Source organism: Escherichia sp. MOD1-EC4550, from assembly GCF_963876935.1.
Classification (GTDB): Bacteria; Pseudomonadota; Gammaproteobacteria; order Enterobacterales; family Enterobacteriaceae; genus Escherichia; species Escherichia coli_F.
Genome location: NZ_CAWNSE010000001.1, coordinates 173,015 through 403,700 on the forward strand (window position 1 = coordinate 173,015; position 230,686 = coordinate 403,700).

Sequence of the window (230,686 nt, forward strand, 5' to 3'; positions counted from 1 at the left end):
CATCTGCGGCAGCGAAAAAGGGCTGAAAGAATTTGGCGTGGAGCTGGCGATGCTCGATGAAGCACGCGCAGTGGGCGCAGAGTTTAACCGTATCGCCGGGGAAAACTGCCTCTACTTCGAAACCGGGCAGGGTTCTGCGCTATCGGCGGGCGCTAACTTCGGTGCAGATCAGGTAACGATGGAAGCGCGTAACTACGGGCTGGCACGTCATTACGATCCGTTTATCGTCAACACCGTAGTGGGCTTTATTGGGCCAGAGTATCTCTACAACGACCGGCAGATTATCCGTGCGGGCTTAGAAGATCACTTTATGGGCAAACTGAGCGGCATTTCTATGGGCTGTGACTGCTGCTACACCAACCACGCTGACGCTGACCAGAACCTCAACGAAAACCTGATGATCCTGCTCGCCACCGCAGGCTGTAACTACATCATGGGGATGCCGCTGGGTGATGACATCATGCTCAACTACCAGACTACGGCCTTCCACGACACCGCCACTGTGCGTCAGTTACTCAACCTGCGCCCGTCACCGGAGTTTGAACGCTGGCTGGAAAGCATGGGCATTATGGCAAACGGTCGCCTGACCAAACGGGCGGGCGATCCGTCACTGTTCTTCTGATGACGCGGAGATAACACATCATGGATCAAAAACAGATTGAAGAAATTGTACGCAGCGTGATGGCGTCAATGGGACAAGCGGCCCCCGCGCCGTCAGAAGCAAAATGCGCCACTACCACCTGTGCAGCACCGGTGACCTCGGAAAGCTGCGCGCTGGATTTAGGTTCCGCAGAAGCAAAAGCGTGGATTGGCGTTGAAAACCCGCATCGCGCAGACGTATTAACAGAACTGCGCCGCAGCACCGTGGCTCGCGTCTGTACCGGTCGTGCCGGTCCGCGTCCGCGTACCCAGGCGCTGTTGCGTTTCCTGGCCGATCACTCTCGTTCGAAAGACACCGTACTGAAAGAAGTGCCGGAAGAGTGGGTGAAAGCGCAGGGCTTGCTGGAGGTCCGCTCTGAAATTAGCGACAAAAATCTCTATCTGACTCGCCCGGATATGGGCCGCCGCTTGTGTGCAGAGGCTGTTGAAGCGCTGAAAGCGCAGTGTGTTGCCAATCCGGACGTACAGGTGGTTATTTCCGATGGTCTGTCTACTGACGCTATTACCGTCAACTACGAAGAGATCCTGCCGCCGCTGATGGCGGGCCTGAAACAGGCCGGGCTGAAAGTCGGTACGCCATTCTTTGTTCGTTATGGTCGGGTGAAGATTGAAGATCAGATTGGCGAACTTCTTGGCGCGAAAGTGGTGATCCTGCTGGTGGGTGAACGTCCGGGGTTGGGGCAGTCAGAAAGTCTCTCCTGCTACGCCGTTTACTCGCCGCGTATGGCAACCACCGTTGAGGCCGACCGTACCTGTATCTCTAACATTCACCAGGGCGGCACGCCGCCGGTTGAAGCCGCAGCCGTCATTGTGGATTTGGCGAAACGTATGCTGGAGCAGAAAGCATCCGGCATCAACATGACCCGATAAGGAGGCATCATGCCAGCTTTAGATTTGATTCGACCGTCGGTAACCGCCATGCGGGTGATTGCCTCTGTTAACGCCGAATTTGCGCGTGAACTGAAATTGCCGCCGCATATTCGTAGCCTCGGGCTGATTTCTGCTGATTCCGATGACGTCACCTACATTGCGGCTGACGAAGCGACCAAGCAGGCGATGGTTGAAGTCGTGTATGGTCGCTCGCTGTATGCGGGAGCTGCACACGGGCCGTCACCGACTGCCGGTGAAGTGCTGATTATGCTCGGGGGGCCAAACCCGGCGGAAGTGCGTGCCGGTCTGGATGCGATGGTTGCGCATATTGAAAATGGCGCTGCTTTCCAGTGGGCTAATGATGCAGAAAACACAGCCTTCCTGGCGCATGTCGTTTCGCGTACCGGCTCTTATCTCTCATCAACCGCCGGGATCACGCTTGGCGATCCGCTGGCGTATCTGGTGGCACCGCCGCTGGAAGCGACTTACGGCATTGATGCAGCGTTGAAATCTGCCGACGTGCAACTGGTGACCTATGTACCGCCACCGTCTGAAACCAACTACTCGGCAGCATTTTTAACCGGTAGCCAGGCCGCGTGTAAAGCAGCCTGTAACGCCTTTACCGATGCAGTGCTGGAAATCGCGCGTAATCCAATCCAGCGTGCGTAACGGAGGTTGCCGATGATCAATGCACTGGGATTGCTGGAAGTGGACGGCATGGTCGCCGCGATAGATGCAGCTGATGCCATGCTCAAAGCAGCTAACGTTCGTCTGCTCAGTCACGAAGTGCTTGACCCTGGTCGCCTAACGCTGGTGGTGGAAGGCGATCTGGCGGCGTGTCGTGCGGCGCTGGACGCAGGTTGTGCTGCCGCGATGCGTACCGGGCGTGTCATCAGCCGTAAGGAGATCGGTCGGCCAGACGATGACACCCAGTGGCTGGTTACTGGCTTTAACCGCCAGCCGAAGCAACCCGTAAAGGAACCCGACGCGCCAGTTATCGTCGCGGAATCTGCTGACGAGTTGTTGGCGCTGTTAACATCAGTACGTCAGGGAATGACGGCAGGAGAAGTGGCTGCCCACTTTGGCTGGCCGCTGGAAAAAGCCAGAAATGCGCTCGAACAGCTCTTTTCTGCCGGGACGTTACGTAAACGCAGTAGTCGTTATCGTCTCAAGCCCCATTAACCTGTCGGAGGTGCCGGGTGTCCTACAACACCCGGCATTAACATCATGAAAAAGACCCGTACAGCCAATTTGCACCATCTTTATCATGAACCCTTACCCGAAAACCTGAAGCTCACGCCGAAGGTCGAAGTGGATAATGTTCATCAACGGCAAACAACGGATGTCTATGAACATGCTTTGACGATTACCGCCTGGCAGCAGATTTACGATCAGCTGCATCCGGGCAAGTTTCATGGTGAATTTACGGAAATTCTACTCGATGATATTCAGGTTTTTCGTGAATACACCGGTCTGGCGCTGCGTCAGTCGTGCCTGGTCTGGCCGAACTCGTTCTGGTTTGGCATTCCGGCGACACGCGGTGAGCAGGGATTTATCGGTTCGCAATGTCTGGGAAGCGCAGAAATAGCGACGCGCCCTGGAGGAACCGAGTTTGAATTAAGTACGCCGGACGATTACACGATCCTTGGCGTGGTGCTTTCTGAAGATGTCATCACCCGGCAGGCTAACTTTTTGCATAACCCGGAAAGGGTGCTGCATATGTTACGTTACCAGTCGGCGCTGGAAGTGAAAGAGCAGCATAAGGTCGCGCTGTGGGGTTTTGTCCAACAGGCTCTGGCGACATTTTGCGAGAACCCGGAAAATCTCCATCAGCCTGCAGTGCGAAAAGTGCTGGGAGATAATTTGCTAATGGCGATGGGGGCGATGCTGGAAGAAGCGCAGCCAATGATGACGGCGGAAAGTATAAGTCATCAGAGTTACCGCCGATTGCTTTCCCGGGCCCGTGAATATGTGCTGGAAAACATGTCCGAACCAGTGACGGTGCTGGACTTGTGTAATCAACTGCACGTCAGTCGCCGCACCTTGCAAAACGCATTTCACGCTATTTTGGGCATTGGCCCGAATGCGTGGCTGAAACGCATTCGCCTGAACGCCGTGCGCCGTGAACTGATTAGCCCGTGGTCGCAAAGTATGACGGTAAAAGACGCCGCCATGCAGTGGGGATTCTGGCATCTTGGGCAGTTTGCCACGGATTATCAGCAATTGTTTGCAGAAAAGCCTTCACTGACGCTGCATCAGCGGATGCAGGAACTGGAGTGAAAACGACTGGTATCGCTTTTCGCCATATTTGTGTAACGAGAAAAGCCATGCAAATACTATAATTCGTATTTCTCTCAAAGAGAGTGACGATAATCAGGAGGTCCAGGATGGACATTCGACTATTAGCAACGCTATGGTTATGGAATATCTCCCCTCGATTAGTCGTTATCGTCACGACCATTGCCTTCTCTTCCTGCTCGTGGGCTCGACTCACTCCCTGTAACAGTAAATCCGATTTTGTTTGCCTGCAGTTGCGTGCGCAGCAAGGTAAATCATCGGATCAATACGATCTTGCATGGATATATCTAAAAGGGGATGGTGTAACGCCTAAAGATGATAAAAAAGCGCTGTACTGGTTTCGTAAAGCTGCAGAGAATGGTATGGCGGGAGCGCAGTATCGTCTTGGACGCCGTTATTATTCAGGTGATGGGGTGACAAAAAATTATAAAGAAGCTTTTAACTGGTTTATGAAAGCTTCCGGGCGGGAAAATTCCTGGGGAATAGCCGCCGCACGCTACATGGTTGGGGTAATGTATTATCGTGGGCAGGGGGTTGAAAAGAATTATACTCATTCTTTTTCCTGGTTTATGAAGTCGCTGAACGGGGCAGGTCGAGAGAAAGCAAGTAGGGCTTGCTACTTTATCGGTTCACAATATCTCAGTGGTCATGGTATTACACAAAATAACGATATTGCCATTGCCTGGTTTTATCATGCAGCAAAATTAGGTTTGCCAGAGGCAATAGAGTATATATCGGGAATAGAAAAGAAATTCTCAGCGGAAATGCTCAAGCCCGCAAGAATCGAAGCGAACAGAATTAATGCCAAACATTATCTTGGTCAGATACCTTTCCCGGAGTTATTGGCAGAGTCTGAGGCGGAAGTTGTAGTGAAGGGGGCAAAATGAAAAAAAGCGTATTGGCGTTCTCAATGCTATTTTTTAGCTATGCTGTCTACGGGGGTAATAGTATAGTGCCTCCGGCGAAGTATATGTCTTCGGATGCACTACCTCTCCAGATTGTCTACCGTTTTGACGATCACCGTTATATCATCTTAACAGGTGAAAAGCGGCATTACGACGGTGTTGATTATTGTTCAGGTCAATACTGGTATACTGATACACAAAAAAATATATTTTCCCGTGTTGGCGATACGCGTCACAACCAATGGGTTCCGGAATCCATTGGTTCACGTTCTGCAATCACTCCCTCATATGACAGTCCACTTCCTGAAAATATAAAGTTTATTCATGATTCTGAAAAGTATATTTTTGTACCTCTGGGGGGCGATCCACATAAAAAAGATAAAATGGACAACTGATTTATGAATACCATGAAGTGCAAATGTCATCCGATTATGGCACGACCTGGAAAGATATCAACTTATCGGTTGAACCCGCGACCAGTGATACGCGATTGATTTTTCATGAGGGCCAGCTATTTATTGATGATAAGGATGGGTTTTATCTCAGTCAAATTCCGATGCATAGTTTTTTTATGTATTATTATGATTATCACAGTCAGAATAATGATGTTAATCTGCCCAAAAATGTACCAGTCATTAAAAACTATCGCGGTTGGGATCACATGCAGTGTTCCGAAAATGCAGAATTATCTGTAGAAGAGGCGGAACGTTTTCAACAAGATCGCCAAAGAAGTTGGGATTCCTGGGGCCGAAAAGGTGATGAAAAAAACTATAAGTAATGTCAGTAATGCATCAGCTTAGTCTGGATTGAACTTATAAATTACCTTCGATCATGATATTCTGATATTTGTTTAAGAGCGGTTTCATCCACTCAATAACATACTTAATGAATTCTGCATATTCGGTATTTGTTTGTGCCTTAGCTAACCATTGTTCAATTATCTTTACGCATTCATCTGAGGTAAATTCATTCCAGCTTGTGTAATCAAAAAATGTTTCACCATTGGCTAAAGGGTATAGTGACTTAATAGCCGGGGATAGTATTTCAAAATCGCACTCATAAATAAAAAGACTAGCAACATTGTAATCCCATCCACCGTTAGGTTCCTCCTTGTAAGGATAGATAGAACAACCAATACGTCCATCACTACGGCGATGTTTTTTACGCAGAAAAATACGATGGCTTTTTTCGTATGCGTCAGTGTAATAATCGGGAACAGGTTGACTAAGAGCTGCACTGAATGCTGTCAAAAATTTATCCCGTTCTTGTGGATGCATTTCCCGGTTGCATTGATAATTGATATTTATGTAATTATCTGTCCAGGAAATGTTACACCTGTGATTTTTGCTATTTACACAAAGTTCTGAGTTGGTAATGACTTCATTTATTTGCTGTATGCCCCAGTATTCACGGAAGAGCTCAAGTATTCTGATTTGTTGTTCTGCAATGCATATTGTTGTGTTGGTTGTGATTATCATTTTAGTTATTTTGCTTCATTTCCAGATTTAAAAAGACATATCTTTCACTATTATTGCAGTTAAGACTGCTGATAAGACGTTGCCGTTGTCCGGCAATCCGGGCAGATAAACGCGTAAATTATCCCTTCGCCATATTGTTCAATATCGGCATAATCCAGTTGCGCAAGAAACATCATTGTGTGGGAACATTGCGGACAGAGAGGATATTCCGCGTCCTGAATCCAGGTTGGATGCCCGCCAAGTTGCGAGAAAGAGACAGGTAAAAATGGGTCTGCGGCAAATAACGGTGACCTAAGGTTTCCCTGTCTCATGCTGTTTACAGGGAGTCGACGCCATTCCGATACATCATCCGGCAGCCAGGCAGGCGGGATATTTTTTGCAGACAAATGAGCGTTACCCTTTGAGTCCATGTAGCCGAAAATGGTGCTGTAGGCGGTGCAACATTCGCAAGTCACGACGCGAAAACTGCCGTTATCGCTTAGACCCGTTGCCTTCAGGTCAACGTCGAAAAGATTTGTTAGTGGCAATGCGCAATTTGGACAGGTATCGTTGCGTTCATCAACAACACGCAAAGCTTCGCAAGACCCGGTGCTTTTCATCTCCAGATGAAAACATTGAGGAAAATAGAGATTACGCCTTTGATCTTCAGCGGTTAACTCCCAACCGGCCTCATGCGCATATTCTTCAGGCGCGATGTAAAGGGAGCTGCGCCACAGCGGCGGGTTATTGCGCCAGTAGGCAAAACGTTCAACAACAACGTCATCCCCAATCCATGCCAGACATTGCAGAATACAATTTCTGTTTTCTGCATCATCCTCAACCCGTTCTAACAGCGTATCGCGAACATCCGCTGGGGCGCGGTGGAAAGGCAGAGGAGAATAAGTGTCTAAATCATCATAAGAGATCCACTCTCGTAAATATGCATCCAGATTTGCCTGGGTAAACGCCGCCAGACAAAGACAAATCTCCTGAGCGAGTTTATATTCACCAGATGCAAAGCGTTCTGTGGCGTAATCAGCCATCAGCTGCGCTTGATCGGCGGTCAACTGTTGATACAGGGCATCGGTGGGAACGGGGCAGGGAGTCCAGTCGATTAACGCATCGAATTTCCGCGGTTGGTGAATTAACTTCAGCATGGCAACCGGATCGCTTAACCCAGCAAACGCATTCACGATCTTTTTGTTTTTCTTGATATATTCGTCGTGCTCACGCTGCTGTTGGGCCTGCTCGCAGGGCATGCAGTATCCGTCAGTACGCGCTGCGGTTTGTGGCAGAATGGTTGATGTACAAGCGGGGCTTTTACAGGGAATACGGTGAGTCATAGAGGCGCTCCTTGCCTGAGGATATTAAGTCGAAAGAGATTATTATTAGATATTAGGGTGTCACTATGGCACACAAATTAAACAGAATTAATTTCAAGCCACAAACATAGGGTTATTTTTCTTTTATTTTCATGATATTAAATCCAATCCCTGACCTTAATAAACTCACTTAACACCGCTTCCGGGCTGCCTGCTTCTGGCTGATAATCATACTCCCAGCGTACCAGTGGCGGCATTGACATCAGGATAGACTCGGTGCGCCCGCCAGTTTGCAGGCCAAACAGCGTTCCGCGATCCCAGACCAGGTTGAACTCGACATAGCGACCGCGACGGTAGAGCTGGAAATTGCGCTCGCGCTCGCCGTATTCCATCGCTTTGCGTCGTTCAACAATCGGTAAATAAGCGTCGGTGTAGCCTTTGCCTACCGCCTGCATAAAGGCAAAACAGTGGTCAAAGTCTGGCGTGTTCAGGTCATCAAAGAATAGGCCGCCAATGCCGCGTTGTTCGTTACGATGTTTGAGGTAGAAGTATTCGTCGCACCACTTTTTGTAACGCGGATAAACGTCTTCGCCAAATGGCAGGCACAGGTCACGGGCGGTGCGGTGCCAGTGAATAGCATCGTCTTCAAAGCCATAGAAAGGGGTTAAGTCGAAGCCGCCGCCAAACCACCAGACGGGTTCGGCACCCGGTTTTTCGGCAATAAAAAAGCGCACATTCGCGTGGCTGGTGGGAACGTACGGGTTATGCGGATGCACTACCAGCGAAACGCCCATCGCTTCGAAACTGCGTCCGGCAAATTCCGGGCGATGAGCAGTGGCGGAAGCAGGCATCGCCTCACCGTGGACATGTGAAAAGTTGACGCCCGCCTGTTCGAAAACACCACCATTACGCAACACCCGGCTACGTCCGCCGCCGCCAGCTTCGCGCTGCCAGCTATCTTCGACAAACTCTGCGCCATCGACGGCGCTCAGCTGCTGACAAATTGTATCCTGAAGGTTGAGCAGGAACTGTTTAACCTGGTGTGCGTCGGGTTTCATCACTTACCGCTTTCTCGAGTGTGCTTTCTGGTTGTCAAACCAGTGAAAATAACTGATCACGCCTTCGGCAATCGCTGTGGCGATTTTCTGGCGAAATGCCGCCGTGCCTAACAGCCGCTCTTCTTCCGGGTTGGTGATAAATGAGGTTTCCACCAGCACCGAAGGAACCGACGGCGATTTCAACACCACAAACGCGGCTTGTTCGGTGTTGCGGCTGTGCAGTTTATGCACCGGCTTAATCTTCTTCAGAATATGCGAGCCGAGCGTCAGGCTGTTTTTAATAGTATCGGTTTGCACCAGATCAAACAGCACTTGCTGCAATAGGTGATCCTTGTCAGTCGCCTTTTTACCGGCAACTTCATCGGCGCGGTTTTCGCGTTCAGACAGGTATTTCGCCATTGCGCTACTTGCCCCACGGTTAGAGAGAGCAAATACCGAAGCACCGGCAGCTTTCGGGTTGGTAAAGCCATCGGCATGAATTGACATAAACAGATCTGCGCCATGTTTATGGGCGATTTCAACGCGATCGTACAGCGGGATAAACGTATCGCCAGAACGCGTTAAACGCGCATCAATGCCATGATTACGCAAAATGGAACGGACGTTTTTGGCAATCGCCAGCACCACATGTTTTTCTTTCGATCCATTGCGACCAATCGCTCCGGTATCAATTCCGCCGTGGCCTGGATCGAGAACAACGACACGTTTGCCGCCGCTTTTTTTGGCTTTCGGCTTACTGTGTCCGTTACTGGTTTTTAAAGGTTCTTCTTTGGCGATGGCTTGCGACATTCCTGACAACGTCAGGGCAGCCAATCCGGCTTTCAGCACCTGGCGGCGCGAAGTGAGTGTTTTTAGTGGTTTAAAAGTGCTCATACGGCCTGAGTTGTAATAATAAAGTTCCAGATGTTATATCGTATCGCGTAATCCGTTACGACCGTTTGCTGTTGAGAATTGTTTTACTTTTCATTTCAATAGTTGACAACTCCCCATTATGCCACTTTTTCAACCGATTTTCGTCAGATATTGGCTAATTCGACCGTTCACGCCATAATCAGCCTTTTAACCCGCAAAAAGGTAACGAATACCATGGAGATACGCGTATTTCGCCAGGAAGATTTCGAAGAGGTCATCACCCTTTGGGAGCGTTGCGACTTGCTGCGTCCGTGGAACGATCCGGAAATGGACATCGAGCGTAAGATGAACCATGACGTCAGTTTGTTTCTGGTCGCTGAGGTAAACGGTGAAGTGGTCGGAACGGTGATGGGCGGTTATGACGGGCATCGCGGGTCTGCTTATTATCTTGGTGTGCATCCAGAGTTTCGTGGGCGTGGCATTGCTAACGCGTTGCTTAATCGGCTGGAGAAAAAGCTGATTGCTCGTGGCTGCCCGAAAATTCAGATCAACGTGCCGGAAGATAACGACATGGTGCTCGGAATGTATGAACGCCTTGGATATGAACACGCCGACGTGCTGAGTCTGGGCAAGCGTTTGATTGAAGATGAAGAGTACTGAGTTTCATCCTGCCCATTATGATGCGCACGGACGCCTGCGTTTACCTTTTCTCTTCTGGCTTGTGCTATTGCTTCAGGCGCGAACCTGGGTGCTGTTTGTCATTGCCGGTGCGTCGCGGGAGCAGGGTACTGCGCTGTTGAATCTGTTTTATCCCGATCACGATAATTTCTGGCTGGGGTTAATTCCTGGCATTCCTGCGGTGCTGGCGTTTTTGTTGAGCGGTCGGCGGGCTACGTTTCCTCGCATCTGGTATGTACTCTATTTTCTGTTGCTGTTGGCGCAGGTGGTTTTACTTTGCTGGCAACCGTGGCTGTGGCTGAACGGTGAATCCGTTAGCGGTATCGGTCTGGCGCTGGTAGTGGCGGATATTGTGGCGTTAATCTGGCTGCTGACCAATCGACGTTTACGCGCTTGTTTTAATGAAGAAAAAGAATAACGGCACTTTTTGGTGAATTTGCACTCCAAGCAACGTTATTGAATAACCAAAGGAAGTGACATGAAATCGCTGCGTTTAATGTTATGCGCTATGCCGTTGATGCTGACCGGCTGTTCAACGATGTCGTCAGTTAACTGGTCTGCCGCTAATCCGTGGAACTGGTTTGGGTCGTCCACCAAAGTGAGCGAGCAGGGCGTGGGTGAATTAACGGCGTCCACACCACTGCAAGAACAAGCTATTGCCGATGCGCTTGATGGTGATTATCGCCTGCGCAGCGGAATGAAAACCGCGAACGGCAATGTAGTGCGCTTTTTTGAAGTGATGAAAGGCGACAACGTGGCGATGGTAATTAACGGCGATCAGGGCACGATCAGCCGCATAGATGTGCTGGATAGCGATATTCCTGCTGACACCGGTGTTAAAATCGGTACACCGTTTAGCGAACTTTACAGCAAAGCATTTGGCAATTGCCAAAAAGCCGACGGTGATGATAATCGTGCTGTCGAATGTAAAGCCGAAGGCAGTCAACATATTAGCTACCAGTTCAGCGGGGAATGGAGTGGTCCGGAAGGGTTAATGCCTTCGGACGATACCCTGAAAAACTGGAAAGTCAGTAAAATTATCTGGCGGCGTTAATTTGCGTCTGAACAAACCGCCGCCGCAAAAAAACACGTAAAATAGCGCCCAACAATGCCACGGATTGCGTGGCATTCTTATTTTCAGGAGGAACAATGTCTCAGGTTCAGAGTGGCATTTTGCCAGAACATTGCCGCGCGGCGATTTGGATCGAAGCCAACGTTAAAGGGGAAGTTGACGCCCTGCGTGCGGCCAGTAAAACATTTGCCGACAAACTGGCAACTTTTGAAGCGAAATTCCCGGACGCGCATCTTGGTGCGGTAGTTGCCTTTGGTAACAACACCTGGCGTACTCTGAGCGGCGGCGTTGGGGCCGAAGAGCTGAAAGATTTTCCGGGCTACGGTAAAGGCCTTGCGCCGACGACCCAGTTCGATGTGTTGATCCACATTCTTTCTCTGCGTCATGACGTAAACTTCTCTGTCGCTCAGGCGGCAATGGAAGCCTTTGGTGACTGCATTGAAGTGAAAGAAGAGATCCACGGCTTTCGTTGGGTTGAAGAGCGTGATCTGAGCGGCTTTGTTGACGGTACTGAAAACCCGGCGGGTGAAGAGACGCGTCGCGAAGTGGCGGTTATCAAAGACGGCGTGGATGCAGGCGGCAGCTATGTATTTGTGCAGCGTTGGGAGCACAACCTGAAGCAACTCAACCGTATGAGCGTTCACGATCAGGAGATGATGATCGGGCGCACCAAAGAAGATAACGAAGAGATTGACGGCGATGAGCGTCCGGAAACCTCTCACCTGACCCGCGTTGATCTGAAAGAAGATGGCAAAGGGCTGAAGATTGTTCGTCAGAGCCTGCCGTACGGCACCGCCAGTGGCACTCACGGTCTGTATTTCTGTGCCTACTGCGCGCGTCTGCATAACATTGAGCAGCAACTGCTGAGCATGTTTGGCGATACCGATGGCAAACGTGATGCGATGTTGCGTTTCACCAAACCGGTCACTGGCGGCTATTACTTCGCGCCGTCGCTGGACAAGTTGATGGCGTTGTAATCGTTTCTGATTCGATGATTAAAGGCCAGCCAGTATCACAACTGACTGGCCTTTTTATTACTACTTTAACGCCGCATACACCTGATCAACCACCCAACCATAAGTTGCAATCGGTAGCTGACCGCTTTCGAACATATTGGGATTCTTTTGTGGATCGGCAACGGGCGAATGTGGCTTGTTGCTTAACATCACAATCGCCATATGATTCACCGGATCGATAACGGTCACCGTCCCGGTCCAGCCAGTGTGACCGTAGGTTTGCGGGCTTGCCAGCGTGCCAAACGTCGGCGTCATGGTGGCATTACCATTCACGCGCCAGCCGAGGCCAAAAGTAGCATCTTCCTTAGAGCTGGTGGTGAACATCTTCACCGTTTCCGCACTGAACAGCTGCACATCGCCATAGCCGCCGCCGTTCAGCATCGTTTGCATTAACACCGCAATATCGCCGGTATTGGAAAACAAACCTGCGTGCCCGGAAACGCCGCCCATCGAATAGAACGCTTTTTCATCGTGCACCTGGCCCCAGAGAGTGGAGGTGCGGATATTCGGAAAGTGGATCACGCCGTCGCGGGTATTGCCGTTCAGTTCCGTCGCGGCAATTTGCTGCGTCTTAAAGCCTTTCAGCAGTGGGTTAAATACCGTATGTGTCAGGCCGAGGGGGCGATAAATCGACTCTTCAACATAGCGGTCAAGCGGCTGACCAGTAACTGACTCGACGATAAATCCAAGCAGCATATAATCGACATCGCTGTAGATATGTTTGCTGCCGGGCTGATATTCCAGCGGCGTGCGCTTGATCATTTCCAGCGTCTGGCCTTTATCCTGGGAATATAACGCGCCCGCGACGGCTTTATTTGGGTATTGCGGGTCCGCCGGGAAACCGCCGCTGTGATGCAGCAGATCAGAAATCCGCAGCGTGTTTTTGCCTTTGATGGTGTCATTTGGACTGTCGGCAAATCCCGGAATATATTTCGCAATCAGATCGTCAGGATGTAGTTTGCCTTCGCTCATTAGCTTTTGTAGGGCGAAGTTAGTGGCGTACATTTTTGTGTTTGAGGCCAGGTCATACAGCGTCTCGGTGGTTGCTTTTACTGGCTGCTTCATTAACACGCTGCCATCGTACTTTTTCGCCGCGCCCCAGGCTTTGCGATACACAATCTGATTATCTTTAATGATCAGCAGGTTAACGCTGGGATAACCGGCATCAACTTGCTGGCTTATCCAGCGATCCATCTGATTAAGCCGTTCGACGTTAAACCCTGCTTTCTCTGGCGAACTTTCTGTCAGAACAGGGTATTTTGCGGCGCTGACGCTACAGCTGACAGCCAGCAGAGAAAAATAGAGCATTGTCCGTTTCATAATCAGTCCAGATTGACGTTACGGCAGCCAAAGAGCGTGGTGAAAATAAACCCACAAACCCATGCCACCAGAATCCCGCCAGCGTAAACCGCCATTGCCGGAAGGATGCCTTGCGCGGATGTCATCAGCGGCAGCGCCACCAGGCCAGACGGCCCAAAGGCGCTGTTTAAGCCCATCGGCAGACCCCACCAGGCTATCAGGCCGATAAACAAACCGCCCGCTGCGCCGCCTAAACAGGCGGTAACAAACGGTTTCATGCGGGGTAGGGTAACGCCGTAAATTAACGGTTCGCCAACGCCCAGCAGACCGGGAATAATTGCCCCGCGGACCTGACTGCGTAATGCACTGTGCGGTTGCGCCCGCCAGTAGAGTGCCAGCGCCGCACCCACCTGGCCCGCGCCTGCCATTGAAAGGATGGGGAACAGGCTGTTGAATCCCTGGCTGTCCATTAACGCCAGGTAAACAGGAATAAAGCCCTGATGCACGCCAAACACCACGGCGATCAGGAATAGCCCTGCTAAAACTGCGCAACCGAGCGGATTACTGTTCAGGTGCATAAACAGCCACGACATGCCTTCGAATAACCAGCCACCCAGCGGCATAATGATCAAATACGCCAGTGTGGCGGTGATCAGCAGAGTGATTAACGAGGTCAACAGCATGTCGAGATCGTCTGGCATAAAGCGGCGCACCATGCCTTCGATGCGGGCGCAGGCCCAGGCGGCAATCAACACGCCGATAATATTGCCACGCGGATCGATGGGCAGACCGAAGAAATCGTGAAAACCGGCGTAGTAACCGGTGGTGGCAGCAGGGTTATAACCGAGCAAAAAGAGCGCGGCGATAATTGCGCCATTGACGCCCGTGCCGCCAAATGCCTGGGCAGCGTTATAGCCCACCAGAATCACCAGGAAAGTGAACAAACCTTTGCTGAACACCTTCATAAAATTCAGCGCATCGGGTAGCGTTCCCTGAGCATCTGCCGGAACGTGCATTACGGTGGCAATTAACGTCGCTATCCCCAGCAACAGACCTGCAGCAATAAAACCGGGGATCAGCGGCGTGAAGATAGTGGCGAATTTGGCAAGAAACTGTTGCACGCCGGAGGTTTGTTTGGCTTTTAACTGGCGTTTATTCTGAGCGGCGATTTCTGCGGCATCCTGTACCGGGGCTTCGCCCAGCAGTTCGCTCATCGCTTTGGCGGCACGATGCGCTTTACCTGGTCCAAAAACGACCTGTACCTGATCGCTGGTCAAAATGACGCCCTTCACGCCTTCCAGCGTTTTGATATTGGGATCAACCAGTGAACTGTCATGTACACCCAGACGCAGGCGCGTCATACAGTTACCACAACTGGTGATATTCCCCGGTCCGCCGACACGGGTAAGGATGGTGTTCAGAAGTTCACTGCTGATCTCTTTGGCCATGGGTTATTCCTTGTCTAAAACCTGACGAATAAAGCCGCCGTGTTGATCCAGGCGTTTTTTTGCTTCTGCGGCATCGAGATTTTTCAGCACCATCACAATGGCCGTTTTACAGTTGCGCTCGCAAGCAATTAACGCCGCTTCCGCTTGTTCGGCGTTACATCCGGTGGCGTTTTTAACGATATTGACCTGGCGCACATGCAATTTTTCGTTGGTGGCGACCACATCGACCATCAGGTTGCCGAACACTTTGCCGGATTTAATCATCAGCCCGGTAGAGAGCATATTGAGCACCAGTTTCTGCGCTGTGCCTGCTTTCATTCGCGAAGAACCGGTAACCACTTCGGCACCAACCACCGGAGTAATAGCAAACTCAGCGGTGGTTGAAACGGCGCTCCCCGGATTACAGGAAATGCCCACTGTGCGGCAACCGAGTTGGCGTGCGTATTCCAGCCCGGCAATCACATACGGTGTGCGACCACTGGCAGCAATACCAACCACCACATCCTGTGCGGTTAAGCCGATATTTTTTAGATCGTTAACGCCACCTTCCCGACTATCTTCTGCGCCTTCCACCGCGTGCTGAATGGCATATTCACCGCCAGCAATCAAACCAACCACCAGGCCCGGTTTGACGCCGTAGGTCGGCGGACATTCGCTGGCATCAAGAATACCCAGACGACCGGAAGTCCCCGCACCGATGTAAATCAGTCGACCGCCGCCGCTTACCTGGGCGTGGATAACATCGATCGCTGCGGCGATATCCGGCAGTACACGCTCAACGGCGAGTGGTACGGTTTTATCTTCATCGTTGATAATCCGGCACATTTCCAGCGTTGATACGCGGTCAATTTCAGCCGAAGCGGCGTTCGAGCCTTCGGTAATCATCTTTTCAAGTTGCATCGGTGGTGACCTTACTATTTACGATCAAATAATTGCAGATGGATGGAATCATATATCCCGAATTGACAGACTTAAAGGAATCATTGAGTCTACACTCGCAGAGTGTGAAGAGCGTCATAAGAACTTAAGCGGAATTTTTGCTGCCAGCCCAGGAGAGTGGAAGATGTTGTACCTGACGAAAATACGCAATGCAGAAAGTGAATTTACCGAGAACGAGCAAAAAATAGCTGACTTTCTGCAGGCTAAAGTGAGTGAGCTGAAATCCGTCTCTTCGCGCAAGATGGCGAAACAGCTCGGCATCAGCCAGTCGAGTATTGTGAAGTTTGCCCAGAAGCTCGGCGCGCAAGGATTTACTGAATTGCGTATGGCGTTAATTGGCGAATACAGTGCCAGCCGGGAGAAAACGAATGCCACGGCGCTGCACTTGCACAGTTCGATTACCAGTGACGATTCGCTGGAAGTGATTGCCCGCAAACTGAATCGCGAAAAAGAGCTGGCACTGGAGCAAACCTGCGCCTTACTCGATTACGCGCGGCTGCAAAAAATCATTGAGGTCATCAGTAAAGCGCCGTTTATCCAGATAACAGGCCTGGGCGGGTCGGCGCTGGTGGGGCGCGATCTTTCATTCAAACTGATGAAAATTGGTTATCGCGTGGCCTGTGAAGCCGACACGCACGTACAAGCTACCGTTTCCCAGGCGTTGAAAAAAGGTGATGTACAAATCGCTATCTCTTACAGCGGCAGTAAAAAAGAGATTTTGCTATGCGCCGAGGCAGCGCGAAAGCAGGGGGCAACGGTGATTGCCATTACTTCACTGACTGACTCTCCGCTGCGGCGGTTGGCACATTTCACCCTCGATACCGTTTCTGGTGAAACCGAATGGCGTAGCTCGTCGATGTCCACCCGCACGGCACAAAATTCGGTTACCGATTTACTGTTTGTTGGGCTGGTACAACTTAATGATGTCGAGTCATTGAAAATGATTGAGCGCAGCAGTGAGCTAACGCAACGCCTGAAATGATGCATAAAGCAGCGACTGGATTGAGATTTTCCTGAATTAGTGAGCTGATCCGCAGCAATATTTTGTTTATCATGTATTTTCAGAGGGAATGGAGTGTAACGCTCTGTATTAACAAGGAGAGCATTAAAATGGGTAAACTCACGGGCAAGACAGCACTGATTACGGGCGCATTGCAGGGAATTGGCGAAGGAATTGCCAGAACTTTTGCGCGTCATGGCGCAAACCTAATCTTGCTGGATATCTCCCCTGAGATCGAAAAGCTGGCGGACGAACTGTGTGGTCGTGGTCATCGCTGTACGGCGGTTGTCGCCGATGTGCGTGACCCGGCGTCGGTAGCCGCAGCTATCAAGCGCGCAAAGGAAAAAGAAGGGCGCATTGATATCCTGGTGAATAACGCAGGCGTTTGTCGTCTGGGCAGTTTCCTCGATATGAGCGATGAAGATCGCGATTTCCATATTGATATCAATATAAAAGGCGTATGGAACGTCACAAAGGCGGTGCTGCCGGAGATGATTGCCCGCAAAGATGGTCGCATTGTGATGATGTCTTCGGTCACTGGCGATATGGTGGCCGATCCGGGCGAAACGGCGTATGCCTTAACGAAAGCGGCGATTGTTGGCCTGACTAAATCGCTGGCGGTGGAGTACGCGCAGTCTGGTATTCGCGTTAACGCCATCTGCCCAGGATATGTTCGCACGCCAATGGCGGAAAGCATCGCGCGTCAGTCAAACCCGGAGGATCCGGAATCGGTGCTGACTGAAATGGCGAAAGCAATCCCGCTGCGTCGCCTCGCCGATCCGCTGGAAGTCGGCGAACTGGCGGCCTTCCTCGCATCCGATGAATCCAGCTATTTAACCGGTACACAGAATGTGATTGATGGCGGCAGCACACTGCCGGAGACGGTTAGCGTCGGCATCTGATTCACCTCTGTTTCCTCCCTGCATGTGTGGGGAGGATTTCGTCTTGAACTAAGTTCACCAGGCTATTTTATTTGTCATTTTGGCCCCGGGCAGTGCTCGAAATCCTCACGTACTATGTGTACGCTCCGGTTTCTCCGCGTTGTTCGTGTCCAAACTGACTGCAACAATTACGCCTGTTGAACCAAGTTCTTATTCCCTTTTCAACTTCCAAATCACCAAACGGTATATAAAACCGTTACTCCTTTCACGTCCGTTATAAATATGATGACTAATAGAAAGTCATTTAATTAATAAGGGTGCGCAATGGCCGTTAACTTACTGAAAAAGAACTCACTCGCGCTGGTCGCTTCTCTGCTGCTGGCGGGCCATGTACAGGCAACGGAACTGCTGAACAGTTCTTATGACGTCTCCCGCGAGCTCTTTGCCGCCCTGAATACCCCGTTTGAGCAACAATGGGCCAAAGACAACGGCGGCGATAAACTGACGATAAAACAATCTCATGCCGGGTCATCAAAACAGGCGCTGGCGATTTTGCAGGGCTTAAAAGCAGACGTTGTAACTTATAACCAGGTGACCGACGTACAAATCCTGCATGATAAAGGCAAACTGATCCCGGCTGACTGGCAGTCGCGCCTGCCGAATAACAGCTCGCCGTTTTACTCCACCATGGGCTTCCTGGTGCGTAAGGGCAACCCGAAGAATATCCATGACTGGAACGATCTGGTGCGCTCCGACGTGAAGCTGATTTTCCCGAACCCAAAAACCTCCGGTAACGCGCGTTATACCTATCTGGCGGCATGGGGCGCAGCGGATAAAGCTGACGGTGGCGATAAAGCCAAAACCGAACAGTTTATGACCCAGTTCCTGAAAAACGTGGAAGTGTTCGATACCGGCGGTCGTGGCGCAACTACCACCTTTGCCGAGCGCGGGCTGGGCGATGTGCTGATTAGCTTCGAATCGGAAGTGAACAACATCCGCAAGCAGTATGAAGCGCAGGGCTTTGAAGTGGTGATTCCGAAAACCAACATTCTGGCGGAATTCCCGGTGGCGTGGGTCGATAAAAACGTGCAGGCCAACGGCACGGAAAAAGCGGCAAAAGCTTACCTGAACTGGCTCTACAGCCCACAGGCGCAAACGATCATTACCGATTATTACTACCGCGTGAATAACCCGGAAGTCATGGACAAACTGAAAGACAAATTCCCGCAGACCGAGCTGTTTCGCGTGGAAGATAAATTTGGCTCCTGGCCGGAAGTGATGAAAACCCACTTCAACAGCGGCGGCGAGTTAGACAAGCTGTTAGCGGCGGGGCGTAACTAATGTTTGCAGTTTCTTCCAGACGCGTGCTGCCGGGCTTTACCTTAAGCCTCGGCACCAGTCTGCTGTTTGTGTGCCTGATTTTGCTGCTGCCGCTCTCCGCGCTGGTGATGCAACTGGCTCAGATGAGCTGGGCGCAGTACTGGGAGGTGATCACCAACCCGCAGGTGGTCGCGGCCTATAAAGTGACGCTGCTGTCGGCGTTTGTGGCATCGATTTTTAACGGCGTTTTCGGCCTGCTGATGGCGTGGATTTTAACCCGCTATCGCTTTCCGGGCCGCACGCTGCTTGATGCGCTGATGGATTTACCGTTTGCGCTACCAACGGCGGTAGCAGGTTTAACGCTGGCCTCGCTCTTTTCCGTGAACGGTTTTTACGGTGAATGGCTGGCGAAGTTTGATATCAAAGTCACCTATACGTGGCTTGGAATCGCGGTGGCGATGGCCTTTACCAGCATTCCGTTTGTGGTGCGCACCGTGCAGCCGGTGCTGGAGGAGTTAGGCCCGGAATATGAAGAAGCGGCAGAAACGCTCGGCGCAACGCGCTGGCAGAGTTTCTGCAAAGTGGTGCTGCCGGAGCTTTCTCCGGCGCTGGTGGCGGGCGTGGCGCTGTCGTTTACCCGTAGTCTCGGTGAGTTTGGTGCGGTGATTTTTATCGCCGGGAACATCGCCTGGAAGACGGAAGTGACGTCGCTGATGATTTTTGTTCGCTTACAGGAGTTTGATTACCCGGCGGCGAGCGCAATTGCTTCGGTGATACTCGCGGCATCCCTGCTGCTGCTGTTCTCAATTAACACTCTGCAAAGTCGCTTTGGTCGGCGTGTGGTAGGTCATTAATGGCGGAAGTGACACAGTTGAAGCGTTATGACGCGCGCCCGATTAACTGGGGCAAATGGTTTTTGATTGGCACCGGAATGCTGGTTTCGGCGTTCATCCTGCTGGTGCCGATGATTTACATTTTCGTGCAGGCATTCAGCAAAGGGCTGATGCCGGTGTTACAGAATCTGGCCGATCCGGACATGCTGCACGCCATCTGGCTGACGGTGATGATCGCGCTGATTGCCGTACCGGTAAACCTGGTGTTTGGGATTCTGCTGGCCTGGCTGGTGACGCGCTTTAACTTCCCCGGACGCCAGTTGCTGCTGACGCTGCTGGACATTCCGTTTGCCGTGTCGCCGGTGGTTGCCGGTCTGGTCTATCTGCTGTTCTACGGCTCTAACGGCCCGCTCGGCGGCTGGCTGGATGAACATAATCTGCAAATTATGTTCTCCTGGCCGGGAATGGTGCTGGTCACCATCTTCGTGACCTGTCCGTTTGTGGTGCGCGAGCTGGTGCCGGTGATGTTAAGTCAGGGAAGCCAGGAAGACGAAGCGGCGATTTTGCTTGGCGCGTCTGGCTGGCAGATGTTCCGCCGCGTCACGCTGCCGAACATCCGCTGGGCGCTGCTTTATGGCGTGGTGCTGACCAACGCCCGCGCGATTGGCGAGTTTGGCGCGGTGTCGGTGGTTTCCGGCTCGATTCGCGGCGAAACACTTTCGCTGCCGTTACAGATTGAATTGCTGGAGCAGGACTACAACACTGTCGGCTCCTTTACCGCCGCGGCGCTGTTGACGCTGATGGCGATTATCACCCTGTTTTTAAAGAGTATGTTGCAGTGGCGCCTGGAGAATCAGGAAAAACGCGCGCAACAGGAGGATCATCATGAGCATTGAGATTGCCAATATTAAGAAGTCGTTTGGTCGCACCCAGGTGCTGAACGATATCTCACTGGATATTCCTTCTGGTCAGATGGTCGCATTGCTGGGGCCGTCAGGTTCCGGGAAAACCACGCTGCTGCGGATTATCGCCGGGCTGGAGCATCAAACCAGCGGGCATATTCGTTTCCACGGCACCGACGTCAGCCGCCTGCATGCACGCGATCGCAAAGTCGGTTTCGTGTTTCAGCATTACGCGCTGTTCCGCCATATGACGGTGTTCGACAATATCGCCTTTGGCCTGACGGTGCTGCCGCGTCGCGAGCGCCCGAATGCCGCAGCCATCAAAGCGAAAGTGACAAAATTGCTGGAAATGGTGCAGCTTGCGCATCTGGCGGATCGTTATCCGGCCCAGCTTTCCGGCGGCCAGAAACAGCGTGTGGCGCTGGCGCGGGCGCTGGCTGTGGAACCGCAGATTCTGCTGCTTGATGAACCGTTTGGCGCGCTGGATGCGCAGGTGCGTAAAGAGCTGCGTCGTTGGCTGCGTCAGTTGCATGAAGAGCTGAAATTCACCAGCGTGTTCGTTACCCACGACCAGGAAGAGGCGATGGAAGTCGCCAACCGCGTGGTGGTGATGAGCCAGGGCAATATCGAACAGGCTGATGAACCCGATCAGGTCTGGCGCGAACCGGCGACCCGTTTTGTGCTGGAGTTTATGGGCGAAGTGAACCGCTTGCAGGGAACGATTCGCGGTGGGCAGTTCCACGTTGGTGCGCACCGCTGGCCGCTGGGATATACCCCTGCGTACCAGGGGCCGGTGGATCTCTTCCTGCGCCCGTGGGAAGTGGATATCAGCCGCCGCACCAGCCTCGATTCGCCGCTGCCGGTACAGGTGCTGGAAGCCAGCCCGAAAGGTCACTACACCCAATTAGTCGTGCAGCCGCTGGGGTGGTATGAAGATCCGCTCACCGTGGTAATGCGTGGCGATGATGCGCCAGTGCGCGGCGATCGTTTGTTCGTCGGGCTGCAACATGCGCGGCTGTATAACGGCGACGAGCGTATTGAAACACGCGATGAGGAACTTGCTCTCGCACAAAGCGCCTGATAGGTTGAGTGAATGTTAAACGCCCGGAGGCGCTTCCCGCGATCCGGGCTTTTTAATGGCAAGGTTTTGTAACCTGTAGGCCTGATAAGACGCGTAAACGTCGCATCAGGCAACACCACGTATGGACAGAAATCGTGAGTACATTAGAACAAACAATAGGCAATACGCCTCTGGTGAAATTACAACGAATGGGGCCGGATAACGGCAGTGAAGTGTGGTTAAAGCTGGAAGGCAATAATCCGGCCGGTTCGGTGAAAGATCGTGCGGCGCTTTCGATGATCGTCGAGGCGGAAAAGCGCGGGGAAATTAAACCGGGTGATGTGTTAATCGAAGCCACCAGTGGTAACACCGGGATTGCGCTGGCAATGATCGCTGCGCTAAAAGGCTATCGCATGAAATTGCTGATGCCCGATAACATGAGCCAGGAGCGTCGCGCGGCGATGCGTGCCTACGGTGCGGAGCTGATTCTGGTCACCAAAGAGCAGGGCATGGAAGGTGCGCGCGATCTGGCGCTGGAGATGGCGAATCGTGGCGAAGGCAAGCTGCTCGATCAGTTTAATAATCCCGATAATCCTTATGCGCATTACACCACCACCGGGCCGGAAATCTGGCTGCAAACCGGCGGTCGCATTACCCATTTTGTCTCCAGCATGGGGACGACCGGTACGATTACCGGCGTGTCGCGCTTTATGCGCGAGCAATCGAAACCGGTGGCGATTGTCGGCCTGCAGCCGGAAGAGGGCAGCAGCATTCCCGGCATTCGTCGCTGGCCTGAGGAATATCTGCCAGGCATCTTCAACGCTTCGCTGGTGGATGAGGTGCTGGATATTCATCAGCGTGATGCGGAAAACACCATGCGCGAACTGGCAGTGCGGGAAGGGATTTTCTGCGGTGTAAGTTCCGGCGGCGCGGTTGCCGGAGCACTGCGGGTGGCAAAAGCCAACCCTGGTGCAGTGGTGGTAGCGATCATCTGCGATCGTGGCGATCGCTACCTTTCTACCGGGGTGTTTGGGGAAGAGCACTTTAGTCAGGGGGCGGGGATTTAAGGATTAATAGCATTGGAGGCTGATGACAAACGCAAAACTGCCTGATGCGCTACGCTTATCAGGCCTACAAGGTTCCTGTAATATATTGAATTAGCAATATTTTGTAGGCCGAATAAGGCGTTTACGCTGCATCTGGCATAAACAAAGTGCACTTTGTCAATAATCTGCTTTGTCGGCAGTTGTTGCTGCCGACAAATGCAGTTTTTAATTTTCGTGTGGAAACGTAGTAAGGTCATCAATCATTTTTTGAAGTATTGGTGAGTCCTGACCATCACCCCATTGAAGAATTTTTGCGGTAAGCTGATGACGGGCTAGTGCATTGAGTCCCATCTTTTTAAGTTTATGGGAGATTTTACCCATGACTTTAATCTGACCGAATGCAGTTGCGTAGGTAATCATATTGCTCTGGATAGTGCTCATTTCATCGGCTAGTAATTGCGCACGAATATCCTCTTCAAGAATACTTTCCATAGCGATATATTTCATACCCCAGATAGTTTCAATTAACATTTGAGGGAAATCAGCACAATCTAGATCCGGCTCTTTACGCAGGCTATTTTCAAGAACGTTTAGAGCATCAGCACCTTCATCGCTGCCAAAAGGAGATTCTTCATCCCAGCAACACACATAAAGTGGATCAGTAAAATGGCACTGGAAGTTTGGGTGTGACGTTTTAACATGTAACCCAATTTCTTCATCATCAAAATAGTAGCGATCCATGTAGTTAAAGTTTGGATCTTCTTGATAGCCTTTCTTCATTTTTGCGGCAATCAATTTACTGGCTTCTTTCAGACACTGTTCTTCATTATCGAACTCTTTTGTCTGGAATTTACCAATACTACCTACCTTGCCATAGTTGATAGCTAAACTATCCCCTTCGTAATCTATCCACCAAAATTTATTCGATTTTTCATCGTTATAAATAAAGCATTTTTTCATGTTACCTCCTGTAAATGCCTTGCCAAAGCGGATTAATTCCCTTCCGCAGGCACCGTTTTATCCGTCTGCGCAATTAACGCATGTAAAAAAGGTTGCGCGTTTTCATCGCTCTTACCGGGCATCTTCACGATATACGGCTTCCCGGTAATCGATGATGACGAAGCAACCTTATCAATAAATTGCTCAGCAGTATCAATGCGATTACGGGTATTGCCCAGCTTCAGACGCAAATGGGAAACCGCTTCATCGCAGGTATGTTCATCGCCGTTGCGCACAAATATCAAATCCTTTTTCTGTGCTAATCCCTCCAGCATGGCGTTGATGCGGGCTTCTTCGTGGGCGGTTAACTTCGCGTAAGCGGGGAGTGTCATTACCAGCGTAATGACCAGACAAATGATTTTCTTCATTGAATTACCTTATCCTTGTTTTGTGATAGCCGATTTGACTGCCAGAATCAGGTAAAGTTTCGGTTGGAATACGATGAGGATCATCGGCAAGGAGAAAAAATTAAATGAGTAGTTTGTTGTTGTTTAACGATAAGAGCAGGGCATTGCAGGCGGATATCGTCGCCGTGCAGTCGCAGGTAGTGTACGGCAGCGTAGGCAACAGCATTGCCGTGCCTGCTATCAAACAGAACGGCCTGAATGTCTTTGCCGTGCCGACGGTATTGCTGAGCAATACGCCGCATTATGACACTTTCTACGGTGGTGCGATTCCGGACGAATGGTTTAGCGGTTATTTGCGTGCGCTTCAGGAGCGTGATGCGCTGCGCCAGCTGCGCGCTGTCACCACGGGCTATATGGGAACGGCATCGCAAATCAAAATCCTTGCCGAGTGGCTGACTGCGCTACGCAAAGACCATCCTGACTTATTGATTATGGTCGATCCGGTGATTGGCGATATTGATAGCGGAATTTATGTCAAACCTGACCTTCCTGAGGCATACCGACAATATTTACTGCCTCTGGCGCAGGGTATTACGCCTAATATCTTTGAGCTGGAAATCCTGACCGGTAAAGATTGCCGCGATCTCGACAGTGCCATTGCCGCAGCAAAAAGTTTGCTTTCAGACACCTTAAAATGGGTGGTCATTACCAGCGCCTCCGGTAACGAAGAAAATCAGGAGATGCAGGTGGTGGTGGTCAGTGCCGACAGCGTGAATGTCATTTCCCATTCTCGGGTAAAGACGGATCTTAAAGGAACAGGCGATCTGTTTTGCGCCCAGCTTATCAGTGGCTTGTTGAAAGGTAAGGAATTAACTGACGCGGTACATAGCGCGGGATTACGCGTGCTGGAGGTGATGCGCTATACCCAGCAGCATGGTAGTGATGAATTGATTTTGCCGCCCCTGACGGAAGCATAAAAAAATGGCGCCCATCGGCGCCATTTTTCACTGCGGCAAGAATTATTTCTTGATGCGAATAACCGGAGTTTCACCCACAGTCACGCTACCGGACAGTTTGATCAGTTCTTTGATTTCGTCCATGTTGGAGATAACAACCGGAGTCAGGGTAGACTTGGCTTTCTCTTCCAGCAGCGGGAGATCGAATTCAATCACGGTATCACCAACTTTCACGCGCTGACCTTCTTCAGCAATACGCTTGAAGCCTTCGCCTTTCAGTTCAACAGTGTCGATACCGAAGTGAACGAACAACTCAACGCCGCTATCAGATTCGATAGAGAACGCGTGGTTGGTTTCAAAGATTTTACCAATGGTGCCGTCTACAGGCGCGACCATTTTGTTTCCAGTTGGTTTGATAGCAATGCCATCACCAACGATTTTTTCCGCAAAAACGACATCCGGCACGTCTTCGATATTGACGATCTCGCCAGAGAGCGGAGCAATGATCTCAATAGTTCCGGTATCCTTCTTGTCGTCGGAAACCAGAGATTTCAGTTTATCGAACAAACCCATGATCTTCTCCTAAGCAGTAAATTGGGCCGCATCTCGTGGATTAGCAGATTGTTTTTTCTTCAATGAACTTGTTAACCAGCGTCATTAACTCGTCCGTTGTCGGTTGAGCAAGAGCCTGCTCTGCTAACACCTTCGCATCTTCGAAGTTCGTGTTACGGATAATCTTCTTAATGCGCGGGATAGAAATGGCGCTCATAGAGAATTCGTCCAGACCCATCCCCAGCAACAGAAGTGTAGCACGTTCATCGCCAGCAAGCTCACCACACATGCCAGTCCATTTGCCTTCAGCATGAGAAGCATCAATAACTTGCTTGATCAAGTTCAGCACGGACGGTGACATTGGCTGGTAAAGGTGTGAAATCATATCATTACCACGGTCAACTGCCAGAGTGTACTGCGTTAAATCATTGGTGCCGATACTAAAGAAATCAACTTCTTTGGCTAAATGACGTGCAATTGTTGCGGCAGCCGGTGTTTCCACCATTACGCCGATTTCAATTGACTCGTCAAACGCTTTACCTTCGTCGCGCAGTTCCTGTTTGTAGATTTCGATCTCTTTGCGCAGTGCACGCACTTCTTCAACAGAGATGATCATCGGGAACATGATGCGCAATTTACCGAAAGCAGAGGCACGCAGGATAGCGCGGAGCTGATCGCGCAGGATCTCTTTACGATCCATCGCGATACGGATAGCGCGCCAGCCGAGGAACGGGTTCTCTTCTTTCGGGAAGTTCATGTATGGCAGCTCTTTGTCGCCGCCGATGTCCATGGTACGAACGATAACCGCCTGAGAGCCACACGCTTCAGCCACTGCTTTGTAAGCAGCAAACTGTTCTTCTTCAGTGGGCAGCGCGTCGCGGTCCATGAACAGGAACTCAGTACGATAAAGACCAACGCCTTCAGCGCCGTTACGCTCAGCACCTTCAACGTCACGAACCGTACCGATGTTAGCGCACACTTCTACCTGGTGACCGTCCAGCGTAATAGCTGGCAGATCTTTCAGTTTAGCAAGCTCTGCTTTTTCAGAAGCCACTTGCTCCTGAACAGCGCGCATTTTATCAATAACTTCGTTGGTTGGATTGACGTAAACCTGATTATTTACGGCATCCAGAATCAGATAGTCGTCATTTTTCACCTGAGAGGTGACGCTACCGGTACCCACGATAGCAGGCAGTTCCAGAGAACGCGCCATGATAGAGGTGTGGGAAGTACGGCCACCCGCGTCGGTGATGAAACCCAGCACCTTCTTCAGGTTCAGCTGTGCGGTTTCGGACGGCGTCAGATCAGCGGCAACCAGAATGACTTCATCCTGAATGGCGCTCAGGTCGATAATCTTCAGGCCCAGGATGTTGCGCAGCAGGCGCTTACCGATATCACGTACGTCAGCCGCACGCTCTTTCAGGTATTCATCATCCAGCTCTTCCAGGGCAGAAGCCTGACCTTCGATAACTTCATGAGCAGCTGCGTCAGCTGTCATGTGCTTATCTTTAATCAGGGCTATGATTTCCTGCTCCAGCTCCTCATCTTCGAGTAGCATAATATGCCCTTCAAAGATGGCTTCTTTTTCTTCACCGAACGTTTCACCAGCTTTCGTTTTGATCGTTTCCAGCTGGGCTGATGCCTTGGCACGACCGCTCAGAAAACGTTCAACTTCCTGATCAACCTGGTCGGCAGAAATTTTTTTCCGGTCAATGACAATTTCGTCTTCTTTCAGAAGCAGAGCTTTACCGAAAGCGATACCCGGGGATGCTAAAATGCCTGAAATCATAACCCTACCTTACTTGTGACTGATTTTTAAAAGAACCCGGGAAATTACTCGAGTTCCGCCATCAGTTTAACCAGATGTTCAACCGCTTTCTGTTCGTCTTCGCCTTCTGCGGAGATAGTCACAACGGTACCTTGAGTCAGGCCCAGAGTCTGCAGTTTAAACAGGCTTTTCGCGCTGGCGCTTTTGCCGTTGGAAGTCACAGTAATTTCAGAAGTGAAGCCCTTAGCTTCTTTTACAAACTGGGCAGCAGGGCGGGTGTGCAGACCGTTCGGAGCGGTAATGGTAACTTCTTGCTGGAACATTGTATTTCCCCAACTTATAGGTTTAGTGTTGTGGAACTAAAGTCTAGCCTGGCGGTTCGACTTTAGCCTGTATTGTTAGCGCCAGTTTTTAACAGACGCGACGCACGAAGAGCGCAATACAGTCCTTTGCTGGCGGGTGTTGACCGCTGACGTTTCGTACGTCATTAAACATTATGCCGCTAAAGGAAGAATTGAACCAAATCATAAAATCGATTCAGCTATGGCTTTTCCTGTAACGATTAATTTCGCGCATCAAAATAATTAGTCTGGTTAAATACCAGTTCCGACAGGCTGAATCAATGCCAGGAGGGGCGAAAGTTTGAAGCAGGCCACAAAAAAGCACCTGAAAAGGTGCTTTTTTACGCATTTTTAACAAGCTGGCATTACTGTTGCAATTCTTTCTCAGTGAAGAGATCGGCAAACAATGCGGTGCTTAAATAACGCTCACCCGATGACGGTAGAATAACCACAATATTCTTGTTGGTAAAGCTTTCATCTTCTTGTAGTTTCAACGCTGCAGCAACAGCCGCTCCAGAAGAGATACCTGCAAGAATACCTTCCTCTTCCATCAGACGACGCGCGGTAGAAATAGCTTCTTCATTGGTGATGCCAATGACTTTATCGACCAGCTTGAGATCAAGGTTAGCCGGGATAAAACCAGCACCAATCCCCTGAATTTTATGCGGGCCAGGTTTAATCTCTTCACCTGCCAGCGCCTGGGCGATAACCGGAGAATCGGTTGGCTCCACGGCGACAGAGATGAGATCAGTCTTGCCTTTGGTGCCTTTAATGTAGCGGCTGACGCCGGTCAGCGTACCGCCAGTGCCAACGCCAGCAATAAATACATCAACCTGACCGTCGGTATCTTCCCAGATCTCCGGACCGGTGGTTTTTTCGTGGATTTCAGGGTTTGCCGGATTGCTGAATTGTTGCAGCAGCAGGTATTTCTCTGGATTGCTGGCGACAATTTCTTCTGCTTTTTGGATTGCGCCTTTCATGCCTTTAGCACCTTCGGTCAGCACCAGGTTTGCACCTAACGCTTTCAGCAGCTTGCGGCGTTCAATACTCATGGTTTCTGGCATGGTCAGGGTGAGTTTGTAACCGCGAGCGGCAGCCACATAGGCCAGTGCAATCCCGGTATTACCGCTGGTTGGTTCAACCAGTTCAACGCCTGGTTTCAGCACGCCGCGCTTTTCGGCATCCCAAATCATATTGGCACCGATACGGCACTTAACGCTGAAGCTGGGGTTACGAGATTCCACCTTCGCCAGAATGCGTCCGTTACCGATGCGATTCAGGCGAACCAGCGGTGTGTGACCGATAGTCAGCGAGTTATCTTCAAAAATCTTACTCATGGCCTGTCCTTAACTGTATGAAATTGGGATACAACAGGTAGCATACCCGCTCAGAGAATATGCGGAAGTAAGGATTTAGCATATCTATATGCAGAAGGGAAATAATGACATGCAAGATGGAATAAGGGGTGGCATAAGCCACCCCTGTTTCACACAAACGGTTTACAAAATAACCGGTAGATTGTTACCGCCACATCGCGTGTTTATCGCGATAGCAATCGACCCACATCGCCGTCGCGCCACAAACGGCAACGGGCATAATGAACAGATTAAGCAGCGGGATCATCGTAAACAGGCTGGTTAAAGCACCAAACTGCATATTGGTGATTTTGCGTGTGCGCAGGGCGGTGCGCATCTCTTTAAACGGCACTTTGTGGTTATCGAAGGGGTAATCGCAATACTGGATGGCTAACATCCAGGCACTAAACAGGAACCACAGTACCGGCGCGACGGTTTGCCCAATGCCAGGGATGAAGTAAAGAATTAGCAATACAATTGCGCGCGGCAGATACCAGGCAAATTTTTGCCATTCGCGTTTCATGATTCGCGGCACATCTTTCATGATACCGAAAATTCCGGTATCTGGCGGTGTAGCGCCAGTCAGTCTTGCTTCCAGTTGTTCAGCCAATAAACCGTTGAACGGAGCAGCAATCCAGTTAGCAATCGTTGAGAAGAAATAGCCAAACACTAACAGCACAGAGATGACAGCCAGGGGCCACAACAGATAGCTCAGCCATTGTAACCAGTCCGGAACATAACTCATGAGAGTCGGGATCCAGACATCGAGTTGCGTAAAGAGCCACCAGAATGCGCCCCCCATCAACAAAATATTGACCAGCAGCGGTAAAATAACGAAACGCCGAATCCCAGGTTGCGAGACGAGCTTCCAGCCTTGCGCAAAATAGTAAAAACCGCTGCGTGGGGCAGATGTGAATGATGAAACCATAATCAGGATGAGCTCCTTTTGACCAATCCCAGGAAAATTCTGCGTATTTTACCGGGTAATTGCGCAATGGACAGTTAGGATATGTTCGAAAAAACAGCAAAAAGCACGATTTCATCTATCTTTGTGCTGTGAAAGTTAATAGTGCACTTGCACTTGAGGTAATCGGCAAATACTCTTAGTGAGTAAATGTTTGCCGTGGTGGCAAGGTGTTAGAACAACAGAGAATATAATGATGCAGGATTTGCGTCTGATATTAATCATTGTTGGCGCGATCGCCATAATCGCTTTACTGGTACATGGTTTCTGGACCAGCCGTAAAGAACGATCTTCTATGTTCCGCGATCGGCCATTAAAACGAATGAAGTCAAAACGTGACGACGATTCTTATGACGAGGATGTCGAAGATGATGAGGGCGTTGGTGAGGTTCGTGTTCACCGCGTGAATCATGCCCCGGCTAACGCCCAGGAGCATGAGGCTGCTCGTCCGTCGCCGCAACACCAGTACCAACCGCCTTATGCGTCTGCGCAGCCGCGTCAACCGGTCCAGCAGCCGCCTGAAGCGCAGGTACCGCCGCAACATGCTCCGCGTCCAACGCAGCCGGTCCAGCAACCCGTGCAGCAGCCTGCCTATCAGCCTCAGCCTGAACAGCCGTTGCAGCAGCCAGTTTCGCCACAGGTCGCGTCAGCGCCGCAGCCAGTGCATTCAGCACCGCAACCGGCACAACAGGCTTTCCAGCCTGCAGAACCTGTAGCGGCACCACAGCCTGAGCCTGTAGCGGAACCGGCTCCAGTTATGGATAAACCGAAGCGCAAAGAAGCGGTGATTATCATGAACGTCGCGGCGCATCACGGTAGCGAGTTAAACGGTGAACTGCTTCTTAACAGCATTCAACAAGCGGGCTTCATTTTTGGCGATATGAACATTTACCATCGTCATCTTAGCCCGGATGGCAGCGGCCCGGCGTTATTCAGCCTGGCGAATATGGTGAAACCGGGAACCTTCGATCCTGAAATGAAGGATTTCACTACTCCGGGTGTCACTATCTTTATGCAGGTACCGTCTTACGGTGACGAGCTGCAGAACTTTAAGCTGATGCTGCAATCTGCGCAGCATATTGCCGATGAAGTGGGCGGTGTAGTGCTTGACGATCAGCGCCGTATGATGACTCCGCAGAAATTGCGCGAGTACCAGGACATCATCCGCGAAGTCAAAGACGCCAACGCCTGATACACTTAAGGCAAATTAACTCCTCTTCGAACCCCCGCTAGTCGGGGGTTTTTAGCATTGATGGTGCGATATGGAATCAATCGAACAACAACTGACAGAACTGCGAACGACGCTTCGCCATCATGAATATCTTTATCATGTGATGGATGCGCCGGAAATTCCCGACGCTGAATACGACAGGCTGATGCGCGAACTGCGCGAGCTGGAAGCCAAACATCCAGAGCTGATTACACCTGATTCACCTACCCAACGTGTAGGTGCTGCGCCGCTGGCGGCTTTCAGCCAGATCCGCCATGAAGTGCCCATGTTGTCGCTGGATAACGTCTTTGATGAAGAAAGCTTTCTTGCTTTCAACAAACGCGTACAGGATCGTCTGAAAAGCAACGAAAAAGTGACTTGGTGCTGTGAGCTGAAACTGGATGGTCTTGCCGTCAGCATTCTGTATGAAAATGGCGTTTTAGTCAGTGCCGCGACCCGTGGCGATGGCACTACTGGCGAAGACATTACATCAAACGTGCGTACTATTCGCGCCATTCCGCTGAAGCTTCACGGCGAGAATATCCCGGCGCGTCTGGAAGTTCGTGGTGAAGTGTTCCTGCCGCAGGCCGGCTTCGAAAAGATCAACGAAGATGCGCGACGCACAGGCGGGAAAGTGTTTGCTAACCCGCGTAATGCGGCTGCAGGTTCACTGCGTCAGCTTGATCCGCGTATTACAGCGAAGCGACCGCTCACTTTTTTCTGCTATGGCGTCGGTGTTCTGGAAGGTGGCGAGCTGCCGGATACTCATCTTGGCCGTTTACTGCAATTTAAAAAGTGGGGATTACCGGTCAGCGATCGGGTAACGCTTTGTGAATCGGCGGAAGAGGTGCTGGCGTTCTACCACAAAGTGGAAGAAGACCGCCCGACGCTGGGCTTTGATATCGACGGCGTGGTAATTAAGGTCAACTCTCTGGCACAGCAGGAGCAGCTTGGCTTTGTCGCGCGAGCCCCGCGCTGGGCGGTAGCGTTTAAATTCCCGGCGCAGGAACAGATGACCTTTGTGCGTGACGTCGAGTTTCAGGTTGGGCGTACTGGCGCGATTACGCCTGTTGCGCGTCTTGAACCAGTCCATGTTGCTGGTGTGCTGGTGAGTAACGCTACACTGCATAATGCTGACGAAATCGAACGTCTTGGATTACGCATTGGCGATAAAGTGGTGATTCGCCGCGCTGGCGACGTGATCCCGCAGGTGGTTAACGTCGTGCTTTCTGAACGCCCGGAAGATACCCGTGAGGTTGTATTCCCGACGCATTGTCCGGTATGTGGTTCTGACGTCGAGCGTGTGGAAGGTGAAGCGGTTGCCCGCTGTACCGGTGGCCTGATTTGCGGTGCGCAGCGTAAAGAGTCTCTGAAACACTTTGTTTCCCGCCGTGCGATGGATGTTGACGGAATGGGCGACAAAATCATCGATCAACTGGTTGAAAAAGAATATGTCCACACTCCGGCGGATCTGTTCAAACTCACCGCAGGCAAACTGACCGGACTGGAGCGCATGGGGCCGAAATCGGCACAAAATGTGGTTAACGCGCTGGAAAAAGCGAAAGAAACCACCTTTGCCCGCTTCCTCTATGCACTTGGCATCCGTGAAGTCGGCGAGGCCACCGCAGCAGGTCTGGCGGCATATTTCGGCACGCTGGAAGCGCTGGAAGCCGCGTCGATTGAAGAGCTGCAAAAGGTGCCTGATGTTGGCATTGTCGTTGCTTCCCACGTTCACAACTTCTTTGCCGAAGAAAGCAACCGCAATGTCATCAGCGAGCTGTTGGCGGAAGGCGTTCACTGGCCTGCGCCGGTGGTGATTAACGCGGAAGAGATTGACAGCCCGTTTGCTGGTAAAACCGTGGTGCTCACGGGCAGCTTAAGCCAGATGTCGCGTGATGACGCTAAAGCTCGACTGGTCGAACTGGGCGCGAAAGTCGCGGGCAGCGTGTCGAAGAAAACCGATCTGGTGATAGCGGGTGAAGCTGCAGGATCTAAACTGGCGAAGGCGCAGGAACTGGGCATTGAAGTCATCGACGAAACGGAAATGCTGCGTTTGCTGGGTAGCTGAGATGGAAAAAGAGCAGCTGATTGAAATAGCCAATACGATAATGCCGTTTGGCAAATACAAAGGGCGTCGCTTAATCGACCTGCCGGAGGAGTATCTTCTGTGGTTTGCCCGCAAAGATGAGTTCCCGGCAGGGAAGCTCGGTGAGCTAATGCAAATCACGCTGCTGATTAAAACCGAGGGGCTGACGCAACTGGTCCAGCCCCTGAAACGCCCACTTTAAGCTTTATCGGCGCTGCTTTCCTGCTGCGCCTGTAACTGTTCGGTCTGGCGTTTGTATCGACGCGCCAGCACCGCACAGACCATCAATTGGATCTGATGGAAAATCATCAGAGGCAGCACCATCATACCGATCACCGATGTGGGGAACAGAATGTTTGCCATCGGGATGCCATTTGCCAGACTCTTTTTCGAACCACAAAAGACGATAGTAATTTCATCTGCCTTATTGAAGCCCAGTCGGCGTGCCATAAAGACGTTAACTACAATCACGATAGCCAGAAGAACGCAGCTAACCACCACGATAAATAGCAATGATCCCCAGCCAACTTTATGCCAGATGCCGTTAACGACGGCTTCGCTGAATGCCGTATAAACCACCAACAGAATGGACGTCTGGTCAGTTTTCGCAATCCATTTTTTATTACGCGACACCCAGTCACCAATCCACGGCCGGGAAAGATGCCCCAACACAAATGGCAGCAACAGTTGCAGCATAATTTTACCGACCTGCTCAAGGCTGCCCCCTGCACCGTGAACATTCATCACCAGACCAACCAGCAATGGTGAAAGGAAAATCCCCAGTAGGCTGGATGCCGACGCAGAACAAACCGCCGCCGCGACGTTACCGCCCGCCATTGACGTGAAGGCGATTGCAGACTGCACGGTCGCGGGGAGAATGCACAAGTAGAGAAAACCGGAGTAGAGCATCGGGTCGACATTTATGGGTTTCCACCAGGCAAACAGCACGCCCAGAATCGGAAACAGCACGAAGGTGCTGCACATTACCCACAAATGCAGTCGCCAGTGACCACCGCCAGCAATAATCGCCTCACGCGACAACTTCGCGCCGTGCATAAAGAACAGCAGAGCAATCGCTGCAGTGGTCAGATTTTCAAAGAAGGGAACGAAATCGCCCCTGGCCGGAAAGAAAGAGGCCAGCAACACCACCGTGATCAGGGTTAAGGTGAAAGGATCGAGGATACGAAAAAGTTTCATAAAGACTCCAGATGATCGATGGTTCTATTGTGCTTCTTCCAGTTTGAGAAATAAAATTGATTTATTGCATCCATTCATGAAGAAAACAGATGAATTATTCTTTAAAGCAATTAAAGGTTTTCGTCACAGTAGCGCAGGAGAAAAGTTTTAGTCGTGCAGGAGAGCGTATCGGCCTGAGCCAGTCGGCAGTGAGTCACAGTGTGAAGGAGCTGGAAAATCATACTGGTGTTCGCCTGCTGGACAGAACCACGCGTGAAGTGGTGCTTACAGATGCAGGGCAGCAGTTGGCTTTGCGTCTTGAGCGACTGCTGGATGAACTTAACAGCACGTTGCGCGATACCGGACGTATGGGGCAACAACTGAGCGGAAAAGTTCGGGTCGCTGCCAGCCAGACCATTTCCGCGCATCTTATTCCGCAATGCATTGCTGAAAGCCATCGCCGCTATCCAGATATTCAGTTTATCCTCCACGATCGTCCGCAGCAGTGGGTGATGGAAAGTATTCGCCAGGGAGATGTCGATTTTGGCATCGTCATCGATCCAGGCCCAGTGGGCGATCTGCAATGTGAAGCGATTCTTTCCGAGCCTTTCTTTCTGCTTTGCCATCGCGATAGCGCTTTGGCCGTGGAAGATTATGTACCCTGGCAGGCATTACAGGGAGCGAAATTGGTGTTGCAGGATTACGCGTCAGGCAGCCGACCGCTGATTGACGCAGCGCTGGCGCGCAATGGTATTCAGGCGAATATTGTGCAGGAGATTGGTCATCCGGCGACGCTGTTCCCGATGGTAGCCGCAGGCATCGGCATCAGTATTCTTCCCGCACTGGCGCTACCATTGCCTGAAGGTAGCCCGCTGGTGGTAAAGCGCATTACGCCGGTGGTTGAACGCCAGTTGATGCTGGTGCGCAGGAAGAACCGTTCACTTTCCACCGCCGCTGAAGCGTTATGGGACGTAGTTCGAGACCAGGGCAATGCGCTAATGGCTGGGCGGGAAGGGGATCCGTTGTATCAGATATAGAGTGAATTCATACTGCCGGGAGCTCCGGCAGTAATCAATCAGAAATTAAATTTGATGGAGTAGATTATCGCATCCTGGTAAAAATCTTCGCCCAGTTTGTCATCCGCATAACGATACTGAATCCCTGTGGTGATGTGTGAAGTTGCATTCCACCAAAGTGCGACGGCACCATTCAGACCTTCTTTGCCGCCATTACCTGCCGCGTAGGTGGCATCACGATCAAACTCGTACTCGTTCCAGTTGGTGAGGGTAAATTTCTCACTGCCCAGCATAAAGCTGTAACCTGCAACCCAACCGGCGACATAACCGTTATCGCCGGTATAATAGGTTTGGTCTGTATAGCGTTTTGCAAAGAACGGTTTGAACCACCAACCGCTGCCGGTGAAATTGTAGCCGATCCCGTAAAGGAACATATCGTCATGGAAATTCACATGATTCGCAGAACCGTAGGTGCCATACGCATGCAAGTAGAGATTAAATCCGGTGTCACCCAGGTAAATACGGTTGGTATTTTTAAATGTATAACGCTGCTCGCTACCCTGTTTATCATGACGATCATTATAAAAGTTTTCCCAGTCGAAGAACCCGTACATTTCTCCCCAACTAAAGTTAGCGCCGCCTTCCAGTTCCAGATATCCAAAATCATCTTTGTGTGATTTGGTCGACGATTTCTCAGTGGTTCTGCTAGTCCAGTCAAGATAATGAATACCTATATCAGCAAAACCGCCTTTAAATTCTGCATGGGATACTGCTGGTATCGCCAATACAGAAGAGAGTGTCAGAGTAAAAAGATGTTTTTTCATAGCATAATTCCCTATGCCGATCGTTATTAGTTGATTGCTTAATAAAAAGGTTGATTAAAAGCGGCATATTGTTAATGCAAGGGAAAGGAGAGTACCAATACAGTTTTTTCAGCCTATTAATAGTGAAAAAATATAAATATATCGATATCGAATAACTATCGGATACATGAAAAAAGTGTATTGGTATGAGGTAGGGCAATCTCGTTATAAAAAGGCGTTAGATTCCACCCTACAAAAAAAGGATATATATGTATCAGGCTCAGTTTTCTCATAACCCACTGTATTGCGTAGATATTATCAAGACTTATAAACCTGATTTCACGCCACGAGTGGCCTTTATTTTAGGTTCCGGGCTGGGCGCGCTGGCCGATCAGATTGAGAACGCGGTCGCAATTTCCTACGAAAAGCTGCCTAGGTTCCCGGTAAGTACCGTACACGGCCATGCGGGTGAGCTGGTGCTGGGTTATCTCCAGGGGGTGCCAGTGGCGTGCATGAAAGGTCGCGGACATTTCTACGAAGGTCGTGGGATGACCATCATGACTGATGCAATCCGTACCTTTAAGTTGCTGGGCTGCGAGTTGCTGTTCTGCACCAATGCGGCTGGCTCACTGCGTCCTGAAGTGGGGGCCGGCAGTCTGGTCGCATTGAAAGATCACATCAACACCATGCCGGGAACGCCGATGGTGGGTCTTAATGATGAACGTTTTGGTGAGCGCTTCTTCTCGCTGGCGAATGCCTACGATGCGGATTATCGCGCACTGTTACAAGCAGTGGCGAAAGAAGAGGGATTCCCACTGACAGAAGGCGTGTTCGTCTCGTATCCGGGGCCGAACTTTGAGACAGCAGCTGAAATTCGCATGATGCAGATTATCGGCGGCGATGTCGTGGGGATGTCCGTCGTGCCTGAGGTGATTTCAGCTCGCCACTGCGACCTTAAGGTGGTTGCCGTTTCTGCGATTACCAACATGGCGGAAGGTCTGAGTGACGTGAAGCTTTCTCATGCCCAGACGCTGGCTGCAGCGGAACTCTCAAAGCAGAACTTTATTAATCTTATTTGCGGCTTTCTGCGCAAAATTGCCTGAGTAAAACAACAATAAACGGCCTCACTGGGTGAGGCCATATGATGCGACAAGGAAACGATTATGAGCATCGCTTTGCGCTTAAAGGTAATGTCCTTTTTGCAATATTTTATCTGGGGGAGCTGGCTGGTTACCCTCGGTTCTTACATGATTAATACCCTTCATTTCACCGGCGCTAATGTTGGCATGGTTTACAGTTCCAAAGGGATCGCCGCGATTATTATGCCTGGTATAATGGGGATCATCGCAGACAAATGGCTGCGTGCAGAACGTGCATACATGCTGTGTCACCTGGTGTGTGCGGGCGTACTTTTTTATGCGGCATCCGTAACTGATCCGGATATGATGTTTTGGGTGATGTTAGTCAATGCGATGGCGTTTATGCCGACTATTGCGTTATCGAACAGCGTCTCTTATTCCTGTCTTGCCCAGGCAGGGCTTGACCCGGTGACCGCTTTCCCGCCCATTCGCGTTTTTGGTACGGTGGGGTTCATTGTCGCCATGTGGGCAGTAAGCCTGCTGCATCTGGAATTGAGTAGTCTGCAACTGTATATCGCGTCCGGTGCGTCATTGCTGCTGTCGGCTTATGCGCTGACTTTGCCGAAGATTCCGGTTGCGGAGAAAAAAGCGACCACATCGCTTGCCAGCAAGCTGGGTCTGGATGCCTTCGTGCTGTTTAAAAATCCACGCATGGCTATCTTTTTCCTCTTCGCCATGATGCTGGGCGCGGTGCTGCAAATTACCAACGTTTTTGGCAACCCGTTCCTGCATGATTTCGCCCGTAATCCTGAGTTTGCTGATAGCTTCGTGGTGAAATATCCGTCCATTTTACTGTCAGTTTCACAGATGGCTGAAGTCGGTTTCATTCTGACGATACCGTTCTTTTTGAAGCGTTTCGGTATTAAAACCGTCATGCTGATGAGTATGGTGGCGTGGACGCTGCGCTTTGGCTTCTTTGCCTATGGCGATCCATCACCAACCGGGTTTATTTTGCTGTTGCTGTCGATGATTGTTTACGGTTGTGCATTCGATTTCTTCAATATTTCTGGTTCGGTTTTTGTCGAACAGGAAGTTGATTCCAGCATTCGTGCCAGCGCCCAGGGCCTTTTTATGACGATGGTAAATGGCGTCGGCGCATGGGTTGGCTCGATTCTGAGCGGTATGGCAGTGGATTACTTCTCGGTGGATGGCGTAAAAGATTGGCATACCATTTGGCTGATGTTTGCAGGGTATGCTCTTTTCCTCGCAGTGATATTTTTCTTTGGGTTTAAATATAACCATGACCCTGAAAAGATAACGCATCGTTCAGTTACACATTAAAAGGATTCGCAGCTCTGTTCCTTGGGGCTGCTTTTATGATAAAGGTTAATTAGTGAAAGATATTTTATTTTCTTCTGGCGTTGGTTTTGGCATTGGTGCTTTGTTTACAATCGTGCGATTACCTATTCCTGTTCCAAATGTATTGCCGGGTATATTATCCATCGTGTTTATGTATGTCGGATATCTGGTGGTGAAATACTTTATGCCATGATAATTTAATACGATGTATTTTTTATATGGAGCACTTAATTATGGAACGCGTATATAGAACAGATCTTAAGTTGCTCCGTTATTTTCTTGCCGTAGCGGAAGAGTTGCATTTTGGTCGCGCAGCAGCGCGTTTAAATATGTCTCAGCCTCCGCTCAGTATTCATATTAAAGAGCTGGAAAATCAACTCGGCACGCAGCTTTTTATTCGCCATTCGCGCAGCGTCGTACTGACACACGCGGGCAAAATCTTGATGGAAGAATCGCGTCGATTGCTGGTGAATGCAAATAATGTATTGGCTCGGGTTGAACAAATAGGTCGGGGAGAAGCAGGGCGGATTGAACTCGGGGTTGTGGGAACGGCAATGTGGGGACGGATGCGCCCGGTTATGCGGCGATTCCTTAGAGAAAATCCTAACGTTGAAGTTCTGTTTCGCGAAAAGATGCCCGCGATGCAAATGGCCTTGCTGGAACGCCGCGAACTTGATGCCGGGATCTGGCGAATGGCGACAGAACCACCGACTGGTTTTACCAGCTTACGGTTGCATGAATCGGCGTTTCTGGTGGCGATGCCTGAAGAGCATCATCTCTCATCATTTTCCACCGTCCCGCTGGAAGCGCTACGTGACGAGTATTTCGTTACAATGCCGCCCGTGTACACTGACTGGGATTTTTTGCAGCGAGTTTGCCAGCAGGTGGGATTTTCACCGGTTGTTATTCGCGAAGTTAATGAACCGCAAACGGTACTCGCCATGGTCAGTATGGGTATTGGTATCACATTGATAGCGGACAGCTACGCGCAGATGAACTGGCCCGGTGTCATATTCCGTCCGCTCAAAGAACGCATCCCGGCAGACTTATATATTGTTTATGAAACGCAGCAGGTGACGCCCGCGCTGGTTAAACTGCTGGCGGCGTTGGCGCAGTAGATGAGAGGCACGGGAACTGCCGGACATAGTTGGTCTGATAAGCGAAGCGCATCAGGCAATTTCGCAAATTGCAGATAGCAAAAAAGCGCCTTTAGGGCGCTTTTTTACATTGGTGGGTCGTGCAGGATGACTCGCTTCGCTCGCCCTTCGGGCCGTCGCCGCGAGCGACTCCGTTGTTTCGCTGCGCTCAACTCGAACCTGCTGCAGGTTCGAATCTTTGAGTATCGCAGATAGCAAAAAAGCGCCTTTAGGGCGCTTTTTTACATTGGTGGGTCGTGCAGGATTCGAACCTGCGACCAATTGATTAAAAGTCAACTGCTCTACCAACTGAGCTAACGACCCGAAGTGGTGGGTGATGACGGGATCGAACCGCCGACCCCCTCCTTGTAAGGGAGGTGCTCTCCCAGCTGAGCTAATCACCCACTTCGGTACTTCACATTGTTACAAGAAATCTAGCTGGCGAGAAAGTGGTGGGTGATGACGGGATCGAACCGCCGACCCCCTCCTTGTAAGGGAGGTGCTCTCCCAGCTGAGCTAATCACCCACTTCTCAATTTCTTGCTACACGGCGGAGACTACATAAAGTAGTTGGTGGGTGATGACGGGATCGAACCGCCGACCCCCTCCTTGTAAGGGAGGTGCTCTCCCAGCTGAGCTAATCACCCCCGCTGTGTGGAGTCGCATTATAGGGAGAGTTCAAAATGAGTCAACGCATTTTCTAAAGAAATTGTTCGTTCGTCGTAAATTTAAGCAAGATGATCGCAAAACAGACCGTGTTGCGCAATTTCTCAACGAAAACAATAATGCATCATGTAGCAACCCGAACTACATTGAGGAATCAGGCGGGAGTGATAGAATATCGCCCACTCAATTTTTCCAGGATTTGCCGGTTGTCGGCATCTTTCTAAACGTAAGGCCATTTCATGAAAATCAAAACTCGCTTCGCGCCAAGCCCAACAGGCTATCTGCACGTTGGCGGCGCGCGTACTGCTCTTTACTCCTGGCTTTTTGCACGTAACCACGGCGGTGAGTTCGTGCTGCGTATTGAAGACACCGATCTTGAGCGTTCCACGCCGGAAGCTATCGAAGCCATTATGGATGGTATGAACTGGCTGAGCCTGGAGTGGGATGAAGGTCCGTACTTCCAGACCAAACGTTTTGATCGCTACAACGCGGTGATCGATCAGATGCTGGAAGAGGGCACTGCCTATAAATGCTACTGCTCCAAAGAGCGTCTGGAAGCGCTGCGTGAAGAGCAAATGGCAAAAGGTGAGAAACCACGTTATGACGGTCGCTGCCGCCACAGTCATGAGCATCACGCTGATGATGAGCCGTGTGTCGTACGTTTTGCTAACCCGCAGGAAGGTTCTGTTGTTTTTGACGATCAGATCCGTGGTCCGATCGAGTTCAGCAACCAGGAGCTGGATGATCTGATTATCCGCCGTACCGATGGTTCCCCAACCTATAACTTCTGTGTGGTTGTCGATGACTGGGATATGGAAATCACCCACGTTATCCGTGGCGAAGACCATATCAACAACACGCCACGCCAGATCAACATTCTTAAAGCCCTGAAAGCGCCGGTACCGGTTTACGCGCACGTTTCTATGATCAACGGCGATGACGGTAAAAAACTGTCCAAACGTCACGGGGCGGTCAGCGTAATGCAGTATCGTGATGATGGTTATCTGCCTGAAGCACTGCTGAACTATCTGGTGCGTCTGGGCTGGTCCCACGGCGATCAGGAAATCTTCACTCGTGAAGAGATGATCAAATACTTCACTCTGAATGCCGTCAGCAAATCTGCCAGTGCGTTCAACACCGACAAGCTGCTGTGGCTGAATCATCACTACATTAACGCGCTGCCGCCGGAGTATGTTGCTACTCACTTACAATGGCACATTGAGCAGGAAAATATCGATACCCGTAACGGCCCGCAGCTGGCTGATCTGGTGAAACTGCTGGGCGAACGCTGCAAGACGCTGAAAGAGATGGCACAGAGCTGCCGTTATTTCTACGAAGATTTTGCTGAGTTCGATGCCGACGCCGCGAAAAAACATCTGCGTCCCGTAGCGCGTCAGCCGCTGGAAGTGGTTCGTGACAAACTGACTGCGATTACTGACTGGACCGCTGAAAAAGTTCATCACGCTATTCAGGCGACGGCGGATGAGCTGGAAGTGGGTATGGGTAAAGTTGGTATGCCGCTGCGTGTCGCCGTAACCGGTGCGGGGCAGTCTCCGGCGCTGGATGTTACCGTTCACGCAATCGGTAAGACCCGCAGTATCGAGCGTATCAACAAAGCGCTGGCATTTATTGCTGAACGCGAAAACCAGCAGTAATTAGCGCAGAAAAGATAAACGGCAGGAGAGATCCCCCTGCCGTTTTTTATTTATTCTGATTCATCTATGTCGAGACGAGCAAGGAAATGACGAATTCCTTCACGTGACAAAAATTGCGCAACTTTTTCCTGCTCACTGTGAGTCATGTTGTCTATTGCGCTGATGATTTGCCGATAAGCGGGAGTTCGAATCCCCGGTGCATATTCGGCAAGCGGTTCTTCGGCTTCCAGAAGCATCGGCGTGTTATGGAAGGCTGGCGTGTTCTGAATAAACTCGCAAACTTGCGTATCGACCAGAATAAGTCTGGCACGACCGCCTTTCACCCCGGGAAATTTTTCCGTTTTCCAGCCTTTTTCTCTGATCCAACGGTTAACAGTTTGTTTAGCCACACCGAGGCATTCCGCCAGTTCTTCGGTGGTCATTTTATTGCGTAATCTTTTCATATTATTTGCTATCGCGAATCCCTAAGCGTTGTAATAACCCGATAATCCCTTCCCGCAGAAGCAAGGATGTAAACTGTTTTTGTTCAACTGGCGTCATCTCTTTCGCCAGTGTCACCAGTAGCACTTCAAGCGGCGTATCACCAGACAGGGCAGGTGCTTCTCCCTGACCTTCCGGACGTTCAGCATTGCGAATATATTCACGAACCTGTTCATTGACGTGAACCAGTCTGGCTTTGCCACCCTGGACGCCTGGTTTTGGTGACGTCGTCCAGCCTTCCTTGCGTACCCATTTATTAATGGTCTGGCGGCTATAGCCGGTCAGTCTGGCAAGTTCATCTGGCGTCATCCTCTCCTTGAACATAACAATTCCCTGAATGTATGTAGGTCTATTAGCGGTTCATTTTATAACACCACTTTACAGGAAACCGTGACATGAATAACTACTGAATGCGAGCGGTTTTCCAAAATTGTTCATTTGCCTGATTTTTCAGCGATTGAAACTACACGCTGCAATTTGCCGTTGACACATTCGGGCGGAATTCATATGATGCCGCCCGTCAACTCGACAAGCTTTACGTGATGGGGCTATAGCTCAGCTGGGAGAGCGCTTGCATGGCATGCAAGAGGTCAGCGGTTCGATCCCGCTTAGCTCCACCAAATTTTGCACCCAGCAAATTTGGTACGTAAACGACTCGTGGGGCTATAGCTCAGCTGGGAGAGCGCTTGCATGGCATGCAAGAGGTCAGCGGTTCGATCCCGCTTAGCTCCACCAAATTTCAAACCCTCGCTGTAAAGCGGGGGTTTTTTGTCTCTGCTTTTTGCCGCTTTTGTAATACAGTCTACGTCCGGGTCAGCGCCGCCTGGTGAAAGCATCATTGGATGAAAAATCGGCAACAGGCTGGCCTCTGTTTGCTTCGCGATGCGAATAAACTTATTATTTGTGTGCCTGAAAACCCCGATCAGTGAGAGTAGTGTACTCATGTTTGTGGAGCATAACCTGATAAAAAATATCAAGATATTCACACTAGCGTTTACGCTCACCGTGGTACTTATTCAGCTATCCCGTTTTATTTCGCCACTTGCCGTTATCCATTCCAGTTATATCTTTTTGGCGTGGATGCCACTGTGCGTAATGCTGGCAATCTTGTTTATCTTTGGCTGGCGCGGTGTCGTTCCTGTTTTAGGCGGGATGTTTTGCACCAATCTGTGGAATTTTCATCTCTCTTTTTTACAGAACTCCGTCATGCTCGGCAGCCAGACGTTTGCAGTCCTGTGTGCCTGTGCAATATTACGCTGGCAATTGGGAACGCGTTGGCGTTATGGTTTGACCAGCCGATACGTCTGGCAACGTCTCTTCTGGCTTGGTTTGGTGGCACCGATTGGCATCAAATGCAGCATGTATCTTGTGGGGAATTTCTTTGATTTTCCGCTAAAGATATCTACCTTTTTCGGCGATGCGGATGCCATTTTCACGGTCGTTGATTTGCTAAGCCTTTTCACCGCAGTGCTGATTTACAACATGCTGTTTTACTATCTCACCCGCATGATTGTAAGTCCCCACTTTGCGCAGATACTGTGGCGCAGGGATATCGCTCCGTCGTTGAGCAAAGAGAAACGCGTATTTACCTTAAGCTGGCTGGCAGCTCTTAGCGTGCTGCTACTTCTGATGTGTACACCGTATGAAAATGACTTCATTGCCGGTTACCTGGTACCTGTTTTCTTTATCATCTTTACCCTCGGGGTCGGTAAGCTTCGCTATCCGTTTTTAAATCTCACCTGGGCTGTTTCAACGCTTTGCCTTCTGAATTACAACCAGAACTTTTTGCAAGGGGTACTAACCGAATATTCGCTGGCATTTATTCTCGCGGTGCTGATTTCCTTTAGTGTTTGCCTGCTCTATATGGTGCGCATTTATCATCGTAGTGAATGGCTTAACCGACGCTGGCATTTGCAGGCGCTGACCGATCCGTTAACGCTCTTACCCAACTTTCGCGCGTTGGAACAAGCACCAGAGCAAGAGGCTGGCAAGAGTTTTTGCTGCCTGCGTATTGATAACCTTGAGTTTATGAGTCGTCATTACGGGTTAATGATGCGCGTTCACTGTATCCGCTCAATTTACCGTACGTTAATGCCGCTGATGCAGGAAAACGAAAAGTTGTATCAATTGCCGGGGAGTGAACTGCTATTAGTACTGAGCGGGCCGGAAACGGAAGGGCGACTCCAGCATATGGTTAACATCCTGAATAGTCGGCAAATTCACTGGAACAATACCGGGCTGGATATGGGCTATGGTGCCGCCTGGGGGCATTTCGATGGAAATCAGGAAACCCTGCAACCCTTGTTGGGGCAGTTAAGCTGGCTGGCGGAGCAATCCTGCGCACATCATCATGTGCTGGCGCTGGATAGCAGAGAGGAGATGGTTTCCGGGCAAACCACTAAACAGGTGCTATTGCTGAATACCATTCGCACGGCGTTAGATCAGGGTGATTTGCTGCTCTACGCCCAGCCAATTCGCAACAAAGAGGGTGAAGGTTATGATGAGATCCTCGCGCGACTGAAGTATGACGGCGGCATTATGACCCCGGATAAGTTTCTGCCCCTTATTGCTCAGTTTAACCTTAGCGCGCGTTTTGATTTGCAAGTGCTGGAATCCTTGTTGAAGTGGCTGGCAACACACCCTTGCGACAAAAAAGGTCCGCGCTTTTCAGTCAATTTAATGCCGCTCACGCTGCTGCAAAAAAATATCGCCGGGCGGATTATTCGTCTGTTTAAGCGTTATCACATCTCCCCGCAGGCGGTCATTCTTGAGATCACCGAGGAACAGGCGTTTTCTAACGCAGAAAGCAGTATGTACAACATCGAGCAGCTGCATAAGTTTGGTTTCCGGATTGCGATTGATGATTTTGGCACCGGCTATGCCAACTACGAACGGTTAAAGCGTTTGCAGGCTGATATCATCAAAATCGATGGCGTCTTTGTGAAAGATATCGTCACGAACACGCTGGATGCGATGATTGTGAGATCAATTACCGATCTGGCGAAAGCGAAGTCATTGAGTGTGGTCGCGGAGTTTGTCGAGACGCCACAGCAGCAGGCGCTATTGCATAAGCTCGGGGTGCAATATCTGCAAGGGTATTTGATTGGTCGCCCTCAGCCATTAACTGATTAACAGGCGTAAAAAAAGCAGGGAATTATCCCCGGCTTTTGTGGCTGATGACAAACAGAAAAATGCCTGATGCGCTACGCTTATCAGGCCTACATGGAATTGAAGCCGGGGAATTATCCCCGGCTTTTTAATTAATGAATTGGACTTACAGCACCAGTGCTGCGATTGACGCAGACAGCACACTCACCAGAGTAGAGCCGTAAACCAGTTTCAGACCGAAGCGAGAAACCACGTTACCTTGCTCTTCATTCAGGCCTTTAACTGCACCTGCGATAATCCCGATAGAAGAGAAGTTAGCGAAGGAAACCAGGAACACAGAGATGATGCCTTCAGCACGCGGAGAGAGCGTGGAAGCAATTTTCTGCAGATCCATCATCGCAACGAACTCGTTGGAAACCAGTTTGGTCGCCATAATACTGCCCACTTGCAGTGCTTCACTGGAAGGAACACCCATCACCCAAGCAACCGGATAGAAGATGTAGCCCAGGATGCCCTGGAAGGAGATGCTGTAGCCAAACCAGCCAGTCACAGTGGCAAACAGTGCGTTCAGCGCAGCGATCAGGGCGATAAAGCCGATCAGCATCGCGGCAACGATAATGGCAACTTTGAAACCTGCCAGAATGTATTCACCCAGCATTTCGAAGAAGCTCTGACCTTCGTGCAGGTTGGACATCTGAATGTTTTCTTCACTGGCATCAACACGGTAAGGGTTGATCAGCGACAGCACGATAAAGGTGCTGAACATGTTCAGTACCAGCGCCGCAACGACGTATTTCGGCTCCAGCATCGTCATGTATGCACCAACGATGGACATCGACACGGTGGACATCGCCGTAGCTGCCATGGTGTACATACGATTGCGGGAGATTTTGCCGAGGATATCTTTATAGGCAATAAAGTTTTCAGACTGACCCAGAATCAGAGAGCTGACGGCGTTGAAGGATTCCAGTTTGCCCATACCGTTGACTTTGGAGAGCAGGAAACCAATTGCGCGGATAATCACCGGCAACACGCGAATGTGCTGGAGAATACCGATCAGCGCAGAGATAAAGACGATTGGGCACAGCACTTTCAGGAAGAAGAATGCCAGGCCTTGATCATTCATGCTACCAAAGACGAAGTTAGTCCCTTCGTTAGCAAATCCGAGCAGTTTCTCAAACATTTCGGAGAAGCCTTTCACGAAGCCCAAACCAACGTCGGAGTTCAGGAAGAACCACGCCAGTAACACTTCGATAACAAGCAGTTGAATAACATAACGGATACGAATTTTTTTGCGGTCGCTGCTTACCAGCAGTGCGAGAATCGCAACAACGGCAAGTGCCAGTACAAAATGAAGGACGCGGTCCATATTTGCTCCAAATATGAGGCAGGTTAAATTTCCGTGCACATTCTATGTAACATGGTTAAGGAAAACGAGATCTGACACACACTATAATGACGTCCTGTGACAAGCTTCAAAAATAGTGAGCTGTCATACATTTCTGCTATGTTGTGTATGGAAGCTGAAAGTTATGTAAATGTGCTAACATTAAACATAATCACAACATTCAAGTCATCAATCTTTTCGTCGTCATAATTCTGGTCTATCAAAGAAATCATCACAATCCACTTAAATGAATTTGATAATCATTCTCGTTTGACATAGCATGAAACATAGCAAAGGCTATGTTTTAGAGGCACAAGATGACTAACTATCGCGTTGAGAGTAGCAGCGGACGGGCGGCGCGCAAGATGAGGCTCGCATTAATGGGACCTGCGTTCATTGCGGCGATTGGTTATATCGATCCTGGTAACTTTGCGACCAATATTCAGGCCGGGGCCAGCTTCGGCTATCAGCTACTGTGGGTTGTCGTTTGGGCCAACCTGATGGCGATGCTGATTCAGATACTGTCTGCCAAACTGGGGATTGCCACCGGTAAAAACCTGGCGGAGCAGATTCGCGATCACTATCCGCGTCCCGTAGTGTGGTTCTATTGGGTTCAGGCAGAAATCATTGCGATGGCAACCGACCTGGCAGAATTTATTGGTGCGGCGATCGGTTTTAAACTCATTCTGGGTGTTTCGCTGTTGCAGGGCGCGGTGCTGACGGGGATCGCGACTTTCCTGATTTTAATGCTGCAACGTCGAGGGCAAAAACCGCTGGAGAAAGTGATTGGCGGGTTACTGCTGTTTGTTGCTGCGGCTTACATTGTCGAGTTGATTTTCTCCCAGCCTAATCTGGCGCAACTGGGTAAAGGAATGGTAATCCCGAGTTTACCCACCTCGGAGGCAGTCTTCCTGGCGGCAGGTGTGTTGGGGGCGACGATTATGCCGCACGTGATTTATTTGCACTCTTCGCTGACTCAGCATTTACATGGTGGTTCGCGTCAACAACGTTATTCTGCCACCAAATGGGATGTGGCTATCGCTATGACTATAGCCGGTTTTGTCAATCTGGCGATGATGGCTACGGCTGCGGCGGCGTTCCACTTTTCCGGTCATACTGGCGTTGCCGATCTTGATGAGGCTTATCTGACGCTGCAACCGTTGTTAAGCCATGCTGCGGCAACGGTCTTTGGTTTAAGCCTGGTTGCTGCGGGACTGTCCTCAACGGTTGTGGGGACACTGGCGGGGCAGGTAGTGATGCAGGGCTTCATTCGTTTTCATATCCCGCTGTGGGTGCGTCGCACCGTTACCATGTTGCCGTCATTTATTGTCATTCTGATGGGATTAGATCCGACACGGATTCTGGTTATGAGTCAGGTGCTGTTAAGTTTTGGTATCGCTCTGGCGCTGGTTCCACTACTAATTTTTACCAGTGACAGTAGGTTGATGGGCGATCTGGTGAACAGCAAACGCGTAAAACAGATAGGCTGGGTGATTGTGGTGCTGGTAGTGGCGCTGAATATCTGGTTGTTAGTGGGAACGGCTCTGGGGCTATAGTTCAACTGGCGTCGTACCAGGCATCACTGGCGGATGCGGCGTAAAACGCCTTATCCGCCCTACGCGTTAAAGAGACGGTTTGTAGGCCTGATAAGACGCACTAGCGTCGCATCAGGCATTGTGCTCCAGTGGCGAATGTGTTTAATGGCGGTGTCCATGTCCGCGGCCTTTTCCGCGATGATCGTCACGATCGCGCCAGCCTTCACGATAGCCACGCTCATAGGCTTTACGCTTATCCCAGCCACGGTGGTAGCCATTATCATGACGCCACCAGCGGTTTTTACGCCATTCATAATTGCGATGCCAGTAGTCACGGTCGCGCCAGTGACCACCGTCCCAGTAATTACCGTAATGATCGCGATCGCCAATTTGTAATTTGATTGATGGCAGTAGGGTGATTTCACCTGCGTTTGCCACAAGTGGGGTAAATGCCATCAGGGCGGCCGCCAGAAACAGTGACCTGAACATTGTTATTCTCCTTCACGATCGAAGCCGTCAGCGGCCTGTTAACGCAATATTACGGGGAGGTAAAGCCCCGTATCATCGCCATAACTCTTAAATCATAAAGGAGAGCATTTTTTGCTAAATGTTATCGTGGGGTGGCTGTTGCTTCGGACGATTCACCATCATCATCGGCTTACCGGCTAATAACAGCCATGCCGGAAGCATGACGATACAGAGCAGCGGTAGCAATGTGGTGTTAGGGACAACAACCGCAGCCATAAATAGACTTAACCAGCCATCGCGTGTTACCACCAGCACGATGCCGAGAATAGCACAGGAAACGGTTATTGCCGCTGGAACGGCGGGAACGTGCTCATGCAGCATCAACCCTAATGCCACCCCGACAAACACTGCCGGGAAGATTCGCCCACCGCGAAAGCCACTGGCGGCAGCAACGACCAGGGCGGCAAGTTTAATCACCGCCAGCAAAAAGTAATCGCTGGTGCTGAAAGCCTGATTTGCCACCATCTGCTGCATCTCATCCAGCCCTTTAAATAGCGAAACCGGTCCAGCAATAACCCCCAGAATACCGAGAATTAATCCGCCAACTCCCAGCATTAGCACCGGATTTTTCATTTGATGCATCATCGCGTGCAACCGTGGCAGACACCATACGGCAACCATCCCTGCCGCGATGGCAATCGCCGCCACAATTGCACCGCTGAGAATATCGGTCATCTCCATCTGCCCATAATGCGCAATGGGCAGTGAAAAATGAGGATGGAAAAATAATCCGGTAGTAAGTGCACCAGCTGCTGCGGCCATTAACGGCGCAAAGAGACGGTCCCATAGCGGAACCTCATTACTGCCATTTAAGGTTTGCGAAAATATCAACGCCGCCGCAACAGGTGTGCCAAACAGCGCGCCGATGGTTCCGGCAGAGGCTAAAATAGTCCATTCCATCCGGTTGACGCGTGGTAACAGATGAGCGCCTATCGCAACCGCAAGGGCGATATTGACGGTCATGATCGGATGTTCCGGCCCGAGACTGACGCCGCCAGCAAGACCGAGAATTAATGCTACGATAAGTCCTGGTAGCGCAGAGGGCGGAACGGGTGCGCCGATCAGCGGTTCACAAGCGGGGTCTGGCCCGGCATGCCCCTGGCTGAAACGGATAACCAACCCCACCGCAATACCCGTTAGCGTTAATATGGCGATGATCCAGAAAGGTGAATCCTGGGCTATCCCCAGAGTTCCCGGCAGTCGTTGCCAGAGCAGAGTCTGTAATACCGAGGCGATTTTCATCACCACAATCAGAATAAGACTGGACGCAATCCCAATTGCCACGGCGGGGAGTGATAATAACAACATGGTTCTGGCTCGCGGATGGAGCATGGTCTATTCCTTATGCGGGGTCAGATACTTAGTTTGCCCAGCTTGCAAAAAGGCATCGCTGCAATTGGTGCTGAAACGATAAAGTAATTGTGTGACCCAGATCGATATTTACAGGGAGCCTGCCTTTCCGGCGTTGTTGTTATGCCCCCAGGTATTTACAGTGTGAGAAAGAATTATTTTGACTTTAGCGGAGCAGTTGAAGAATGACAAAGTATGCATTAGTCGGTGATGTGGGCGGCACCAACGCACGTCTTGCTCTGTGTGATATTGCCAGTGGTGAAATCTCGCAGGCTAAGACCTATTCAGGGCTTGATTACCCCAGCCTCGAAGCGGTCATTCGCGTTTATCTTGAAGAACATAAGGTCGAGGTGAAAGACGGCTGTATTGCCATCGCTTGCCCAATTACCGGTGACTGGGTGGCAATGACCAACCATACCTGGGCGTTCTCAATTGCCGAAATGAAAAAGAATCTCGGTTTTAGCCATCTGGAAATTATTAACGATTTTACCGCTGTATCGATGGCGATCCCGATGCTGAAAAAAGAGCATCTGATTCAGTTTGGTGGCGCAGAACCGGTCGAAGGTAAACCTATTGCGGTTTACGGTGCCGGAACAGGGCTTGGGGTTGCGCATCTGGTTCATGTTGATAAACGCTGGGTAAGCTTGCCAGGCGAAGGCGGTCACGTTGATTTTGCGCCGAATAGTGAAGAAGAGGCCATTATCCTCGAAATACTGCGTGCAGAAATTGGTCATGTTTCGGCAGAGCGCGTGCTTTCTGGTCCTGGGCTGGTGAATTTGTATCGCGCGATTGTGAAAGCCGACAACCGCCTGCCAGAAAATCTCAAGCCAAAAGATATTACCGAACGTGCGCTGGCTGACAGCTGCACCGATTGCCGCCGCGCGTTGTCGCTGTTTTGCGTCATTATGGGCCGTTTTGGCGGCAATCTGGCGCTCAATCTCGGGACATTTGGCGGCGTGTTTATTGCCGGTGGTATCGTGCCGCGCTTCCTTGAGTTCTTCAAAGCCTCTGGTTTCCGTGCCGCATTTGAAGATAAAGGGCGCTTTAAAGAATATGTCCATGATATTCCGGTGTATCTCATCGTCCATGACAATCCGGGCCTTCTTGGTTCCGGTGCACATTTACGCCAGACCTTAGGTCACATTCTGTAAATCCTTCCTGTTATATCGGGAGGTAACTCTCCCGATAATCTTTTAAATCATACAGTTAATTCAATTTTTCTTTGTGTCCCCTCACAAGGCCGACCTGCGTCACACTTCCGTACGGCGGGATTAATTCTCCAGTAAATGCATTATTTGTCTGGTAACGGCGATTTGTTTTGCACGTTCATAATTTCACTCGTCAACTATCACTGAACGAGGAATTAACGATGAGTAAGAAACTGATTGCCTTATGTGCCTGCCCAATGGGCCTGGCTCACACCTTTATGGCCGCTCAGGCGCTGGAAGAAGCGGCGGTAGACGCCGGTTATGAAGTGAAAATTGAAACCCAGGGTGCGGACGGCATTCAGAATCGTCTGACCGCGCAGGATATCGCCGAAGCGACCATCATCATCCACTCCGTGGCGGTTACCCCGGAAGATAACGAACGTTTCGAATCACGCGACGTTTATGAAATCACTTTGCAGGACGCAATTAAAAACGCTGCGGGCATCATCAAAGAAATCGAAGAGATGATTGCCTCTGAACAACAGTAATATTCGACAGGGATAATTGTTATGGCCATTAAAAAACGCAGTGCAACCGTTGTGCCTGGCGCATCCGGTGCGGCAGCGGCAGTTAAGAATCCGCAGGCCTCTAAAACCAGCTTCTGGGGTGAACTCCCGCAGCATGTGATGTCAGGGATTTCACGCATGGTGCCGACCTTAATTATGGGCGGTGTGATCCTCGCTTTCAGCCAGCTGATTGCTTATAGCTGGCTTAAAATTCCTGCTGATATCGGCATTATGGATGCTCTTAATAGCGGGAAATTCTCCGGTTTCGACCTCTCCTTACTGAAGTTTGCCTGGCTGTCACAGTCCTTTGGTGGCGTGCTGTTTGGCTTTGCCATACCGATGTTTGCCGCTTTTGTGGCGAACTCCATCGGCGGCAAACTGGCGTTCCCGGCTGGTTTTATCGGCGGCTTGATGTCTACCCAGCCTACGCAACTGCTGAACTTCGATCCCAGCACGATGCAATGGGCGACCTCTTCGCCGGTGCCGTCCACCTTCATTGGTGCCCTGATTATTTCTATCGTTGCGGGTTACCTTGTGAAGTGGATGAACCAGAAAATCCAGTTACCGGATTTCCTGTTAGCGTTCAAAACCACATTTTTGCTACCGATTCTTTCCGCCATTTTTGTCATGCTGGCGATGTACTACGTCATCACCCCCTTTGGTGGCTGGATTAACGGTGGTATCCGTACCGTGCTGACCGCCGCGGGTGAGAAGGGCGCGCTGATGTATGCGATGGGTATCGCAGCAGCGACCGCCATCGACCTCGGTGGCCCGATCAACAAAGCCGCAGGTTTCGTTGCCTTTAGCTTTACCACTGATCACGTATTACCGGTCACCGCACGTTCTATCGCTATCGTTATTCCACCGATTGGTCTGGGTCTGGCGACCATTATTGACCGTCGTTTAACCGGCAAACGCCTGTTCAACGCTCAGCTTTATCCGCAGGGTAAAACCGCCATGTTCCTTGCCTTTATGGGGATCAGTGAGGGTGCGATTCCGTTTGCGCTGGAAAGCCCCATCACCGCTATTCCGTCCTATATGGTTGGCGCGATTGTCGGCTCAACCGCCGCAGTCTGGCTGGGTGCAGTTCAATGGTTCCCGGAATCTGCTATCTGGGCATGGCCGCTGGTCACTAACCTCGGTGTCTATATGGCGGGGATCGCGCTGGGAGCAATCATTACTGCGCTGATGGTGGTGTTCCTGCGTCTGATGATGTTCCGTAAAGGCAAATTGTTAATCGATAGCCTGTAAGAAGGACAATCCTGATGACATTACTCGCTTCGCTGCGCGACTGGCTTAAGGCGCAACAACTGGATGCGGTGCTTCTCTCCTCACGGCAGAACAAACAACCGCATCTGGGGATCTCCACCGGATCAGGCTATGTGGTGATTAGCCGTGAAAGTGCGCACATTCTGGTGGATTCGCGCTATTACGCGGATGTGGAAGCCCGTACGCAAGGCTACCAGATGCATTTGCTTGATGCGACGCACACGCTTGCAACCATCGTCAGGCAAATCATTGCCGATGAACAGCTGCAAACGCTCGGTTTTGAAGGCCAGCAGGTGAGTTGGGAAACCGCGCACCGCTGGCAGGCTGAACTCAATGCGAAACTGGTAAGCGCCACGCCGGATGTGCTGCGGCAAATCAAAACGCCAGAGGAGGTGGAGAAAATCCGCCTCGCCTGTGGGATTGCCGATCGCGGTGCAGAGCATATTCGCCGCTTTATTCAGGCGGGGATGAGCGAATGCGAGATAGCCGCTGAACTGGAGTGGTTTATGCGCCAGCAGGGCGCAGAAAAAGCCTCTTTTGACACCATTGTCGCCAGCGGCTGGCGTGGGGCGCTGCCGCACGGCAAAGCCAGCGACAAGATTGTTGCAGCGGGCGAGTTTGTCACTCTCGATTTCGGTGCGCTGTATCAGGGCTACTGCTCTGATATGACGCGCACCTTGCTGGTGAATGGCGAAGGGGTGAGCGCCGAATCTCACCCACTGTTTGATGTGTATAACATTGTCCTGCAGGCACAGCTCGCGGCAATCTCCGCGATTCGCCCCGGCGTGCGCTGCCAACAGGTTGACGACGCCGCGCGCCGGATCATTACAGAAGCCGGTTATGGTGACTATTTTGGTCACAACACTGGTCATGCCATCGGCATTGAAGTCCATGAAGAGCCGCGTTTTTCACCGCGGGACACCACGACGCTACAGCCAGGGATGTTACTGACCGTGGAGCCGGGGATTTATTTGCCAGGGCAAGGGGGCGTGCGCATCGAAGATGTTGTGCTGGTCACCCCGCAAGGCGCAGAAGTGCTCTACGCCATGCCGAAAACAGTGTTGCTCACGGGAGAGGCATAATGGATTTATCGTTATTAAAAGCGTTGAGCGAGGCAGATGCGATCGCCTCCTCGGAACAGGAAGTGCGGCAGATCCTGCTGGAAGAAGCGGATCGCCTGCAAAAGGAGGTGCGATTTGATGGTCTGGGAGCGGTGCTGATCCGCCTCAATGAATCGACAGGTCCGAAGGTGATGATCTGTGCGCATATGGACGAAGTGGGATTTATGGTGCGTAGCATCTCCCGCGAAGGGGCGATTGATGTCCTGCCAGTTGGCAATGTGCGCATGGCTGCCCGCCAGCTTCAGCCAGTACGGATCACTACTCGTGAAGAGTGCAAAATTCCCGGTTTGCTCGATGGCGACCGGCAGGGGAATGACGTCAGCGCCATGCGCGTGGACATTGGTGCGCGCTCGTATGACGAAGTGATGCAGGCAGGTATTCGTCCGGGCGATCGTGTCACGTTTGATACCACTTTTCAGGTTCTCCCTCACCAGCGAGTGATGGGTAAAGCCTTTGATGACCGCCTCGGTTGCTACCTGCTGGTGACGTTACTACGTGAGCTGCACAACGCCGAGCTGCCTGCGGAAGTGTGGCTGGTGGCAAGTTCCAGCGAAGAGGTGGGATTACGCGGCGGGCAAACCGCCACCCGCGCGGTGTCGCCGGACATCGCCATTGTGCTTGATACCGCCTGCTGGGCGAAAAACTTTGATTATGGCGCGGCTAACCATCGCCAGATTGGTAACGGCCCGATGCTGGTGTTAAGCGACAAGTCGCTGATTGCGCCGCCAAAACTTACCGCGTGGATCGAAACCGTGGCGGCAGAAATTGGCGTGCCGTTGCAGGCCGATATGTTCAGCAACGGCGGAACGGACGGCGGGGCGGTGCATTTAACCGGCACTGGCGTACCCACAGTGGTGATGGGGCCAGCAACCCGCCACGGACATTGCGCCGCATCGATTGCCGACTGCCGCGACATTTTGCAGATGCAGCAGCTTTTATCTGCCCTTATTCAACGTCTTACGCGTGAGACGGTTGTTCTACTGACGGATTTCAGATGATCTCCTGATTAACCCGGAGCGGTTATGTTAACGATTCAATTTCTCTGTCCTTTGCCTAACGGTCTACATGCTCGTCCGGCGTGGGAACTTAAAGAACAGTGCAGCCAGTGGCAAAGCGAAATCACCTTCATCAACCATCGCCAGAACGCAAAGGCCGATGCCAAAAGCTCGCTGGCGCTGATTGGCACAGGCACTTTATTTAATGACAGTTGCAGCCTGAACATTAGCGGTAGCGATGAAGAGCAGGCGCGGCGAGTGCTGGAAGAGTACATCCAGGTGCGCTTTATCGACAGTGACAGCGTCCAGCCGACGCAGGCAGAACTGACGGCGCATCCGCTGCCGCGTTCATTAAGCCGCCTTAACCCGGATTTACTGTACGGCAATGTGCTGGCAAGCGGCGTCGGCGTGGGTACGCTTACCCTGTTACAGAGCAACAGCCTCGACAGTTATCGGGCAATCCCGGCCAGTGCGCAAGACTCCACCTGGCTGGAACACAGCCTGGCAACGCTTGCCGAGCAACTGAACCAGCAGTTGCGCGAGCGTGACGGCGAAAGCAAAACTATCCTCAGCGCCCATTTATCGCTGATTCAGGATGATGAATTTGCAGGGAATATCCGTCGCCTGATGGCAGAACAGCATCAGGGGCTGGGGGCGGCGATCATCAGCAATATGGAGCAGGTTTGCGCCAAGCTTTCTGCCTCTGCCAGCGATTATCTGCGCGAGCGGGTCAGCGACATTCGTGATATCAGCGAACAATTGCTGCATATCACCTGGCCGGAACTGAAGCCGCGTAATAATCTGGTGCTCGAAAAACCGACCATTCTGGTGGCAGAAGATTTAACCCCTAGCCAGTTTTTGAGCCTCAATTTAAAAAATCTTGCGGGCATGATTCTGGAGAAAACCGGGCGCACCTCGCATACCCTGATTCTGGCCCGTGCCTCGGCGATCCCGGTACTGAGCGGCCTGCCACTGGATGCCATTGCTCGCTATGCCGGGCAACCGGCGGTGCTTGACGCCCAGTGCGGCGTGCTGGCTATTAATCCTGATGACGCGGTGAGCGGTTATTATCAGGTTGCGCAGACGCTGGCGGATAAACGCCAGAAACAACAGGCGCAGGCCGCCGCGCAGCTGGCCTATTCCCGTGATAACAAGCGCATTGATATCGCGGCGAATATTGGTACCGCTCTGGAAGCGCCTGGTGCATTTGCCAACGGTGCGGAAGGCGTCGGGCTGTTCCGTACTGAAATGCTCTATATGGATCGCGACAGTGCGCCGGACGAACAGGAACAGTTTGAAGCATACCAACAGGTGCTACTGGCGGCGGGCGACAAGCCGATTATTTTCCGCACGATGGACATCGGCGGCGATAAAAGCATTCCTTACCTCAACATTCCCCAGGAAGAGAACCCGTTCCTCGGCTATCGTGCGGTACGAATTTACCCGGAATTTGCTGGCCTGTTCCGCACTCAACTGCGGGCTATTTTGCGTGCCGCCAGTTTCGGCAACGCCCAGCTGATGATCCCGATGGTTCACAGCCTCGATCAGATCTTATGGGTGAAGGGTGAGATCCAAAAAGCGAACGTTGAGCTTAAGCGCGATGGTCTGCGTCATGCAGAGTCGATTACGCTGGGTATCATGGTGGAAGTACCGTCGGTGTGCTACATCATCGACCACTTCTGCGATGAGGTCGATTTCTTCAGTATCGGTTCTAACGATATGACCCAGTATCTGTATGCGGTCGATCGTAATAACCCGCGCGTATCGCCGCTGTATAACCCGATTACGCCATCGTTCCTGCGCATGTTGCAGCAGATTGTTACCACTGCGCATCAGCGCGGCAAATGGGTAGGTATTTGCGGTGAACTGGGCGGTGAAAGTCGTTATCTGCCGCTACTGCTTGGACTGGGCCTGGATGAGCTGAGTATGAGTAGCCCGCGTATTCCGGCGGTGAAAAGCCAGCTTCGTCAACTGGATAGCGAGGCGTGTCGGGAATTGGCTCGTCAGGCATGTGAATGCCGCAGTGCGCAGGAAATTGAAGCGTTACTCACCGCCTTTACGCCGGAAGAAGACGTTCGCCCGCTGCTGGCGCTGGAGAATATCTTCGTTGATCAGGCGTTTAGCAATAAAGAGCAGGCGATCCAGTTCCTGTGCGGCAACCTTGGCGTTAACGGGCGTACTGAACATCCGTTTGAGCTGGAAGAGGATGTCTGGCAGCGGGAAGAGATTGTCACTACTGGCGTTGGTTTTGGCGTGGCGATCCCGCACACCAAATCTCAGTGGATCCGTCATTCCAGTATCAGCATTGCCCGGTTGGTGAAACCGGTTGACTGGCAGTCAGAAATGGGCGAAGTCGAACTGGTGATTATGCTGACGCTGGGCGCTAACGAAGGGATGAATCATGTGAAAGTCTTCTCGCAGCTGGCGCGTAAACTGGTGAATAAAAACTTCCGCCAGTCGTTGTTTGCCGCGCAAGATGCACAAAGCATCCTGACGCTGCTGGAAACAGAATTAGCCTTTTAAATTAGCCCTGAAAACGGGCGCTGTACTCTCCCGGTGTCAGGCCAAACTGACGCCGGAAGACGCGACAAAAATAGTCGCTGTCCGGAAAGCCGCAACGCTGCGCCACTTCATGAATCGACAGATGATATTTCTGCAAAATCATCCTCGCCTTCGCCATTCGCACCCAACGCACATATTCGATAAAACGCATTGTTCCATGCTGCGCAAACAGTTTTGACAGATGATTGGGCGTGATATTAAAAAACTGCGCCACGTTCTCACGGGTGAGCGGCTGGGCATAATTATCCTGAACCCAGTTACAAATGCTGTGATAGAGAAAATCGCCGCGCGGCTGCGAATTACCCGGCGGCATATTCACCACGTTGCGGCAAAGATGCAGCAAACTTAACACCAGCGGCTGAATGATATTCTGCTCCAGCGGCGAACGGCTAAGATGGGTGAGGGCAGTAAGCATTGCTTCACCTTCGCCGCGTTGCAGGCTGGGAAGTTGGATCTGGCGAACCGGATGCAACAACGACGTGGTGCGGCTATCGTAATACGATAAACCAAGCCAGGTCGGCGCGAACACCAGACTTAACAGCATTACCGGTTTGTTGTTGACCGGTAAATTAGCCGCGCGCGCAGGAATAAACAGCATTTCTCCTTCCACTATATGTTGCTGCTTTGCTTCCAGCAGATTGCCGTATTCGCCGCGCAGCACGATATCCAGACGGGGAAAATCAATACATAAACTGCCCACCGGCAACGAGGCCGGCTGGCTGGCAAACCAGACGCGCCCCAGTAGTTGCGGGTTAAGCACCAGGCCGCTGAACAGATCGGCGAAAAATTGTTGATCGGCGGGCAAGCCTGTTGCTTTCATGAAAATCCCGATTACAGATGCATTAACTGCCTGAATTCTTTTACTTTGCTACGGCTGACCGGTACTTCAAAATCCAGATCTTTCAGTCGCAGAATGTAGGTGTTATTAAACCACGGTTCGATTTCGCGGATTTTGTTCAGATTGACACAAAATGAGCGATGGCAGCGGAAAAAATGTGACGGCGGCAGCTTGCTGCAAAACTCAGTAATGTTCATTGGCATTACGTAGGATTCACGCCGCGTATAGACAAAGGTCATTTTCTCGTGCGCTTCGGCGTAATAGATATCGTTAATGGGCGTGACGATGATTCGCTCATCTTTCACCAGATTAATGGTGTCATTCTCACGCGTTACCGTTGCGGCAGGCGTACTGCTGGTTTGCTGTTGCTGCCAGGCTGCTTCCAGCTTTTGCAGCATTCCTGTAATGCGTGATTCCTGATACGGTTTGAGAATGTAGTCAAACGCCTCCAGCTCAAACGCTTCTACCGCATGTTCTTTCCACGCAGTGATGAACACAATAAACGGTTTATGGGCAAACTGGCTGATGTTTTGCGCCAGCAACACGCCATCCAGCGACGGAATATTGATATCCAGAAAAATGGCGTCGACGCGGTTATGCTGCAAAAACTTCAACACGTCCAGACCATCGTCAAAGGTGCCGACAATCTCCATCTGGCTGTGCTCTTTAATCAGCCAGCTCAGTTCCTGTTGTGCCAGGAATTCGTCTTCAACAATGATGACTTTCACAATATCACTCCGGCTCAAAGCAATAACGTAGCCTGTGAGGCGACAGGGGTGCGTTGGTTAGGAATGTAAAATGCGATTTCCGTCCCAGGCTCCAGACGACGAATATGCAGCCCCTCGCCATATAACAACTTCACGCGATGATGGACATTCAGCAGGCCAATTTTATTGCCCGGCATTTCGTTCGCTTCGACCCGCTCAATGACTTTTGGATCGATGCCGTGCCCGGTATCTCGCACCGCAATGCGTACCCGATTACCGCACTCTGCAACGCTGATGGTGACAACGCCTTTACCTTTGCAAGGCTGAATACCGTGGACAATGGCGTTTTCCACCAACGGCTGGATCAGCAGGCTGGGAATGCAGCAATTGACCTCTTCATCAATATCATAGATAACCGTCAGCTTGTCGCCAAAGCGGGCCTGCTCAATGGCAATATAGTCTTTAATTTGATACAGCTCTTTTTTGATATCGATTTGCTCATCGTCTTTTAATTCAATGTTATAGCGCAGATAACGCGACAGATTAAAGATCAGCTGGCGAGCGGTATCCGGATTCAGACGGATCGACGATGAGATAGCATTCAGAGCATTAAACAGGAAATGGGGATTAATTTTGCTTTGCAGAGCGCGAAGCTCTGCCTTATTTGCCATTTCACGTAGTTGCTCGGCGCGTGAAACCTCCAGTTGGGTGGAGATGATTTGCGACAGACCGACCGCCATTTCCTGTAATGACGAGGTGATCTGATGTGCGTGGCAGTAGTAAATTTTCAGTGTTCCTGTCACCACGCCTTTCTCCCACAATGGGATCACCAGCATCGAATGAATCTCTGGCGTGCGGTGGGCTTCATCATTATTTTTAATAATGATTTTTCCGTAATTCATTGCCTGACGCGTTGTTGGGCTAATGAAGTCATCGCCATTCTGATAGTTGTGTTCACCTACGCCAACATAGGCCAGCACATGATCGGTGTTGGTAATCGCTACCGCATCGGCGTGAATATCATCGCGGATAATTTCACAAACTTTGCGTAATGACTCGCTATTGACATGGCGAAACAGCGGCAGCGTTTTGTTGGCGATATCCAGCGCCAGCTTGGCCTGCCGCGCGGCGCTGGCCTCTTTTTCGCCCTCAACGCTTTGCACCAGCAGCACAATAAAGCCGATACAGACGCTACCGAGGATCATTGGAATCCCGATTTTAGAGACGATATCGATCCCCAACGCGGTAGTTGGTGCCCAGACAATCACCAGAATCATGGTCAACGTTTCACATAACATGCCGCCGAGAATACCGACGCGCCAGCGCTGTGCTTTAGGGATTTTCAGGTTGATCCAGCCTGATATGCAACCCGCGAGAATACTGGTGATAAAGCACGGAATTGCCGTCACGCCGCCGATGTCAATTAAATAACGGTGAATACCCGCAATCACACCGGTAATGATGCCTACCCACGGGCCAAACAGAATCCCGCCTGACATCACCGCGATAATACGCACATTAACCAGCGAGCCTTCTACGGGCACGCCGGACCAGGTGCTGAACAGGGCGAACAGCGAGAAAATGGCGGTAACGGCGAGCAGCTCTTTTGGGGAGTGCGCCGACTTGTGCAACAGTTCGCGAAACAGGCGGATACGGATGAGAAAGAACAGGCAGATAAGCATTAACGCTGCCCGATCGAAGACCGCCAGCAGCATGTTGAATATTTCGTGCACGGGTGACTCTGAATAAGGATTAAACCTCTATGATAGGTAACCTGAAGGCTGATGACCAGCAGGCCGTTTTTGAGGAAAAACCACAACTTTAAAAGGGGATTGAAAGATAAATGGTGTATTAGCAATGCATCTCTTGATAATGCACATCTGGCTGGTAAATTTATTGAAATTATAATGTTAATAAAATGAGTGGTAATTTTCTTGTTAGCGTAGATAAATTTCCTGTTTTTGAAGTGGAGTTCCTCATTTAAAGCCATTGATAAAAATGTTCTAAAACGCTGGACAGACAGAAATTAATCAGGCTATTTTCAAAACAGCCACCATCGTGGCAGCGTCGCTCGGACGGTCCGGGCGCTAACGTTAATCTGAGGAAATTATGGCTGACACTCGCCCTGAACGTCGCTTTACGCGTATTGATCGTCTCCCACCCTACGTTTTTAACATTACCGCTGAACTGAAAATGGCTGCGCGTCGGCGCGGCGAAGATATTATCGATTTCAGTATGGGTAACCCGGACGGTGCGACCCCGCCGCATATCGTCGAAAAATTATGTACGGTGGCCCAGCGACCGGACACGCATGGTTATTCCACCTCGCGTGGTATTCCGCGGTTACGTCGCGCCATTTCCCGCTGGTATCAGGATCGTTACGACGTCGAGATCGACCCGGAATCAGAGGCTATCGTCACCATTGGCTCGAAAGAGGGGCTGGCGCATCTGATGCTGGCGACGCTGGATCACGGTGACACTGTACTGGTGCCTAATCCAAGCTACCCGATTCATATTTACGGCGCGGTGATTGCCGGGGCGCAGGTACGCTCAGTGCCGCTGGTGGAAGGTGTCGATTTCTTCAACGAACTGGAACGCGCCATTCGCGAAAGTTATCCGAAACCGAAGATGATGATCCTCGGCTTCCCGTCGAACCCAACCGCGCAATGCGTGGAACTGGAATTCTTTGAGAAGGTTGTGGCGCTGGCGAAACGCTACGATGTGCTGGTGGTCCATGACCTGGCCTATGCCGATATCGTCTACGATGGCTGGAAAGCGCCGTCAATCATGCAGGTGCCAGGTGCACGCGATGTGGCGGTAGAGTTCTTTACGCTGTCGAAAAGCTACAACATGGCGGGCTGGCGTATCGGCTTTATGGTCGGTAACAAAACGCTGGTCAGCGCGTTGTCACGTATTAAAAGCTATCACGATTACGGCACCTTTACGCCGTTGCAGGTGGCGGCGATTGCGGCACTGGAGGGCGATCAACAGTGCGTGCGCGATATTGCCGAACAGTACAAACGCCGCCGTGATGTACTGGTTAAAGGGCTGCATGAAGCGGGCTGGATGGTCGAAATGCCGAAGGCTTCGATGTATGTCTGGGCGAAAATCCCGGAACCATATGCGGCCATGGGCTCACTGGAATTTGCCAAGAAACTGCTTAACGAAGCGAAGGTCTGTGTCTCTCCAGGGATTGGCTTTGGCGACTACGGCGACACCCATGTTCGCTTTGCGCTGATTGAAAACCGCGATCGTATTCGCCAGGCGATTCGTGGAATTAAAGCGATGTTCCGTGCCGACGGTTTACTACCCGCCAGCAGCAAACATATTCACGAAAACGCGGAATAAACACCATCGCCAGAAATGCAAACAGGAGCCAGATGGCTCCTGTTTTTCATTGCACAGTTTGCTTTTAGATCATCAGGGCAAAAGTACCGGCCCAAACGATGACCATAAAAGAAATGCCCATAAAGAAATATTTCACTTTACATCTCTCCGCGTAATTACTGTTACGCCTGAATGACTTCATTACACCTGATACAGTGAGTTGACACCGGGCAAAACGACATTGAAAGTCCGTATTTTACCGTGGGCATCACCCCAGAATTCTGAGCTAAACTGCTCGAGACGGCGCTAATGTACGCCTAAAACTGAAACGAGACAAGAGGCATTTTCTTATTTACTTTTAGTAACTTACAGGTGTCTCATATCGGCGACAGTTTAATTTCTGACGGTAATAATTAGAGATTCAGCGAAGGAAAAAACCTTAAGAAAAAAACCATAAAAACCATGAGGTTATTATGGCTGATTTGAGGAGGGAAAGAGTAAGAGCAGTTTGTTAAATGTATAACGACGATTCACCCACCGGGCGCGTTTTAAAGCGACGGTGGATCCAGAGGTACTGCTCCGGCGCGCGCATGATCTCTTTCTCGATAATCTTGTTCATATAGGCAGCGGCTTGATTTTCATCTGCCGGGTAGCCTTCCATCTCTGGGGTGATGTACAAACGATATCCGCTGTAATCCGCTTTTCTTACCATCGTTACGGTTAACATGGCTGCGCCAGAGAGACGTGAAAGGACATACGTACCATTGGTTGTGGCGACATTTTCCACCGCAAAGAACGGCGCGAAGGAGCTGCCTTTACGACCATAATCCTGATCGGGAGCAAACCATACCGCTTCACCTTTCTTCAGCGCACCGACAATACCGCGCAGATTATTTCTGCCGATCATCGCTTTGTTAGAGCGCATGCGACCACGGGTCTGCACCCATTCCATCAGCTGATTATTATGCGGACGATAGGTGGCCATCATTGGCTGACATAGTCCCATCACGCGGCCGCCCAATTCCAGCGACATAAAATGGACGCCGACAACCATCACGCCACGATTTTGCAGTTGTGCGCGTTTGAGGTTATCCAGCCCTTCAACATCAAACCATTTACGTACGCGACTGTCGGGCCAGAACCATGCCATGCCGGTTTCTACCAGCGCCATGCCGAGTGAACGAAAGTTTTCGGCAATCATCTTCTCGCGCTCTTCAGCAGAATGCTGTGGGAAACAAAGTTCCAGGTTCTTACGGGCGATAGATTCACGACGTTTCAGGAATGGTCGCGCCATCGTGCCGATACGCGTGCCGAGAAAACAGAGAACAGGGTAAGGAAGCTGTACCCAAAGCCAGAGTACACCAAGCCCAAACCACGTGATCCAGTAGCGAGGATGTAGAAACTCGCGGGAAAATTTGCATTTTGGAAACATAGTTACCTTCTGTAGATACGAATTGTTGTATCGCAGAAGATTCCATGTCGACAGCGGTACACTCAATTGATTGGGCCATCATGTACGACAATGGTTCCTGTAAAGAGTGTAAAGACTAGTCAGGACATAACCACGAGGAGCATGAATGCGGTGGCTCTACTTTATCACTGGCTGACTGCTTTCATCTACTGATTATTAATCGTGCAAAGTAAAAAATTTTCCGCACGCAATAGCGTTGCATTTAACGTGCTGTTTTCATTGATGCTTAGCAAAAATTGCCAGAGGTTAAGGATTGTCTTACTATTAAAGTGACTGAAGTTACAGGTTTTTTAGCGCGGCAGGAGGTTGAGCTATGATTTATTTATGGATGTTTCTCGCCCTGTGTATTGTCTGCGTAAGCGGATACATCGGTCAGGTACTGAACGTGGTCTCGGCGGTCTCTTCTTTCTTCGGCATGGTGATCCTCGCTGCACTCATTTACTACTTCACCATGTGGTTAACTGGCGGTAATGAACTAGTGACGGGGATATTTATGTTTCTTGCCCCGGCTTGTGGCTTGATGATTCGCTTTATGGTGGGGTATGGCAGGCGGTAGTAGTTCAGGATGGATCATTTGGGCAGGTGCTCACATCATCAACAGATATGATTGTTCACCTGCCATGTGACAGACGCTATCGCACAGGATGAATAAGATAATTCGCCTTTGTCGGAAAAGGGGGCGTGATGTCTTCTGTGAGATTTAATGGTGGCGCATCTTCTCTCATCTTAAACAAAATCGCCTGTGATGGTTGAAGTTTTGTAGAATGAGTTGTCGTCATCACTGACGTTTTTTCTGTCTCTTTATAGCTCGTCTCACTTCCACCACCAGAAATGGAAAATGCAAAAACATTGCATGCCATAATAGAGACCAATAAGAATAAGCTAAAAAGCATTAAGTTTACTTTCATAGAAAGTTATCCTGAGAATGGCTCACTGAGAACCTACGATGTTATGGCTGTATTTACATTTAATTAATCAGTATTTACATCGATATAATAAATGACATCTCTTTGTGGTATATAAGAATAGTTCTCTGCGACAGGAAGCATATTCCTACAATTGTAAGACTAAAATACTTCTTGCGATAATAACTACAACTGTAAGATAACCCTTTCAAAATGACCGTTGCTCTCTGATTTCTCATTTCATGCTCACCCAATATGATGGCGGCGTTTTCTAAAACTGTTAAAGAATGAGGTAAGTATGAAACGTTTAATTATGGCTACGATGGTCACAGCAGTTCTGGCATCTTCAACTGTATGGGCTGCTGATAATGCACCGGTAGCAGCACAACAGCAAACTCAGCAAGTTCAGCAAACCCAGAAAACGGTAGCAGCAGAGCGTATCTCTGAACAGGGTTTATATGCGATGCGTGACGTGCAGGTAGCGCGCCTGGCTCTGTTTCATGGCGATCCGGAAAAGGCAAAAGAACTGACCAATGAAGCTTCCGCTTTGCTGTCAGATGACAGTACTGAATGGGCAAAGTTCGCTAAGCCAGGTAAAAAGACCAATATCAATGATGACCAATATATTGTCATTAATGCATCTGTCGGAATTTCTGAGAGTTATGTAGCGACACCAGAAAAAGAAGCAGCGATAAAAATTGCGAATGAAAAAATGGCGAAAGGGGATAAAAAGGGCGCAATGGAAGAGCTTCGCCTGGCCGGTGTTGGCGTAATGGAAAACCAATATCTGATGCCGCTTAAACAGACTCGTAATGCACTTGCTGATGCGCAGAAACTGCTTGATAAAAAGCAATACTACGAGGCAAACCTGGCGCTTAAAGGTGCGGAAGATGGAATCATCGTCGATAGCGAAGCACTGTTTGTGAACTAATGCTGACAGGCAGCATATTGAAGTAAAAGATTTTACTCCCTCCAGGCGACAATTTTTTATGACCACAATACGACCGATTGTGGTCATAAAATTATTTGGCGCTCGCGGTTCTATAAACACGCATTTTCTATTCCTCAAAGTAAACATCAATAATCCCGTGTCATCACGAAATCATTGTTTATGTTATGTTTTATGGTACGATTTAAAAATCGTAATCATTTCCCTAACTGTAAATCACAATCGCTTCTTACAGTTGTAAGAATAACATCACAAATGTCGCGGCTCTCTCTGATTACCGCAAACCAATATTTATCATATTCTTCTTTTCGTCCTCACTACTTACCATGCAAAAAGGAATTGGAAGTGGCGATGAAATGATTTTCAGCACTTGATACAGGAATTTAAAAATATCGAGTGCAGCTACGACGATATTTTGCGGATTATTTATAGAGGGCGTTATGCCTTAAATAAACGCTAAATTAACATATATTTAATTAACTAATAGGTATTGCTATGTCAACTCCACTTCAAGGAATTAAAGTTCTCGATTTCACCGGTGTGCAATCTGGCCCATCTTGTACTCAGATGCTGGCGTGGTTTGGCGCTGACGTCATTAAAATTGAACGTCCCGGCGTTGGTGACGTAACGCGTCGCCAGCTGCGAGATATTCCTGATATCGATGCACTTTACTTCACCATGCTTAACAGCAACAAACGTTCTATTGAATTAAATACCAAAACAGCGGAAGGCAAAGAGGTAATGGAAAAGCTGATCCGCGAAGCTGATATCTTGGTCGAGAACTTTCATCCAGGGGCTATTGATCACATGGGCTTCACCTGGGAGCATATTCAGGAAATCAACCCACGTCTGATTTTTGGTTCGATCAAAGGGTTTGATGAGTGTTCGCCTTATGTGAATGTAAAAGCCTATGAAAACGTTGCTCAGGCAGCGGGTGGCGCGGCATCCACTACGGGTTTTTGGGACGGCCCGCCGCTGGTAAGCGCTGCAGCGTTGGGTGACAGCAACACCGGAATGCATTTGCTGATCGGTTTACTTGCTGCTTTGCTGCATCGCGAAAAAACGGGGCGTGGGCAACGAGTTACCATGTCAATGCAGGATGCCGTGTTGAACCTTTGCCGCGTGAAATTACGTGACCAGCAGCGCCTCGATAAGCTGGGTTATCTGGAAGAATACCCGCAGTATCCGAATGGCACATTTGGCGACGCAGTACCACGCGGTGGTAATGCGGGTGGTGGCGGTCAGCCTGGCTGGATCCTGAAATGTAAAGGCTGGGAAACCGATCCTAACGCCTATATTTATTTCACTATTCAGGAGCAAAACTGGGAAAACACCTGTAAAGCTATCGGCAAACCAGAATGGATTACCGATCCGGCATACAGTACAGCTCATGCCCGACAGCCACATATTTTCGATATTTTTGCTGAAATCGAAAAATACACTGTCACTATTGATAAACATGAAGCGGTGGCCTATTTGACTCAGTTTGATATTCCTTGTGCACCGGTATTAAGTATGAAAGAAATTTCACTTGATCCCTCTTTGCGCCAAAGTGGCAGTGTTGTCGAAGTGGAACAACCGTTGCGTGGAAAATATCTGACAGTTGGTTGTCCAATGAAATTCTCTGCCTTTACGCCGGATATTAAAGCTGCGCCGCTATTAGGTGAACATACCGCTGCTGTATTGCAGGAGCTGGGTTATAGCGACGATGAAATTGCTGCAATGAAGCAAAACCACGCCATCTGATATTAACGGGGGCTTCTGGCTCCCAATTTATAAAAATTTCGAGGTTATTAATCATGTCAGATCAACTTCAAATGACAGATGGTATGCATATCATCGTTGAAGCATTAAAACAGAATAATATTGACACTATTTATGGTGTTGTAGGTATTCCTGTGACGGATATGGCGCGCCATGCCCAGGCGGAAGGCATTCGTTATATTGGTTTTCGTCATGAGCAATCTGCAGGCTATGCGGCTGCGGCAAGCGGTTTTCTTACCCAAAAGCCAGGGATCTGCCTGACCGTTTCTGCGCCAGGATTCCTCAATGGTTTGACCGCATTGGCCAACGCAACAGTAAATGGTTTTCCGATGATCATGATCAGCGGCTCCAGCGATCGCGCGATCGTTGATCTCCAGCAAGGTGATTATGAAGAGCTGGACCAAATGAATGCGGCAAAACCCTATGCCAAAGCGGCATTCCGCGTTAACCAGCCGCAGGATCTTGGCATTGCGTTGGCACGCGCTATCCGGGTCTCCGTTTCGGGTCGCCCTGGCGGTGTTTATCTTGATTTGCCAGCAAATGTCCTGGCTGCGACGATGGAAAAAGACGAGGCATTAGCCACTATTGTTAAAGTTGAAAACCCATCGCCAGCGTTATTGCCATGCCCGAAGTCAGTCACTAGTGCAATTTCGCTGTTAGCAAAAGCAGAACGGCCATTAATTATCCTTGGTAAAGGCGCGGCGTATTCACAAGCTGATGAGCAGCTTCGTGAGTTTATTGAAAGTACCCAGATTCCATTCCTGCCAATGTCTATGGCGAAAGGGGTCCTGGAAGATACGCATCCACTTTCTGCGGCGGCTGCGCGTTCGTTTGCGCTGGCAAATGCTGATGTTGTCATGCTTGTTGGGGCGCGACTGAATTGGTTACTGGCGCACGGTAAAAAAGGATGGGCGGCAGATACACAGTTTATTCAACTGGATATAGAACCGCAGGAAATTGACAGCAACCGCCCCATTGCTGTGCCAGTCGTTGGCGATATTGCATCCAGTATGCACGGTATGCTGGCAGAACTGAAACAAAACACATTTACGACTCCACTGGTGTGGCGCGATATTTTAAATATCCACAAGCAGCAAAATGCGCAAAAAATGCATGAAAAGTTAAGTACAGATACCCAACCATTAAATTACTTTAATGCATTGAGTGCGGTGCGCGATGTATTGCGCGAGAACCAGGATATTTATTTAGTTAATGAAGGGGCAAATACCCTGGATAATGCACGAAATATTATTGATATGTATAAACCACGTCGTCGTCTGGATTGTGGCACATGGGGTGTCATGGGCATCGGTATGGGCTATGCCATCGGTGCTAGCGTGACCTCTGGTTCTCCGGTTGTCGCCATTGAAGGTGATAGTGCTTTTGGTTTCAGTGGGATGGAGATTGAAACGATTTGTCGATATAACCTGCCGGTGACAATCGTTATTTTTAATAATGGCGGCATCTACAGAGGAGACGGTGTTGATCTCAGTGGCGCTGGTGCACCATCACCAACAGATCTATTGCACCATGCAAGGTATGACAAATTAATGGATGCATTTCGTGGCGTTGGATATAACGTCACCACGACAGATGAACTTCGTCATGCTTTAACCACCGGTATTCAGTCGCGCAAACCGACCATTATTAATGTGGTCATCGACCCAGCAGCAGGAACTGAAAGTGGCCATATTACCAAACTTAACCCAAAACAAGTCGCTGGTAATTAAATACTGACATCGTCTCCTCTTGCCAACTCATTATCGATGGTGAGGGGACCCTTATCGGAAATACTATTATGCTAACATTTTTTATTGGCGATTTATTGCCTATTATCGTAATCATGCTGTTGGGTTATTTTAGCGGCAGACGAGAAACTTTTTCAGAAGATCAAGCCCGGGCATTTAATAAACTGGTATTAAACTACGCTCTTCCTGCGGCCCTATTTGTTTCTATTACCCGGGCAAACAGGGAAATGATTTTTGCGGACACTCGCCTGACCCTTGTATCACTTGTGGTTATTGTCGGATGTTTCTTTTTCTCCTGGTTTGGTTGCTACAAATTTTTTAAACGTACCCATGCAGAAGCAGCAGTATGTGCATTAATTGCAGGTTCACCTACCATTGGATTCCTGGGGTTTGCAGTTCTCGACCCTATTTATGGTGATTCCGTATCAACAGGTTTAGTGGTAGCAATTATTTCTATTATTGTTAACGCAATTACTATTCCTATTGGTCTGTATTTGCTGAATCCCTCCTCAGGAGCGGATGGTAAGAAGAATAGCAATCTGAGCGCGTTAATCTCTGCGGCAAAGGAGCCAGTCGTATGGGCACCTGTTCTGGCAACGATCCTGGTGTTGGTTGGGGTAAAAATTCCGGCAGCATGGGATCCAACCTTTAATCTGATTGCGAAGGCTAACTCAGGGGTAGCGGTATTCGCTGCGGGGTTGACTCTGGCTGCACATAAATTCGAGTTCAGTGCTGAAATTGCTTATAACACCTTCCTGAAGCTGATTCTGATGCCACTGGCACTGCTTCTCGTTGGTATGGCATGTCATTTGAACAGCGAACATCTGCAGATGATGGTACTGGCAGGCGCATTACCGCCGGCATTCTCCGGAATCATTATTGCCAGCCGGTTTAATGTCTACACCCGCACTGGTACAGCGTCATTGGCTGTTAGTGTGCTGGGTTTTGTCGTCACGGCTCCCTTGTGGATTTATGTCAGTCGACTGGTTTCATAATTAATCATGTTATTAATTTTCATAAATGCCGAAGAGTCTTTTCACCTTCGGCTTTTTTTCAAGGCATAAGCAAATGACAAATACTGAAAGCAAAGGGCCGTTTGAAGGCTTATTAGTTATTGATATGACTCATGTCCTTAATGGGCCTTTCGGAACTCAACTCCTTTGTAATATGGGCGCAAGGGTAATTAAAGTTGAGCCGCCAGGTCATGGTGATGATACCCGCACATTTGGTCCCTATGTGGATGGACAGTCACTCTATTACAGTTTTATTAATCATGGCAAAGAGAGTGTGGTTCTTGATTTAAAGAATGATCACGATAAAAGCATATTTATAAATATGCTTAAACAAGCGGATGTATTAGCTGAGAATTTTCGCCCAGGTACAATGGAAAAACTGGGGTTTTCATGGGAAACTCTACAAGAAATCAACCCACGCCTCATCTATGCTTCATCGTCAGGTTTCGGACATACCGGTCCGCTAAAAGATGCTCCGGCCTACGATACCATTATTCAGGCAATGAGTGGAATAATGATGGAAACGGGATATCCTGATGCTCCGCCAGTGCGTGTTGGCACCTCTCTTGCGGATTTATGTGGCGGTGTCTATTTATTCAGTGGAATTGTGAGTGCGCTTTATGGCCGCGAAAAGAGCCAGCGAGGGGCGCATGTCGATATCGCGATGTTTGATGCCACTCTGAGTTTTCTGGAGCATGGACTGATGGCATATATCGCGACTGGGAAGTCACCACAACGTCTGGGAAATCGCCATCCCTACATGGCTCCTTTTGATGTTTTCGATACTCAGGATAAACCAATTACTATTTGTTGTGGTAATGACAAGCTTTTTTCTGCGTTATGCCAGGCACTGGATCTGACGGAACTTGTTGATGATCCCCGATTTAACAGCAATATTTTACGTGTACAAAATCAAGCTATTCTTAAACAATATATTGAGCGGACGTTAAAAACGCAGGCAGCTGAAGTTTGGTTAGCCAGAATACATGAAGTTGGTGTGCCTGTAGCGCCGCTATTAAGTGTGGCTGAGGCCATTAATTTGCCACAAACTCAGGCGAGAAATATGTTGATTGAAGCTGGCGGAATAATGATGCCGGGTAATCCGATAAAAATCAGCGGCTGCGCGGACCCGCATGTTATGCCGGGAGCGGCAACGCTCGACCAGCATGGGGAACAAATTCGCCAGGAATTCTCATCGTAAATGTTAGATGTGCTGGTAAATAGCTCCCACATTTGAACATTGTGGGAGCCGCTATTTAGTCATTTTGTTGACAGAAAACCGCAATCTCCTGGTCTAACTCTGCAATGTGTTCTTTAACAGAGTTCAGCAACTTAAGAATTTCAGGCTTGCTGTCATCTGAAACGGGCGTTATTTCTAACTGGTGGCTAAGATTAATCAACTTTTGCAAATTCAGGATGTTAGCCGCACCGTGGATGCGATGAATACACTGATGGAAAGTTCTGTTATCGCCAGCTTCTAGCGCATGAAACGCAGCGGATAGATCTTTATGCGTTTCATGCTGGAAAGTCATGAGAATCTCCTGCATTAGTTGCAGATCGTTCGCCGTATTATTTTTCAGGGCTTCGATATCAAGATGGCGATACAGGGGAGCAATATGCGCAACCTGTTGTAACTGACTTAAATGTGTTTTTAGTACATCCAGGGTCAATGGTTTGAACAAGCATAGATCCATGCCACAACTTAACCCTTTGTCGCGTTCATTAGCCTGTGCGTTGGCCGTAAGCCCCCAGACGGGTAAAGAATAATGTTGCTCACGGAGTTTGCGGGTCAACTCAAAACCATCCATATTCGGCATATTAACGTCAGTAATAAGCAGATCATAATGTTGCATACTGACTTTGTGTAGCGCCTGTACACCATCAGAGGCTTCATCAACATCATACCCTAATAGGTTTAGCTGGCGTTTGAGTAATAGCCTGTTGGTCGGATGATCATCCGCGATTAATATGCTCAACTTTTCAGGGAGTGTCATAGGTTGTTCTGCTTTTGCCTCGACAGTCGCCACTTGTTGGGTAATTTCTACCGGGATTGTGATCGTAAATGTCGTTCCTATGCCTGGATGACTTTCTAATGACAAATCGCCCTGCATGTTTTTAATTAATTCTTTGCAGATCATTAAGCCTAAACCAGAACCTGTTTGCTGACGACCTGCACTTGTTTGGCTATAGCGTTTAAACAGTTGTTGTTGTTCTTCCTGCGATAATCCGCTTCCGGTGTCCATAATCGTCATTTTGATAACAGCGTGGTTGTCATCAATATGAACCAGGGAAGTCGTAATTTTTACTGCCCCCTCGGTGGTAAATTTAAGGGCATTACTCAGTAAATTAGACAGCACCTGCTTAAATGCTTGAGGGTCGATTTTAACCAGGTAGCGTTCAGGAAGCGTACTGCTGCAATTTAATGCGATGGATTTGCTTGCAGCAATCGCACCGAAAGAATGACAAGTGTTTTGGACTAAAGTAGGGATATCGACCCATTGTGGTTGAAGTTGATAGTTACCCGATTCAATTTTGTCGACATCAAGGATTTCACCAATTAAGCCGAGGAGTGACTGTCCGGTGGCGTAAGCAAGTGAAATCGCCTCCACACGTTGCTCCTTGCTAAGACCTGAACCCGACAGAAGTTCCAGGAAGCCCATAATGGAGCTTATTGGTGTTCTTATTTCGTGACTCATTGTTGCCAGGAACTGGCTTTTTGCGACAGTTGCATTGATCGCTTTATTTCTTTCTACTTCGAGTGCATGAATTAAATCACGCGTCTCGGTAATATCTTGCCAACCACAAATATATACTGCATTGTCACTTGCAGGTAAATTGCATAATGTATGCCAATGATTAATGCATCTTTTTTCAGTACCATTATTAATTTCAAAAACTTGGCTATATATTGTTCTGTTTTCTTTTGTTTCTGCTGTGACTTCATGCACATTAGAAAAAACATCTTTAAAGGGGGAGTCACTGTTTTCTAATGGTAACATTGCATTTTTGTAGTAATCAGCAGTGAAATAATGTTCAAATGCACTATTGTGACTAATGACATTACCTTGCCAGTTTACAACATAAGTTGGATTCGGTAAGGAATCCGAGAGTGCTTTCCGGAATGATATTTGGTTTTCTAAATCACCCTGAATTACCTTACGACGACGAACTGAGCGTAACAGGTAGAATCCCCATAAAAGGCTACTGCCAACTAATAAAACGGATAAAGTCGTAACAATGTAAAATTGCTCACTATAGAGGTCCCATGTGTCAATGGTCACATTGGGCATTTTGATCCATTTTTCCGTCAGGCGCAGAACTTCGCTTGGGGGAATTGCATTCAATGCTTTATTAATAATATCCTTAAGTTCTGGTTCTCCGCGAGGAAAAGCGAACGAAAGCGATGCATTCTCAACGCCGGGAATAAGAAAATGATAAAGCTCATTAGGATAGTAATGGTCGATCATGTAACGCGAATTTAGCTGTGTCGCGACCAGGGCATCAAGTTCACCTTCCTTAACCTTGTGAAATGCAGCGCTAGCATTATCGACTTGTATCCACTCAACCTCCGGATACATCTCTTTCAATTGCGAATGAAGCTCATAGTAATATGGAATGGCAACTTTCATTCCTTTTTTTAAAGTTTGTTCACTATCAGGCGCTTTTTGCATGACGAAAACGTAAGGCGTTGTTATGAAGGCTTCAGCAAATAAAACATTATTTTCTCGATCTTCACTATAAATAGCGCCAGGTAAGATATCCCATCCACCGGGATTAAGCTGTGTTCCGGCATGGATATTGTGTGAAACGGTGATCGGAGAAAAATTTAAACCTGTTTGCAAGGTAATAATATTAAGAATATCCCCCATAACGCCCCGAACCGAGCCATTTTCATCAGTCATAGAATAGGGAGGGGAGTAAGGATTTTCCAGCACCTTTAAATCGGGATGTTGCTTAATCCACTGTTTTTCATGTTCAGTGAGTTCTAATGGTTTGTTCAGAAAGGCCAGGTTTCCTGTATCAAGCCAATTTTGTGATACTTCATAGCGAACTTCATTTGTTAAAGCATCAACAAACCGATTGAGTACTTCATTAAGAATGACGGATTCTTTTCTGGTCAAGAAAAAATTATATTGACGCGGCGAGTTATAATATTTCACTACATTTAAGGAGTGAGTGAAATAGCGGGAAATCATACTGCTGGTAATGATGTTACTACCAATAAAGTAATCATTCTGTCCGGTAGAAACGGATGCTAATGCCTGATATAAATTTGTAAAAGAGATAATTGTTGCTTTTGGAAATGATTGATGAATTACCTCGTCTGGGGGGTAATTTGCTACCCGAGCAATATTTACTGGTTTTGGTGAGGTAAGCGGTCGCATTGAGTCGTGAAGGGTGGTTACCAGCGCCGGAAAGGTAATTATCAATGGTTTGGTTGCAGCAATGTCCTCATTAACAGGCGGCGAAGTAACTAAATGTGATAACACGATATCAACTTCACCGTCTTCCAGCGCGTCCATTGCTTTTTGATGATCTGCGTATTCCCGGAGTATTAATTTGATATTTAACGCTCTTTTTAAAAGATTTAAATAATCAGCATTAATACCACGAATCCGTTGCTGCGAATCGGTATGCAACAACGTAGCTGTTTGGGACTTGTGTACTGCAATCACAAGATTTTTTTTGCTCGCCAGCCAGCGTAATTCCTTGTTGCTCAGACGTAGTGGATCAAGTGTGACACGGTTGTTACTACTGATGCCACGATATTCGATGTAATCTCCGTCTGCGAAACTTATGGTCGACCAAAGACCACAACAGAGAAGAAAAATATAGGGTAAAAACTTCATGTGGTTAGCCGATTTTGTTACGTTGTGCGAATGTGTAAAGATCCATCAGTGATTTGCATTCTAATTTTTCCATCAAGCGACTTTTATAAGTGCTGACAGTTTTGTTGCTGATGAACATTTTTTCAGCAATGTCATTATTATCCTTGCCATCAAGAATATACCGCATAACACTAATTTCTTGTTTCGATAAGGAGTCGAGTTTTTGCTGGTCGGACGTTAAACTTCCAACAAACCGGTTGAGAGAGAAGGGGAAATAGCAGTAGCCATTTTTTGCAGCTTCAATAGCCGCAATGATATTGTTCATGCCTTCTTTTTTACTCACGAAACCATTAGCGCCAGCATCAGCACAATGTTTCCCGTAAAAATGGTCATTTTTAGCGGAGACAATAATAATAATTCCGCTATATTGGCGCTTTCTCAGCGTTTCTAACACCTGGATACCGTTAACTCCGGGGATATCGACATCAATGATGACGATATCAGGCTTAAGTGTTTCCACCCGCTGAACGGCGCTTCCGCCTTCAGTCAACTCTGCTAAGATTTCAATATCGTTTTTGATCAATAAATTACGAATTGCTGCGATAGCAAGAGGATGGTCATCAATAATTATTGCGTTCATAGATTATTCCCTTTGCAATGAAGCATTTCCCTTCTCCCTGTAGTAATACAGACATAAGGCATCATCTCATTTTCTCAATAAAAATAAGAAAATTTGAGCTTCCTTTAAGATAATTCGGCAAGTATACCATATAAATAGTCGGCATAAATAAAATGTCAACAATAAAATCAGGGATGATACCGCTAACTTATAGTTTCAAATGAGTACTATAAGGCTTCTCATTAATCCTACAGGCGTAAGAATTGTATTGCAAAAGTCACGGTTTAGTCCTCTGTTGTATCTTCTGCAACTCCTTTAAATTAGGCCTCCAACGTTCCTGGGATAATGTGTAACACATGCACTGTGTTTGATATGAAGAATGAATACTCTTTTCATTCAATTCATAAATTTCATCTATGCGAAATGAGAGATAATAGTGGAACAGATTAATTCAAATAAAAAACATTCTGACAGAAGAAAATATTTTTCTTTATTAGCAGTGGTTTTATTTATTGCGTTTTCAGGAGCCTATGCCTATTGGTCACTGGAATTAGAAGACATGATTAGTACAGATGACGCCTATGTTACGGGGAATGCTGATCCAATTTCTGCACAAGTCTCAGGCAGTGTCACTGTCGTTAATCATAAAGATACGAACTTTGTTCGACAGGGTGACATTTTAGTTTCACTGGATAAAACTGATGCTACGATTGCACTCAATAAAGCTAAAAATAATCTGGCAAATATTGTGCGACAAACGAATAAACTATACTTACAGGATAAACAATACAGTGCCGAAGTCGCTTCAGCACGTATCCAGTATCAACAATCTTTAGAAGATTATAATCGTCGTGTGCCGCTAGCAAAGCAGGGGGTTATTTCAAAAGAAACGCTGGAGCACACCAAAAATACGTTAATAAGTAGCAAAGCGGCATTGAATGCAGCTATTCAGGCTTATAAAGCGAACAAAGCCTTAGTAATGAACACACCATTAAATCGCCAGCCACAAGTTGTTGAAGCTGCGGATGCAACCAAAGAAGCCTGGTTAGCGCTTAAGCGTACGGATATTAAGAGTCCGGTTACTGGTTATATTGCCCAGCGAAGTGTGCAGGTTGGCGAAACAGTGAGTCCTGGACAATCGTTAATGGCTGTCGTACCGGCACGTCAAATGTGGGTTAATGCCAACTTTAAAGAAACACAACTCACGGATGTACGGATTGGTCAATCGGTTAATATAATCAGCGATCTTTATGGTGAAAATGTTGTGTTTCATGGTCGGGTGACAGGGATCAATATGGGAACCGGCAATGCGTTCTCCTTATTACCTGCACAAAATGCGACAGGGAACTGGATCAAAATCGTTCAGCGTGTACCGGTTGAGGTGTCTCTGGATCCAAAAGAACTCATGGAACATCCCTTGCGCATTGGTTTATCGATGACTGCAACCATTGATACCAAGAACGAAGACATTGCCGATATGCCTGATCTGGCTTCATCCGTGACGTCCATGCCTGCTTACACCAGTAAGGCCTTAGTTATCGATACCAGTCCGATAGAAAAAGAGATTAACAACATTATTTCTCATAATGGACAACTTTAATGGCAATCACTAAATCAACTCCGGCACCATTAACCGGTGGGACGTTATGGTGCGTCACTATTGCATTGTCATTAGCGACGTTTATGCAAATGTTGGACTCCACTATTTCTAACGTCGCAATACCCACAATATCTGGCTTTCTCGGAGCATCAACGGACGAAGGCACATGGGTTATCACATCGTTTGGCGTAGCAAATGCCATTGCGATCCCTGTTACCGGCAGGCTGGCACAAAGAATAGGCGAATTAAGGTTATTTTTACTATCAGTAACCTTCTTTTCGCTGTCTTCATTAATGTGTAGTCTTTCGACTAATCTTGATGTTCTTATATTTTTTAGAGTCGTCCAGGGATTAATGGCGGGGCCGTTAATTCCATTGTCACAGAGTTTATTATTAAGGAATTATCCGCCAGAAAAAAGAACATTTGCTTTGGCGTTATGGTCAATGACTGTAATTATCGCTCCGATTTGTGGGCCGATATTGGGTGGCTATATTTGTGATAACTTTAGTTGGGGATGGATATTTTTAATCAATGTCCCTATGGGGATTATCGTCCTGACATTATGTTTAACTTTACTTAAAGGAAGAGAAACTGAAACTTCACCGGTCAAAATGAATTTACCAGGGTTGACCCTGTTAGTGCTCGGTGTTGGTGGCTTGCAAATAATGCTTGATAAAGGGCGCGATCTGGATTGGTTCAACTCGAGTACAATCATAATATTAACAGTAGTGTCAGTTATTTCTCTGATTTCTTTAGTCATTTGGGAGTCGACCTCAGAGAATCCGATTCTTGACCTCAGTTTATTCACGTCGCGTAATTTCACCATTGGTATTGTGTGTATCACATGCGCATATTTATTTTACTCTGGGGCGATTGTACTTATGCCGCAGTTGCTGCAGGAAACTATGGGGTATAATGCGATATGGGCCGGGCTTGCCTATGCGCCAATCGGCATAATGCCACTATTAATATCGCCTTTAATAGGACGTTATGGCAACAAAATTGATATGCGTGCATTGGTTACATTTAGTTTTTTGATGTATGCGGTTTGCTATTACTGGCGTTCTGTGACATTTATGCCAACGATTGATTTCACAGGCATCATTTTGCCACAGTTTTTCCAGGGATTCGCCGTTGCCTGTTTCTTTTTACCCTTAACAACGATTTCGTTTTCAGGGTTGCCAGATAATAAATTTGCCAATGCCTCGAGTATGAGTAATTTTTTTCGTACCCTGTCAGGATCAGTTGGTACGTCGTTGACAATGACGTTGTGGGGACGACGCGAATCGTTACACCATAGTCAGTTGACAGCAACCATCGATCAATTTAACCCCGTGTTTAATTCATCATCACAAATTATGGATAAATACTATGGTTCGCTTTCAGGGGTTCTTAATGAAATTAATAATGAAATAACCCAGCAGTCACTTTCTATTTCTGCAAATGAGATTTTCCGTATGGCGGCTATTGCTTTTATCTTACTTACAGTTTTAGTTTGGTTCGCGAGACCGCCGTTTACAGCGAAAGGCGTTGGGTGATGGTAAAAAGAGGAGGCTAGAGCAGGTAAGTCCGCGGAATTTTGAACCTGTACCATCATTTTATATGGATATTATCAGGCAGCATCGCTCACCCAGGGAAAGGATGGCGATGCTGCGGTGAAACGTTATTAACGGCCTTTAGCCAGATATTGCTTCATCTCTTCTTCTGGCACCATTCCACCTCCTGTCGCCCACACCAGATGAGTGGCATTACGCAGTTGTTCTGTGCTGAAACCTTGCATCTGTTGGTAAATTACTGATGCGCACACGCGCTGAGGCCCGGCCATACCCGCCAGTGCTGAAGGCTCAAGACGAATGTCTTCTTCCTGCGCCAGCCAGCCAAGCATGTCATACATGGTTTGATCGCTAAGGGTATAGAAGCCATCCAGCAGACGCTCCATTGCCCGCCCGACAAAGCCTGATGCGCGACCAACAGCAAGGCCATCCGCGGCGGTAAGGTTGTCGATACCAATATCCTGAACAGAAATCTGATCGTGTAATCCAGTATGGACGCCTAACAGCATACAAGGGGAGTGCGTGGGTTCGGCAAAAAAGCAGTGAACATGATCGCCAAACGCCAGTTTAAGACCGAATGCGACGCCACCAGGACCACCGCCAACACCACACGGCAGATAGACAAACAGAGGGTTATCAGCATCGACGATACGACCTTGCTTGGCAAATTGCGCTTTAAGACGCTGGCCTGCGACGGAATACCCAAGGAACAACGTGCGGGAATTCTCGTCATCAATAAAGAAACAGTTCGGGTCAGACTGCGCTGCTTTACGTCCTTCCTCGACGGCAACCCCATAATCTTGCTCATATTCCACGACCGTAACGCCATGGCTGCGCAGTTTCGCTTTTTTCCATGCTCGGGCATCAGCAGACATATGTACTGTCACCTTAAAGCCAATGCGGGCGCTCATAATACCGATTGATAACCCCAGATTTCCGGTTGAGCCCACAGCAATGCTGTATTGGCTAAAGAACTGCTTAAACTCCGGAGAAAGCAGTTTGCTGTAGTCATCTTCAAGCGTCAGCAACCCTGCTTCCAGAGCCAGTTTTTCTGCATGTGCCAGGACTTCATAAATCCCGCCGCGTGCTTTTATGGAGCCGGAAATAGGCAAATGGCTATCTTTTTTCAGTAACAGTTGCCCGCTGATCGGTTGCTGATATTCCTTTTCCAGCCGTTTTTGCATAGCCGGAATCGCAACCAGTTCTGATTCAATAATCCCTCCAGTGGCAGCAGTTTCAGAAAATGCTTTTGCCAGATAGGGGGCAAAACGAGATAAGCGCGCATGGGCGTCCTGAACATCCTGTTCGGTCAGGCCAACATAAGGTAAACCTTCAGCCAATGGAGTCGTGCCAGGATTAAACCAGGTGGTTTCTTTAAGAGCAACCAGATCCTTTACCAACGGATACTGGGCGATGAGCGAGTTCATTTTAGCGTTTTCCATAGTATGTCTCTTTGCGCTTCGATGATAAATGACAGCAGGAATGTGTCCGCCAGAGCGACGACTGAAGCGATAAATGTCGCTGTCGTATAGTATTTAAATGCTTCATTGAGCGTAGCGCCGCAATATTGCTTCACCAGCCAGAAAAGCGAGTCCGTAACGATCGTGCAGCCAATCGCAATAATTTCCGGGCTGATGTCTGGTTACAGCCACAGCACAATGATCCATATTTATATTTTTTCTCCGGGTGGGTGATGCCAGTCGGCATGTTTTACCTACTTGTCTGCATGGTGACACGTTGGCGAGAACAGAGGCGGAATTGGTTACAATTGTCCGGGAATTCTTGTTATTTTTTACTGTATTGTCGTGTCGGGTGATAGGACGTTGAGAATATCGCTGGATCTCGCCAGTGACGTCTGTTTCTGCTACAGTGCCCGTTTTACGGCAAACGGCTTGGGTATGGCTTCATTAAAGGATGTCGCACGCCTGGCGGGAGTGTCGATGATGACTGTCTCCCGGGTGATGCATAATGCAGAATCTGTGCGTCCTGCAACGCGTGACCGCGTATTGCAGGCAATCCAAACCCTGAATTATGTTCCTGATCTTTCCGCTCGTAAGATGCGCGCTCAGGGACGTAAGCCGTCGACTCTCGCCGTGCTGGCGCAGGATACTGCTACCACTCCTTTCTCTGTTGATATTCTGCTTGCCATTGAACAAACCGCCAGCGAGTTTGGCTGGAATAGTTTTTTAATCAATATTTTTTCTGAAGATGACGCTGCCCGCGCGGCACGTCAGCTGCTTGCCCTCCGTCCGGATGGCATTATCTATACTACAATGGGACTGAGGCATATCACGCTGCCTGAGTCTCTGCATGGTGAAAATATTGTATTGGCGAACTGTGTGGCGGATGACCCAGCGTTACCCAGTTATATCCCTGATGATTACACTGCCCAATATGAAGCAACACAGCATTTGCTCGCGGCGGGCTATCGTCAACCGTTATGCTTCTGGCTACCGGAAGGTGCGTTGGCAACAGGGTATCGTCGGCAGGGATTTGAGCAGGCCTGGCGTGATGCTGGACGAGATCTGGCTGAGGTGAAACAATTTCACATGGCCATAGGTGATGATCACTACACCGATCTCGCAAGTATACTCAATGCCCACTTCCAGTCTGGAAAACCAGATTTTGATGTTCTGATTTGTGGTAACGATCGCGCAGCCTTTGTGGCTTATCAGGTTCTTCTGGCGAAGGGGGTACGTATCCCGCAGGATGTCGCCGTAATGGGCTTTGATAATCTGGTTGGCGTCGGGCATCTGTTTTTACCGCCGCTGACCACAATTCAGCTTCCACATGACATTATCGGGCGGGAAGCTGCATTGCATATTATTGAAGGTCGTGAAGGGGGAAGGGTAACGCAGATCCCTTGCCCGCTGTTGATCCGTTGTTCCACCTGATATTATGTTACCCCAGTTGCCAGAGTGCTCCATGTTGCAGCACGGCCACTCCGTGGGCGGCATAGAGCGACAGTTCCCGTTCTTCTGGCTGCGGATAGATTCGGCTACTCATCACAGCTTCCCCGTCGTTAATAAATACTTCCACGGATGATGTATCGATAAATATCCTTAGGGCGAGCGTGTCACGCTGCGGGAGGGGAATACTACGGTAACCATCTAAATTCTCGTGTGGGTAATACCGCCACAAAACAAGTCGCTCAGATTGGTTATCAATATACAGCCGCATTCCCGTGCCGAGCTGTAATCCGTAATGTTCGGCATCGCTGTTCTTCAGAGCCCACTGCAACTGAATCTCAACCGCTTGCGCGTTTTCCTGCAAAACATATTTGTTGCTGATTGTGTGGGGAGAGATTGATTGATGCTGCTGGCGTAACGACTCAGCTTCGTGTACCGGGCGTTGTAGGAGTTTGCCATTGCTCTCAGATAGCTCGCGCGCCAGCGTCATGCAGCCTGCCCAGCCTTCACGTTTTGAGGGCATTGGCGATTCCCACATATCCATCCAGCCGATAACAATACGCCGACCATCCTTCGCTAAAAAGCTTTGTGGTGCATAAAAGTCATGCCCATAATCAAGTTCAGTAAAATGCCCGGATTGTGCAAAAAGTCGTCCTGGCGACCATATTCCGGGTATTACACCACTTTGAAAGCGATTTCGATAATTGTATCCCTCGGCATTCATTCCCTGCGGGGAAAACATCAGATAATGTTGATCGCCAAGGCTGAAAAAGTCCGGACATTCCCACATATAGCTTTCACCCGCATCAGCGTGGGCCAGTACGCGATCGAAAGTCCATTCACGCAATGAACTGCCGCGATAAAGCAGGATCTGTCCCGTGTTGCCTGGGTCTTTCGCCCCGACTACCATCCACCAGGTGTCGGCTTCACGCCACACTTTAGGATCGCGGAAGTGCATGATTCCTTCTGGTGGAGTGAGGATCACACCTTGTTTCTCGAAATGAATACCATCCCGGCTGGTAGCCAGACATTGTACTTCACGAATTGCATCGTCATTACCTGCACCATCGAGCCAGACGTGGCCGGTGTAGATAAGTGAGAGGACACCATTGTCATCAACAGCACTACCTGAAAAACACCCGTCTTCGTCATTCTCGTCTCCTGGCGCTAGCGCAATAGGCTCGTGCTGCCAGTGGATCATATCGTCGCTGGTGGCATGTCCCCAGTGCATTGGCCCCCAGTGTTCGCTCATCGGGTGATGCTGATAAAACGCGTGATAACGATTGTTAAACCAGATCAGGCCGTTTGGATCGTTCATCCACCCGGCTGGAGGCGCGAGGTGAAAATGGGGATAAAAAGTATTCCCCCGGCGCTCGTGAAGTTTTGCTAGTGCGTTTTGCGCCGCATGCAATCGAGATTGCGTCATTTTAATCATCCTGGTTAAGCAAATTTGGTGAATTGTTAACGTTAACTTTTATAAAAATAAAGCCCCTTATCTTTATAAATGTGATTAATATCACAAATGTTAACGTTAACTATGACGTTTTGTGATCGAATGTGCATGTTTTAGTAAATCCATGACGATTTTGCGAAAAAGAGGTTTATCACTATGCGTAAGTCAGATGAATTTGAGGGAAAAAATGTCAGCCAAAGTATGGGTTTTAGGGGATGCGGTTGTCGATCTCTTGCCTGAATCAGACGGGCGCCTACTGCCTTGTCCTGGCGGCGCGCCAGCTAACGTTGCGGTGGGAATCGCCAGATTAGGCGGAATAAGTGGGTTTATAGGCCGGGTGGGTGATGATCCTTTTGGCGCGTTAATGCAAAGAACGCTGCTAACGGAGGGAGTCGATATCACGTATCTGAAGCAGGATGAATGGCACCGAACATCCACGGTGCTTGTCGATCTGAACGATCAGGGGGAACGTTCATTTACGTTTATGGTCCGCCCTAGTGCCGATCTTTTTTTAGAGACGACTGACTTGCCCTTCTGGCGACATGGCGAATGGTTACATCTCTGTTCTATTGCGTTGTCTGCTGAACCTTCGCGTACCAGCGCATTTACTGCGATGACGGCGATCCGGCATGCCGGAGGTTTTGTCAGCTTCGATCCCAATATTCGTGAAGATCTGTGGCAAGACGAGCATTTGCTCCGCTTGTGTTTGCGACAGGCGCTACAACTGGCGGATGTCGTCAAGCTCTCGGAAGAAGAATGGCGACTTATCAGCGGAAAAACACAGAACGATCGGGATATATGTGCTCTGGCAAAAGAGTATGAGATCGCCATGCTGTTGGTGACTAAAGGTGCAGAAGGGGTGGTGGTCTGTTATCGAGGACAAGTTCACCATTTTGCTGGAATGTCTGTGAATTGTGTCGATAGCACGGGGGCGGGAGATGCGTTCGTTGCCGGGTTACTCACAGGTCTTTCCTCTACAGGATTAGAGACCGATGAGAGAGAAATGCGACGAATTATCGATCTCGCTCAACGTTGCGGAGCGCTTGCAGTAACGGCGAAAGGGGCAATGACAGCGCTGCCATGTCGACAAGATCTGGAATAGTGAGAAATAAACGGCGAGGCCGTTCTTGTCTCTGAATAGGACGTGAATATTTTAACGACAGGCAGGTAATTATGGCACTGAATATACCATTCAGAAATGTGTACTATCGTTTTGCATCCAGTTACTCATTTCTCTTTTTTATTTCCTGGTCGCTGTGGTGGTCGTTATACGCTATTTGGCTGAAAGGACATCTAGGGTTGACTGGGACGGAATTAGGTACACTTTATTCGGTCAACCAGTTTACCAGTATTCTATTTATGATGGTCTACGGCATCGTCCAGGATAAACTCGGTCTGAAGAAACCGCTTATCTGGTGTATGAGTTTCATCCTGGTCTTGACCGGACCGTTTATGATTTACGTTTATGAACCGTTACTGCAAAGCAATTTTTCTGTAGGTCTAATTTTGGGGGCGCTCTTTTTTGGCTTGGGGTATCTGGCGGGCTGCGGTCTGCTTGATAGCTTCACCGAAAAAATGGCACGAAATTTTCATTTCGAATATGGAACAGCGCGCGCCTGGGGATCTTTTGGCTATGCGATTGGCGCGTTCTTTGCTGGCATATTTTTCAGTATCAGTCCCCATATCAACTTCTGGTTGGTTTCGCTATTTGGCGCTGTATTTATGATGATCAACATGCGTTTTAAATATCAGGATCAGCAGTGCGTAGCGGCAGATGCGGGAGGGGTAAAAAAAGAGGATTTTATTGCAGTTTTCAAGGATCGAAACTTCTGGATTTTCGTCATATTTATTGTGGGGACGTGGTCTTTCTATAACATTTTTGATCAACAGCTCTTTCCTGTTTTTTATGCAGGTTTATTCGAATCACACGATGTAGGAACGCGCCTGTATGGTTATCTCAACTCATTCCAGGTTGTACTCGAAGCGCTGTGCATGGCCATTATTCCTTTCTTTGTTAACCGGGTAGGGCCAAAAAATGCATTACTTATCGGTGTTGTGATTATGGCGTTGCGTATTCTTTCCTGCGCACTGTTCGTTAATCCCTGGATTATTTCATTAGTGAAGCTGTTACATGCCATTGAGGTTCCACTGTGTGTCATTTCCGTCTTCAAATACAGCGTGGCAAACTTTGATAAGCGCCTGTCGTCGACGATCTTTCTGATTGGTTTTCAAATTGCTAGTTCGTTGGGGATTGTGTTGCTTTCAACGCCGACTGGAATACTTTTTGACCATGCAGGTTACCAGACGGTTTTCTTCGTAATTTCGGGTATTGTCTGCCTGATGTTGTTATTTGGCATTTTCTTCCTGAGTAAAAAGCGTGAGCAAATGGTGATGGAAACGCCTGTACCTTCTGCAATATAGACGTAAACTCTTTTCGGTTGTTGTCGATAGCTCTATATCCCTCAACCGGAAAATAATAATACCAAAATGCTTAGCGCGGCTAATAATCGCCTAATCCAAACGCCTCATTCATGTTCTGGAACAGTCGCTCAAATGTTCTCAGGATACGCGGTTCGCTGATTTCCAGGAAATTGTCGTAATTCAGCGACCTGTCCCGTGTATCACGGGCCTGCTAATCCATCAAGGAATGCATTGCGGAGTGAAGTATCGAGTCAAGCCAGATTTCGCGATCAGGATTCTGTGTGATGATTACATTGCCAGGCCCGGGGCTGTTTAGTCATCGCCGCACAGTGCTGAGATTTCAACCTGTTGCAGGGAAAATGAGTAGATTTAGGGCAAGTGTGCTGCCAAACCCAACTTTTACGCGGGGAAGGTAGATTTCGTTGGAAGGATAAATGGTGTCCCCTGCAGGAATCGAACCTGCAATTAGCCCTTAGGAGGGGCTCGTTATATCCATTTAACTAAGAGGACAATGCGGCATGAGTATACCCGCTAATGCTCAGCGGGGTAAGTACACTGCCGCTCGATTGCTTAAACCCTCGCCATTTATGCCGGGTTTTTATCATTTTTCTTAATGTTTTCCGCACGTTCTGCTTTTTGTCGTGCTTCTGCTTTGCGCTTGTTGCTCATGTCGTTACGGATCTGTGCATGACTCATTAACGCGAAGATAAAGGTGCCGCCGCAGATGTTTCCTGCCAGAGTAGGTAACGCGAAGGGCCAGATGAAATCGCTCCAGTGCAGCGTGCCGTTAAATACCAGATAGAGGATTTCTACAGAACCGACAACGATGTGGGTGGTGTCTCCGAGGGCGATAAGCCAGGTCATTAATATAATCACTACAATCTTTGCCGCACCCGCTGCAGGAAACATCCATACCATAGTGGCGATCAGCCAGCCGGAAATGATCGCGTTGGCAAACATCTCACTGGGGGTGTTCTTCATCACATCCATGCCGATTTTTACAAATGCATCGCGAGTTTCTTCATTAAAGATAGGCATATATTCAAATGCCCACGCCGCAATACCTGTCCCGAGAATATTCCCCAGCAGCACGACGCCCCATAACCGCATAAGTAAGCCGACGTTGCTCATTGTCGGTTTTTGCATGACGGGTAGTACCGCAGTCACGGTGTTTTCGGTAAATAATTGCTGGCGGGCCATAATGACGATAATAAAGCCAAAGGTATAACCGAGATTCTCCAGCAAGAAACTGCCCGGCACGCCTTCCAGTTCGACATGAAATATCCCTTTTGCCAGTAGTGAAGCGCCCATCGACAGACCCGCCGCAATGGCTGACCACAGTAGCGCCATTGCGTCGCGTTCCAGCTCTTTTTCACCATCCTGGCGGATATGTTCATGAATTGCCATCGCCCGGGAGGGGAGTCGGTCTTCATCTATTTCTATTTTTTTGCCGCGTTCTTTTTCTTCGCTCTCAACTTCAATTTCGTCGCTGTGTTGATCAATTTTGTCGTTGTCCATGGTCTCTTCTCTTGAATTAGCACGTATAGCTAAAGCGTAGCGGCTTTTTTGCTCGCAACTGGCGGGAGTTACTCTGAAAATGTAGAAAAGGCTGTGTTTGCCTTTTTCTGTTTCTATAGAATCAAGTAGCCTACAGGGCGTCGATTACCAGGCTATGATCAAATCAGCAAATCAGGGCGTCTGGACATCAGTTGACGTGCTGTTACAATCGCCCACACCTAAACAGGCGGATACGGTATCGTTCCGTCATGGATGGCAAACTGCATAAGCCATAAAAAAACAGGGAGACATTTATGAAGCTTCGCCTGTCGGCGCTTGCTCTTGGAACTACGCTTCTGGTGGGGTGTGCGAGTTCCGGTACAGATCAGCAAGGGCGTTCTGACCCATTAGAAGGGTTCAACCGCACCATGTACAACTTCAACTTCAATGTATTAGACCCGTATATTGTTCGACCGGTCGCAGTCGCCTGGCGTGATTATGTTCCGCAACCGGCGCGTAACGGTTTGAGCAACTTTACCGGCAACCTTGAAGAACCTGCGGTGATGGTTAACTACTTCTTGCAGGGCGACCCTTATCAGGGGATGGTCCACTTTACCCGCTTTTTCCTGAACACTATTTTGGGGATGGGCGGCTTTATTGATGTTGCGGGGATGGCGAACCCGAAACTGCAACGGACTGAACCTCACCGCTTCGGTAGTACGCTTGGTCATTATGGCGTGGGGTATGGGCCGTACGTACAATTACCGTTCTACGGAAGCTTCACGCTGCGTGATGACGGCGGTGATATGGCGGATGGTCTTTACCCGGTTCTTTCCTGGCTGACCTGGCCGATGTCCGTGGGTAAATGGACGCTTGAAGGTATCGAAACCCGTGCGCAACTGCTGGATTCCGACGGCCTGCTGCGTCAGTCGTCCGACCCATACATTATGGTGCGCGAAGCGTACTTCCAGCGTCATGATTTCATCGCCAATGGCGGCGAACTCAAACCGCAGGAAAACCCGAACGCGCAAGCGATTCAGGATGAGTTAAAAGATATCGATTCTGAATAAGAAACAAATAAAAAAGGTGAGTCGCAAAACTCACCTTTTTTGTTGTTATCCCTCAATTACCACAAGTAAAAGGAGACAAACCAACAATGACCCGGACGAAATTATGTAAAAATACTGATGTTCGTCACTGACTGTTTCCGATATTCAGACGTTGAAAAATCAAAAAACTGGACAAATAATTTTAATTATCATCAAAATTAACACCCAACGCAGATAGTTGTTTAATTTCACTTTGATATTTCATCTGGCGATTTTGAAGTCTTTTTTCAACTTTATCTTCGATTTCCTTAAACTGTTTATATTCATTTTGAGAATTGTCAACGTCAACTTCGTTAGCGAATAAAGTAGAAATTATTTCTTTTACATTATCGCGTCTAAATTTTGCATCGTCCACTTGAAAATTGTATCTTATTGCTCGACCTAAACGTTTAAAAACTTCGTTAGGTTCTCTCAGTCTTTCCCCGTTGAGCTCGTTTACAACCTGATGATCGGAACCTGTTGCGAATGATTCTGCCATGATAGCTTTACTGCTTTCAAACCACGCTGAAGCATTCCTGGCGTTTTTACTACAATATTGGGTGAGACTATCACCATCAATACGAATTCCTCTTTGAATGTGGTAGTCGTCCTGATCGTAGTAACCGAGAGATAAGTAATCATTTCCGTTTTTATTTTTAATTACAATAGCGAGAGAGTCGCCTTTTTTATCTTTACCGTACCAGGTAAATAAGTCCGTTGGTTCGCTTTTCCCGCTCTCATCAAATTTCGTTACCGTATGTCTGAGTTTGTGCGATATTTTATCGAAGATAAAACCAGGATTTCCATCATATATTTCTTTTATTGCGCTGAAGATCATTTCCTTGTTATGGATATCATGAGTATTCTCTACTACATTTTTACTGATGATGGTTTGACCGACTTTTTTGTTTTCATCGTTCGCAGGTGATTTTGTTGGTTCTTGATTATGAATACCAATAATACCATCATCAGTATATTCAGCATTATTTATATCATCATGAGTCTTCTCAACTATGTTGTCATTAATGATAGTACGGACGAGTTCTTTGTCTTTATAGTTCGCAGATAATTTTATTGGTTCTTGGTTGTTGATACCAATAGTAATATAGTCTGTATCATTGGAGCCAATATCAATATAAGTAACTGAGGAATTATTGATAATTATTCTATCAGGTTCACCGGTTCCTCGTATGGCATTTTTTATAAGCTCAAGTAGATGTTTAATACAGGTACTTATTCCTTCCTTGCCATTAAAAAGGTTTTTGAACTCTTGTACTAATCCATTAACTTCATTATTGTTATTTTCATTGGTGGATTCTGTGTAAGTAGGGCAGGTATTGTTGATTGAAACAGCTGGTAGCATGATTTTATTCCACGTTGATTGATTTGTTGCAAATATATATTACCTAATAAAATAGACTATCAAAAAACGCTCATTTATTTAGAACCTATCTTTAATTTGAGTGTATGAGCGCATAATAGCCAGGGTGGTTTGAGTATCCTGGAAATTCAGAAAAGTAAACTCATTGAGAAGGACGAGCAGAATGCCTGATAATCTGTCTTTCCCTTCAGGCCTGTTTGTGGATAACGCTTACAGATTTGCAAGGGCAAGCTGACATCAGGCTGTTTGCAAAATTGTCTTATCTCAGGAGGCAAGCAATGAGGAAACTACTTTCGGTGAAGAGAGGGAGTTAAAGCCACCTGCTATGCAGGTGACTTTAACCCGGTAAACGCGTTATCAGAATGCGTAGTTAAAGTTCGTCCCGAACAGCCAGGCTTTACCTTCAGACTCGAACTGATATGGCCCTTCGTTAATTTTCACGCTCTGGCCGTGCATATAAGAAACACCAACGTCGACTGAAGCATCTTTATTAAATGCGTAAGTCGTACCTGCACTCAGCCAGAAACGGTCCTGGTCCGGAATGGAGATAGAACGATTCTGTGCCGGAACTGGGCTGTCATCGAAGGCGATACCGGTACGGAAGGTCCAGTTATCATCGTAGTAATAAGTGGTACCCAACGCGATGCGGTAAGCATCTTTAAAGCCTTCATGTTTCTGGAACAGCGTGTCGCCACTCGTTGAGGTCGCTTTCAGTTGCTGGAACTGACTCCAGCTGGTGTAAGCCAGGCTATAGTGAATTGCCCACTGCGGATCAACACGGTTATAACCCGACACTTCCCACATTTCAGGCAGGTTCAGCGTCAGATAACCCGACTGCGTTGCGCCACCTGTCGCGGTAGGAATTGGCAAACCGTAGTTATTAAAAGCCGGGTTAAGATCGCTGCTGTAGTTACCCTTGAAGTCAATTTTCACTTCAGAGCGGTAGGTCAATGCGTAGCGGTTGTTTTTATCCAATTCGTACAGGATCCCGGCGTTCCAGCCAAAGCCCCACTGGTTACCGTTCAGGTGAGCGATTTTGGTATTACTGTCGATGCCGTTGGCGGTAGCTGCTAATGCTTGCCCCTGAGGAGTCCGCCCAGCAGGAGATTGCATAATCTGACCAGCCACCAGTTGCCCCAGATCGCCTGCAAAACGTTCAATTTTCGCACGAGCGTAGACGGCGTTGAAACCGAGACCAAAGCTCCATGCATTATTTAAGCGATATGCACCGCTTAAGTTCAGGTTCATGGTTTCGAGGTCGGTGGTACCACCGACAGAACCGCCTGCATAAGTATCGTTAAACTCTGTCGCCAGACCATAGTTAGAGGTAATAGAAGCCCCCCAACCAAATTGGTCGTTAATCGGTGCAACAAAGTGCATATTCGGAACCCATGCCGTAGGCGCGATATTATCGGCTTTCAGGCTACGACCAGACGGAGACGTTCCGCTGATATTTACGTCCGGATCAATATAAACCGCACCTGCAGAAAATGTCGGGCGGTCAAACATGGTAATCAACGCGGGGTTACGGCTGACGTTACCTGCATCATCGGCAATAGCGCCTTCCCCTGAATAAGCCCGGCCCAGGCCAGAGGAAGAAAATTCGTTTAACTGAAAGCCTGCCGACCAGGCCTGGGTGGAGATAAGTGCCACTGCGACTGCGATAGCAGACTTTGTAAACAGGGTTTTCTGGCTCATGACCATAACCTCAATGATTTATTTTTATACAAACTATGTTACGTACTGTAACAGGAGCGCGAAGTGTAGGGTCTGAGGTACATCTTAGAAATCAGACCAGTGGCGAGAGTATAGGTCGGACCAGATGGAATGTTGCAAGTATGTTTCTATATTTTTTCAAATATGATCTAAGAAACGCGATCCAGCTGGCAAAATTTGGAGGTGGCGCACTCATGGATTCGGGTGAATTTTGTTTTAGATCATTTTTAAGTGTGATTTCGGTCACTTATCCGATTTTGCAGAATTAACAACTGGAGCAGCACTTTCCGGAAGCGTAAAATATCCCCAACGTTTATCTGGCACCTTAGGTGCACATACAGAGGAAATCAACGATGAGTAAATGTAGTGCTGATGAAACCCCGGTTTGCTGCTGTATGGATGTTGGCACCATTATGGACAACTCCGACTGCACCGCGTCTTACAGCCGCGTGTTTGCAAACCGCGCAGAAGCAGAACAAACGCTGGCGGCGCTGACTGAAAAAGCCCGTAGCGTGGAATCCGAACCTTGCAAAATCACCCCGACTTTCACTGAAGAGTCTGACGGTGTGCGCCTGGATATCGATTTCACTTTTGCCTGCGAAGCTGAAATGTTGATCTTCCAGCTGGGTCTGCGTTAATTCCTCTCGGGTATATACGCCCCTGTCAGTTCCTGGCGGGGGCGTTTTTATTTTCTCTTCCTCTTTTCTCTCTGTGTCATAGCTCCCACTTTCCCTTTTCTCCACTTGGCTAAATGTAAAAAAATGGTTAAGACTATGATCAGGTCAGACCACTTTATTTATTTTTTTACAGGGGAGTGTTATGGGTCAGGTTTTACCGCTGATTACCCGCCAGGGCGATCGTATCGCCATTGTTAGCGGCTTACGTACGCCTTTTGCCCGTCAGGCGACGGCTTTTCATGGCATTCCCGCTGTTGATTTGGGGAAGATGGTCGTAGGCGAATTGCTGGCACGCAGCGAGATCCCCGCCGAAGTGATTGAACAGCTGGTTTTTGGTCAGGTCGTACAAATGCCTGAAGCCCCCAACATTGCGCGTGAAATTGTTCTTGGCACCGGAATGAATGTCCATACCGATGCTTACAGCGTCAGCCGCGCTTGTGCTACCAGTTTTCAGGCGGTTGCAAACGTCGCCGAAAGCCTGATGGCGGGAACTATTCGTGCGGGGATTGCCGGCGGGGCAGATTCCTCTTCCGTATTGCCCATTGGTGTTAGTAAAAAATTGGCGCGCGTGTTGGTGGATGTCAACAAAGCCCGCACGATGAGCCAACGACTGAAACTTTTTTCTCGCTTGCGTTTGCGTGACTTAATGCCCGTACCGCCTGCGGTGGCGGAGTATTCCACAGGCTTGCGGATGGGCGACACCGCCGAACAAATGGCGAAAACCTACGGTATTACTCGCGAACAGCAAGATGCGCTGGCGCACCGTTCACATCAGCGTGCTGCTCAGGCATGGTCAGAAGGTAAACTCAAAGAAGAGGTAATGACCGCCTACGTTCCTCCTTATAAACAACCGCTCGCGGAAGACAACAATATTCGCGGCAATTCCACGCTTGCTGATTACGCAAAGCTGCGTCCGGCGTTTGATCGCAAACACGGGACGGTAACGGCAGCAAACAGTACACCGCTGACCGATGGCGCAGCGGCGGTGATCCTGATGACTGAATCGCGGGCGAAAGAATTGGGCCTGGTGCCGCTGGGATATCTGCGTAGCTACGCATTTACCGCTATTGATGTCTGGCAGGACATGTTGCTCGGCCCGGCCTGGTCAACGCCGCTGGCGCTGGAACGCGCTGGATTGACGATGGCCGATCTGACATTGATTGATATGCACGAAGCTTTTGCCGCCCAGACGCTGGCCAATATTCAGTTGCTTGGCAGCGAACGTTTTGCGCGCGACGTACTGGGGCGTTCCCATGCTACTGGTGAAGTGGACGATAGTAAGTTTAACGTGCTTGGTGGTTCCATTGCGTACGGGCATCCCTTCGCAGCGACTGGAGCGCGGATGATTACCCAGACATTGCATGAACTTCGCCGTCGCGGCGGTGGATTTGGCTTAGTGACCGCTTGTGCTGCTGGTGGGCTTGGTGCGGCAATGGTTCTGGAGGCGGAATAATGGAAATGGCATCAGCTTTTACTCTTAATGTTCGTCTGGACAACATTGCAGTCATCACCATCGACGTTCCCGGTGAGAAAATGAATACCCTGAAGGCGGAGTTTGCCTTGCAGGTGCGCACCATTATTAAGCAACTTCGCGAAAACAAAGAATTACGTGGAGTTGTATTTATCTCAGCGAAACCGGACAACTTTATCGCCGGAGCAGACATCAACATGATCGGCAACTGCAAAACGGCGCAAGAAGCGGAAGAGCTGGCGCGGCAGGGGCAACAGTTAATGGCGGAGATTCATGCTCTGCCTGTTCCGGTTATCGCGGCTATTCATGGCGCTTGCCTGGGGGGCGGGCTGGAACTGGCACTGGCGTGTCATGGCCGCGTCTGCAGTGACGATCCTAAAACGGTGCTTGGCTTGCCGGAAGTTCAGCTTGGATTATTGCCAGGTTCAGGCGGTACTCAGCGTTTGCCGCGCCTCATTGGCGTCAGCACCGCGCTGGAGATGATCCTCACAGGCAAGCAACTACGGGCAAAGCAGGCTTTAAAACTGGGGCTGGTGGATGATGTCGTTCCGCACTCTATTTTACTGGAATCCGCCGTTGAGTTGGCAAAGCAGGATCGACTATCTTCCCGCCCGCTACCTGTACGCGAGCGCATTCTGGCGGGGCCGCTAGGTCGTGCACTGTTGTTCAAAATGGTCGGCAAGAAAACAGAGCAGAAAACTCAGGGGAACTATCCGGCGACAAAACGCATTCTTGAAGTCATCGAAACCGGATTAGCGCAAGGCACCAGCAGCGGCTATGACGCGGAAGCCCGTGCCTTTGGTGAACTGGCGATGACACCACAATCGCAGGCTCTGCGTAGTATCTTTTTTGCCAGTACCGAAGTGAAGAAAGATCCGGGCAGTGATGCTCCGCCCGCGCCGTTAAATAGCGTAGGGATTTTAGGTGGTGGCTTGATGGGGGGCGGTATTGCTTATGTTACTGCTTGTAAAGCAGGTTTGCCGGTCAGAATTAAAGATATCAACCCGCAGGGCATAAATCATGCATTGAAGTACAGCTGGGATCAGTTGGAGGGCAAAGTGCGCCGCCGGCATCTCAAAGCCAGCGAACGTGACAAACAGCTGGCATTAATTTCGGGAACAACGGATTATCGCGGCTTTGCCCATCGTGACTTAATTATTGAAGCGGTGTTTGAAAATCTCGAATTAAAACAAAAGATGGTGGCAGAAGTAGAGGGAAATTGCGCCACTCATACCATCTTCGCTTCGAATACGTCATCTTTACCAATTAGTGATATTGCCGCTCACGCCTCGCGGCCGGAGCAGGTTATCGGTCTTCATTTCTTCAGCCCGGTAGAAAAAATGCCGCTGGTGGAGATCATTCCCCATACGGGGACATCGGTGCAAACCATCGCTACAACGGTAAAACTGGCGAAAAAACAGGGAAAAACGCCAATTGTTGTGCGTGACAAAGCCGGGTTTTATGTCAATCGCATTTTAGCGCCTTACATCAATGAAGCTATTCGCATGTTGACTGAAGGTGAACGGGTTAAGCATATCGATGCCGCACTGGTCAAGTTTGGTTTTCCGGTGGGACCAATCCAACTTTTGGATGAGGTAGGAATCGATACCGGGACTAAAATTATTCCTGTACTGGAAGCCGCTTATGGAGAACGTTTTAGCGCGCCTGCAAATGTTGTTTCTTCAATTTTGAATGACGATCGCAAAGGCAGAAAAAATGGTCGGGGTTTCTATCTTTATCGGCCGAAAGGGCGTAAAAGCAAAAAACAGGTCGATCCTGCTATTTATCCGCTGATTGGCGCGCAAGGGCAGGGGCGACTCTCCGCACCGCAGGTTGCTGAACGGTGTGTGATGATGATGCTGAATGAAGCTGTACGTTGTCTGGACGAGCAGGTTATCCGTAGCGTGCGTGACGGGGATATCGGCGCGGTATTTGGAATTGGGTTTCCGCCGTTTCTCGGTGGCCCATTTCGCTATATCGACGCTCTCGGTGCGGCAGAAGTGGTTGCAATAATGCAACGTCTGACCGCGCGGTACGGTTCTCGTTTTACCCCTTGCGATCGTTTAGTTGAGATGAGCGAGCGTGGGGAAAGTTTTTGGAAAACAACTGCAACTGACCTGCAATAAGAAGGTCAAAGTTATATGAATCCGCGCTGAATGGCGGAGTGTTGGTCAAAATGTAAACGCATATTGACTATACTTACGCCATTGAGGTAAAAAACAGCGTTTCATTCGGTGAATGGATAAGGCACAATGCCGGCCACCGTCGTGTTTCTCTGGTTTCAGATGAAACACGACGGGCGAATCTGGTTAACAAAAGCGGTGCAATATGCAAGTTTTTATCATGCGTCACGGCGACGCAGCCCTCGATGCCGCCAGTGATTCGGTTCGTCCTCTGACCACTAATGGTTGTGACGAATCTCGCCTGATGGCGAACTGGCTGAAAGGTCAAAAAGTGGAAATCGAACGTGTTCTGGTGAGCCCGTTCCTGCGAGCCGAGCAAACACTGGAAGAAGTGGCGGATTGTATGGACCTGCCTTCCAGCGTAGAAGTTCTGCCTGAGCTAACGCCCTGTGGCGATGTTGGTCTGGTCAGTGCGTATCTCCAGGCACTGACCAACGAAGGTGTCGAGTCGGTACTGGTTATCTCCCACTTACCATTAGTCGGGTATCTGGTTGCCGAGTTATGTCCGGGCGAAACGCCGCCTATGTTTACCACTTCAGCGATTGCCAGCGTAACACTTGATGAAAGTGGAAACGGCCAATTCAACTGGCAGATGAGCCCGTGTAATCTGAAGATGGCAAAAGCAATTTAAAAGCTCATATGCCCGGTTGCGTACGCGTATACCGGGCAAATTTTTTCTGTCCTAATTGTGAATATATTTTACATATCACGAATTTTATTATCTTTCTTGTTATTGAATATTGTAATAACACAGTGGAATAATGGTTTTGTATCTTGAATATAAATTAATTAATTTAATCAAGAATGAATCTTAGCAATAAATAAATGCAAAATCATTATAAATTCTTTTAGTGGTTTTTATATCCAATTCATTCATATCGGTTATGAAATTTTTATTTTTTTTGATGGCGCGCATGTATTTTTATTGAAAATCGAGAGGGATATTCTGGTTGTGTATTGATTAATTAAATCTACATAAAGTCTTTAAGTATTACTACATTGATTATTTTTAAAGATAAGACCAACATAACGACACACCAGAGAATATCTGTTTACATTCTATGATTATTTGGGACATATGATGTTCAATGGTTAACTAAAAGTGTCAGACATAATATATACAATAATATTATGTCAGTTGCTTGTATTATACATTTTAATGATTTAAGGACAAATAATGAGTAAGTTTGCCAAAACAGCCATTGCTGCCGCAATGGTAATGGGCGCAGTTGTCTCCGCGTCAGCCTTCGCTGCAGGCAACAACGGTACTGCACGTTTCTATGGCACCATTGAAGACTCTCCGTGCTCTATCGTTCCAGACGATCACAAACTGGAAGTGGATTTAGGCAACATTGGTGCAGAAGCACTCAAAAACAACGGGACTACCACGCCGAAAGACTTTCAGATTCGTTTACAGGACTGCGTATTTGATACCCAAACGAACATGGAAACGACATTCACCGGTAACGTTTCTACGGGAAACGAGAATTACTACACCATTTTTAATACCGATACAGGTGCTGCGTTTAACAATGTAAGCCTGGCGATTGGTGATAAGCAAGGTACTTCCTATAAAAGCGGTGCTGGTATTAAACAGCCGATCGTAAATGACTCAGTAACCAATAAAGGCAAACCTAAACAGACGCTGAACTTCAAAGCCTGGTTAGTTGGTGCGGCTGGTACGCCTGACCTGGGTGGTTTTGAAGCAAATACCACCTTCCAGATTACCTATCTCTAAGGTAATTCACCCCCATAGCATCTCGCTATGGGGGATTTTGGCGAGTTTTTGGACTTATTATAATAATCACGGATGAATACGTGTATGCCTGACCATTCCCTTTTCCGCTTACGGGCGCTTCCCTGGTGCGTTGCCGTGGCCATCTCTGGATGCCATATCAATGCCTGGGCTGATGAAGATATTCAGTTTGATTCCCGTTTTCTGGAATTAAAAGGCGACACGAAAATCGATCTAAAACGTTTTTCAAGCCAGGGTTATGTTGAACCGGGTAAATACAGTTTACAGGTTGAGGTGAATAAACAGCCATTACCCGGTGAATATGATATTTACTGGTATGCTGCAGAAAATGATGCCAATAAGACTTACGCCTGCCTGTCGCCAGACCTGGTGGCACTGCTTGGTTTCAAAGAAGACATTGCGAAAAATTTGCAATGGGTTCACGACGGTAAATGCCTTAAGCCAGGCCAATTTGACGGTCTGGAAATGCGTGTTGATTTAAGCCAGTCCGCGCTCCTTATCAGCTTGCCGCAGGCTTATCTTGAATACAGCGATGTCGACTGGGACCCTCCCTCGCGCTGGGATGATGGCATCTCAGGTTTAATTGCCGATTACAGCATCAACGCCCAAACCCGACACGAAGAAAATGGCGGTGATGACAGCAACGATATCAGCGGCAACGGTACGGTTGGCGTTAACCTCGGGCCGTGGCGCTTGCGAGCCGACTGGCAAAGCGATTATCAGCATACCCGCAGTAACGATAAAGAGACGGAAGACAGCACCGAAAGAAACTGGGACTGGAGCCGTTACTATGCCTGGCGCGCGTTACCGAGCCTGAAAGCCAAACTGGCACTCGGTGAAGATTACCTCGATTCCGATATTTTCGATGGCTTTAACTACATCGGCGGTAGTATCAGTACTGACGATCAAATGCTGCCGCCGAACCTGCGCGGCTATGCTCCAGATATTTCCGGCGTGGCCCATACGGCGGCGAAAGTCACCGTTAGCCAGGCCGGGCGCGTAATCTATGAAACCCAGGTGCCAGCCGGGCCATTCCGTATCCAGGATCTTGCCGATTTTAGCTCTGGTACGCTGCATGTGCGCATTGAAGAGGCAAACGGTCAGGTGCAGGAGTATGACATCAGCACTGCCTCCATGCCGTTCCTGACTCGCCCGGGCCAGGTGCGCTACAAAATTATGATGGGGCGACCACAGGAGTGGGGGCACCATGTGCAAGGCGGGTTCTTTTCCGGTGGCGAAGCGTCCTGGGGGATAGCAAACGGCTGGTCACTGTATGGCGGGGCGCTTGGCGATGAAAATTACCAGTCAGCCGCGCTTGGGATTGGTCGCGATCTCTCCGTTTTCGGTGCGATGGCCTTTGATATCACCCACTCGCATACCCGACTTGACGATTCGACCGCTTACGGAAAAAGCACGCTCGACGGTAACTCTTTCAGAGTCAGTTATTCCAAAGATTTTGATGAACTCAACAGCCGCGTCACCTTCGCCGGATACCGCTTCTCGGAAGAGAACTATATGACCATGAGCGAGTACCTGGACGCAAATGACAGCGCAATGGTCCGCTCAGGCAATGATAAAGAGATGTACACCGCCACTTATAACCAGAACTTCAGGGATGCCGGTGTTTCTGTTTACCTGAACTATACGCGTCACACCTACTGGGATCGTGAGGAACAGACCAACTACAACGTAATGCTCTCCCACTATTTCAATATGGGCGGCATTCGGAACATGAGTATCTCTCTGACCGGTTATCGCTACGAGTATGACGATAGCGATGACAAAGGCGTCTACATCTCCTTAAGTATGCCGTGGGGCGATAGCAGCGTTGTGAGTTACAACGGCAACTACGGTAGTGGTTCAGACAGCAGCCAGGTAGGGTATTTCAGTCGTATCGATGACGCCAGTCATTATCAGATAAACGTGGGCAACAGTGAAAATCACTCCAGCGTGGATGGTTATTACAGCCGTGACGGTTCAATGGCCCATGTGGATCTCAATGCCAACTACCATGAAGGGCAGTACACCTCTGCCGGGTTGTCGCTACAGGGCGGCGCTACGCTCACGGCTCACGGTGGCGCGTTGCACCGTACTCAAAATATGGGCGGTACGCGATTACTGATTGACGCTGACGGTGTCGCGGACGTACCGGTCGAAGGAAATGGTGCCGCGGTGTACACCAATATGTTTGGCAAAGCCGTCGTTGCCGACGTCAATAACTACTACCGTAACCAGGCCACGATTGACCTGACCAAACTGCCGGAAAACGCCGAAGCCACGCAGTCTGTCGTGCAGGCGACGCTTACCGAAGGCGCTATTGGCTATCGTCAGTTTGCGGTCATCAGTGGGCAAAAGGCGATGGCTGTCCTGCGCATGAGTGATGGCAGTTACCCGCCATTTGGTGCGGAAGTGAGAAACGAACACGACCAGCAGGTCGGCCTGGTTGATGATGACGGCAACGTCTATCTGGCCGGGGTAAAAGCGGGCGAACACATGCGTGTCTCATGGAATGGCGAACCCCACTGTGAGATTTCTCTGCCAGACCCGCTACCCGCCGACCTGTTCAATGGCTTGTTACTGCCGTGCAAGCAACAAGGCGCGGTGATGCCTGCGGCTCCGGCAGAGATTAAACCGATGATTCAGGAACAAACGCAGCAGGTCACACCTGGCGCGGAACCCATGGCTATTTCAGCAAACCAATAACGTGATTAAGGATTGATCCATGTTTACATTGACTCGCTCTGCAAAAAGAGTTGCCCCTGCGTTGGCGCTGCTGGCGGCGGCCGCCAGTTTTACCACCCACGCATCGGTGACGCCCGACCGTACACGCCTGGTCTTCAATGAAGGCGACAAATCTATAAGCGTCACGTTGCGCAATAACGACCCGAAGCAGCCCTACCTGGCACAAAGCTGGATGGAGGACGAAAAGGGCAACAAAATCAGCTCGCCACTTACGGTACTGCCGCCGGTACAGCGTATTGATGCGATGATGAATGGTCAGGTAAAAGTCCAGAGAATGCCGGATATCAACAAGTTACCTGCCGATCGTGAGAGCATGTTCTACTTTAACGTGCGTGAAATTCCGCCAAAATCGAACAAACCTAATACGCTGCAAATTGCCCTGCAAACGCGTATCAAATTGTTCTGGCGACCCAAGGCACTGGCAAAAATTAACATGAGGGACCCGTGGCAGCACAAGGTGACGTTAACCCGCAATGGTCAGGCGTTCACCGTCAATAACCCCACGCCCTATTACGTGATTATCAGCAATGCCAGCACACAGAAAAATGGTAATCCGGCAGCCGGGTTTACGCCGCTGGTCATGCCGCCGAAATCGTCCGCACCGTTGAATGTGAAGATGGACACTGTGCCGGTGCTGACTTACGTCAACGACTACGGCGCGCGAATGTCGCTGAACTTTAAATGCACTGGCAATGATTGCCAGGTGGATGCAGAGCAAAGCCGCAAAGGCTGATGCCGGGAGAGTCTTATGAAATACACGTTTCTGGTGGGAACGGGCATTTTTCTCCTGAGCGGTTGGCTGATGGGGAACCTTGCCGTCGCAGGGCAAAGTAAACAGGTGTCATTGTCTTTGCGCGTTCTGGTGGATGGGCCACCGCCCTGTTCCGTAAAGGGGAGCAATGTGCAATTTGGCGAAGTCTACATTAGCAAAATCAATGGCACGAATTACCGCACTACGCAGCCGTTTTATACCCTGAACTGTAGTAGCAGGGCTTCAGGTATTGATGATCTGCGGATGCAGCTTAAAGGCACTACCACCGTGATTAACGGGGAAACTGTCATTGCGACGGAAATACCCGGCCTGGGCATTCGCATCGAAAACGGTGCCGATAACTCCCTGTTCAGAGTGGGTGAAGGTAACTGGTCTGATTTCAATGTTAACCAGTTGCCCAATCTCAAAGCGGTGCCGGTAAAACAGAGCGGAGTGCAGCTTACGCCAGCGGAATTTAACGCCAGTATGACGATGGTGGTGGATTACCAATGATAAAACTCTCATTACTTTTACTCTGCACCTGCGGTGGCGTTGCGCTGGCGTCTGACGATGACATCACCTTCCACGGTACGCTGGTGGCACCGCCTGCCTGTGCTATCAGCGATGGAAAGACCCTCGAAGTGGAATTTCGTGATCTCATCATCGACAGTATCAACGGAGACTATGGTCGCAAGGAAGTGGTATATGGCCTGAGCTGTGACTCTGACACGCGCGATCCCGAGTGGAATATGACACTCACCTGGACGGGTACGCAGACCGCCTACAATGACTCGGCTATCGAAACAGACGTTCCCGGCTTTGGTATTGAACTTCAGCACGATGGTCAGCCTTTTAAGCTGAATACTCCGCTTACTATTAACGCCACCGATTTTACCCAAAAGCCGAAGCTGGAAGCCGTGCCAGTGAAGTCAGCCGATGCGGTGCTGAGTGATACCACGTTTTCAGCCTATGCAACATTGCGGGTGGATTATCAATGAAGACAGAACGTATTTATTCGCTCGGCTATGGGCTGTTAGCGGGCCTGCTGTTGATCGGCAGCACGCGTGCCCTGGCCGTGGACAACAACCTGCATTTTTACGGCAATTTAATTAGCCGCTCTTGTACGCTGGTGGTTGAGAGCGGAAATCTGGCCGAAGTCCATTTTCCGACTATCAGTCGTCGGGATCTTATGGCTGCGGGGGAGTCTGCGCACGTTCCGGTGGTGTTTAAGCTGAAAGATTGTAAGGGGCCTGCGAGTTATCAGGTCCAGGTGACTCTTACCGGTACGGAAGACAGTGAACAGCCTGGTTTCCTGGCGCTGGATACCACATCAACCGCGCAAGGTGTGGGGATTGGGATGGAAACGACGGACGGTGTACGGGTGGCGATTAACGACCCAACCGGGGCGAAATTCACGCTTAGCGATGGCAGTAATGACATTAATTTCAGGGCCTGGTTACAGGCGAAAAGCGGTCGGGAAGTGACGATGGGCGATTTTACCGCCAACCTGACGGCGACCTTCGAGTATATATAATATGAAAAAATGGACGGTTTTTTTTACAGGTCTGGTATTAATTGCTCTCGGTTTAGTAATTCCAAAGAGCTATGCGGGTGATAAGCTCCTAAATGCAAATTTCCCAAGTGCCGAAATTTATTATGCAATTAATAATATCTCTATGCAGGGCAGTTTATATTTTTATGTCACAGTATTAACGCCAGAAGAAGTAGCCTATGGTCAATACAATTCAGGCGCAAGAAGAGGCGACACTCTCCAGGTAATATCCTGGACAGGATTGGGTCCTGCACCAAAGTTAGTGCTTACAGACTTTGGCAATACAGCTACCTCAAATTGTCCGGGTATCGATACGTCCATATATAAATGTGGATTTATGACTTTCAGTATCACGGTATCATCTGATGATTATGGCTGCCCATGGATCGCCTCTTTTTATTCAGTTTCTCAGGCCAATGGATTTAGCGCATATAAAAGCCCAATAGAGCATAATACTGTTTGCCCGACAATTCCGGTATCTCCCTATGATATCTCCTGGAGTGATAGTTATGTTAGCCATACTAAAACGTTGCAATTACAATCCAATGGTTCAACCATCACAACAACACTTTCGACCTATCTGATGGAAAGTGGCAATCTCTGCGATGGCAGTAATTTTGATGCCAGAGGAGCATACTGTCGTGCAGTTTCAGATTTATTAACGTTTACCTCTTATGGTTGCGATAATGCAAAGGTGACAGTCACACCGACACGTAAACCGTTAACGGATAGAAAACTCCACGATATTGTGGTGAAGGTGAATACCAGTAGTCGGCAACCGATTGATTCTACGTGCCGTTTCCAATATGTCTTAAATGAATTGTAGTGTTAATCTTTCACCGACCAGTTAGCTGGTCGGTGAAAGTACATGTTGATAATGATGTCAGGGCAACTCAGGCGGCAACCACTCTTCCACTTCAATCAACACTAATAAAGCTGCATCACCGCCGTACTCTTTCGGTGCCTGGTGAAACGCCATCACATGGGGATGTTGCGCCAGCCACAGCGGCGTTTGCTGCTTCAAAATATGCTTACCATGACCATGCATCACGCAGGCGCAAAACACATGTTCACGACGGCAGGCGGCAATCAGAGCCCCAAGTTCCTGCTTAGCTTGCAACTGCGTCAAACCGTGTAAATCTAAAAACAACTCCGGCGAATAATCGCCGCGGCGCAGTTTCTTCGCTTCAAAGTGGCTGACATCCGGACGGACATATTTCACCGGCCCTTCGGTATTCAATAACGGTTGAAACTCATCGGAGAAATAATGGCTGGCATCGGCCTGTTCCTGAATTAACCGCTTGACCGGTACTTCGCTAATTTTTTTACGCAGCGGCCGATGGACGATGGTGTCCTGCTTTATCTGGCGGGTTCCCGCCATCAACTGGCGGAACAGCGCCTGGTCCTCCTCGCTAAGTGATGATTTCTTTTTCATTTACATCTCTCATTTCTAATTTTCCTACAGTTTACCCGACTCGTCGTCTAATCGATCGTTTTAAACGTATTTTTCCTCACTCACCGCGCGTGAATGCTGATTTATCGTCATCTTCATGGCAAACTAGCCGCCGAAATTAATGCGACCATGCCCTGGAGGAATACGTGGATAAAATTTTCGTTGATGAAGCAGTAAATGAGCTGCAAACCATTCAGGACATGTTGCGCTGGTCGGTGAGCCGCTTCAGCGCGGCAAATATCTGGTACGGCCACGGCACCGATAACCCGTGGGATGAAGCCGTACAACTGGTGCTGCCATCGCTCTACCTGCCGCTGGATATTCCGGAAGATATGCGCACCGCGCGTCTGACTTCCAGCGAAAAACATCGTATTGTTGAACGCGTGATCCGCCGCGTCAACGAACGCATTCCGGTGGCCTACCTGACCAACAAAGCCTGGTTCTGCGGCCATGAATTTTACGTCGATGAACGTGTGTTGGTGCCGCGCTCGCCGATTGGTGAACTTATCAACAATAAATTTGCCGGACTCATCAGCAAGCAACCGCAACACATTTTAGATATGTGCACCGGAAGCGGCTGTATTGCGATTGCCTGCGCTTATGCCTTTCCGGAAGCAGAAGTCGACGCGGTAGACATCTCTCCTGACGCGCTGGCGGTTGCTGAACAGAACATCGAAGAACATGGTCTGATCCACAACGTCATTCCGATTCGTTCCGATCTGTTCCGGGACTTGCCGAAAGTGCAGTACGACCTGATCGTCACTAACCCGCCGTACGTTGATGCGGAAGATATGTCCGACCTGCCAAATGAATACCGTCACGAGCCGGAACTGGGTCTGGCATCTGGTACTGACGGCCTGAAACTGACGCGTCGTATTCTCGGTAATGCGGCAGATTACCTTGCTGATGATGGCGTGCTGATTTGTGAAGTCGGCAACAGCATGGTACATCTTATGGAACAATATCCGGATGTTCCGTTCACCTGGCTGGAGTTTGATAACGGCGGTGATGGTGTGTTTATGCTCACCAAAGAGCAGCTTATTGCTGCACGAGAACATTTCGCGATTTATAAAGATTAAGTAAACACGCAAACACAACAATAACGGAGCCGTGATGGCTGGAAACACAATTGGACAACTCTTTCGCGTAACCACCTTCGGCGAATCGCACGGGCTGGCGCTCGGCTGCATCGTCGATGGTGTTCCGCCAGGTATTCCGCTGACGGAAGCAGACCTGCAACACGATCTCGACCGTCGTCGCCCTGGGACATCGCGCTATACCACCCAGCGTCGTGAGCCGGATCAGGTCAAAATTCTCTCCGGTGTTTTTGAAGGCGTTACTACCGGCACCAGCATTGGTCTGTTGATCGAAAACACTGACCAGCGTTCTCAGGATTACAGCGCAATTAAAGACGTTTTCCGTCCAGGCCATGCCGATTACACCTACGAACAAAAATACGGCCTGCGCGATTATCGCGGCGGCGGACGTTCCTCCGCTCGCGAAACTGCCATGCGCGTTGCAGCAGGGGCGATTGCCAAAAAATATCTCGCTGAGAAATTTGGTATAGAAATTCGCGGCTGTCTGACCCAAATGGGCGACATTCCGCTGGAAATCAAAGACTGGTCTCAGGTCGAGCAAAATCCATTCTTCTGCCCGGATCCGGACAAAATCGAAGCCTTAGATGAACTGATGCGCGCGCTGAAAAAAGAGGGCGACTCTATTGGCGCGAAAGTCACCGTGGTGGCCAGTGGCGTCCCTGCCGGACTTGGCGAGCCGGTCTTTGATCGCCTGGATGCCGACATCGCCCATGCGCTAATGAGCATTAACGCGGTGAAAGGTGTGGAAATTGGTGATGGTTTTGACGTGGTAGCGCTGCGTGGCAGCCAGAACCGTGACGAAATCACCAAAGACGGTTTCCAGAGCAACCATGCGGGCGGTATTCTTGGTGGTATCAGCAGCGGGCAGCAAATCATTGCCCATATGGCGCTGAAACCGACCTCCAGCATTACTGTGCCTGGACGCACCATTAACCGCTTTGGCGAAGAAGTTGAGATGATCACCAAAGGCCGTCACGATCCTTGTGTTGGGATCCGCGCGGTGCCGATCGCGGAAGCGATGCTGGCGATCGTTTTAATGGATCACCTGTTACGGCAACGGGCGCAAAATGCTGATGTGAAGACTGATATTCCACGCTGGTAAAAATGAACAAAACTGCGATTGCGCTGCTGGCCCTGCTTGCCAGTAGCGCCAGCCTGGCAGCGACGCCGTGGCAAAAAATAACCCAACCTGTGCCGGGTAGTGCACAATCGATAGGCAGTTTTTCAAATGGCTGTATCGTTGGTGCTGACACGCTGCCGATACAGTCCGAACATTATCAGGTCATGCGTACCGATCAGCGTCGCTATTTCGGGCACCCGGACCTGGTGATGTTTATCCAGCGTCTGAGTAGCCAGGTGAGCAATCTGGGTATGGGCACGGTGCTGATTGGCGATATGGGAATGCCAGCTGGTGGGCGTTTCAATGGCGGTCACGCCAGCCACCAGACCGGACTGGATGTGGACATCTTCCTGCAACTGCCGAAAAAACGCTGGACCTCCGCGCAACTCTTGCGCCCGCAAGCATTAGATTTGGTTTCCCGCGACGGTAAACACGTTGTCCCCACGCTGTGGAAGCCCGAAATTTTCAGCTTGATTAAACTCGCCGCGCAGGACAAAGACGTCACGCGCATTTTTGTTAATCCGGCGATTAAACAACAACTTTGCCTTGATGCGGGCACCGATCGCGACTGGTTACGCAAAGTGCGGCCCTGGTTCCAGCATCGCGCCCATATGCATGTACGATTACGTTGTCCTGCCGATAGCCTGGAGTGTGAAGATCAACCTTTACCGCCACCGGGCGATGGTTGCGGGGCAGAACTGCAAAGCTGGTTTGAACCACCAAAACCGGGAACAACAAAGCCTGAGAAGAAGACACCGCCTCCGTTGCCGCCTTCCTGCCAGGCGCTACTGGATGAGCACGTGATCTAATGGAAACGTTTAATAGCCTGTTTATGGTTTCCCCGCTGTTGCTGGGACTCCTCTTTTTTGTCGCCATACTGGCGGGATTTATCGACTCTATTGCCGGTGGTGGTGGGCTACTCACCATTCCGGCATTAATGGCGGCGGGGATGTCTCCGGCTAACGCGCTGGCAACCAATAAACTGCAAGCCTGCGGTGGCTCTATTTCTGCCACTATCTACTTTATTCGCCGCAAAGTGGTTAGCTTAAGCGATCAGAAACTCAATATCGCCATGACCTTTATTGGCTCAATGAGCGGCGCTTTGCTGGTGCAGTACGTTCAGGCTGATGTCTTGCGGCAGATTTTGCCCATTCTGGTGATTTGTATTGGTCTTTATTTCTTACTGATGCCCAAACTGGGAGAAGAAGATCGCCAGCGTCGGATGTATGGACTGCCATTTGCGCTGGTAGCAGGGGGCTGCGTTGGTTTTTACGATGGATTCTTTGGCCCGGCTGCCGGATCGTTTTACGCGTTAGCCTTCGTTACGCTGTGCGGCTTTAACCTCGCCAAAGCCACGGCCCACGCCAAATTACTCAACGCAACGTCTAATATCGGCGGTTTGCTGCTGTTTATTCTCGGCGGCAAAGTGATTTGGGCGACAGGATTTGTGATGCTGGTGGGGCAGTTCCTCGGCGCGCGCATGGGGTCAAGACTGGTGTTGAGCAAAGGACAAAAGCTGATTCGCCCGATGATTGTTATCGTCTCGGCGGTGATGAGTGCCAAATTACTTTATGATAGCCACGGACAGGAGATCCTCCACTGGTTGGGGATGAACTAATGAATAGTACACACCACTATGAGCAGTTGATTGAAATTTTTAATAGCTGCTTTGCCGATGAATTTAATACCCGTCTGATTAAAGGCGACGACGAACCGATCTATCTTCCTGCTGATGCGGAAGTACCGTATAACCGAATCGTCTTTGCTCACGGCTTTTATGCCAGCGCAATTCATGAGATTTCGCACTGGTGTATTGCCGGGAAAGCGCGCCGTGAGCTGGTTGATTTCGGCTACTGGTATTGTCCCGACGGACGCGATGCCCAGACGCAAAGTCAGTTTGAAGATGTTGAAGTGAAGCCGCAGGCGCTGGACTGGTTGTTCTGTGTGGCGGCGGGATATCCGTTTAATGTCAGTTGCGACAATCTGGAAGGGGATTTCGAACCGGACCGCGTGGTATTTCAACGGCGGGTACATGCACAGGTGATGGATTATCTGGCAAACGGTATTCCCGAGCGTCCGGCACGCTTCATTAAAGCACTACAAAATTATTATCACACGCCGGAACTTACGGCGGAACAGTTCCCGTGGCCGGAAGCGCTCAACTGAAGCCTGCGCCACGTTTTACAATGAGGAAAGAAGATGATCGCGGAGTTTGAATCACGCATTCTGGCATTAATCGACGGTATGGTTGACCATGCCAGTGATGATGAGTTGTTTGCCAGTGGGTATTTGCGTGGCCACCTGACATTAGCCATCGCAGAACTGGAAAGTGGTGATGACCACTCCGCCCAGGCGGTACATACGACCGTTAGCCAGAGTCTGGAAAAAGCCATTGGTGCCGGTGAGTTGTCGCCGCGAGACCAGGCGCTGGTGACCGATATGTGGGAAAACCTGTTTCAACAGGCTTCACAACAGTAAGTTGTTGGCGTCTGGAGCGTCATGCCTGATGCGACGCTTATCGCGTCTTATCAGGCCTACAGGTTTCACGTAGGTCGGATAAGGCGTTCACGCCGCATCCGACATTGAGTGCATAATGCCTGATGCGACGCTTACCGCGTCTTATCAGGCCTACAGATTTCACGTAGGTCGGATAAGGCGTTCACGCCGCATCCGACAAACGCTGCCAAAGCAGATTACCCTGCCTTAACCGCTTTCCCTTTCAACAACTTCCGCACCCATAACCGATTTGGATTTAACGCCGCCAGCGTATTGCTATCCATCGGAATCGGTTCGTCGCTCATCTGCGCTGCCAGAATCTCGGTACACAGCGGGGCAGAGCACAAACCACGCGAACCTAAAGCCGCAAGCATAAAAAGATCGTCATAAATCGGCGCGCTGACCGCGTTGTCTTTCTGTTCCGCCAGAGAGGCATATTCCGCGAGCGTTGCATCATAATCGGGGACATTGCCTACCATTGGCAGATGATCGCGAGTGGCACAACGCACACCGCAGCGTGCCTCTTTATCACTGACATCAACCTCTTTTGCCCACTGCGCCTGCGGGAAACAATCAATCAACCGCTGGCGATTCTGCTGCTGATCTTCATCACTGTACGCCGTATCTTCGCTGCCGCGATGATAACTGGCACCAATACAATGGTGCTGATTCGCCGGATTTTGTGGCGTGAGATAACCGTCATAGCACAGCACCTGCTTCAGCTTCGCCAGTTCCGGCGTTGTTGGAATATGGCTGACTTGACCGGCAACGGAATACATCGGCAGAGACGACGTTTGGCTGAAACCGCTGATTTGATGCCCGTTCGCCAGTACCACTACACTGTGTGTTGCTTGCTGATCTCCTGCAAGATTCAACAACCAACAGTCATCCTGACGGGATAAATCCTTTAACTGATGTTGATAACAAATCTGCAAACCCTGCTGTTGTGCCAGCTCCAGCACATTACGGGTCAGCTCTGCCGGACACAGCCAACCACCTTGCGGATAAGTAATACCGCTGCAATTTGTCGCAACGCCCGTAATTTGTTCAACCGCCTTAGCATCAACGGCCACAGCCAGTTCTGCGGGTAAATCCATCGACAGCATTTGTGCGATTTTGTGCTGACTTTTCTCATCCCAGCCTAACTGCGTGACGCCGCACCAGTCATGATCAAATTTAACAGGCAATAAATCGTAAAGCCGACGAGCAAATGTAAACGCATTGGAGAAAAACCGGTTTAGTGCTTCATCATGTTTACTTAAGAGCGGATACAGCGCCCCCTGGCGATTGCCGGAAGCACCGAGCGCGGGGGCCTCATCCGCACAATAAAGTGTAACCTGCCATCCACGACGTAATAGCGCCAGCGACAATAATGCGCTGGCGATACCACCGCCAATAATCGCCGCTTCCCGTTTGCGACTACCCGTACGGTTAAACCACGGCGTGGAGCAGGGGAGGGGTAATGTCTGTTCCATCACCCCACAAAGCATTTCCCGTTTACGCCCAAACCCTTTGCGCTTTTGCATGGTGAATCCGGCTTCCTGCAAACCCCGGCGGACAAAACCGGCAGACGTAAATGTCGCCAGAGTGCCACCCGGACGCGCCAGCCTTGCCATGGCGTTAAACAGATTTTGCGTCCACATATCCGGGTTCTTCGCTGGCGCAAAGCCGTCCAGAAACCAGGCGTCTACTTTTTGATTTAGCGAATCGTCCAGTTGGCTGGTCAGTTCGTTAATATCGCCAAACCATAAATCCAGCGTCACGCGGCCTTCATCGAGCAATAAACGATGGCAACCGGGCAAGGGCATTGGCCACTGCGCCTGAAGTTTTTCTGCCCACGGTGCCAGTTCTGGCCAGTGTTGATGCGCTAATCCTAAATCCGAACGAGTGAGGGGAAATTTCTCAAAACTAATGAAATGTAAGCGTTGTAATTGCGCTTGCGGATGAGCTTCGCGAAACTGATCAAATGCCTGCCATAGCGTCAGGAAGTTTAATCCGGTGCCGAAGCCGCTCTCTGCTACCACAAACAGAGGATGTGGATGCTCAGGAAAGCGTGCTCCTAATTGGTTACCCCCAAGAAAGACATAGCGTGTCTCTTCCAGTCCATTGTCATTGGAAAAGTAAACGTCGTCAAAATCTCGGGAAACAGGTGTACCCTCAGCATTAAATTCAAGATTGGCAGGTTGTATGGCGTAGTGTTTCACGTAAGTTACTCGTCTGGCGGGCAGTCTGACGATCTTAACGATGTGTGTCAGGCTGCGCAAATTTCTCTATTAATCGTCTGATCGGACTTGTTCGGCGTACAAGTGTACGCTATTGTGCCATTCGAAACTTACTATAGTGCGACTTACAGAGGTATTGAATGAAACGTGCAGTGATTACTGGCCTGGGCATCGTTTCCAGCATCGGTAATAACCAGCAGGAAGTCCTGGCATCTCTGCGTGAAGGACGCTCAGGGATCACTTTCTCTCAAGAGCTGAAGGACTCCGGCATGCGTAGCCACGTATGGGGCAACGTAAAACTGGATACCACTGGCCTCATTGACCGCAAAGTTGTGCGCTTTATGAGCGACGCATCCATCTATGCATTCCTTTCCATGGAGCAGGCAATCGCAGATGCTGGCCTCTCCCCGGAAGCTTATCAGAACAACCCACGTGTGGGCCTGATTGCAGGTTCCGGTGGTGGTTCCCCGCGTTTCCAGGTGTTCGGCGCTGACGCAATGCGCGGCCCGCGCGGCCTGAAAGCGGTTGGCCCGTATGTGGTCACCAAAGCGATGGCATCTGGCGTTTCTGCCTGCCTCGCCACGCCGTTTAAAATCCACGGTGTAAACTACTCTATCAGCTCCGCATGTGCGACTTCCGCACACTGTATCGGTAACGCAGTAGAGCAGATCCAACTGGGCAAACAGGACATCGTGTTTGCTGGTGGCGGCGAAGAGCTGTGCTGGGAAATGGCTTGCGAATTCGACGCGATGGGTGCGCTGTCTACTAAATACAACGACACCCCGGAAAAAGCCTCCCGTACTTACGACGCTCACCGTGACGGTTTCGTTATCGCTGGCGGCGGCGGTATGGTAGTAGTTGAAGAGCTGGAACACGCGCTGGCGCGTGGGGCTCACATCTATGCTGAAATCGTTGGTTACGGCGCAACGTCTGATGGTGCAGACATGGTTGCTCCGTCTGGCGAAGGCGCAGTTCGCTGCATGCAGATGGCGATGCACGGTGTTGATACGCCAATCGACTACCTGAACTCTCACGGTACTTCAACTCCGGTTGGCGACGTGAAAGAGCTGGCGGCTATCCGTGAAGTATTCGGTGATAAGAGCCCGGCGATTTCTGCAACCAAAGCCATGACCGGTCACTCACTGGGCGCTGCAGGCGTACAGGAAGCTATCTACTCTCTACTGATGCTGGAACACGGCTTTATCGCACCGAGCATCAACATTGAAGAGCTGGACGAGCAGGCTGCGGGTCTGAACATTGTGACCGAAACGACCGATCGCGAACTGACTACCGTTATGTCTAACAGCTTCGGCTTCGGTGGCACCAACGCCACGCTGGTAATGCGTAAGCTGAAAGATTAATTCGGAGTAGGTCGGATAAGACGCGTCAGCGTCGCATCCGACGATACGCGCCAGTGCCGCTTCCGGCACTAAAGAAAAAGGGAACCCGATGGTTCCCTTTTTCACATCATTGACAATCGCCGCCTGTTCCAGGCAAACTTCCCGCTTTGTCGATTTCCTTCTGAAAAGACGTACGCGTTAAATCCTGCCAACGCGTACCGTAACCCTGAAACCAGAGAGATGAGACGGGGAAATTCCTCGCCTCGCGCTGCATTCTGGAGTAATGCATGACTGCTGTAAGCCAAACCGAAACACGATCTTCTGCCAATTTTTCGCTTTTCCGCATCGCTTTTGCGGTTTTTCTCACCTACATGACCGTAGGGTTACCATTGCCGGTTATCCCGCTGTTTGTTCATCATGAGCTGGGCTATGGCAACACCATGGTCGGGATTGCCGTCGGCATTCAGTTTTTGGCTACGGTGCTGACGCGTGGCTATGCCGGGCGACTGGCCGATCAATATGGTGCAAAACGTTCGGCGCTTCAGGGGATGTTAGCTTGTGGTCTGGCGGGGGGCGCACTGCTGTTGGCGGCGATTTTGCCCGTCTCCGCACCGTTCAAATTTGCTCTGTTGGTCGTCGGACGTTTGATTCTTGGCTTTGGTGAAAGCCAGTTACTGACGGGCGCTCTGACCTGGGGATTGGGCATCGTTGGACCAAAACATTCCGGCAAAGTGATGTCATGGAACGGAATGGCGATTTACGGTGCCCTCGCTGTTGGTGCGCCGCTTGGCCTGTTGATTCATAGCCATTACGGTTTTGCTGCCCTGGCGCTCACCACAATGGCATTACCCATACTGGCGTGGGCCTGTAACGGCACAGTGCGCAAAGTACCGGCCCTGGCGGGAGAACGTCCATCGCTGTGGAGCGTTGTCGGGCTTATCTGGAAACCAGGGTTAGGTCTGGCGCTACAAGGTGTTGGTTTTGCGGTTATCGGAACTTTCGTTTCGCTCTATTTTGCCAGCAAAGGATGGGCGATGGCGGGCTTTACTCTTACCGCGTTTGGCGGGGCATTTGTCGTGATGCGCGTAATGTTTGGCTGGATGCCGGACCGTTTTGGCGGCGTGAAAGTGGCGATTGTTTCTCTGCTTGTAGAAACAGTGGGCTTGTTGCTGCTCTGGCAGGCGCCAGGTGCGTGGGTCGCATTAGCGGGCGCGGCGTTAACTGGAGCCGGATGTTCGCTTATCTTTCCTGCGCTGGGCGTGGAGGTGGTTAAACGCGTACCGTCACAAGTTCGTGGCACCGCACTGGGCGGATACGCCGCGTTTCAGGATATCGCCCTCGGCGTCTCCGGGCCGCTGGCGGGAATGCTGGCGACCACGTTTGGTTACTCTTCGGTATTTCTTGCCGGGGCGATCTCTGCGGTGCTGGGAATTATTGTCACGATACTGTCGTTTCGTCGGGGTTAACGAACCAGCCAGACCAGCATCAGGATAATCGCGACTAATAGTATCCACAGCGCGGGACGCGTTGCCATGTTTTGCAACGTGTCCATCATCGGTGGAAAAGGATTAAGCAGCGGTTGCATATCACGCGGATCAATCCCTTTAACCCGCCGTTGATAAAGCTGATTAAGGATATCCTCAGCCTGGGCTGAAGAAAGCGATGATTGCGCAGAAAGGCCATATTTTTGCTGGATATATGCCGATAACGCCGCCAGTTCACTGGCGTCTAAAGGTTGTTTCAGCGCCATCTGTAGTGATTCCAGCGTCGGCGTATTTTGCTGGCTTAGCGTCTGACGCGCCTGCAGCCAGGTCACCAGATGGTTAAACAGTTTCGCTGGAATTAACTCACCATCTTTCACCCCGGAAAGTTCCAGCATCGATTGCCAGATCTGCTTGCTGGGTTCTCCCGTTGCCGCCGCAAGTTTGGTAACCAGCTGTTTGAGCGTATTGTGCTCCGCCGGTAATAACGGACGGTCGGTCGCCTCGCGCTGCTGCGGTTGCGGGATAACCATCTTCCCTTCCTGCAACAGGGTGAGAATGGTTTTTAATTGCTCCGGTGAGAGCTGATTCAGTGGCGTCTGACCAAAGTTATGACGAATATAATCCGTGACCGCCTGACGATTATTCCCCAGGCGTAAATACTCACCCAATTGGGCTAAAAGCTGGCGGGCAGAATGGCTTTTTTGCGCGGTCAGCAAACGTTGCGCCAGATTATGCTCTGCGGCGGGAAAGTGACGCGAAAGCAGCGGCGAATCTCCCGACAGGCCAATATCATGCCTGATACCCGCCCACAGTTCTGCTCTTTGCTGTTGCGTCAGCGAAGTCACTTTCGTCATTAAGCTTTCCAGCGAAGTACGTTGCTGACTGGATAAAGGCTGATTGCCCGCGCCAGACGGCAGGTTATCTCCCTGACCTGGTGGTTGCCCAGGAGGAGGGCCGGAAATAGGTTGTATCATTACGTATCCTTATACCTGAAATCATCGCAAGTATGCCTGGCCGCGAGATTATGGCACACTTGTCCGGTTAACTCTCGTCTCATACAGGTAACACAAACGTGAAAATCCTTGTTGATGAAAATATGCCTTATGCCCGCGACTTATTTAGCCGTTTGGGTGAGGTGACTGCGGTTCCGGGGCGTCCAATCCCAGTAGCTCAACTGGCAGATGCGGATGCGCTGATGGTGCGTTCGGTCACGAAAGTGAATGAATCTTTGCTGGCAGGAAAACCCATTAAATTTGTTGGCACAGCCACAGCGGGAACCGACCATGTCGATGAAGCATGGTTAAAGCAGGCGGGAATTGGTTTTTCCGCAGCACCTGGCTGTAATGCGATTGCGGTGGTGGAATATGTTTTCTCCTCACTGCTGATGCTTGCTGAACGCGATGGATTTTCACTGCATGAGCGTACCGTGGGGATCGTGGGCGTTGGTAACGTTGGTCGGCGTTTACAGGCGCGACTGGAAGCGCTGGGGATCAAAACCTTGCTTTGCGATCCGCCGCGTGCCGATCGTGGGGATGAGGGCGATTTCCGTTCGTTGGATGAATTAGTCCAGCATGCGGATATCCTGACATTCCATACGCCACTCTTTAAAGACGGACCGTACAAAACGCTGCATCTGGCGGACGAAAAACTGATTCGTAACCTGAAGCCGGGAGCGATCTTGATTAACGCCTGCCGTGGCGCAGTCGTCGATAATACTGCCCTGTTGACCTGTCTGAATGAAGGTCAGAAGTTAAGCGTAGTGCTGGATGTCTGGGAAGGCGAACCGGAACTCAACGTAGAATTGCTGAAAAAAGTGGATATCGGCACGCCGCATATTGCGGGCTACACCCTCGAAGGTAAAGCCCGTGGCACTACGCAAGTATTTGAAGCGTATAGCAAGTTTATTGGGCATGAGCAACACGTTGCGCTTGATACGTTGCTACCCGCGCCAGAGTTTGGCCGTATTATACTGCATGGTCCGCTCGATCAACCGACGCTGAAAAGGCTGGTGCATTTGGTGTATGATGTGCGCCGCGATGACGCACCGCTGCGTAAAGTCGCCGGGATACCGGGTGAGTTCGATAAACTGCGCAAAAACTATCTTGAGCGCCGTGAATGGTCATCTCTGTATGTGATTTGTGATGACGCCAGTGCGGCATCATTGCTGTGTAAACTGGGTTTTAACGCCGTTCATCATCCGGCACGTTAATCTCTTCTTCATGCTCTCTGCTGTAACATTGGCAGAGAGCTTTGCTATTTCTGGAGTAAACCACCATGTCTGAAGGCTGGAACATTGCCGTCCTGGGCGCAACTGGCGCTGTGGGCGAAGCCCTGCTTGAAACGCTGGCTGAACGTCAGTTCCCGGTTGGGGAAATTTATGCACTGGCACGTAACGAAAGCGCAGGCGAACAACTGCGCTTTGGTGGTAAGACAATCACCGTGCAGGATGCCGCTGAATTCGACTGGACGCAGGCGCAACTGGCGTTTTTTGTCGCAGGCAAAGAAGCTACCGCTGCCTGGGTTGAAGAAGCGACCAACTCAGGTTGCCTGGTGATCGATAGCAGCGGATTGTTTGCTCTCGAACCTGACGTACCGCTGGTGGTACCGGAAGTAAACCCGTTTGTACTGACCGATTACCGCAACCGAAATGTCATCGCCGTACCGGACAGCCTGACCAGCCAGCTGTTGGCAGCACTGAAACCGTTAATCGATCAGGGCGGTTTGTCACGTATCAGCGTCACCAGCCTGATTTCTGCCTCCGCCCAGGGTAAAAAAGCGGTCGATGCGTTAGCAGGGCAGAGCGCGAAACTGCTGAACGGTATTCCGATTGACGAAGAAGATTTCTTCGGTCGTCAGCTGGCGTTCAATATGCTGCCGTTACTGCCGGATAGCGAAGGTAGCGTGCGTGAAGAACGTCGTATCGTTGACGAAGTACGCAAAATTCTGCAAGACGAAGGGCTGATGATTTCGGCAAGCGTCGTCCAGGCACCGGTTTTCTACGGTCATGCCCAGATGGTCAACTTTGAAGCACTGCGTCCGCTGGCGGCAGAAGAAGCGCGTGATGCGTTTGCCCAGGGCGAAGATATTGTGCTCTCTGAAGAGAACGAATTCCCGACGCAGGTGGGGGATGCTTCTGGTACGCCGCATCTTTCCGTTGGCTGCGTACGCAATGACTACGGTATGCCGGAGCAAGTCCAGTTCTGGTCAGTGGCCGATAACGTTCGCTTTGGCGGCGCGCTGATGGCAGTAAAAATCGCCGAGAAACTGGTGCAGGAGTATCTGTACTAATGTCCGACCAGCAACAACCGCCAGTTTACAAAATTGCGCTGGGCATTGAGTACGACGGTAGTAAGTATTACGGCTGGCAACGGCAGAACGAAGTACGCAGTGTGCAGGAGAAGCTGGAAAAGGCACTCTCCCAGGTGGCGAACGAACCGATCACCGTCTTCTGCGCCGGGCGTACCGACGCAGGCGTACACGGTACAGGGCAGGTTGTGCATTTCGAAACTACCGCGCAGCGTAAAGACGCTGCGTGGACGTTGGGCGTAAATGCGAATTTACCTGGTGACATCGCCGTGCGTTGGGTTAAAGCTGTACCTGATGATTTTCATGCCCGATTTAGCGCCACGGCTCGCCGTTATCGCTACATCATCTACAATCATCGGCTGCGTCCGGCAGTGCTGAGTAAAGGGGTAACCCATTTTTACGAACCGCTGGACGCTGAACGGATGCATCGGGCCGCGCAATGCCTGCTGGGCGAGAATGATTTCACCTCGTTCCGTGCGGTGCAGTGCCAGTCCCGAACCCCGTGGCGCAACGTTATGCATATTAACGTCACGCGTCACGGTCCTTATGTGGTGGTAGATATCAAAGCAAATGCCTTTGTACATCATATGGTGAGGAATATTGTCGGCAGCCTGATGGAAGTCGGTGCCAACAACCAGCCGGAGAGCTGGATAGCAGAACTGCTGGCAGCAAAGGACAGAACGCTGGCGGCAGCAACGGCAAAAGCGGAAGGACTATATCTGGTCGCGGTGGATTACCCTGACCGGTTTGATCTTCCAAAACCGCCAATGGGCCCGCTATTTCTGGCGGACTAACGAGAATAAAGCTCGGAAAATTTCAGGCTGTAGCCAACGTAGTTACGGCCTGAGAGATAACGAGTACAAGGCATAGGCAAATATGGACCTGATTTATTTCCTCATCGATTTTATCCTGCACATTGACGTGCATCTGGCAGAACTGGTCGCAGAGTACGGCGTCTGGGTTTATGCCATCCTGTTTTTGATTTTGTTCTGTGAAACCGGTCTGGTGGTAACGCCGTTCTTACCGGGAGATTCGCTGCTGTTTGTTGCAGGGGCACTGGCCTCGCTTGAAACCAACGATCTCAATGTTCATATGATGGTGGTACTGATGTTAATTGCCGCGATTGTTGGTGATGCGGTCAACTACACCATAGGACGGTTGTTCGGTGAGAAATTATTCAGTAATCCGAACTCGAAAATTTTTCGTCGTAGCTATCTCGACAAAACTCATCAGTTTTATGAAAAACACGGCGGCAAAACCATTATTCTCGCCCGTTTTGTGCCAATCGTCAGAACGTTTGCCCCCTTTGTCGCAGGGATGGGCCACATGTCGTACCGTCATTTCGCTGCCTATAACGTGATCGGCGCACTGTTGTGGGTACTGCTTTTTACCTACGCAGGCTATTTCTTCGGTACAATTCCGATGGTTCAGGATAACCTTAAGCTGCTGATCGTCGGGATTATTGTGGTTTCCATTTTGCCGGGCGTCATCGAAATTATCCGTCACAAACGCGCTGCGGCACGCGCCGCAAAATAAAAAGTAACTCCGCGGTTCGACCACTTTTTTATCCAAAGTTTCGGGCTGTTATGTTTTAATGTGCAACATTCATGGTCTGTTGGGGGCAAAAATGGCATTATGCGTCCCCAAAGATAAAACTGGCATCGAACCAGGTTCAGACAGAAAGGTCCCTAATGAGCTGGATTGAACGAATTAAAAGCAACATTACTCCCACCCGCAAGGCGAGCATTCCTGAAGGTGTGTGGACTAAGTGTGATAGCTGCGGTCAGGTATTATACCGCGCTGAGCTGGAACGTAATCTTGAGGTCTGTCCGAAGTGTGACCATCACATGCGTATGACAGCGCGTAATCGCCTGCATAGCCTGTTAGATGAAGGAAGCCTTGTGGAGCTGGGTAGCGAGCTTGAGCCGAAAGATGTGCTGAAGTTTCGTGACTCCAAGAAATATAAAGACCGTCTGGCATCTGCGCAGAAAGAAACCGGCGAAAAAGATGCGCTGGTGGTGATGAAAGGCACCCTGTATGGAATGCCGGTTGTCGCTGCGGCATTCGAGTTCGCCTTTATGGGCGGTTCCATGGGGTCTGTGGTAGGTGCACGTTTCGTACGTGCCGTTGAGCAGGCGCTGGAAGATAACTGCCCGCTGATCTGCTTCTCCGCGTCTGGTGGCGCACGTATGCAGGAAGCACTGATGTCGCTGATGCAGATGGCGAAAACCTCTGCGGCACTGGCAAAAATGCAGGAGCGCGGCTTGCCGTACATCTCCGTGCTGACTGACCCGACCATGGGCGGTGTTTCTGCAAGTTTCGCCATGCTGGGCGATCTCAACATCGCTGAACCGAAAGCGTTAATCGGCTTTGCCGGTCCGCGTGTTATCGAACAGACCGTTCGCGAAAAACTGCCGCCAGGATTCCAGCGCAGTGAATTCCTGATCGAGAAAGGTGCGATCGACATGATCGTCCGTCGTCCGGAAATGCGCCTGAAACTGGCGAGCATTCTGGCGAAGTTGATGAATTTGCCAGCGCCGAATCCTGAAGCGCCGCGTGAAGGCGTAGTGGTGCCACCGGTACCGGATCAGGAACCTGAGGCCTGATAACTGATAAGGGCAGGGCCACTGGCTCTGCCCTTTTGCTATTCTCACCGTAACGAATCAGCGGATACCATGATTATCAAACGCACTCCTCAAGCCGCGTCGCCTCTGGCTTCGTGGCTTTCTTATCTGGAAAACCTGCACAGTAAAACTATCGATCTTGGCCTTGAGCGCGTAAGCCAGGTCGCGGCACGTCTTGGCGTTCTGAAACCAGCGCCATTTGTGTTTACCGTTGCGGGTACGAATGGCAAAGGCACCACCTGCCGTACGCTGGAGTCGATTCTGATGGCGGCAGGGTACAGAGTGGGCGTCTACAGTTCGCCGCATCTGGTGCGTTATACCGAGCGCGTACGTGTGCAGGGCCAGGAATTGCCGGAATCGGCCCACACAGCCTCTTTTGCGGAGATTGAATCGGCACGCGGTGATATTTCCCTGACCTATTTCGAGTACGGTACGTTGTCGGCGTTGTGGCTGTTCAAACAGGCACAACTTGACGTGGTGATTCTGGAAGTAGGGCTGGGCGGACGTCTGGATGCAACCAATATTGTCGATGCTGATGTTGCGGTGGTGACCAGCATTGCGCTGGATCATACCGACTGGTTGGGGCCAGATCGCGAAAGCATTGGTCGTGAGAAAGCAGGGATTTTCCGCAATGAAAAACCGGCAATTGTCGGAGAGCCTGAAATGCCTTCTACCATTGCTGATGTGGCGCAGGAAAAAGGCGCACTGCTACAACGTCGGGGCGTTGAGTGGAACTATTCCGTCAGTGACAATGACTGGACGTTTAGCGATGCTCACGGCACGCTGGAAAATCTGCCGTTGCCGCTTGTCCCGCAACCGAATGCCGCAACGGCGCTGGCGGCACTGCGTGCCAGCGGGCTGGAGGTCAGTGAAAATGCCATTCGCGACGGGATTGCCAGCGCAATTTTGCCGGGACGTTTCCAGATTGTGAGCGAGTCGCCACGCGTTATTTTTGATGTCGCGCATAATCCACATGCGGCGGAATATCTCACCGGGCGTATGAAAGCGCTACCGAAAAACGGGCGCGTGCTGGCGGTTATCGGTATGCTACATGATAAAGATATTGCCGGAACTCTGGCCTGGTTGAAAAGCGTGGTTGATGACTGGTATTGTGCGCCACTGGAAGGGCCGCGCGGTGCCACGGCAGAACAACTGCTTGAGCATTTGGGTAACGGCAAATCATTTGATAGCGTGGCGCAGGCATGGGATGCCGCAATGGCGGACGCTAAAGCGGAAGATACCGTGCTGGTGTGTGGTTCGTTCCACACGGTCGCACATGTCATGGAAGTGATTGACGCGAGGAGAAGCGGTGGCAAGTAAGTTTCAGAATCGGTTAGTAGGTACGATCGTGCTGGTGGCGCTGGGGGTGATTGTACTTCCAGGGTTGCTGGACGGGCAGAAAAAACATTATCAGGATGAGTTCGCGGCAATCCCTCTGGTGCCGAAAGCGGGCGATCGCGATGAGCCTGATATGATGCCAGCCGCCACCCAGGCACTGCCGACGCAGCCGCCGGAAGGCGCAGCGGAAGAGGTGCGGGCAGGTGATGCTGCCGCGCCGTCGCTCGATCCGGCCACTATTGCAGCCAATAACACCGAGTTTGAACCGGAACCTGCACCGGTCGCTCCACCGAAGCCGAAACCGGTGGAACCGCCTAAACCGAAGGTTGAAGCAGCACCTGCGCCGAAGCCAGAACCGAAGCCGGTCGTGGAAGAAAAAGCCGCCCCGACGGGTAAAGCGTATGTCGTCCAGCTGGGCGCGCTGAAAAATGCCGATAAAGTGAATGAGATTGTCGGTAAGCTGCGCGGTGCCGGTTATCGGGTTTATACGTCGCCATCCACGCCGGTGCAGGGTAAAATTACCCGTATTCTGGTTGGGCCAGATGCCTCGAAAGATAAGCTGAAAGGTTCGCTGGGTGAACTCAAGCAGCTTTCTGGCTTAAGTGGCGTGGTGATGGGCTATACACCGAATTAATACGGTTTTGCCTGATGCGACGAGGTCTGTGCAGGAGTAGAACCGTAGGTCTGATAAGGCGTTCACGCCGCATCCGACAATGATTGCACGATGCCGCAAAGGCATGAAAAGTCGATGGCGTTGAATCTTTTTTCAGCGCCATTTTTATTGATGCGTGGGAAGGAAATCCCTACGCAAACGTTTTCTTTTTCTGTTAGAATGCGCCCCGAACAGGATGACAGGGCGTAAAATCGTGGGACACATATGGTCTGGATTGATTACGCCATAATCGCGGTGATTGCTTTTTCCTCTCTGGTTAGCCTGATCCGCGGCTTTGTTCGTGAAGCGTTATCGCTGGTGACATGGGGTTGTGCTTTCTTTGTTGCCAGTCATTACTACACTTACCTGTCAGTCTGGTTTACGGGCTTTGAAGACGAACTGGTTCGAAATGGGATTGCCATCGCGGTACTGTTTATCGCTACCCTGATCGTTGGTGCTATCGTGAACTTCGTGATAGGCCAGTTGGTGGAGAAAACGGGGTTGTCAGGCACCGATCGGGTGCTGGGCGTCTGTTTCGGTGCGTTGCGCGGTGTGTTGATTGTTGCTGCCATTCTCTTCTTTCTCGACTCCTTTACCGGGGTGTCGAAAAGCGAAGACTGGAGCAAATCACAGCTGATCCCGCAGTTCAGTTTTATCATCAGATGGTTTTTTGATTATCTGCAAAGCTCGTCAAGTTTCTTGCCCAGAGCGTAAGTGCTCTGAGATGTGGCTTAACGAGGAAAAAGACGTATGTGCGGTATTGTCGGTATCGCCGGTGTTATGCCGGTTAACCAGTCGATTTATGATGCCTTAACGGTGCTTCAGCATCGCGGTCAGGATGCCGCCGGCATCATCACCATTGATGCCAATAACTGCTTCCGTTTGCGTAAAGCGAACGGGCTGGTGAGCGATGTATTTGAAGCTCGCCATATGCAGCGTTTGCAGGGCAATATGGGCATTGGTCATGTGCGTTACCCCACGGCTGGTAGCTCCAGCGCCTCTGAAGCGCAGCCGTTTTACGTTAACTCCCCGTATGGCATTACTCTTGCCCACAACGGCAATCTGACCAACGCTCATGAGTTGCGTAAAAAACTGTTTGAAGAAAAACGCCGCCACATCAACACCACTTCCGACTCGGAAATTCTGCTTAATATCTTCGCCAGCGAGCTGGACAACTTCCGCCACTACCCGCTGGAAGCCGACAACATCTTCGCCGCCATTGCTGCTACAAACCGCTTAATCCGCGGCGCGTATGCCTGTGTGGCGATGATTATCGGCCACGGTATGGTGGCTTTCCGCGATCCTAACGGTATTCGTCCGCTGGTACTGGGGAAACGTGATATCGACGACAATCGCACAGAATATATGGTCGCTTCCGAAAGCGTTGCGCTCGATACGCTGGGCTTTGAGTTCCTGCGTGATGTCGCCCCAGGCGAGGCGATTTACATCACTGAAGAGGGGCAGTTGTTTACCCGTCAGTGCGCTGACAACCCGGTCAGCAATCCGTGCCTGTTCGAGTATGTTTACTTTGCCCGTCCGGACTCGTTCATCGACAAAATTTCCGTTTACAGCGCGCGTGTGAATATGGGCACCAAGCTGGGCGAGAAAATTGCTCGCGAATGGGAAGATCTGGATATCGACGTGGTGATCCCCATTCCGGAAACCTCGTGTGATATCGCGCTGGAAATCGCCCGTATTCTGGGTAAACCGTACCGTCAGGGCTTTGTGAAAAACCGCTACGTTGGTCGCACGTTTATCATGCCGGGTCAGCAGCTGCGTCGTAAGTCCGTGCGCCGTAAACTGAACGCCAACCGCGCTGAATTCCGTGATAAAAACGTCCTGCTGGTCGATGACTCCATCGTGCGTGGCACCACTTCTGAGCAGATTATCGAGATGGCGCGTGAAGCCGGAGCGAAGAAAGTTTACCTCGCTTCTGCGGCACCGGAAATTCGCTTCCCGAACGTTTACGGTATCGATATGCCGAGCGCCACGGAACTGATCGCTCACGGTCGCGAAGTAGATGAAATTCGCCAGATCATCGGTGCTGACGGGTTGATTTTCCAGGACCTCAACGATTTGATCGAAGCCGTTCGCGCTGAAAACCCGGATATCCAGCAGTTTGAATGCTCGGTGTTCAACGGCGTTTACGTCACCAAAGATGTTGATCAGGGCTACCTCGATTTCCTTGATACTTTACGTAATGACGACGCTAAAGCCGTGCAACGTCAGAACGAAGTGGAAAATCTCGAAATGCATAACGAAGGATAATGACTTCGCTCAGGGTGCCGGTCTGGCACCCTGACTTGCAACTCCCGCCGAAATCCTGCAAAGTCTGCCTGCAAGTCTGACAGGGCAACTATTTATGAAACGACTCATTGTGGGCATCAGCGGTGCCAGCGGCGCGATTTATGGCGTACGATTATTACAGGTTCTGCGCGATGTCACAGATATCGAAACGCATCTGGTAATGAGCCAGGCGGCGCGCCAGACCTTATCCCTTGAAACGGATTTCTCCCTGCGTGATGTGCAGGCATTAGCCGATGTCACGCACGATGCGCGCGATATTGCCGCCAGCATCTCTTCTGGTTCTTTCCAGACGTTGGGGATGGTGATTTTACCCTGTTCAATCAAAACCCTGTCCGGCATTGTGCATAGCTATACGGATGGCTTACTGACCCGTGCGGCAGATGTGGTGCTGAAAGAGCGTCGCCCGCTGGTGCTCTGCGTGCGTGAAACACCGTTGCACTTAGGCCACCTGCGTTTAATGACTCAGGCGGCAGAAATCGGTGCGGTAATTATGCCTCCCGTTCCGGCATTTTATCATCGCCCACAATCCCTTGATGATGTGATAAATCAGACGGTTAACCGTGTTCTTGACCAGTTTGCGATAAATCTACCCGAAGATCTCTTTGCCCGCTGGCAGGGCGCATAACTCCGCTGTTGCCCTGTTTCAGGGCAATTTTGCAACCGCGATCAAATCCTCAACATTTTGTTCCTACCATTCAATCAAAACGCTGCGATCCAACCGCCATACCTGCTATCTTCAACTTCAGGACAATAATGCAACGTCTTATTAACATATTTAACGTTGAATGTTACTGTTGTCGTCAAGATGGCATAAGACCTGCATGAACGAGCCTGCAAACACACAACACAATACACAATATAAAAAAGCCATTTCACTTGAGGGTTATGTATGAAGAAGTCGATTCTCGCTCTGTCTTTGTTAGTCGGGATTTCCGCAGCAGCTTCCAGCTACGCGGCACTGCCGGAGACGGTACGTATCGGAACGGATACCACCTATGCACCGTTCTCATCGAAAGATGCCAAAGGTGACTTTGTTGGCTTTGATATCGATCTCGGTAACGAGATGTGCAAACGGATGCAGGTGAAATGTACCTGGGTTGCCAGTGACTTTGACGCGCTGATCCCCTCACTGAAAGCGAAAAAGATCGACGCCATTATTTCGTCGCTCTCCATTACGGATAAACGTCAGCAGGAGATTGCCTTCTCCGACAAACTGTACGCCGCAGACTCTCGTCTGATTGCTGCCAAAGGTTCACCGATTCAGCCAACGCTGGATTCACTGAAAGGTAAACATGTTGGTGTGCTGCAGGGATCAACCCAGGAAGCGTATGCCAATGATAACTGGCGTAGCAAAGGCGTGGATGTGGTGGCCTATGCTAACCAGGATTTGGTCTATTCCGATCTGGCTGCAGGACGCCTGGATGCCGCTCTGCAAGATGAGGTTGCTGCCAGCGAAGGTTTCCTCAAGCAACCTGCCGGTAAAGATTTCGCTTTTGCAGGCCCTTCAGTGAAAGACAAAAAATACTTCGGTGACGGCACCGGTGTCGGGTTACGTAAAGATGATGCTGAACTGACGGCTGCGTTTAATAAGGCGCTTGGCGAGCTGCGTCAGGACGGCACCTACGACAAGATGGCGAAAAAGTATTTCGACTTTAATGTCTACGGTGACTGATACGTCGCAGGGAAGCTGTACCTGATGGAATGATCATGGTGCACGCCAGGTTTGTTGCACTATCGTGGTGCATTGAAATGCATACTTAAGCATTTTTAATGAAAAATAATACGTCTAACGAGGCGGGATATTTTGCCTTGATGGTCAATTTTATGGCACGATAAGTGTAACAAACCTGTAAATATTCCCTATAAAAAGACTGTCAGTTGAGGACATTATGAAAAAACTGGTGCTATCGCTCTCTCTGGTTCTGGCCTTCTCCAGCGCAACGGCGGCGTTTGCTGCGATTCCGCAAAACATTCGCATCGGTACCGATCCGACCTATGCGCCATTTGAATCAAAAAATTCACAAGGTGAACTGGTTGGCTTCGACATCGATCTGGCGAAGGAATTGTGCAAACGCATCAATACGCAATGTACGTTTGTCGAAAACCCGCTGGATGCGTTAATCCCGTCCTTAAAAGCGAAGAAGATTGACGCCATCATGTCATCGCTTTCCATTACGGAAAAACGTCAGCAGGAAATTGCCTTCACCGACAAACTGTACGCTGCCGACTCTCGTCTGGTAGTGGCGAAAAATTCCGACATTCAGCCGACAGTCGAGTCGCTGAAAGGCAAGCGCGTAGGCGTATTGCAGGGCACCACCCAAGAGACGTTCGGTAACGAACACTGGGCACCAAAAGGCATTGAAATCGTCTCTTATCAGGGGCAGGACAACATTTATTCTGACCTGACTGCCGGACGTATTGATGCCGCATTCCAGGATGAGGTCGCCGCCAGCGAAGGTTTCCTCAAACAACCCGTTGGTAAAGATTACAAATTCGGTGGCCCGTCTGTTAAAGATGAAAAACTGTTTGGCGTAGGTACCGGCATGGGTCTGCGTAAAGAAGATAACGAATTGCGCGAGGCACTGAACAAAGCCTTTGCCGAAATGCGCGCTGACGGTACTTACGAGAAATTAGCGAAAAAGTACTTCGATTTTGATGTTTATGGTGGTTAATCGCCATCGGTGAAAGAAAGCCCGCTCCCTTCGGGTAACCGGAGGGAGACAAGAGGCGGTAATTCACCACACACGACAGGACAGGCAGCATGTTGTATGGGTTTTCAGGTGTTATTTTACAGGGTGCGCTCGTCACGCTGGAGCTGGCGATCAGCTCTGTAGTGCTCGCTGTAATCATCGGTTTAATTGGCGCTGGCGGTAAGCTCTCGCAAAATCGGTTTTCGGGGCTGATTTTCGAAGGGTATACCACGCTGATTCGTGGCGTGCCGGATTTAGTGTTGATGCTGCTGATTTTCTACGGTTTGCAGATTGCGCTAAACACGGTGACGGAGGCGATGGGCGTCGGGCAGATTGATATCGATCCGATGGTCGCAGGTATTATCACTCTCGGTTTTATCTACGGTGCTTACTTCACCGAAACGTTTCGTGGCGCGTTTATGGCAGTGCCAAAAGGACATATAGAGGCGGCAACGGCGTTTGGTTTTACTCGTGGGCAAGTGTTTCGGCGGATTATGTTTCCGGCGATGATGCGTTACGCCCTGCCAGGCATTGGCAACAACTGGCAGGTGATTCTCAAATCTACCGCTTTGGTTTCGTTACTCGGCCTGGAAGATGTGGTCAAAGCCACGCAACTGGCAGGCAAAAGTACATGGGAACCGTTCTATTTCGCCATCGTCTGTGGCGTGATTTACCTGGTTTTCACCACCGTTTCCAATGGTGTGCTGCTGTTCCTTGAGCGCCGCTACTCCGTGGGTGTGAAGAGGGCTGACCTGTGATCGAAATTTTACATGAATACTGGAAACCGCTGTTGTGGACCGACGGTTATCGCTTTACCGGTGTGGCGATTACCCTTTGGTTGCTGATTTTGTCGGTTGTGATAGGTGGAGTTCTGGCGCTGTTTCTGGCGATTGGTCGCGTCTCAAGTAATAAATACATCCAGTTTCCAATCTGGTTATTTACTTATATTTTTCGCGGTACACCGCTGTATGTTCAATTGCTGGTGTTCTATTCCGGCATGTACACGCTGGAGATTGTTAAGGGTACCGAGTTCCTTAACGCCTTTTTCCGCAGTGGCCTAAATTGTACTGTGCTGGCGCTGACGCTTAACACCTGTGCTTACACCACCGAGATTTTTGCCGGAGCAATCCGTTCGGTACCGCACGGAGAGATTGAAGCCGCCAGAGCCTATGGCTTTTCGACCTTTAAAATGTATCGCTGCATTATTTTGCCTTCAGCGCTGCGTATTGCGTTACCGGCCTACAGTAATGAAGTAATCCTGATGCTGCACTCTACTGCGCTGGCGTTTACGGCCACGGTGCCGGATCTGCTGAAAATAGCCCGTGATATTAACGCCGCCACGTATCAACCTTTTACCGCTTTCGGTATAGCCGCGGTGCTCTATTTAATCATCTCTTATGTCCTGATCAGTCTGTTCCGTAAAGCGGAAAAACGCTGGTTGCAGCATGTGAAACCTTCTTCAACGCACTGAGAATACGATGTCCGAGAATAAATTAAACGTTATCGATTTGCACAAACGCTACGGCGAACACGAAGTGCTGAAAGGGGTCTCACTGCAAGCGAATGCCGGTGATGTCATAAGTATCATCGGTTCGTCGGGATCGGGGAAAAGTACCTTTCTGCGCTGCATTAACTTCCTCGAAAAACCGAGTGAAGGATCGATCGTCGTTAACGGCCAGACGATCAATCTGGTGCGCGATAAAGACGGTCAACTTAAAGTCGCCGATAAAAATCAGCTGCGCTTACTGCGCACACGCCTGACGATGGTATTCCAGCACTTCAATCTCTGGAGCCATATGACGGTGCTGGAAAACGTCATGGAAGCGCCGATTCAGGTGTTAGGCCTGAGCAAGCAGGAAGCGCGCGAGCGGGCGGTGAAGTATCTGGCGAAAGTCGGGATAGACGAACGTGTGCAGGGGAAATACCCGGTGCATCTGTCCGGTGGTCAGCAACAGCGTGTTTCCATCGCGCGGGCGCTGGCGATGGAACCGGAAGTTTTACTGTTTGATGAACCTACCTCGGCGCTCGATCCTGAACTGGTAGGCGAAGTGCTGCGTATTATGCAGCAACTGGCAGAAGAGGGAAAAACCATGGTGGTGGTGACTCACGAAATGGGCTTTGCTCGCCATGTTTCTACTCACGTCATTTTTCTCCATCAGGGGAAAATAGAGGAAGAAGGCGCGCCGGAGCAGTTATTTGGCAACCCGCAAAGCCCTCGTCTGCAACAGTTCCTTAAGGGATCGCTGAAATAAGTTCCTCTCCGGTGGCTAACGCTGCCGGAGTATTTCATGGGGAATTTGCGAGTCCGCTTCCGCTGAAATGTAAATGTTGCAGTCCGCTAAAAATACTTCTGAATTCGCTGTCCAAAGATAAAAACTGCCTGCTGCATTAGGTGTTAATCGTGGTTATTGTCGCGTCATCTTAAATTTGAGGGGTGACGGAACGCCATGACAATATCGACAACTTCCACGCCGCATGATGCGGTATTTAAATCTTTTTTACGCCATCCAGACACCGCGCGGGATTTTATTGATATTCATATTCCCGCGCCGCTGCGCAAACTGTGTGATTTAACGACGCTCAAACTGGAACCAAACAGTTTTATTGATGAAGACCTGCGGCAATATTATTCCGACCTCTTGTGGTCTGTGAAAACGCAGGAGGGAGCGGGTTATATTTATGTGGTGATAGAGCACCAAAGTAAGCCGGAGGAATTAATGGCTTTTCGCATGATGCGCTATTCCATCGCGGCGATGCAAAACCATCTGGATGCAGGCTATAAAGAGCTTCCATTGGTGATCCCAATGCTGTTTTATCATGGTTGCAGAAGTCCTTATCCTTATTCACTCTGCTGGCTTGATGAATTTGCCGAGCCTGCTATAGCCCGCAAAATATATTCATCGGCTTTTCCGCTGGTGGATATTACCGTGGTGCCGGATGACGAGATTATGCAACATCGCAAAATGGCGCTGTTGGAGTTAATTCAGAAACATATTCGTCAGCGCGATCTGTTGGGATTAGTCGACCAAATTGTTTCGCTGCTAGTTACAGGGAACACTAATGACAGACAGCTAAAAGCCCTGTTTAATTACGTATTACAAACGGGAGATGCCCAGCGTTTCCGTGCATTTATTGGTGAGATAACAGAACGCGCACCACAAGAAAAGGAGAAACTGATGACCATTGCTGACAGATTACGTGAAGAAGGCGCAATGCAGGGCAAACACGAAGAAGCTCTGCGTATTGCTCAGGAGATGCTGGAAAAAGGATTTGACCACGACGTCATCCTGACGCTGACCCGACTTTCACCAGACGACCTTATCGCGCAAAGCCACTAATCCTGTAACACCGGGAATTAACTGGCGGATGTTTGCAGTACACCACATCAGTGAACAACATCCGCCAGCGCTTCTTCTAAATCGTACCAGCGAAACGCAAAACCCGCTTCTTCCAGCCGTTTAGGCAATGCTCGTTGTCCACCTAATACCAGTACTGAAGATTCGCCCATTAACAGTCGAATGGCGGTCGCGGGGACGCGCAAAATGGCCGGACGATGCAGTGCATGACCGAGCGCATGGGCAAATTGTTCATTGCGTACCGGGTAGGGCGAAACCATATTAAACGGCCCGCGCAGTTCGTTATCCAGCAGCCAGAGAATACCATTGACCATATCATCGATATGAATCCAGGCCATATACTGCCGACCGGAGCCAATCGGCCCGCCCAGGCCAAGACGAAACGGCGGCAGCATTTTACCGAGGATCCCGCCGTCCGGTGCCAGCACCACGCCGGTACGCAGCAGGCACACACGTGTTTTGTCGCTTTGCGCCCGACAGGCAATCTCTTCCCAACGAGCGCAGAGTTTGTGGGTAAATTCGTTATGCGGCGGTTCCTCTTCAGTAACTACCACTTCACCTAAGTCGCCATAATAGCCCGTTGCCGAACCGGAAATGAGTACCGACGGCGGCGTGTCGCTGGCATTAATTACATCGACCAGTTTTTGCGTGATATTCCAGCGGCTTTGGCAGAGACGATCTTTTTGTTCGTGAGTCCAGCGTTTATCAGCAATCGGTTCTCCGGCCAGGTTGATTACCGCATCAACGCCGTTGAGGTTACTTTGATCGGCAAGCCCTTGCCATAGTGTCACCCGGGGGCCGAGAACGGAACTGGCTTTCTGCGGGTTACGCGTCACTACCGTGATTTGATGGCCCAGATCCAGCAAACGCGGAATCAAATGGCGACCAATTAATCCCGTCCCTCCGGTGATCACTATGTTCATGCAGCCTCCCGATATGGCGGTTAACGCTGCCAGCTTAAGGTCATGGATACCGAATCGGCGTAGCGCAGCGCGTGCAGTTTATCGATCTCTACTTCAGCATACGTCACCCAGTGATGTTCACGTGCGATATCGAGCACATCCTGAGTTAATTTTTCCAGCAAAGAGAAACGGTTATTCTCTACGTGCTGAATAATGTTTTTCGTTACGGTGCGATAATTCAGCGCATCGTTGATATCTTCGCTGGTGCGCGCTTTATCGGCGGGGTAGTGGATCGTCACGTTGATAACAATATCCTGACGGTTGTTAATTTCTTCTTCCTTAATTCCGATAAACGTACGTAAACGAAGGTTCTTTATACGAATAATAGCGGCAGGTTGTGCCATTGCAGGTTCTCCGTTGTTTTACTTAGGATTAAATAATACACGAGAACCTGTTTCTGTTAACTATCCGAACGCTCATCACTGAGTTGTGCTTTTAGCAGTGCCTGCCCGGTGGCAGGGCGCGAACGGATCCGCTCATGCCAGTTCTTAACTGCAGGATACATTGCGAGGTCAATGCGCTGGCGAGTCCAGGCATTAACCCACGGCCAGCAGGCAATATCCGCAATGCTGTAATTTTCTCCGCCCAGCCAGGGCGAGTTTTCCAGCCGCTTGTTCAGCACGTGATACAGACGCTGAGTTTCAACTTGATAACGTTCAATAGCGTAAGGAATGGTTTGTGGTGCAGCGTGATTAAAATGATGATTTTGCCCAAGCATCGGCCCCAGCCCGCCTACCTGCCAGAATAGCCACTGTAATGTGGTGGCGCGTTCACGCATTTCATGACTCAAAAAGAGTCCCGTTTTCTCCGCCAGATACAACAATATGGCCCCGGACTCAAAGAGGCTTAACGGTTCGCCGCCATCGGCTGGGGAATGATCAACAATTGCCGGAATTTTGTTGTTAGGCGAAATGCGCAAAAATTCCGGGCGAAACTGGCCACCTTTCCCCAGGTCTACCTTAATCAAGCGATAATCCAGTCCTGCTTCTTCGAGAAACAACGTAATTTTGTGACCATTTGGCGTCGGGGCGAAATAGAGATCGATCATTGCAGCTCCGGTTGTCTAATCATCTGAACACCACAAGTATAGAAAGCGCGGCGACTTGCGTGAGTATTCGTCACGTGACAGTGACAAAAAGGCTCTATAGTTTGATAGTTAGCCCCCCCCTTTATTGCCGAGGACATAATGAGTAAACCCGCTATCACGCTTTGGTCAGATGCCCATTTTTTCTCCCCTTATGTGTTATCCGCCTGGGTGGCGTTGCAGGAAAAAGGCCTGTCGTTTCATATCAAGACCATCGACCTCGACAGCGGTGAACATTTGCAGCCGACGTGGCAAGGTTACGGTCAGACACGCCGTGTGCCGTTATTACAAATCGATGATTTTGAGTTGAGTGAATCTTCTGCCATTGCGGAGTATCTGGAAGATCGATTTGCGCCACCGACCTGGGAACGCATTTATCCGCTTGATTTAGAAAATCGTGCGCGTGCACGACAGATTCAGGCCTGGCTGCGTAGCGATCTGATGCCTATCCGCGAAGAACGTCCGACGGATGTTGTCTTTGCGGGTGCGAAAAAAGCGCCATTAACGGCGGAGGGAAAAGCCAGTGCAGAGAAACTGTTCGCGATGGCAGAACATTTGTTAGCACTGGGTCAGCCGAATTTATTTGGTGAATGGTGCATTGCTGATACTGATCTGGCGCTAATGATTAACCGCCTGGTACTACATGGCGATGAGGTGCCGGAACGCCTGGTGGATTATGCGACATTCCAGTGGCAGCGAGCGTCTGTCCAGCGTTTTATTGCTCTTTCGGCGAAGCAATCTGGCTGATAGCAACGACAGAATCCAGTATCATAGCTTACGTTTTTTCGACGAGGAGTGAGTGATGAAACTGATGTTTGCATCGGACATTCATGGGTCGTTACCGGCGACGGAACGTGTTCTGGAGTTGTTTGCCCAAAGCGGTGCCCAGTGGCTGGTGATCCTTGGCGATGTGTTGAATCACGGCCCGCGTAATGCTTTACCTGAGGGTTACGCGCCAGCCAAAGTCGCCGAACGGCTTAATGAAGTGGCACATAAAGTTATCTCTGTGCGCGGCAACTGCGACAGCGAAGTGGACCAAATGCTGCTGCATTTCCCGATAACCGCGCCGTGGCAACAGGTATTACTGGAAAAACAACGTCTGTTTTTGACGCATGGTCATCTATTTGGTCCGGAAAATCTGCCCGCTTTAAACCAGAACGATGTGCTGGTGTACGGTCATACCCATCTGCCAGTGGCAGAACAGCGGGGGGAGATATTCCACTTCAACCCCGGCTCGGTGAGTATTCCGAAAGGCGGTAATCCGGCGAGTTATGGCATGCTGGATAATGACGTACTGAGTGTAATCGCACTCAATGATCAAAGTATCATTGCGCAGGTCGCGATTAATCCGTAATTTACCCACAACTCAAAATGCGCCGTAAGAGCGCCAGAAAAAGAAGGTTTCCTGATAATGGAACAGCGTCGTTTGGCAAGTACTGAATGGGTGGATATTGTCAATGAAGAGAATGAAGTCATTGCACAAGCCAGCCGGGAACAAATGCGGGCACAGTGTCTGCGTCATCGTGCAACTTACATCGTCGTGCATGATGGCATGGGCAAAATTCTGGTCCAGCGTCGTACCGAGACAAAAGACTTTTTACCCGGCATGTTAGATGCGACCGCAGGCGGTGTGGTCCAGGCCGATGAGCAACTGCTGGAGTCCGCGCGTCGCGAAGCGGAAGAAGAGTTGGGCATTGCCGGTGTCCCCTTTGCCGAGCACGGGCAGTTCTATTTCGAAGATAAAAATTGCCGTGTCTGGGGCGCGTTGTTCAGTTGTGTCTCGCACGGTCCCTTCGCCCTACAGGAAGATGAAGTCAGTGAAGTTTGCTGGCTGACGCCGGAAGAAATCACCGCACGCTGCGATGAGTTCACTCCAGACTCGCTGAAAGCGCTGGCGTTGTGGATGAAGCGCAATGCCAAAAATGAAGCCGTAGAGACTGAAACGGCAGAATGAAAAAAGAGCCGCAATTGCGGCTCTTAACATTTTTAGTGGTAGCCCATCAACTGAGCGCCGATAACCACGACGCTGGACATAATAAACAGCAGTCCAAGCAGTGTCGCACCCACCTTCAGCCAGTTACGGAAGTCCACCCGACAAACACCGAGCGTTGCCATTAACGAAGCTGAGGTCGGGTAAATGATGTGACTGAAGCCATCACCAAACTGGAACGCCAGCACGGTAACCTGACGGTTAACACCGACCAGATCGCCAAGCGGTGCCAGTAACGGCATGGTTAACGCCGCCTGACCAGAACCGGATGTCACGAAGAAATTAAATACCGCCTGGAAGAGCAACATAAACCAGGCTGCAACTGCGTTATCCAGACCGCTAATGGCATTGGCAATGCTGTTTAGAATGGTATTTAACACACTGGCATCACCCGCTTCACCGTTACCGACCAGCAACAAAATCCCTTTGGCGAAACCCACCAGTAGGGCAGGGGCGATCATCATTCGCGCCCCTTCGGTGAAGGATGAAGCCATGGTATTAACCGTCATACCGTTTAGGCGGAAAACAACGCCGATGATGCCAATTACTAGCCCCATCGTGAAGAACTGGCTGGCTATTTCTGGAATAAACCAGGCATTGACGATAACGCCCCAAATTACCCAGATCATGACGGCGGTTAAAACAATCAATACCAGCCAGTCACCAAAGGTAAATGGACGCTGTTCTACATCCGCCTGTTTTTCGCGGAAGAAACGATCGGACTCATGAACGCGTGACAACAGCGGATTCTTTTTCACCCGCGAGGCGTACACCATAGTGAAGACCAGACCAATCAGAGTAGAGATTACCCATACCACGATGCGCAAACCGGAACCAGAAAGCACCGGAACACCAGCGATCCCCTGAGCAACAACCACACAAAACGGGTTCATCCACGAACTGGCAAAACCGATTTGCGTGGCGATATAAGTCACCAGGACGGTGGTAATACTGTCATAGCCCAGCCGGACCATTAGCGGTGCGATGATAATGGCAAAGGCGACGGCCTCTTCCCCCATACCAAATACCGCGCCGCCAAGTGAAAAGAGAATAAACAAGGCAGGGATAAAGAGAATTTCATTCCCGCGTGTATGTCGAATAAGTGCCAGGATGCCGTTATCAATGGTTCCTGTACGCATCACGATGCCAAACGCGCCGCCAATCACCAGCATAAACATGATGATGCCAACGGCTGTCCCGTATTTCGATCCTGAGGTTAATCCTTCAAACGGGAAATTCATCAGGCCCGGGCGTTCATCGCCCGTCGAGAACAGTTGCACGCGGTGATACTCAGGTTCGCCCGCCTCGTTAGTCAGAATGCGAAATGAGTGCGGATCTACGACTTTGCGTGTTTTTGTTTGACCATCAACCTGATACTGCACTTCCTGACTGTCAAACATCCCCACCGGAACTACCCAGGTGGCAAGGCTGGTTAAAATAGCAACAAAAAAGATAATCACCAGCGTATCGGGCATTGCCCATCTTCTGGTTGGTTTGGATTCAGTGATTGCGGACATAGCGCAGATATTCCCTTGCACAAAACAAAGTGGTAAGTATGCAAAGTGAGATGGCGCAATTCATTGATGCAGCGCAGTTAAGCAAGATAATCAGAAAGGATTAATGCAAATTAAGAGAATAAAAAACCGGAAATAGTGACTATTTCCGGTTCAGGTATCCGCAGCGCAAAGCTGCGGATGATGACGAGATTACTGCTGCTGTGCAGACTGAATCGCAGTCAGCGCGATGGTGTAGACGATATCGTCAACCAGTGCGCCACGGGACAGATCGTTAACCGGCTTGCGCATACCCTGCAGCATCGGCCCGATGGAGATCAGATCGGCAGAACGTTGTACCGCTTTGTATGTGGTGTTACCGGTGTTCAGATCCGGGAAGATGAACACGGTAGCGCGACCAGCAACCGGAGAATTCGGCGCTTTGGATTTCGCAACGTCAGCCATTACCGCAGCGTCGTACTGCAGCGGACCGTCGATCATCAGGTCAGGACGTTTTTCCTGCGCCAGACGAGTTGCTTCGCGAACTTTCTCTACGTCGCTACCTGCACCAGAAGTACCGGTGGAGTAGGAGAGCATTGCAACGCGCGGTTCGATGCCGAAGGCAGCGGCGGAATCAGCGGACTGAATCGCGATTTCTGCCAGCTGTTCTGCGGTCGGATCCGGGTTGATCGCACAGTCACCGTAAACGTAAACCTGTTCCGGCAGCAGCATGAAGAACACGGAAGATACCAGGGAGCTACCCGGTGCAGTTTTGATCAGCTGCAGCGGCGGACGAATGGTGTTTGCGGTGGTGTGAACAGCACCGGAAACCAGACCGTCAACTTCATCCTGTTCCAGCATCAGCGTACCGAGAACCACGTTGTCTTCCAGCTGTTCGCGGGCAACGGTTTCGGTCATGCCTTTGTTCTTACGCAGTTCAACCAGGCGGCCAACATAGCTTTCGCGAACCACTTCTGGATCGACAATTTCAATGCCAGCACCCAGTTCTACGCCCTGAGATGCTGCAACGCGGTTGATCTCAGCCGGGTTACCCAGCAGTACGCAAGTTGCGATACCACGTTCAGCACAGATAGCGGCTGCTTTAACGGTACGCGGTTCATCGCCTTCCGGCAGCACGATACGTTTGCCCGCTTTGCGCGCCAGTTCGGTCAGCTGATAACGGAAGGCTGGCGGAGACAGACGACGGCTGCGCTCAGAGGTGGCAGTCAGAGAGTCAATCCAGTCAGCGTTGATGTAGTTAGCAACGTATTCCTGAACTTTCTCGATACGCTCGTGATCGTCAACCGGAACTTCGAGGTTGAAGCTCTGCAGGCTCAGAGAAGTCTGCCAGGTGTTGGTATTCACCATAAATACCGGCAGGCCGGTAGCGAAAGCACGTTCGCACAGTTTGGAAATGCGCGCGTCCATTTCGTAGCCGCCAGTCAGCAGCAGGGCACCGATTTCTACGCCGTTCATGGCAGCCAGGCAAGCTGCAACCAGTACGTCAGGACGGTCTGCGGAAGTTACCAGCAGAGAACCGGCACGGAAGTGCTCCAGCATGTGCGGAATGCTGCGTGCGCAGAAAGTGACGGATTTAACGCGGCGAGTATTGATGTCGCCTTCGTTGATGATGGTGGCGTTCAGGTGGCGAGCCATATCGATCGCACGGGTCGCGATCAGATCAAAGCTCCACGGCACCGCGCCGAGAACCGGCAGCGGGCTGGATTCTTGCAGCTTCGCCGGATCAACATTGTTTACTTTTGCTTTGGAAGAGTCGTCGAAAATCTCGGACAGATCCGGGCGAGTACGACCCTGTTCATCAACCGGTGCGTTCAGTTTGTTAACGATAACGCCAGTGATGTTGGTGTTTTTTGCACCACCGAAGCTGTTGCGAGTCAGTTCGATACGCTCTTTCAGCTGTTCCGGGGTGTCAGTGCCCTGAGACATAACGAAGACGATTTCCGCGTTCAGCGTTTTAGCGATTTCGTAGTTCAGAGACTGGGCAAACTGATGCTTACGTGTCGGGACCAGACCTTCAACCAGAACGACTTCAGCGTCTTTGGTGTTAGCGTGGTAGTTCGCGACGATCTCTTCCATCAGCACATCTTTCTGATTGCTGGAAAGCAGACCTTCAACGTAGCTCATTTTCAGCGGTTCAGCGGCTGTCGTGGTGGAAGAGTTCGCACGCACGATAGTCGTGGTCTGATCGGGCGCATCGCCACCGGTACGCGGCTGAGCGATAGGTTTGAAAACGCTCAGACGAACGCCTTTGCGTTCCATTGCACGGATCACGCCAAGGCTGACGCTGGTCAGACCGACGCTGGTTCCGGTAGGGATCAGCATAATAATACGGGACACGGTTTATCCTCTTTCGTTACCGCCGGTTTGGCGGGTTACAAAACAGCACCGCCAGCTGAGCTGGCGGTGTGGAATCAGGCGGTCAAGCGGCAGGCGTCTTGCGCGATAACCAGCTCTTCGTTGGTCGGAATCACAACAGCAGGGCGGGTGCCTTCTTTGTTGATGAAACCAGATTTGCCGAAACGTGCAGCCAGGTTGCGCTCATGATCAACTTCAAAGCCCAGCACGCCCAGTTTGCCCAGAGACAGTTCACGAACCATCGCGGCATTTTCACCGATACCACCGGTGAATACAACAGCGTCCAGACGACCATCCATCAGCGCGGTGTAGGCACCGATGTATTTCGCCAGACGGTGGCAGTAAACGTCCATTGCGCGCTTCGCGTCTTCTTTTGTCGCGTAGTTGTCTTCAACATAACGGCAGTCGCTGGTGACTTCGGTCAGACCCAGCAGGCCAGACTCTTTGGTCAGCATTTTGTTGATTGCGTCAACGCTCATGCCCAGAGTGTCGTGCAGGTGGAAGATGATCGCAGGATCGATATCGCCAGAGCGAGTACCCATTACCAGACCTTCCAGCGGGGTCAGACCCATAGAGGTGTCAACGCATTTACCGTTGCGGATAGCAGAAACGGAACCACCGTTACCCAGGTGGCAGGTGATGATGTTCAGCTCTTCTACCGGTTTGTTCAGCATTTTTGCCGCTTCCTGGGTTACATAGAAGTGGCTAGTGCCGTGCGCGCCGTAACGACGGATGCCATGCTCTTTGTACAGGTTGTACGGCAGGGCGTAGAGGTAAGACTCTTCCGGCATAGTCTGGTGGAACGCGGTGTCAAATACAGCAACGTTTTTGTCTTTCAGCTGAGGGAAAGATTTCAGTGCTTCTTCGATACCGATCAGGTGAGCCGGGTTGTGCAGCGGTGCAAAAGAAGCTGCATCTTTGATACCCTGAATAACAGACTCATCGATCACTACGGAGCTGGTATACTTTTCGCCGCCGTGTACGATACGGTGACCGATAGCAGTCAGCTGCGCAGACAGTTCTGGTTTTTGTGCCAGAATAGTATTAACGATAAAGTTGAGCGCTTCGCTGTGAGCGGCGCCTGCACCTAAAGCCGCTTCCTGTTTATTGCCGTCCATTTTCCATTTGATACGTGCTTCGGGCAGGTGGAAACATTCGGCTAAACCAGAAAGGTACTCTTCACCATTTACTGCATCGATGATTGCAAATTTCAGTGAAGAACTACCGCAGTTCAGAACCAGTACTAACTTACTCGACATGGAAGTACCTATAATTGATACGTGGCTAAAAAAACGTCAGGGAGCCATAGAGCGTAGCGCATGATGACACTGACATTTATGATTAACATCATGCACTGCAAATTTTTTTTGCATGATGGAAGAAATATCTTGAGTCTATGCCATTTTGCGTAATTTTCAGCCAATGGCATAATGTATATGAATTTGACGACTCAATGAATATGTACTACTTAGGCCTTCAGGCTGCTAAAGGATACCTGATAGTGGGTATGGAAGACAAAATGTTTTGAACGTTGTCCCGCTGAGTTGTGAATTTGCACAAATTTTTGAATCTTTATATGTGAAGTTGAGGTGAAGCATGTCAACGCCGGATAATCGTTCTGTTAATTTTTTTAGCTTGTTTCGCCGGGGACAGCATTACTCAAAGACGTGGCCGCTGGAAAAACGCCTTGCCCCGGTCTTTGTCGAAAATCGCGTTATCAAGATGACGCGCTATGCGATCCGTTTTATGCCGCCAATCGCCGTATTTACTCTCTGCTGGCAGATTGCCCTGGGCGGTCAGCTGGGCCCGGCAGTTGCCACTGCGCTGTTCGCCTTAAGTTTACCCATGCAAGGACTATGGTGGCTGGGCAAGCGTTCTGTAACGCCATTACCTCCTGCAATCCTTAACTGGTTTTATGAAGTTCGCGGTAAATTGCAAGAGTCTGGACAGGTGTTGGCACCCGTTGAAGGCAAGCCTGATTACCAGGCATTAGCTGACACGCTTAAGCGCGCCTTCAAACAACTGGATAAAACTTTCCTTGATGATTTGTAATTGACCCCTGATTACGCATATAAAAGAAGGCAAACTCAGCCTTCTTTTTTTTCACCGTAGTAGAGTGATACAGGAGTCAACAATGGAAATGACCAACGCGCAACGTCTTATTTTGTCTAACCAGTACAAAATGATGACTATGCTTGATCCGGCAAATGCTGAACGTTACCGTCGCCTGCAAACAATCATTGAGCGTGGTTATGGATTACAGATGCGTGAACTGGATCGCGAGTTTGGCGAGCTGAAAGAAGAAACCTGCCGCACTATCATCGACATTATGGAGATGTATCATGCGTTGCATGTTTCCTGGTCTAATTTGCAGGACCAGCAATCCATCGATGAACGTCGTGTCACCTTCCTTGGCTTTGACGCCGCCACTGAAGCACGTTACCTCGGTTATGTGCGCTTTATGGTTAACGTGGAGGGGCGCTATACCCATTTTGACGCCGGAACTCACGGTTTTAACGCCCAGACGCCAATGTGGGAAAAATATCAGCGTATGCTTAATGTGTGGCATGCCTGCCCGCGTCAGTACCATCTGAGTGCTAACGAAATTAATCAAATTATCAACGCCTGAGGAGGCCCATGTGCGGTGCAAAGGTTTTCTGTTTGATCTTGATGGAACGCTGGTGGACTCCCTGCCTGCGGTAGAACGGGCGTGGAGCAACTGGGCCAGACGTCATGGGTTAGCGCCGGAAGAGGTGCTGGCTTTCATTCACGGTAAACAGGCCATCACCTCTTTGCGCCATTTTATGGTGGGCAAATCCGAGGCAGACATTGCTGCCGAATTTACGCGTCTGGAGCAAATCGAGGCCACGGAAACCGAAGGTATTACCGCACTTCCGGGGGCAGTCGCTTTACTCAATCATCTGAATAAAGTGGGGATTCCATGGGCCATTGTGACGTCTGGCTCCATGCCCGTAGCGCGAGCGCGCCACAAAATAGCCGGACTTCCCGCGCCAGAGGTGTTTGTGACCGCTGAGCGGGTGAAGCGCGGAAAACCAGAGCCTGATGCGTATCTCTTAGGCGCGCAATTGTTGGGGCTTGCGCCGCAAGAGTGTGTGGTGGTGGAAGATGCTCCCGCTGGCGTGCTTTCCGGCCTGGCCGCGGGTTGCCATGTGATTGCAGTTAACGCTCCGACAGATACCCCGCGCCTGAATGAGGTCGATTTGGTCCTCCACAGTCTGGAGCAAATTACTGTGACCAAACAGCCAAATGGCGATGTTATTATTCAGTGAAACACCTGATCATGATTTAGCCCCGTCTCGTCGGGGCTTTTTTATGGCAGAATCAAGTCATCCCCCTCAATTAACAAGGATAAGTTGTGAACGGTGAATTGATTTGGGTTCTTTCATTACTGGCCGTTGCCATCGTCTTGTTTGCGACGGGCAGAGTGCGTATGGATGCGGTCGCTTTGTTTGTTATTGTCGCGTTTGCATTAAGCGGAACGCTGACGGTCCCCGAAGTATTTTCCGGCTTTTCCGATCCTAACGTTGTCCTGATTGCCGCCTTGTTCATTATTGGCGATGGTTTGGTCCGTACCGGTGTTGCCACCGTAATGGGGACATGGCTGGTCAAAGTGGCAGGCAACAGTGAAATCAAAATGTTGGTTTTGTTGATGCTGACCGTCGCGGGGCTTGGCGCGTTTATGAGTTCAACCGGCGTTGTCGCTATCTTTATTCCCGTGGTGTTAAGCGTTGCCATGCGTATGCAAACGTCGCCGTCGCGCCTGATGATGCCGTTAAGTTTTGCCGGGCTGATAAGCGGCATGATGACGCTGGTGGCGACGCCGCCGAACCTGGTAGTCAACAGTGAATTGCTGCGTGAAGGCTATCATGGTTTTAGTTTCTTTAGCGTAACACCTATTGGCCTGGTCGTGCTGGTGCTGGGTATTTTGTATATGTTAGTGATGCGTTTCATGCTGAAAGGGGATACCCAAACTCCGCAACGCGAAGGCTGGACGCGTCGAACTTTTCGCGATCTTATCCGTGAATATCGACTTACCGGGCGTGCGCGTCGCCTGGCTATTCGCCCCGGTTCGCCAATGATTGGTCAACGGCTGGATGATCTCAAATTACGTGAGCGTTATGGTGCTAACGTCATCGGTGTTGAACGCTGGCGGCGTTTTCGTCGCGTTATCGTGAATGTTAACGGGGTTTCTGAATTTCGCGCGCGTGACGTTTTACTTATTGATATGTCTGCGGCTGATGTCGATCTCCGGCAATTCTGTAGTGAGCAATTGCTGGAGCCGATGGTACTGCGCGGCGAGTATTTTTCTGATCAAGCCCTTGATGTGGGCATGGCAGAGATTTCATTAATTCCTGAGTCAGAACTTATTGGCAAATCGGTGCGCGAAATTGGTTTTCGTACCCGTTACGGACTGAATGTGGTGGGGCTAAAGCGCAATGGCGTGGCGCTGGAAGGTTCGCTGGCGGATGAGCCTCTGCTGCTGGGCGATATCATCCTGGTTGTCGGTAACTGGAAACTGATCGGTATGCTGGCAAAACAGGGGCGTGACTTTGTGGCGCTGAACTTACCAGAAGAAGTGAGTGAAGCATCGCCAGCACACAGTCAGGCACCTCATGCCATTTTTTGCCTGGTGTTGATGGTAGCGTTAATGCTTACCGATGAAATCCCTAATCCTGTTGCCGCTATCATCGCCTGCCTGCTGATGGGGAAATTCCGTTGTATCGATGCTGAAAGCGCCTATAAATCCATTCACTGGCCGAGCATTATTTTGATCGTTGGGATGATGCCGTTTGCTGTGGCATTACAGAAAACGGGAGGTGTCGCGCTGGCGGTGAAAGGGCTGATGGACATTGGCGGCGGTTACGGGCCACATATGATGCTGGGTTGTTTGTTTGTCTTGTCGGCGGTTATTGGGCTATTTATCTCTAATACCGCAACGGCGGTGTTGATGGCTCCGATTGCGCTGGCTGCTGCCAAAACGATGGGTGTGTCGCCTTATCCATTTGCGATGGTCGTGGCGATGGCAGCATCCGCCGCCTTTATGACACCGGTTTCTTCACCTGTTAACACACTGGTTTTAGGCCCGGGAAATTACAGCTTCAGTGACTTTGTGAAGTTGGGGGTACCGTTCACCATTATCGTGATGGCGGTTTGTGTGGTGATGATCCCGATGCTGTTTCCGTTTTGACAAGAGCCTGATGTCGCATCCGGCGCTTATTGCCTGATGCGACGCAGACTCCGGCTGCTTACAGCGGTGAATCCTGGCTAATCTCATCGAGCGAAAGATGGAAGCTGGGAACAAAGACTTCCATGAAGTAGTCCATCTCCTGGCTGCGGCGCGCTTCAAGCGTCGCTTCCAGTCGCGTTTTTGCCAGCAAGAATTCATTATTTCCCGCCGCGAGTTCTTCCAGACATTTCAGATATGCACACAGTGCATCTGCCTGTTTCACCAGAGATTTCTCTTCATCGCTGTATGCATGCTCGTCAATTAACGGCGCAAAGATATCCCTCAGCTCTTCCGGAACCATATCGACCAGTTTTTGCTGAGCGATTTTTTCAATAGCCTTGTATTCCTGAGCGATTTGCGAATTGAAGTATTTCACCGGAGTAGGGAGATCGCCGGTGAGAACTTCTGAGACATCGTGGTACATCGCCAGTAAAGCGATACGTTCGGCGTTGACATTACCGCCAAATTTACGATTTTTGATAGCTGCCAGCGCATGGGCGACCATCGCTACCTGCAAACTGTGTTCGGACACATTTTCCGTCCGCACGTTGCGCATTAGTGGCCAGCGGTTAATGAGTTTCAGGCGGGAGAGATGGGCAAAAAAATGGCTCTGTTTCATAGTGACCTTACGTATGATGACATCATCAGGTCATTGTGGCGGGATAACACTGCCGGATGCAATCTCCGGCAGTGAAATTAAGATTACAGCTGATGATAACCAGAAAGGAAACGCGCGAACTTACTCAAAGACAGCTCGATATCATCAACACGTGGTAGCGTGACAATGCGGAAGTGATCCGGCCACGGCCAGTTGAATGCTGTCCCTTGAACCAGCAGGACTTTTTCCTGCAACAGGAAATCCAGCACCATTTTCTGGTCGTCGTGAATGTTAAAGCGTTTAGCGTGGATTTTCGGGAACATATACAGCGCACCGCGCGGTTTCACACAGGAAACGCCCGGAATGTCGTTGATCAATTCCCACGCGCGGTTACGCTGCTCATAAAGACGCCCGCCGGGAGTAATAAATTCACTGATGCTCTGATAACCGCCTAGTGCGGTCTGAATGGCGTGTTGCGCAGGAACGTTAGCACACAGGCGCATTGAAGCCAGCATTTCCAGACCTTCGATGTAACCTTTGGCGTGTTTTTTCGGCCCGTTCAACACCATCCACCCCTGACGGAAGCCTGCAACGCGGTACGTTTTCGACAATCCGTTAAAGGTAATGGTCAGCAGATCAGGTGCCAGCGGCGCAATTGAGTGATGCTCAGCGTCGTCGTAGAGAATTTTGTCATAAATTTCATCGGCGAAGATAATGAGATTATGCTGACGTGCAATCTCCACTATCTCCATTAAAAGCTCTTTGGAATATACCGCGCCGGTTGGGTTATTTGGGTTGATAATAACGATCCCACGCGTACGAGGCGTAATTTTAGCGCGAATATCATCAAGGTCCGGGAACCAGTCAGAGGATTCATCGCAAAGATAATGCACCGCTTTACCGCTGGAGAGCGAAACCGCCGCGGTCCATAGTGGGTAATCAGGTGCAGGAACCAACATTTCGTCCCCGCTGTTCAGCAATGCCTGCATTGCCTGAACGATAAGCTCCGATACACCATTGCCGATGTAAATATCTTCCACGGTAACATCACGCATGCCACGAGCCTGGTAGTGCTGCATGATGGCTTTACGCGCGGAGTAAAGCCCTTTGGAATCGCAATACCCTTGAGCGGTAGGCAGGTTGCGAATCACGTCAACGAGGATTTCATCTGGCGCGTCAAAACCGAACGGGGCAGGATTGCCGATGTTCAGTTTCAGTACCTTGTTACCTTCTTCTTCCAGGCGTTTTGCTTCTTTCAGCACCGGACCACGGATGTCGTAACAGACATTCTCTAATTTGCTGGATTTTTCAATGGGGGACATGAATCTTGACCTTTTTTGCTGTTATCGCCACTCCCTGCCGTGGAAGTCAGCTTAGAACAATGTACTCCCCCAGGACGGCGTTTTGAAGGTCTGCAGAATAAGATTTTGCCAGAGGGGAAGGCTTGATTGTGCTGTTAATAACTTAATAATGGCAAAATAATTAGGTGTATATGCTTAATAATTAATGTTATGTAGTTAATTGTTCTGATTCTTAATTGTGGGTGTGGTTTTTTTATCTGTAAGATAATTGTTTGAAAATGCCTCGTTTAAGAATTCACTAATGAATCGTGATGATGATATTTCCGCATTACGGAGAGTTTAACAGCGTGATGATTTCCGAGGTGTCGTAATGGGTGCAAGGTGTGAAACTATTGTTAAGCGGGATTAATGAATGAGGATGATGCTAATTAATTATTATTTAATATTCAAAAAGGTTTTGTTGTGCTTATTAATAATAGAAGATTACTTTGCCTAACATAACATAACTTTGCATCAGATAATTCGCAATGACCCTTATAAATAAAAGGTTTTTGGGGTAAAATGCTCGCATAAATGACGGATCCCTGCTCTTGATGCCGCCTCACCATTGCTGTTTGTACGTGTTCGCGTATGACCAGCGATGCTGCACGAGAGTGGAACAAGGACTCACATTTACATTTATACAAACACGCGCATGTCATAAATACAAAAGAGTGAGTAACTTAATAGATATGCGATTCCTGAAGATATATTCTGTGATCTACTTCAGGCATTATAACGGAACAATGTGAGTCGCTTTTTTAGTGCAACTCATATGCATTTTTACTTTCGTCCGGGTTCCGGATGAAACTGCCAGGGAGGCACATTACAAATGGAATTGCTTGTTTGTGTGTGCACAGCATTAACCAGCTCAGTACGAGCCGCCAGTAAGTGATAATATATGATAAGTGCAAATCGTCCGATAATTAACCTCGACCTCGATCTGCTGAGAACATTTGTTGCTGTTGCCGATCTGAACACTTTTGCTGCCGCAGCTGCCGCTGTGTGTCGTACTCAGTCCGCCGTAAGTCAGCAAATGCAGCGTCTGGAACAACTCGTTGGGAAAGAACTGTTCGCTCGTCACGGTCGCAACAAACTGTTAACTGAACATGGCATTCAACTTCTTGGTTACGCCAGGAAAATCCTGCGTTTTAATGATGAGGCCTGCTCATCATTAATGTTCAGCAATCTTCAGGGCGTGTTAACTATCGGTGCTTCAGATGAATCTGCCGATACGATCTTACCTTTCCTGTTAAATCGCGTGAGTTCGGTTTATCCGAAACTAGCGCTGGATGTCCGCGTTAAACGTAATGCCTATATGGCAGAAATGCTGGAATCCCAGGAAGTGGATTTGATGGTAACCACCCATCGTCCTTCAACGTTTAAGGCATTGAACCTGCGTACCTCGCCAACACACTGGTACTGCGCAGCGGAATACGTATTGCAAAAAGGCGAGCCGATCCCTCTTGTATTGCTGGATGATCCTAGCCCGTTTCGCGATATGGTGCTGGCGACGCTTAATAAAGCAGATATTCCATGGCGACTGGCTTATGTCGCCTCGACGCTTCCGGCCGTTCGTGCGGCAGTGAAAGCCGGTCTTGGTGTGACAGCAAGGCCGGTCGAGATGATGAGTCCTGATCTGCGTGTGCTGAGTGGGGTAGATGGCTTACCGCCGCTACCCGATACCGAATATTTGTTGTGCTATGACCCGTCCAGTAATAATGAGCTGGCTCAGGTGATTTATCAGGCGATGGAGAGCTACCATAATCCGTGGCAATACAGCCCAATGTCTGCTCCGGAAGGCGATGACTCATTGTTAATTGAAAGGGATATCGAGTAATCGACGGACCATAGATAATTTCTAAGACAATAGTGTAAAAACGAGCCGCTGGGGGTGTTTTAAACCCCAGCGGCTTTTTTTTAGTAAAAAGCCTTCCTCGTATCGTGCAGAACGCACAAAACTGTTCATTTTTCAATCACCAGAGATTCACATCCCGAACGCACAAATAATCGCCTGAAAAAAATCACCTGCTACAATGATGTTAAAAAATACGTAAATTTATTGCTGCGTTTTTGTTATGGAATGACAAAAGCGTGTCACAGATCAAGAAAATACTCTCTTTTGGGGGGAGGAATCGACACAAATTCCTGTCAAAATAGACCCGTATTTTTTCCATTGCTTCACAACGGACACGATTCAACAACATCTAATTATCCTGGAGTCGTCAAGGATCTGGGGTGAAAGGGCATTAAATGCTAATGGTGTTGATATTATGTAAACTAATGTGAAGAAACTTTTGTTAAAGTTGACAAAAGGTTATAGAAAGGAGTAAAAGACCACATCAATTAGCTGTATAAAAGAGTTTCTACAGTGATTGTAAGGTTTTTTTTATTCCTCCCCATGAATCGATGTGGCGTCCATCTGCCGTGAAGAGCAGTGAATCTGGCGCTACTTTTGATGAGTAAGCAATGAGTATGTCAACATCCACTGAAGTCATCGCTCATCACTGGGCATTCGCTATCTTTCTTATCGTTGCCATTGGCCTGTGTTGCCTGATGCTGGTAGGCGGTTGGTTTTTAGGCGGTCGCGCACGCGCGAGGTCGAAAAACGTTCCGTTTGAATCCGGTATCGACTCGGTCGGCTCCGCCCGCTTACGCCTGTCCGCCAAGTTTTATCTGGTGGCCATGTTCTTCGTTATCTTCGACGTTGAAGCGCTGTATCTGTTCGCATGGTCAACTTCTATCCGCGAAAGCGGCTGGGTAGGCTTTGTGGAAGCTGCAATTTTTATTTTTGTGTTACTGGCAGGTCTGGTTTATCTGGTGCGTATTGGCGCGCTGGACTGGACGCCCGCGCGTTCACGCCGCGAGCGTATGAACCCGGAAACGAACAGTATCGCTAATCGTCAACGCTAACCGCGAGGCATTAAGATGGATTATACGCTCACCCGCATAGATCCCAACGGTGAGAACGACCGTTACCCCCTGCAAAAGCAGGAGATCGTAACCGACCCTCTGGAGCAAGAAGTTAACAAAAACGTGTTTATGGGCAAGCTCAATGACATGGTTAACTGGGGTCGTAAAAACTCAATTTGGCCGTATAACTTCGGTCTTTCCTGCTGTTACGTTGAGATGGTGACTTCGTTTACCGCGGTGCATGACGTGGCACGTTTTGGCGCAGAAGTATTGCGTGCTTCGCCGCGTCAGGCTGACCTGATGGTGGTTGCAGGAACCTGCTTTACCAAAATGGCACCGGTTATTCAGCGTCTGTATGACCAGATGCTGGAACCAAAATGGGTTATCTCAATGGGGGCCTGTGCCAACTCTGGCGGTATGTACGATATTTATTCCGTTGTGCAGGGCGTCGATAAATTCATCCCGGTTGATGTGTATATCCCGGGCTGCCCGCCACGTCCTGAAGCGTACATGCAGGCATTGATGCTGTTGCAGGAATCTATCGGCAAAGAACGTCGTCCGCTCTCATGGGTGGTTGGCGATCAGGGCGTTTATCGCGCCAACATGCAATCAGAGCGCGAACGCAAGCGCGGTGAACGCATTGCCGTTACCAACCTGCGTACACCTGACGAGATTTAATTTGCGCCTGTCGGCAAAGGGATTTTTCTTCGCTTATTCCTAAATCTATTTCGCGAAGCTTACTGCGCCGACAGTCACCACGGACCATTTGCAATGGTGAACAATATGACCGACTTAACCGCGCAAGAACCCGCCTGGCAGACCCGCGATCATCTTGATGATCCGGTGATTGGCGAACTGCGCAACCGTTTTGGGCCGGATGCCTTTACTGTTCAGGCGACTCGCACCGGGGTTCCCGTTGTGTGGATCAAGCGTGAACAATTACTGGAAGTGGGTGATTTCTTAAAGAAACTGCCGAAACCTTACGTCATGCTGTTTGACTTACACGGCATGGACGAACGTCTGCGCACACACCGCGAAGGGTTACCTGCCGCGGATTTTTCCGTTTTCTACCATCTGATTTCTATTGATCGTAACCGCGACATCATGCTGAAGGTGGCGCTGGCAGAAAACGACCTGCACGTACCGACCTTCACCAAGCTGTTCCCGAACGCTAACTGGTATGAGCGTGAAACCTGGGATCTGTTTGGCATTACTTTCGACGGTCACCCCAATTTGCGCCGCATCATGATGCCGCAAACCTGGAAAGGTCACCCGCTGCGTAAAGATTACCCGGCGCGCGCTACCGAATTCTCGCCGTTTGAGCTGACCAAAGCCAAACAGGATCTGGAGATGGAAGCCCTGACCTTCAAACCGGAAGAGTGGGGGATGAAGCGTGGCACCGAAAATGAAGACTTCATGTTCCTCAACCTCGGTCCGAACCACCCGTCGGCGCACGGTGCTTTCCGTATCGTTTTGCAACTCGATGGCGAAGAGATTGTCGACTGCGTACCAGACATCGGTTACCACCATCGTGGTGCGGAGAAAATGGGCGAGCGCCAGTCATGGCACAGCTACATTCCGTATACCGACCGTATCGAATATCTCGGTGGCTGTGTTAACGAGATGCCGTATGTACTCGCGGTAGAGAAACTGGCCGGGATCACCGTACCAGATCGCGTTAACGTGATCCGCGTAATGCTCTCCGAACTGTTCCGCATTAACAGCCATCTGCTGTACATCTCGACCTTTATTCAGGACGTCGGTGCGATGACGCCAGTGTTCTTCGCTTTTACCGATCGTCAGAAAATCTACGATCTGGTGGAAGCGATCACTGGTTTTCGTATGCACCCGGCGTGGTTCCGTATTGGCGGCGTAGCGCACGACCTGCCGCGTGGCTGGGATCGCCTGCTGCGTGAGTTCCTCGACTGGATGCCGAAACGTCTGGCGTCTTATGAGAAAGCGGCGCTGCAAAACACCATTTTGAAAGGCCGTTCCCAGGGCGTAGCCGCCTACGGCGCGAAAGAGGCGCTGGAGTGGGGCACCACCGGTGCTGGTTTGCGCGCTACCGGGATTGACTTCGATGTGCGTAAGGCGCGCCCTTATTCTGGCTACGAAAACTTCGACTTTGAAATCCCGGTTGGTGGTGGTGTTTCTGACTGCTACACCCGCGTAATGCTGAAAGTGGAAGAATTGCGTCAGAGTCTGCGCATTCTTGAGCAGTGCCTCAACAACATGCCGGAAGGCCCGTTCAAAGCGGATCACCCGCTGACCACGCCGCCGCCGAAAGAGCGCACGCTGCAACATATCGAAACCCTGATCACCCACTTCCTGCAAGTGTCGTGGGGGCCGGTGATGCCTGCCAATGAATCTTTCCAGATGATTGAGGCGACCAAAGGGATCAACAGTTACTACCTGACCAGCGACGGCAGCACCATGAGTTATCGCACCCGTATCCGTACGCCGAGTTATGCGCATTTGCAGCAAATTCCGGCGGCGATCCGCGGCAGCCTGGTGTCTGACCTGATTGTTTATCTGGGCAGTATCGATTTTGTTATGTCAGATGTGGACCGCTAATTATGCACGAGAATCAACAACCACAAACCGAGGCTTTTGAGCTGAGTGCGGCTGAGCGTGAAGCGATTGAGCACGAGATGCACCACTACGAAGACCCGCGTGCGGCGTCCATTGAAGCGCTGAAAATCGTTCAGAAACAGCGTGGATGGGTGCCAGACGGCGCGATCCACGCGATCGCTGACGTTCTGGGTATTCCCGCAAGTGATGTCGAAGGCGTGGCTACTTTCTACAGCCAGATCTTCCGCCAGCCGGTTGGTCGCCATGTGATCCGTTATTGCGACAGCGTGGTCTGTCACATTAACGGTTACCAGGGCATTCAGGCGGCGCTGGAGAAAAAACTGAACATCAAACCAGGGCAAACGACGTTTGACGGTCGCTTTACGCTGCTGCCAACTTGCTGCCTGGGGAACTGCGACAAAGGGCCAAACATGATGATCGATGAGGACACTCACGCGCATCTGACCCCGGAAGCGATTCCTGAACTGCTGGAGCGGTATAAATGAAAAACATTATCCGTACTCCCGAAACGCATCCGCTGACCTGGCGTCTGCGTGATGACAAACAGCCAGTGTGGCTGGACGAATATCGCAGCAAAAACGGTTATGAAGGCGCGCGTAAGGCGCTGACCGGGCTGTCTCCGGACGAAATCGTTAATCAGGTAAAAGACTCTGGTCTGAAAGGGCGCGGCGGTGCGGGCTTTTCGACTGGTCTGAAGTGGAGCCTGATGCCGAAAGACGAATCCATGAATATCCGTTACCTGCTGTGTAACGCTGATGAAATGGAGCCGGGCACCTATAAAGACCGCCTGCTGATGGAGCAACTGCCGCACCTGCTGGTGGAAGGTATGCTTATCTCCGCGTTTGCGCTGAAAGCTTACCGTGGCTACATCTTCCTGCGTGGCGAATATATTGAAGCGGCAGTGAATCTGCGCCGCGCCATTGCCGAAGCGACCGAAGCGGGTCTGCTTGGCAAAAACATTATGGGAACAGGTTTCGATTTCGAACTGTTCGTCCATACCGGGGCAGGGCGCTACATCTGCGGGGAAGAAACAGCGTTAATCAACTCCCTGGAAGGGCGTCGCGCTAACCCACGCTCGAAGCCCCCCTTCCCGGCAACCTCTGGCGTTTGGGGCAAACCGACCTGTGTCAACAACGTCGAAACCCTGTGTAACGTTCCGGCGATCCTCGCTAACGGCGTGGAGTGGTATCAGAACATCTCGAAAAGCAAAGATGCTGGCACCAAGCTGATGGGCTTCTCCGGTCGGGTGAAAAATCCGGGTCTGTGGGAGCTGCCGTTTGGTACTACCGCGCGCGAGATCCTCGAAGATTACGCTGGTGGTATGCGTGACGGCCTGAAATTCAAAGCCTGGCAGCCAGGCGGTGCGGGTACTGACTTCCTGACCGAAGCGCACCTTGACCTGCCGATGGAATTCGAAAGTATCGGTAAAGCGGGCAGCCGTTTGGGTACGGCGCTGGCGATGGCGGTTGATCACGAGATCAACATGGTGTCGCTGGTACGAAACCTGGAAGAGTTTTTCGCCCGTGAGTCCTGCGGCTGGTGTACGCCGTGCCGCGACGGTTTGCCGTGGAGCGTGAAAATTCTGCGCGCGCTGGAGCGTGGCGAAGGTCAGCCGGGCGATATCGAAACACTTGAGCAACTGTGTCGATTCTTGGGTCCGGGTAAAACTTTCTGTGCCCACGCACCTGGTGCAGTGGAGCCGTTACAGAGCGCCATCAAATATTTCCGCGAAGAATTTGAGGCGGGAATCAAACAGCCGTTCAGCAATACCCATTTGATTAATGGGATTCAGCCGAACCTGCTGAAAGAGCGCTGGTAACCGAATTTCGATTAACGCTCAGTCTCTGACTGAGAAAACTGGAAGCATGCTAATGGCTACAATTCATGTAGACGGCAAAGAATACGAGGTTAACGGAGCGGACAACCTGCTGGAAGCTTGTCTGTCTCTGGGCCTTGATATTCCTTACTTTTGCTGGCATCCGGCGCTGGGAAGCGTCGGTGCTTGCCGCCAGTGTGCGGTGAAGCAATACCAAAACGCGGAAGACACGCGTGGTCGCCTGGTGATGTCCTGTATGACACCGGCTTCCGATGGCACCTTTATTTCCATTGACGACGAAGAAGCGAAACAGTTCCGTGAAAGTGTGGTCGAGTGGTTAATGACCAACCACCCGCACGACTGTCCGGTATGTGAAGAAGGCGGTAACTGCCATCTTCAGGATATGACCGTGATGACCGGACACAGCTTCCGTCGCTACCGTTTCACCAAACGTACCCACCGTAATCAGGATTTGGGGCCGTTCATCTCTCACGAAATGAACCGCTGCATCGCCTGCTACCGTTGCGTGCGTTACTACAAAGATTACGCTGACGGTACAGATCTGGGCGTTTATGGCGCGCACGACAACGTCTACTTCGGTCGCCCGGAAGACGGCACGCTGGAAAGCGAATTTTCCGGTAACCTGGTCGAAATTTGCCCGACCGGCGTATTTACCGACAAAACGCACTCCGAGCGTTACAACCGTAAATGGGATATGCAGTTTGCGCCGAGCATCTGCCAGCAATGTTCCATCGGCTGTAACATCAGCCCCGGCGAGCGTTACGGCGAACTACGTCGTATCGAAAACCGTTACAACGGTACGGTAAACCACTACTTCCTCTGCGACCGTGGTCGTTTCGGTTACGGCTACGTCAATCTGAAAGATCGTCCGCGTCAGCCAGTACAGCGTCGTGGCGATGATTTCATTACCCTCAACGCCGAACAGGCAATGCAGGGCGCGGCAGATATTCTGCGTCAGTCGAAGAAAGTGATCGGTATTGGTTCTCCGCGCGCCAGCGTGGAAAGTAACTTTGCGCTGCGTGAGCTGGTGGGCGAAGAAAACTTCTACACCGGTATCGCTCACGGTGAGCAGGAACGTCTGCAACTGGCGCTGAAAGTACTGCGTGAAGGCGGCATTTATACTCCGGCTCTGCGCGAAATCGAATCTTACGATGCGGTACTGGTGCTGGGCGAAGACGTTACCCAGACCGGCGCGCGCGTCGCGCTGGCAGTGCGTCAGGCGGTGAAAGGTAAAGCGCGCGAAATGGCAGCAGCACAGAAAGTGGCTGACTGGCAGATTGCGGCAATCCTCAACATCGGTCAACGTGCGAAGCATCCGCTGTTTGTGACTAACGTTGATGACACCCGTCTGGATGATATCGCGGCGTGGACTTACCGCGCACCGGTTGAAGATCAGGCGCGTTTAGGTTTTGCCATCGCCCATGCGCTGGATAACTCTGCACCAGCGGTTGACGGTATCGAACCTGAGCTGCAAAGCAAAATCGACGTCATCGTGCAGGCACTGGCTGGTGCGAAGAAACCGTTAATTATCTCCGGGACGAACGCTGGTAGCGCTGAAGTGATTCAGGCTGCGGCTAACGTCGCGAAAGCCCTGAAAGGTCGCGGCGCTGACGTCGGTATCACCATGATTGCCCGCTCTGTCAACAGCATGGGGTTGGGCATTATGGGCGGCGGTTCGCTTGAAGAAGCGTTGACCGAACTGGAAACAGGACGCGCCGACGCGGTGGTGGTGCTGGAGAACGATCTGCATCGTCACGCTTCCGCTACCCGCGTGAATGCTGCGCTGGCGAAAGCGCCGCTGGTGATGGTGGTTGACCATCAACGTACGGCGATCATGGAAAACGCCCATCTGGTGCTTTCCGCCGCCAGCTTTGCTGAAAGCGACGGTACGGTGATCAACAACGAAGGCCGCGCCCAACGTTTCTTCCAGGTTTACGATCCGGCTTATTACGACAGCAAAACTGTGATGCTGGAAAGCTGGCGCTGGCTGCACTCGCTGCACAGCACCCTGCTGAGCCGTGAAGTGGACTGGACGCAGCTCGACCATGTGATTGACGCTGTTGTGGCGAAAATCCCGGAACTGGCAGGTATCAAAGATGCTGCGCCGGATGCGACATTCCGTATTCGTGGGCAGAAACTGGCCCGTGAGCCGCACCGTTACAGCGGTCGTACCGCCATGCGCGCCAACATCAGCGTTCATGAGCCGCGTCAGCCGCAGGATATTGACACCATGTTCACCTTCTCGATGGAAGGTAACAACCAGCCGACCGCGCACCGTTCGCAAGTGCCGTTTGCCTGGGCGCCGGGCTGGAACTCCCCGCAGGCGTGGAACAAATTCCAGGACGAAGTGGGCGGCAAACTGCGCTTTGGCGATCCGGGCGTGCGTCTGTTTGAAACCAGCGAAAACGGTCTGGATTACTTCACCAGCGTACCGGCACGCTTCCAACCGCAGGACGGGAAATGGCGTATCGCGCCGTACTACCACTTGTTTGGCAGCGATGAATTGTCACAGCGTGCTCCGGTCTTCCAGAGCCGTATGCCGCAGCCGTACATCAAACTCAACCCCGCGGATGCCGCGAAGTTGGGGGTGAACGCGGGTACACGCGTCTCCTTTAGTTACGATGGCAACACGGTCACGCTGCCGGTTGAAATCGCCGAAGGACTGACGGCAGGGCAGGTGGGCTTGCCGATGGGCATGTCCGGCATTGCTCCGGTGCTGGCTGGCGCGCATCTTGAGGATCTCAAGGAGGCACAACAATGAGTTGGATATCACCGGAACTGATTGAGATCCTGCTGACCATCCTCAAAGCGGTGGTGATCCTGCTGGTGGTTGTCACCTGCGGGGCATTCATGAGCTTTGGCGAACGTCGCCTGCTGGGTCTGTTCCAGAACCGTTACGGACCTAACCGTGTTGGCTGGGGCGGTTCGCTCCAGCTGGTCGCGGACATGATCAAAATGTTCTTTAAAGAAGACTGGATCCCGAAATTCTCGGATCGCGTCATCTTTACCCTGGCACCGATGATTGCCTTTACCTCGCTGCTGCTGGCCTTTGCGATTGTGCCAGTCAGTCCGGGTTGGGTGGTTGCCGACCTGAACATCGGGATTTTGTTCTTCCTGATGATGGCAGGTCTGGCGGTTTACGCGGTGCTGTTTGCGGGCTGGTCAAGTAACAACAAATACTCGCTGCTGGGTGCGATGCGTGCTTCTGCGCAGACCCTGAGCTACGAAGTGTTCCTCGGGCTTTCCCTGATGGGCGTGGTGGCGCAGGCCGGTTCATTCAACATGACCGACATCGTTAACAGCCAGGCGCACGTGTGGAACGTCATCCCGCAATTCTTTGGTTTTATTACCTTTGCCATCGCGGGCGTGGCGGTGTGTCACCGTCACCCGTTTGACCAGCCGGAAGCCGAGCAGGAACTGGCGGATGGTTACCACATTGAATATTCCGGCATGAAGTTCGGTCTGTTCTTCGTGGGCGAATACATCGGGATTGTGACCATCTCCGCATTGATGGTGACGCTGTTCTTCGGTGGCTGGCAAGGCCCGTTGTTACCGCCATTCATCTGGTTCGCGCTGAAAACCGCGTTCTTTATGATGATGTTCATTTTGATTCGTGCGTCGTTACCGCGTCCGCGTTATGACCAGGTAATGTCCTTCGGCTGGAAAATCTGCCTGCCGCTGACGCTGATCAACTTGCTGGTAACGGCGGCTGTCATTCTCTGGCAGGCGCAATAAGGGGCACTAAGACCATGACCTTAAAAGAATTGTTAGTAGGTTTCGGCACCCAGGTTCGTAGTATCTGGATGATCGGCCTGCACGCGTTCGCCAAACGCGAAACGCGAATGTACCCGGAAGAGCCGGTCTATCTGCCGCCCCGTTATCGTGGTCGCATCGTTCTGACCCGCGACCCGGACGGCGAAGAGCGTTGCGTAGCCTGTAACCTCTGCGCGGTAGCCTGCCCGGTCGGCTGTATCTCGCTGCAAAAAGCAGAAACCAAAGACGGTCGCTGGTATCCGGAATTTTTCCGCATCAACTTCTCACGCTGCATTTTCTGTGGTTTGTGCGAAGAAGCCTGTCCGACCACGGCGATTCAGTTAACCCCGGATTTCGAAATGGGGGAATACAAGCGCCAGGATCTGGTTTATGAGAAAGAGGATCTGCTGATCTCCGGTCCGGGCAAATACCCGGAATATAACTTCTACCGGATGGCAGGTATGGCAATCGACGGCAAAGATAAGGGCGAAGCAGAGAACGAAGCCAAGCCTATCGACGTCAAGAGCCTGTTACCGTAAGGAGAGGGGCAATGGAGTTCGCTTTTTATATCTGTGGCCTGATAGCCATACTTGCGACCTTGCGAGTGATCACCCATACCAATCCGGTACACGCATTGCTGTACCTGATTATTTCGCTGCTGGCGATTTCCGGGGTGTTCTTCTCACTGGGCGCTTACTTCGCCGGTGCGCTGGAAATTATCGTCTACGCGGGTGCCATTATGGTGCTGTTCGTGTTCGTGGTGATGATGCTCAACCTGGGCGGTTCGGAAATCGAACAGGAACGCCAGTGGCTGAAACCGCAGGTGTGGATTGGTCCGGCAATTTTGTCAGCCATCATGCTGGTGGTGATTGTTTACGCCATTCTCGGTGTTAACGATCAGGGTATCGACGGTACGCCAATCAGTGCTAAAGCAGTGGGTATTACGCTGTTCGGGCCTTACGTACTGGCGGTGGAACTGGCTTCTATGCTGCTGCTGGCTGGTCTGGTTGTGGCCTTCCACGTCGGTCGTGAAGAGCGTGCGGGTGAAGTGCTGAGCAATCGTAAAGACGACAGCGCGAAAAGAAAAACGGAGGAGCACGCATGATCCCCTTACAACATGGACTGATCCTCGCGGCAATCTTGTTCGTTCTTGGCTTAACCGGTCTGGTTATCCGTCGCAATCTGCTCTTTATGCTGATTGGTCTGGAAATCATGATTAACGCCTCTGCGCTGGCCTTTGTGGTCGCCGGAAGCTACTGGGGTCAGACCGACGGTCAGGTGATGTACATTCTCGCCATCAGCCTCGCGGCGGCGGAAGCGAGTATCGGCCTTGCGCTGCTGCTGCAACTTCACCGTCGTCGCCAGAACCTGAACATCGATTCAGTAAGTGAGATGCGCGGATGAACATGCTTGCCTTAACCATTATTTTGCCATTGATTGGCTTCGTCCTGCTGGCGTTCTCCCGTGGGCGCTGGTCTGAAAACGTCTCGGCGATCGTGGGCGTAGGCTCTGTGGGCCTGGCGGCGCTGGTAACCGCCTTTATCGGCGTTGACTTCTTCGCTAACGGCGAGCAGGCATATAGCCAGCCGCTGTGGACATGGATGTCGGTAGGCGACTTTAACATCGGTTTCAATCTGGTGCTGGACGGCCTGTCGCTGACCATGCTCTCGGTGGTCACCGGTGTCGGTTTCCTTATTCACATGTACGCCTCCTGGTATATGCGTGGTGAAGAGGGCTACTCTCGCTTCTTCGCCTACACCAACCTGTTCATCGCCAGCATGGTGGTTCTGGTTCTTGCCGACAACCTGCTGCTGATGTACCTCGGCTGGGAAGGCGTGGGCCTGTGCTCCTATCTGTTGATCGGTTTCTATTACACCGATCCGAAGAATGGCGCAGCGGCAATGAAAGCGTTTGTCGTGACCCGTGTGGGTGACGTGTTCCTCGCTTTCGCGCTGTTCATTCTCTACAACGAACTGGGCACCCTGAACTTCCGTGAAATGGTGGAACTGGCACCCGCGCACTTTGCTGACGGCAATAACATGCTGATGTGGGCGACGCTGATGCTGCTGGGCGGTGCGGTTGGTAAATCTGCGCAGCTACCGTTGCAGACATGGCTTGCCGACGCGATGGCGGGCCCGACGCCTGTCTCCGCGCTGATCCACGCCGCAACGATGGTAACCGCTGGTGTCTACCTGATCGCCCGTACCCACGGCCTGTTCCTGATGACGCCAGAAGTTCTGCATCTGGTTGGTATTGTCGGGGCAGTGACGTTGCTGCTGGCCGGTTTTGCCGCGCTGGTACAGACCGACATCAAACGTGTTCTCGCTTACTCCACCATGAGCCAGATTGGCTACATGTTCCTTGCGCTTGGCGTACAGGCATGGGATGCGGCGATTTTCCACTTGATGACCCACGCGTTCTTTAAAGCGCTGCTGTTCCTGGCATCCGGTTCCGTCATTCTGGCCTGCCATCACGAACAGAACATCTTCAAGATGGGCGGTCTGCGTAAATCTATTCCGCTGGTTTATCTCTGCTTCCTGGTGGGTGGTGCAGCACTGTCGGCACTGCCGCTGGTTACTGCGGGCTTCTTCAGTAAGGATGAGATCCTCGCCGGTGCGATGGCGAATGGTCATATCAATCTGATGGTGGCAGGTCTGGTCGGTGCGTTTATGACCTCGCTCTACACCTTCCGTATGATTTTCATCGTCTTCCACGGGAAAGAACAAATTCACGCTCACGCCGTGAAAGGGATTACTCACAGCCTGCCGCTGATTGTGCTGCTGATCCTTTCCACCTTCGTTGGCGCACTGATTGTACCGCCGCTGCAGGGCGTGCTTCCGCAAACTACGGAACTGGCGCACGGCAGCATGTTGACCCTGGAAATTACCTCTGGCGTGATCGCGGTGGTTGGTATTCTGCTGGCAGCCTGGCTGTGGCTGGGTAAACGTACTCTGGTGACCTCCATCGCCAACAGTGCGCCGGGCCGTCTGCTGGGTACCTGGTGGTACAACGCCTGGGGCTTTGACTGGCTGTACGACAAAGTGTTCGTCAAGCCGTTCCTGGGTATTGCCTGGTTGCTGAAACGCGATCCGCTGAACTCAATGATGAACATCCCGGCGGTTCTCTCGCGCTTTGCGGGTAAAGGTCTGCTGTTCAGTGAGAACGGCTACCTGCGCTGGTATGTGGCATCTATGAGCATCGGTGCGGTCGTGGTGCTGGCACTGTTGATGGTACTGCGTTGAGTTGTTGGCTGAGTGAATATACCCGGCGTTGCGCCGGGTCTGTGAACTAAGAATAAATTTTAGGTAACTGTTCCTGAAGTACAGGCGTCATCGGCGAAGTCAGACCGGATACCGCCAGCGCACAGCAACCGGAGCGTACTTAAGTACGTGAGGATTGCGAGCACTGCCGGGATTCGGGCTGGCGAGTGAGATAGCCTGAGCAGGAGTAAATATAAGGGACATACTTAGCTATGTTATTACCCTGGTTAATACTAATCCCCTTTATTGGCGGCTTCCTGTGCTGGCAGACCGAACGCTTTGGCGTCAAGGTGCCACGCTGGATCGCGCTGATCACCATGGGATTGACGCTGGCGCTGTCGCTGCAACTGTGGTTGCAGGGCGGTTATTCACTGACGCAATCTGCCGGAATTCCGCAGTGGCAGTCTGAATTCGACATGCCGTGGATCCCGCGTTTTGGTATCTCTATTCATCTCGCCATTGATGGTCTGTCGCTGCTGATGGTCGTGCTGACCGGTCTGCTCGGCGTGCTGGCGGTACTTTGTTCGTGGAAAGAGATCGAAAAATATCAGGGCTTCTTCCACCTCAACCTGATGTGGATCCTGGGCGGCGTTATCGGCGTGTTCCTTGCCATCGACATGTTCCTGTTCTTCTTCTTCTGGGAAATGATGCTGGTGCCGATGTACTTCCTGATCGCACTGTGGGGGCATAAAGCTTCTGACGGTAAAACGCGTATCACGGCGGCAACTAAGTTCTTCATTTACACCCAGGCGAGTGGTCTGGTGATGTTGATTGCTATCCTGGCGCTGGTTTTTGTTCACTACAATGCGACCGGCGTCTGGACCTTCAATTATGAAGAGCTGCTGAATACGCCGATGTCTAACGGCGTGGAATACCTGCTGATGCTGGGCTTCTTCATCGCCTTCGCAGTGAAAATGCCGGTGGTTCCGCTGCATGGCTGGCTGCCGGATGCGCACTCCCAGGCTCCGACCGCCGGTTCCGTTGACCTCGCGGGGATCTTGCTGAAAACTGCCGCTTACGGTTTGCTGCGTTTCTCCCTGCCGCTGTTCCCGAACGCGTCGGCAGAGTTTGCACCAATCGCTATGTGGCTGGGTGTTATCGGCATCTTCTACGGTGCGTGGATGGCCTTCGCCCAGACCGATATCAAACGTCTGATCGCCTACACCTCGGTTTCCCACATGGGCTTCGTGCTGATTGCTATCTACACCGGCAGCCAGTTAGCCTACCAGGGTGCGGTCATTCAGATGATTGCTCACGGCTTGTCGGCGGCGGGTCTGTTTATTCTCTGCGGTCAGCTTTATGAACGTATCCACACCCGCGATATGCGCATGATGGGCGGTCTGTGGAGCAAAATGAAATGGCTGCCAGCACTGTCGCTGTTCTTTGCAGTGGCAACGCTTGGGATGCCAGGCACCGGTAACTTCGTCGGCGAATTTATGATCCTGTTCGGCAGCTTCCAGGTTGTCCCGATGATTACCGTTATCTCTACCTTCGGGCTGGTCTTTGCTTCTGTTTATTCGCTGGCGATGCTTCATCGCGCTTACTTCGGTAAAGCGAAAAGCCAGATTGCCAGCCAGGAACTGCCAGGGATGTCGCTGCGTGAGCTGTTTATGATCCTGTTGCTGGTGGTGCTGCTGGTACTGCTGGGCTTCTATCCGCAGCCGATTCTGGATACCTCGCATTCCGCGATTGGCAATATCCAGCAGTGGTTTGTTAATTCCGTTACTACTACAAGGCCGTAAATCGCCATGACAATAACTCCACAAAACCTGATCGCACTGCTACCGTTGCTGATCGTCGGCTTGACGGTGGTGGTTGTGATGCTCTCCATTGCGTGGCGACGCAATCATTTCCTCAACGCTACGCTCTCGGTTATTGGGCTTAACGCGGCGCTGGTTTCGCTCTGGTTTGTCGGCCAGGCGGGCGCTATGGACGTTACGCCGCTGATGCGCGTTGATGGTTTCGCCATGCTTTACACTGGGCTTGTATTGTTGGCGAGCCTCGCCACCTGTACTTTCGCCTACCCGTGGCTTGAAGGCTATAACGACAACAAGGACGAGTTCTACCTGTTGGTGTTAATTGCCGCTCTGGGCGGGATCCTGCTGGCGAATGCCAACCATCTGGCGTCTCTGTTCCTCGGTATTGAACTGATCTCTTTGCCGCTGTTTGGCCTGGTCGGTTACGCTTTCCGCCAGAAACGTTCGCTGGAAGCCAGTATCAAATACACTATCCTTTCTGCCGCAGCGTCTTCTTTCCTGCTGTTCGGTATGGCGCTGGTGTATGCGCAGTCTGGCGACCTGTCGTTTGTCGCGCTGGGTAAAAACCTCGGCGACGGTATGCTCAACGAGCCGCTGTTGCTGGCAGGTTTCGGCCTGATGATTGTTGGCCTTGGCTTCAAACTCTCTCTGGTGCCGTTCCACCTGTGGACGCCAGACGTATACCAGGGCGCGCCTGCGCCGGTTTCCACTTTCCTGGCGACGGCGAGCAAAATCGCTATCTTCGGCGTGGTGATGCGTCTGTTCCTTTACGCTCCGGTGGGTGACAGTGAAGCGATTCGCGTGGTGCTGGCGATTATCGCCTTTGCCTCTATCATCTTCGGTAACCTGATGGCGCTGAGCCAGACCAATATCAAACGTCTGCTCGGTTACTCATCTATCTCTCACCTCGGCTATCTGCTGGTGGCGCTGATTGCGCTGCAAACTGGCGAGATGTCGATGGAAGCGGTAGGGGTTTACCTGGCCGGTTATCTGTTCAGCAGCCTCGGCGCATTTGGCGTAGTCAGCCTGATGTCCAGCCCGTACCGTGGTCCGGATGCTGATTCCCTGTTCTCTTACCGTGGTCTGTTCTGGCATCGTCCGATCCTCGCGGCAGTGATGACGGTGATGATGCTGTCACTGGCCGGTATACCGATGACGCTGGGCTTTATCGGTAAGTTCTACGTGCTGGCGGTCGGTGTCCAGGCACACCTGTGGTGGCTGGTGGGTGCCGTGGTTGTCGGTTCGGCAATTGGCCTCTACTACTACCTGCGCGTAGCGGTGAGCTTATACCTGCACGCCCCAGAGCAACCGGGTCGCGACGCACCGTCAAACTGGCAGTACAGCGCGGGTGGTATCGTGGTGCTGATCTCTGCACTGTTGGTACTGGTGCTGGGTGTATGGCCGCAACCGCTGATTAGCATTGTTCGGTTAGCAATGCCGCTGATGTAAGGTTGAGTGTTGATGTAAAAAAACCGCCGATTTCGGCGGTTTTTTTATGGTGTTAATTGTTGCTAATAAAAAGAACATATAAATCTTTATCTGCGTCGAAGTATAATGATTCACTTCCTAATACAATACACAAGGAAAACCAATGGAATGGTTAAGTGAGATTCGCACACTTCGGGAGAACGTACCTGTCGGTATCCAGGCTGCCAGGCGTTTGTTAGAGAAGACGGGTGGTGATGTTGATGAAGCCATTAAGTTGTTTCATATTGATCAAATCAATATATTGACGGCAAAAGCAGACGTCAGTCATCAGGAAGCAGAGACTGTTCTGCTGGAGACAAACTATGATATTGCAGAAGCTCTACGGCGTATTGATGAACAGCGCTATACACTGACGGAATTGATTTTGCGTAAAAATAAGGATACCGGAGATGCTTTAAGTAACATAGAATTAGCAATAGCATATGAATGGAATCTGACATGCCAATTCTGGTTTGGTTTTAAGGCATTCCAGTCGCTACCTCCACAATTACAAGCCTTTATGCTGGTATGTGAATGGCGTAACTATTGGGGATGGGAAGGGCTGGATAGTGCGTTATATTATGAGATAGAAAATGTCCCCCAACAATTACAGGTAGTAGGCTTAGATGAAATGGCTGAAGTTATTGTTGTGGCGAGAAATCGTTATGATGAGTTAAGAGTACAAGGCAAAGACCATAATAACATCATTAAAGATGATAAATTTAAAAAATTTATGAAGCACTGTGAACAACTGGATAGTGAAGCCGACGCTATATTACTGCAATTTGTAAAGGATAATATTGAGATTTTCCCACGTCGCCACAACGGACACGATTTATAAAAAATTATCCCAAAATTGAACAGGCTTTTTATCTGCCTGATAATTTCCAGGTAATGACAGGTTGAATTCCGTTTTTATCCAGGATGACAGATCGTTGCCAGCACAGATGATATCGCTGTTATATATTGAATACACGGGATTACCACCAGTATACGAAGATGTAGACATATATCGATGCTTATATAAAAGAATCAAAACTGGGCATTGGTTTGAGATTTTATCAAAATGATCTTTACGTGAATCTAAATTAAGTAGTTTTTCTCCCCATATATCAAGCCAAAAATTGTTTTTCATAACATCGTATAATATACCATCTAAAGGAATTTTTAATGTCTGTTTCACCTCGCGTTCCATTTTTCCAGAGTGCAGAGTTTGCCGCCAGTGAATAAAACCTTCAGTCGTTGGCAAAGCATTATGCAAAAATGCTTTACAATCGAGTGGAAAGCGGAAACTAAAAGTTTGCTCAATGGCAGTAATCTCGGTCTCACTCAAACCTGCATAGAATATAATTCCTTGAGCTTTTAATTTGTTAACCAGAAATGTGTAGTCCAATGCTTTTTTCAATTTCATTACAATAACCTTAAAGCCTTATACTACAGGTTGAAACGAAGCTAAATCATTCGTAAGCTGGATAAAATATTTTTGCATTATATCCAGCTTTTAATACGAATGCTTCATTTAAACTTCCAGACATCCACTTTCCATTGTGCTACCAGCTGAATCACCCAACAATAACCGTCAGCGCATGATTCCCCTGTCGCAGTATACGCCGATAAGCGCTAATTAGTTTTTCCATATCAAGCATGATGGATGCAAAGAGTTGCCCCTCTAACTCTTCTGAAAAGGTTACTCCCGGATAAATCTCCATTTCATTGAGTCGCTGAATGGAAAACTGTTTACGCAGCACATTTCGGTCAAGAGCTTCCAGGCGGTCGATTGTCGCAGCTAACTCCTGATTCCAGGTCAACCCCAGGAAACCATCTATGCCATCTTCGAGGCTGTGTTCACCAAGCACGGCACGACTCAACGGATCATTCTTCGCTGGATCGAACGCAGAGGTGCCTGTCAGGCCAAAATGTAAAAAATCCCAGCGTTTATCAATATCCAGTCGGCGTAATCCTGAAAGCGTGTCATGAATATTGTCCATTAAAGGTTTTTCAGCTGACTCAAGCAGTTGGTTAATCTTTTCTGAGTCGATTTCCGCAAAATAGCCAATCATTCCCATTTATTTTTCCTCCGTTGAATTTCATGTTTCGCATCTTAAAACAGATGAGGAAAAATAAAATGCGCATGTTGTTTTTTCTGGACCCGCCTCGAGAAAATTTTATTGTTTACTGTTGTATAACAAGGTGATAACGCCATCCACGACCTGAGCCATTTTCTGATAATTCAATCTGTCTGCGGTATCACCGGGCAAGTGGTATTGTTTATTACGATAAAAAGCGGTGTCGGTAATCATTACGGCGGGAATATCGTGTTGCCAATAATTAAGGTGGTCAGAGAAATCAATGCCGGGAATAAACCCTGGGGCATTCATAGAATAAACAGATAAATCCTGAGATGACAACAATGCCGCTTTTAGCTGACGAACGGCGTTGATATCCTGCATTCTGCCGACCACGGCAATAAAGTCTCCCCGATCGGGATAAAGCCAGGACATTGCCGGGTAAGGGTAATCCTGACTACCAGGCGCAGAGTCGTAATAGCCAATCATCTCCAGCGCTATCATTAATCTAACTGGACGCTCAAGCGAAGCTGCATGTACCGCGCTCCCCATTTCATCGCTACGAAAGAAGGGCGGTTCTTCCGACGCATAGGCGACCAGCTGCACGCCAGTTTTCGGTGCTTGCTGCTGTAACAAACGTGCCAGTTCGAGTAATCCTGCCACGCCGCTGGCGTTATCATCCGCGCCCGGCGTATAGGTCAATTGATCGTTTTCATAACTGCTGACAGAGTCATAGTGCGCACCAATAATAATCAGCGGTCCATTGGCAGGACCATAATCAGCTACAATATTTTTGTAGGGGCCATCCGTAATGGGGACGTCCTGCGCGGTAACTCTGGCACCGCTACTGATAAAGACCTCTTTTATATACTCTGCGGACCTTTTCAGATTATCAATATTGTCGGCACTACGTGGATGCACAGTTTGTGTAAGATAACGAACTGTTTTTTCTAATTGCTCAGGACTTGCGTGTCGGGGCGTTGGCGGTAATGCATTGACCCAAGGTTGATAAAAAATAATAAAAGGAAGTGATAGTAGTAATGATATAAAACAAAGAGGTGTTATTTTTTTTATATGTAAATTATCAATAAATGGCGTTATTTCATTATTATTTATAATGAGTTATGAGCGTTTATTTTATTACGGTTGGTAGGAATATACAAAAAGTATTTTTTCAGTGGGTTCGCTATTTTAAAAAGGAATTCATATGAGAAATAAAAAATAATTATGTTATTTATTGGTAGATTGAATTGACAGGGTGCAGAAATCTGAGGGTAAGAAAAGACAGCAATAACAATCCACTACATCAACAGACCAGCAATCGCGTGCCGCGATACGCTGGAAATACCCGCAGATTGAACTGGTGGATGGTGTGACTGGCATCAGTCAGTGATGACTTTTTAGCAAACTATGTTCGACCAGTCAGCATATTTACTGACTGGTCGAATTAATTAACAATGATGTTAACTTACTCTTTTTCCTGATGCTCTATTTTTGGGTTGTGAATATTTTATTTCTAAGTTTCTATAATAATGATTGATATTTGCATCGCCATATTTATCTAAATAACAATTTCTGTTTGTCAGTCGATGTTGAAAATCAATTTCGTACTGCTCTTCTGCTGAATATTTTTTAAATCTGTCAGCATAGTTTTTTAATAACGTATAGGGAGCGCTGTCGGAATTGCTTTCCCTTTGTTCAATTACTTGTTTGGCTGCCATGCACACAAATGCACCGCAACTTTGGCTTAAGTATTGCTGAAGATCGGCATGTAAAAATGTTATCTCTTGTTCAGTTAAATGATCTGTTATATTCTTATTATTCGGCATTTCTCCCATGAATTTAGAATTGAAACTATTAATGACACGCTTAAGTGAATTTTCTTTATCATGGCCTAGTGCACGTAATGAGTTGAATATGACGCATTTTATTTGTTGTGTGTTATTTTTTTCATTAACTATTTTTTGTAGCGAAACTAATATCCAGTGTCCGCCAGTATTTATGGGGAATAACTGGACTTCTTTCGGCCATGATGGATCGCTCTTAATATTATCATTGAGAGCGATTTCCAGGTAAGTGCTGTTGGAATCGGGGAGGTAGAGACCAGTAGGATAATTGACTTGAGTATTTTTTGCATTAGCGGCGATCTTCTGAAGATAGCAATCTATTTCATCCGTGGTTAATTGACGATTTTTATCCCAGAAGTTTGTGCCATCGCTCAGTTCATTATTCTTATCATTTAAAAGTACCTTTGAAAGCGACTGTTTTTCAGACATAAGAGGAATATCATCACCGATAATTGTCATTAATTTTGACGGGGAGAATAGCTTTTTGAACAGGAGATCATCTGAATTATCCGGACCAGCTGGTTTAAGGGGGGAGTTGGTTGCGGTATGTGCCAAATTATATAATTTTAAACAGGCATTTTTGATAAGTCGGATAATCGATAGGGTTTCATTTGTTGGGTTTCTAACAATATGGTAAAGAATATCTTCAGCTTTTTTTCCAAATTCATCATAACCTAACGCAATATTATGCAGTAACTCAATGCTTTCTTCATCTCCGGATAACGCTGTTTTTTTTAAAGACTGCAGTAATTCCTCGGTCACAGTAAATTTTTCTGCAAATGTCTGACAGAGTTGGGCTTGAGATAATTGACAATAATTGCTGACAACTGTAACCATCATAGGCTCCTTTTAGTTGCAAAGATTGTGCTGAATGAAGATAAAAAGAGGCAACTTATTGCTCTGAATATAGTGCGTGCGGAGATGAATAAATATCAAAAATCGCTCAATATGCCCGTGTGGGTGGATATATGTGGCGCGGGTTGCGATAACAGGGCAAGTTTCGCCCTGTTTTAGTAGGAAGCAGAGTTAAACGTTAAACACGGTGAAATCATGCGCCAGTTCAGTCGCCGGGAAAATTGACCGACATTCACGTAACAGGTGCTGACAACCTTTGTCATCATAGCGCGAGCTGACGTGGGTAATGATTAGCTTACCGACTCCAGCCTCACGGGCCAGTGTCGCAGCCTGGCGTGTAGAGCTGTGGCCGCGACTATTGGCTTTGGCTTCCATGGTTATATCCAGCGTCGCTTCGTGTACCATGACATCGACGCCTTTAGCCAGGTCAAGTGCGGCATCGCAGGGGCCGGTATCACCGAAAATAGCGAGCGCTTTACCTGGCACTGGAGCGGCTAAGTAATCTGCGCCGTTAATCTGCCTTCCGTCTTCCAGCGTGATTGTTTTGCCCGCTTTTAATGCCTGAAACAGTGGGCCAGGCGGCACGCCAGCAGCTTTTAATGCCTGGGCATTTAATGCACCCGGTTTATCATGTTCTTCAATACGATAGCCATAACATTCCAGTGGATGCTCCATCGGATAAGCGGTCACTTTGCGCAGGCCATCATCGAGAATTTCGCCAGCGCCAATTTCGACAATTTCCAGCGGATAATCGGTCCATGAGCCGCTAATCCGCAGCGCAGTCTCCACAAATTCACGGAGACCTTGCGGACCATAAATCGTTAAGGGTTGGACAATACCAGACATAGAACGACTGCACAGCAAGCCGGGTAAACCAAAGAGATGATCGCCATGAAGGTGACTGATAAAAATCTTGTCCAGTTTTCCAGGGTTAAAGGCGGTATGCAGTAGCTGATGCTGGGTGCCTTCACCACAGTCAAACAACCAAAGACCGCTCCGGGTCGGATGTTGCAGGTTAAGCAATATTGCCGTGACATTGCGCGTACGGGTTGGCACACCGGCTGAAGTACCTAAAAAAATTAATTCCATGAGTTCATCACGTTTCAAAAAATATTCCGGCTAGTATAAGGCATACATCTAAAAGGAGAGCATTATGATTGAATGGCAAGATCTGCATCACTCTGAATTATCGGTTTCCCAGCTTTATGCCTTATTACAACTGCGTTGCGCGGTGTTTGTTGTCGAGCAGAATTGCCTTTATCAGGATATCGATGGTGATGATTTGACGGGGGATAATCGCCATATTCTCGGTTGGAAAAATGATGAACTGGTGGCGTATGCGAGGATTCTGAAAAGTGATGATGATCTTGAGCCGGTCGTTATAGGTCGGGTGATTGTCAGTGAAGCGTTGCGTGGCGAAAAAGTGGGGCAGCAGCTGATGAGTAAAACACTCGAAACATGTACGCGTCACTGGCCTGATAAACCTGTTTACCTCGGGGCGCAGGCGCATCTGCAAAACTTCTACCAAAGTTTTGGCTTTATCCCTGTGACGGAGGTCTATGAAGAAGATGGTATCCCACACATTGGGATGGCACGCGAGGTAATTCAGGCGTAATCAATAACCATTGTCTATAGTTAGTGACAGGTTTTACGCAAATGGAGAACGAGAATGTCTAATCAGTTTGGTGATACACGTATCGATGACGACCTGACGCTGCTTAGTGAAACACTGGAAGAGGTGCTCCGCTCCTCTGGCGATCCCGCCGATCAGAAATATGTTGAGCTGAAAGCGCGTGCAGAAAAAGCGCTGGATGATGTGAAAAAACGGGTTAGCCAGGCTTCAGACAGTTATTACTATCGGGCGAAGCAGGCTGTTTATCGTGCTGATGACTACGTCCACGAAAAACCCTGGCAAGGAATTGGGGTGGGCGCGGCCGTTGGGCTGGTATTAGGACTGTTGCTGGCACGCCGTTAAAACCTCCCTACACCGGGGTACTGCATTTTTTTTGTAGTACCCCGTATAATGTGAGGCTTTTAACAGGGAGAGGTCCGCGTGCAATCACTCACTACGGCGCTGGAAAATCTACTGCGCCTTTTGTCGCAAGAGATTCCAGCGACACCCGGCATTCGGGTTATTGATACTCCTTTCCCTCTCAAAGATGCTTTTGATGCCTTAAGCTGGCTGGCCAGTCAGCAAACGTATCCGCAATTCTACTGGCAACAACGTAATGGTGATGAAGAAGCTGCCGTCCTGGGCGCGATTACCTGTTTTACGTCGTTGGACCAGGCACAACGTTTTCTTCGCCAGCACCCGGAACATGCCGACTTACGCATCTGGGGGCTGAATGCGTTTGACCCGTCGCAGGGCAATTTACTTTTACCACGACTGGAATGGCGACGCTGTGGCGGTAAAGCCACGCTGCGACTGACGCTATTCAGCGAAAGCTCCCTTCAGCACGATGCGATAAAGGCAAAAGAATTTATCGCCACACTGGTGAGTATCAAGTCCCTGCCAGGGTTACATTTAACCACCACGCGAGAACAACACTGGCCGGACAAAACGGGCTGGACGCAATTAATCGAACTGGCAACGAAAACCATCACCGAAGGTGAACTCGACAAAGTCGTTCTTGCACGGGCGACCGACCTGCATTTTGCAAGCCCGGTTAACGCAGCGGCGATGATGGCAGCCAGCCGTCGGCTCAATCTGAACTGCTATCATTTCTTTATGGCCTTTGATGGCGAGACCGCGTTTCTGGGGTCGTCTCCTGAGCGGCTATGGCGGCGGCGTGCCAAAGCGCTGCGTACTGAAGCGCTGGCGGGAACGGTAGCAAATCATCCTGATGATAAGCAGGCGCAGCAGTTGGGCGAGTGGCTGATGGCGGATGATAAAAACCAGCGCGAGAACATGCTGGTGGTGGAAGATATTTGCCAACGATTGCAGGCCGATACCCAGACGCTGGATGTTTTACCGCCGCAGGTACTGCGTCTGCGTAAAGTGCAGCATCTGCGCCGCTGTATCTGGACTTCACTCAACAAAGCGGATGATGTGATCTGTTTACATCAGTTGCAGCCAACGGCCGCGGTTGCGGGCTTACCGCGTGACCTGGCGCGGCAGTTTATCGCCCGTCACGAACCGTTCACCCGTGAATGGTATGCCGGTTCCGCGGGCTATCTTTCGTTACAACAAAGCGAATTCTGCGTTTCCCTGCGCTCAGCAAAAATTAGCGGCAATGTCGTGCGGTTATATGCTGGCGCGGGCATTGTCCGTGGCTCCGACCCCGAGCAAGAGTGGCAGGAAATCGACAACAAAGCGGCAGGGCTGCGTACTTTATTACAAATGGAAGAGTAATGAGTCGCATCATTACCGATTCATATCAATAATCTATTTTTGTAGCTCCTTATACTTAGCCGCAATATTGATACCGGACAAACTCATGTCAGTAAGCGCATTTAACCGACGCTGGGCGGCGGTCATTCTGGAAGCATTAACGCGTCACGGCGTCAGACACATTTGTATCGCCCCTGGCTCGCGTTCTACACCGTTAACGTTAGCGGCAGCGGAGAATTCCGCATTCATTCACCACACCCATTTTGATGAGCGTGGACTGGGGCATCTGGCGCTGGGGCTGGCGAAAGTCAGCAAGCAGCCGGTGGCGGTGATAGTGACCTCCGGTACGGCGGTTGCGAATCTCTATCCGGCATTGATTGAAGCTGGGTTAACCGGAGAAAAACTGATCCTGCTAACCGCCGATCGCCCGCCGGAGCTCATTGACTGCGGCGCGAATCAGGCGATTCGTCAACCGGGAATGTTCGCCTCTCATCCTACGCATAGCATTTCACTGCCGCGCCCGACGCAGGATATTTCTGCCCGTTGGCTGGTCTCTACTATCGACCATGCTCTCGGTACGCTTCATGCTGGAGGAGTCCATATCAACTGCCCGTTTGCTGAACCGCTATATGGCGAGATGGACGACACCGGGCTTAGTTGGCAACAGCGTCTTGGCGACTGGTGGCAGGACGATAAACCGTGGCTGCGTGAAGCGCCTCGTCTGGAAAGTGAAAAACAGCGTGACTGGTTCTTCTGGCGACAAAAGCGCGGCGTGGTGGTTGCTGGTCGCATGAGTGCGGAAGAGGGCAAAAAAGTTGCTCTGTGGGCGCAAACTCTTGGCTGGCCGCTGATTGGCGACGTCCTGTCGCAAACCGGGCAGCCGCTGCCGTGTGCCGATCTCTGGTTAGGCAATGCCAAAGCGACAAGCGAACTGCAACAGGCGCAGATTGTGGTGCAACTGGGCAGCAGCCTGACGGGCAAACGGCTCCTGCAATGGCAGGCAAGCTGTGAACCAGAAGAGTACTGGATTGTTGATGACATTGAAGGGCGACTTGATCCGGCACACCATCGCGGACGCCGCTTAATTGCCAATATTGCCGACTGGCTGGAGCTGCATCCGGCAGAAAAACGCCAGCCCTGGTGCGTTGAAATCCCGCGCCTGGCGGAACAGGCAATGCAGGCGGTTATTGCCCGTCGCGATGCGTTTGGCGAAGCGCAACTGGCGCATCGCATCAGCGACTATTTGCCGGAACAGGGGCAACTGTTTGTTGGCAACAGCCTGGTGGTACGTCTGATTGATGCGCTTTCGCAACTTCCGGCAGGTTACCCGGTGTACAGCAATCGTGGGGCCAGCGGTATTGACGGGCTGCTTTCTACTGCCGCAGGCGTTCAGCGGGCTAGTGGCAAACCGACGCTGGCGATTGTGGGCGATCTCTCAGCACTTTACGATCTCAACGCGCTGGCGCTATTGCGCCAGGTTTCCGCGCCGCTGGTATTAATTGTGGTGAACAACAACGGCGGGCAAATTTTCTCGCTGCTGCCGACACCGAAAAGCGAGCGTGAGCGTTTCTATCTGATGCCGCAAAACGTCCATTTTGAGCACGCCGCCGCGATGTTCGAGCTGAAATATCATCGTCCGCAAAACTGGCAGGAACTTGAAACGGCACTTGCCGACGCCTGGCGCACGCCGACCACCACGGTAATTGAAATGGTGGTTAACGACACCGATGGTGCGCAAACCCTCCAGCAACTGCTGGCGCAGGTAAGCCATTTATGATCCTGCACGCGCAGGCAAAACACGGCAAACCAGGTTTACCCTGGCTGGTGTTTTTGCACGGTTTTTCCGGCGATTGCCATGAATGGCAAGAAGTGGGCGAGGCGTTTGCAGACTACTCGCGGTTGTATGTTGATCTCCCAGGTCACGGTGGTTCGGCGGCAATTAGCGTCGATGGGTTTGATGATGTCACCGACTTACTGCGTAAAACCCTGGTTAGTTACAACATCCTTAACTTCTGGTTGGTGGGGTACTCGCTCGGCGGACGGGTGGCGATGATGGCGGCTTGCCAGGGGATGACGGGGCTGAGTGGGGTTATGATCGAAGGCGGTCATCCGGGATTGCAAAGTGCTGAACAACGCACGGAACGTCTGCTTTCCGATCGCCAATGGGCGCAGCGTTTTCGCACAGAACCATTAACGGCGGTATTTGCCGACTGGTATCAACAGCCTGTCTTTGCCTCGCTCAATGACGATCAACGCCGGGAGCTGGTGGCGCTGCGTAGCCACAATAACGGCGCAACCCTTGCCGCGATGCTGGAGGCCACTTCTCTCGCCGTCCAGCCTGATTTACGTGCTAACCTTAGCGCCCGCACATTTGCGTTTTATTATTTATGTGGTGAACGTGACAGCAAATTCCGCGCTCTGGCGGCGGAACTGGCTGCCGACTGCCATGTCATTCCTCGCGCCGGACATAACGCGCACCGGGAAAATCCCGCTGGCGTAATCGCAAGTCTGGCGCAGATCTTGCGTTTCTGACTAAAGGACACAATATGATTTATCCTGATGAAGCAATGCTTTACGCACCGGTTGAATGGCACGACTGCTCCGAAGGTTTCGAGGACATTCGTTATGAAAAATCCACCGACGGTATCGCAAAAATCACCATTAATCGTCCGCAGGTGCGCAATGCCTTCCGTCCACTGACGGTCAAAGAGATGATCCAGGCACTGGCAGATGCGCGTTATGACGACAACATCGGCGTGATCATTCTGACTGGTGCAGGTGATAAAGCGTTCTGCTCTGGTGGCGACCAGAAAGTGCGTGGCGATTACGGCGGCTATAAAGATGATTCCGGCGTACATCATCTGAACGTGCTGGACTTCCAGCGTCAGATCCGTACCTGTCCGAAACCGGTTGTCGCGATGGTAGCGGGTTACTCCATCGGCGGCGGTCACGTTCTGCACATGATGTGCGACCTGACCATCGCGGCGGAAAACGCCATCTTCGGTCAGACTGGCCCGAAAGTTGGTTCCTTCGATGGCGGCTGGGGCGCTTCCTATATGGCGCGCATTGTTGGGCAGAAAAAAGCGCGTGAAATCTGGTTCCTGTGCCGTCAGTACGACGCGAAACAAGCGCTGGATATGGGCCTTGTGAACACCGTGGTGCCGCTGGCAGATCTGGAAAAAGAAACCGTGCGTTGGTGCCGCGAAATGCTGCAAAACAGCCCGATGGCGCTGCGTTGCCTGAAAGCTGCGCTGAACGCTGACTGTGACGGTCAGGCGGGTCTGCAGGAGCTGGCGGGCAACGCCACCATGCTGTTCTACATGACAGAAGAAGGGCAGGAAGGTCGCAACGCCTTCAACCAGAAACGTCAGCCTGACTTCAGCAAATTTAAACGGAATCCGTAATGCGTAGCGCGCAGGTATACCGCTGGCAGATCCCCATGGACGCGGGGGTGGTTCTGCGCGACAGGCGGTTAAAAACCCGCGACGGGCTATACGTTTGCCTGCGCGAGGGCGAGCGCGAAGGGTGGGGGGAGATCTCCCCACTGCCGGGCTTCAGTCAGGAAACCTGGGAAGAGGCGCAAAGTGTGCTGCTTGCCTGGGTAAATAACTGGCTGGCAGGCGATTGCGAATTACCGCAAATGCCTTCCGTCGCCTTTGGCGTAAGCTGTGCATTGGCTGAGCTGGCAGAAACGTTACCACAGGCGGCAAATTTCCGTGCTGCACCGTTGTGTAATGGTGATCCTGACGATCTGATCCTCAAACTTGCCGATATGCCAGGTGAGAAAGTGGCGAAGGTCAAAGTGGGATTGTATGAAGCGGTGCGCGACGGCATGGTGGTTAATCTGTTGCTGGAGGCCATTCCGGATCTGCATTTGCGTCTTGATGCGAATCGCGCCTGGACGCCGCTGAAAGGCCAGCAGTTTGCCAAATACGTTAACCCGGATTATCGCCCCCGCATCGCGTTTCTCGAAGAACCGTGCAAAACCCGCGAGGATTCCCGCGCCTTTGCCCGTGAAACGGGTATTGCCATTGCCTGGGATGAAAGCCTGCGTGAGCCGGATTTTGCCTTTGTGGCGGAAGAAGGCGTGCGAGCGGTGGTGATCAAACCCACGCTCACGGGCAGCCTGGAGAAAGTACGCGAGCAGGTAGAGGCGGCGCACGCGTTGGGGCTGACGGCGGTGATCAGTTCATCTATTGAGTCGAGCTTAGGCTTAACGCAACTGGCGCGGATTGCCGCCTGGTTAACGCTAGACACTATCCCGGGGCTGGACACGCTGGATCTGATGCAGGCGCAGCAGGTTCGTCGCTGGCCGGGTAGCACGCTGCCTTTTGTCGACGTTGATGCACTGGAGCGGTTGTTATGATCTTCTCTGACTGGCCGTGGCGTCATTGGCGGCAAGTGCGGGGAGAAGCCATCGCCTTACGTCTCAATGATGAGCAACTCAACTGGCGCGAGCTTTGTGTTCGCGTCGATGAATTAGCCTCAGGCTTTGCGGCGCAGGGCGTGGTTGAGGGCAGCGGCGTGATGTTGCGGGCGTGGAATACGCCACAAACGCTGCTCTCCTGGCTGGCGCTACTGCAATGCGGAGCGCGGGTGCTGCCCGTGAATCCACAGTTGCCGCAACCGTTGCTTGAGGAATTGTTGCCCAATCTGACGCTGCAATTTGCACTTGTGCCGGAAGGGGATAACACATTTTCGGCGTTAACGTCGCTGCATATTCAGCAGGTTGAAGGCGTACATGCCGCTGCGTGGCAGCCGACGCGTCTGTGCTCAATGACGTTAACTTCTGGCTCCACCGGGTTGCCGAAAGCCGCTGTTCATACTTATCAGGCCCATCTTGCCAGCGCCGAAGGGGTGTTATCGCTGATTCCGTTTGGCGATCACGATGACTGGTTGCTCTCTTTACCGCTGTTTCACGTCTCCGGTCAGGGAATTCTGTGGCGCTGGTTATACGCTGGTGCGCGGATGACGGTGCGTGATAAACAGCCATTGGAGCAAATGCTGGCAGGCTGTACGCACGCTTCACTGGTGCCAACACAGCTCTGGCGTTTGCTGATTAACCGCAGTTCCGTTTCCCTGAAAGCGGTGTTACTTGGCGGCGCGGCTATCCCGGTCGAGTTGACGGAACAGGCGCGCGAGCAGGGGATTCGTTGCTTTTGCGGCTATGGTCTGACCGAGTTTGCCTCCACGGTGTGTGCGAAAGAAGCCGACGGTCTGGCAGATGTCGGTTCGCCGCTGCCGGGTCGGGAAGTGAAAATCGTAAACGACGAAGTGTGGTTGCGGGCTGCCAGCACGGCTGAAGGTTACTGGCGTAACGGGCAACTGGTGGCGCTGGTGAATGACGAAGGCTGGTACGCCACGCGCGATCGCGGTGAGATGCATAATGGCAAGCTGACCATTGTCGGACGTTTAGACAATCTGTTCTTCAGTGGTGGCGAAGGCATTCAGCCAGAAGAAGTCGAGCGCGTTATTGCTGCACATCCTGCGGTTTTGCAGGTGTTTATCGTTCCCGTTGCTGACAAGGAGTTTGGTCATCGACCGGTAGCGGTGGTGGAGTATGACCATCAAAGCGTTGATCTTGGCGAATGGGTGAAAGATAAGCTGGCCCGTTTTCAACAACCGGTGCGCTGGCTGACTTTGCCGCCGGAGCTGAAAAACGGCGGTATTAAAATTTCACGTCAGGCGCTAAAAGAGTGGGTGCAACGCCAGCAATAATTAGCCATCCGTTGCACTTCTCATTTCTGCCATTCCATTGCCGTTGATAAAGAGTTTATCTGTTAATCTGTAAATTGATGTGAAAACTCTTAGCAAACAGGATAATGCAATGGAATGGCTGGTCAAAAAATCGTGCTGCGATAAACAAGATAACAGACATGTACTTATGCTCTGCGATGCTGGCGGCGCGATAAAAATGATCGCCGAAGTGAAGAGTGACTTCGCCGTGAAAGTGGGCGATTTACTCTCCCCTTTGCAGAATGCGCTTTACTGCATTAATCGTGAAAAGCTACATACGGTGAAAGTCCTCTCGGCATGCAGCTACAGCCCCGATGAGTGGGAACGGCAGTGTCAATCGGCTGAGAAAACTCAGTAACGTTGTTTTGTCGTGGGCAGGAAAATCAGCATCAACCCACTCATAATACAGGCTACTCCCAGTAGTGCCTTCAGAGAAAAAGTTCCTTCCCAGCCGGGAAGTACCATAGATGCAATCCATACCAGCACATAGCTCATACTGAGCAAGGCATAGGCTTTGCTTAACGCAAGTTTATGTAGCGTTTTATACCAACAAAAAACGGAAAGCAGATAACCCAGCAGCCCGAGTAACAGTATCCGGGCATCCAGGCCAAAAGCTAACAGCGCCGCGATAAAATCCCATAAGTGCGTCATCGGCGGTAGATGACTCGCCGCATAACCCAGGCTTAATTGCGCAGCTGAGGCAATAATGACGCTGAATAATCCCCACATCAGGCCCATTACACCGTACTCCCGAGGATCACAATGCCGCCAATAATGAACGCCACCCCACACCAGTGACGCAGTGATACCGGCTCGTGCCACAGTTTTACTGCAGCCAGCGTCACCCAGACAAAATTCAGACTTAACATCGGGTAGGCAATGCCTACCGGTACGTTCTGCAAGACCAGCAGCCAGAGCACCATGGCAAGGCCAAGACAAGCCAGCGCCAGTCCCAGCCACAGCACGATATGTTTGCGCCGTTTGTTTATCGCCACAAAGCAGGTTGCTTGTTTCTGACACAACTGCCCGGCAACGCTAAGCAAGCTGGCAAAGACTAATGTTAGCCAGATCATTTGGGCCGATACTGAATCAGCACCAGACGCTCCTGACGATCGATGGCATCTGCGGGCGGAATGGCGAGACTGTTGATATCTTCATCGCGGTCAACCGAAAGCACGAGTGTAATAACCCCCTCCTGACGATGTTGATTAAGCCAGTTTGCGAACTCATCACCGCTGACAAATCTCCCTTTCGCATCCGGATAATTTAGGCCGTATTTCAATTCCCCTGTCTGGCGATACATGATGATGTCATCACGTCTCAGGCTCCATGCCAGACCAGCAGCAACGCCGACGCTATCGGTAAGAATATAGCGGCTTGGCTGCAGTGATTCTTGTGTCGTCTCGACAAAAAATTGCGGATGTTTTCCTTCCATGACTCTGTCAGGAATTGAAAATCCTACCAGCAATGCCAGCCCAAGCGGGCAAAGTGCGGCAAAAGGCCAGTTTTTTTCGACGTTTGTTAAGGTATACCAGCCGAAAAATGCCCATAGCGAAAAAATCGACCATGCACAGAAGACTTTATAGCTCTCGAAGGTTTGCCACACCGGCGTGTTCATTGGTCCCCAAGGGGAGACCACAAACGTAGCAATAATGCCAGTGACGCCAAAAGCGATGTTAATCCAGCCATTAATCCGCAACGCCAGAGGATTATTTTTTGCTGCCAGCAAAGCGTAATGCGCCATCAGCATTGCCAGAGGTGCAAAGCAGGAAAGAATATAGGTGGGCAATTTGCCTTTGGCGACGGAGAAAAACAGCAGCGGCATTACCGCCCAGCTCAATAAATAGACGGTTGCGGAATGCTTGCGGTTTTTCCAGCCTGTGTACAGTGCTCCGGGGAGTAATCCCAGCCACGGCAGGCTACCGGCAATGATGACCGGCAAGTAGTACCAGAACGGAGCTCTATGCTGAGCATCATCCATTGCAAAGCGTTGAATATGCTCAACCCAGAAAAAATAGTGCCAGAAGTCAGGCTCCCGCTGCGCTATCGCCAGTCCCCAGGGGAGAACCGTCAGTACGCAACTGATAACCGCCAGCCAGCCGTAAATAAAGAGATCTTTCCAGCGTTTTTGCGTTGCAACCCATGGCAGCACGCTTAATACCGGCACGGCAAGGGCGAGAAAACCTTTGGTCATCACCCCCATGCCGCAGGTGATTCCCAGCAGTAAAAATCCCGCGCTTTTGCCTTTCCACGTCTGTGCCTGCATTGCCAGCCAGAAGCTGCACATTCCCGCCACCAGCCAGAATGCAATAAACGGATCGAGCACGGCATAAGTGCCAATGGCATAGACAATAAACAGTGAGAGATAAATCACTGCGGCGAGTAGAGCCAGACGTTTATCGCGCCATAAGCGCAGAGTAAACCAGGTCACCAGCGCGGCAGTTAACAGGGTCGCAAAGATAACGCCTGCCCGCACACCAAAGTTATTTGCGCCAAATAGCCATTGCCCAATACTGTTAATCCAGTATCCGGCAATGGGTTTTTCGAAATAACGTAGCCCTAACATATGGGGCACAATCCAGTCGCCGGATGCCAGCATTTCCCGACTGATTTCCGCATAACGCGTTTCATCTGGTTGCCAGAGCAGACGCGTGCTGATCGGTAACAGGTAATAGCAGGCAATAAACGCGAAGAGGCCGATAAGGTAACGTACCGATTTCATCAGCGACTACCCGCAATTTGTTGGCAACCCAGCCAGCCTTCACGTCCGGCAATATTTCCGCGAACAACTTGTCCGAGCGGCAACGTCCCTGATAACAGTTCGCTTAAAGGGCAAAATGTCACGCCTTCCTGGGCTGCGCGTTTCAGGAGATCCACAAAATTATGCTGATAAGCGCAGCCTTCAACTTCTGCATGAATGGTATAAACCGGCGTGCCTTTATCTCGCAGGATGCGGTTGAGTAGCCAACCGTTAAAATCTTCTGCTTTCACATCCCGACCAATCACTTCATCCCAGGTGGGTAAGGTCACCGGAATTTGCGCAGTACCGGGTTTTCCTGATTCGAGCAATGGACGAAACGGCATCGCCCCACGACAATCGCTGTTGTAGCGCAAATGGAACGCTTCTTTTGCTTCGATCACCTGCTGGTCGGCACGCCAGCCAGCGGCTGCGGAGCAGGTTACCGGTTGGCCGATAATTTCTTCCAGGGTGCGAAGGCCGCGTGCGATATCGTCGACCATTGTTTGCCGATCCCAGTTACTGCTATGGGCTTGCCAGGCATGGTGATCCCAGGCGTGCAGGCCGACTTCGTGATGTTTAGCCGCTTCACGAATGATATCGGCATTGGCATGACCAATCTCTTTACCTGGCCAGGCCGTACCTGCCAGTAAAATATCCCAGCCATAAAGCGATGCCGCGTTTGAGCGCAGCATCTTCCACAAAAACTGTGGCTTCACCAGTCGCCAGAGATGGCGGCCCATATTGTCCGGGCCGACGCTGAAAAAAATGCTGGCCTGAATATTATGCTTACTCAAGATTTCCAGCAGACGCGGCACGCCTTCACGGGTGCCACGAAAGGTATCGACATCAATGCGTAAGCCTACTTTTGTCATGATGGTTTATCCGTAAGCTCGACGGTGCGCAAGAAGAAATCCAGCGTTTCGTCGATGGTTTCCTGCATATCAATTTTGGGTTCCCAGTCCAGGCAGAGGCGGGCATTACGGATGCTTGGTTTACGATGCTCTACGTCCTGATATCCCTTGCCGTAGTAGCTGCTACTTTCGACAACGCGAAAGCCCGCAAACGGTGGGAAGTGATGGCGCAGCGGATGTTTTTCGAAGCTCGCCAGCAGCATCTCGCCCAGTTCCTCAATGCTCGCTTCGTTATCAGGATTGCCAATGTTGATAATTTCGCCGTCGCAGCGATTTCCCGCATTTTCGATGATGCGGTATAACGCCTCGATACCATCGCGAATATCAGTAAAGCAGCGTTTTTGTTTTCCGCCATCAATCAGCTTAATCGGTGAACCTTCTACCAGATTGAGAATGAGTTGCGTAATAGCGCGGGAGCTGCCAATTCGCGCTGCATTAAGGTTATCCAGTCGTGGCCCCATCCAGTTAAACGGGCGGAAGAGGGTAAACTGTAAACCCTCTTTTTCGCCATAGGCCCAGATCACTCGATCAAGTAATTGTTTAGACACCGAATAAATCCAGCGTGGTTTATTCACCGGGCCGACGATTAAATTAGAATGGTCTTCATCGAAGTATTTATCGCTACACATCCCATAAACTTCTGAAGTCGACGGGAAGATGATTCGCTTACGGTACTTCACGCAGTAACGGATAATGCGTAGATTCTCTTCAAAATCGAGTTCAAAGACGCGCAGCGGGTTGCGGGTATATTCAATCGGCGTGGCTATTGCCACCAGCGGCAAGACGACATCACATTTTTTGACGTGATATTCAATCCATTCGGAATGGATACTGATATCGCCTTCGACAAAGTGAAAATGCGGATGATTCAGAAAACGGCTTATCGCATCGCTGCCGATATCCAGACCGTAAACTTCATAATGATCTTCGCGCAGCAGGCGTTCTGTCAGATGGTTGCCAATAAAGCCATTCACCCCGAGGATGAGTACCCGAGTACGGCGTCGGGCGGTGCAGGCAGGCTGGCTATTCAAGCGTGAACCTTGCACCAGACCCAGCGACTGCGCTAACTGCGAGCCTTGCATAGTAATGCCGTCTCCCGCCTGTCCGGTGACGATTTCCAGCGCGCCATCGCCACAGGCAATCAGCAGTGGCGCAACAGAAATCACGCTCCCCGGTTGTGCTGCGGGCGCATGAGAATGCACGCGTGACGACCAGACGGTAAATTTCTGATTACCAACATAGCTGAAGGCACCCGGCCACGGATCGGCAACGGCACGCACCATGTTGTGCAGCACGGATGCCGGTTTATGCCATTCGAGGAAACTGTCTTCCGGTGTTCTGCGACCAAAACAGGTGGCTTCGTTTTCGCGCTGGGCGATTTCCAGAATATTACCGTGTTTAATGGCGGGTAATGTCTGCTCCAGTAGCTGGCGCGCGGCATGACATAACTTATGATGCAGCGTAATGGCGATATCGTCTGGCGCAATGGCAATGCGCAGTTGCGCCACAATGGCCCCGGCATCGGCACGTTTCACCATTCGGTGCAATGTAACGCCAGTTTCCGTTTCACCGTTCACCAGCACCCAGTTCAGCGGCGCGCGACCACGATATTTTGGTAACAGCGAACCATGCAGATTAAATGCACCTGCGGGAGCGAGCTGCAAAATTTCGTCGCAAATAAGATGGCGATAATAAAAAGAAAAAATCACATCAGGTGATAGTTGGGCAATGCGTTCCACCCACAGCGGATGATTAACGTTATCTGGCGCATAAACCGGAATGCCTCTTTCCGCCGCCAGACGAGCTACCGAACCATAAAAGGCTTTTTCACCGGGATTATCAGTATGAGTAAAAATAGCGCTAATTTCGTAACCGGCAGCCAGCAGGGCTTCAATACCGAGGCATCCCATATCGTGGTAGGCAAAAACGACGGTTTTCATTATTCATTTTCCTTGCTGGATGGACGGATAACTTGCTGAACAAAATAGCGGGGGCGGGCGCGGACATCGGTGTAGATCCTGCCGATATATTCACCGAGTAGTCCCATGCCAATAAACTGAGCGCCAATAAAAGTAAATAGCACGGCAAATAGCATAAAGACGCCTTCTGCCGCCCATTGGGGGCCGAAGGTCAGGCGTAAAATCACCAGCAGTACCGCGATGCTGAAACCTCCAATCGCAATAATGCTGCCGAGCAGACTCAGCATACGTAGCGGCGTAGTAGTAAGGCAGGTCACCAGGTCGTACATCAAATTAATCAGGCGCATAAAGCTGTATTTGGATTCACCAAACTCACGCTCGGCATGATGCACTGGAATTTCAATGGCGCGGCGGGCGAAGATATTCGCCAGAATCGGGATAAAGGTGCTGCGTTCATGGCAGTGCAACATCGCATCGACAATATGACGGCGATAGGCGCGCAGCATACAACCGTAGTCACCCATTGCTTTGCCGGTGGTGCGCTGAATAAGTCGGTTGATCATCTTCGAAGCGGTTTTACGAAACCAGCTGTCCTGGCGGTTCTGGCGTACAGTTCCTACTACGTCGTAACCTTCATCGGCTTTTGCCACCAGGCGGGGGATCTCCTCTGGAGGATTCTGGAGATCGGCATCGAGGGTAATAATTAAGTCGCCGGTAACGTGACTGAAACCCGCCATAATCGCTGAATGTTGTCCGTAATTGCGGTTAAGCAAAATAGACACAATATGGCTGCCCTCCACTAGCGAAGCTTCGACCAGCATATGCGCGGAATTATCGCTACTGCCGTCATCAATCAGCAGGATCTCATACTCTTTCCCCAGTGATTCACAGGCTGTGGTGGTGCGCCTGATTAATTCCGGTAAGCTTTCCTGCTCGTTATAAACGGGAATAACCACCGAGACTTTCTTAACAGGGTGGATTTCAAACATGGCTTATTGTCCTGCGAGTTGCTGAAGGGCTGTGATGACGCGGACGGCATCGGCGGTGGTCATATCCGGGAACAGCGGCAACGAACAGATGCGTTCGCTATTCCATTCGGTATTCGGTAACGACAGCGTGGGAAAACGCTCGCGATAATATTTTTGTGTGTGAGCGGCGCGGAAATGTAACCCGGTACCAATGCCTCTTTCTTTTAACGCTTCCATCAACGCATCGCGACTGATACCACAACGTTGTTCATCGACACGAATAATAAACAGATGCCAGGCGTGAACGTGCGGCCAGGCGGGAAGGCTTAATGGCTCAAAGGGGAGAGCTGCCAGTGCTTGCTGATATTGCAGAGCAATTTCGCGCCGACGGGTGTTGAGGTGCTCTAATTTGGCTAACTGGGTCAGGGCAATCGCGGCGTTAATATCGGTCAGATTATACTTATAGCCCGGCGTTAAGACTTCAGCTTGCGGTGCACGGCCCCAGGTTTGTCTGTCATATGCATCGACACCCAGACCGTGAAATTTCAGCATCCGTAGCTGGCGGGCAAGGTTTTCATTATCAGTAACAATCAGGCCACCTTCCGCACAGGTAATATTTTTGATGGCGTGAAACGAAAAAATAGCGGTACCTTTTGCGCCAATATGTCGGCCTTTGTAATACGTACCGACGGCATGGGCAGCATCTTCGATAACTGCGATGCCGTAACGTTCGCCAATGGCGCGAATGGCGTCAATATCTGCTGGCGCACCGGCATAATGCACCGGAATGATGGCTTTAGTGCGTGGCGTAATGGCTGCTTCGATCGTTTCAGGCGTGACCATCAGCGTATCGCGGTCGACATCCACCATTACCGGCGTTGCACCCAACAAGGAGATCATATTGAGGGTTGAAACCCAGGTCAGGGAAGGCGTAATCACTTCATCGCCCTTGCCAATTTCCAACGTCATTAGCGTGATATGCATTCCGGCGGTGGCTGAACTGACCGCGATGGCATGCTGATTTCCCGTCAACTGGCAAAAGGCTTGTTCAATCGCCTGATTCTTCGGACCGGTTGTGATCCAACCGGATTCAAGAACCTCTTTAACTGCTGCGAGTTCCTCCACGCCCATTGCTGGTCGCGAAAAAGGCAAAAATTCTGACATTGCTTTTCCTTCCGCCATTGAATACCTGTCCACTTATATTTGCTATAAAGAGTGTTGTGTATATTTTGCCATTTGGAGCGAAATTCTAAGGATAGAATATTAACTTAACCTTAAGAAATTAATATTAGACGTAAATATTGAAATTTTTATATTTTTTCTTATTTAGGCTTTGCATTTGGCAAAATTTTGAGGCATTTTGCCGGCATCGTAGGATTTTTAATATTACACCAACTGCTAATTATCGCCAGAAATGTCGCTCAATTTCACGGTAATTGTCTGGTTGCACTTGTCTATAGGTGGAGTTTACGTGTTAGCTTTTTGCCGCTCTTCGTTGAAGTCAAAAAAATATTTCATCATTTTACTGGTGCTCGCTGCAATTGCCGGACTGGGTACTCATGCCGCCTGGAGTAGTAATGGTTTGCCACGTATCGACAATAAAACACTGGCCAGACTGGCACAGCAGCACACGGTTGTCGTTTTGTTTCGCCATGCTGAACGTTGCGATCGTTCAACCAATCAATGCTTGTCAGATAAAACAGGTATTACGGTCAAAGGTACCCAGGATGCCCGTGAACTGGGCAACGCTTTTAGTGCTGATATCCCTGATTTCGATCTTTATTCCAGTAATACCGTCCGGACCATTCAGTCGGCGACCTGGTTTTCAGCGGGTAAAAAGCTGACGGTAGATAAACGACTTCTTCAGTGCGGTAATGAGATTTATAGTGCAATTAAGGACTTACAAAGCAAAGCGCCTGATAAAAATATCGTTATTTTCACCCATAATCATTGCCTGACATATATTGCTAAAGATAAGCGTGATGCGACATTTAAACCTGATTATCTGGATGGTTTAGTCATGCATGTGGAAAAAGGCAAAGTTTATCTGGATGGGGAATTCGTTAACCACTAAATTTTCAATCTGACAGCCAGTAATGGCTGTCATCATTATTACAGAAGACCTTTCAAACGTAACGTTTTTCGGGTGGCGACATTCAAATCATAGTGCATCAGATCTTCAGGTTTTACCCACGCGTAGTCCTGAAACTCTTCGTTTATTTTCACTTCTCGGTTGGTAGAAACGCAGTCAAAAATCAGGTAAATCATATAAATCTCTTCCTTGCGACCATCTGCATACGTCTTGGTGCGAATATCATCGCTGAAGGTCCACGGCGTGATTTCTGTCAAAAGCAGCTGTTCTCCCAGTTCTTCGCGAATTTCGCGGCGTAGTGCCTCTTCAATTCGTTCGCCAGGCTCTACGCCGCCACCCGAAAGCGCCCATTGACCGGGGAAAACGCCGCGATCGTCGGCCATTTTACACAGCAAATAAGCACCATCATTTTGAATCAAAGGGCAAACAATAGTCCGTTGTCGCACGGGGATATTCCTTATAAATAAAAAGAAACCATGAGAATACGGTAACTCAGAAATATGTGAAAGTGACAGTAATTTCTTTTGCGATGATAACTGCACTTATTATTATTTTTGTGTGTATCGGTAAAGTGTGTTTATTTTTTCGGCGTTTAATTATTTAAGAAGTATTTAGTTACAATAAGTGACTAGATCCCTTTTTTCGCTCATTGAATCCTCAGCGCCAGGCAGTACAATCCCGCAGCTTTGGGAATTATGATTAATTGCTTGTGGGAAAGGGGATAATGAAAAAAATTGCGCTAGCAGGTCTGGCCGGAATGCTGTTGGTTTCTGCATCGGTCAATGCAATGAGTATCAGCGGTCAGGCGGGTAAAGAATACACCAATATTGGTGTCGGTTTTGGTACGGAATCGACGGGCCTGGCGTTAAGCGGTAACTGGACACATAACGACGACGACGGTGACGTCGCGGGTGTGGGGCTGGGGTTGAATCTGCCTCTTGGTCCGTTAATGGCGACCGTTGGCGGTAAAGGTATTTACACCAACCCGAATTACGGCGATGAAGGCTATGCCGCTGCTGTTGGTGGTGGTTTGCAGTGGCAGATTGGCGACAGCTTCCGTTTGTTTGGCGAGTATTACTACTCCCCGGATTCGCTCTCCAGCGGTATTCAAAGTTATGAGGAAGCGAATGCTGGTGCGCGTTACACCATTATGCGTCCAGTCAGTATTGAGGCGGGTTATCGCTATCTGAATCTGTCGGGTAAAGATGGTAACCGCGACAACGCCGTGGCTGACGGTCCATATGTTGGCGTTAACGCCAGTTTCTGATGCCTTCCGGCGCGGCATTCTGTCGCGCCATTCAGTTTCTTACTACGCCTTATCTCCCTTTGCGTTATAGTGATTCGATAACAAAAGCAGGAGATAACCATGTTAACAGTGGAAATGTTATCCACCGGGGATGAAGTGTTACACGGGCAAATCGTTGACACTAACGCTGCCTGGCTGGCCGATTTTTTCTTTCATCAGGGGTTGCCATTATCTCGCCGTAATACGGTGGGGGATAACCTCGATGACTTAGTGACCATTCTTCGTGAACGTAGTCAGCACGCCGATGTGCTGATTGTGAACGGCGGGCTGGGGCCGACCAGTGATGATTTAAGCGCACTCGCCGCTGCGACTGCAAAAGGAGAAGGCCTGGTGCTGCATGAGGCCTGGCTCAAAGAGATGGAACGTTATTTTCGCGAACGTGGACGGGTGATGGCACCGAGCAACCGTAAACAAGCGGAGCTACCTGCCAGTGCAGAATTTATCAATAACCCGGTAGGCACCGCTTGTGGTTTTGCCGTGCAGCTTAATCGTTGTCTGATGTTCTTTACCCCCGGCGTACCGTCGGAATTTAAGGTGATGGTCGAGCACGAAATCCTGCCGCGCCTGCGCGAGCGTTTTTCTTTACCGCAGCCGCCGGTTTGTCTGCGTTTGACTACCTTTGGTCGTTCGGAAAGCGATCTGGCGCAAAGCCTGGACTCCCTGCAACTACCGCCGGGCGTAACAATGGGCTATCGCTCTTCCATGCCGATAATTGAACTTAAGCTGACCGGACCGGCAAGCGAGCAACAGGCGATGGAAAAACTGTGGCTGGACGTTAAACGTGTTGCCGGACAGAGCGTGATTTTCGAAGGCACTGAAGGACTGCCCGCGCAGATCAGCCGCGAATTGCAAAGCCGTCAGTTCAGCCTGACATTGAGTGAGCAATTCACTGGTGGTTTATTGGCTTTGCAACTTTCTCGCGCAGGTGCTCCATTGCTGGCGTGTGAAGTAGTTCCTTCACAGGAAGAAACCCTGGCGCAAACTGCGCACTGGATTACAGAACGGCGTGCCAACCATTTTGCCGGGCTGGCACTGGCTGTTTCTGGTTTCGAGAACGAACATCTCAACTTTGCGCTAGCCTCGCCAGACGGCACTTTCGCTCTGCGTGTGCGTTTCAGCACTACGCGCTACAGCCTGGCTATCCGTCAGGAAGTGTGCGCAATGATGGCACTGAATATGCTGCGCCGTTGGTTAAACGGTCAGGACATCGCCAGTGAGCATGGCTGGATTGAGGTTGTTGAGTCCATGACTTTATCTGTCTGATTCCGCCACTCCGTGCCGGTTTACTGCACCGGCACATTCCCCCTCCGGCAAAATTTGTCCAACCTGTTGTACTCAATAAGAAAAAATCCGTGCGTTGATTCACAAATTTGTGCGTAATTTCTCCAGCCCGCTGGACGAGGTGCGGGATTTGATGCGCTTCACAATTTTACTCCCCCTGAGCAACGAGACTGATTCCAGTATCTAAGACTGGAGTCCAGTATGTTGGAATCAAGCAAAGTTCCCGCCCTGACACGGGCTATTGATATTCTCAATTTGATTGCCCGCATTGGCCCCTGTAGTGCTGCGACGATCATTGACACATTGGGGATCCCTAAAAGCACGGCCTATTTGCTGCTTAATGAACTCAGGCGTCAGCGTTTTCTTAGCCTTGATCACCAGGAAAATTTTTGTTTGTGGACCAAGCTGGTGGAGCTTTCCGGTCATGCGTTAAGCAAGATGGATCTCCGGGAACTGGCTCGACCGCGTTTGACGCAACTGATGGATACCACCGGGCTGTTATGTCACCTGGGGATTATTGATAACGGCAGCGCTTATTACATTTTGAAAGTGGAGTCATCAGCCACTATCAGCGTGCGTTCCCATGAAGGAAAAAGCCTTTCGCTTTATCGCTCCGGAATAGGTAAATGCCTGCTAGCCTGGCAACCTGCATCTGTACAGCAAAGTATTATCGAAGGGCTGGTCTGGGAGCAGGTGACACCCACAACGATTACTCATCCACAGCAACTTCACGAAGAACTGGCGCGTATTCGCCGTCAGGGCTGGAGCTATGACAACGGCGAAGATTACGCCGATGTCCGTTGTGTCGCGGCGCCGGTGTTTAACGCCAATAACGAGCTTACCGCTGCGATCTCGGTGGTCGGTACCCGCTTACAAATCAATGAAGAATACCGTGATTATCTGGCGGGCAAGGCCATTGCCTGCGCCAGGGATATTTCACGTCTGTTGGGATGGAAAAGTCCCTTTGACTTACAGGCCTCATAACAATGGAGAACAGCATGACCCTACCAAAAATCAAACAGGTTCGCGCCTGGTTTACTGGCGGTGCGACAGCAGAAAAAGGCGCTGGCGGCGGTGATTATCACGACCAGGGGGCGAATCACTGGATTGACGATCATATTGCCACCCCGATGAGTAAATACCGCGATTACGAGCAGTCACGCCAGTCATTTGGCATTAACGTTCTTGGCACGTTGATTGTTGAAGTCGAAGCAGAAAACGGCCAGACCGGATTCGCCGTTTCGACAGCCGGTGAAATGGGCTGTTTTATTGTCGAAAAACACCTTAACCGTTTCATTGAGGGTAAATGTGTCAGTGATATCAAACTGATCCACGATCAAATGCTCAATGCCACCCTGTATTACTCCGGCTCTGGTGGCCTGGTGATGAATACGATTTCCTGTGTCGATCTGGCTCTGTGGGATCTGTTCGGCAAAGTGGTCGGGCTTCCGGTTTATAAACTTTTAGGCGGCGCAGTTCGTGATGAGATTCAGTTCTACGCCACAGGTGCGCGTCCGGATCTGGCAAAAGAGATGGGCTTTATCGGTGGCAAAATGCCGACGCACTGGGGGCCACATGATGGCGATGCGGGGATCCGCAAAGATGCCGCTATGGTCGCGGATATGCGTGAAAAATGCGGTGAGGATTTCTGGTTAATGCTCGACTGCTGGATGAGTCAGGACGTGAACTATGCCACCAAACTGGCCCACGCTTGCGCGCCCTATAACCTGAAATGGATCGAAGAGTGCCTGCCGCCACAGCAGTATGAAGGTTATCGCGAACTGAAACGTAACGCGCCAGTCGGAATGATGGTCACCAGCGGTGAGCATCACGGCACACTGCAATCTTTCCGTACGCTTTCAGAAACCGGTATCGACATTATGCAGCCGGATGTTGGCTGGTGCGGTGGCTTAACCACGCTGGTGGAAATTGCCGCAATCGCCAAATCCAGAGGGCAACTGGTGGTGCCGCACGGTTCGTCTGTTTACTCTCACCATGCGGTGATCACCTTCACCAATACGCCATTCAGCGAATTCCTGATGACCAGCCCGGATTGTTCAACGATGCGTCCGCAATTTGATCCGATTCTGCTTAATGAGCCAGTGCCGGTGAATGGTCGTATTCATAAATCAGTGCTTGATAAACCCGGTTTCGGCGTCGAGCTCAATCGTGACTGCAATTTGAAACGCCCCTACAGCCACTAATCATTCCGGGCGTTGCTGTGACAACGGTAACGCCCACATATTTTAAGGAGCTTTTTATGAGCACCGCTTTGCTTGACGCCGTGGTGAAGAAAAACCGTGCGCGTTTAATTCCGTTTATGTTGGCGCTGTATGTGCTGGCGTTTCTCGACCGTTCGAATATCGGTTTTGCCAAACAGACCTACCAGATTGATACCGGGCTGAGTAATGAAGCTTATGCGCTGGGAGCAGGCATTTTTTTTGTGGTATATGCGTTTCTGGGTGTTCCGGCGAATCTTTTGATGCGCAAACTGGGGGCAAGAACCTGGATTGGTACGACAACACTGCTGTGGGGATTTCTTTCGGCAGCCATGGCATGGGCCGATACTGAAGCGAAATTTCTGATCGTTCGCACTCTGCTTGGTGCTGCGGAGGCCGGGTTCTTCCCTGGTATGATTTATCTCACCTCGCAATGGTTTCCGCAGCGTAATCGCGCCAGCATTATGGGGCTGTTCTATATGGGCGCACCGTTGGCGTTAACACTGGGATCACCGCTTTCCGGCGCGCTGCTGGAGATGCATGGATTTATGGGGCATCCCGGCTGGTTCTGGATGTTTGTGATTGAAGGATTGCTGGCAGTCGGCGCTGGTGTATTCACATTCTTTTGGCTTGATGACACGCCGGAGCAGGCTCGTTTTCTGAGTAAAGAAGAAAAAACGTTGCTTATCAACCAACTGGCAAGTGAAGAACAACAGAAAGTGACTTCTCGACTGAGCGATGCGCTGCGTAATGGGCGAGTCTGGCAACTGGCGATTATCTACCTGACCATTCAGGTGGCGGTTTACGGATTAATTTTCTTCCTGCCGACGCAGGTTGCTGCATTGTTGGGGACAAAAGTGGGCTTTACGGCGTCGGTGGTCACCGCCATTCCGTGGGTCGCGGCCTTGTTTGGGACCTGGCTTATTCCGCGCTATTCCGATAAAACCGGCGAACGGCGTAATGTCGCGGCGCTGACATTACTGGCGGCGGGCATTGGTATTGGTCTCTCCGGGCTGCTTTCTCCAGTACTGGCGATCGTAGCGCTGTGTGTTGCAGCCATCGGGTTTATTGCCGTGCAGCCGGTGTTCTGGACGATGCCGACACAACTGCTTTCCGGTACGGCGCTGGCGGCGGGGATTGGTTTTGTAAACCTGTTTGGTGCAGTGGGCGGGTTTATTGCCCCGATCCTGCGCGTGAAAGCAGAAACGTTGTTTGCCAGCGATGCGGCTGGATTACTGACGCTGGCAGCGGTGGCGGTCATCGGTTCGCTGATTATTTTCACTCTGCGTGTAAATCGCACTGTTGCGCAGACCGACGTGGCACATCATTAATAGGTTAAGGAACACCATGAACGCATTATTAACCAATCCCTTTAAAGAACGTTTACGCAAGGGCGAAGTGCAAATTGGTCTGTGGTTAAGCTCGACTACTTCTTATATGGCAGAAATTGCCGCCACCTCCGGTTATGACTGGTTGCTGATTGACGGGGAGCACGCGCCAAACACCATTCAGGATCTTTATCACCAGCTACAGGCGGTAGCGCCCTATGCCAGCCAACCCGTGATCCGTCCGGTGGAAGCCAGTAAGTCGCTGATTAAACAAGTCCTGGATATTGGCGCGCAAACTCTACTGATCCCGATGGTCGATACTGCCGATCAGGCACGTCAGGTGGTGTCTGCCACGCGCTATCCTCCCTACGGTGAGCGTGGTGTCGGGGCCAGTGTGGCACGGGCTGCGCGCTGGGGACGCATTGAGAATTACATGGCGCAAGTCAACGATTCGCTTTGTCTGTTGGTGCAGGTGGAAAGTAAAACAGCACTGGATAACCTGGACGAAATCCTCGACGTCGAAGGGATTGACGGCGTGTTTATTGGACCTGCGGATCTTTCTGCCTCGTTGGGCTACCCGGATAACGCCGGGCACCCGGAAGTGCAGCGAATTATTGAAACCAGTATTCGGCGGATCCGTGCTGCGGGTAAAGCGGCTGGTTTTCTGGCTGTGGCTCCTGATATGGCGCAGCAATGCCTGGCATGGGGAGCGAACTTTGTCGCTGTTGGCGTTGACACGATGCTCTACAGCGATGCCCTGGATCAACGACTGGCGATGTTTAAATCAGGCAAAAATGAGCCACGCATAAAAGGTAGTTATTGATATCAAAGGCCCACGGGGATCGGCTGTGGGCCTGTGTTAATTAGTGGTTATTCGCTGCCAGATCGGCTTCGCTTAGCTGGGTGGCAGCGAGCACCAGGTCACGATCAATGCCCTGTTCCAGCATGCGCAAAGCAATTTTAATGGCTTGTTCATGCATGCCCTCCTGCCAGCCAATTTGATGCCCTTCCTGCCGTAGCCGTTCAGCAATAGTCATCAATCTCTCCTTTTAATAACAGTTCGGAATATCAGCATCAGTGAGTTGGGTTGTCGCCAGCACAATCTCACGTTCAAAGCCCTGTTCCAGCATGCGCAAGGCAATTTTAATGGCTTGTTCATGCATACCTTCTACTTTGCCTTTCTGCAAACCCTCCAATTTCCCCTCCTGCCAACCTTCAATTTTACCTTCCTGCCAGCCAATTTGATGCCCTTCCTGCCGTAGCCGTTCAGCAATAGTCATCAATCTCTCCTTTTGTAGTGGTGAACGTTCGGCAATCTCCTGAATAAAACGGGTGAAACGGGAGGTATCGCCGCATTGGAGAAGATAATTAAACAGCGTTTGTACCTGGCTGTCATTAGTGAAGCCTCTAACCAAAAGCGTGGTGATCCTGTCGACCATACCGATTAAATCGCGGTCGCGAATATGCTTTTGAATCAGTTCCAGCAGAGCTATACGCCGATGTTGCATGATCTCTTCGTCAGGCACGATGGTGATATCCACCAACGGAAAAGCTTCGGTGTACAACTGCCGGGCAAGTTGCGGATCGTCAAACTCATCCAGCCAGTTGAGTGAGTACGGGTAGGGCGAGGTTTCGCCGTGATAAAACAGCAACGGCACCACCAGAGGGACTCTGTCATAGCCTTTGTCCAGGTGACGCTGCATGGCGGCGGTGGCATAGCGCATTAGCCGAAAAGCCATATTCTTTTCTGCGGAACTTTGATGTTCAATCACGCAGTAGATATAGCCGTCACCATCGCTGGTTTCCACCGACCACAAAACATCCGAGTAGTAAGCGCGTAAACTTTTTTCAATAAAGCTGGTGGGTTCCAGGCGTAAGGTTTGCAGGTTGCAAAGTTTACGCAGTGGCTCCGGTAGATGTATTTCGAGAAAATCCCGCGCGGTTTCGGGCGAGAACATAAAGGTTTTAAACACCGCATCATGCGGGGAGGAGGTTGTTGATTCGGTCATGGTTGTCCGTCACCTGATATTTATGATGACGCGACATTACGGGGATCTCGAAACAATGACATCTGCCAGTTTCTGCCTTTGCGAGACGTTTTCAGAAGAATTTTCAAAGCGATGCAACGCATACATTGAGCGAGGAATCGCGCCCGCAAAAATGCCCGATAAGCAATGCGCTTACCGGGCATCACAAGGAAGATTAAGACAGCGCCTGGGCCAGCAGTGTAATCGGGTGCTCGCAGCGAAGGCTTGTAGACATTTCAATCTGCCATTTGCAGGTTTCGCAGTCGGTGACCACCAGATCCGCGCCGCTTTCTTCTATCTGGCGGAACAGTGGTGCACCGATGGCTTGTGAGGTGGGGTAGTTCTCTTTTTTGAAACCGTAAGTTCCGGCAATACCGCAGCACTGGGAATCCAGCACCGTTAACTCAAGCCCCGGGATTTTACGCAACAGCTCCAGGGTGTAGAGCGTCCAGCCCATTTTTTCCATATGGCACGGGGTGTGATAAACCACTTTTAGTGGCAGCGTTTTCAGCGGTAACGTTTTTCCTTCGTCCAGCTTGCGCCACAGCCAGCGGGTCGCCAGTTCGATGTGATCGCGTAAGCCTTTGTTGTCGACATTCAGCACTTCCGGGTACTCGTCGCGCAGAGCAAACGTACAGGTCGAGGAGGTGGCAATCACCGGAATGCCTTTTCCCCCCACAGCTTCGCGGATCGACTCTACATTCGTGATTGCTTGTTTACGTGCTTTATCGGTAAAACCGTTGGCGATGAGCGGCACGCCGCAGCATTTTTCTTTGCTCAGCAGTTGTACGCCGGTGTCCATCGCGTTGAGCACTTTAATTAAATCTTTACCTAACTGCGGATGGTTGTAGTTAACGAAGCAGCCGTGAAAGAAAGCCACCTGGTCTTTATATTGCGCTTGCTGAGCCGCCACGCTGCGATACCAGCGACGAAACGTACCGAAGGAGTATTTCGGTAGCGTGCGGCGATGATCGATTTTTAACGCCGCATCAAGCAATTGCCGCACTGGTTTCAGCGAGGTAGCGGTGTTGACGATTGGAGCAAACGGCGTGGAAACGCTACCCATCAGGTCGGTATGACTCAACACAAAATTGCGCAGCGACGGGCGCGTGGTGTCATATTTCGCCCGCGCGCGCTGGATGATATCGCCAATCTTCACATCGGACGGGCAGGCGACTTCGCAACGTTTGCAGTTAATACAATATTTCAGTGCCTCGTCATACAGTGCACCATCTTTTAAACGCAGACGCTCGCCATCCGGCCCGGCTTGTTTTGGCCCCGGATAGCTGGGATTCACCCGGCTCACCGGGCAGGCGGTGGTGCAGACGGTGCACTTAATGCAGTTTTCGAAGCTGGTGTCGTTCATTGTTGGCCTCCTGCGCGTTGGGCAATTTGTTGAGCGGCATGTAAAGCACTGACGGCACAAACACCGCCGCCGCATCCCTGGGCAATGGGATCAAATCCGCCCAGCACCGAACCGATGGCAAACAGGTTCTCAATGGTTTTCCCCGCCTGCGACGGGCGCAGCGCCTCATCAGTGGTGACACCGAACTGCTGCCACGGCTGCGGCGCAAAAAAATCTCCCTTATACCATTCACCCCGCGTAGAGGTTTGTAGCACATCAAGACCAATAATTGGTTCACGAATGCCTTCACGTTCCGCTACCAGTCCACCACTAAAGAAACTGCCGCTGGCGAGCACGGCAAAGCGTGGACGCAGCGGGATATCGGCGTTATTGCGGGTCCAGATTTCATTCACCACGCCATTTTTACAGGTCACTTTTTTCACTTCATCGCCCGGCATCCACACGCCCCCCTGGCGCACAAACTGGCGCTGTAACTGGTTTTGCAGACGAATGCCCAGCACTGAAGGTGGTAATGTCGGCAGTAACATTAATGAACAGGGCAATTGCTCGTTCAGCCACCGCCAGAGTTTATCATCAGCCAGGCCGAAGCAGGCGGGCATCAGGATCATTTCGCTGGTATTGGCGACAGGAATAAGCGCATCAATTAACAGAGGCCAGTTTTCTTCGTTATCAAGGAAACGGGCGATATTCACCGCGCGGAACTCGGTGGCGTTATTGCGCAGGATATCCAGTTCTGGCAGCTCTATTTCTGCGGTTTCAACATTAAGATCCAGTTCGCGCAATGAAGCCGCCGCAAGATGCGCCTGAAAATCCATCAGGCCGCTAATTCCCACTACACAAATTTTCTTCGCGGGCAGCGGCCAGACGGGGACTTCTGGCGAACTTAGCCAGGTAGAGCGCAGAGTACCGAGCGGCGTAACACGCTGGTGGGCCAGTTCTACGCTGCCCTGTAATTGCGCACCGCTTTCAGCGATTAATGCCTGCGCCTGGCAAGCGAGATCGAGTACGCGTTGTGGCCCGAGAAGAGTGTAAGGATGGGCAGGTGCCTGCTGACGCAAAGATTCCAGTCCACTGTGAATGTCTGTCACCGGTTGGCCATCTGGCAGATGGCTCAGCAAATCCAGCGATCCAGATGAGAAATGCAGCGCGCTTTGACCACGAGTGACAATGGCACAGCGCAGGCCGTGTTTTTGCAGTTGCAGGCCACAGAGTAATCCGGCGAGCCCGCCGCCCATAATGACAGTATCAAAGCGCATCTTTCTGCTCCTTCTCCAGACCACAAAGTCCCTGATAAACCCAACGGGTAAACTCGCTTTCGCGCAATGCGTCTCCCCAGGCGATGGGTTGCACGCCTTTCCAGCGTTCGTTAAGGAAGGTGGAAAGTTGCTCGATAGATTGCGCGGACGTCGTGACGTTAAAACGCTGTAGCAGTCCGGCAGCGCGGCAGGCGCAGAGCTCGCCCTGGCAGGTTCCCATCCCCACACGGGTGCGACGACGTAAATCCAACAGGCTGTTAACGTTTAAATTTTCTACTGCGTACTGCACTTCACCCGCAGTTACCGCTTCGCACTCACATACCAGGCTGCGGTGCAGACGGCCTTCGCTCAGCCAGGCAGGCGTGCGATCGCCATGACGATAAACCGCAGAACCGCGCAGCGGGGCAGGCAGGGAGATGACTTTACGCAAGGTAACTTCAGCGGGTTCCTGTGAACCTGGAAGTGCCAGTTCGGCGGTCGTACAGGGGCGCGTATTGCCCAGCTTGCGACATACCGCGTCGGTAGCCCATTCCGCCATCAGCCGATAGGTCATCAGTTTGCCACCGGTGATGGTGATAAATCCGTCCAGACCATCGCGTTCAGCATGATCGAGCAGCACGATGCCACGGCTGACGTTACGTCCGCTCGGGTCGTCATCGCTGGCAACCAGCGGACGCACGCCAGAGTAAGCCCGCAAAATACGCGTTTTCGCCATCACGGGGGCCAGTTTTTCCCCTTCACGCAGCAGAATATCCACTTCTTCTGCCGTCACTCGATTATCGTCAATCTCGTTGTAATCAATACGTAAAGAGGTGGTGCCAATCAGCGAAATGGTATCGCCAGGCACCAGAATATCGGCGTCAGAAGGTTTACGGCAGCGGTTGATCACATGCTGATTAATGCGGTGATCCATAATCAGAAGCGACCCTTTCGCCGGGAACATGCGAATGCGCAGATCGGCATATTCCGCAATATGTTGCCCCCAGATCCCGGCGGCATTAACCACGACAGGCGCATGGAGAGCCTGCGTTTCGCCGGTGAGATGGTTACGTACACGAACGCCGCACACCGTCGTGCCTTCACGAATCAGCCCCGTGACTTCGTGAGCGGTAAGGATAATCGCACCGTGTTCTTTGGCATCCAGCATGTTTGCTGCGGTCAGACGAAATGGATCAACAGTGCCATCCGGAACTTTCACCGCGCCAATCAGTGCCGGGTTAACGGCAGGTTCGATAATGCGCGCTTGCTGTGGATCAATCGCTTCTGCTCTGATCCCTGCTTCCTGGCAGGCGCGAATAAAAGTGCTCTGGAAGGAGAGATCATCTTCCGGCAGGGTAATAAACAGGCCGTTGGTCGGTTCAACGCAGTGACGTGCAATGCGTTTGAGTATCTGGTTTTCACTAATACATTCGCGGGCCGATTCCGCATCTGTTACCGCATAGCGTGCGCCGCTGTGCAGCAGACCGTGGTTACGCCCGGTGGCTCCCGTTGCGATGTCGTGGCGCTCAACCAAAATCACGCGCAGCCCGCGCAGGGCACAGTCGCGGGCAATCCCGGCTCCCGTTGCGCCGCCGCCAATGATAATCACGTCACTTGATTGCGAGTCGCGAGTTTTCATTGTTATCCCTCTGAAGTTCGTTTTTTTACCATTTAGCCATAGTAAAAACATGAATTGTTTGATTTCGCGCATATTCGCTCATAAATCGAAAGTGAAACGTGATTTCATGCGTCATTTTGAACATTCTGTAAATGTTATTTAATAATGTGTGCGGCAATTCACATTTAATTTCTGAATGTTTTCTTAACATCGCGGCAACTCAAGAAACGGCAGGTTCTCCCACTGAATCAGGCTGTTAATCATAAATAAGACCACGGGCCACGGAGGCTTTCAATGTTGAGTATTTTTAAACCGGCGCCACACAAAGCGCGCTTACCTGCCGCGGAGATCGATCCGACTTATCGTCGATTGCGCTGGCAAATTTTCCTGGGGATATTCTTTGGCTATGCTGCTTACTATTTGGTTCGTAAGAACTTTGCTCTCGCGATGCCTTACCTGGTGGAGCAGGGATTCTCACGCGGTGATTTAGGTTTCGCGCTTTCTGGGATCTCGATCGCCTATGGATTTTCGAAATTCATCATGGGTTCGGTGTCGGATCGCTCGAATCCGCGCGTTTTCCTCCCCGCAGGTTTGATTCTGGCGGCGGCAGTGATGCTGTTTATGGGCTTTGTGCCATGGGCGACATCGAGCATTGCGGTGATGTTTGTACTGTTGTTCCTCTGCGGTTGGTTCCAGGGTATGGGGTGGCCGCCGTGTGGTCGTACTATGGTGCACTGGTGGTCGCAGAAAGAACGTGGCGGCATTGTGTCGGTGTGGAACTGCGCACACAATGTCGGTGGTGGTATTCCGCCGCTGCTGTTCCTGCTGGGGATGGCCTGGTTCAATGACTGGCACGCGGCCCTCTATATGCCCGCTTTCTGCGCCATTCTGGTGGCACTATTCGCCTTTGCGATGATGCGCGATACCCCACAATCCTGTGGCTTGCCGCCAATCGAAGAGTACAAAAACGATTATCCGGACGACTATAACGAAAAAGCGGAACAGGAGCTGACCGCGAAGCAAATTTTCATGCAGTACGTGCTGCCGAACAAACTGCTGTGGTACATCGCCATCGCCAACGTGTTCGTTTATCTGCTGCGTTACGGCATCCTCGACTGGTCACCGACCTACCTGAAAGAAGTTAAGCATTTCGCGCTGGATAAATCCTCCTGGGCCTACTTCTTCTATGAGTATGCGGGCATTCCGGGCACCCTGTTATGCGGCTGGATGTCGGATAAAGTCTTCCGCGGTAACCGTGGGGCAACCGGAGTCTTCTTTATGACACTGGTGACCATCGCGACTATCGTTTACTGGATGAACCCGGCGGGCAATCCGAACGTCGATATGATTTGTATGATTGTTATCGGCTTCCTGATCTACGGTCCTGTGATGCTGATCGGTCTGCATGCGCTGGAACTGGCACCGAAAAAAGCGGCAGGTACGGCAGCGGGCTTTACCGGGCTGTTTGGTTACCTGGGCGGTTCGGTGGCGGCGAGCGCGATTGTTGGCTACACAGTGGACTTCTTCGGCTGGGATGGCGGCTTTATGGTAATGATTGGCGGCAGCATTCTCGCGGTTATCTTGTTGATTGTTGTGATGATTGGCGAAAAACGTCGTCATCAGGAATTACTGCAAAAACGCAACGGAGGCTAATGGCATGAAATTGACGCTAAAAAACCTTAGCATGGCGATCATGATGAGTGGAATGATCATGGGAAGCAGTGCAATGGCGGCGGATAGCAACGAAAAAATAGTCATCGCCCATCGCGGTGCCAGTGGATATTTACCGGAGCATACGCTGCCAGCAAAAGCGATGGCTTATGCGCAGGGAGCGGATTATCTGGAACAGGATTTGGTGATGACCAAAGACGACCATCTGGTTGTTCTGCATGACCATTATCTCGATCGTGTTACTGATGTTGCCGATCGTTTCCCGGACAGGGCGCGCAAAGACGGTCGTTACTACGCGATAGATTTCACACTGGATGAAATTAAGTCACTGAAATTTACCGAAGGTTTTGATATTGAAAACGGTAAAAAAGTACAGACTTATCCGGGGCGTTTCCCAATGGGTAAGTCTGACTTCCGGGTGCACACCTTTGAAGAAGAGATTGAATTTGTTCAGGGGTTAAATCACTCCACTGGGAAAAATATCGGTATCTATCCAGAAATTAAAGCGCCGTGGTTCCACCATCAGGAAGGGAAGGATATTGCGGCAAAAACGCTGGAAGTGCTGAAGAAATATGGTTATAGCGGTTAGGACGACAAAGTTTATTTGCAATGTTTTGATGCCGATGAACTGAAGCGTATTAAGAATGAGCTGGAACCTAAAATGGGCATGGACCTCAATCTGGTACAGCTGATTGCCTATACCGACTGGAACGAAACTCAGCAGAAACAACCGGACGGAAGCTGGGTTAATTACAACTACGACTGGATGTTTAAGCCGGGGGCCATGAAACAGGTGGCGGAATATGCTGATGGTATTGGTCCGGATTATCATATGTTGATTGAGGAGACATCGCAGCCAGGTAATATCAAACTCACTGGCATGGTGCAAGATGCTCAGCAGAATAAACTGGTAGTACATCCTTACACCGTGCGGTCAGATAAGCTGCCTGAATACACTACTGATGTGAATCAGTTATATGATGCTCTGTATAACAAAGCGGGTGTAAATGGGCTGTTTACTGATTTCCCTGATAAGGCAGTAAAATTCCTTAATAAAGAGTAAATTAACTACCGGATGGCACTTATGTGCTATCCGGTGCCACTCTTCATTAAAGTCTGTGGGTTATCCTTAATTGCAATTATTTAGAGCGATATGACTTGTTCCCGACATAAGATACTCATCAATACAACACGTATTATTAAGATTTTCCTCAGCTAAACATCTATAGTCATTGTCGTTAATTAAAACGACAGGCGATAGGGTATGGCAGTTTCAGCAAAGCACGATGAATTTAATCACTGGTGGGCAACAGAGGGCGACTGGGTTGAAGAGCCTAACTATCGCCGTAATGGGATGAGCGGGGTGCAATGCGTCGAGCGCAATGGCAAAAAGCTGTATGTAAAGCGCATGACGCATCATCTGTTTCATTCCGTACGTTATCCGTTCGGTCGACCGACGATTGTCCGTGAGGTTGCGGTAATTAAAGAACTGGAACGGGCTGGTGTCATTGTGCCGAAAATCGTTTTTGGTGAAGCGGTGAAAATTGAGGGTGAATGGCGCGCGTTGCTGGTGACGGAAGATATGGCGGGGTTCATAAGTATTGCTGACTGGTATGCCCAGCATGCAGTAACACCCTATTCTGACGATGTTCGGCAAGCCATGTTGAAAGCTGTGGCGATGGCGTTTAAGAAAATGCATAGCGTTAATCGTCAGCATGGCTGTTGTTACGTTCGCCACATCTATGTGAAAACAGAAGGTATGGTAGAAGCTGGTTTTCTTGATCTGGAGAAAAGTCGTCGCCGCTTACGTCGGCATAAAGCGATTAATCATGATTTCCGCCAGCTGGAAAAATATCTGGAGCCGATCCCTAAAGCGGACTGGGAGCAGGTTAAAGCGTATTACTACGCCATGTAATCACGTAGGCCAGATAAGACGCGTAAGCGTCGCATCTGGCACAAGTACCCGATCACAACTCGATTTCAATATCGCCTTTTGCCCGGCAACAACAGGGCAAAATTTCCCCCGGCTGAATAAAGGCTAACGGTTCGGCAATCCAGTCCACCTGGCCTGCAACAAGGCGTGTGCGACAGGAACCGCAGTAACCTTCGCGGCACTGGTACTCAACCGCCACATTGTGGGATTCCAGCGCCGCCAGAAGGGAAGGGTGTTCATCCTGGCACAGCAGCTGTGTGCCAGTGATGCGCAGGGTAACGCGGGCCATCAGAGCTGGAAGTTACTCAAATCGTCGGTGTCCACTTCCGCATCAATCTGCCCGACCAGATAAGAACTGACTTCCACTTCCTGCGGAGCAACCTGTACGTTATCAGACACCAGCCAGGTGTTGATCCACGGGATCGGGTTGGAGCGCGTCTGGAACGGCAGATCCAAACCGACCGCCTGCATACGGATATTGGTGATGTATTCAACGTACTGGCAGAGAATGTCTTTATTCAGACCAATCATCGAACCGTCACGGAACAGATAATCCGCCCAGTCTTTCTCTTGCTGTGCCGCCTGGACGAACAGGTCATAGCACTCCTGCTTACATTCTTCGGCAATTTCCGCCATCTCCGGATCATCCGCGCCGCTGCGCAGCAGATTCAGCATATGTTGTGTACCGGTCAGGTGCAGGGCTTCGTCACGGGCAATCAGGCGAATAATCTTGGCGTTGCCTTCCATCAGTTCGCGTTCCGCAAATGCGAAAGAACAAGCAAAGCTGACATAGAAACGAATCGCTTCCAGCGCGTTAACGCTCATCAGGCAGAGATACAGTTTTTTCTTCAGCTCACGTAGGCTAACGGTCACGGTTTTACCGTTGACGGTGTGGGTGCCTTCGCCCAGCAGGTGCCAGTAGCTGGTCATTTCGATCAGCTCATCGTAATAGCTGGAGATCCCTTCCGCACGTTTCTGGATCTGCTCGTTAGTGACGATATCGTCAAACACAACCGACGGATCGTTAACGATATTACGGATGATATGGGTATAGGAGCGGGAATGAATCGTTTCTGAGAACGCCCAGGTTTCGACCCAGGTTTCCAGTTCCGGGATCGAGATCAGCGGCAGCAGTGCCACGTTCGGGCTGCGACCCTGAATGGAGTCCAGCAACGTCTGATATTTCAGGTTGCTGATAAAGATGTGTTTCTCGTGTTCAGGCAGTGCCTGGTAATCGATACGGTCGCGAGAAACGTCAACTTCTTCCGGACGCCAGAAGAAAGAGAGCTGCTTTTCGATCAGCTTTTCGAAGATGTCATATTTTTGCTGATCGTAGCGAGCCACGTTGACCGGCTGACCAAAGAACATCGGTTCTTTGAGCTGATCATTTTTCGTCTGAGAAAAGGTGGTATATGCCATGAATGTGTCCTGTTGGGAGTTTAATGCCGGATAAGGCATTTTACGCCGCATCCTGTGCCTGATGCGACGCTGGCGCGTCTTATCAGGCCTACAAAACCGAGCCGTAGGCCGGATAAGGCGTACACGCCGCATCCGGCATCTCAATATCAGATCTTACATGCGCCGCTTTCGCAGCCATCATCCTGAATTGACGGCACCAGATCGTCTTGTGCGTCTTCAGCACCGTCACGGGTGTTCTGATAATACAGCGTTTTGACCCCGAATTTGTAGGCGGTGAGCAGGTCTTTCAGCAACTGCTGCATCGGCACTTTTCCTGACGGGAAGCGTGACGGATCGTAGTTGGTGTTAGCAGAGATCGACTGATCGATAAATTTCTGCATGATACCCACCAGTTGCAGGTAGCCATCGTTACCCGGCATTTCCCACAGCAGCTCATAGGCGTCGTGCAGATGCTCGTAGTCCGGCACCACCTGGCGCAGAATACCGTCTTTCGACGCTTTGATGCTGACGTAACCACGCGGCGGTTCAATACCGTTAGTGGCGTTAGAGATCTGCGAAGAAGTCTCTGACGGCATCAGAGCAGAAAGCGTGGAGTTACGCAGGCCGTGCGTTTTGATTGACTCACGTAGTGCTTCCCAGTCGTAATGCAGCGGCTCATTAGCGATGGCATCCAGATCTTTCTTATAGGTATCGATCGGCAGGATCCCTTTCGCGTAAGTGGTTTCGTTAAACCACGGGCACGCGCCTTGCTCTTTCGCCAGCTCATTAGACGCTTTCAGCAGGTAATACTGAATGGCTTCGAAGGTTTTATGCGTCAGGTTGTTGGCGCTGCCGTCGGAGTAGCGTTTACCGTGCTTCGCCAGGTAGTAAGCGAAGTTGATCACACCAATACCCAGCGTACGACGACCCATCGCTCCACGTTTGGCGGCCGGGATCGGGTAATCCTGATAATCCAGCAGCGCGTCGAGTGCGCGTACTGCCAGAATCGCCAGCTCTTCCAGTTCATCCAGGCTATTAATTGCGCCCAGGTTGAAAGCAGACAGCGTACACAGCGCGATTTCACCGTTCTCGTCGTTGACATCATTCAGCGGTTTGGTCGGCAGGGCGATTTCCAGGCACAGGTTAGACTGGCGCACTGGCGCGATGGCCGGATCAAACGGGCTATGGGTATTGCAGTGGTCTACGTTCTGAATATAGATACGACCGGTAGACGCACGTTCCTGCATCATCAGCGAGAACAGCTCAACGGCTTTCACACGCTGCTTGCGGATGCTGTCGTCTTTCTCATATTTGGTGTACAGGCGTTCAAACTCTTCCTGATCGGCGAAGAACGCGTCGTACAGCCCCGGTACGTCGGACGGGCTGAACAGGGTGATATCTTCACCTTTCAGCAGACGGGTATACATCAGTTTGTTGATTTGTACCCCGTAGTCCATATGACGCACGCGGTTGCCTTCCACCCCACGGTTGTTTTTCAACACCAGCAGGCTTTCCACTTCCAGATGCCACATCGGGTAGAACAGTGTTGCCGCACCGCCGCGCACACCGCCCTGAGAGCAGGATTTCACCGCTGTCTGGAAATGTTTGTAGAACGGAATACAACCGGTGTGGAATGCTTCGCCACCGCGAATCGGGCTACCCAGCGCACGAATACGCCCGGCGTTGATGCCGATCCCGGCACGCTGGGAAACGTATTTAACAATCGCGCTGGAGGTGGCGTTGATGGAATCCAGGCTGTCGCCGCACTCGATCAGTACGCAGGAGCTGAACTGACGAGTCGGGGTACGCACGCCGGACATGATTGGCGTCGGCAGCGAAATTTTAAATGTGGAAACCGCGTCGTAAAAACGCTTCACGTATTGCAGGCGCGTTTCACGCGGGTAGTTCGAGAACAGGCACGCAGCAACCAGAATATAGAGGAACTGGGCGCTCTCATAGATTTCGCCGGTCACGCGGTTCTGTACCAGATATTTGCCTTCCAGCTGCTTAACGGCAGCATAAGAGAAGGTCATATCACGGTCGTGATCGATAAACGTGTCCATCTGCTTGAACTCTTCTTCCGTGTAGTCTTCCAGCAGATGATTATCGTATTTGCCCATCTCGACCATTTTCACCACGTGGTCGTACAGCGCAGGCGGCTCAAACTGGCCATAGGCTTTTTTACGCAGGTGGAAAATTGCCAGGCGCGCGGCGAGATACTGATAATCTGGCGCATCACGGGAGATCAGGTCTGCGGCAGCCTTGATAATGGTTTCGTGGATGTCAGAGGTCTTGATACCGTCATAAAACTGAATGTGGGAGCGCAGCTCGACCTGGGAAATCGAAACGTTATGCAGTCCTTCTGCCGCCCAATCCAGAACGCGATGGATTTTGTCGAGATTGATGCGCTCTGTGCTACCGTCGCGCTTAGTCACCAGCAGATTCTGATTCATGTATGTCGTACCTGTTTTTGGAATTCTTTCCGCAATAGCTTCATGCAGACTACCTGTAGTGAGGGAAGCTGCTAAGAACACTATATATAGGGGGTATGTTTGGGATTCACTGCAAGATAGTGTGAAACTGGCCCTCTTGCAAGTGCATAACTTTGTGGATAACTCAGGAAGGAAAAAGTGGCTTTCGCGCACCTTAGGTCAGACAAGGTGTCCGGGAAAGTCAATGGGAAGAGAAAAATTTGTTAAAAATAACTGTTCGGCGATTTCTTGAACGGCAGAATAGTATGGGTAAATTGATATAGATGGTTTATTAATCTTGTCGCTAATGATTGTCAAAATTGATCTAAGCACGAGTCATCACATAATCTGATGTATCAGTTGTGGTCAATATATAAGCGAATGTAAGCTATTGTTGAGTCGGAAATGGTTGTTTTATATTCGTTTGTTGTTAAATACCAAGCCAATTTGTTACTTTTGCATATATTATAAGAATATTATTTATTACTTTAATTCAGTTTAAATATAACCGATTTACCTTAAGGTTATTAATTTGAATTATGACACACTGATATTATTCATCAAATAATAACAAAATAGTCATTGCGCCGGGTTGTACAATTTACAAAAGAAATATACCCCATATTACATAATGCGATTAAATACGCCTTCTCATAGAAAAGGATGGTTAGGGTAATATGTGGATTATTTTTCTACGTAAGGAGTATTTATCTTTACTCCCGTCAATGATTGCGTCTCTCTTCTCCACTAATGGTATCGCAGCGGTTATTGATTCATGCCAGGGATATGATATCAAAGCGAGCTGTCAGGCCAGCAGGCAAAGCCTTTCGGGCAATATGCAGGACTGGAGCATCGCCGATGGGCAATGGGTGATATTTTCGGGTATGGCCAATAATGCCAGCGGAGGGGCCGTATTTTTGCAACAAGGAGCGGAGTTTTCTCTATCGCCAGAAAATGAAACTGGAATGACTCTGTTTGCCAATAATACTGTCTCAGGAGAATATAATAATGGCGGGGGAATATTTGCTAAAGAAAACTCAACGCTGAATCTTACTGATGTTATTTTTTCCGGTAACGTCGCAGGCGGCTATGGTGGCGCAATCTATTCTTCTGGTACTAATGATACTGGTGCCGTCGATTTACGTGTCACTAACGCCATGTTTAGCAATAACATCGCTAATGATGGCAAAGGTGGCGCAATTTATACCATCAATAATGATGTCTATTTAAGTGATGATGTTTTTAATAATAACCAGGCATATACATCAACAAGTTACAGTGATGGCGATGGCGGTGCAATCGATGTCACCGATAATAATAGCGATATCACGCATCCGTCAGGTTTCACAATAATAAATAACACCGCATTTACAAATAACACTGCCGAAGGTTATGGCGGGGCAATTTATACCAATAGCGTGACGGCTCCCTATCTTATTGATATTTCTGTTGATGACAGCTACAGCCAGAACGGCGGTGTGTTAATCGATGAGAACAATAGCGCAGCAGGCTATGGCGATGCATCATCGGCGGTGGCGGGAGGCTTCATGTTCATTGATTCAAGTCAGGTCAGATTTGACATCGCGGCCAATAAAACTCTGGTCATCGGCAACATGAGTAACGATGGTGAGATCGATTCCATTGCCGGAAACAGTAGCTAAGTGTTGCTGTTCATAGCACGCCAGCATTAGATCTGAATTATTATCACGAGCCCCATTCGGTGGAAATTGAAGACGGTGGCAGCAATATCAGCGACGATGCGGCTAAGCAGCGTGGCGTGGCAGAAAGGGAGTAATGATTTTGCCCAGACGGCAGGGTTTTTATCGATGACGATAAAATGGTAATTGCTGTCCGCCTGGTATTGTTACCGGATGCAGTGCGAGCACTTTATCCGGCCAACAACCTCACTTATTCTGCGTGTGCAGCATATAGTTCACATCTACGCCGGGACCGAGCTTAAAAGTGTTAGTAATCGGGTTGTAATGCAGTCCGATCATATGCCGTTCTTTTAGACTGGTCTGATCCACCCAGCCCAGCAATTCTGCCGGTTTAATAAACTTCTTCACATCATGCGTACCTTTAGGCACCATGCGCAAAATATATTCAGCACCAACCACCGCCATCAGCCACGACTTGCCGTTGCGGTTAAGCGTCGAGAAAAAAACATCGCCGCCCGGTTTCACCAGTTGCGCACAGGCTCTGACCACTGACTGCGGATCGGGGACGTGCTCCAGCATCTCCATGCAGGTCACCACATCATAATGCCCGGCATGTTTTGCCGCGTGCTCTTCCACGGTTTCCTGCACGTAATCCACCTGAATGCCACTTTCCAGCGCGTGCAGCTTTGCCACCTGCAATGGCTCAAAGCCCATATCCAGACCGGTCACTGTCGCGCCTTCGCGCGCCATACTCTCGGCCAGAATGCCGCCGCCACAACCGACATCGAGTACCTTTTTGCCAAATAAACCGCCAGCACGCTCGGCAATATAGCCCAGACGCAGCGGGTTAATGCGGTGCAGCGGTTTGAACTCACCTTCAAGATCCCACCAGCGGGAGGCGACGGCTTCAAATTTAGCGATCTCTTCGTGGTCTACGTTAGGGGTTACCGGCGATTTTTCGGCATTCATTGGCACTTCTACTCCGTAATTGGCAAGACAAACGAGTATATCAGGCATTGGATGTGAATAAAGCGTATAGGTTTACCTCAATCTGCGCGGCTGTGTTATAATTTGCGACCTTTGAATCCGGGATACAGTAGAGGGATAGCGGTTAGATGAGCGACCTTGCGAGAGAAATTACACCGGTCAACATTGAGGAAGAGCTGAAGAGCTCCTATCTGGATTATGCGATGTCGGTCATTGTTGGCCGTGCGCTGCCGGATGTCCGAGATGGCCTGAAGCCGGTACACCGTCGCGTACTTTACGCCATGAACGTACTAGGCAATGACTGGAACAAAGCCTATAAAAAATCTGCCCGTGTCGTTGGTGACGTAATCGGTAAATACCATCCCCATGGTGACTCGGCGGTTTATGACACGATCGTCCGTATGGCGCAGCCATTCTCGCTGCGTTACATGCTGGTAGACGGTCAGGGTAACTTCGGTTCCATCGACGGCGACTCTGCGGCGGCAATGCGTTATACGGAAATCCGTCTGGCGAAAATTGCCCATGAACTGATGGCCGATCTCGAAAAAGAGACGGTCGATTTCGTTGATAACTATGACGGCACGGAAAAAATTCCGGACGTCATGCCGACCAAAATTCCTAACCTGCTGGTGAACGGTTCTTCCGGTATCGCCGTAGGTATGGCAACCAACATCCCGCCACACAACCTGACGGAAGTCATCAACGGTTGTCTGGCGTATATCGATGATGAAGACATCAGCATTGAAGGGCTGATGGAACACATCCCGGGGCCGGACTTCCCGACGGCGGCAATCATCAACGGTCGTCGCGGTATCGAAGAAGCTTACCGTACCGGTCGCGGCAAGGTATATATCCGCGCCCGTGCTGAAGTGGAAGTTGACGCCAAAACCGGACGTGAAACCATTATCGTCCACGAAATTCCGTATCAGGTGAACAAAGCGCGCCTGATCGAAAAAATTGCGGAACTGGTAAAAGAAAAACGCGTGGAAGGCATCAGCGCGCTGCGTGACGAGTCTGACAAAGACGGTATGCGCATCGTGATTGAAGTCAAACGCGATGCGGTCGGTGAAGTGGTGCTCAACAACCTCTACTCCCAGACCCAGTTGCAGGTTTCTTTCGGTATCAACATGGTGGCATTGCACCATGGTCAGCCGAAGATCATGAATCTGAAAGACATCATCGCTGCGTTTGTTCGTCACCGCCGTGAAGTGGTGACCCGTCGTACTATTTTCGAGCTGCGTAAAGCTCGCGATCGTGCTCATATCCTTGAAGCATTAGCCGTGGCGCTGGCAAACATCGATCCGATTATCGAACTGATCCGTCATGCGCCGACGCCTGCAGAAGCGAAAACGGCGCTGGTTGCTAATCCGTGGCAGCTGGGCAACGTTGCCGCGATGCTGGAACGTGCGGGCGATGATGCTGCGCGTCCGGAATGGCTGGAGCCAGAGTTCGGCGTGCGTGATGGTCTGTACTACCTGACCGAACAGCAAGCTCAGGCAATTCTGGATCTGCGTCTGCAGAAACTGACCGGCCTTGAGCACGAAAAACTGCTCGATGAATACAAAGAGCTGCTGGATCAGATCGCGGAACTGTTGCGTATTCTTGGTAGCGCCGATCGTCTGATGGAAGTGATCCGCGAAGAGCTGGAGCTGGTTCGTGAACAGTTCGGTGACAAACGTCGTACTGAAATCACCGCCAACAGCGCAGACATCAACCTGGAAGATCTGATCACCCAGGAAGATGTGGTAGTGACGCTCTCTCACCAGGGCTACGTGAAGTATCAGCCGCTTTCTGAATACGAAGCGCAGCGTCGTGGCGGGAAAGGTAAATCTGCCGCACGTATTAAAGAAGAAGACTTTATTGACCGACTGCTGGTGGCGAACACCCACGACCATATTCTGTGCTTCTCCAGCCGCGGTCGCGTCTATTCGATGAAAGTCTATCAGTTGCCGGAAGCCACTCGTGGCGCGCGCGGTCGTCCGATCGTCAACCTGCTGCCGCTGGAGCAGGACGAACGTATCACCGCGATCCTGCCGGTGACTGAGTTTGAAGAAGGTGTGAAAGTCTTCATGGCGACCGCTAACGGTACTGTGAAGAAAACCGTCCTCACCGAGTTCAACCGTCTGCGTACCGCTGGTAAAGTGGCGATCAAACTGGTTGACGGCGATGAGCTGATCGGCGTTGACCTGACCAGCGGCGAAGACGAAGTAATGCTGTTCTCCGCTGAAGGTAAAGTGGTGCGCTTTAAAGAGTCTTCTGTCCGTGCGATGGGCTGCAACACCACCGGTGTTCGCGGTATTCGCTTAGGTGAAGGCGATAAAGTCGTCTCTCTGATCGTGCCTCGTGGCGATGGTGCAATCCTCACCGCAACGCAAAACGGTTACGGTAAACGTACCGCGGTGGCGGAATACCCAACCAAGTCGCGTGCGACGAAAGGGGTTATCTCCATCAAGGTGACCGAACGTAACGGTTTAGTGGTTGGTGCGGTGCAGGTAGATGATTGCGACCAGATCATGATGATCACCGATGCCGGTACGCTGGTACGTACTCGCGTTTCGGAAATCAGCATCGTGGGCCGTAACACCCAGGGCGTGATCCTTATCCGTACTTCGGAAGATGAAAACGTAGTGGGTCTGCAACGTGTTGCTGAACCGGTTGACGAGGAAGATCTGGATTCCATCGACGGCAGTGCTGCGGAAGGGGACGATGAAATCGCTCCGGAAGTGGACGTTGACGACGAGCCAGAAGAAGAATAATTTCATTCCTTCATGCCAAAAGGGAGCCATCTCCCTTTTTTGAATTGAAAAGTCCAGGCTGCAAAGTCTGGGCTTTTGTCGTATTAGGGCGCGGTAAAGTTTTGCTGTACCCATAAAAAATGGCTGGCTTTACACAAGGAATGTGGCAATGGGTAGTGAAAAAAAGGCGAAAGGCTGGCGGTTCTATGGTCTTGTAGGTTTTGGCGCAATAGTACTGCTTTCCGCTGGTGTCTGGGCATTGCAATATGCTGGTAGTGGGCCAGAAAAAACGTTGTCGCCGCTGGTGGTGCACAACAATCTGCAAATCGATCTCAATGAGCCGGACCTCTTTCTCGACAGCGACTCTCTGAGCCAGCTTCCCAAAGACCTCCTTACCATTCCGTTTCTTCACGATGTTCTAAGCGAAGATTTCGTTTTTTATTATCAGAACCATGCTGACCGTCTGGGCATTGAAGGCAGCATTCGCCGCATTGTCTACGAACACGATCTCACACTAAAAGATAAGCTCTTTTCGTCACTCTTAGATCAGCCCGCGCAGGTGGCGCTATGGCACGATAAACAAGGCCATCTTTCTCATTATATGGTGTTGATCCAGCGAAGTGGTTTAAGCAAGCTGCTGGAGCCATTGCTGTTTGCCGCTACCAGCGACAGCCAGTTAAGTAAAACGGAAATCAGTAGTATTAAGCTAAATAGTGAAACCATCCCGGTTTATCAGTTGCGCTATAACGGCAATAACGCCCTGATGTTCGCAACTTATCAGGACAAGATGCTGGTGTTTTCCAGCACGGATATGCTGTTTAAAGATAATCAGCAGGATACCGAAGCCACGGCGATCGCAAGTGATTTGTTGAGCGGTAAAAAACGCTGGCAAGCCAGCTTTGGCCTGGAAGAGCGTACTGCCGAAAAAACGCCAGTACGCCAGCGCATCGTGGTCAGTGCAAATTTGCTGGGTTTTGGCTACCAGCGATTAATGCCTTCTTTTGCTGGTGTGCGCTTCGAAATGAGCAATGACGGCTGGCACAGTTTTCTGGCGTTAAATGATGAATCCGCAAGCGTAGATGCCAGTTTCGATTTTACGCCGGTATGGAACAGTATGCCTGCAGGGGCCAGCTTCTGTGTGGCGGTGCCTTATTCACATGGTATTGCTGAAGAGATGCTTTCCCACATCAGCCAGGAAAACGACAAGCTCAACGGGGCGTTAGACGGTGCTGCGGGGCTGTGCTGGTATGAAGATTCAAAATTGCAAACTCCGCTGTTTGTCGGTCAGTTTGATGGCTCTGCCGAACAAGTGCAATTGCCAGGAAAACTGTTTACGCAAAATATTGGTGCGCTCGAAAGCAAAGCCGCAGAAGGTATATTGCCAGTAACCCAGACGCAGCAGGGCGAAGCGCAAATCTGGCGTCGCGAAGTGAGTTCCCGATACGGTCAGTATCCGAAAGCACAGGCGGCGCAACCAGATCAATTAATGTCGGATTATTTTTTCTGCGTATCGCTGGCGATGCAAAACAAGACGATGCTTTTCTCCCTCGATGACACGCTGGTCAATAACGCGTTGCAAACACTGAATAAAACCCGCCCGGCAATGGTGGATGTGATACCCACTGAAGGCATTGTTCCGGTCTATATCAATCCACAAGGCGTGGCGAAACTGCTGCGTAACGAAACGCTGACCAGTCTGCCGAAGAATCTCGAACCGGTTTTTTATAACGCCGCACAAACTTTATTAATGCCGAAGCTGGACGCTTTATCTCAACAACCGCGTTATGTCATGAAGCTGGCCCAGATGGAACCCGGTGCCGCCTGGCAGTGGCTACCCATTACCTGGCAGCCACTATGAGGCACGGGCTGCTGGCGCTGATTTGCTGGCTGTGTTGTGTTGTTGCTCATAGCGAAATGCTGAATGTCGAACAATCGGGGCTGTTTCGCGCCTGGTTTGTGCGTATTGCACAGGAACAGCTTCGCCAGGGGCCAAGTCCGCGCTGGTATCAGCAGGATTGTGCGGGCCTGGTGCGATTTTCGGCGAACGAGGCGCTGAAAGTTCACGACAGCAAATGGCTAAAAAGTAACGGTATAGCAAGTCAGTATTTGCCGCCTGAAATGACGCTAACACCTGAACAGCGTCAACTGGCGCAAAACTGGAATCAGGGGAACGGAAAAACCGGCCCCTATGTGACCGCGATTAATTTGATTCAGTACAACAGCCAATTTATTGGCCAGGACATAAACCAGGCGTTGCCTGGCGATATGATTTTTTTCGATCAGGGCGATGCCCAGCACTTAATGGTCTGGATGGGGCGTTACGTCATCTACCACACCGGAAGCGCCACGAAAACTGACAACGGAATGCGCGCAGTCAGTCTGCAACAACTTATGACATGGAAGGACACCCGATGGATACCCAACGATTCCAATCCCAATTTCATTGGCATTTATCGTTTAAATTTTCTGGCGCGATAGCAGCGTGCTTGTGCCTGTCTCTTGTGGGAACAGGGCTTGCTAATGCTGATGATTCGCTTCCTTCCAGTAACTATGCGCCGCCCGCCGGGGGAACATTCTTTTTGCTCGCTGACAGCAGTTTTAGCAGCAGTGAAGAGGCGAAAGTGCGACTGGAAGCGCCGGGGCGTGATTATCGGCGTTACCAGATGGAAGAGTACGGCGGCGTGGACGTTCGCCTGTATCGTATTCCTGACCCGATGGCATTTTTGCGCCAGCAGAAAAACCTGCATCGCATTGTGGTGCAACCGCAATATCTGGGCGACGGGCTGAACAATACGCTAACCTGGCTGTGGGATAACTGGTATGGCAAATCTCGCCGTGTAATGCAGCGTACTTTCTCTTCTCAGTCACGGCAGAATGTGACTCAGGCGTTACCCGAATTACAGCTCGGTAATGCCATTGTTAAACCTTCCCGTTATGTACAGAACAGCCAGTTTTCACCGCTGAAAAAATATCCACTGGTGGAACAGTTCCGCTATCCACTATGGCAGGCAAAACCGGTCGAGCCGCAGCAAGGGGTAAAACTGGAAGGCGCATCCAGCAATTTCATCTCGCCGCAGCCGGGCAACATCTATATTCCTCTCGGCAAACAAGAGCCAGGACTGTATCTCGTCGAAGCGATGGTCGGTGGGTATCGGGCAACGACGGTGGTGTTTGTTTCCGATACCGTGGCGCTTAGCAAAGTGTCAGGCAACGAACTTCTGGTGTGGACTGCTGGCAAAAAACAGGGTGAAGCGAAGCCAGGCTCAGAGATCCTGTGGACTGACGGTCTTGGCGTGATGACTCGTGGTGTGACCGATGACAGCGGTACCTTGCAGTTACAACATATATCGCCGGAACGTTCATACATTCTGGGTAAAGATGCAGAAGGCGGCGTTTTTGTCTCCGAGAATTTTTTCTACGAAAGTGAAATCTACAATACCCGCTTGTATATCTTTACTGATCGCCCGCTATATCGCGCAGGCGATCGTGTCGATGTTAAAGTGATGGGCCGCGAGTTCCACGATCCGTTGCATTCATCCCCTATCGTCAGCGCACCGGCGAAACTTTCAGTGCTGGATGCTAATGGCAGCCTGTTGCAAACCGTCAATGTCACGCTGGATGCGCGTAATGGCGGGCAGGGGAGTTTCCGCCTGCCAGAAAATGCCGTTGCCGGAGGTTATGAATTACGTCTTGCTTACCGCAATCAGGTCTATAGCAGTAGTTTTCGCGTAGCCAACTATATCAAGCCACATTTTGAGATTGGTTTAGCTCTCGACAAAAAAGAGTTCAAAACAGGCGAAGCGGTTAGCGGCAAACTGCAACTGCTTTACCCGGATGGCGAGCCGGTAAAAGATGCCCGCGTGCAGTTAAGTTTGCGCGCTCAGCAATTATCAATGGTCGGTAACGATTTGCGTTATGCCGGACGTTTCCCGGTGTCGCTGGAAGGCAGTGAAACGGTTTCCGACGATAATGGTCATGTGGCGTTAAATCTCCCCGCCGCCGATAAACCAAGCCGTTATTTGTTAACTGTCTCCGCCAGTGACGGCGCGGCGTATCGTGTCACCACCACCAAAGAGATCCTCATTGAACGTGGCCTGGCGCATTACACTTTGAGCACCGCCGCACAATACAGCAATAGCGGTGAATCGGTTGTTTTCCGTTATGCTGCGCTGGAATCTTCAAAACAGGTTCCTGTTACGTATGAGTGGTTGCGTCTGGAAGATCGCACGAGCCACAGCGGAGATCTACCTTCTGGCGGCAAATCCTTTACCGTCAATTTCGATAAACCAGGCAACTACAACCTGACGTTACGCGATAAAGACGGCTTAATTCTCGCTGGGTTAAGCCATGCCGTCAGCGGTAAGGGCAGCACGGCGCATACTGGTACGGTAGATATCGTGGCGGATAAAACGCTGTACCAGCCAGGCGAAACCGCGAAAATGCTGATTACCTTCCCGGAGCCAATTGATGAAGCGTTATTGACGCTGGAACGCGATCGCGTGGAACAGCAGTCGCTGCTATCGCATCCGGCAAACTGGCTGACGTTACAACGTTTAAACGATACCCAGTATGAAGCCCGCGTACCGGTGAGCAATTCCTTTGCGCCTAACATCACTTTTTCGGTGCTGTATACCCGTAACGGTCAGTACAGTTTTCAGAACGCCGGGATCAAAGTTGCCGTTCCCCAGTTGGATATTCGGGTGAAAACGGACAAAACCCATTACCAGCCAGGTGAACTGGTCAATGTCGAATTAACCTCGTTGCTGAAAGGTAAACCAGTTTCTGCGCAGTTAACGGTTGGCGTGGTCGATGAAATGATCTACGCGCTGCAACCGGAAATCGCGCCGAATATCGGCAAATTTTTCTATCCGCTGGGGCGTAACAATGTGCGCACCAGTTCCAGCCTGTCATTTATCAGCTACGACCAGGCGCTCTCCAGCGAACCTGTTGCGCCTGGCGCGACTAACCGCAGCGAGCGGCGAGTGAAAATGCTGGAACGTCCACGGCGTGAAGAGGTGGATACCGCTGCCTGGATGCCGTCACTCACAACCGATAAACAAGGCAAAGCGTATTTCACGTTCCTGATGCCTGATTCATTAACCCGCTGGCGCATCACCGCGCGTGGGATGAACGGCGACGGGCTGGTCGGGCAGGGGCGTGCTTATTTGCGTTCGGAAAAAAATCTCTACATGAAGTGGAGTATGCCAACGGTATATCGCATGGGTGACAAACCGGCGGCAGGACTGTTTATCTTCAGTCAGCAGGATAACGAACCGGTGGCGCTGGTGACTAAATTTTCAGGCGCGGAGGTGCGTCAGACGCTGACGTTGCATAAAGGGGCGAATTATATTTCGCTGACGCAGAATATTCAGCAATCTGGCTTGTTAAGTGCAGAACTCCAACAAAATGGGCAAGTGCAGGACAGTATTAGCACAAAACTGTCTTTTGTGGATAACAGCTGGCCCGTTGAACAGCAGAAAAACGTCATGCTCGGCGGTGGCGATAACGCGCTGATGTTGCCCGAGCAGGCGAGCAATATCCGGTTGCAAAGTAGCGAAACGCCGCAGGAGATTTTCCGTAACAATCTTGATGCGTTAGTCGATGAACCGTGGGGGGGCGTGATCAACACCGGTAGCCGTCTGATCCCGCTCAGTCTCGCCTGGCGTTCACTTGCCGATCATCAAAGTGCCGCCGCTAACGACATTCGTCAGAGGATTCAGGATAACCGTCTGCGGCTGATGCAACTGGCGGGGCCCGGAGCGCGCTTTACCTGGTGGGGTGAAGATGGCAATGGCGACGCATTCCTCACGGCATGGGCATGGTATGCCGACTGGCAGGCCAGTCAGGCGCTCGGCGTAACGCAACAACCGGAATACTGGCAGCATATGCTCGACAGCTACGCGGAGCAGGCGGATAACATGCCGTTATTGCATCGGGCGCTGGTGCTGGCGTGGGCGCAGGAGATGAATCTGCCGTGCAAAACGTTGTTGAAAGGGTTGGACGAAGCTATCGCCCGGCGCGGAACTAAAACTAAAGATTTCTCTGAGGCAGACACCAGCGATATCAATGACAGTCTGATCCTCGATACACCTGAATCTCCACTGGCAGATGCGGTGGCAAACGTCTTAACCATGACGTTGCTGAAAAAAGCGCAGTTGAAGTCCACTGTGATGCCACAGGTTCAGCAATATGCGTGGGATAAAGCAGCAAACAGTAACCAGCCGCTGGCGCACACGGTTGTGCTGCTCAATAGCGGAGGCGACGCCACCCAGGCTGCCGCTATTTTAAGTGGTTTAACCGCTGAACAATCCACTATTGAGCGCGCGCTGGCAATGAACTGGCTGGCGAAATATATGGCGACGATGCCTCCGGTTACGTTACCTGCTCCTGCGGGCGCATGGGCCAAACATAAGTTAACCGGAGGGGGTGAATACTGGCGTTGGGTTGGTCAGGGCGTGCCGGATATTCTCTCTTTTGGTGACGAATTACCGCCGCAAAACGTGCAGGTTCGCTGGCGTGAACCGGCAAAAACGGCTCAACAAAGTAACATTCCGGTGACCATTGAACGCCAGTTGTATCGGCTTATCCCGGGTGAAGAAGAGATGAGCTTTACTCTGCAGCCGCTGACCAGCAATGAGATTGACAGCGATGCGCTGTATCTCGATGAAATCACGCTTACCAGCGAGCAAGATGCAACTCTGCGCTACGGCCAGGTAGAAGTACCGCTGCCGCCGGGAGCCGATGTTGAGCGTACAACCTGGGGCATTTCGGTCAATAAACCGAATGCCGGAAAACAGCAAGGACAACTGCTGGAAAAAGCGCGCAATGAAATGGGCGAACTGGCCTATATGGTGCCGGTAAAAGAACTGACGGGAACGGTCACCTTCCGCCATTTGCTGCGTTTCTCGCAAAAAGGGCAATTCGTTCTGCCTCCTGCTCGTTATGTGCGTTCCTATGCACCTGCACAGCAAAGTGTTGCGGCAGGGAGCGAATGGACCGGGATGCAGGTGAAATAAGTGAACTGGCGCAGAATCGTCTGGCTATTAGCGTTGGTTACTCTGCCAACGCTTGCGGAGGAGACGCCGTTACAACTGGCGCTGCGGGGCGCGCAGCACGATCTACTGTATCAGCTGTCGTCATCAGGCGTGACCAAAGTCTCGGCATTACCTGACACACTCACCACGCCGTTAGGGAGTTTGTGGAAACTGTATGTTTACGCCTGGCTGGAGGATACCCATCAACCAGAGCAGCCCTACCAGTGTCGCGGAAACTCCCCGGAAGAGGTTTATTGTTGTCAGGCTGGGGAGAGCATAACGCGCGATACCGCGCTGGTACGCTCCTGTGGACTCTATTTTGCGCCGCAACGGTTGCATATTGGTGCAGATGTTTGGGGGCAATACTGGCAACAGCGTCAGGCACCTGCGTGGTTAGCGTCTCTTCCGACGCTGAAGCCAGAAACCTCGGTAACGGTTAAATCGCTGCTTGATTCATTAGCGACGTTACCCGCGCAAAACAAAGCTCAGGAAATCTTACTGGATGTGGTGCTGGACGAGGCGAAAATCGGTGTCGCATCCATGCTCGGTAGTCGGGTAAGGGTGAAAACCTGGAGCTGGTTTGCCGATGATAAACAGGAAATCCGTCAGGGTGGTTTTGCCGGCTGGTTAACCGATGGTACACCGCTGTGGGTTACTGGCAGTGGCACCAGCAAAACGGTACTGACCCGTTATGCGACGGTGCTTAATCGGGTATTGCCAGTGCCGACGCAAGTTGCCAGTGGGCAATGTGTAGAGGTGGAGCTGTTTGCCCGTTATCCGCTGAAGAAAATCACGGCGGAAAAGAGTACGACAGCAGTAAATCCCGGCGTACTTAATGGGCGCTATCGTGTGACGTTTGCCAATGGTAACCACATTACGTTTGTCAGCCACGGTGAGACGACCTTACTGACAGAAAAGGGCAAACTGAAATTGCAGTCGCATCTTGATCGTGAAGAGTACGTTGCCAGAGTGCTGGATCGCGAGGCGAAAAGTACGCCTCCTGAGGCAGCGAAAGCTATGACCGTGGCGATTCGCACTTTCTTACAGCAAAACGCCAATCGGGAAGGCGATTGCCTGACCATCCCCGACAGCAGCGCCATGCAGCGTGTTTCTGCTTCGCCAGCCACCACGGGCGCGCGGACGATGACCGCCTGGACGCAGGATCTCATTTACGCTGGCGATCCGGTTCATTATCACGGCAGTCGCGCTACCGAAGGGACACTCTCCTGGCGGCAAGCCACCGCCCAGGCGGGGCAGGGAGAGCGTTACGATCAGATACTCGCGTTTGCTTATCCCGACAATAGCCTTAGCCGCTGGGGAGCGCCGCGCTCAACCTGCCAGTTATTACCCAAAGCGAAGGCCTGGCTGGCGAAAAAAATGCCGCAGTGGCGGCGTATGTTACAAGGCGAAACGGGGTACAACGAACCAGACGTGTTTGCGGTCTGCCGTTTAGTCTCAGGTTTCCCCTATACCGATCGGCAGCAGAAACGGCTGTTTATTCGTAACTTCTTTACGCTTCAGGATCGGCTGGATTTAACCCATGAGTATCTGCACCTGGCCTTTGATGGTTATCCCACCGGGCTTGATGAGAACTATATCGAAACGCTGACCCGACAATTATTAATGGACTAATGCTATGCGAAAGATTTTTCTTCCGTTGTTACTGGTGGCGCTTTCGCCTGTTGCCCATGGCGAAGGTGTGCAGGAAGTCGAGATTGATGCACCGCTCTCTGGCTGGCATCCGGCAGAGGGCGAAGATGCCAGTTTTTCACAATCGATCAATTACCCGGCGTCGTCCGTCAACATGGCAGATGATCAAAATATCTCAGCGCAGATCCGCGGCAAAATAAAGAATTATGCTGCGGCGGGTAAAGTTCAGCAGGGCCGGCTGGTGGTCAACGGTGCCAGTATGCCGCAGAGAATTGAATCCGATGGTTCATTTGCACGCCCTTATATTTTCACTGAAGGCAGCAACAGCGTGCAGGTCATCAGCCCAGATGGGCAAAGCCGACAAAAAATGCAGTTTTACTCAACGCCGGGCGCTGGAGTGATCCGCGCGCGTTTACGGCTGGTTCTCTCCTGGGATACGGACAATACCGACCTCGATCTTCACGTTGTCACACCTGATGGCGAACACGCCTGGTACGGTAACACCGTGCTGAAAAACAGTGGTGCACTGGATATGGATGTCACGACGGGGTACGGACCCGAGATTTTCGCCATGCCAGCGCCGATTCACGGACGTTATCAGGTGTATATCAACTACTATGGCGGACGCAGCGAAACGGAATTGACGACCGCCCAACTGACGCTGATCACCGATGAAGGATCGGTCAATGAGAAACAGGAAACTTTCATTGTACCGATGCGTAATGCTGGCGAGTTGACGCTGGTGAAAAGTTTTGACTGGTGATCCATCCTTTCACACAACCTGGCTCTCTCTTTTTTCAGATAAGACTGCTGGGCGATCTGCCGACGCCAGGATATAACCATTAACAAGCGTCGGCAGATTGGTCATTTCTTGTTGTTCGTACTGAAAACTGTCCATTTACTCCGGCTTTCCTGATTAAGGCAATGGTTTCTAAGCGATACGCATTATTGCAATGGTGACAGAACATTGCGGTAACACGCTTTTACCGCTACCTTAACCAAACTCCATCGGTCACCTGAGGCGGAGCTTCGCCCCTTTGAAATACCTTGCTTCTTTTCGTACAACCCTGAAAGCCTCGCGCTACATGTTCAGAGCATTGGCGTTAGTGCTCTGGCTGTTGATTGCTTTTTCATCCGTTTTTTACATCGTTAATGCGTTGCATCAGCGAGAATCGGAAATTCGTCAGGAATTTAATCTGAGTTCCGATCAGGCTCAGCGCTTTATTCAACGCACCTCTGATGTGATGAAAGAGCTGAAGTACATAGCTGAAAATCGCTTATCGGCAGAAAACGGTGTGCTTTCGCCGCGTGGACGAGAAACGCAGGCAGATGTGCCTGTGTTTGAACCACTGTTTGCCGACTCCGATTGTTCCGCAATGAGTAACACCTGGCGAGGTTCTCTGGAGTCATTGGCGTGGTTTATGCGCTACTGGCGCGATAATTTCTCTGCGGCTTACGATCTCAACCGGGTATTTTTAATCGGCAGCGATAACCTCTGCATGGCCAATTTCGGTCTACGTGATATGCCAGTGGAACGCGATACCGCATTGAAAGCTTTGCATGAACGCATCAATAAATATCGAAATGCACCACAAGATGATAGCGGCAGTAACCTCTACTGGATCAGCGAAGGTCCGCGCCCTGGCGTCGGGTATTTTTACGCCTTGACGCCAGTTTATCTGGCGAACCGGTTGCAGGCGCTTTTGGGTGTCGAGCAGACCATCAGGATGGAGAACTTCTTCTTACCTGGTACGTTGCCGATGGGGGTAACCATTCTTGATGAAAATGGTCATACCCTGATTTCGCTTACCGGACCGGAAAGCAAGATTAAGAGCGATCCTCGCTGGATGCAGGAACGTTCCTGGTTTGGCTATACGGAAGGGTTCCGGGAACTGGTGCTGAAGAAAAACCTGCCACCTTCATCGTTAAGCATCGTCTATTCGGTGCCGGTTGATAAGGTGCTGGAGCGCATTCGCATGTTGATCCTTAACGCGATTTTGCTGAATGTGCTTGCCGGAGCCGCGTTGTTTACTCTCGCACGGATGTACGAGCGGCGTATATTCATTCCTGCGGAAAGCGACGCCCTGCGACTGGAAGAGCACGAGCAGTTTAATCGCAAGATTGTCGCTTCCGCGCCAGTGGGTATCTGCATTTTGCGTACCGCTGATGGCGTTAATATTTTAAGTAACGAACTTGCGCATACCTATCTCAATATGCTTACGCATGAGGATCGCCAACGACTGACGCAAATTATCTGTGGTCAGCAGGTCAATTTTGTTGATGTCCTGACCAGCAACAATACCAATCTGCAAATCAGCTTCGTCCATTCGCGCTATCGTAATGAAAACGTCGCCATTTGTGTGCTGGTGGATGTTTCTTCGCGCGTGAAGATGGAAGAGTCGTTGCAGGAGATGGCACAAGCAGCGGAACAGGCGAGCCAGTCAAAATCGATGTTCCTTGCCACCGTCAGTCATGAGCTGCGAACGCCGCTATATGGCATTATCGGTAACCTGGATCTTTTGCAAACCAAAGAGTTACCGAAAGGCGTCGATCGTCTGGTGACGGCAATGAACAACTCTTCCAGCCTGTTGTTGAAAATTATCAGCGATATTCTCGACTTCTCGAAGATTGAATCGGAACAGTTGAAGATCGAACCGCGTGAGTTTTCACCGCGTGAAGTGATGAACCACATCACCGCCAACTATTTGCCGCTGGTGGTACGCAAGCAGCTAGGCTTGTACTGCTTTATTGAACCGGATGTGCCAGTGGCCTTAAATGGCGACCCAATGCGTTTACAGCAGGTCATCTCCAACCTGTTGAGTAACGCCATAAAATTCACCGATACCGGCTGTATAGTTCTGCATGTTCGAGCTGATGGCGATTATCTCTCTATCCGCGTTCGCGATACCGGCGTAGGGATTCCGGCGAAAGAAGTGGTGCGCTTGTTTGATCCCTTCTTCCAGGTCGGCACGGGCGTACAGCGTAACTTCCAGGGGACTGGTCTGGGTCTGGCGATTTGTGAAAAACTGATCAGCATGATGGACGGCGACATCTCGGTAGATTCAGAACCGGGAATGGGCAGCCAGTTTACTGTGCGTATTCCGTTGTATGGCGCTCAGTACCCGCAGAAAAAAAGCGCGGAAGGGTTGAGCGGGAAACGCTGCTGGCTGGCAGTCCGCAATGCGTCGCTCTGTCAGTTCCTGGAAACCAGTTTGCAGCGCAGCGGCATAGTCGTTACAACATACGAAGGGCAGGAACCGACTCCCGAAGATGTGTTAATCACTGACGAGGTAGTGAGCAAAAAATGGCAGGGTAGAGCGGTAGTGACCTTCTGTCGTCGCCATATTGGTATTCCGCTGGAGAAAGCGCCAGGGGAGTGGGTACACAGTGTGGCTGCACCGCATGAGCTACCGGCATTGTTGGCGCGTATTTATTTGATCGAGATGGAGAGCGATGATCCTGCTAACGCTCTGCCGTCGACGGACAAAGCGGTCAGCGATAACGACGATATGATGATTCTCGTCGTGGATGATCATCCGATTAACCGGCGTCTGCTTGCAGATCAGTTGGGATCGTTGGGCTATCAATGTAAAACCGCGAATGATGGCGTCGATGCGCTTAATGTACTTAGCAAGAATCATATTGATATCGTGCTTAGCGACGTCAACATGCCAAATATGGATGGTTACCGCTTGACGCAACGCATTCGTCAGTTGGGACTGACGTTGCCGGTAATCGGAGTAACTGCTAATGCGTTGGCTGAAGAGAAGCAGCGGTGTCTGGAGTCCGGTATGGACAGCTGCCTGTCGAAGCCGGTAACGCTGGATGTGATAAAACAGACGCTGACGGTATATGCCGAGAGGGTCCGGAAATCGCGGGAATCGTAGGCTTATAAGACATTTACGCCGCATCTGGCATTCAGTGCAAATGCCAGATGCGACGCTGGTGCGTCTTATCTGGCCTACTTTGTTGTAATCCATTGAAATAATGGGAATCGTAGGCCGGATAAGGAGTTTACGCCGCATCCGGCATTCAGTGCAAATGCCAGATGCGACGCTGACGCGTCTTATCTGGCCTACAGATGATTAGTCTTTATCTGCCGGACTTAAGGTCACAGAAGAGAGATAATTCAGCAGAGCGATATCGTTCTCGACACCCAGCTTCATCATCGCAGATTTCTTCTGGCTACTGATGGTTTTGATACTGCGGTTCAGCTTTTTAGCGATCTCGGTCACCAGGAAGCCTTCCGCAAACAGGCGCAGAACTTCACTCTCTTTTGGCGAGAGACGCTTGTCACCGTAACCACCAGCACTGATTTTTTCCAACAGGCGAGAAACGCTTTCCGGGGTAAATTTCTTCCCTTTCTGCAGCGCGGCGAGAGCTTTCGGCAGATCGGTCGGTGCACCTTGTTTCAGCACGATCCCTTCGATATCCAGATCCAATACCGCACTAAGAATCGCCGGGTTGTTGTTCATGGTCAGAACGATGATCGACAGGCTTGGGAAATGGCGCTTGATGTACTTGATTAAGGTAATTCCATCGCCGTACTTATCGCCAGGCATGGAGAGATCGGTAATCAACACATGCGCATCCAGTTTCGGCAGGTTGTTGATCAGTGCTGTAGAGTCTTCAAATTCGCCGACAACATTCACCCACTCAATTTGCTCAAGTGATTTGCGAATACCGAACAAGACTATCGGATGGTCATCGGCAATAATTACGTTCATATTGTTCATGTAATAGGCTACCTTGCTACAGCAAGCTCTTGACATAACTGTCAATGTCGCTGATGTATTTTTCTATTCCTGGAACATCCTTCTCACGAATCAGATGTTCCAGCGTTTCACATAACTGCTTGCCGGGTACCAGATTTAGCATGGCAAATACGCCTTTAAGACGATGAGCCGTTTGGGCTAACGCAGCAAAGTCACTGGTTGCTGCTTCAGTATACAGCCTCTTAACATCATCCGGTACTGTGTCTACAAAGAGCGCATAATAGCCGCTGGCATGGAGTTGCGCATTTTCATCTCCGCCCAGAGGCGATTCTGTCACCTCTTCCTGCGCCAGTTGCACTTCAATTAATTGTAAGACCGCTTCCTGCATAGCGTTGCTCATATTGAAGTTGACGCACAATTGACCAGGCCCAATTTCCCGTACGCCAGACTCATCATCGCTTAAAAGCAAGCCAGAGGCAGTAAGATTAGACGGATTATCCGTTAAAAAGATATCATAATCTTGACTAATTAATCTTTCATCGGGTGTGATACAGGTTGCACCCCAATTTTCTAACTGGCGAGTGACAATATTCCGAATTTCTGCCGAAGTAACATCCACCATTATGCAGACATCATCCAGTAATCGTTCTTCTTCCTCTTCAACTTCCGGGTCAGCTGCGAGCATTTTGATATGCACAGAGTAGCGTGTACCAAGCCCATCCCGCGTTTTGATGTTTAAATGACCGCCCAGTTTACGTGCCAGTTGATCGCTCAGCCAGAATGCCAGCGGGTCCGCCTTGCCATAGCGATCGTTTTGGGTCTGGTTGATGAACGGGAAGTGCAAATTATCCATTTCATGAATGCTTACGCCTTCTCCGGTGTCCAGAATGCGGAACGTCAGGCGGTCTTCGGAGGACTCATCCTGATCAACCTCAAGGGTGATTTTTCCCAATTGCGTTGAGGTCACGGCATATTGCATCAGTAGTAGCAAAATACGTCGTAAGGCATCGCGATCGCCGCGGCGCATATCGTGTGCTTTCAAATGATTGTTAATCAGCAGTTGCAGACCTTTACGCTTGATGGCAGGCAATACTGAAGGCACAACTTCATCAATCAAATCCTGCACGGAGAACAGCTCCGTCTCACTTTTCCAGCTATCGTCCGCAAGCATATTCGCTAACTGTATTTCATCGACCAGCCGCACCAGCACATCTGCCTGATTCGCCAGTTGTTTGCCTTCCGGGGCGTTGAGTTTAGCCGCGCTCTCCGCCAGGGACTGTGCGGGTTCTTTCAGCGCATCGCCAATGTTTTTCATAAAGGTCATCCGCCCCTGCTGGTTTTTCTCATACAGACGCTGCGCCTGCTTGAGTTTCTTGTTTACCAGCACTTCGCGATCCTGATCGCGAATAATGAAAATTTGTGTGCGCGGCGCAACCTGGCTGCGGAACATGCGGATCTCATACAGCTCGTTATTGATCGTCGCCTGAATAATCCCCTGATGCTGTTCCGCCATGGTGGTGATGTTTTGCAGATTCAAATGCGGCAGCAAATGATCGGCAATTTTGTTACTTATGACTGTGCGGTTCGATTCCTGATCGTGAACCAGCAGGCCGAGCGGCAGCAGTGAGACTATCTCTTCATTAATTGCCCGTAAAATGCGCAATTCGTTATTGACCGCCGTGCTGGGGACGCTTTCTGTACTGCGGCTGGAGAAATGGCGGAATGTGGTATAGCCAAATAACGCCAGCGCCAGCAAACCGATGTTCAGCAGCAGTGGCAGCAGAATGTTTTGCAACGTATCCAGCAATAAGGTGCCATAAGGAACCTGCCAGACCAGGCGCATATCGGTAGAGTTGAGTGCCGAGGAGATTTCAATCTTCGTACTGTTAAAGTGGATACTGACGCTATCCGTCCCTTCTTTCTCATTTTCATTGTTTCCCGTTGCCGTCGCGTCTGGCTCAAGGCGGAAACTGTCCAGCGGCATACCCGGTGGGATCAAATCATTAATCGGCAGATCAAAAGCAACGACCGTTGCCAGATGTCCCGGCTGGTTGAACGTGGTACGCAAGGTAAAGTAATGACCGTTCTGCCAGGCCAGGCGGCGCAGGTTAGAAAAACTTTCGCGTTCATCGAGCGCGTTGGCCTGTTGCAACATCTCTGCGCGACGTGAATCAACAATGTCGCTGACGGTCGATTCTTTAAATCCGGAGGTGAGATCTTTGAGGGGTAGGGTCGAGATCAGTACCAGACTGTTATCCTGACCATTCAGGTAATACATCGACCACGGTATATTTTCTGCGCCCCATAACGTGTCCAGATAGGTGGACATCCGTTGAGTCATCTCAAGCGTTGAGTTGTCGTGAGAGCCAAAGATTAACGCTTCCGTTTTGCGGCGTGGTTTTTCCAGATAGTAGACATCCTGTTTCAGGCGCGTCTCTTGTAAACCTTCGCCGGAGGAGGGGGAAGTCGTCGCGGCAATGTTGTCGTAAATCTGCCAGGTCACATAACGCCAGGTATCGACGCGCTTTTGGATAGCGTGGGTAATGTCGACAATCTGGTAACTTTTATCTTTCAGCCAGGCGTTAACGGCGCTTTGTACCATTACACCCATCGTCACCAGTAACACAATGATCAACAGTAAAAAGAAGCGGGTAATGCTCCCCGGTAGGAGTGAAAAGCGGGTCGTGGCCGTTGTCTCTTTCTGACGCATTCGTGTTTATGACCTGTTAAAACTTCGCGAAGTGATAGGGCAGTATAAAGGGTACAGTGTGAAATTCCAGACTCTTACCTGATTGATGATTTTCTATTCTCCCGTGATATTTATCATCCTGCATTGGGGGAAATAGATGTACAAGCGCCATTTTGCTGTACAAATAACCTACAAAAAGCCCAACGAAATTAATTGCAAATAAACGAAGATTGCTGGAAATTATGCTGATGTTAATTATTTGTGAAATAGTTAACAAGCGTTATAGTTTTTCTGTGGTAGCACAGAATAATGAAAATTGTGTAAAGAAGGGTAAAAAAAACCGGATGCGAGGCATCCGGTTGAAATAGGGGTAAACAGACATTCAGAAATGAATGACGGTAATAAATAAAGTTAATGATGATAGCGGGAGATATTCTAGTTGCGAGTGAAGGTTTTGTTTTGACATTCAGTGCTGTCAAATACTTAAGAATAAGTTATTGATTTTAACCTTGAATTATTATTGCTTGATGTTAGGTGCTTATTTCGCCATTCCGCAATAATCTTAAAAAGTTCCCTTGTATTTACATTCTGAAACATCTATAGCGATAAATGAAACATCTTAAAAGTTTTAGTATCATATTCGTGTTGGATTATTCTGCATTTTTGGGGAGAATGGACTTGCCGACTGATTAATGAGGGTTAATCAGTATGCAGTGGCATAAAAAAGCAAATAAAGGCATATAACAGAGGGTTAATAACATGAAAGTTAAAGTACTGTCCCTCCTGGTCCCAGCTCTGCTGGTAGCAGGCGCAGCAAACGCTGCTGAAGTTTACAACAAAGACGGCAACAAATTAGATCTGTACGGTAAAGTAGACGGCCTGCACTATTTCTCTGACGACAAGTCTGTAGATGGCGACCAGACCTACATGCGTCTTGGCTTCAAAGGTGAAACTCAGGTTACTGACCAGCTGACCGGTTACGGTCAGTGGGAATATCAGATCCAGGGCAACAGCGCTGAAAACGAAAACAACTCCTGGACCCGTGTGGCATTCGCAGGTCTGAAATTCCAGGATGTGGGTTCTTTCGACTACGGTCGTAACTACGGCGTTGTTTATGACGTAACTTCCTGGACCGACGTACTGCCAGAATTCGGTGGCGACACTTACGGTTCTGACAACTTCATGCAGCAGCGTGGTAACGGCTTCGCGACCTACCGTAACACCGACTTCTTCGGTCTGGTTGACGGCCTGAACTTTGCTGTTCAGTACCAGGGTAAAAACGGTAGCGTAGATGGCGAAGGCATGACCAACAACGGTCGTGGTGCTCTGCGTCAGAACGGCGACGGCGTTGGCGGTTCTATCACTTATGATTACGAAGGCTTCGGTATCGGTGCTGCAGTGTCCAGCTCCAAACGTACTGACGCTCAGAATGGTACCTATGTAAGCGACAATAATGTAGTCCGTAACTACATCGGTACTGGCGACCGTGCTGAAACCTACACTGGTGGTCTGAAATACGACGCTAACAACATCTACCTGGCTGCTCAGTACACCCAGACCTACAACGCAACTCGCGTAGGTTCCCTGGGTTGGGCGAACAAAGCACAGAACTTCGAAGCTGTTGCTCAGTACCAGTTCGACTTCGGTCTGCGTCCGTCCCTGGCTTACCTGCAGTCTAAAGGTAAAAACTTGGGTGTCATCAATGGTCGTAACTACGACGACGAAGATATCCTGAAATATGTTGATGTTGGTGCTACTTACTACTTCAACAAAAACATGTCCACCTATGTTGACTACAAAATCAACCTGCTGGACGACAACCAGTTCACTCGTGACGCTGGCATCAACACTGATAACATCGTAGCTCTGGGTCTGGTTTACCAGTTCTAATCTCGATTGATATCGAACAAAGGGCCTGCGGGCCCTTTTTTCATTGTTTTCAGCGTACAAACTCAGTTTTTTGGTGTACTCTTGCGACCGTTCGCATGAGGATAATCACGTATGGAAATAAGCTTTACCCGCGTGGCACTGCTGGCTGCCGCGCTCTTCTTTGTTGGTTGCGATCAAAAACCACAACCCGCCAAAACCCACGCTATTGAAGTTACCGTTCTCGAAGGCAAAACCATGGGTACCTTCTGGCGTGCTAGCATTCCGGGCATTGACGCCAAACGCAGTGCCGAACTTAAAGAAAAGATTCAGACCCAGCTGGACGCTGACGATCAGCTGCTTTCGACCTATAAAAAAGATTCCGCGCTGATGCGATTTAACGACTCGCAAAGTTTATCGCCGTGGCCGGTAAGTGAAGCGATGGCCGATATCGTCACTACCTCGCTGCGCATTGGCGCAAGGACCGATGGTGCGATGGATATAACCGTCGGGCCGCTGGTGAATCTGTGGGGCTTTGGCCCGGAACAACAGCCGGTTCAAATTCCGAGCCAGGAACAAATTGATGCGATGAAAGCCAAAACCGGCTTACAGCACCTGACGGTCATTAATCAGTCGCATCAGCAATATCTGCAAAAAGACCTGCCGGATTTATATGTCGATCTCTCCACCGTCGGCGAAGGCTATGCGGCGGATCATCTGGCACGCTTGATGGAGCAGGAAGGGATATCCCGCTATCTGGTGTCGGTGGGCGGCGCGCTGAACAGCCGTGGTATGAACGGTGAAGGCCAGCCGTGGCGGGTAGCGATTCAAAAACCAACTGATAAAGAAAACGCGGTTCAGGCCGTGGTGGATATCAACGGTCATGGCATTAGCACCTCTGGCAGCTACCGTAACTATTACGAACTGGACGGCAAACGTCTTTCCCATGTTATCGATCCGCAAACCGGGCGTCCCATCGAACACAATCTGATATCCGTGACGGTGATTGCCCCGACGGCGCTGGAAGCCGACGCCTGGGATACTGGCTTAATGGTACTCGGGCCGGAGAAAGCCAAAGAGGTTGTTCGCCGGGAAGGGCTGGCGGTTTATATGATCACCAAAGAGGGCGATAGCTTTAAAACCTGGATGTCGCCACAGTTTAAAAGCTTCCTTATTAGCGAAAAAAATTAAAGCGCAAGATTGTTGGTTTTTGCGTGATGGTGACCGGGCAGACTAAAGGCTATCCTTAACCAGGGAGCTGATGATGAAAAACGCCACATGCTTAACTGACGATCAACGCTGGCAATCTGTCTTAGCCCGCGATCCGAACGCCGACGGCGAATTCGTTTTCGCCGTGCGGACCACGGGTATCTTTTGCCGACCGTCTTGCCGTGCCAGACATGCCTTGCGGGAAAACGTCTCCTTCTACGTAAATGCCAGCGAGGCGCTTACCGCTGGCTTTCGCCCCTGCAAACGTTGTCAGCCAGACAAAGCCAATCCCCGGCAACATCGCCTTGATAAAATTAC

The 230,686-nt window shown here is 50.4% G+C and carries 206 protein-coding genes, 7 tRNA genes, 1 other RNA gene and 4 pseudogenes (2 of these 218 cut by a window edge); 141 read left to right on the forward strand and 77 right to left on the reverse strand.

Going from position 1 to position 230,686, the window contains the following annotated elements:
• From eutB to AACU19_RS00785, 8 genes are all read left to right on the forward strand, one after another.
• Positions 1-622: the end of an ethanolamine ammonia-lyase subunit alpha gene (gene eutB, locus AACU19_RS00750; protein WP_000769961.1), read on the forward strand. 740 nt of this gene lie to the left of the window's left edge; only the last 622 of its 1,362 coding nucleotides appear in the window; the start codon falls outside the window, past its left edge; its stop codon occupies positions 620-622.
• A 20-nt stretch (positions 623-642) separates the two neighbouring features.
• The gene (eutC, locus tag AACU19_RS00755; RefSeq protein ID WP_000372324.1) at positions 643-1,530 is read left to right on the forward strand and encodes an ethanolamine ammonia-lyase subunit beta; all 888 of its coding nucleotides are present in this window, start codon (positions 643-645) and stop codon (positions 1,528-1,530) included.
• Between the two features lie 9 nt (positions 1,531-1,539).
• Entirely contained in the window at positions 1,540-2,199 is a 660-nt protein-coding gene (gene eutL / locus AACU19_RS00760; protein ID WP_001111034.1) for an ethanolamine utilization microcompartment protein EutL, read from the forward strand.
• Between the two features lie 12 nt (positions 2,200-2,211).
• Positions 2,212-2,712, forward strand: coding sequence for an ethanolamine utilization microcompartment protein EutK (gene eutK, locus AACU19_RS00765; RefSeq protein WP_001295463.1), 501 nt, complete (start codon positions 2,212-2,214; stop codon positions 2,710-2,712).
• A 45-nt stretch (positions 2,713-2,757) separates the two neighbouring features.
• Positions 2,758-3,810, forward strand: coding sequence for an HTH-type transcriptional regulator EutR (gene eutR, locus AACU19_RS00770; RefSeq protein WP_105277945.1), 1,053 nt, complete (start codon positions 2,758-2,760; stop codon positions 3,808-3,810).
• 107 nt (positions 3,811-3,917) lie between these two features.
• On the forward strand, positions 3,918-4,715 hold the full coding sequence (locus AACU19_RS00775; protein ID WP_105277946.1) for a tetratricopeptide repeat protein: 798 nt from the start codon (positions 3,918-3,920) through the stop codon (positions 4,713-4,715).
• Positions 4,712-5,128 (forward strand): T6SS immunity protein Tli3 family protein, encoded by a 417-nt coding sequence (locus AACU19_RS00780; RefSeq protein ID WP_241957759.1) that lies wholly within the window; start codon positions 4,712-4,714, stop codon positions 5,126-5,128. Before AACU19_RS00775 ends, AACU19_RS00780 begins: the two co-directional genes overlap by 4 nt.
• Before the next feature lie 23 nt (positions 5,129-5,151).
• Positions 5,152-5,511: a hypothetical protein gene (locus AACU19_RS00785; protein WP_241957760.1), complete on the forward strand. Its 360-nt coding sequence runs from the start codon at positions 5,152-5,154 to the stop codon at positions 5,509-5,511.
• Positions 5,512-5,545: 34 nt separating this feature from the next.
• Here AACU19_RS00785 and AACU19_RS00790 read toward each other — a convergent pair whose 3' ends face one another.
• The 4 genes from AACU19_RS00790 to amiA all read right to left on the reverse strand — a co-directional run bounded on the left by AACU19_RS00790 (position 5,546) and on the right by amiA (position 9,443).
• Positions 5,546-6,211 carry a hypothetical protein gene (locus AACU19_RS00790; RefSeq protein ID WP_105277947.1) on the reverse strand — a complete coding sequence of 222 codons (666 nt, stop codon included), beginning with the start codon at positions 6,209-6,211 and terminating at the stop codon, positions 5,546-5,548.
• 59 nt (positions 6,212-6,270) lie between these two features.
• Entirely contained in the window at positions 6,271-7,533 is a 1,263-nt protein-coding gene (locus tag AACU19_RS00795) for a DUF1963 domain-containing protein (protein ID WP_105277948.1), read from the reverse strand.
• A gap of 137 nt (positions 7,534-7,670) precedes the next feature.
• The gene (hemF, locus tag AACU19_RS00800) at positions 7,671-8,570 is read right to left on the reverse strand and encodes an oxygen-dependent coproporphyrinogen oxidase (RefSeq protein ID WP_105278031.1); all 900 of its coding nucleotides are present in this window, start codon (positions 8,568-8,570) and stop codon (positions 7,671-7,673) included.
• A 3-nt stretch (positions 8,571-8,573) separates the two neighbouring features.
• Positions 8,574-9,443 carry an N-acetylmuramoyl-L-alanine amidase AmiA gene (gene amiA / locus AACU19_RS00805; RefSeq protein ID WP_000102907.1) on the reverse strand — a complete coding sequence of 290 codons (870 nt, stop codon included), beginning with the start codon at positions 9,441-9,443 and terminating at the stop codon, positions 8,574-8,576.
• Positions 9,444-9,656: 213 nt separating this feature from the next.
• On the opposite strand from amiA, the gene AACU19_RS00810 reads away from it, so the two are divergent.
• From AACU19_RS00810 to yfeX, 4 genes are all read left to right on the forward strand, one after another.
• The gene (locus AACU19_RS00810; protein WP_000406000.1) at positions 9,657-10,082 is read left to right on the forward strand and encodes a GNAT family acetyltransferase; all 426 of its coding nucleotides are present in this window, start codon (positions 9,657-9,659) and stop codon (positions 10,080-10,082) included.
• Positions 10,069-10,518: a DUF2919 domain-containing protein gene (locus tag AACU19_RS00815; RefSeq protein WP_105277949.1), complete on the forward strand. Its 450-nt coding sequence runs from the start codon at positions 10,069-10,071 to the stop codon at positions 10,516-10,518. Before AACU19_RS00810 ends, AACU19_RS00815 begins: the two co-directional genes overlap by 14 nt.
• 60 nt (positions 10,519-10,578) lie before the next feature.
• Positions 10,579-11,154, forward strand: coding sequence for an RpoE-regulated lipoprotein (locus AACU19_RS00820; protein WP_105277950.1), 576 nt, complete (start codon positions 10,579-10,581; stop codon positions 11,152-11,154).
• A 95-nt stretch (positions 11,155-11,249) separates the two neighbouring features.
• On the forward strand, positions 11,250-12,149 hold the full coding sequence (gene yfeX, locus AACU19_RS00825; protein ID WP_001353051.1) for a porphyrinogen peroxidase: 900 nt from the start codon (positions 11,250-11,252) through the stop codon (positions 12,147-12,149).
• Between the two features lie 60 nt (positions 12,150-12,209).
• On the opposite strand, the gene pbp4b is transcribed toward yfeX, so the two are convergent.
• From pbp4b to murQ, 3 genes are read right to left on the reverse strand one after another with little or no spacing between them, the layout of a single operon-like run.
• Positions 12,210-13,508 carry a penicillin binding protein PBP4B gene (pbp4b, locus tag AACU19_RS00830; protein WP_105277951.1) on the reverse strand — a complete coding sequence of 433 codons (1,299 nt, stop codon included), beginning with the start codon at positions 13,506-13,508 and terminating at the stop codon, positions 12,210-12,212.
• Positions 13,509-13,510: 2 nt separating this feature from the next.
• Complete coding sequence (murP, locus tag AACU19_RS00835) at positions 13,511-14,935, reverse strand: PTS N-acetylmuramic acid transporter subunit IIBC (protein ID WP_105277952.1); 1,425 nt, start codon at positions 14,933-14,935, stop codon at positions 13,511-13,513.
• Positions 14,936-14,938: 3 nt separating this feature from the next.
• Positions 14,939-15,835, reverse strand: a complete 897-nt coding sequence (gene murQ, locus AACU19_RS00840; RefSeq protein WP_001175600.1) for an N-acetylmuramic acid 6-phosphate etherase — start codon at positions 15,833-15,835, stop codon at positions 14,939-14,941.
• A 163-nt stretch (positions 15,836-15,998) separates the two neighbouring features.
• On the opposite strand from murQ, the gene murR reads away from it, so the two are divergent.
• The 7 genes from murR to cysM all read left to right on the forward strand — a co-directional run bounded on the left by murR (position 15,999) and on the right by cysM (position 22,937).
• The gene (gene murR / locus AACU19_RS00845; protein ID WP_000966432.1) at positions 15,999-16,856 is read left to right on the forward strand and encodes an HTH-type transcriptional regulator MurR; all 858 of its coding nucleotides are present in this window, start codon (positions 15,999-16,001) and stop codon (positions 16,854-16,856) included.
• 128 nt (positions 16,857-16,984) lie between these two features.
• Entirely contained in the window at positions 16,985-17,776 is a 792-nt protein-coding gene (gene ucpA / locus AACU19_RS00850; RefSeq protein WP_000517442.1) for an SDR family oxidoreductase UcpA, read from the forward strand.
• Positions 17,777-18,079: 303 nt separating this feature from the next.
• Positions 18,080-19,096: a thiosulfate/sulfate ABC transporter substrate-binding protein CysP gene (gene cysP / locus AACU19_RS00855; protein ID WP_000290253.1), complete on the forward strand. Its 1,017-nt coding sequence runs from the start codon at positions 18,080-18,082 to the stop codon at positions 19,094-19,096.
• Positions 19,096-19,929 carry a sulfate/thiosulfate ABC transporter permease CysT gene (gene cysT / locus AACU19_RS00860; RefSeq protein WP_000458406.1) on the forward strand — a complete coding sequence of 278 codons (834 nt, stop codon included), beginning with the start codon at positions 19,096-19,098 and terminating at the stop codon, positions 19,927-19,929. The genes cysP and cysT overlap by 1 nt, the downstream gene beginning before the upstream one ends.
• Entirely contained in the window at positions 19,929-20,804 is an 876-nt protein-coding gene (cysW, locus tag AACU19_RS00865) for a sulfate/thiosulfate ABC transporter permease CysW (RefSeq protein WP_105277953.1), read from the forward strand. The genes cysT and cysW overlap by 1 nt, the downstream gene beginning before the upstream one ends.
• Complete coding sequence (gene cysA, locus AACU19_RS00870) at positions 20,794-21,891, forward strand: sulfate/thiosulfate ABC transporter ATP-binding protein CysA (RefSeq protein WP_000021028.1); 1,098 nt, start codon at positions 20,794-20,796, stop codon at positions 21,889-21,891. Before cysW ends, cysA begins: the two co-directional genes overlap by 11 nt.
• 134 nt (positions 21,892-22,025) lie before the next feature.
• A complete protein-coding gene (cysM, locus tag AACU19_RS00875) occupies positions 22,026-22,937 on the forward strand; it encodes a cysteine synthase B (RefSeq protein WP_105277954.1) in 912 nt (303 codons plus the stop codon).
• Between the two features lie 204 nt (positions 22,938-23,141).
• Here cysM and AACU19_RS00880 read toward each other — a convergent pair whose 3' ends face one another.
• Both AACU19_RS00880 and AACU19_RS00885 read right to left on the reverse strand, forming a co-directional pair.
• The gene (locus AACU19_RS00880) at positions 23,142-23,876 is read right to left on the reverse strand and encodes a WGR domain-containing protein (protein ID WP_000710497.1); all 735 of its coding nucleotides are present in this window, start codon (positions 23,874-23,876) and stop codon (positions 23,142-23,144) included.
• A gap of 32 nt (positions 23,877-23,908) precedes the next feature.
• Complete coding sequence (locus AACU19_RS00885) at positions 23,909-24,283, reverse strand: YfeK family protein (protein WP_105277955.1); 375 nt, start codon at positions 24,281-24,283, stop codon at positions 23,909-23,911.
• A 104-nt stretch (positions 24,284-24,387) separates the two neighbouring features.
• On the opposite strand from AACU19_RS00885, the gene pdxK reads away from it, so the two are divergent.
• Positions 24,388-25,239 carry a pyridoxine/pyridoxal/pyridoxamine kinase gene (gene pdxK, locus AACU19_RS00890; RefSeq protein WP_000096641.1) on the forward strand — a complete coding sequence of 284 codons (852 nt, stop codon included), beginning with the start codon at positions 24,388-24,390 and terminating at the stop codon, positions 25,237-25,239.
• A gap of 42 nt (positions 25,240-25,281) precedes the next feature.
• Here pdxK and crr read toward each other — a convergent pair whose 3' ends face one another.
• From crr to cysZ, 5 genes are all read right to left on the reverse strand, one after another.
• A complete protein-coding gene (gene crr / locus AACU19_RS00895) occupies positions 25,282-25,791 on the reverse strand; it encodes a PTS glucose transporter subunit IIA (protein WP_000522247.1) in 510 nt (169 codons plus the stop codon).
• Positions 25,792-25,831: 40 nt separating this feature from the next.
• Positions 25,832-27,559: a phosphoenolpyruvate-protein phosphotransferase PtsI gene (ptsI, locus tag AACU19_RS00900; protein ID WP_000623136.1), complete on the reverse strand. Its 1,728-nt coding sequence runs from the start codon at positions 27,557-27,559 to the stop codon at positions 25,832-25,834.
• Positions 27,560-27,603: 44 nt separating this feature from the next.
• On the reverse strand, positions 27,604-27,861 hold the full coding sequence (gene ptsH / locus AACU19_RS00905) for a phosphocarrier protein Hpr (RefSeq protein WP_000487600.1): 258 nt from the start codon (positions 27,859-27,861) through the stop codon (positions 27,604-27,606).
• Between the two features lie 383 nt (positions 27,862-28,244).
• On the reverse strand, positions 28,245-29,216 hold the full coding sequence (gene cysK, locus AACU19_RS00910) for a cysteine synthase A (protein WP_000034402.1): 972 nt from the start codon (positions 29,214-29,216) through the stop codon (positions 28,245-28,247).
• 184 nt (positions 29,217-29,400) lie between these two features.
• Positions 29,401-30,162: a sulfate transporter CysZ gene (gene cysZ / locus AACU19_RS00915; RefSeq protein ID WP_000254839.1), complete on the reverse strand. Its 762-nt coding sequence runs from the start codon at positions 30,160-30,162 to the stop codon at positions 29,401-29,403.
• A 229-nt stretch (positions 30,163-30,391) separates the two neighbouring features.
• On the opposite strand from cysZ, the gene zipA reads away from it, so the two are divergent.
• From zipA to AACU19_RS00930, 3 genes are all read left to right on the forward strand, one after another.
• Entirely contained in the window at positions 30,392-31,390 is a 999-nt protein-coding gene (gene zipA, locus AACU19_RS00920; protein WP_001305210.1) for a cell division protein ZipA, read from the forward strand.
• 70 nt (positions 31,391-31,460) lie between these two features.
• Complete coding sequence (gene ligA / locus AACU19_RS00925) at positions 31,461-33,476, forward strand: NAD-dependent DNA ligase LigA (RefSeq protein WP_000443657.1); 2,016 nt, start codon at positions 31,461-31,463, stop codon at positions 33,474-33,476.
• 1 nt (position 33,477) lies between these two features.
• Positions 33,478-33,696 (forward strand): DUF3820 family protein, encoded by a 219-nt coding sequence (locus tag AACU19_RS00930; RefSeq protein ID WP_000410201.1) that lies wholly within the window; start codon positions 33,478-33,480, stop codon positions 33,694-33,696.
• Here AACU19_RS00930 and AACU19_RS00935 read toward each other — a convergent pair.
• Positions 33,693-34,691 carry a bile acid:sodium symporter family protein gene (locus tag AACU19_RS00935; protein WP_042022016.1) on the reverse strand — a complete coding sequence of 333 codons (999 nt, stop codon included), beginning with the start codon at positions 34,689-34,691 and terminating at the stop codon, positions 33,693-33,695. The two genes, AACU19_RS00930 and AACU19_RS00935, sit on opposite strands and share 4 nt — an antisense overlap.
• Positions 34,692-34,780: 89 nt before the next feature.
• Here AACU19_RS00935 and AACU19_RS00940 point away from each other — a divergent pair, with 89 nt between their 5' ends.
• Complete coding sequence (locus AACU19_RS00940; protein ID WP_001109784.1) at positions 34,781-35,707, forward strand: LysR family transcriptional regulator; 927 nt, start codon at positions 34,781-34,783, stop codon at positions 35,705-35,707.
• Between the two features lie 38 nt (positions 35,708-35,745).
• Here AACU19_RS00940 and AACU19_RS00945 read toward each other — a convergent pair whose 3' ends face one another.
• A complete protein-coding gene (locus tag AACU19_RS00945; protein WP_105277956.1) occupies positions 35,746-36,510 on the reverse strand; it encodes a nucleoside-specific channel-forming Tsx family protein in 765 nt (254 codons plus the stop codon).
• 248 nt (positions 36,511-36,758) lie between these two features.
• Between AACU19_RS00945 and xapA the strand changes: the two genes are divergently transcribed.
• Genes xapA through xapR form a run of 4 tightly spaced genes read left to right on the forward strand, consistent with a single transcriptional unit; the run spans position 36,759 to position 40,045 of the window.
• Positions 36,759-37,592: a xanthosine phosphorylase gene (gene xapA, locus AACU19_RS00950; protein WP_105277957.1), complete on the forward strand. Its 834-nt coding sequence runs from the start codon at positions 36,759-36,761 to the stop codon at positions 37,590-37,592.
• A 60-nt stretch (positions 37,593-37,652) separates the two neighbouring features.
• Positions 37,653-38,909: a xanthosine/proton symporter XapB gene (gene xapB / locus AACU19_RS00955; RefSeq protein ID WP_000020390.1), complete on the forward strand. Its 1,257-nt coding sequence runs from the start codon at positions 37,653-37,655 to the stop codon at positions 38,907-38,909.
• A gap of 52 nt (positions 38,910-38,961) precedes the next feature.
• The gene (locus AACU19_RS00960) at positions 38,962-39,120 is read left to right on the forward strand and encodes a DUF1427 family protein (RefSeq protein ID WP_000651752.1); all 159 of its coding nucleotides are present in this window, start codon (positions 38,962-38,964) and stop codon (positions 39,118-39,120) included.
• 40 nt (positions 39,121-39,160) lie between these two features.
• Positions 39,161-40,045: a DNA-binding transcriptional regulator XapR gene (gene xapR, locus AACU19_RS00965; protein ID WP_000442954.1), complete on the forward strand. Its 885-nt coding sequence runs from the start codon at positions 39,161-39,163 to the stop codon at positions 40,043-40,045.
• Between the two features lie 110 nt (positions 40,046-40,155).
• Here the strand turns inward: xapR and AACU19_RS00970 are convergent.
• From AACU19_RS00970 to AACU19_RS00990, 5 genes are all read right to left on the reverse strand, one after another.
• Positions 40,156-40,281, reverse strand: a non-coding RNA gene (locus AACU19_RS00970) — RtT sRNA.
• Between the two features lie 30 nt (positions 40,282-40,311).
• Positions 40,312-40,387, reverse strand: a tRNA-Lys gene (locus AACU19_RS00975).
• A gap of 4 nt (positions 40,388-40,391) precedes the next feature.
• Positions 40,392-40,467 (reverse strand) — tRNA-Val (locus AACU19_RS00980).
• A 46-nt stretch (positions 40,468-40,513) separates the two neighbouring features.
• Positions 40,514-40,589, reverse strand: a tRNA-Val gene (locus tag AACU19_RS00985).
• A 44-nt stretch (positions 40,590-40,633) separates the two neighbouring features.
• Positions 40,634-40,709, reverse strand: a tRNA-Val gene (locus AACU19_RS00990).
• A 258-nt stretch (positions 40,710-40,967) separates the two neighbouring features.
• On the opposite strand from AACU19_RS00990, the gene gltX reads away from it, so the two are divergent.
• Complete coding sequence (gene gltX / locus AACU19_RS00995) at positions 40,968-42,383, forward strand: glutamate--tRNA ligase (protein ID WP_105277958.1); 1,416 nt, start codon at positions 40,968-40,970, stop codon at positions 42,381-42,383.
• A 50-nt stretch (positions 42,384-42,433) separates the two neighbouring features.
• Here gltX and AACU19_RS01000 read toward each other — a convergent pair whose 3' ends face one another.
• Positions 42,434-42,826: a MerR family transcriptional regulator gene (locus AACU19_RS01000; protein WP_000826498.1), complete on the reverse strand. Its 393-nt coding sequence runs from the start codon at positions 42,824-42,826 to the stop codon at positions 42,434-42,436.
• A 1-nt stretch (position 42,827) separates the two neighbouring features.
• On the reverse strand, positions 42,828-43,187 hold the full coding sequence (locus AACU19_RS01005) for a YfeC-like transcriptional regulator (RefSeq protein ID WP_000472023.1): 360 nt from the start codon (positions 43,185-43,187) through the stop codon (positions 42,828-42,830).
• Between the two features lie 220 nt (positions 43,188-43,407).
• On the opposite strand from AACU19_RS01005, the gene AACU19_RS01010 reads away from it, so the two are divergent.
• From AACU19_RS01010 to AACU19_RS01020, 3 genes are all read left to right on the forward strand, one after another.
• Positions 43,408-43,483, forward strand: a tRNA-Ala gene (locus tag AACU19_RS01010).
• A gap of 39 nt (positions 43,484-43,522) precedes the next feature.
• Positions 43,523-43,598, forward strand: a tRNA-Ala gene (locus AACU19_RS01015).
• A 207-nt stretch (positions 43,599-43,805) separates the two neighbouring features.
• Positions 43,806-45,995, forward strand: a complete 2,190-nt coding sequence (locus AACU19_RS01020) for a bifunctional diguanylate cyclase/phosphodiesterase (RefSeq protein WP_032303490.1) — start codon at positions 43,806-43,808, stop codon at positions 45,993-45,995.
• A gap of 142 nt (positions 45,996-46,137) precedes the next feature.
• Here AACU19_RS01020 and nupC read toward each other — a convergent pair whose 3' ends face one another.
• Positions 46,138-47,340 carry a nucleoside permease NupC gene (nupC, locus tag AACU19_RS01025; RefSeq protein WP_001317971.1) on the reverse strand — a complete coding sequence of 401 codons (1,203 nt, stop codon included), beginning with the start codon at positions 47,338-47,340 and terminating at the stop codon, positions 46,138-46,140.
• Positions 47,341-47,638: 298 nt separating this feature from the next.
• Between nupC and AACU19_RS23660 the strand changes: the two genes are divergently transcribed.
• Both AACU19_RS23660 and AACU19_RS01030 read left to right on the forward strand, forming a co-directional pair.
• Positions 47,639-47,683, forward strand: a complete 45-nt coding sequence (locus tag AACU19_RS23660; protein WP_418517219.1) for a hypothetical protein — start codon at positions 47,639-47,641, stop codon at positions 47,681-47,683.
• Positions 47,676-48,914, forward strand: coding sequence for an Nramp family divalent metal transporter (locus tag AACU19_RS01030; protein ID WP_000186373.1), 1,239 nt, complete (start codon positions 47,676-47,678; stop codon positions 48,912-48,914). Before AACU19_RS23660 ends, AACU19_RS01030 begins: the two co-directional genes overlap by 8 nt.
• A gap of 141 nt (positions 48,915-49,055) precedes the next feature.
• Here the strand turns inward: AACU19_RS01030 and ypeC are convergent, their stop codons facing one another.
• The gene (gene ypeC, locus AACU19_RS01035; RefSeq protein WP_000490084.1) at positions 49,056-49,382 is read right to left on the reverse strand and encodes a DUF2502 domain-containing protein YpeC; all 327 of its coding nucleotides are present in this window, start codon (positions 49,380-49,382) and stop codon (positions 49,056-49,058) included.
• Between the two features lie 114 nt (positions 49,383-49,496).
• The gene (locus AACU19_RS01040; RefSeq protein WP_105277959.1) at positions 49,497-50,753 is read right to left on the reverse strand and encodes an ion channel protein; all 1,257 of its coding nucleotides are present in this window, start codon (positions 50,751-50,753) and stop codon (positions 49,497-49,499) included.
• A gap of 203 nt (positions 50,754-50,956) precedes the next feature.
• Here AACU19_RS01040 and glk point away from each other — a divergent pair, with 203 nt between their 5' ends.
• From glk to ptsP, 6 genes are all read left to right on the forward strand, one after another.
• Positions 50,957-51,922 (forward strand): glucokinase, encoded by a 966-nt coding sequence (gene glk / locus AACU19_RS01045; protein ID WP_000170346.1) that lies wholly within the window; start codon positions 50,957-50,959, stop codon positions 51,920-51,922.
• A gap of 218 nt (positions 51,923-52,140) precedes the next feature.
• Positions 52,141-52,467: a PTS fructose transporter subunit IIB gene (locus tag AACU19_RS01050; RefSeq protein ID WP_001354802.1), complete on the forward strand. Its 327-nt coding sequence runs from the start codon at positions 52,141-52,143 to the stop codon at positions 52,465-52,467.
• Positions 52,468-52,488: 21 nt separating this feature from the next.
• Positions 52,489-53,736, forward strand: coding sequence for a PTS fructose transporter subunit IIC (locus AACU19_RS01055; RefSeq protein WP_000985352.1), 1,248 nt, complete (start codon positions 52,489-52,491; stop codon positions 53,734-53,736).
• A 14-nt stretch (positions 53,737-53,750) separates the two neighbouring features.
• A complete protein-coding gene (gene ypdF, locus AACU19_RS01060; protein ID WP_105277960.1) occupies positions 53,751-54,836 on the forward strand; it encodes an aminopeptidase in 1,086 nt (361 codons plus the stop codon).
• Positions 54,836-55,873 (forward strand): aminopeptidase, encoded by a 1,038-nt coding sequence (gene ypdE, locus AACU19_RS01065; protein ID WP_105277961.1) that lies wholly within the window; start codon positions 54,836-54,838, stop codon positions 55,871-55,873. The genes ypdF and ypdE overlap by 1 nt, the downstream gene beginning before the upstream one ends.
• A 24-nt stretch (positions 55,874-55,897) precedes the next feature.
• On the forward strand, positions 55,898-58,393 hold the full coding sequence (gene ptsP, locus AACU19_RS01070; RefSeq protein WP_105277962.1) for a phosphoenolpyruvate--protein phosphotransferase: 2,496 nt from the start codon (positions 55,898-55,900) through the stop codon (positions 58,391-58,393).
• Position 58,394: 1 nt separating this feature from the next.
• On the opposite strand, the gene AACU19_RS01075 is transcribed toward ptsP, so the two are convergent.
• The 3 genes from AACU19_RS01075 to ypdA are packed head-to-tail and all read right to left on the reverse strand — an operon-like array spanning position 58,395 to position 61,710.
• A complete protein-coding gene (locus AACU19_RS01075) occupies positions 58,395-59,252 on the reverse strand; it encodes an AraC family transcriptional regulator (RefSeq protein ID WP_000648314.1) in 858 nt (285 codons plus the stop codon).
• Between the two features lie 11 nt (positions 59,253-59,263).
• Complete coding sequence (gene ypdB / locus AACU19_RS01080) at positions 59,264-59,998, reverse strand: two-component system response regulator YpdB (protein WP_001295458.1); 735 nt, start codon at positions 59,996-59,998, stop codon at positions 59,264-59,266.
• Positions 59,999-60,012: 14 nt separating this feature from the next.
• Positions 60,013-61,710: a two-component system sensor histidine kinase YpdA gene (gene ypdA, locus AACU19_RS01085; protein ID WP_000544359.1), complete on the reverse strand. Its 1,698-nt coding sequence runs from the start codon at positions 61,708-61,710 to the stop codon at positions 60,013-60,015.
• A gap of 376 nt (positions 61,711-62,086) precedes the next feature.
• On the opposite strand from ypdA, the gene alaC reads away from it, so the two are divergent.
• Positions 62,087-63,325: an alanine transaminase gene (gene alaC, locus AACU19_RS01090; RefSeq protein ID WP_039020918.1), complete on the forward strand. Its 1,239-nt coding sequence runs from the start codon at positions 62,087-62,089 to the stop codon at positions 63,323-63,325.
• A gap of 64 nt (positions 63,326-63,389) precedes the next feature.
• Here the strand turns inward: alaC and ypdK are convergent, their stop codons facing one another.
• Together ypdK and lpxP are read right to left on the reverse strand one after the other, a co-directional pair.
• Positions 63,390-63,461 (reverse strand): membrane protein YpdK, encoded by a 72-nt coding sequence (gene ypdK / locus AACU19_RS01095; RefSeq protein WP_010723117.1) that lies wholly within the window; start codon positions 63,459-63,461, stop codon positions 63,390-63,392.
• A 354-nt stretch (positions 63,462-63,815) separates the two neighbouring features.
• On the reverse strand, positions 63,816-64,736 hold the full coding sequence (lpxP, locus tag AACU19_RS01100; RefSeq protein WP_105277963.1) for a kdo(2)-lipid IV(A) palmitoleoyltransferase: 921 nt from the start codon (positions 64,734-64,736) through the stop codon (positions 63,816-63,818).
• Between the two features lie 352 nt (positions 64,737-65,088).
• Between lpxP and AACU19_RS01105 the strand changes: the two genes are divergently transcribed.
• Positions 65,089-65,331 carry a YfdY family protein gene (locus AACU19_RS01105; RefSeq protein ID WP_000639883.1) on the forward strand — a complete coding sequence of 81 codons (243 nt, stop codon included), beginning with the start codon at positions 65,089-65,091 and terminating at the stop codon, positions 65,329-65,331.
• A gap of 76 nt (positions 65,332-65,407) precedes the next feature.
• Here AACU19_RS01105 and ypdI read toward each other — a convergent pair whose 3' ends face one another.
• Positions 65,408-65,683, reverse strand: a complete 276-nt coding sequence (gene ypdI / locus AACU19_RS01110; protein WP_000867670.1) for a colanic acid biosynthesis lipoprotein YpdI — start codon at positions 65,681-65,683, stop codon at positions 65,408-65,410.
• A gap of 295 nt (positions 65,684-65,978) precedes the next feature.
• Between ypdI and AACU19_RS01115 the strand changes: the two genes are divergently transcribed.
• The 5 genes from AACU19_RS01115 (at position 65,979) to yfdE (ending at position 72,355) form a co-directional block, all read left to right on the forward strand.
• Complete coding sequence (locus AACU19_RS01115; RefSeq protein ID WP_000825617.1) at positions 65,979-66,611, forward strand: YfdX family protein; 633 nt, start codon at positions 65,979-65,981, stop codon at positions 66,609-66,611.
• Positions 66,612-67,124: 513 nt separating this feature from the next.
• On the forward strand, positions 67,125-68,375 hold the full coding sequence (gene frc, locus AACU19_RS01120; RefSeq protein ID WP_000106772.1) for a formyl-CoA transferase: 1,251 nt from the start codon (positions 67,125-67,127) through the stop codon (positions 68,373-68,375).
• A gap of 53 nt (positions 68,376-68,428) precedes the next feature.
• Positions 68,429-70,123 (forward strand): oxalyl-CoA decarboxylase, encoded by a 1,695-nt coding sequence (gene oxc / locus AACU19_RS01125; protein ID WP_105277964.1) that lies wholly within the window; start codon positions 68,429-68,431, stop codon positions 70,121-70,123.
• A 68-nt stretch (positions 70,124-70,191) separates the two neighbouring features.
• On the forward strand, positions 70,192-71,136 hold the full coding sequence (gene yfdV, locus AACU19_RS01130) for a transporter YfdV (RefSeq protein ID WP_000955028.1): 945 nt from the start codon (positions 70,192-70,194) through the stop codon (positions 71,134-71,136).
• A gap of 73 nt (positions 71,137-71,209) precedes the next feature.
• Entirely contained in the window at positions 71,210-72,355 is a 1,146-nt protein-coding gene (gene yfdE, locus AACU19_RS01135) for a CoA:oxalate CoA-transferase (protein ID WP_105277965.1), read from the forward strand.
• Positions 72,356-72,410: 55 nt separating this feature from the next.
• Here the strand turns inward: yfdE and evgS are convergent, their stop codons facing one another.
• Entirely contained in the window at positions 72,411-76,004 is a 3,594-nt protein-coding gene (evgS, locus tag AACU19_RS01140; RefSeq protein ID WP_105277966.1) for an acid-sensing system histidine kinase EvgS, read from the reverse strand.
• A gap of 4 nt (positions 76,005-76,008) precedes the next feature.
• Complete coding sequence (gene evgA, locus AACU19_RS01145) at positions 76,009-76,623, reverse strand: acid-sensing system DNA-binding response regulator EvgA (protein ID WP_000991370.1); 615 nt, start codon at positions 76,621-76,623, stop codon at positions 76,009-76,011.
• Between the two features lie 415 nt (positions 76,624-77,038).
• Between evgA and emrK the strand changes: the two genes are divergently transcribed.
• Entirely contained in the window at positions 77,039-78,202 is a 1,164-nt protein-coding gene (emrK, locus tag AACU19_RS01150; protein WP_105277967.1) for a multidrug efflux MFS transporter periplasmic adaptor subunit EmrK, read from the forward strand.
• On the forward strand, positions 78,202-79,740 hold the full coding sequence (gene emrY, locus AACU19_RS01155) for a multidrug efflux MFS transporter permease subunit EmrY (protein ID WP_105277968.1): 1,539 nt from the start codon (positions 78,202-78,204) through the stop codon (positions 79,738-79,740). The genes emrK and emrY overlap by 1 nt, the downstream gene beginning before the upstream one ends.
• A 128-nt stretch (positions 79,741-79,868) precedes the next feature.
• Here the strand turns inward: emrY and dsdA are convergent, their stop codons facing one another.
• On the reverse strand, positions 79,869-81,197 hold the full coding sequence (gene dsdA / locus AACU19_RS01160) for a D-serine ammonia-lyase (RefSeq protein ID WP_105277969.1): 1,329 nt from the start codon (positions 81,195-81,197) through the stop codon (positions 79,869-79,871).
• A pseudogene (locus AACU19_RS01165) lies at positions 81,179-81,397 on the reverse strand (GntT/GntP/DsdX family permease); the annotation flags it as partial. The gene dsdA and the pseudogene AACU19_RS01165, both read right to left, overlap by 19 nt.
• Before the next feature lie 256 nt (positions 81,398-81,653).
• Between AACU19_RS01165 and AACU19_RS01170 the strand changes: the two are divergent.
• Positions 81,654-82,649, forward strand: a complete 996-nt coding sequence (locus AACU19_RS01170; RefSeq protein ID WP_032184766.1) for a LacI family DNA-binding transcriptional regulator — start codon at positions 81,654-81,656, stop codon at positions 82,647-82,649.
• A gap of 7 nt (positions 82,650-82,656) precedes the next feature.
• Here AACU19_RS01170 and cscA read toward each other — a convergent pair whose 3' ends face one another.
• On the reverse strand, positions 82,657-84,090 hold the full coding sequence (gene cscA, locus AACU19_RS01175; RefSeq protein ID WP_105277970.1) for a sucrose-6-phosphate hydrolase: 1,434 nt from the start codon (positions 84,088-84,090) through the stop codon (positions 82,657-82,659).
• 214 nt (positions 84,091-84,304) lie between these two features.
• Between cscA and AACU19_RS01180 the strand changes: the two genes are divergently transcribed.
• The gene (locus tag AACU19_RS01180) at positions 84,305-85,219 is read left to right on the forward strand and encodes an aminoimidazole riboside kinase (protein ID WP_001274880.1); all 915 of its coding nucleotides are present in this window, start codon (positions 84,305-84,307) and stop codon (positions 85,217-85,219) included.
• A 71-nt stretch (positions 85,220-85,290) separates the two neighbouring features.
• Positions 85,291-86,538, forward strand: coding sequence for an oligosaccharide MFS transporter (locus tag AACU19_RS01185; RefSeq protein WP_001197033.1), 1,248 nt, complete (start codon positions 85,291-85,293; stop codon positions 86,536-86,538).
• 435 nt (positions 86,539-86,973) lie between these two features.
• On the opposite strand, the gene AACU19_RS01190 is transcribed toward AACU19_RS01185, so the two are convergent.
• Positions 86,974-87,048 (reverse strand) — tRNA-Arg (locus AACU19_RS01190).
• A gap of 75 nt (positions 87,049-87,123) precedes the next feature.
• A complete protein-coding gene (locus AACU19_RS01195) occupies positions 87,124-88,056 on the reverse strand; it encodes a formate/nitrite transporter family protein (protein ID WP_000368131.1) in 933 nt (310 codons plus the stop codon).
• 293 nt (positions 88,057-88,349) lie between these two features.
• Here AACU19_RS01195 and mlaA point away from each other — a divergent pair, with 293 nt between their 5' ends.
• A complete protein-coding gene (gene mlaA, locus AACU19_RS01200; protein ID WP_000776770.1) occupies positions 88,350-89,105 on the forward strand; it encodes a phospholipid-binding lipoprotein MlaA in 756 nt (251 codons plus the stop codon).
• A gap of 181 nt (positions 89,106-89,286) precedes the next feature.
• Here mlaA and AACU19_RS01205 read toward each other — a convergent pair whose 3' ends face one another.
• Together AACU19_RS01205 and fadL are read right to left on the reverse strand one after the other, a co-directional pair.
• Positions 89,287-90,486 (reverse strand): hypothetical protein, encoded by a 1,200-nt coding sequence (locus tag AACU19_RS01205; protein WP_105277971.1) that lies wholly within the window; start codon positions 90,484-90,486, stop codon positions 89,287-89,289.
• A 375-nt stretch (positions 90,487-90,861) separates the two neighbouring features.
• Complete coding sequence (fadL, locus tag AACU19_RS01210) at positions 90,862-92,202, reverse strand: long-chain fatty acid transporter FadL (RefSeq protein ID WP_001353061.1); 1,341 nt, start codon at positions 92,200-92,202, stop codon at positions 90,862-90,864.
• A 371-nt stretch (positions 92,203-92,573) separates the two neighbouring features.
• Between fadL and AACU19_RS01215 the strand changes: the two genes are divergently transcribed.
• The 11 genes from AACU19_RS01215 to AACU19_RS01265 all read left to right on the forward strand — a co-directional run bounded on the left by AACU19_RS01215 (position 92,574) and on the right by AACU19_RS01265 (position 104,178).
• Positions 92,574-92,858: a YfcZ/YiiS family protein gene (locus tag AACU19_RS01215; RefSeq protein WP_001296261.1), complete on the forward strand. Its 285-nt coding sequence runs from the start codon at positions 92,574-92,576 to the stop codon at positions 92,856-92,858.
• Between the two features lie 181 nt (positions 92,859-93,039).
• Entirely contained in the window at positions 93,040-94,350 is a 1,311-nt protein-coding gene (gene fadI / locus AACU19_RS01220; RefSeq protein WP_032303470.1) for an acetyl-CoA C-acyltransferase FadI, read from the forward strand.
• Positions 94,350-96,494 carry a fatty acid oxidation complex subunit alpha FadJ gene (gene fadJ, locus AACU19_RS01225; RefSeq protein ID WP_105277972.1) on the forward strand — a complete coding sequence of 715 codons (2,145 nt, stop codon included), beginning with the start codon at positions 94,350-94,352 and terminating at the stop codon, positions 96,492-96,494. Before fadI ends, fadJ begins: the two co-directional genes overlap by 1 nt.
• A gap of 202 nt (positions 96,495-96,696) precedes the next feature.
• The gene (gene sixA, locus AACU19_RS01230; RefSeq protein WP_001195813.1) at positions 96,697-97,182 is read left to right on the forward strand and encodes a phosphohistidine phosphatase SixA; all 486 of its coding nucleotides are present in this window, start codon (positions 96,697-96,699) and stop codon (positions 97,180-97,182) included.
• Positions 97,183-97,728: 546 nt separating this feature from the next.
• A complete protein-coding gene (locus AACU19_RS01235) occupies positions 97,729-98,289 on the forward strand; it encodes a fimbrial protein (protein WP_105277973.1) in 561 nt (186 codons plus the stop codon).
• An 84-nt stretch (positions 98,290-98,373) separates the two neighbouring features.
• Positions 98,374-101,010, forward strand: a complete 2,637-nt coding sequence (locus AACU19_RS01240; protein WP_105277974.1) for a fimbrial biogenesis outer membrane usher protein — start codon at positions 98,374-98,376, stop codon at positions 101,008-101,010.
• Positions 101,011-101,029: 19 nt separating this feature from the next.
• On the forward strand, positions 101,030-101,782 hold the full coding sequence (locus tag AACU19_RS01245; protein WP_105277975.1) for a fimbria/pilus periplasmic chaperone: 753 nt from the start codon (positions 101,030-101,032) through the stop codon (positions 101,780-101,782).
• 15 nt (positions 101,783-101,797) lie between these two features.
• Positions 101,798-102,313 (forward strand): fimbrial protein, encoded by a 516-nt coding sequence (locus AACU19_RS01250; RefSeq protein ID WP_105277976.1) that lies wholly within the window; start codon positions 101,798-101,800, stop codon positions 102,311-102,313.
• Entirely contained in the window at positions 102,310-102,798 is a 489-nt protein-coding gene (locus tag AACU19_RS01255) for a fimbrial protein (protein WP_105277977.1), read from the forward strand. The genes AACU19_RS01250 and AACU19_RS01255 overlap by 4 nt, the downstream gene beginning before the upstream one ends.
• Complete coding sequence (locus tag AACU19_RS01260; RefSeq protein WP_103253491.1) at positions 102,795-103,334, forward strand: fimbrial protein; 540 nt, start codon at positions 102,795-102,797, stop codon at positions 103,332-103,334. Before AACU19_RS01255 ends, AACU19_RS01260 begins: the two co-directional genes overlap by 4 nt.
• A 1-nt stretch (position 103,335) precedes the next feature.
• The gene (locus AACU19_RS01265; RefSeq protein WP_105277978.1) at positions 103,336-104,178 is read left to right on the forward strand and encodes a StfH/YfcO family fimbrial adhesin; all 843 of its coding nucleotides are present in this window, start codon (positions 103,336-103,338) and stop codon (positions 104,176-104,178) included.
• Positions 104,179-104,235: 57 nt separating this feature from the next.
• On the opposite strand, the gene smrB is transcribed toward AACU19_RS01265, so the two are convergent.
• A complete protein-coding gene (gene smrB, locus AACU19_RS01270; protein WP_000730533.1) occupies positions 104,236-104,787 on the reverse strand; it encodes an endonuclease SmrB in 552 nt (183 codons plus the stop codon).
• Between the two features lie 164 nt (positions 104,788-104,951).
• On the opposite strand from smrB, the gene prmB reads away from it, so the two are divergent.
• From prmB to AACU19_RS01300, 6 genes are read left to right on the forward strand one after another with little or no spacing between them, the layout of a single operon-like run.
• The gene (gene prmB, locus AACU19_RS01275; protein ID WP_001298774.1) at positions 104,952-105,884 is read left to right on the forward strand and encodes a 50S ribosomal protein L3 N(5)-glutamine methyltransferase; all 933 of its coding nucleotides are present in this window, start codon (positions 104,952-104,954) and stop codon (positions 105,882-105,884) included.
• 34 nt (positions 105,885-105,918) lie between these two features.
• Entirely contained in the window at positions 105,919-107,004 is a 1,086-nt protein-coding gene (gene aroC / locus AACU19_RS01280) for a chorismate synthase (RefSeq protein WP_001353064.1), read from the forward strand.
• Between the two features lie 2 nt (positions 107,005-107,006).
• Positions 107,007-107,831, forward strand: coding sequence for a penicillin-insensitive murein endopeptidase (mepA, locus tag AACU19_RS01285; RefSeq protein WP_001043810.1), 825 nt, complete (start codon positions 107,007-107,009; stop codon positions 107,829-107,831).
• Positions 107,831-108,640, forward strand: coding sequence for a sulfite exporter TauE/SafE family protein (locus tag AACU19_RS01290; RefSeq protein WP_000447348.1), 810 nt, complete (start codon positions 107,831-107,833; stop codon positions 108,638-108,640). The genes mepA and AACU19_RS01290 overlap by 1 nt, the downstream gene beginning before the upstream one ends.
• Positions 108,640-109,188, forward strand: coding sequence for an elongation factor P hydroxylase (gene epmC, locus AACU19_RS01295; RefSeq protein WP_001089235.1), 549 nt, complete (start codon positions 108,640-108,642; stop codon positions 109,186-109,188). Before AACU19_RS01290 ends, epmC begins: the two co-directional genes overlap by 1 nt.
• A gap of 33 nt (positions 109,189-109,221) precedes the next feature.
• The gene (locus tag AACU19_RS01300; protein WP_000559764.1) at positions 109,222-109,500 is read left to right on the forward strand and encodes a YfcL family protein; all 279 of its coding nucleotides are present in this window, start codon (positions 109,222-109,224) and stop codon (positions 109,498-109,500) included.
• A gap of 215 nt (positions 109,501-109,715) precedes the next feature.
• On the opposite strand, the gene mnmC is transcribed toward AACU19_RS01300, so the two are convergent.
• Positions 109,716-111,722: a bifunctional tRNA (5-methylaminomethyl-2-thiouridine)(34)-methyltransferase MnmD/FAD-dependent 5-carboxymethylaminomethyl-2-thiouridine(34) oxidoreductase MnmC gene (gene mnmC / locus AACU19_RS01305; RefSeq protein WP_105277979.1), complete on the reverse strand. Its 2,007-nt coding sequence runs from the start codon at positions 111,720-111,722 to the stop codon at positions 109,716-109,718.
• Between the two features lie 158 nt (positions 111,723-111,880).
• On the opposite strand from mnmC, the gene fabB reads away from it, so the two are divergent.
• Together fabB and AACU19_RS01315 are read left to right on the forward strand one after the other, a co-directional pair.
• On the forward strand, positions 111,881-113,101 hold the full coding sequence (gene fabB / locus AACU19_RS01310) for a beta-ketoacyl-ACP synthase I (protein ID WP_000817183.1): 1,221 nt from the start codon (positions 111,881-111,883) through the stop codon (positions 113,099-113,101).
• A 266-nt stretch (positions 113,102-113,367) separates the two neighbouring features.
• Entirely contained in the window at positions 113,368-114,546 is a 1,179-nt protein-coding gene (locus tag AACU19_RS01315; RefSeq protein ID WP_032184713.1) for an arabinose transporter, read from the forward strand.
• Here AACU19_RS01315 and flk read toward each other — a convergent pair.
• Positions 114,543-115,538, reverse strand: coding sequence for a flagella biosynthesis regulator Flk (gene flk / locus AACU19_RS01320; RefSeq protein ID WP_000615830.1), 996 nt, complete (start codon positions 115,536-115,538; stop codon positions 114,543-114,545). The genes AACU19_RS01315 and flk overlap by 4 nt on opposite strands.
• Before the next feature lie 98 nt (positions 115,539-115,636).
• On the opposite strand from flk, the gene pdxB reads away from it, so the two are divergent.
• From pdxB to rpnB, 16 genes are all read left to right on the forward strand, one after another.
• On the forward strand, positions 115,637-116,773 hold the full coding sequence (gene pdxB, locus AACU19_RS01325; RefSeq protein WP_105277980.1) for a 4-phosphoerythronate dehydrogenase PdxB: 1,137 nt from the start codon (positions 115,637-115,639) through the stop codon (positions 116,771-116,773).
• A gap of 65 nt (positions 116,774-116,838) precedes the next feature.
• The gene (locus AACU19_RS01330) at positions 116,839-117,852 is read left to right on the forward strand and encodes an aspartate-semialdehyde dehydrogenase (RefSeq protein ID WP_001289165.1); all 1,014 of its coding nucleotides are present in this window, start codon (positions 116,839-116,841) and stop codon (positions 117,850-117,852) included.
• A complete protein-coding gene (gene truA, locus AACU19_RS01335; RefSeq protein ID WP_001283592.1) occupies positions 117,852-118,664 on the forward strand; it encodes a tRNA pseudouridine(38-40) synthase TruA in 813 nt (270 codons plus the stop codon). Before AACU19_RS01330 ends, truA begins: the two co-directional genes overlap by 1 nt.
• An 82-nt stretch (positions 118,665-118,746) precedes the next feature.
• Entirely contained in the window at positions 118,747-119,406 is a 660-nt protein-coding gene (locus tag AACU19_RS01340; RefSeq protein ID WP_000364335.1) for a DedA family protein, read from the forward strand.
• Between the two features lie 155 nt (positions 119,407-119,561).
• Positions 119,562-120,476: an acetyl-CoA carboxylase, carboxyltransferase subunit beta gene (accD, locus tag AACU19_RS01345; RefSeq protein ID WP_000118404.1), complete on the forward strand. Its 915-nt coding sequence runs from the start codon at positions 119,562-119,564 to the stop codon at positions 120,474-120,476.
• Positions 120,477-120,545: 69 nt separating this feature from the next.
• Positions 120,546-121,814 carry a bifunctional tetrahydrofolate synthase/dihydrofolate synthase gene (folC, locus tag AACU19_RS01350; RefSeq protein ID WP_000584600.1) on the forward strand — a complete coding sequence of 423 codons (1,269 nt, stop codon included), beginning with the start codon at positions 120,546-120,548 and terminating at the stop codon, positions 121,812-121,814.
• A complete protein-coding gene (gene dedD / locus AACU19_RS01355; RefSeq protein WP_000146990.1) occupies positions 121,804-122,466 on the forward strand; it encodes a cell division protein DedD in 663 nt (220 codons plus the stop codon). The genes folC and dedD overlap by 11 nt, the downstream gene beginning before the upstream one ends.
• 243 nt (positions 122,467-122,709) lie before the next feature.
• Complete coding sequence (gene cvpA / locus AACU19_RS01360; protein WP_000262113.1) at positions 122,710-123,198, forward strand: colicin V production protein; 489 nt, start codon at positions 122,710-122,712, stop codon at positions 123,196-123,198.
• Between the two features lie 36 nt (positions 123,199-123,234).
• Positions 123,235-124,752 carry an amidophosphoribosyltransferase gene (purF, locus tag AACU19_RS01365; protein WP_000334213.1) on the forward strand — a complete coding sequence of 506 codons (1,518 nt, stop codon included), beginning with the start codon at positions 123,235-123,237 and terminating at the stop codon, positions 124,750-124,752.
• 94 nt (positions 124,753-124,846) lie between these two features.
• Positions 124,847-125,416, forward strand: coding sequence for a flavin prenyltransferase UbiX (ubiX, locus tag AACU19_RS01370; protein WP_000825697.1), 570 nt, complete (start codon positions 124,847-124,849; stop codon positions 125,414-125,416).
• A gap of 264 nt (positions 125,417-125,680) precedes the next feature.
• Positions 125,681-126,463 carry a lysine/arginine/ornithine ABC transporter substrate-binding protein ArgT gene (gene argT / locus AACU19_RS01375; protein WP_000748235.1) on the forward strand — a complete coding sequence of 261 codons (783 nt, stop codon included), beginning with the start codon at positions 125,681-125,683 and terminating at the stop codon, positions 126,461-126,463.
• Between the two features lie 217 nt (positions 126,464-126,680).
• A complete protein-coding gene (gene hisJ, locus AACU19_RS01380) occupies positions 126,681-127,463 on the forward strand; it encodes a histidine ABC transporter substrate-binding protein HisJ (protein WP_000737621.1) in 783 nt (260 codons plus the stop codon).
• Between the two features lie 89 nt (positions 127,464-127,552).
• Entirely contained in the window at positions 127,553-128,239 is a 687-nt protein-coding gene (gene hisQ / locus AACU19_RS01385) for a histidine ABC transporter permease HisQ (RefSeq protein WP_000965505.1), read from the forward strand.
• A complete protein-coding gene (locus AACU19_RS01390) occupies positions 128,236-128,952 on the forward strand; it encodes an ABC transporter permease (RefSeq protein ID WP_000569957.1) in 717 nt (238 codons plus the stop codon). Before hisQ ends, AACU19_RS01390 begins: the two co-directional genes overlap by 4 nt.
• Positions 128,953-128,959: 7 nt before the next feature.
• Positions 128,960-129,733 (forward strand): histidine ABC transporter ATP-binding protein HisP, encoded by a 774-nt coding sequence (hisP, locus tag AACU19_RS01395; protein ID WP_001293619.1) that lies wholly within the window; start codon positions 128,960-128,962, stop codon positions 129,731-129,733.
• Positions 129,734-129,928: 195 nt separating this feature from the next.
• Positions 129,929-130,819, forward strand: a complete 891-nt coding sequence (gene rpnB / locus AACU19_RS01400; protein WP_105277981.1) for a recombination-promoting nuclease RpnB — start codon at positions 129,929-129,931, stop codon at positions 130,817-130,819.
• Positions 130,820-130,866: 47 nt separating this feature from the next.
• Here the strand turns inward: rpnB and AACU19_RS01405 are convergent, their stop codons facing one another.
• Genes AACU19_RS01405 through yfcG form a run of 3 tightly spaced genes read right to left on the reverse strand, consistent with a single transcriptional unit; the run spans position 130,867 to position 132,847 of the window.
• Positions 130,867-131,760 (reverse strand): TIGR01777 family oxidoreductase, encoded by an 894-nt coding sequence (locus AACU19_RS01405; RefSeq protein WP_105277982.1) that lies wholly within the window; start codon positions 131,758-131,760, stop codon positions 130,867-130,869.
• A 20-nt stretch (positions 131,761-131,780) separates the two neighbouring features.
• Positions 131,781-132,143, reverse strand: coding sequence for a dihydroneopterin triphosphate 2'-epimerase (folX, locus tag AACU19_RS01410; RefSeq protein ID WP_000068457.1), 363 nt, complete (start codon positions 132,141-132,143; stop codon positions 131,781-131,783).
• A gap of 56 nt (positions 132,144-132,199) precedes the next feature.
• Positions 132,200-132,847 carry a GSH-dependent disulfide bond oxidoreductase gene (gene yfcG / locus AACU19_RS01415; protein ID WP_000566496.1) on the reverse strand — a complete coding sequence of 216 codons (648 nt, stop codon included), beginning with the start codon at positions 132,845-132,847 and terminating at the stop codon, positions 132,200-132,202.
• A gap of 138 nt (positions 132,848-132,985) precedes the next feature.
• On the opposite strand from yfcG, the gene yfcF reads away from it, so the two are divergent.
• Genes yfcF through yfcD form a run of 3 tightly spaced genes read left to right on the forward strand, consistent with a single transcriptional unit; the run spans position 132,986 to position 134,837 of the window.
• Positions 132,986-133,630 carry a glutathione transferase gene (gene yfcF, locus AACU19_RS01420; RefSeq protein WP_000042440.1) on the forward strand — a complete coding sequence of 215 codons (645 nt, stop codon included), beginning with the start codon at positions 132,986-132,988 and terminating at the stop codon, positions 133,628-133,630.
• A gap of 55 nt (positions 133,631-133,685) precedes the next feature.
• Positions 133,686-134,237 carry a phosphodiesterase gene (yfcE, locus tag AACU19_RS01425; protein ID WP_123057618.1) on the forward strand — a complete coding sequence of 184 codons (552 nt, stop codon included), beginning with the start codon at positions 133,686-133,688 and terminating at the stop codon, positions 134,235-134,237.
• A 57-nt stretch (positions 134,238-134,294) separates the two neighbouring features.
• Positions 134,295-134,837, forward strand: a complete 543-nt coding sequence (gene yfcD, locus AACU19_RS01430) for an NUDIX hydrolase YfcD (protein ID WP_000437935.1) — start codon at positions 134,295-134,297, stop codon at positions 134,835-134,837.
• 32 nt (positions 134,838-134,869) lie between these two features.
• Here the strand turns inward: yfcD and yfcC are convergent, their stop codons facing one another.
• The 3 genes from yfcC to ackA all read right to left on the reverse strand — a co-directional run bounded on the left by yfcC (position 134,870) and on the right by ackA (position 140,001).
• Positions 134,870-136,390, reverse strand: coding sequence for a putative basic amino acid antiporter YfcC (gene yfcC, locus AACU19_RS01435; protein WP_001274485.1), 1,521 nt, complete (start codon positions 136,388-136,390; stop codon positions 134,870-134,872).
• Between the two features lie 189 nt (positions 136,391-136,579).
• Positions 136,580-138,724: a phosphate acetyltransferase gene (gene pta, locus AACU19_RS01440; protein WP_000086716.1), complete on the reverse strand. Its 2,145-nt coding sequence runs from the start codon at positions 138,722-138,724 to the stop codon at positions 136,580-136,582.
• 74 nt (positions 138,725-138,798) lie between these two features.
• The gene (gene ackA, locus AACU19_RS01445) at positions 138,799-140,001 is read right to left on the reverse strand and encodes an acetate kinase (RefSeq protein WP_000095712.1); all 1,203 of its coding nucleotides are present in this window, start codon (positions 139,999-140,001) and stop codon (positions 138,799-138,801) included.
• A gap of 337 nt (positions 140,002-140,338) precedes the next feature.
• Between ackA and yfbV the strand changes: the two genes are divergently transcribed.
• The 4 genes from yfbV (at position 140,339) to AACU19_RS01465 (ending at position 143,951) form a co-directional block, all read left to right on the forward strand.
• A complete protein-coding gene (gene yfbV, locus AACU19_RS01450; RefSeq protein ID WP_000106627.1) occupies positions 140,339-140,794 on the forward strand; it encodes a terminus macrodomain insulation protein YfbV in 456 nt (151 codons plus the stop codon).
• Between the two features lie 82 nt (positions 140,795-140,876).
• Positions 140,877-141,371, forward strand: coding sequence for a YfbU family protein (locus AACU19_RS01455; RefSeq protein ID WP_000426124.1), 495 nt, complete (start codon positions 140,877-140,879; stop codon positions 141,369-141,371).
• A gap of 10 nt (positions 141,372-141,381) precedes the next feature.
• Positions 141,382-142,032 (forward strand): hexitol phosphatase HxpA, encoded by a 651-nt coding sequence (hxpA, locus tag AACU19_RS01460; protein WP_001203412.1) that lies wholly within the window; start codon positions 141,382-141,384, stop codon positions 142,030-142,032.
• An 86-nt stretch (positions 142,033-142,118) separates the two neighbouring features.
• Complete coding sequence (locus AACU19_RS01465; RefSeq protein WP_001012899.1) at positions 142,119-143,951, forward strand: SLC13 family permease; 1,833 nt, start codon at positions 142,119-142,121, stop codon at positions 143,949-143,951.
• Positions 143,952-144,009: 58 nt separating this feature from the next.
• Here the strand turns inward: AACU19_RS01465 and yfbR are convergent, their stop codons facing one another.
• Both yfbR and alaA read right to left on the reverse strand, forming a co-directional pair.
• A complete protein-coding gene (yfbR, locus tag AACU19_RS01470; protein WP_000813868.1) occupies positions 144,010-144,609 on the reverse strand; it encodes a 5'-deoxynucleotidase in 600 nt (199 codons plus the stop codon).
• 83 nt (positions 144,610-144,692) lie between these two features.
• Positions 144,693-145,910 (reverse strand): alanine transaminase AlaA, encoded by a 1,218-nt coding sequence (gene alaA, locus AACU19_RS01475; protein WP_105277984.1) that lies wholly within the window; start codon positions 145,908-145,910, stop codon positions 144,693-144,695.
• Positions 145,911-146,829: 919 nt separating this feature from the next.
• Here alaA and lrhA point away from each other — a divergent pair.
• The 15 genes from lrhA to AACU19_RS01550 all read left to right on the forward strand — a co-directional run bounded on the left by lrhA (position 146,830) and on the right by AACU19_RS01550 (position 164,348).
• Positions 146,830-147,768, forward strand: a complete 939-nt coding sequence (gene lrhA / locus AACU19_RS01480) for a transcriptional regulator LrhA (RefSeq protein ID WP_000622290.1) — start codon at positions 146,830-146,832, stop codon at positions 147,766-147,768.
• A gap of 629 nt (positions 147,769-148,397) precedes the next feature.
• Positions 148,398-148,841 (forward strand): NADH-quinone oxidoreductase subunit NuoA, encoded by a 444-nt coding sequence (nuoA, locus tag AACU19_RS01485; protein WP_000062997.1) that lies wholly within the window; start codon positions 148,398-148,400, stop codon positions 148,839-148,841.
• Between the two features lie 15 nt (positions 148,842-148,856).
• Complete coding sequence (gene nuoB, locus AACU19_RS01490) at positions 148,857-149,519, forward strand: NADH-quinone oxidoreductase subunit NuoB (protein ID WP_000386733.1); 663 nt, start codon at positions 148,857-148,859, stop codon at positions 149,517-149,519.
• A 93-nt stretch (positions 149,520-149,612) separates the two neighbouring features.
• Positions 149,613-151,415, forward strand: a complete 1,803-nt coding sequence (gene nuoC / locus AACU19_RS01495; protein WP_000247878.1) for an NADH-quinone oxidoreductase subunit C/D — start codon at positions 149,613-149,615, stop codon at positions 151,413-151,415.
• Between the two features lie 2 nt (positions 151,416-151,417).
• Positions 151,418-151,918: an NADH-quinone oxidoreductase subunit NuoE gene (gene nuoE / locus AACU19_RS01500; protein WP_000545042.1), complete on the forward strand. Its 501-nt coding sequence runs from the start codon at positions 151,418-151,420 to the stop codon at positions 151,916-151,918.
• Entirely contained in the window at positions 151,915-153,252 is a 1,338-nt protein-coding gene (gene nuoF, locus AACU19_RS01505; RefSeq protein WP_001533500.1) for an NADH-quinone oxidoreductase subunit NuoF, read from the forward strand. The genes nuoE and nuoF overlap by 4 nt, the downstream gene beginning before the upstream one ends.
• A gap of 52 nt (positions 153,253-153,304) precedes the next feature.
• Complete coding sequence (nuoG, locus tag AACU19_RS01510; RefSeq protein WP_001296257.1) at positions 153,305-156,031, forward strand: NADH-quinone oxidoreductase subunit NuoG; 2,727 nt, start codon at positions 153,305-153,307, stop codon at positions 156,029-156,031.
• Positions 156,028-157,005, forward strand: a complete 978-nt coding sequence (nuoH, locus tag AACU19_RS01515; protein ID WP_000118507.1) for an NADH-quinone oxidoreductase subunit NuoH — start codon at positions 156,028-156,030, stop codon at positions 157,003-157,005. Before nuoG ends, nuoH begins: the two co-directional genes overlap by 4 nt.
• A 14-nt stretch (positions 157,006-157,019) precedes the next feature.
• On the forward strand, positions 157,020-157,562 hold the full coding sequence (gene nuoI, locus AACU19_RS01520) for an NADH-quinone oxidoreductase subunit NuoI (RefSeq protein ID WP_000172749.1): 543 nt from the start codon (positions 157,020-157,022) through the stop codon (positions 157,560-157,562).
• An 11-nt stretch (positions 157,563-157,573) separates the two neighbouring features.
• Positions 157,574-158,128: an NADH-quinone oxidoreductase subunit J gene (gene nuoJ / locus AACU19_RS01525; RefSeq protein WP_000393511.1), complete on the forward strand. Its 555-nt coding sequence runs from the start codon at positions 157,574-157,576 to the stop codon at positions 158,126-158,128.
• Positions 158,125-158,427 (forward strand): NADH-quinone oxidoreductase subunit NuoK, encoded by a 303-nt coding sequence (nuoK, locus tag AACU19_RS01530; protein ID WP_000612644.1) that lies wholly within the window; start codon positions 158,125-158,127, stop codon positions 158,425-158,427. The genes nuoJ and nuoK overlap by 4 nt, the downstream gene beginning before the upstream one ends.
• Positions 158,424-160,265 carry an NADH-quinone oxidoreductase subunit L gene (gene nuoL, locus AACU19_RS01535; RefSeq protein WP_105277985.1) on the forward strand — a complete coding sequence of 614 codons (1,842 nt, stop codon included), beginning with the start codon at positions 158,424-158,426 and terminating at the stop codon, positions 160,263-160,265. The genes nuoK and nuoL overlap by 4 nt, the downstream gene beginning before the upstream one ends.
• Positions 160,266-160,495: 230 nt before the next feature.
• Complete coding sequence (nuoM, locus tag AACU19_RS01540) at positions 160,496-162,025, forward strand: NADH-quinone oxidoreductase subunit M (protein WP_105277986.1); 1,530 nt, start codon at positions 160,496-160,498, stop codon at positions 162,023-162,025.
• A gap of 6 nt (positions 162,026-162,031) precedes the next feature.
• Positions 162,032-163,489: an NADH-quinone oxidoreductase subunit NuoN gene (gene nuoN / locus AACU19_RS01545; RefSeq protein WP_000156701.1), complete on the forward strand. Its 1,458-nt coding sequence runs from the start codon at positions 162,032-162,034 to the stop codon at positions 163,487-163,489.
• 142 nt (positions 163,490-163,631) lie between these two features.
• Positions 163,632-164,348 (forward strand): hypothetical protein, encoded by a 717-nt coding sequence (locus AACU19_RS01550; RefSeq protein ID WP_000455116.1) that lies wholly within the window; start codon positions 163,632-163,634, stop codon positions 164,346-164,348.
• On the opposite strand, the gene AACU19_RS01555 is transcribed toward AACU19_RS01550, so the two are convergent.
• The 5 genes from AACU19_RS01555 to rbn all read right to left on the reverse strand — a co-directional run bounded on the left by AACU19_RS01555 (position 164,343) and on the right by rbn (position 169,364).
• Positions 164,343-164,918, reverse strand: coding sequence for a hypothetical protein (locus AACU19_RS01555; protein WP_000768413.1), 576 nt, complete (start codon positions 164,916-164,918; stop codon positions 164,343-164,345). The genes AACU19_RS01550 and AACU19_RS01555 overlap by 6 nt on opposite strands.
• Before the next feature lie 151 nt (positions 164,919-165,069).
• Positions 165,070-165,573, reverse strand: coding sequence for a YfbM family protein (locus AACU19_RS01560; protein ID WP_000525343.1), 504 nt, complete (start codon positions 165,571-165,573; stop codon positions 165,070-165,072).
• 99 nt (positions 165,574-165,672) lie between these two features.
• Positions 165,673-166,647 carry a M28 family metallopeptidase gene (locus AACU19_RS01565; RefSeq protein ID WP_105277987.1) on the reverse strand — a complete coding sequence of 325 codons (975 nt, stop codon included), beginning with the start codon at positions 166,645-166,647 and terminating at the stop codon, positions 165,673-165,675.
• Between the two features lie 389 nt (positions 166,648-167,036).
• Positions 167,037-168,260: an ElaD/SseL family deubiquitinase gene (locus tag AACU19_RS01570; protein ID WP_105277988.1), complete on the reverse strand. Its 1,224-nt coding sequence runs from the start codon at positions 168,258-168,260 to the stop codon at positions 167,037-167,039.
• 186 nt (positions 168,261-168,446) lie between these two features.
• Complete coding sequence (gene rbn / locus AACU19_RS01575; protein WP_001353072.1) at positions 168,447-169,364, reverse strand: ribonuclease BN; 918 nt, start codon at positions 169,362-169,364, stop codon at positions 168,447-168,449.
• Positions 169,365-169,428: 64 nt separating this feature from the next.
• Here rbn and AACU19_RS01580 point away from each other — a divergent pair, with 64 nt between their 5' ends.
• The 9 genes from AACU19_RS01580 (at position 169,429) to pmrD (ending at position 177,700) form a co-directional block, all read left to right on the forward strand.
• On the forward strand, positions 169,429-169,890 hold the full coding sequence (locus AACU19_RS01580; RefSeq protein WP_032303441.1) for a GNAT family N-acetyltransferase: 462 nt from the start codon (positions 169,429-169,431) through the stop codon (positions 169,888-169,890).
• Between the two features lie 54 nt (positions 169,891-169,944).
• Positions 169,945-170,250 carry a stress response protein ElaB gene (gene elaB / locus AACU19_RS01585; RefSeq protein WP_000070621.1) on the forward strand — a complete coding sequence of 102 codons (306 nt, stop codon included), beginning with the start codon at positions 169,945-169,947 and terminating at the stop codon, positions 170,248-170,250.
• A 78-nt stretch (positions 170,251-170,328) separates the two neighbouring features.
• Positions 170,329-171,627, forward strand: a complete 1,299-nt coding sequence (gene menF / locus AACU19_RS01590; RefSeq protein WP_105277989.1) for an isochorismate synthase MenF — start codon at positions 170,329-170,331, stop codon at positions 171,625-171,627.
• An 85-nt stretch (positions 171,628-171,712) separates the two neighbouring features.
• Complete coding sequence (menD, locus tag AACU19_RS01595) at positions 171,713-173,383, forward strand: 2-succinyl-5-enolpyruvyl-6-hydroxy-3-cyclohexene-1-carboxylic-acid synthase (RefSeq protein WP_001354789.1); 1,671 nt, start codon at positions 171,713-171,715, stop codon at positions 173,381-173,383.
• Positions 173,380-174,138 (forward strand): 2-succinyl-6-hydroxy-2,4-cyclohexadiene-1-carboxylate synthase, encoded by a 759-nt coding sequence (menH, locus tag AACU19_RS01600; RefSeq protein WP_032184688.1) that lies wholly within the window; start codon positions 173,380-173,382, stop codon positions 174,136-174,138. Before menD ends, menH begins: the two co-directional genes overlap by 4 nt.
• A 14-nt stretch (positions 174,139-174,152) precedes the next feature.
• On the forward strand, positions 174,153-175,010 hold the full coding sequence (gene menB, locus AACU19_RS01605) for a 1,4-dihydroxy-2-naphthoyl-CoA synthase (protein WP_000640000.1): 858 nt from the start codon (positions 174,153-174,155) through the stop codon (positions 175,008-175,010).
• Positions 175,010-175,972, forward strand: a complete 963-nt coding sequence (gene menC / locus AACU19_RS01610) for an o-succinylbenzoate synthase (protein ID WP_105277990.1) — start codon at positions 175,010-175,012, stop codon at positions 175,970-175,972. Before menB ends, menC begins: the two co-directional genes overlap by 1 nt.
• Entirely contained in the window at positions 175,969-177,324 is a 1,356-nt protein-coding gene (gene menE, locus AACU19_RS01615) for an o-succinylbenzoate--CoA ligase (RefSeq protein ID WP_105277991.1), read from the forward strand. Before menC ends, menE begins: the two co-directional genes overlap by 4 nt.
• Positions 177,325-177,433: 109 nt before the next feature.
• Positions 177,434-177,700, forward strand: coding sequence for a signal transduction protein PmrD (gene pmrD, locus AACU19_RS01620; protein WP_032184684.1), 267 nt, complete (start codon positions 177,434-177,436; stop codon positions 177,698-177,700).
• Here pmrD and arnF read toward each other — a convergent pair.
• From arnF to arnB, 7 genes are read right to left on the reverse strand one after another with little or no spacing between them, the layout of a single operon-like run.
• Positions 177,694-178,080 (reverse strand): 4-amino-4-deoxy-L-arabinose-phosphoundecaprenol flippase subunit ArnF, encoded by a 387-nt coding sequence (arnF, locus tag AACU19_RS01625; RefSeq protein ID WP_000523868.1) that lies wholly within the window; start codon positions 178,078-178,080, stop codon positions 177,694-177,696. The two genes, pmrD and arnF, sit on opposite strands and share 7 nt — an antisense overlap.
• On the reverse strand, positions 178,080-178,415 hold the full coding sequence (gene arnE, locus AACU19_RS01630) for a 4-amino-4-deoxy-L-arabinose-phosphoundecaprenol flippase subunit ArnE (RefSeq protein ID WP_000638030.1): 336 nt from the start codon (positions 178,413-178,415) through the stop codon (positions 178,080-178,082). Before arnE ends, arnF begins: the two co-directional genes overlap by 1 nt.
• The gene (gene arnT / locus AACU19_RS01635) at positions 178,412-180,064 is read right to left on the reverse strand and encodes a lipid IV(A) 4-amino-4-deoxy-L-arabinosyltransferase (RefSeq protein WP_032303435.1); all 1,653 of its coding nucleotides are present in this window, start codon (positions 180,062-180,064) and stop codon (positions 178,412-178,414) included. Before arnT ends, arnE begins: the two co-directional genes overlap by 4 nt.
• Positions 180,064-180,954 (reverse strand): 4-deoxy-4-formamido-L-arabinose-phosphoundecaprenol deformylase, encoded by an 891-nt coding sequence (arnD, locus tag AACU19_RS01640; protein ID WP_105277992.1) that lies wholly within the window; start codon positions 180,952-180,954, stop codon positions 180,064-180,066. Before arnD ends, arnT begins: the two co-directional genes overlap by 1 nt.
• On the reverse strand, positions 180,951-182,933 hold the full coding sequence (arnA, locus tag AACU19_RS01645) for a bifunctional UDP-4-amino-4-deoxy-L-arabinose formyltransferase/UDP-glucuronic acid oxidase ArnA (RefSeq protein ID WP_105277993.1): 1,983 nt from the start codon (positions 182,931-182,933) through the stop codon (positions 180,951-180,953). Before arnA ends, arnD begins: the two co-directional genes overlap by 4 nt.
• The gene (arnC, locus tag AACU19_RS01650) at positions 182,933-183,901 is read right to left on the reverse strand and encodes an undecaprenyl-phosphate 4-deoxy-4-formamido-L-arabinose transferase (protein WP_000461649.1); all 969 of its coding nucleotides are present in this window, start codon (positions 183,899-183,901) and stop codon (positions 182,933-182,935) included. Before arnC ends, arnA begins: the two co-directional genes overlap by 1 nt.
• Before the next feature lie 3 nt (positions 183,902-183,904).
• Positions 183,905-185,044: a UDP-4-amino-4-deoxy-L-arabinose aminotransferase gene (gene arnB / locus AACU19_RS01655; RefSeq protein ID WP_105277994.1), complete on the reverse strand. Its 1,140-nt coding sequence runs from the start codon at positions 185,042-185,044 to the stop codon at positions 183,905-183,907.
• 307 nt (positions 185,045-185,351) lie between these two features.
• Here arnB and ais point away from each other — a divergent pair, with 307 nt between their 5' ends.
• The gene (gene ais, locus AACU19_RS01660) at positions 185,352-185,954 is read left to right on the forward strand and encodes a lipopolysaccharide core heptose(II)-phosphate phosphatase Ais (protein ID WP_001360820.1); all 603 of its coding nucleotides are present in this window, start codon (positions 185,352-185,354) and stop codon (positions 185,952-185,954) included.
• Positions 185,955-185,992: 38 nt separating this feature from the next.
• Here ais and nudI read toward each other — a convergent pair whose 3' ends face one another.
• Entirely contained in the window at positions 185,993-186,418 is a 426-nt protein-coding gene (nudI, locus tag AACU19_RS01665) for a nucleoside triphosphatase NudI (protein ID WP_105277995.1), read from the reverse strand.
• A gap of 278 nt (positions 186,419-186,696) precedes the next feature.
• On the opposite strand from nudI, the gene AACU19_RS01670 reads away from it, so the two are divergent.
• The 6 genes from AACU19_RS01670 to yfaU all read left to right on the forward strand — a co-directional run bounded on the left by AACU19_RS01670 (position 186,697) and on the right by yfaU (position 192,929).
• Complete coding sequence (locus tag AACU19_RS01670; protein ID WP_105277996.1) at positions 186,697-187,239, forward strand: YfaZ family outer membrane protein; 543 nt, start codon at positions 186,697-186,699, stop codon at positions 187,237-187,239.
• Between the two features lie 99 nt (positions 187,240-187,338).
• A complete protein-coding gene (locus AACU19_RS01675; protein ID WP_000958555.1) occupies positions 187,339-188,541 on the forward strand; it encodes a nicotinamide mononucleotide deamidase-related protein YfaY in 1,203 nt (400 codons plus the stop codon).
• 219 nt (positions 188,542-188,760) lie between these two features.
• Positions 188,761-189,543 carry an IclR family transcriptional regulator gene (locus tag AACU19_RS01680; RefSeq protein ID WP_000894180.1) on the forward strand — a complete coding sequence of 261 codons (783 nt, stop codon included), beginning with the start codon at positions 188,761-188,763 and terminating at the stop codon, positions 189,541-189,543.
• Positions 189,544-189,557: 14 nt separating this feature from the next.
• Positions 189,558-190,763 carry an L-rhamnonate dehydratase gene (gene rhmD / locus AACU19_RS01685; protein WP_001389850.1) on the forward strand — a complete coding sequence of 402 codons (1,206 nt, stop codon included), beginning with the start codon at positions 189,558-189,560 and terminating at the stop codon, positions 190,761-190,763.
• Positions 190,764-190,819: 56 nt separating this feature from the next.
• A complete protein-coding gene (locus tag AACU19_RS01690) occupies positions 190,820-192,109 on the forward strand; it encodes an MFS transporter (protein WP_001308785.1) in 1,290 nt (429 codons plus the stop codon).
• 16 nt (positions 192,110-192,125) lie between these two features.
• Positions 192,126-192,929, forward strand: coding sequence for a 2-keto-3-deoxy-L-rhamnonate aldolase (yfaU, locus tag AACU19_RS01695; protein WP_000992985.1), 804 nt, complete (start codon positions 192,126-192,128; stop codon positions 192,927-192,929).
• A gap of 40 nt (positions 192,930-192,969) precedes the next feature.
• On the opposite strand, the pseudogene AACU19_RS01700 reads toward yfaU, so the two are convergent.
• From AACU19_RS01700 to glpA, 5 genes and pseudogenes are all read right to left on the reverse strand, one after another.
• Positions 192,970-193,155, reverse strand: a pseudogene (locus tag AACU19_RS01700) (hypothetical protein); the annotation flags it as partial.
• Entirely contained in the window at positions 193,156-194,115 is a 960-nt protein-coding gene (locus AACU19_RS01705) for an ISNCY family transposase (protein WP_105277997.1), read from the reverse strand.
• Between the two features lie 193 nt (positions 194,116-194,308).
• Positions 194,309-195,499 carry an anaerobic glycerol-3-phosphate dehydrogenase subunit GlpC gene (glpC, locus tag AACU19_RS01710; RefSeq protein ID WP_001000389.1) on the reverse strand — a complete coding sequence of 397 codons (1,191 nt, stop codon included), beginning with the start codon at positions 195,497-195,499 and terminating at the stop codon, positions 194,309-194,311.
• Positions 195,496-196,755 (reverse strand): glycerol-3-phosphate dehydrogenase subunit GlpB, encoded by a 1,260-nt coding sequence (gene glpB / locus AACU19_RS01715; protein WP_105277998.1) that lies wholly within the window; start codon positions 196,753-196,755, stop codon positions 195,496-195,498. Before glpB ends, glpC begins: the two co-directional genes overlap by 4 nt.
• Positions 196,745-198,373: an anaerobic glycerol-3-phosphate dehydrogenase subunit A gene (gene glpA, locus AACU19_RS01720; RefSeq protein ID WP_105277999.1), complete on the reverse strand. Its 1,629-nt coding sequence runs from the start codon at positions 198,371-198,373 to the stop codon at positions 196,745-196,747. Before glpA ends, glpB begins: the two co-directional genes overlap by 11 nt.
• Positions 198,374-198,646: 273 nt before the next feature.
• Between glpA and glpT the strand changes: the two genes are divergently transcribed.
• The 3 genes and pseudogenes from glpT (at position 198,647) to inaA (ending at position 201,938) form a co-directional block, all read left to right on the forward strand.
• Positions 198,647-200,005 carry a glycerol-3-phosphate transporter gene (gene glpT, locus AACU19_RS01725; RefSeq protein ID WP_000948719.1) on the forward strand — a complete coding sequence of 453 codons (1,359 nt, stop codon included), beginning with the start codon at positions 198,647-198,649 and terminating at the stop codon, positions 200,003-200,005.
• A 4-nt stretch (positions 200,006-200,009) separates the two neighbouring features.
• Positions 200,010-201,086, forward strand: a pseudogene (gene glpQ / locus AACU19_RS01730) (glycerophosphodiester phosphodiesterase).
• A gap of 201 nt (positions 201,087-201,287) precedes the next feature.
• Complete coding sequence (inaA, locus tag AACU19_RS01735) at positions 201,288-201,938, forward strand: lipopolysaccharide kinase InaA (protein WP_039020265.1); 651 nt, start codon at positions 201,288-201,290, stop codon at positions 201,936-201,938.
• Between the two features lie 52 nt (positions 201,939-201,990).
• On the opposite strand, the gene yfaE is transcribed toward inaA, so the two are convergent.
• The 3 genes from yfaE to nrdA form a co-directional block, all read right to left on the reverse strand.
• Positions 201,991-202,245: a ferredoxin-like diferric-tyrosyl radical cofactor maintenance protein YfaE gene (yfaE, locus tag AACU19_RS01740; RefSeq protein ID WP_000135039.1), complete on the reverse strand. Its 255-nt coding sequence runs from the start codon at positions 202,243-202,245 to the stop codon at positions 201,991-201,993.
• A complete protein-coding gene (gene nrdB / locus AACU19_RS01745) occupies positions 202,245-203,375 on the reverse strand; it encodes a class Ia ribonucleoside-diphosphate reductase subunit beta (RefSeq protein WP_000332036.1) in 1,131 nt (376 codons plus the stop codon). The genes yfaE and nrdB overlap by 1 nt, the downstream gene beginning before the upstream one ends.
• A 146-nt stretch (positions 203,376-203,521) precedes the next feature.
• Complete coding sequence (gene nrdA, locus AACU19_RS01755) at positions 203,522-205,807, reverse strand: class 1a ribonucleoside-diphosphate reductase subunit alpha (RefSeq protein WP_001075170.1); 2,286 nt, start codon at positions 205,805-205,807, stop codon at positions 203,522-203,524.
• Between the two features lie 127 nt (positions 205,808-205,934).
• Between nrdA and ypaB the strand changes: the two genes are divergently transcribed.
• Both ypaB and AACU19_RS01765 read left to right on the forward strand, forming a co-directional pair.
• Positions 205,935-206,078, forward strand: coding sequence for a protein YpaB (gene ypaB / locus AACU19_RS01760; protein ID WP_001300064.1), 144 nt, complete (start codon positions 205,935-205,937; stop codon positions 206,076-206,078).
• Positions 206,079-206,502: 424 nt separating this feature from the next.
• Positions 206,503-207,474 (forward strand): annotated as a pseudogene (locus tag AACU19_RS01765) (hypothetical protein); the annotation flags it as partial.
• Positions 207,475-207,729: 255 nt separating this feature from the next.
• On the opposite strand, the gene ubiG reads toward AACU19_RS01765, so the two are convergent.
• A complete protein-coding gene (ubiG, locus tag AACU19_RS01770) occupies positions 207,730-208,452 on the reverse strand; it encodes a bifunctional 2-polyprenyl-6-hydroxyphenol methylase/3-demethylubiquinol 3-O-methyltransferase UbiG (protein ID WP_000990784.1) in 723 nt (240 codons plus the stop codon).
• Positions 208,453-208,598: 146 nt separating this feature from the next.
• Between ubiG and gyrA the strand changes: the two genes are divergently transcribed.
• The 6 genes from gyrA (at position 208,599) to AACU19_RS01800 (ending at position 220,652) form a co-directional block, all read left to right on the forward strand.
• Positions 208,599-211,226: a DNA topoisomerase (ATP-hydrolyzing) subunit A gene (gyrA, locus tag AACU19_RS01775; RefSeq protein WP_001281246.1), complete on the forward strand. Its 2,628-nt coding sequence runs from the start codon at positions 208,599-208,601 to the stop codon at positions 211,224-211,226.
• 148 nt (positions 211,227-211,374) lie between these two features.
• On the forward strand, positions 211,375-213,063 hold the full coding sequence (locus tag AACU19_RS01780; protein WP_105278001.1) for a DUF2138 domain-containing protein: 1,689 nt from the start codon (positions 211,375-211,377) through the stop codon (positions 213,061-213,063).
• A complete protein-coding gene (locus tag AACU19_RS01785; protein WP_001328405.1) occupies positions 213,060-213,683 on the forward strand; it encodes a DUF1175 domain-containing protein in 624 nt (207 codons plus the stop codon). The genes AACU19_RS01780 and AACU19_RS01785 overlap by 4 nt, the downstream gene beginning before the upstream one ends.
• A gap of 23 nt (positions 213,684-213,706) precedes the next feature.
• Positions 213,707-218,221, forward strand: coding sequence for an alpha-2-macroglobulin family protein (locus tag AACU19_RS01790; RefSeq protein WP_198599075.1), 4,515 nt, complete (start codon positions 213,707-213,709; stop codon positions 218,219-218,221).
• Positions 218,222-219,871, forward strand: coding sequence for a YfaQ family protein (locus tag AACU19_RS01795; RefSeq protein ID WP_105278003.1), 1,650 nt, complete (start codon positions 218,222-218,224; stop codon positions 219,869-219,871). It abuts the gene before it with no gap.
• A gap of 4 nt (positions 219,872-219,875) precedes the next feature.
• Positions 219,876-220,652 carry a YfaP family protein gene (locus AACU19_RS01800; RefSeq protein ID WP_001225826.1) on the forward strand — a complete coding sequence of 259 codons (777 nt, stop codon included), beginning with the start codon at positions 219,876-219,878 and terminating at the stop codon, positions 220,650-220,652.
• A 9-nt stretch (positions 220,653-220,661) separates the two neighbouring features.
• Here AACU19_RS01800 and AACU19_RS01805 read toward each other — a convergent pair whose 3' ends face one another.
• The gene (locus AACU19_RS01805) at positions 220,662-220,787 is read right to left on the reverse strand and encodes a hypothetical protein (protein ID WP_255233127.1); all 126 of its coding nucleotides are present in this window, start codon (positions 220,785-220,787) and stop codon (positions 220,662-220,664) included.
• A gap of 139 nt (positions 220,788-220,926) precedes the next feature.
• On the opposite strand from AACU19_RS01805, the gene rcsC reads away from it, so the two are divergent.
• On the forward strand, positions 220,927-223,776 hold the full coding sequence (rcsC, locus tag AACU19_RS01810) for a two-component system sensor histidine kinase RcsC (protein WP_105278004.1): 2,850 nt from the start codon (positions 220,927-220,929) through the stop codon (positions 223,774-223,776).
• Positions 223,777-223,974: 198 nt separating this feature from the next.
• On the opposite strand, the gene rcsB is transcribed toward rcsC, so the two are convergent.
• Together rcsB and rcsD are read right to left on the reverse strand one after the other, a co-directional pair.
• Entirely contained in the window at positions 223,975-224,625 is a 651-nt protein-coding gene (rcsB, locus tag AACU19_RS01815) for a response regulator transcription factor RcsB (RefSeq protein WP_001061917.1), read from the reverse strand.
• A 16-nt stretch (positions 224,626-224,641) separates the two neighbouring features.
• Entirely contained in the window at positions 224,642-227,314 is a 2,673-nt protein-coding gene (gene rcsD / locus AACU19_RS01820; protein WP_001249100.1) for a phosphotransferase RcsD, read from the reverse strand.
• A 738-nt stretch (positions 227,315-228,052) separates the two neighbouring features.
• Here rcsD and ompC point away from each other — a divergent pair.
• From ompC to ada, 3 genes are all read left to right on the forward strand, one after another.
• Positions 228,053-229,183: a porin OmpC gene (ompC, locus tag AACU19_RS01825; protein ID WP_000865549.1), complete on the forward strand. Its 1,131-nt coding sequence runs from the start codon at positions 228,053-228,055 to the stop codon at positions 229,181-229,183.
• Positions 229,184-229,294: 111 nt separating this feature from the next.
• A complete protein-coding gene (apbE, locus tag AACU19_RS01830) occupies positions 229,295-230,350 on the forward strand; it encodes an FAD:protein FMN transferase ApbE (RefSeq protein ID WP_105278005.1) in 1,056 nt (351 codons plus the stop codon).
• Positions 230,351-230,423: 73 nt separating this feature from the next.
• Positions 230,424-230,686: the 5' portion of a bifunctional DNA-binding transcriptional regulator/O6-methylguanine-DNA methyltransferase Ada gene (gene ada, locus AACU19_RS01835; RefSeq protein ID WP_105278006.1), read on the forward strand. It continues 802 nt past the right edge of the window; only the first 263 of its 1,065 coding nucleotides appear in the window; the start codon lies at positions 230,424-230,426; its stop codon lies beyond the right edge, outside the window.

Excerpts from the sequence above, each read along its gene's own strand:
- eutC (WP_000372324.1), top strand. The coding sequence starts at position 643 with ATGGATCAAAAACAGATTGAAGAAATTGTACGCAGCGTGATGGCGTCA.
- eutL (WP_001111034.1), top strand. The coding sequence starts at position 1,540 with ATGCCAGCTTTAGATTTGATTCGACCGTCGGTAACCGCCATGCGGGTG.
- eutK (WP_001295463.1), top strand. The coding sequence starts at position 2,212 with ATGATCAATGCACTGGGATTGCTGGAAGTGGACGGCATGGTCGCCGCG.
- eutR (WP_105277945.1), top strand. The coding sequence starts at position 2,758 with ATGAAAAAGACCCGTACAGCCAATTTGCACCATCTTTATCATGAACCC.
- AACU19_RS00775 (WP_105277946.1), top strand. The coding sequence starts at position 3,918 with ATGGACATTCGACTATTAGCAACGCTATGGTTATGGAATATCTCCCCT.
- AACU19_RS00780 (WP_241957759.1), top strand. The coding sequence starts at position 4,712 with ATGAAAAAAAGCGTATTGGCGTTCTCAATGCTATTTTTTAGCTATGCT.
- AACU19_RS00785 (WP_241957760.1), top strand. The coding sequence starts at position 5,152 with ATGTCATCCGATTATGGCACGACCTGGAAAGATATCAACTTATCGGTT.
- AACU19_RS00790 (WP_105277947.1), bottom strand. The coding sequence starts at position 6,211 with ATGATAATCACAACCAACACAACAATATGCATTGCAGAACAACAAATC.
- AACU19_RS00795 (WP_105277948.1), bottom strand. The coding sequence starts at position 7,533 with ATGACTCACCGTATTCCCTGTAAAAGCCCCGCTTGTACATCAACCATT.
- hemF (WP_105278031.1), bottom strand. The coding sequence starts at position 8,570 with ATGAAACCCGACGCACACCAGGTTAAACAGTTCCTGCTCAACCTTCAG.
- amiA (WP_000102907.1), bottom strand. The coding sequence starts at position 9,443 with ATGAGCACTTTTAAACCACTAAAAACACTCACTTCGCGCCGCCAGGTG.
- AACU19_RS00810 (WP_000406000.1), top strand. The coding sequence starts at position 9,657 with ATGGAGATACGCGTATTTCGCCAGGAAGATTTCGAAGAGGTCATCACC.
- AACU19_RS00815 (WP_105277949.1), top strand. The coding sequence starts at position 10,069 with ATGAAGAGTACTGAGTTTCATCCTGCCCATTATGATGCGCACGGACGC.
- AACU19_RS00820 (WP_105277950.1), top strand. The coding sequence starts at position 10,579 with ATGAAATCGCTGCGTTTAATGTTATGCGCTATGCCGTTGATGCTGACC.
- yfeX (WP_001353051.1), top strand. The coding sequence starts at position 11,250 with ATGTCTCAGGTTCAGAGTGGCATTTTGCCAGAACATTGCCGCGCGGCG.
- pbp4b (WP_105277951.1), bottom strand. The coding sequence starts at position 13,508 with ATGAAACGGACAATGCTCTATTTTTCTCTGCTGGCTGTCAGCTGTAGC.
- murP (WP_105277952.1), bottom strand. The coding sequence starts at position 14,935 with ATGGCCAAAGAGATCAGCAGTGAACTTCTGAACACCATCCTTACCCGT.
- murQ (WP_001175600.1), bottom strand. The coding sequence starts at position 15,835 with ATGCAACTTGAAAAGATGATTACCGAAGGCTCGAACGCCGCTTCGGCT.
- murR (WP_000966432.1), top strand. The coding sequence starts at position 15,999 with ATGTTGTACCTGACGAAAATACGCAATGCAGAAAGTGAATTTACCGAG.
- ucpA (WP_000517442.1), top strand. The coding sequence starts at position 16,985 with ATGGGTAAACTCACGGGCAAGACAGCACTGATTACGGGCGCATTGCAG.
- cysP (WP_000290253.1), top strand. The coding sequence starts at position 18,080 with ATGGCCGTTAACTTACTGAAAAAGAACTCACTCGCGCTGGTCGCTTCT.
- cysT (WP_000458406.1), top strand. The coding sequence starts at position 19,096 with ATGTTTGCAGTTTCTTCCAGACGCGTGCTGCCGGGCTTTACCTTAAGC.
- cysW (WP_105277953.1), top strand. The coding sequence starts at position 19,929 with ATGGCGGAAGTGACACAGTTGAAGCGTTATGACGCGCGCCCGATTAAC.
- cysA (WP_000021028.1), top strand. The coding sequence starts at position 20,794 with ATGAGCATTGAGATTGCCAATATTAAGAAGTCGTTTGGTCGCACCCAG.
- AACU19_RS00880 (WP_000710497.1), bottom strand. The coding sequence starts at position 23,876 with ATGAAAAAATGCTTTATTTATAACGATGAAAAATCGAATAAATTTTGG.
- AACU19_RS00885 (WP_105277955.1), bottom strand. The coding sequence starts at position 24,283 with ATGAAGAAAATCATTTGTCTGGTCATTACGCTGGTAATGACACTCCCC.
- pdxK (WP_000096641.1), top strand. The coding sequence starts at position 24,388 with ATGAGTAGTTTGTTGTTGTTTAACGATAAGAGCAGGGCATTGCAGGCG.
- crr (WP_000522247.1), bottom strand. The coding sequence starts at position 25,791 with ATGGGTTTGTTCGATAAACTGAAATCTCTGGTTTCCGACGACAAGAAG.
- ptsI (WP_000623136.1), bottom strand. The coding sequence starts at position 27,559 with ATGATTTCAGGCATTTTAGCATCCCCGGGTATCGCTTTCGGTAAAGCT.
- ptsH (WP_000487600.1), bottom strand. The coding sequence starts at position 27,861 with ATGTTCCAGCAAGAAGTTACCATTACCGCTCCGAACGGTCTGCACACC.
- cysK (WP_000034402.1), bottom strand. The coding sequence starts at position 29,216 with ATGAGTAAGATTTTTGAAGATAACTCGCTGACTATCGGTCACACACCG.
- cysZ (WP_000254839.1), bottom strand. The coding sequence starts at position 30,162 with ATGGTTTCATCATTCACATCTGCCCCACGCAGCGGTTTTTACTATTTT.
- zipA (WP_001305210.1), top strand. The coding sequence starts at position 30,392 with ATGATGCAGGATTTGCGTCTGATATTAATCATTGTTGGCGCGATCGCC.
- ligA (WP_000443657.1), top strand. The coding sequence starts at position 31,461 with ATGGAATCAATCGAACAACAACTGACAGAACTGCGAACGACGCTTCGC.
- AACU19_RS00930 (WP_000410201.1), top strand. The coding sequence starts at position 33,478 with ATGGAAAAAGAGCAGCTGATTGAAATAGCCAATACGATAATGCCGTTT.
- AACU19_RS00935 (WP_042022016.1), bottom strand. The coding sequence starts at position 34,691 with ATGAAACTTTTTCGTATCCTCGATCCTTTCACCTTAACCCTGATCACG.
- AACU19_RS00940 (WP_001109784.1), top strand. The coding sequence starts at position 34,781 with ATGAATTATTCTTTAAAGCAATTAAAGGTTTTCGTCACAGTAGCGCAG.
- AACU19_RS00945 (WP_105277956.1), bottom strand. The coding sequence starts at position 36,510 with ATGAAAAAACATCTTTTTACTCTGACACTCTCTTCTGTATTGGCGATA.
- xapA (WP_105277957.1), top strand. The coding sequence starts at position 36,759 with ATGTATCAGGCTCAGTTTTCTCATAACCCACTGTATTGCGTAGATATT.
- xapB (WP_000020390.1), top strand. The coding sequence starts at position 37,653 with ATGAGCATCGCTTTGCGCTTAAAGGTAATGTCCTTTTTGCAATATTTT.
- xapR (WP_000442954.1), top strand. The coding sequence starts at position 39,161 with ATGGAACGCGTATATAGAACAGATCTTAAGTTGCTCCGTTATTTTCTT.
- gltX (WP_105277958.1), top strand. The coding sequence starts at position 40,968 with ATGAAAATCAAAACTCGCTTCGCGCCAAGCCCAACAGGCTATCTGCAC.
- AACU19_RS01000 (WP_000826498.1), bottom strand. The coding sequence starts at position 42,826 with ATGAAAAGATTACGCAATAAAATGACCACCGAAGAACTGGCGGAATGC.
- AACU19_RS01005 (WP_000472023.1), bottom strand. The coding sequence starts at position 43,187 with ATGTTCAAGGAGAGGATGACGCCAGATGAACTTGCCAGACTGACCGGC.
- AACU19_RS01020 (WP_032303490.1), top strand. The coding sequence starts at position 43,806 with ATGTTTGTGGAGCATAACCTGATAAAAAATATCAAGATATTCACACTA.
- nupC (WP_001317971.1), bottom strand. The coding sequence starts at position 47,340 with ATGGACCGCGTCCTTCATTTTGTACTGGCACTTGCCGTTGTTGCGATT.
- AACU19_RS01030 (WP_000186373.1), top strand. The coding sequence starts at position 47,676 with ATGACTAACTATCGCGTTGAGAGTAGCAGCGGACGGGCGGCGCGCAAG.
- ypeC (WP_000490084.1), bottom strand. The coding sequence starts at position 49,382 with ATGTTCAGGTCACTGTTTCTGGCGGCCGCCCTGATGGCATTTACCCCA.
- AACU19_RS01040 (WP_105277959.1), bottom strand. The coding sequence starts at position 50,753 with ATGCTCCATCCGCGAGCCAGAACCATGTTGTTATTATCACTCCCCGCC.
- glk (WP_000170346.1), top strand. The coding sequence starts at position 50,957 with ATGACAAAGTATGCATTAGTCGGTGATGTGGGCGGCACCAACGCACGT.
- AACU19_RS01050 (WP_001354802.1), top strand. The coding sequence starts at position 52,141 with ATGAGTAAGAAACTGATTGCCTTATGTGCCTGCCCAATGGGCCTGGCT.
- AACU19_RS01055 (WP_000985352.1), top strand. The coding sequence starts at position 52,489 with ATGGCCATTAAAAAACGCAGTGCAACCGTTGTGCCTGGCGCATCCGGT.
- ypdF (WP_105277960.1), top strand. The coding sequence starts at position 53,751 with ATGACATTACTCGCTTCGCTGCGCGACTGGCTTAAGGCGCAACAACTG.
- ypdE (WP_105277961.1), top strand. The coding sequence starts at position 54,836 with ATGGATTTATCGTTATTAAAAGCGTTGAGCGAGGCAGATGCGATCGCC.
- ptsP (WP_105277962.1), top strand. The coding sequence starts at position 55,898 with ATGTTAACGATTCAATTTCTCTGTCCTTTGCCTAACGGTCTACATGCT.
- AACU19_RS01075 (WP_000648314.1), bottom strand. The coding sequence starts at position 59,252 with ATGAAAGCAACAGGCTTGCCCGCCGATCAACAATTTTTCGCCGATCTG.
- alaC (WP_039020918.1), top strand. The coding sequence starts at position 62,087 with ATGGCTGACACTCGCCCTGAACGTCGCTTTACGCGTATTGATCGTCTC.
- lpxP (WP_105277963.1), bottom strand. The coding sequence starts at position 64,736 with ATGTTTCCAAAATGCAAATTTTCCCGCGAGTTTCTACATCCTCGCTAC.
- AACU19_RS01105 (WP_000639883.1), top strand. The coding sequence starts at position 65,089 with ATGATTTATTTATGGATGTTTCTCGCCCTGTGTATTGTCTGCGTAAGC.
- ypdI (WP_000867670.1), bottom strand. The coding sequence starts at position 65,683 with ATGAAAGTAAACTTAATGCTTTTTAGCTTATTCTTATTGGTCTCTATT.
- AACU19_RS01115 (WP_000825617.1), top strand. The coding sequence starts at position 65,979 with ATGAAACGTTTAATTATGGCTACGATGGTCACAGCAGTTCTGGCATCT.
- frc (WP_000106772.1), top strand. The coding sequence starts at position 67,125 with ATGTCAACTCCACTTCAAGGAATTAAAGTTCTCGATTTCACCGGTGTG.
- oxc (WP_105277964.1), top strand. The coding sequence starts at position 68,429 with ATGTCAGATCAACTTCAAATGACAGATGGTATGCATATCATCGTTGAA.
- yfdV (WP_000955028.1), top strand. The coding sequence starts at position 70,192 with ATGCTAACATTTTTTATTGGCGATTTATTGCCTATTATCGTAATCATG.
- yfdE (WP_105277965.1), top strand. The coding sequence starts at position 71,210 with ATGACAAATACTGAAAGCAAAGGGCCGTTTGAAGGCTTATTAGTTATT.
- evgS (WP_105277966.1), bottom strand. The coding sequence starts at position 76,004 with ATGAAGTTTTTACCCTATATTTTTCTTCTCTGTTGTGGTCTTTGGTCG.
- evgA (WP_000991370.1), bottom strand. The coding sequence starts at position 76,623 with ATGAACGCAATAATTATTGATGACCATCCTCTTGCTATCGCAGCAATT.
- emrY (WP_105277968.1), top strand. The coding sequence starts at position 78,202 with ATGGCAATCACTAAATCAACTCCGGCACCATTAACCGGTGGGACGTTA.
- dsdA (WP_105277969.1), bottom strand. The coding sequence starts at position 81,197 with ATGGAAAACGCTAAAATGAACTCGCTCATCGCCCAGTATCCGTTGGTA.
- AACU19_RS01170 (WP_032184766.1), top strand. The coding sequence starts at position 81,654 with ATGGCTTCATTAAAGGATGTCGCACGCCTGGCGGGAGTGTCGATGATG.
- cscA (WP_105277970.1), bottom strand. The coding sequence starts at position 84,090 with ATGACGCAATCTCGATTGCATGCGGCGCAAAACGCACTAGCAAAACTT.
- AACU19_RS01180 (WP_001274880.1), top strand. The coding sequence starts at position 84,305 with ATGTCAGCCAAAGTATGGGTTTTAGGGGATGCGGTTGTCGATCTCTTG.
- AACU19_RS01185 (WP_001197033.1), top strand. The coding sequence starts at position 85,291 with ATGGCACTGAATATACCATTCAGAAATGTGTACTATCGTTTTGCATCC.
- AACU19_RS01195 (WP_000368131.1), bottom strand. The coding sequence starts at position 88,056 with ATGGACAACGACAAAATTGATCAACACAGCGACGAAATTGAAGTTGAG.
- mlaA (WP_000776770.1), top strand. The coding sequence starts at position 88,350 with ATGAAGCTTCGCCTGTCGGCGCTTGCTCTTGGAACTACGCTTCTGGTG.
- AACU19_RS01205 (WP_105277971.1), bottom strand. The coding sequence starts at position 90,486 with ATGCTACCAGCTGTTTCAATCAACAATACCTGCCCTACTTACACAGAA.
- fadL (WP_001353061.1), bottom strand. The coding sequence starts at position 92,202 with ATGAGCCAGAAAACCCTGTTTACAAAGTCTGCTATCGCAGTCGCAGTG.
- AACU19_RS01215 (WP_001296261.1), top strand. The coding sequence starts at position 92,574 with ATGAGTAAATGTAGTGCTGATGAAACCCCGGTTTGCTGCTGTATGGAT.
- fadI (WP_032303470.1), top strand. The coding sequence starts at position 93,040 with ATGGGTCAGGTTTTACCGCTGATTACCCGCCAGGGCGATCGTATCGCC.
- fadJ (WP_105277972.1), top strand. The coding sequence starts at position 94,350 with ATGGAAATGGCATCAGCTTTTACTCTTAATGTTCGTCTGGACAACATT.
- sixA (WP_001195813.1), top strand. The coding sequence starts at position 96,697 with ATGCAAGTTTTTATCATGCGTCACGGCGACGCAGCCCTCGATGCCGCC.
- AACU19_RS01235 (WP_105277973.1), top strand. The coding sequence starts at position 97,729 with ATGAGTAAGTTTGCCAAAACAGCCATTGCTGCCGCAATGGTAATGGGC.
- AACU19_RS01240 (WP_105277974.1), top strand. The coding sequence starts at position 98,374 with ATGCCTGACCATTCCCTTTTCCGCTTACGGGCGCTTCCCTGGTGCGTT.
- AACU19_RS01245 (WP_105277975.1), top strand. The coding sequence starts at position 101,030 with ATGTTTACATTGACTCGCTCTGCAAAAAGAGTTGCCCCTGCGTTGGCG.
- AACU19_RS01250 (WP_105277976.1), top strand. The coding sequence starts at position 101,798 with ATGAAATACACGTTTCTGGTGGGAACGGGCATTTTTCTCCTGAGCGGT.
- AACU19_RS01255 (WP_105277977.1), top strand. The coding sequence starts at position 102,310 with ATGATAAAACTCTCATTACTTTTACTCTGCACCTGCGGTGGCGTTGCG.
- AACU19_RS01260 (WP_103253491.1), top strand. The coding sequence starts at position 102,795 with ATGAAGACAGAACGTATTTATTCGCTCGGCTATGGGCTGTTAGCGGGC.
- AACU19_RS01265 (WP_105277978.1), top strand. The coding sequence starts at position 103,336 with ATGAAAAAATGGACGGTTTTTTTTACAGGTCTGGTATTAATTGCTCTC.
- smrB (WP_000730533.1), bottom strand. The coding sequence starts at position 104,787 with ATGAAAAAGAAATCATCACTTAGCGAGGAGGACCAGGCGCTGTTCCGC.
- aroC (WP_001353064.1), top strand. The coding sequence starts at position 105,919 with ATGGCTGGAAACACAATTGGACAACTCTTTCGCGTAACCACCTTCGGC.
- mepA (WP_001043810.1), top strand. The coding sequence starts at position 107,007 with ATGAACAAAACTGCGATTGCGCTGCTGGCCCTGCTTGCCAGTAGCGCC.
- AACU19_RS01290 (WP_000447348.1), top strand. The coding sequence starts at position 107,831 with ATGGAAACGTTTAATAGCCTGTTTATGGTTTCCCCGCTGTTGCTGGGA.
- epmC (WP_001089235.1), top strand. The coding sequence starts at position 108,640 with ATGAATAGTACACACCACTATGAGCAGTTGATTGAAATTTTTAATAGC.
- AACU19_RS01300 (WP_000559764.1), top strand. The coding sequence starts at position 109,222 with ATGATCGCGGAGTTTGAATCACGCATTCTGGCATTAATCGACGGTATG.
- fabB (WP_000817183.1), top strand. The coding sequence starts at position 111,881 with ATGAAACGTGCAGTGATTACTGGCCTGGGCATCGTTTCCAGCATCGGT.
- AACU19_RS01315 (WP_032184713.1), top strand. The coding sequence starts at position 113,368 with ATGACTGCTGTAAGCCAAACCGAAACACGATCTTCTGCCAATTTTTCG.
- flk (WP_000615830.1), bottom strand. The coding sequence starts at position 115,538 with ATGATACAACCTATTTCCGGCCCTCCTCCTGGGCAACCACCAGGTCAG.
- AACU19_RS01330 (WP_001289165.1), top strand. The coding sequence starts at position 116,839 with ATGTCTGAAGGCTGGAACATTGCCGTCCTGGGCGCAACTGGCGCTGTG.
- truA (WP_001283592.1), top strand. The coding sequence starts at position 117,852 with ATGTCCGACCAGCAACAACCGCCAGTTTACAAAATTGCGCTGGGCATT.
- AACU19_RS01340 (WP_000364335.1), top strand. The coding sequence starts at position 118,747 with ATGGACCTGATTTATTTCCTCATCGATTTTATCCTGCACATTGACGTG.
- accD (WP_000118404.1), top strand. The coding sequence starts at position 119,562 with ATGAGCTGGATTGAACGAATTAAAAGCAACATTACTCCCACCCGCAAG.
- folC (WP_000584600.1), top strand. The coding sequence starts at position 120,546 with ATGATTATCAAACGCACTCCTCAAGCCGCGTCGCCTCTGGCTTCGTGG.
- cvpA (WP_000262113.1), top strand. The coding sequence starts at position 122,710 with ATGGTCTGGATTGATTACGCCATAATCGCGGTGATTGCTTTTTCCTCT.
- purF (WP_000334213.1), top strand. The coding sequence starts at position 123,235 with ATGTGCGGTATTGTCGGTATCGCCGGTGTTATGCCGGTTAACCAGTCG.
- ubiX (WP_000825697.1), top strand. The coding sequence starts at position 124,847 with ATGAAACGACTCATTGTGGGCATCAGCGGTGCCAGCGGCGCGATTTAT.
- argT (WP_000748235.1), top strand. The coding sequence starts at position 125,681 with ATGAAGAAGTCGATTCTCGCTCTGTCTTTGTTAGTCGGGATTTCCGCA.
- hisJ (WP_000737621.1), top strand. The coding sequence starts at position 126,681 with ATGAAAAAACTGGTGCTATCGCTCTCTCTGGTTCTGGCCTTCTCCAGC.
- hisQ (WP_000965505.1), top strand. The coding sequence starts at position 127,553 with ATGTTGTATGGGTTTTCAGGTGTTATTTTACAGGGTGCGCTCGTCACG.
- hisP (WP_001293619.1), top strand. The coding sequence starts at position 128,960 with ATGTCCGAGAATAAATTAAACGTTATCGATTTGCACAAACGCTACGGC.
- rpnB (WP_105277981.1), top strand. The coding sequence starts at position 129,929 with ATGACAATATCGACAACTTCCACGCCGCATGATGCGGTATTTAAATCT.
- AACU19_RS01405 (WP_105277982.1), bottom strand. The coding sequence starts at position 131,760 with ATGAACATAGTGATCACCGGAGGGACGGGATTAATTGGTCGCCATTTG.
- folX (WP_000068457.1), bottom strand. The coding sequence starts at position 132,143 with ATGGCACAACCTGCCGCTATTATTCGTATAAAGAACCTTCGTTTACGT.
- yfcG (WP_000566496.1), bottom strand. The coding sequence starts at position 132,847 with ATGATCGATCTCTATTTCGCCCCGACGCCAAATGGTCACAAAATTACG.
- yfcF (WP_000042440.1), top strand. The coding sequence starts at position 132,986 with ATGAGTAAACCCGCTATCACGCTTTGGTCAGATGCCCATTTTTTCTCC.
- yfcE (WP_123057618.1), top strand. The coding sequence starts at position 133,686 with ATGAAACTGATGTTTGCATCGGACATTCATGGGTCGTTACCGGCGACG.
- yfcD (WP_000437935.1), top strand. The coding sequence starts at position 134,295 with ATGGAACAGCGTCGTTTGGCAAGTACTGAATGGGTGGATATTGTCAAT.
- yfcC (WP_001274485.1), bottom strand. The coding sequence starts at position 136,390 with ATGTCCGCAATCACTGAATCCAAACCAACCAGAAGATGGGCAATGCCC.
- ackA (WP_000095712.1), bottom strand. The coding sequence starts at position 140,001 with ATGTCGAGTAAGTTAGTACTGGTTCTGAACTGCGGTAGTTCTTCACTG.
- yfbV (WP_000106627.1), top strand. The coding sequence starts at position 140,339 with ATGTCAACGCCGGATAATCGTTCTGTTAATTTTTTTAGCTTGTTTCGC.
- AACU19_RS01455 (WP_000426124.1), top strand. The coding sequence starts at position 140,877 with ATGGAAATGACCAACGCGCAACGTCTTATTTTGTCTAACCAGTACAAA.
- yfbR (WP_000813868.1), bottom strand. The coding sequence starts at position 144,609 with ATGAAACAGAGCCATTTTTTTGCCCATCTCTCCCGCCTGAAACTCATT.
- alaA (WP_105277984.1), bottom strand. The coding sequence starts at position 145,910 with ATGTCCCCCATTGAAAAATCCAGCAAATTAGAGAATGTCTGTTACGAC.
- lrhA (WP_000622290.1), top strand. The coding sequence starts at position 146,830 with ATGATAAGTGCAAATCGTCCGATAATTAACCTCGACCTCGATCTGCTG.
- nuoA (WP_000062997.1), top strand. The coding sequence starts at position 148,398 with ATGAGTATGTCAACATCCACTGAAGTCATCGCTCATCACTGGGCATTC.
- nuoB (WP_000386733.1), top strand. The coding sequence starts at position 148,857 with ATGGATTATACGCTCACCCGCATAGATCCCAACGGTGAGAACGACCGT.
- nuoC (WP_000247878.1), top strand. The coding sequence starts at position 149,613 with ATGGTGAACAATATGACCGACTTAACCGCGCAAGAACCCGCCTGGCAG.
- nuoE (WP_000545042.1), top strand. The coding sequence starts at position 151,418 with ATGCACGAGAATCAACAACCACAAACCGAGGCTTTTGAGCTGAGTGCG.
- nuoF (WP_001533500.1), top strand. The coding sequence starts at position 151,915 with ATGAAAAACATTATCCGTACTCCCGAAACGCATCCGCTGACCTGGCGT.
- nuoG (WP_001296257.1), top strand. The coding sequence starts at position 153,305 with ATGGCTACAATTCATGTAGACGGCAAAGAATACGAGGTTAACGGAGCG.
- nuoH (WP_000118507.1), top strand. The coding sequence starts at position 156,028 with ATGAGTTGGATATCACCGGAACTGATTGAGATCCTGCTGACCATCCTC.
- nuoI (WP_000172749.1), top strand. The coding sequence starts at position 157,020 with ATGACCTTAAAAGAATTGTTAGTAGGTTTCGGCACCCAGGTTCGTAGT.
- nuoJ (WP_000393511.1), top strand. The coding sequence starts at position 157,574 with ATGGAGTTCGCTTTTTATATCTGTGGCCTGATAGCCATACTTGCGACC.
- nuoK (WP_000612644.1), top strand. The coding sequence starts at position 158,125 with ATGATCCCCTTACAACATGGACTGATCCTCGCGGCAATCTTGTTCGTT.
- nuoL (WP_105277985.1), top strand. The coding sequence starts at position 158,424 with ATGAACATGCTTGCCTTAACCATTATTTTGCCATTGATTGGCTTCGTC.
- nuoM (WP_105277986.1), top strand. The coding sequence starts at position 160,496 with ATGTTATTACCCTGGTTAATACTAATCCCCTTTATTGGCGGCTTCCTG.
- nuoN (WP_000156701.1), top strand. The coding sequence starts at position 162,032 with ATGACAATAACTCCACAAAACCTGATCGCACTGCTACCGTTGCTGATC.
- AACU19_RS01550 (WP_000455116.1), top strand. The coding sequence starts at position 163,632 with ATGGAATGGTTAAGTGAGATTCGCACACTTCGGGAGAACGTACCTGTC.
- AACU19_RS01555 (WP_000768413.1), bottom strand. The coding sequence starts at position 164,918 with ATGAAATTGAAAAAAGCATTGGACTACACATTTCTGGTTAACAAATTA.
- AACU19_RS01560 (WP_000525343.1), bottom strand. The coding sequence starts at position 165,573 with ATGGGAATGATTGGCTATTTTGCGGAAATCGACTCAGAAAAGATTAAC.
- AACU19_RS01570 (WP_105277988.1), bottom strand. The coding sequence starts at position 168,260 with ATGATGGTTACAGTTGTCAGCAATTATTGTCAATTATCTCAAGCCCAA.
- rbn (WP_001353072.1), bottom strand. The coding sequence starts at position 169,364 with ATGGAATTAATTTTTTTAGGTACTTCAGCCGGTGTGCCAACCCGTACG.
- AACU19_RS01580 (WP_032303441.1), top strand. The coding sequence starts at position 169,429 with ATGATTGAATGGCAAGATCTGCATCACTCTGAATTATCGGTTTCCCAG.
- elaB (WP_000070621.1), top strand. The coding sequence starts at position 169,945 with ATGTCTAATCAGTTTGGTGATACACGTATCGATGACGACCTGACGCTG.
- menD (WP_001354789.1), top strand. The coding sequence starts at position 171,713 with ATGTCAGTAAGCGCATTTAACCGACGCTGGGCGGCGGTCATTCTGGAA.
- menH (WP_032184688.1), top strand. The coding sequence starts at position 173,380 with ATGATCCTGCACGCGCAGGCAAAACACGGCAAACCAGGTTTACCCTGG.
- menB (WP_000640000.1), top strand. The coding sequence starts at position 174,153 with ATGATTTATCCTGATGAAGCAATGCTTTACGCACCGGTTGAATGGCAC.
- menC (WP_105277990.1), top strand. The coding sequence starts at position 175,010 with ATGCGTAGCGCGCAGGTATACCGCTGGCAGATCCCCATGGACGCGGGG.
- menE (WP_105277991.1), top strand. The coding sequence starts at position 175,969 with ATGATCTTCTCTGACTGGCCGTGGCGTCATTGGCGGCAAGTGCGGGGA.
- pmrD (WP_032184684.1), top strand. The coding sequence starts at position 177,434 with ATGGAATGGCTGGTCAAAAAATCGTGCTGCGATAAACAAGATAACAGA.
- arnF (WP_000523868.1), bottom strand. The coding sequence starts at position 178,080 with ATGGGCCTGATGTGGGGATTATTCAGCGTCATTATTGCCTCAGCTGCG.
- arnE (WP_000638030.1), bottom strand. The coding sequence starts at position 178,415 with ATGATCTGGCTAACATTAGTCTTTGCCAGCTTGCTTAGCGTTGCCGGG.
- arnT (WP_032303435.1), bottom strand. The coding sequence starts at position 180,064 with ATGAAATCGGTACGTTACCTTATCGGCCTCTTCGCGTTTATTGCCTGC.
- arnD (WP_105277992.1), bottom strand. The coding sequence starts at position 180,954 with ATGACAAAAGTAGGCTTACGCATTGATGTCGATACCTTTCGTGGCACC.
- arnA (WP_105277993.1), bottom strand. The coding sequence starts at position 182,933 with ATGAAAACCGTCGTTTTTGCCTACCACGATATGGGATGCCTCGGTATT.
- arnC (WP_000461649.1), bottom strand. The coding sequence starts at position 183,901 with ATGTTTGAAATCCACCCTGTTAAGAAAGTCTCGGTGGTTATTCCCGTT.
- arnB (WP_105277994.1), bottom strand. The coding sequence starts at position 185,044 with ATGTCAGAATTTTTGCCTTTTTCGCGACCAGCAATGGGCGTGGAGGAA.
- AACU19_RS01670 (WP_105277996.1), top strand. The coding sequence starts at position 186,697 with ATGAAAAAAATTGCGCTAGCAGGTCTGGCCGGAATGCTGTTGGTTTCT.
- AACU19_RS01675 (WP_000958555.1), top strand. The coding sequence starts at position 187,339 with ATGTTAACAGTGGAAATGTTATCCACCGGGGATGAAGTGTTACACGGG.
- AACU19_RS01680 (WP_000894180.1), top strand. The coding sequence starts at position 188,761 with ATGTTGGAATCAAGCAAAGTTCCCGCCCTGACACGGGCTATTGATATT.
- rhmD (WP_001389850.1), top strand. The coding sequence starts at position 189,558 with ATGACCCTACCAAAAATCAAACAGGTTCGCGCCTGGTTTACTGGCGGT.
- AACU19_RS01690 (WP_001308785.1), top strand. The coding sequence starts at position 190,820 with ATGAGCACCGCTTTGCTTGACGCCGTGGTGAAGAAAAACCGTGCGCGT.
- yfaU (WP_000992985.1), top strand. The coding sequence starts at position 192,126 with ATGAACGCATTATTAACCAATCCCTTTAAAGAACGTTTACGCAAGGGC.
- AACU19_RS01705 (WP_105277997.1), bottom strand. The coding sequence starts at position 194,115 with ATGACCGAATCAACAACCTCCTCCCCGCATGATGCGGTGTTTAAAACC.
- glpC (WP_001000389.1), bottom strand. The coding sequence starts at position 195,499 with ATGAACGACACCAGCTTCGAAAACTGCATTAAGTGCACCGTCTGCACC.
- glpB (WP_105277998.1), bottom strand. The coding sequence starts at position 196,755 with ATGCGCTTTGATACTGTCATTATGGGCGGCGGGCTCGCCGGATTACTC.
- glpA (WP_105277999.1), bottom strand. The coding sequence starts at position 198,373 with ATGAAAACTCGCGACTCGCAATCAAGTGACGTGATTATCATTGGCGGC.
- glpT (WP_000948719.1), top strand. The coding sequence starts at position 198,647 with ATGTTGAGTATTTTTAAACCGGCGCCACACAAAGCGCGCTTACCTGCC.
- inaA (WP_039020265.1), top strand. The coding sequence starts at position 201,288 with ATGGCAGTTTCAGCAAAGCACGATGAATTTAATCACTGGTGGGCAACA.
- yfaE (WP_000135039.1), bottom strand. The coding sequence starts at position 202,245 with ATGGCCCGCGTTACCCTGCGCATCACTGGCACACAGCTGCTGTGCCAG.
- nrdB (WP_000332036.1), bottom strand. The coding sequence starts at position 203,375 with ATGGCATATACCACCTTTTCTCAGACGAAAAATGATCAGCTCAAAGAA.
- nrdA (WP_001075170.1), bottom strand. The coding sequence starts at position 205,807 with ATGAATCAGAATCTGCTGGTGACTAAGCGCGACGGTAGCACAGAGCGC.
- ubiG (WP_000990784.1), bottom strand. The coding sequence starts at position 208,452 with ATGAATGCCGAAAAATCGCCGGTAACCCCTAACGTAGACCACGAAGAG.
- gyrA (WP_001281246.1), top strand. The coding sequence starts at position 208,599 with ATGAGCGACCTTGCGAGAGAAATTACACCGGTCAACATTGAGGAAGAG.
- AACU19_RS01780 (WP_105278001.1), top strand. The coding sequence starts at position 211,375 with ATGGGTAGTGAAAAAAAGGCGAAAGGCTGGCGGTTCTATGGTCTTGTA.
- AACU19_RS01785 (WP_001328405.1), top strand. The coding sequence starts at position 213,060 with ATGAGGCACGGGCTGCTGGCGCTGATTTGCTGGCTGTGTTGTGTTGTT.
- AACU19_RS01800 (WP_001225826.1), top strand. The coding sequence starts at position 219,876 with ATGCGAAAGATTTTTCTTCCGTTGTTACTGGTGGCGCTTTCGCCTGTT.
- AACU19_RS01805 (WP_255233127.1), bottom strand. The coding sequence starts at position 220,787 with ATGGACAGTTTTCAGTACGAACAACAAGAAATGACCAATCTGCCGACG.
- rcsB (WP_001061917.1), bottom strand. The coding sequence starts at position 224,625 with ATGAACAATATGAACGTAATTATTGCCGATGACCATCCGATAGTCTTG.
- rcsD (WP_001249100.1), bottom strand. The coding sequence starts at position 227,314 with ATGCGTCAGAAAGAGACAACGGCCACGACCCGCTTTTCACTCCTACCG.
- ompC (WP_000865549.1), top strand. The coding sequence starts at position 228,053 with ATGAAAGTTAAAGTACTGTCCCTCCTGGTCCCAGCTCTGCTGGTAGCA.
- apbE (WP_105278005.1), top strand. The coding sequence starts at position 229,295 with ATGGAAATAAGCTTTACCCGCGTGGCACTGCTGGCTGCCGCGCTCTTC.